At 56.2% G+C, this 226563-nt stretch carries 229 protein-coding genes, 4 tRNA genes, 1 pseudogene and 1 riboswitch (2 of these 235 cut by a window edge); of the genes and pseudogenes, 110 read left to right on the top strand and 124 right to left on the bottom strand.

What is annotated here, in order from left to right:
* On the top strand, positions 1-384 hold the end of the coding sequence (locus LJA86_RS04415; protein ID WP_229225694.1) for a CynX/NimT family MFS transporter. It extends 804 nt beyond the left edge of the window; the window shows 384 of its 1188 coding nt (coding positions 805-1188); its start codon lies off the left edge, out of view; it ends in the stop codon at positions 382-384.
* Between the two features lie 31 nt (positions 385-415).
* Here LJA86_RS04415 and LJA86_RS04410 read toward each other — a convergent pair whose 3' ends face one another.
* On the bottom strand, positions 416-1123 hold the full coding sequence (locus LJA86_RS04410; protein ID WP_229225693.1) for a CTP synthase: 708 nt from the start codon (positions 1121-1123) through the stop codon (positions 416-418).
* A gap of 101 nt (positions 1124-1224) precedes the next feature.
* On the opposite strand from LJA86_RS04410, the gene LJA86_RS04405 reads away from it, so the two are divergent.
* The gene (locus LJA86_RS04405) at positions 1225-1569 is read left to right on the top strand and encodes a DUF488 domain-containing protein (protein ID WP_048027500.1); all 345 of its coding nucleotides are present in this window, start codon (positions 1225-1227) and stop codon (positions 1567-1569) included.
* On the opposite strand, the gene LJA86_RS04400 is transcribed toward LJA86_RS04405, so the two are convergent.
* Both LJA86_RS04400 and LJA86_RS04395 read right to left on the bottom strand, forming a co-directional pair.
* Entirely contained in the window at positions 1570-1875 is a 306-nt protein-coding gene (locus LJA86_RS04400) for a periplasmic protein (protein WP_048027499.1), read from the bottom strand.
* Between the two features lie 80 nt (positions 1876-1955).
* A complete protein-coding gene (locus LJA86_RS04395; RefSeq protein ID WP_045910230.1) occupies positions 1956-2210 on the bottom strand; it encodes a DUF333 domain-containing protein in 255 nt (84 codons plus the stop codon).
* A 309-nt stretch (positions 2211-2519) separates the two neighbouring features.
* On the opposite strand from LJA86_RS04395, the gene LJA86_RS04390 reads away from it, so the two are divergent.
* Both LJA86_RS04390 and LJA86_RS04385 read left to right on the top strand, forming a co-directional pair.
* Positions 2520-3548 (top strand): sensor domain-containing diguanylate cyclase, encoded by a 1029-nt coding sequence (locus LJA86_RS04390; RefSeq protein WP_032664129.1) that lies wholly within the window; start codon positions 2520-2522, stop codon positions 3546-3548.
* Between the two features lie 45 nt (positions 3549-3593).
* Positions 3594-3692: a YoaK family small membrane protein gene (locus LJA86_RS04385; protein WP_014883431.1), complete on the top strand. Its 99-nt coding sequence runs from the start codon at positions 3594-3596 to the stop codon at positions 3690-3692.
* Positions 3693-3821: 129 nt separating this feature from the next.
* Here LJA86_RS04385 and LJA86_RS04380 read toward each other — a convergent pair whose 3' ends face one another.
* The 3 genes from LJA86_RS04380 to LJA86_RS04370 all read right to left on the bottom strand — a co-directional run bounded on the left by LJA86_RS04380 (position 3822) and on the right by LJA86_RS04370 (position 7556).
* On the bottom strand, positions 3822-4070 hold the full coding sequence (locus LJA86_RS04380) for a GlsB/YeaQ/YmgE family stress response membrane protein (protein WP_008500746.1): 249 nt from the start codon (positions 4068-4070) through the stop codon (positions 3822-3824).
* A 285-nt stretch (positions 4071-4355) separates the two neighbouring features.
* Positions 4356-5840 (bottom strand): sensor domain-containing diguanylate cyclase, encoded by a 1485-nt coding sequence (locus LJA86_RS04375; protein WP_374758943.1) that lies wholly within the window; start codon positions 5838-5840, stop codon positions 4356-4358.
* A gap of 165 nt (positions 5841-6005) precedes the next feature.
* Positions 6006-7556, bottom strand: coding sequence for a cyclic diguanylate phosphodiesterase (locus LJA86_RS04370; RefSeq protein ID WP_229225692.1), 1551 nt, complete (start codon positions 7554-7556; stop codon positions 6006-6008).
* Positions 7557-7762: 206 nt separating this feature from the next.
* On the opposite strand from LJA86_RS04370, the gene LJA86_RS04365 reads away from it, so the two are divergent.
* The gene (locus LJA86_RS04365) at positions 7763-9262 is read left to right on the top strand and encodes a cyclic diguanylate phosphodiesterase (protein WP_229225691.1); all 1500 of its coding nucleotides are present in this window, start codon (positions 7763-7765) and stop codon (positions 9260-9262) included.
* Positions 9263-9551: 289 nt separating this feature from the next.
* Here the strand turns inward: LJA86_RS04365 and LJA86_RS04360 are convergent, their stop codons facing one another.
* From LJA86_RS04360 to icd, 3 genes are all read right to left on the bottom strand, one after another.
* On the bottom strand, positions 9552-9797 hold the full coding sequence (locus LJA86_RS04360; protein ID WP_025911748.1) for a DUF2543 family protein: 246 nt from the start codon (positions 9795-9797) through the stop codon (positions 9552-9554).
* Between the two features lie 74 nt (positions 9798-9871).
* Positions 9872-10219 (bottom strand): DUF1304 domain-containing protein, encoded by a 348-nt coding sequence (locus LJA86_RS04355; RefSeq protein ID WP_111966896.1) that lies wholly within the window; start codon positions 10217-10219, stop codon positions 9872-9874.
* 77 nt (positions 10220-10296) lie between these two features.
* The gene (icd, locus tag LJA86_RS04350; protein WP_008500752.1) at positions 10297-11547 is read right to left on the bottom strand and encodes an NADP-dependent isocitrate dehydrogenase; all 1251 of its coding nucleotides are present in this window, start codon (positions 11545-11547) and stop codon (positions 10297-10299) included.
* A 117-nt stretch (positions 11548-11664) separates the two neighbouring features.
* Between icd and rluE the strand changes: the two genes are divergently transcribed.
* From rluE to LJA86_RS04310, 8 genes are all read left to right on the top strand, one after another.
* Positions 11665-12318, top strand: coding sequence for a 23S rRNA pseudouridine(2457) synthase RluE (rluE, locus tag LJA86_RS04345; RefSeq protein WP_229225690.1), 654 nt, complete (start codon positions 11665-11667; stop codon positions 12316-12318).
* 9 nt (positions 12319-12327) lie between these two features.
* On the top strand, positions 12328-12801 hold the full coding sequence (locus LJA86_RS04340; RefSeq protein ID WP_229225689.1) for an NUDIX hydrolase: 474 nt from the start codon (positions 12328-12330) through the stop codon (positions 12799-12801).
* Positions 12802-12841: 40 nt separating this feature from the next.
* Positions 12842-13954 (top strand): tRNA 2-thiouridine(34) synthase MnmA, encoded by a 1113-nt coding sequence (gene mnmA / locus LJA86_RS04335; protein ID WP_021241033.1) that lies wholly within the window; start codon positions 12842-12844, stop codon positions 13952-13954.
* Between the two features lie 28 nt (positions 13955-13982).
* Positions 13983-14612: a high frequency lysogenization protein HflD gene (hflD, locus tag LJA86_RS04330; RefSeq protein WP_008500756.1), complete on the top strand. Its 630-nt coding sequence runs from the start codon at positions 13983-13985 to the stop codon at positions 14610-14612.
* Between the two features lie 19 nt (positions 14613-14631).
* Positions 14632-16002, top strand: coding sequence for an adenylosuccinate lyase (purB, locus tag LJA86_RS04325; protein ID WP_045910223.1), 1371 nt, complete (start codon positions 14632-14634; stop codon positions 16000-16002).
* Between the two features lie 123 nt (positions 16003-16125).
* On the top strand, positions 16126-16797 hold the full coding sequence (gene phoP / locus LJA86_RS04320) for a two-component system response regulator PhoP (protein WP_024908594.1): 672 nt from the start codon (positions 16126-16128) through the stop codon (positions 16795-16797).
* Positions 16798-18261 (top strand): two-component system sensor histidine kinase PhoQ, encoded by a 1464-nt coding sequence (gene phoQ / locus LJA86_RS04315; RefSeq protein ID WP_229225688.1) that lies wholly within the window; start codon positions 16798-16800, stop codon positions 18259-18261.
* A gap of 91 nt (positions 18262-18352) precedes the next feature.
* Positions 18353-19474, top strand: a complete 1122-nt coding sequence (locus tag LJA86_RS04310; RefSeq protein ID WP_229225687.1) for a cupin domain-containing protein — start codon at positions 18353-18355, stop codon at positions 19472-19474.
* An 87-nt stretch (positions 19475-19561) separates the two neighbouring features.
* On the opposite strand, the gene LJA86_RS04305 is transcribed toward LJA86_RS04310, so the two are convergent.
* Together LJA86_RS04305 and pepT are read right to left on the bottom strand one after the other, a co-directional pair.
* Entirely contained in the window at positions 19562-20053 is a 492-nt protein-coding gene (locus LJA86_RS04305) for an REP-associated tyrosine transposase (RefSeq protein WP_229225686.1), read from the bottom strand.
* A gap of 99 nt (positions 20054-20152) precedes the next feature.
* Positions 20153-21376, bottom strand: coding sequence for a peptidase T (gene pepT, locus LJA86_RS04300; RefSeq protein ID WP_229225685.1), 1224 nt, complete (start codon positions 21374-21376; stop codon positions 20153-20155).
* Between the two features lie 237 nt (positions 21377-21613).
* Between pepT and potA the strand changes: the two genes are divergently transcribed.
* The 4 genes from potA to potD are packed head-to-tail and all read left to right on the top strand — an operon-like array spanning position 21614 to position 25416.
* Positions 21614-22756: a spermidine/putrescine ABC transporter ATP-binding protein PotA gene (gene potA / locus LJA86_RS04295; RefSeq protein WP_167213168.1), complete on the top strand. Its 1143-nt coding sequence runs from the start codon at positions 21614-21616 to the stop codon at positions 22754-22756.
* A complete protein-coding gene (gene potB, locus LJA86_RS04290) occupies positions 22740-23597 on the top strand; it encodes a spermidine/putrescine ABC transporter permease PotB (RefSeq protein WP_196346143.1) in 858 nt (285 codons plus the stop codon). The genes potA and potB overlap by 17 nt, the downstream gene beginning before the upstream one ends.
* Entirely contained in the window at positions 23594-24385 is a 792-nt protein-coding gene (potC, locus tag LJA86_RS04285; RefSeq protein WP_008500765.1) for a spermidine/putrescine ABC transporter permease PotC, read from the top strand. Before potB ends, potC begins: the two co-directional genes overlap by 4 nt.
* Entirely contained in the window at positions 24382-25416 is a 1035-nt protein-coding gene (gene potD, locus LJA86_RS04280) for a spermidine/putrescine ABC transporter substrate-binding protein PotD (RefSeq protein WP_229225684.1), read from the top strand. The genes potC and potD overlap by 4 nt, the downstream gene beginning before the upstream one ends.
* Before the next feature lie 47 nt (positions 25417-25463).
* Here potD and LJA86_RS04275 read toward each other — a convergent pair whose 3' ends face one another.
* Entirely contained in the window at positions 25464-26693 is a 1230-nt protein-coding gene (locus LJA86_RS04275; RefSeq protein ID WP_045910215.1) for an EAL and HDOD domain-containing protein, read from the bottom strand.
* A gap of 237 nt (positions 26694-26930) precedes the next feature.
* Here LJA86_RS04275 and LJA86_RS04270 point away from each other — a divergent pair, with 237 nt between their 5' ends.
* Positions 26931-28862, top strand: a complete 1932-nt coding sequence (locus LJA86_RS04270; RefSeq protein ID WP_229225683.1) for a methyl-accepting chemotaxis protein — start codon at positions 26931-26933, stop codon at positions 28860-28862.
* Positions 28863-28907: 45 nt separating this feature from the next.
* Here the strand turns inward: LJA86_RS04270 and cobB are convergent, their stop codons facing one another.
* The 5 genes from cobB to lolC are packed head-to-tail and all read right to left on the bottom strand — an operon-like array spanning position 28908 to position 33846.
* A complete protein-coding gene (cobB, locus tag LJA86_RS04265; protein WP_021240739.1) occupies positions 28908-29729 on the bottom strand; it encodes a Sir2 family NAD+-dependent deacetylase in 822 nt (273 codons plus the stop codon).
* Positions 29730-29743: 14 nt separating this feature from the next.
* Positions 29744-30655: an N-acetylglucosamine kinase gene (gene nagK / locus LJA86_RS04260; RefSeq protein WP_229225682.1), complete on the bottom strand. Its 912-nt coding sequence runs from the start codon at positions 30653-30655 to the stop codon at positions 29744-29746.
* Between the two features lie 53 nt (positions 30656-30708).
* Complete coding sequence (gene lolE, locus LJA86_RS04255) at positions 30709-31953, bottom strand: lipoprotein-releasing ABC transporter permease subunit LolE (RefSeq protein ID WP_045352893.1); 1245 nt, start codon at positions 31951-31953, stop codon at positions 30709-30711.
* Positions 31953-32654, bottom strand: coding sequence for a lipoprotein-releasing ABC transporter ATP-binding protein LolD (lolD, locus tag LJA86_RS04250; RefSeq protein WP_008500772.1), 702 nt, complete (start codon positions 32652-32654; stop codon positions 31953-31955). Before lolD ends, lolE begins: the two co-directional genes overlap by 1 nt.
* Positions 32647-33846, bottom strand: a complete 1200-nt coding sequence (lolC, locus tag LJA86_RS04245) for a lipoprotein-releasing ABC transporter permease subunit LolC (RefSeq protein WP_045372942.1) — start codon at positions 33844-33846, stop codon at positions 32647-32649. The genes lolD and lolC overlap by 8 nt, the downstream gene beginning before the upstream one ends.
* Before the next feature lie 256 nt (positions 33847-34102).
* Here lolC and LJA86_RS04240 point away from each other — a divergent pair, with 256 nt between their 5' ends.
* From LJA86_RS04240 to ldtC, 3 genes are all read left to right on the top strand, one after another.
* A complete protein-coding gene (locus tag LJA86_RS04240) occupies positions 34103-35176 on the top strand; it encodes an acyltransferase family protein (RefSeq protein WP_048222560.1) in 1074 nt (357 codons plus the stop codon).
* Between the two features lie 148 nt (positions 35177-35324).
* Positions 35325-38771, top strand: a complete 3447-nt coding sequence (gene mfd / locus LJA86_RS04235) for a transcription-repair coupling factor (protein WP_048027458.1) — start codon at positions 35325-35327, stop codon at positions 38769-38771.
* A gap of 149 nt (positions 38772-38920) precedes the next feature.
* Positions 38921-39886 (top strand): L,D-transpeptidase LdtC, encoded by a 966-nt coding sequence (gene ldtC, locus LJA86_RS04230; RefSeq protein ID WP_063621382.1) that lies wholly within the window; start codon positions 38921-38923, stop codon positions 39884-39886.
* 75 nt (positions 39887-39961) lie between these two features.
* Here the strand turns inward: ldtC and bhsA are convergent, their stop codons facing one another.
* On the bottom strand, positions 39962-40219 hold the full coding sequence (gene bhsA, locus LJA86_RS04225; RefSeq protein ID WP_045910210.1) for a multiple stress resistance protein BhsA: 258 nt from the start codon (positions 40217-40219) through the stop codon (positions 39962-39964).
* Between the two features lie 244 nt (positions 40220-40463).
* Here bhsA and comR point away from each other — a divergent pair, with 244 nt between their 5' ends.
* Complete coding sequence (gene comR / locus LJA86_RS04220; protein ID WP_028015740.1) at positions 40464-41099, top strand: TetR family copper-responsive transcriptional repressor ComR; 636 nt, start codon at positions 40464-40466, stop codon at positions 41097-41099.
* 59 nt (positions 41100-41158) lie between these two features.
* On the opposite strand, the gene LJA86_RS04215 is transcribed toward comR, so the two are convergent.
* The 8 genes from LJA86_RS04215 to hinT all read right to left on the bottom strand — a co-directional run bounded on the left by LJA86_RS04215 (position 41159) and on the right by hinT (position 47247).
* Positions 41159-41698 (bottom strand): glycine zipper 2TM domain-containing protein, encoded by a 540-nt coding sequence (locus LJA86_RS04215; RefSeq protein WP_008500779.1) that lies wholly within the window; start codon positions 41696-41698, stop codon positions 41159-41161.
* Positions 41699-41891: 193 nt separating this feature from the next.
* Positions 41892-43196: an NAD(P)/FAD-dependent oxidoreductase gene (locus tag LJA86_RS04210; protein ID WP_008500780.1), complete on the bottom strand. Its 1305-nt coding sequence runs from the start codon at positions 43194-43196 to the stop codon at positions 41892-41894.
* Between the two features lie 238 nt (positions 43197-43434).
* Positions 43435-43977 (bottom strand): alpha/beta hydrolase YcfP, encoded by a 543-nt coding sequence (gene ycfP / locus LJA86_RS04205; RefSeq protein WP_008500781.1) that lies wholly within the window; start codon positions 43975-43977, stop codon positions 43435-43437.
* 34 nt (positions 43978-44011) lie between these two features.
* Positions 44012-45037, bottom strand: coding sequence for a beta-N-acetylhexosaminidase (gene nagZ, locus LJA86_RS04200; protein WP_032655375.1), 1026 nt, complete (start codon positions 45035-45037; stop codon positions 44012-44014).
* Positions 45038-45048: 11 nt separating this feature from the next.
* A complete protein-coding gene (gene thiK, locus LJA86_RS04195) occupies positions 45049-45873 on the bottom strand; it encodes a thiamine kinase (protein WP_045910209.1) in 825 nt (274 codons plus the stop codon).
* On the bottom strand, positions 45854-46501 hold the full coding sequence (gene lpoB / locus LJA86_RS04190; protein ID WP_045326975.1) for a penicillin-binding protein activator LpoB: 648 nt from the start codon (positions 46499-46501) through the stop codon (positions 45854-45856). The genes thiK and lpoB overlap by 20 nt, the downstream gene beginning before the upstream one ends.
* 10 nt (positions 46502-46511) lie before the next feature.
* A complete protein-coding gene (locus tag LJA86_RS04185; protein WP_126534326.1) occupies positions 46512-46886 on the bottom strand; it encodes a YcfL family protein in 375 nt (124 codons plus the stop codon).
* A gap of 1 nt (position 46887) precedes the next feature.
* Positions 46888-47247, bottom strand: a complete 360-nt coding sequence (hinT, locus tag LJA86_RS04180; protein ID WP_008500786.1) for a purine nucleoside phosphoramidase — start codon at positions 47245-47247, stop codon at positions 46888-46890.
* 350 nt (positions 47248-47597) lie between these two features.
* Between hinT and fhuE the strand changes: the two genes are divergently transcribed.
* Complete coding sequence (gene fhuE / locus LJA86_RS04175) at positions 47598-49787, top strand: ferric-rhodotorulic acid/ferric-coprogen receptor FhuE (protein ID WP_229225681.1); 2190 nt, start codon at positions 47598-47600, stop codon at positions 49785-49787.
* Positions 49788-49931: 144 nt separating this feature from the next.
* Here the strand turns inward: fhuE and ptsG are convergent, their stop codons facing one another.
* From ptsG to yceD, 14 genes are all read right to left on the bottom strand, one after another.
* The gene (gene ptsG / locus LJA86_RS04170; RefSeq protein ID WP_008500788.1) at positions 49932-51365 is read right to left on the bottom strand and encodes a PTS glucose transporter subunit IIBC; all 1434 of its coding nucleotides are present in this window, start codon (positions 51363-51365) and stop codon (positions 49932-49934) included.
* A gap of 297 nt (positions 51366-51662) precedes the next feature.
* Positions 51663-52457 carry a metal-dependent hydrolase gene (locus LJA86_RS04165; protein ID WP_229225680.1) on the bottom strand — a complete coding sequence of 265 codons (795 nt, stop codon included), beginning with the start codon at positions 52455-52457 and terminating at the stop codon, positions 51663-51665.
* Between the two features lie 10 nt (positions 52458-52467).
* Positions 52468-53472 carry a DNA polymerase III subunit delta' gene (gene holB / locus LJA86_RS04160; protein WP_229225679.1) on the bottom strand — a complete coding sequence of 335 codons (1005 nt, stop codon included), beginning with the start codon at positions 53470-53472 and terminating at the stop codon, positions 52468-52470.
* Complete coding sequence (gene tmk, locus LJA86_RS04155) at positions 53469-54113, bottom strand: dTMP kinase (protein ID WP_229225678.1); 645 nt, start codon at positions 54111-54113, stop codon at positions 53469-53471. The genes holB and tmk overlap by 4 nt, the downstream gene beginning before the upstream one ends.
* Complete coding sequence (gene yceG, locus LJA86_RS04150) at positions 54103-55125, bottom strand: cell division protein YceG (protein WP_104948866.1); 1023 nt, start codon at positions 55123-55125, stop codon at positions 54103-54105. The genes tmk and yceG overlap by 11 nt, the downstream gene beginning before the upstream one ends.
* A gap of 2 nt (positions 55126-55127) precedes the next feature.
* Positions 55128-55937 (bottom strand): aminodeoxychorismate lyase, encoded by an 810-nt coding sequence (gene pabC, locus LJA86_RS04145; RefSeq protein ID WP_229225677.1) that lies wholly within the window; start codon positions 55935-55937, stop codon positions 55128-55130.
* 120 nt (positions 55938-56057) lie between these two features.
* On the bottom strand, positions 56058-57299 hold the full coding sequence (gene fabF / locus LJA86_RS04140) for a beta-ketoacyl-ACP synthase II (protein WP_045910201.1): 1242 nt from the start codon (positions 57297-57299) through the stop codon (positions 56058-56060).
* Positions 57300-57389: 90 nt separating this feature from the next.
* The gene (acpP, locus tag LJA86_RS04135) at positions 57390-57626 is read right to left on the bottom strand and encodes an acyl carrier protein (protein ID WP_003857954.1); all 237 of its coding nucleotides are present in this window, start codon (positions 57624-57626) and stop codon (positions 57390-57392) included.
* 154 nt (positions 57627-57780) lie between these two features.
* The gene (gene fabG / locus LJA86_RS04130) at positions 57781-58515 is read right to left on the bottom strand and encodes a 3-oxoacyl-ACP reductase FabG (RefSeq protein WP_008500795.1); all 735 of its coding nucleotides are present in this window, start codon (positions 58513-58515) and stop codon (positions 57781-57783) included.
* Positions 58516-58527: 12 nt separating this feature from the next.
* A complete protein-coding gene (fabD, locus tag LJA86_RS04125) occupies positions 58528-59457 on the bottom strand; it encodes an ACP S-malonyltransferase (RefSeq protein WP_045910200.1) in 930 nt (309 codons plus the stop codon).
* 15 nt (positions 59458-59472) lie between these two features.
* Positions 59473-60426: a beta-ketoacyl-ACP synthase III gene (locus tag LJA86_RS04120; RefSeq protein ID WP_008500797.1), complete on the bottom strand. Its 954-nt coding sequence runs from the start codon at positions 60424-60426 to the stop codon at positions 59473-59475.
* A gap of 6 nt (positions 60427-60432) precedes the next feature.
* Entirely contained in the window at positions 60433-61467 is a 1035-nt protein-coding gene (plsX, locus tag LJA86_RS04115; protein WP_063621375.1) for a phosphate acyltransferase PlsX, read from the bottom strand.
* 80 nt (positions 61468-61547) lie between these two features.
* Complete coding sequence (gene rpmF, locus LJA86_RS04110; RefSeq protein ID WP_003857964.1) at positions 61548-61721, bottom strand: 50S ribosomal protein L32; 174 nt, start codon at positions 61719-61721, stop codon at positions 61548-61550.
* Positions 61722-61737: 16 nt separating this feature from the next.
* Complete coding sequence (yceD, locus tag LJA86_RS04105; protein ID WP_014883375.1) at positions 61738-62259, bottom strand: 23S rRNA accumulation protein YceD; 522 nt, start codon at positions 62257-62259, stop codon at positions 61738-61740.
* 140 nt (positions 62260-62399) lie between these two features.
* On the opposite strand from yceD, the gene LJA86_RS04100 reads away from it, so the two are divergent.
* On the top strand, positions 62400-62984 hold the full coding sequence (locus LJA86_RS04100) for a Maf family protein (protein ID WP_229225676.1): 585 nt from the start codon (positions 62400-62402) through the stop codon (positions 62982-62984).
* Between the two features lie 77 nt (positions 62985-63061).
* Here the strand turns inward: LJA86_RS04100 and rluC are convergent, their stop codons facing one another.
* Positions 63062-64009 carry a 23S rRNA pseudouridine(955/2504/2580) synthase RluC gene (gene rluC, locus LJA86_RS04095; protein WP_048027428.1) on the bottom strand — a complete coding sequence of 316 codons (948 nt, stop codon included), beginning with the start codon at positions 64007-64009 and terminating at the stop codon, positions 63062-63064.
* A gap of 572 nt (positions 64010-64581) precedes the next feature.
* On the opposite strand from rluC, the gene rne reads away from it, so the two are divergent.
* Positions 64582-67701 (top strand): ribonuclease E, encoded by a 3120-nt coding sequence (rne, locus tag LJA86_RS04090; protein WP_229225675.1) that lies wholly within the window; start codon positions 64582-64584, stop codon positions 67699-67701.
* Between the two features lie 48 nt (positions 67702-67749).
* Here the strand turns inward: rne and LJA86_RS04085 are convergent, their stop codons facing one another.
* Complete coding sequence (locus LJA86_RS04085; protein WP_395299968.1) at positions 67750-68652, bottom strand: LysR family transcriptional regulator; 903 nt, start codon at positions 68650-68652, stop codon at positions 67750-67752.
* Between the two features lie 145 nt (positions 68653-68797).
* On the opposite strand from LJA86_RS04085, the gene LJA86_RS04080 reads away from it, so the two are divergent.
* Positions 68798-70012, top strand: coding sequence for an MFS transporter (locus tag LJA86_RS04080; protein WP_229225674.1), 1215 nt, complete (start codon positions 68798-68800; stop codon positions 70010-70012).
* 75 nt (positions 70013-70087) lie between these two features.
* Here the strand turns inward: LJA86_RS04080 and flgL are convergent, their stop codons facing one another.
* From flgL to flgB, 11 genes are all read right to left on the bottom strand, one after another.
* Positions 70088-71041, bottom strand: a complete 954-nt coding sequence (gene flgL, locus LJA86_RS04075; RefSeq protein WP_045910193.1) for a flagellar hook-associated protein FlgL — start codon at positions 71039-71041, stop codon at positions 70088-70090.
* A 14-nt stretch (positions 71042-71055) separates the two neighbouring features.
* Positions 71056-72696 (bottom strand): flagellar hook-associated protein FlgK, encoded by a 1641-nt coding sequence (flgK, locus tag LJA86_RS04070; RefSeq protein ID WP_045910192.1) that lies wholly within the window; start codon positions 72694-72696, stop codon positions 71056-71058.
* 75 nt (positions 72697-72771) lie between these two features.
* On the bottom strand, positions 72772-73725 hold the full coding sequence (flgJ, locus tag LJA86_RS04065; protein ID WP_021240767.1) for a flagellar assembly peptidoglycan hydrolase FlgJ: 954 nt from the start codon (positions 73723-73725) through the stop codon (positions 72772-72774).
* Complete coding sequence (locus tag LJA86_RS04060; RefSeq protein WP_029740346.1) at positions 73725-74822, bottom strand: flagellar basal body P-ring protein FlgI; 1098 nt, start codon at positions 74820-74822, stop codon at positions 73725-73727. The genes flgJ and LJA86_RS04060 overlap by 1 nt, the downstream gene beginning before the upstream one ends.
* 12 nt (positions 74823-74834) lie before the next feature.
* Entirely contained in the window at positions 74835-75533 is a 699-nt protein-coding gene (flgH, locus tag LJA86_RS04055; protein WP_032666985.1) for a flagellar basal body L-ring protein FlgH, read from the bottom strand.
* A 57-nt stretch (positions 75534-75590) separates the two neighbouring features.
* Complete coding sequence (gene flgG / locus LJA86_RS04050; protein ID WP_008500810.1) at positions 75591-76373, bottom strand: flagellar basal-body rod protein FlgG; 783 nt, start codon at positions 76371-76373, stop codon at positions 75591-75593.
* 11 nt (positions 76374-76384) lie between these two features.
* The gene (locus LJA86_RS04045) at positions 76385-77140 is read right to left on the bottom strand and encodes a flagellar basal body rod protein FlgF (protein ID WP_008500811.1); all 756 of its coding nucleotides are present in this window, start codon (positions 77138-77140) and stop codon (positions 76385-76387) included.
* 20 nt (positions 77141-77160) lie between these two features.
* The gene (gene flgE, locus LJA86_RS04040) at positions 77161-78369 is read right to left on the bottom strand and encodes a flagellar hook protein FlgE (RefSeq protein ID WP_008500812.1); all 1209 of its coding nucleotides are present in this window, start codon (positions 78367-78369) and stop codon (positions 77161-77163) included.
* Positions 78370-78395: 26 nt separating this feature from the next.
* On the bottom strand, positions 78396-79106 hold the full coding sequence (gene flgD, locus LJA86_RS04035) for a flagellar hook assembly protein FlgD (RefSeq protein ID WP_032650840.1): 711 nt from the start codon (positions 79104-79106) through the stop codon (positions 78396-78398).
* 11 nt (positions 79107-79117) lie between these two features.
* On the bottom strand, positions 79118-79522 hold the full coding sequence (gene flgC / locus LJA86_RS04030) for a flagellar basal body rod protein FlgC (protein WP_008500814.1): 405 nt from the start codon (positions 79520-79522) through the stop codon (positions 79118-79120).
* 3 nt (positions 79523-79525) lie between these two features.
* Positions 79526-79942: a flagellar basal body rod protein FlgB gene (gene flgB / locus LJA86_RS04025; RefSeq protein ID WP_008500815.1), complete on the bottom strand. Its 417-nt coding sequence runs from the start codon at positions 79940-79942 to the stop codon at positions 79526-79528.
* 157 nt (positions 79943-80099) lie between these two features.
* Between flgB and flgA the strand changes: the two genes are divergently transcribed.
* The 3 genes from flgA (at position 80100) to flgN (ending at position 81576) form a co-directional block, all read left to right on the top strand.
* Positions 80100-80759, top strand: coding sequence for a flagellar basal body P-ring formation chaperone FlgA (gene flgA, locus LJA86_RS04020; protein ID WP_023327100.1), 660 nt, complete (start codon positions 80100-80102; stop codon positions 80757-80759).
* A gap of 93 nt (positions 80760-80852) precedes the next feature.
* Positions 80853-81146 (top strand): flagellar biosynthesis anti-sigma factor FlgM, encoded by a 294-nt coding sequence (gene flgM / locus LJA86_RS04015; protein ID WP_008500817.1) that lies wholly within the window; start codon positions 80853-80855, stop codon positions 81144-81146.
* Between the two features lie 4 nt (positions 81147-81150).
* Positions 81151-81576, top strand: coding sequence for a flagella biosynthesis chaperone FlgN (flgN, locus tag LJA86_RS04010; RefSeq protein WP_008500818.1), 426 nt, complete (start codon positions 81151-81153; stop codon positions 81574-81576).
* Positions 81577-81635: 59 nt separating this feature from the next.
* Here the strand turns inward: flgN and murJ are convergent, their stop codons facing one another.
* The 4 genes from murJ to rimJ form a co-directional block, all read right to left on the bottom strand.
* Positions 81636-83171: a murein biosynthesis integral membrane protein MurJ gene (gene murJ / locus LJA86_RS04005; RefSeq protein ID WP_048975864.1), complete on the bottom strand. Its 1536-nt coding sequence runs from the start codon at positions 83169-83171 to the stop codon at positions 81636-81638.
* A 129-nt stretch (positions 83172-83300) separates the two neighbouring features.
* Positions 83301-84224 (bottom strand): Gfo/Idh/MocA family protein, encoded by a 924-nt coding sequence (locus tag LJA86_RS04000; protein ID WP_063621368.1) that lies wholly within the window; start codon positions 84222-84224, stop codon positions 83301-83303.
* A gap of 2 nt (positions 84225-84226) precedes the next feature.
* Complete coding sequence (locus tag LJA86_RS03995) at positions 84227-84877, bottom strand: YceH family protein (RefSeq protein WP_048222512.1); 651 nt, start codon at positions 84875-84877, stop codon at positions 84227-84229.
* A gap of 9 nt (positions 84878-84886) precedes the next feature.
* A complete protein-coding gene (gene rimJ, locus LJA86_RS03990; RefSeq protein WP_008500822.1) occupies positions 84887-85471 on the bottom strand; it encodes a ribosomal protein S5-alanine N-acetyltransferase in 585 nt (194 codons plus the stop codon).
* Positions 85472-85707: 236 nt separating this feature from the next.
* Between rimJ and mdtH the strand changes: the two genes are divergently transcribed.
* The 9 genes from mdtH (at position 85708) to LJA86_RS03945 (ending at position 92383) form a co-directional block, all read left to right on the top strand.
* Positions 85708-86916 carry a multidrug efflux MFS transporter MdtH gene (gene mdtH / locus LJA86_RS03985; RefSeq protein WP_045910187.1) on the top strand — a complete coding sequence of 403 codons (1209 nt, stop codon included), beginning with the start codon at positions 85708-85710 and terminating at the stop codon, positions 86914-86916.
* 123 nt (positions 86917-87039) lie between these two features.
* Entirely contained in the window at positions 87040-87600 is a 561-nt protein-coding gene (locus LJA86_RS03980) for a lipoprotein (protein ID WP_045910186.1), read from the top strand.
* 126 nt (positions 87601-87726) lie between these two features.
* Complete coding sequence (pyrC, locus tag LJA86_RS03975; protein ID WP_045334677.1) at positions 87727-88773, top strand: dihydroorotase; 1047 nt, start codon at positions 87727-87729, stop codon at positions 88771-88773.
* A 74-nt stretch (positions 88774-88847) separates the two neighbouring features.
* Positions 88848-89093, top strand: a complete 246-nt coding sequence (gene dinI / locus LJA86_RS03970; RefSeq protein WP_008500826.1) for a DNA damage-inducible protein I — start codon at positions 88848-88850, stop codon at positions 89091-89093.
* Between the two features lie 272 nt (positions 89094-89365).
* Positions 89366-89620, top strand: coding sequence for a biofilm formation regulator BssS (bssS, locus tag LJA86_RS03965; RefSeq protein ID WP_008500827.1), 255 nt, complete (start codon positions 89366-89368; stop codon positions 89618-89620).
* 116 nt (positions 89621-89736) lie between these two features.
* Positions 89737-90855 (top strand): N-methyl-L-tryptophan oxidase, encoded by a 1119-nt coding sequence (gene solA / locus LJA86_RS03960; RefSeq protein WP_229225673.1) that lies wholly within the window; start codon positions 89737-89739, stop codon positions 90853-90855.
* A 60-nt stretch (positions 90856-90915) separates the two neighbouring features.
* Positions 90916-91029, top strand: coding sequence for a DUF2770 family protein (locus LJA86_RS03955; protein WP_032645429.1), 114 nt, complete (start codon positions 90916-90918; stop codon positions 91027-91029).
* Positions 91030-91236: 207 nt separating this feature from the next.
* On the top strand, positions 91237-91803 hold the full coding sequence (locus LJA86_RS03950) for a cytochrome b (protein ID WP_104950887.1): 567 nt from the start codon (positions 91237-91239) through the stop codon (positions 91801-91803).
* 1 nt (position 91804) lies between these two features.
* A complete protein-coding gene (locus LJA86_RS03945; RefSeq protein ID WP_045401851.1) occupies positions 91805-92383 on the top strand; it encodes a YceI family protein in 579 nt (192 codons plus the stop codon).
* Between the two features lie 41 nt (positions 92384-92424).
* Here the strand turns inward: LJA86_RS03945 and LJA86_RS03940 are convergent, their stop codons facing one another.
* On the bottom strand, positions 92425-93474 hold the full coding sequence (locus LJA86_RS03940; protein WP_008500831.1) for a rhodanese-related sulfurtransferase: 1050 nt from the start codon (positions 93472-93474) through the stop codon (positions 92425-92427).
* A 221-nt stretch (positions 93475-93695) separates the two neighbouring features.
* Here LJA86_RS03940 and LJA86_RS03935 point away from each other — a divergent pair, with 221 nt between their 5' ends.
* The 3 genes from LJA86_RS03935 to LJA86_RS03925 all read left to right on the top strand — a co-directional run bounded on the left by LJA86_RS03935 (position 93696) and on the right by LJA86_RS03925 (position 96454).
* On the top strand, positions 93696-94622 hold the full coding sequence (locus LJA86_RS03935; protein WP_045910183.1) for a Kdo(2)-lipid IV(A) acyltransferase: 927 nt from the start codon (positions 93696-93698) through the stop codon (positions 94620-94622).
* 143 nt (positions 94623-94765) lie between these two features.
* Positions 94766-95983 carry a multidrug efflux MFS transporter MdtG gene (mdtG, locus tag LJA86_RS03930; protein ID WP_229225672.1) on the top strand — a complete coding sequence of 406 codons (1218 nt, stop codon included), beginning with the start codon at positions 94766-94768 and terminating at the stop codon, positions 95981-95983.
* Positions 95984-96079: 96 nt separating this feature from the next.
* The gene (locus LJA86_RS03925; protein ID WP_008500834.1) at positions 96080-96454 is read left to right on the top strand and encodes a MysB family protein; all 375 of its coding nucleotides are present in this window, start codon (positions 96080-96082) and stop codon (positions 96452-96454) included.
* Positions 96455-96460: 6 nt separating this feature from the next.
* Here LJA86_RS03925 and LJA86_RS03920 read toward each other — a convergent pair whose 3' ends face one another.
* The 3 genes from LJA86_RS03920 to mdoG form a co-directional block, all read right to left on the bottom strand.
* A complete protein-coding gene (locus tag LJA86_RS03920; RefSeq protein WP_008500835.1) occupies positions 96461-96688 on the bottom strand; it encodes a YceK/YidQ family lipoprotein in 228 nt (75 codons plus the stop codon).
* Positions 96689-96772: 84 nt separating this feature from the next.
* A complete protein-coding gene (gene mdoH, locus LJA86_RS03915; RefSeq protein ID WP_126534314.1) occupies positions 96773-99301 on the bottom strand; it encodes a glucans biosynthesis glucosyltransferase MdoH in 2529 nt (842 codons plus the stop codon).
* Positions 99294-100847: a glucans biosynthesis protein MdoG gene (gene mdoG / locus LJA86_RS03910; protein ID WP_021240787.1), complete on the bottom strand. Its 1554-nt coding sequence runs from the start codon at positions 100845-100847 to the stop codon at positions 99294-99296. Before mdoG ends, mdoH begins: the two co-directional genes overlap by 8 nt.
* A gap of 254 nt (positions 100848-101101) precedes the next feature.
* Here mdoG and mdoC point away from each other — a divergent pair, with 254 nt between their 5' ends.
* Positions 101102-102241, top strand: a complete 1140-nt coding sequence (gene mdoC, locus LJA86_RS03905) for a glucans biosynthesis protein MdoC (RefSeq protein WP_048027372.1) — start codon at positions 101102-101104, stop codon at positions 102239-102241.
* 34 nt (positions 102242-102275) lie between these two features.
* On the opposite strand, the gene ymdB is transcribed toward mdoC, so the two are convergent.
* From ymdB to csgB, 5 genes are all read right to left on the bottom strand, one after another.
* On the bottom strand, positions 102276-102818 hold the full coding sequence (gene ymdB, locus LJA86_RS03900) for an O-acetyl-ADP-ribose deacetylase (protein WP_045908290.1): 543 nt from the start codon (positions 102816-102818) through the stop codon (positions 102276-102278).
* 105 nt (positions 102819-102923) lie between these two features.
* A complete protein-coding gene (locus LJA86_RS03895; protein ID WP_045908291.1) occupies positions 102924-103244 on the bottom strand; it encodes a type 1 fimbrial protein in 321 nt (106 codons plus the stop codon).
* Between the two features lie 160 nt (positions 103245-103404).
* Positions 103405-103737 (bottom strand): curli assembly chaperone CsgC, encoded by a 333-nt coding sequence (gene csgC / locus LJA86_RS03890; protein WP_048222497.1) that lies wholly within the window; start codon positions 103735-103737, stop codon positions 103405-103407.
* A gap of 61 nt (positions 103738-103798) precedes the next feature.
* On the bottom strand, positions 103799-104251 hold the full coding sequence (gene csgA, locus LJA86_RS03885; protein ID WP_063621360.1) for a curli major subunit CsgA: 453 nt from the start codon (positions 104249-104251) through the stop codon (positions 103799-103801).
* A 41-nt stretch (positions 104252-104292) separates the two neighbouring features.
* Positions 104293-104748, bottom strand: a complete 456-nt coding sequence (gene csgB / locus LJA86_RS03880) for a curli minor subunit CsgB (protein ID WP_048027369.1) — start codon at positions 104746-104748, stop codon at positions 104293-104295.
* A gap of 764 nt (positions 104749-105512) precedes the next feature.
* On the opposite strand from csgB, the gene csgD reads away from it, so the two are divergent.
* The 4 genes from csgD to csgG are packed head-to-tail and all read left to right on the top strand — an operon-like array spanning position 105513 to position 107854.
* Positions 105513-106163 carry a biofilm master transcriptional regulator CsgD gene (gene csgD / locus LJA86_RS03875; RefSeq protein WP_021240790.1) on the top strand — a complete coding sequence of 217 codons (651 nt, stop codon included), beginning with the start codon at positions 105513-105515 and terminating at the stop codon, positions 106161-106163.
* Positions 106164-106167: 4 nt separating this feature from the next.
* Positions 106168-106557 (top strand): curli production assembly/transport protein CsgE, encoded by a 390-nt coding sequence (gene csgE, locus LJA86_RS03870; protein ID WP_008500845.1) that lies wholly within the window; start codon positions 106168-106170, stop codon positions 106555-106557.
* 23 nt (positions 106558-106580) lie between these two features.
* Positions 106581-106994 carry a curli production assembly/transport protein CsgF gene (gene csgF, locus LJA86_RS03865; RefSeq protein WP_023311106.1) on the top strand — a complete coding sequence of 138 codons (414 nt, stop codon included), beginning with the start codon at positions 106581-106583 and terminating at the stop codon, positions 106992-106994.
* A 26-nt stretch (positions 106995-107020) separates the two neighbouring features.
* Positions 107021-107854 carry a curli production assembly/transport protein CsgG gene (gene csgG, locus LJA86_RS03860; RefSeq protein WP_045357119.1) on the top strand — a complete coding sequence of 278 codons (834 nt, stop codon included), beginning with the start codon at positions 107021-107023 and terminating at the stop codon, positions 107852-107854.
* 43 nt (positions 107855-107897) lie between these two features.
* Here csgG and LJA86_RS03855 read toward each other — a convergent pair whose 3' ends face one another.
* From LJA86_RS03855 to ghrA, 4 genes are all read right to left on the bottom strand, one after another.
* Entirely contained in the window at positions 107898-108380 is a 483-nt protein-coding gene (locus tag LJA86_RS03855; RefSeq protein WP_139125294.1) for a DUF1097 domain-containing protein, read from the bottom strand.
* A gap of 96 nt (positions 108381-108476) precedes the next feature.
* Complete coding sequence (locus LJA86_RS03850; protein WP_048027365.1) at positions 108477-109031, bottom strand: TorD/DmsD family molecular chaperone; 555 nt, start codon at positions 109029-109031, stop codon at positions 108477-108479.
* A 21-nt stretch (positions 109032-109052) separates the two neighbouring features.
* Positions 109053-109790 carry a phosphatase gene (locus LJA86_RS03845; protein WP_008500850.1) on the bottom strand — a complete coding sequence of 246 codons (738 nt, stop codon included), beginning with the start codon at positions 109788-109790 and terminating at the stop codon, positions 109053-109055.
* 84 nt (positions 109791-109874) lie between these two features.
* Complete coding sequence (gene ghrA / locus LJA86_RS03840; protein ID WP_229225671.1) at positions 109875-110813, bottom strand: glyoxylate/hydroxypyruvate reductase GhrA; 939 nt, start codon at positions 110811-110813, stop codon at positions 109875-109877.
* A gap of 232 nt (positions 110814-111045) precedes the next feature.
* On the opposite strand from ghrA, the gene LJA86_RS03835 reads away from it, so the two are divergent.
* Positions 111046-111133, top strand: a tRNA-Ser gene (locus tag LJA86_RS03835).
* A gap of 135 nt (positions 111134-111268) precedes the next feature.
* Here LJA86_RS03835 and LJA86_RS03830 read toward each other — a convergent pair.
* Positions 111269-112174 (bottom strand): LysR family transcriptional regulator, encoded by a 906-nt coding sequence (locus LJA86_RS03830; protein ID WP_025912992.1) that lies wholly within the window; start codon positions 112172-112174, stop codon positions 111269-111271.
* 109 nt (positions 112175-112283) lie between these two features.
* Between LJA86_RS03830 and LJA86_RS03825 the strand changes: the two genes are divergently transcribed.
* The 3 genes from LJA86_RS03825 to LJA86_RS03815 all read left to right on the top strand — a co-directional run bounded on the left by LJA86_RS03825 (position 112284) and on the right by LJA86_RS03815 (position 114077).
* Positions 112284-113144 (top strand): pirin family protein, encoded by an 861-nt coding sequence (locus LJA86_RS03825; protein WP_069719459.1) that lies wholly within the window; start codon positions 112284-112286, stop codon positions 113142-113144.
* Between the two features lie 20 nt (positions 113145-113164).
* Positions 113165-113842: an isochorismatase family protein gene (locus LJA86_RS03820; RefSeq protein WP_045908298.1), complete on the top strand. Its 678-nt coding sequence runs from the start codon at positions 113165-113167 to the stop codon at positions 113840-113842.
* Positions 113843-113989: 147 nt separating this feature from the next.
* Positions 113990-114077 (top strand) — tRNA-Ser (locus tag LJA86_RS03815).
* Positions 114078-114231: 154 nt separating this feature from the next.
* On the opposite strand, the gene phoH is transcribed toward LJA86_RS03815, so the two are convergent.
* From phoH to efeU, 4 genes are all read right to left on the bottom strand, one after another.
* Positions 114232-115020, bottom strand: coding sequence for a phosphate starvation-inducible protein PhoH (phoH, locus tag LJA86_RS03810; RefSeq protein ID WP_008503509.1), 789 nt, complete (start codon positions 115018-115020; stop codon positions 114232-114234).
* A 500-nt stretch (positions 115021-115520) separates the two neighbouring features.
* The gene (gene efeB, locus LJA86_RS03805) at positions 115521-116804 is read right to left on the bottom strand and encodes an iron uptake transporter deferrochelatase/peroxidase subunit (RefSeq protein WP_229225670.1); all 1284 of its coding nucleotides are present in this window, start codon (positions 116802-116804) and stop codon (positions 115521-115523) included.
* Between the two features lie 5 nt (positions 116805-116809).
* Entirely contained in the window at positions 116810-117937 is a 1128-nt protein-coding gene (efeO, locus tag LJA86_RS03800; protein WP_045908300.1) for an iron uptake system protein EfeO, read from the bottom strand.
* Positions 117938-117977: 40 nt separating this feature from the next.
* The gene (gene efeU / locus LJA86_RS03795; protein ID WP_032648962.1) at positions 117978-118811 is read right to left on the bottom strand and encodes an iron uptake transporter permease EfeU; all 834 of its coding nucleotides are present in this window, start codon (positions 118809-118811) and stop codon (positions 117978-117980) included.
* A gap of 251 nt (positions 118812-119062) precedes the next feature.
* Here efeU and LJA86_RS03790 point away from each other — a divergent pair, with 251 nt between their 5' ends.
* Positions 119063-120247: a NupC/NupG family nucleoside CNT transporter gene (locus LJA86_RS03790; protein ID WP_048222484.1), complete on the top strand. Its 1185-nt coding sequence runs from the start codon at positions 119063-119065 to the stop codon at positions 120245-120247.
* 70 nt (positions 120248-120317) lie between these two features.
* Here LJA86_RS03790 and LJA86_RS03785 read toward each other — a convergent pair whose 3' ends face one another.
* Positions 120318-120737, bottom strand: a complete 420-nt coding sequence (locus tag LJA86_RS03785) for a DUF3574 domain-containing protein (protein ID WP_045908303.1) — start codon at positions 120735-120737, stop codon at positions 120318-120320.
* Positions 120738-120852: 115 nt separating this feature from the next.
* A complete protein-coding gene (gene putP / locus LJA86_RS03780; protein ID WP_045908304.1) occupies positions 120853-122361 on the bottom strand; it encodes a sodium/proline symporter PutP in 1509 nt (502 codons plus the stop codon).
* 423 nt (positions 122362-122784) lie between these two features.
* Between putP and putA the strand changes: the two genes are divergently transcribed.
* Positions 122785-126747 carry a trifunctional transcriptional regulator/proline dehydrogenase/L-glutamate gamma-semialdehyde dehydrogenase gene (gene putA, locus LJA86_RS03775; RefSeq protein WP_048027352.1) on the top strand — a complete coding sequence of 1321 codons (3963 nt, stop codon included), beginning with the start codon at positions 122785-122787 and terminating at the stop codon, positions 126745-126747.
* Positions 126748-126846: 99 nt separating this feature from the next.
* Complete coding sequence (locus tag LJA86_RS03770) at positions 126847-127242, top strand: lysozyme inhibitor LprI family protein (protein WP_063621350.1); 396 nt, start codon at positions 126847-126849, stop codon at positions 127240-127242.
* On the opposite strand, the gene rutR is transcribed toward LJA86_RS03770, so the two are convergent.
* A complete protein-coding gene (gene rutR / locus LJA86_RS03765) occupies positions 127239-127877 on the bottom strand; it encodes an HTH-type transcriptional regulator RutR (RefSeq protein WP_008499819.1) in 639 nt (212 codons plus the stop codon). The genes LJA86_RS03770 and rutR overlap by 4 nt on opposite strands.
* Before the next feature lie 245 nt (positions 127878-128122).
* On the opposite strand from rutR, the gene rutA reads away from it, so the two are divergent.
* Genes rutA through rutG form a run of 7 tightly spaced genes read left to right on the top strand, consistent with a single transcriptional unit; the run spans position 128123 to position 133557 of the window.
* Positions 128123-129214 carry a pyrimidine utilization protein A gene (rutA, locus tag LJA86_RS03760; protein ID WP_023617762.1) on the top strand — a complete coding sequence of 364 codons (1092 nt, stop codon included), beginning with the start codon at positions 128123-128125 and terminating at the stop codon, positions 129212-129214.
* A complete protein-coding gene (gene rutB, locus LJA86_RS03755; RefSeq protein ID WP_045908308.1) occupies positions 129214-129903 on the top strand; it encodes a pyrimidine utilization protein B in 690 nt (229 codons plus the stop codon). Before rutA ends, rutB begins: the two co-directional genes overlap by 1 nt.
* 11 nt (positions 129904-129914) lie before the next feature.
* A complete protein-coding gene (rutC, locus tag LJA86_RS03750; protein WP_008499822.1) occupies positions 129915-130301 on the top strand; it encodes a pyrimidine utilization protein C in 387 nt (128 codons plus the stop codon).
* Positions 130302-130308: 7 nt separating this feature from the next.
* Entirely contained in the window at positions 130309-131109 is an 801-nt protein-coding gene (rutD, locus tag LJA86_RS03745) for a pyrimidine utilization protein D (protein ID WP_229225669.1), read from the top strand.
* A 9-nt stretch (positions 131110-131118) separates the two neighbouring features.
* Positions 131119-131709: a malonic semialdehyde reductase gene (locus tag LJA86_RS03740; protein WP_023327079.1), complete on the top strand. Its 591-nt coding sequence runs from the start codon at positions 131119-131121 to the stop codon at positions 131707-131709.
* A gap of 9 nt (positions 131710-131718) precedes the next feature.
* Positions 131719-132213: an NADH-dependent FMN reductase RutF gene (rutF, locus tag LJA86_RS03735; RefSeq protein WP_023327078.1), complete on the top strand. Its 495-nt coding sequence runs from the start codon at positions 131719-131721 to the stop codon at positions 132211-132213.
* Positions 132214-132234: 21 nt separating this feature from the next.
* The gene (rutG, locus tag LJA86_RS03730) at positions 132235-133557 is read left to right on the top strand and encodes a pyrimidine utilization transport protein G (RefSeq protein WP_229225668.1); all 1323 of its coding nucleotides are present in this window, start codon (positions 132235-132237) and stop codon (positions 133555-133557) included.
* A gap of 73 nt (positions 133558-133630) precedes the next feature.
* Here the strand turns inward: rutG and LJA86_RS03725 are convergent, their stop codons facing one another.
* The 4 genes from LJA86_RS03725 to LJA86_RS03710 form a co-directional block, all read right to left on the bottom strand.
* Complete coding sequence (locus LJA86_RS03725) at positions 133631-134152, bottom strand: GNAT family N-acetyltransferase (RefSeq protein ID WP_229225667.1); 522 nt, start codon at positions 134150-134152, stop codon at positions 133631-133633.
* A gap of 6 nt (positions 134153-134158) precedes the next feature.
* Positions 134159-134428, bottom strand: coding sequence for a DUF1778 domain-containing protein (locus LJA86_RS03720; protein ID WP_008499829.1), 270 nt, complete (start codon positions 134426-134428; stop codon positions 134159-134161).
* Between the two features lie 61 nt (positions 134429-134489).
* On the bottom strand, positions 134490-135407 hold the full coding sequence (locus LJA86_RS03715; protein ID WP_229225666.1) for a DMT family transporter: 918 nt from the start codon (positions 135405-135407) through the stop codon (positions 134490-134492).
* Positions 135408-135524: 117 nt separating this feature from the next.
* A complete protein-coding gene (locus tag LJA86_RS03710; RefSeq protein WP_229225665.1) occupies positions 135525-135695 on the bottom strand; it encodes a general stress protein in 171 nt (56 codons plus the stop codon).
* A 391-nt stretch (positions 135696-136086) separates the two neighbouring features.
* Between LJA86_RS03710 and wrbA the strand changes: the two genes are divergently transcribed.
* Both wrbA and LJA86_RS03700 read left to right on the top strand, forming a co-directional pair.
* Positions 136087-136683 carry an NAD(P)H:quinone oxidoreductase gene (gene wrbA, locus LJA86_RS03705; RefSeq protein ID WP_229225664.1) on the top strand — a complete coding sequence of 199 codons (597 nt, stop codon included), beginning with the start codon at positions 136087-136089 and terminating at the stop codon, positions 136681-136683.
* Between the two features lie 20 nt (positions 136684-136703).
* Positions 136704-136931 carry a YccJ family protein gene (locus tag LJA86_RS03700; RefSeq protein WP_008499832.1) on the top strand — a complete coding sequence of 76 codons (228 nt, stop codon included), beginning with the start codon at positions 136704-136706 and terminating at the stop codon, positions 136929-136931.
* Between the two features lie 33 nt (positions 136932-136964).
* On the opposite strand, the gene agp is transcribed toward LJA86_RS03700, so the two are convergent.
* Complete coding sequence (agp, locus tag LJA86_RS03695) at positions 136965-138206, bottom strand: bifunctional glucose-1-phosphatase/inositol phosphatase (protein ID WP_229225663.1); 1242 nt, start codon at positions 138204-138206, stop codon at positions 136965-136967.
* 152 nt (positions 138207-138358) lie between these two features.
* Here agp and LJA86_RS03690 point away from each other — a divergent pair, with 152 nt between their 5' ends.
* Both LJA86_RS03690 and LJA86_RS03685 read left to right on the top strand, forming a co-directional pair.
* Positions 138359-138802: a winged helix-turn-helix transcriptional regulator gene (locus LJA86_RS03690; protein WP_045908316.1), complete on the top strand. Its 444-nt coding sequence runs from the start codon at positions 138359-138361 to the stop codon at positions 138800-138802.
* 124 nt (positions 138803-138926) lie between these two features.
* Positions 138927-139721: an SDR family NAD(P)-dependent oxidoreductase gene (locus LJA86_RS03685; RefSeq protein WP_045908317.1), complete on the top strand. Its 795-nt coding sequence runs from the start codon at positions 138927-138929 to the stop codon at positions 139719-139721.
* A gap of 1 nt (position 139722) precedes the next feature.
* Here the strand turns inward: LJA86_RS03685 and LJA86_RS03680 are convergent, their stop codons facing one another.
* Positions 139723-140082, bottom strand: a complete 360-nt coding sequence (locus LJA86_RS03680) for a winged helix-turn-helix transcriptional regulator (RefSeq protein WP_045908318.1) — start codon at positions 140080-140082, stop codon at positions 139723-139725.
* A gap of 100 nt (positions 140083-140182) precedes the next feature.
* Between LJA86_RS03680 and LJA86_RS03675 the strand changes: the two genes are divergently transcribed.
* Positions 140183-140932, top strand: a complete 750-nt coding sequence (locus LJA86_RS03675; RefSeq protein ID WP_229225662.1) for an SDR family oxidoreductase — start codon at positions 140183-140185, stop codon at positions 140930-140932.
* Between the two features lies 1 nt (position 140933).
* On the opposite strand, the gene LJA86_RS03670 is transcribed toward LJA86_RS03675, so the two are convergent.
* Positions 140934-141437, bottom strand: a complete 504-nt coding sequence (locus LJA86_RS03670) for a DedA family protein (protein ID WP_048222448.1) — start codon at positions 141435-141437, stop codon at positions 140934-140936.
* Between the two features lie 159 nt (positions 141438-141596).
* Positions 141597-141766, top strand: a riboswitch (M-box (ykoK) riboswitch).
* 60 nt (positions 141767-141826) lie between these two features.
* Here LJA86_RS03670 and LJA86_RS03665 point away from each other — a divergent pair.
* From LJA86_RS03665 to LJA86_RS03645, 5 genes are all read left to right on the top strand, one after another.
* Positions 141827-142828 (top strand): magnesium transporter, encoded by a 1002-nt coding sequence (locus LJA86_RS03665; RefSeq protein WP_048027328.1) that lies wholly within the window; start codon positions 141827-141829, stop codon positions 142826-142828.
* Between the two features lie 163 nt (positions 142829-142991).
* Positions 142992-144671 carry a hypothetical protein gene (locus LJA86_RS03660; RefSeq protein ID WP_229225661.1) on the top strand — a complete coding sequence of 560 codons (1680 nt, stop codon included), beginning with the start codon at positions 142992-142994 and terminating at the stop codon, positions 144669-144671.
* Positions 144672-144890: 219 nt separating this feature from the next.
* Positions 144891-146255, top strand: a complete 1365-nt coding sequence (locus LJA86_RS03655; RefSeq protein ID WP_229225660.1) for a glycoside hydrolase family 28 protein — start codon at positions 144891-144893, stop codon at positions 146253-146255.
* A 39-nt stretch (positions 146256-146294) separates the two neighbouring features.
* Positions 146295-147851 (top strand): MFS transporter, encoded by a 1557-nt coding sequence (locus tag LJA86_RS03650; RefSeq protein WP_229225659.1) that lies wholly within the window; start codon positions 146295-146297, stop codon positions 147849-147851.
* A gap of 48 nt (positions 147852-147899) precedes the next feature.
* Positions 147900-149150, top strand: coding sequence for an MFS transporter (locus LJA86_RS03645; RefSeq protein ID WP_229225658.1), 1251 nt, complete (start codon positions 147900-147902; stop codon positions 149148-149150).
* Here the strand turns inward: LJA86_RS03645 and hpxK are convergent.
* From hpxK to hpxU, 7 genes are all read right to left on the bottom strand, one after another.
* Positions 149147-150385, bottom strand: coding sequence for an allantoate amidohydrolase (hpxK, locus tag LJA86_RS03640; RefSeq protein WP_196346108.1), 1239 nt, complete (start codon positions 150383-150385; stop codon positions 149147-149149). The genes LJA86_RS03645 and hpxK overlap by 4 nt on opposite strands.
* The gene (locus tag LJA86_RS03635; RefSeq protein WP_048027317.1) at positions 150382-151623 is read right to left on the bottom strand and encodes a pyridoxal-phosphate-dependent aminotransferase family protein; all 1242 of its coding nucleotides are present in this window, start codon (positions 151621-151623) and stop codon (positions 150382-150384) included. The genes hpxK and LJA86_RS03635 overlap by 4 nt, the downstream gene beginning before the upstream one ends.
* A 13-nt stretch (positions 151624-151636) precedes the next feature.
* A complete protein-coding gene (locus LJA86_RS03630; protein ID WP_023327069.1) occupies positions 151637-152374 on the bottom strand; it encodes an amino acid ABC transporter ATP-binding protein in 738 nt (245 codons plus the stop codon).
* Positions 152355-153011 carry an amino acid ABC transporter permease gene (locus tag LJA86_RS03625; RefSeq protein ID WP_229226248.1) on the bottom strand — a complete coding sequence of 219 codons (657 nt, stop codon included), beginning with the start codon at positions 153009-153011 and terminating at the stop codon, positions 152355-152357. Before LJA86_RS03625 ends, LJA86_RS03630 begins: the two co-directional genes overlap by 20 nt.
* The gene (locus tag LJA86_RS03620) at positions 153011-153676 is read right to left on the bottom strand and encodes an amino acid ABC transporter permease (protein ID WP_229225657.1); all 666 of its coding nucleotides are present in this window, start codon (positions 153674-153676) and stop codon (positions 153011-153013) included. The genes LJA86_RS03625 and LJA86_RS03620 overlap by 1 nt, the downstream gene beginning before the upstream one ends.
* 4 nt (positions 153677-153680) lie before the next feature.
* A complete protein-coding gene (locus tag LJA86_RS03615; RefSeq protein ID WP_008499846.1) occupies positions 153681-154463 on the bottom strand; it encodes a transporter substrate-binding domain-containing protein in 783 nt (260 codons plus the stop codon).
* Between the two features lie 192 nt (positions 154464-154655).
* Positions 154656-155495 (bottom strand): MurR/RpiR family transcriptional regulator HpxU, encoded by an 840-nt coding sequence (hpxU, locus tag LJA86_RS03610; RefSeq protein ID WP_048027314.1) that lies wholly within the window; start codon positions 155493-155495, stop codon positions 154656-154658.
* Positions 155496-155639: 144 nt separating this feature from the next.
* On the opposite strand from hpxU, the gene hpxW reads away from it, so the two are divergent.
* Genes hpxW through hpxZ form a run of 4 tightly spaced genes read left to right on the top strand, consistent with a single transcriptional unit; the run spans position 155640 to position 159199 of the window.
* Positions 155640-157223 (top strand): oxamate amidohydrolase, encoded by a 1584-nt coding sequence (hpxW, locus tag LJA86_RS03605; protein WP_229225656.1) that lies wholly within the window; start codon positions 155640-155642, stop codon positions 157221-157223.
* Between the two features lie 10 nt (positions 157224-157233).
* A complete protein-coding gene (hpxX, locus tag LJA86_RS03600) occupies positions 157234-157422 on the top strand; it encodes an oxalurate catabolism protein HpxX (protein ID WP_229225655.1) in 189 nt (62 codons plus the stop codon).
* Positions 157419-158816 (top strand): AtzE family amidohydrolase, encoded by a 1398-nt coding sequence (locus LJA86_RS03595; RefSeq protein WP_229225654.1) that lies wholly within the window; start codon positions 157419-157421, stop codon positions 158814-158816. Before hpxX ends, LJA86_RS03595 begins: the two co-directional genes overlap by 4 nt.
* Positions 158813-159199 carry an oxalurate catabolism protein HpxZ gene (gene hpxZ / locus LJA86_RS03590; protein WP_008499851.1) on the top strand — a complete coding sequence of 129 codons (387 nt, stop codon included), beginning with the start codon at positions 158813-158815 and terminating at the stop codon, positions 159197-159199. Before LJA86_RS03595 ends, hpxZ begins: the two co-directional genes overlap by 4 nt.
* 115 nt (positions 159200-159314) lie before the next feature.
* Here the strand turns inward: hpxZ and puuE are convergent, their stop codons facing one another.
* The 3 genes and pseudogenes from puuE to LJA86_RS03575 form a co-directional block, all read right to left on the bottom strand.
* Complete coding sequence (puuE, locus tag LJA86_RS03585; RefSeq protein WP_223540544.1) at positions 159315-160214, bottom strand: allantoinase PuuE; 900 nt, start codon at positions 160212-160214, stop codon at positions 159315-159317.
* A pseudogene (locus LJA86_RS03580) lies at positions 160135-161004 on the bottom strand (aspartate/glutamate racemase family protein); the annotation flags it as partial. The gene puuE and the pseudogene LJA86_RS03580, both read right to left, overlap by 80 nt.
* Positions 161004-161720, bottom strand: coding sequence for a GntR family transcriptional regulator (locus tag LJA86_RS03575; protein WP_048222414.1), 717 nt, complete (start codon positions 161718-161720; stop codon positions 161004-161006). The pseudogene LJA86_RS03580 and the gene LJA86_RS03575, both read right to left, overlap by 1 nt.
* Before the next feature lie 144 nt (positions 161721-161864).
* Between LJA86_RS03575 and LJA86_RS03570 the strand changes: the two genes are divergently transcribed.
* Entirely contained in the window at positions 161865-163361 is a 1497-nt protein-coding gene (locus LJA86_RS03570) for an NCS1 family nucleobase:cation symporter-1 (RefSeq protein ID WP_229225653.1), read from the top strand.
* Positions 163362-163461: 100 nt separating this feature from the next.
* Positions 163462-164781, top strand: a complete 1320-nt coding sequence (gene guaD / locus LJA86_RS03565) for a guanine deaminase (RefSeq protein WP_229225652.1) — start codon at positions 163462-163464, stop codon at positions 164779-164781.
* Here guaD and uraH read toward each other — a convergent pair.
* Complete coding sequence (gene uraH / locus LJA86_RS03560; RefSeq protein ID WP_063621334.1) at positions 164761-165084, bottom strand: hydroxyisourate hydrolase; 324 nt, start codon at positions 165082-165084, stop codon at positions 164761-164763. The genes guaD and uraH overlap by 21 nt on opposite strands.
* Positions 165081-165581 (bottom strand): 2-oxo-4-hydroxy-4-carboxy-5-ureidoimidazoline decarboxylase, encoded by a 501-nt coding sequence (gene uraD / locus LJA86_RS03555; RefSeq protein WP_229225651.1) that lies wholly within the window; start codon positions 165579-165581, stop codon positions 165081-165083. Before uraD ends, uraH begins: the two co-directional genes overlap by 4 nt.
* Before the next feature lie 239 nt (positions 165582-165820).
* Between uraD and hpxO the strand changes: the two genes are divergently transcribed.
* From hpxO to LJA86_RS03540, 3 genes are read left to right on the top strand one after another with little or no spacing between them, the layout of a single operon-like run.
* Positions 165821-166975 carry an FAD-dependent urate hydroxylase HpxO gene (hpxO, locus tag LJA86_RS03550; protein ID WP_048222407.1) on the top strand — a complete coding sequence of 385 codons (1155 nt, stop codon included), beginning with the start codon at positions 165821-165823 and terminating at the stop codon, positions 166973-166975.
* A gap of 14 nt (positions 166976-166989) precedes the next feature.
* The gene (gene hpxD / locus LJA86_RS03545; RefSeq protein ID WP_229225650.1) at positions 166990-168027 is read left to right on the top strand and encodes a molybdenum cofactor-independent xanthine hydroxylase subunit HpxD; all 1038 of its coding nucleotides are present in this window, start codon (positions 166990-166992) and stop codon (positions 168025-168027) included.
* A gap of 11 nt (positions 168028-168038) precedes the next feature.
* Positions 168039-168974, top strand: a complete 936-nt coding sequence (locus tag LJA86_RS03540; protein WP_229225649.1) for a PDR/VanB family oxidoreductase — start codon at positions 168039-168041, stop codon at positions 168972-168974.
* Positions 168975-169097: 123 nt separating this feature from the next.
* On the opposite strand, the gene LJA86_RS03535 is transcribed toward LJA86_RS03540, so the two are convergent.
* The 4 genes from LJA86_RS03535 to LJA86_RS03520 are packed head-to-tail and all read right to left on the bottom strand — an operon-like array spanning position 169098 to position 174039.
* A complete protein-coding gene (locus LJA86_RS03535) occupies positions 169098-169697 on the bottom strand; it encodes a DJ-1/PfpI family protein (RefSeq protein WP_229225648.1) in 600 nt (199 codons plus the stop codon).
* A gap of 22 nt (positions 169698-169719) precedes the next feature.
* A complete protein-coding gene (locus LJA86_RS03530; protein WP_045908342.1) occupies positions 169720-170910 on the bottom strand; it encodes a glycoside hydrolase family 88 protein in 1191 nt (396 codons plus the stop codon).
* A 13-nt stretch (positions 170911-170923) separates the two neighbouring features.
* The gene (locus LJA86_RS03525) at positions 170924-172204 is read right to left on the bottom strand and encodes an oligosaccharide MFS transporter (protein ID WP_229225647.1); all 1281 of its coding nucleotides are present in this window, start codon (positions 172202-172204) and stop codon (positions 170924-170926) included.
* A complete protein-coding gene (locus LJA86_RS03520; RefSeq protein ID WP_229225646.1) occupies positions 172201-174039 on the bottom strand; it encodes a DUF2264 domain-containing protein in 1839 nt (612 codons plus the stop codon). Before LJA86_RS03520 ends, LJA86_RS03525 begins: the two co-directional genes overlap by 4 nt.
* 229 nt (positions 174040-174268) lie before the next feature.
* Between LJA86_RS03520 and LJA86_RS03515 the strand changes: the two genes are divergently transcribed.
* Positions 174269-175150: an AraC family transcriptional regulator gene (locus LJA86_RS03515; RefSeq protein WP_048222395.1), complete on the top strand. Its 882-nt coding sequence runs from the start codon at positions 174269-174271 to the stop codon at positions 175148-175150.
* Between the two features lie 69 nt (positions 175151-175219).
* Here LJA86_RS03515 and LJA86_RS03510 read toward each other — a convergent pair.
* A tRNA-Ser gene (locus LJA86_RS03510) sits at positions 175220-175307 on the bottom strand.
* A gap of 278 nt (positions 175308-175585) precedes the next feature.
* Here LJA86_RS03510 and LJA86_RS03505 point away from each other — a divergent pair.
* From LJA86_RS03505 to LJA86_RS03485, 5 genes are all read left to right on the top strand, one after another.
* Complete coding sequence (locus LJA86_RS03505; protein WP_229226247.1) at positions 175586-176722, top strand: D-alanyl-lipoteichoic acid biosynthesis protein DltD; 1137 nt, start codon at positions 175586-175588, stop codon at positions 176720-176722.
* A 128-nt stretch (positions 176723-176850) separates the two neighbouring features.
* Positions 176851-177969: an MBOAT family O-acyltransferase gene (locus tag LJA86_RS03500; protein WP_229226246.1), complete on the top strand. Its 1119-nt coding sequence runs from the start codon at positions 176851-176853 to the stop codon at positions 177967-177969.
* Complete coding sequence (locus LJA86_RS03495; RefSeq protein ID WP_229225645.1) at positions 177966-179399, top strand: AMP-binding protein; 1434 nt, start codon at positions 177966-177968, stop codon at positions 179397-179399. Before LJA86_RS03500 ends, LJA86_RS03495 begins: the two co-directional genes overlap by 4 nt.
* 17 nt (positions 179400-179416) lie before the next feature.
* Positions 179417-179635, top strand: a complete 219-nt coding sequence (locus tag LJA86_RS03490; protein WP_008499867.1) for an acyl carrier protein — start codon at positions 179417-179419, stop codon at positions 179633-179635.
* 155 nt (positions 179636-179790) lie between these two features.
* The gene (locus tag LJA86_RS03485) at positions 179791-180627 is read left to right on the top strand and encodes an alpha/beta fold hydrolase (RefSeq protein WP_045908349.1); all 837 of its coding nucleotides are present in this window, start codon (positions 179791-179793) and stop codon (positions 180625-180627) included.
* 106 nt (positions 180628-180733) lie between these two features.
* On the opposite strand, the gene LJA86_RS03480 is transcribed toward LJA86_RS03485, so the two are convergent.
* The gene (locus LJA86_RS03480) at positions 180734-180991 is read right to left on the bottom strand and encodes a YjhX family toxin (RefSeq protein ID WP_021240841.1); all 258 of its coding nucleotides are present in this window, start codon (positions 180989-180991) and stop codon (positions 180734-180736) included.
* Positions 180992-181305: 314 nt separating this feature from the next.
* Here LJA86_RS03480 and LJA86_RS03475 point away from each other — a divergent pair, with 314 nt between their 5' ends.
* The gene (locus tag LJA86_RS03475) at positions 181306-181710 is read left to right on the top strand and encodes a GNAT family N-acetyltransferase (RefSeq protein ID WP_048027271.1); all 405 of its coding nucleotides are present in this window, start codon (positions 181306-181308) and stop codon (positions 181708-181710) included.
* A gap of 64 nt (positions 181711-181774) precedes the next feature.
* On the opposite strand, the gene LJA86_RS03470 is transcribed toward LJA86_RS03475, so the two are convergent.
* Both LJA86_RS03470 and LJA86_RS03465 read right to left on the bottom strand, forming a co-directional pair.
* Positions 181775-181862: transfer RNA gene (locus LJA86_RS03470), tRNA-Ser, on the bottom strand.
* A gap of 130 nt (positions 181863-181992) precedes the next feature.
* Complete coding sequence (locus LJA86_RS03465; RefSeq protein ID WP_069719487.1) at positions 181993-183621, bottom strand: ABC transporter substrate-binding protein; 1629 nt, start codon at positions 183619-183621, stop codon at positions 181993-181995.
* A gap of 270 nt (positions 183622-183891) precedes the next feature.
* Between LJA86_RS03465 and yccA the strand changes: the two genes are divergently transcribed.
* Positions 183892-184551: an FtsH protease modulator YccA gene (gene yccA / locus LJA86_RS03460; RefSeq protein WP_023335168.1), complete on the top strand. Its 660-nt coding sequence runs from the start codon at positions 183892-183894 to the stop codon at positions 184549-184551.
* A gap of 54 nt (positions 184552-184605) precedes the next feature.
* Here yccA and LJA86_RS03455 read toward each other — a convergent pair whose 3' ends face one another.
* Entirely contained in the window at positions 184606-185082 is a 477-nt protein-coding gene (locus tag LJA86_RS03455; protein WP_229225644.1) for a hypothetical protein, read from the bottom strand.
* Positions 185079-185834 (bottom strand): winged helix-turn-helix domain-containing protein, encoded by a 756-nt coding sequence (locus tag LJA86_RS03450; protein WP_045908355.1) that lies wholly within the window; start codon positions 185832-185834, stop codon positions 185079-185081. The genes LJA86_RS03455 and LJA86_RS03450 overlap by 4 nt, the downstream gene beginning before the upstream one ends.
* 309 nt (positions 185835-186143) lie before the next feature.
* Here LJA86_RS03450 and LJA86_RS03445 point away from each other — a divergent pair, with 309 nt between their 5' ends.
* The 6 genes from LJA86_RS03445 (at position 186144) to tusE (ending at position 192378) form a co-directional block, all read left to right on the top strand.
* Positions 186144-186887 carry a fimbrial protein gene (locus tag LJA86_RS03445; protein ID WP_048027623.1) on the top strand — a complete coding sequence of 248 codons (744 nt, stop codon included), beginning with the start codon at positions 186144-186146 and terminating at the stop codon, positions 186885-186887.
* 75 nt (positions 186888-186962) lie between these two features.
* Complete coding sequence (locus LJA86_RS03440) at positions 186963-187469, top strand: CS1 type fimbrial major subunit (RefSeq protein ID WP_045908356.1); 507 nt, start codon at positions 186963-186965, stop codon at positions 187467-187469.
* Positions 187470-187541: 72 nt separating this feature from the next.
* Positions 187542-190259 carry a TcfC E-set like domain-containing protein gene (locus LJA86_RS03435; protein ID WP_229225643.1) on the top strand — a complete coding sequence of 906 codons (2718 nt, stop codon included), beginning with the start codon at positions 187542-187544 and terminating at the stop codon, positions 190257-190259.
* 1 nt (position 190260) lies between these two features.
* Positions 190261-191418, top strand: a complete 1158-nt coding sequence (locus LJA86_RS03430) for a CfaE/CblD family pilus tip adhesin (RefSeq protein WP_229225642.1) — start codon at positions 190261-190263, stop codon at positions 191416-191418.
* Positions 191419-191428: 10 nt separating this feature from the next.
* Positions 191429-191980 carry a LuxR C-terminal-related transcriptional regulator gene (locus LJA86_RS03425; RefSeq protein ID WP_047071952.1) on the top strand — a complete coding sequence of 184 codons (552 nt, stop codon included), beginning with the start codon at positions 191429-191431 and terminating at the stop codon, positions 191978-191980.
* A 68-nt stretch (positions 191981-192048) separates the two neighbouring features.
* Positions 192049-192378 carry a sulfurtransferase TusE gene (tusE, locus tag LJA86_RS03420; RefSeq protein WP_008499913.1) on the top strand — a complete coding sequence of 110 codons (330 nt, stop codon included), beginning with the start codon at positions 192049-192051 and terminating at the stop codon, positions 192376-192378.
* Here the strand turns inward: tusE and yccX are convergent.
* Genes yccX through LJA86_RS03405 form a run of 3 tightly spaced genes read right to left on the bottom strand, consistent with a single transcriptional unit; the run spans position 192375 to position 194024 of the window.
* Positions 192375-192656 carry an acylphosphatase gene (yccX, locus tag LJA86_RS03415; protein ID WP_023617863.1) on the bottom strand — a complete coding sequence of 94 codons (282 nt, stop codon included), beginning with the start codon at positions 192654-192656 and terminating at the stop codon, positions 192375-192377. The genes tusE and yccX overlap by 4 nt on opposite strands.
* An 11-nt stretch (positions 192657-192667) precedes the next feature.
* Positions 192668-193456: an AraC family transcriptional regulator gene (locus tag LJA86_RS03410; protein ID WP_229225641.1), complete on the bottom strand. Its 789-nt coding sequence runs from the start codon at positions 193454-193456 to the stop codon at positions 192668-192670.
* Between the two features lie 10 nt (positions 193457-193466).
* Complete coding sequence (locus tag LJA86_RS03405; protein WP_104948955.1) at positions 193467-194024, bottom strand: kinase inhibitor; 558 nt, start codon at positions 194022-194024, stop codon at positions 193467-193469.
* Between the two features lie 201 nt (positions 194025-194225).
* Between LJA86_RS03405 and LJA86_RS03400 the strand changes: the two genes are divergently transcribed.
* Positions 194226-194540 carry a hypothetical protein gene (locus tag LJA86_RS03400; protein WP_047071946.1) on the top strand — a complete coding sequence of 105 codons (315 nt, stop codon included), beginning with the start codon at positions 194226-194228 and terminating at the stop codon, positions 194538-194540.
* On the opposite strand, the gene LJA86_RS03395 is transcribed toward LJA86_RS03400, so the two are convergent.
* Entirely contained in the window at positions 194537-195346 is an 810-nt protein-coding gene (locus LJA86_RS03395; RefSeq protein ID WP_048222367.1) for a DUF4225 domain-containing protein, read from the bottom strand. The two genes, LJA86_RS03400 and LJA86_RS03395, sit on opposite strands and share 4 nt — an antisense overlap.
* Positions 195347-195515: 169 nt before the next feature.
* On the opposite strand from LJA86_RS03395, the gene rlmI reads away from it, so the two are divergent.
* Together rlmI and hspQ are read left to right on the top strand one after the other, a co-directional pair.
* Positions 195516-196706, top strand: a complete 1191-nt coding sequence (rlmI, locus tag LJA86_RS03390; protein ID WP_045908360.1) for a 23S rRNA (cytosine(1962)-C(5))-methyltransferase RlmI — start codon at positions 195516-195518, stop codon at positions 196704-196706.
* A 60-nt stretch (positions 196707-196766) separates the two neighbouring features.
* A complete protein-coding gene (hspQ, locus tag LJA86_RS03385) occupies positions 196767-197084 on the top strand; it encodes a heat shock protein HspQ (protein WP_008499919.1) in 318 nt (105 codons plus the stop codon).
* A 37-nt stretch (positions 197085-197121) separates the two neighbouring features.
* On the opposite strand, the gene LJA86_RS03380 is transcribed toward hspQ, so the two are convergent.
* A complete protein-coding gene (locus tag LJA86_RS03380) occupies positions 197122-197535 on the bottom strand; it encodes a CoA-binding protein (RefSeq protein ID WP_008499920.1) in 414 nt (137 codons plus the stop codon).
* Between the two features lie 173 nt (positions 197536-197708).
* On the opposite strand from LJA86_RS03380, the gene csgI reads away from it, so the two are divergent.
* Together csgI and mgsA are read left to right on the top strand one after the other, a co-directional pair.
* Positions 197709-198371, top strand: coding sequence for a curli synthesis inhibitor (gene csgI / locus LJA86_RS03375; protein ID WP_045908361.1), 663 nt, complete (start codon positions 197709-197711; stop codon positions 198369-198371).
* A gap of 80 nt (positions 198372-198451) precedes the next feature.
* Positions 198452-198910 carry a methylglyoxal synthase gene (gene mgsA, locus LJA86_RS03370; protein ID WP_008499922.1) on the top strand — a complete coding sequence of 153 codons (459 nt, stop codon included), beginning with the start codon at positions 198452-198454 and terminating at the stop codon, positions 198908-198910.
* Between the two features lie 59 nt (positions 198911-198969).
* Here the strand turns inward: mgsA and helD are convergent, their stop codons facing one another.
* Positions 198970-201024 carry a DNA helicase IV gene (gene helD, locus LJA86_RS03365; RefSeq protein ID WP_126534792.1) on the bottom strand — a complete coding sequence of 685 codons (2055 nt, stop codon included), beginning with the start codon at positions 201022-201024 and terminating at the stop codon, positions 198970-198972.
* Positions 201025-201147: 123 nt separating this feature from the next.
* Between helD and LJA86_RS03360 the strand changes: the two genes are divergently transcribed.
* Both LJA86_RS03360 and yccS read left to right on the top strand, forming a co-directional pair.
* Positions 201148-201594, top strand: a complete 447-nt coding sequence (locus LJA86_RS03360; protein ID WP_023343701.1) for a YccF domain-containing protein — start codon at positions 201148-201150, stop codon at positions 201592-201594.
* A gap of 19 nt (positions 201595-201613) precedes the next feature.
* Positions 201614-203776, top strand: coding sequence for a YccS family putative transporter (gene yccS, locus LJA86_RS03355; RefSeq protein WP_048027248.1), 2163 nt, complete (start codon positions 201614-201616; stop codon positions 203774-203776).
* On the opposite strand, the gene LJA86_RS03350 is transcribed toward yccS, so the two are convergent.
* The gene (locus LJA86_RS03350) at positions 203733-204359 is read right to left on the bottom strand and encodes a TfoX/Sxy family DNA transformation protein (RefSeq protein ID WP_023618860.1); all 627 of its coding nucleotides are present in this window, start codon (positions 204357-204359) and stop codon (positions 203733-203735) included. The genes yccS and LJA86_RS03350 overlap by 44 nt on opposite strands.
* A 217-nt stretch (positions 204360-204576) precedes the next feature.
* On the opposite strand from LJA86_RS03350, the gene sulA reads away from it, so the two are divergent.
* On the top strand, positions 204577-205086 hold the full coding sequence (gene sulA, locus LJA86_RS03345) for an SOS-induced cell division inhibitor SulA (protein WP_032637628.1): 510 nt from the start codon (positions 204577-204579) through the stop codon (positions 205084-205086).
* 354 nt (positions 205087-205440) lie between these two features.
* Complete coding sequence (gene ompA, locus LJA86_RS03340; protein ID WP_008499928.1) at positions 205441-206496, top strand: porin OmpA; 1056 nt, start codon at positions 205441-205443, stop codon at positions 206494-206496.
* Positions 206497-206562: 66 nt separating this feature from the next.
* Here the strand turns inward: ompA and matP are convergent, their stop codons facing one another.
* Positions 206563-207015 carry a macrodomain Ter protein MatP gene (gene matP, locus LJA86_RS03335; protein WP_008499929.1) on the bottom strand — a complete coding sequence of 151 codons (453 nt, stop codon included), beginning with the start codon at positions 207013-207015 and terminating at the stop codon, positions 206563-206565.
* Between the two features lie 186 nt (positions 207016-207201).
* Here matP and LJA86_RS03330 point away from each other — a divergent pair, with 186 nt between their 5' ends.
* Together LJA86_RS03330 and fabA are read left to right on the top strand one after the other, a co-directional pair.
* Positions 207202-208962 carry an AAA family ATPase gene (locus LJA86_RS03330; RefSeq protein ID WP_229225640.1) on the top strand — a complete coding sequence of 587 codons (1761 nt, stop codon included), beginning with the start codon at positions 207202-207204 and terminating at the stop codon, positions 208960-208962.
* Between the two features lie 68 nt (positions 208963-209030).
* Positions 209031-209549, top strand: a complete 519-nt coding sequence (gene fabA / locus LJA86_RS03325; RefSeq protein WP_008499931.1) for a 3-hydroxyacyl-[acyl-carrier-protein] dehydratase FabA — start codon at positions 209031-209033, stop codon at positions 209547-209549.
* Positions 209550-209620: 71 nt separating this feature from the next.
* Here fabA and rmf read toward each other — a convergent pair whose 3' ends face one another.
* The 6 genes from rmf to rlmKL form a co-directional block, all read right to left on the bottom strand.
* Complete coding sequence (rmf, locus tag LJA86_RS03320) at positions 209621-209788, bottom strand: ribosome modulation factor (protein ID WP_013097261.1); 168 nt, start codon at positions 209786-209788, stop codon at positions 209621-209623.
* Positions 209789-210043: 255 nt separating this feature from the next.
* A complete protein-coding gene (gene pqiC / locus LJA86_RS03315; protein ID WP_045908366.1) occupies positions 210044-210610 on the bottom strand; it encodes a membrane integrity-associated transporter subunit PqiC in 567 nt (188 codons plus the stop codon).
* Complete coding sequence (gene pqiB, locus LJA86_RS03310; RefSeq protein WP_024907768.1) at positions 210607-212247, bottom strand: intermembrane transport protein PqiB; 1641 nt, start codon at positions 212245-212247, stop codon at positions 210607-210609. Before pqiB ends, pqiC begins: the two co-directional genes overlap by 4 nt.
* A 4-nt stretch (positions 212248-212251) precedes the next feature.
* The gene (pqiA, locus tag LJA86_RS03305) at positions 212252-213505 is read right to left on the bottom strand and encodes a membrane integrity-associated transporter subunit PqiA (protein WP_008499934.1); all 1254 of its coding nucleotides are present in this window, start codon (positions 213503-213505) and stop codon (positions 212252-212254) included.
* Positions 213506-213518: 13 nt separating this feature from the next.
* Positions 213519-215426 carry an ABC transporter ATP-binding protein gene (locus tag LJA86_RS03300; protein ID WP_229225639.1) on the bottom strand — a complete coding sequence of 636 codons (1908 nt, stop codon included), beginning with the start codon at positions 215424-215426 and terminating at the stop codon, positions 213519-213521.
* Positions 215427-215438: 12 nt separating this feature from the next.
* A complete protein-coding gene (gene rlmKL / locus LJA86_RS03295; RefSeq protein ID WP_229225638.1) occupies positions 215439-217547 on the bottom strand; it encodes a bifunctional 23S rRNA (guanine(2069)-N(7))-methyltransferase RlmK/23S rRNA (guanine(2445)-N(2))-methyltransferase RlmL in 2109 nt (702 codons plus the stop codon).
* A gap of 98 nt (positions 217548-217645) precedes the next feature.
* Here rlmKL and LJA86_RS03290 point away from each other — a divergent pair, with 98 nt between their 5' ends.
* A complete protein-coding gene (locus LJA86_RS03290) occupies positions 217646-218755 on the top strand; it encodes a YcbX family protein (protein ID WP_045908369.1) in 1110 nt (369 codons plus the stop codon).
* On the opposite strand, the gene zapC is transcribed toward LJA86_RS03290, so the two are convergent.
* Complete coding sequence (gene zapC, locus LJA86_RS03285; protein ID WP_032651189.1) at positions 218752-219294, bottom strand: cell division protein ZapC; 543 nt, start codon at positions 219292-219294, stop codon at positions 218752-218754. The two genes, LJA86_RS03290 and zapC, sit on opposite strands and share 4 nt — an antisense overlap.
* Before the next feature lie 166 nt (positions 219295-219460).
* The gene (gene pyrD / locus LJA86_RS03280; RefSeq protein ID WP_023618346.1) at positions 219461-220471 is read right to left on the bottom strand and encodes a quinone-dependent dihydroorotate dehydrogenase; all 1011 of its coding nucleotides are present in this window, start codon (positions 220469-220471) and stop codon (positions 219461-219463) included.
* 248 nt (positions 220472-220719) lie between these two features.
* On the opposite strand from pyrD, the gene ssuE reads away from it, so the two are divergent.
* Genes ssuE through ssuB form a run of 5 tightly spaced genes read left to right on the top strand, consistent with a single transcriptional unit; the run spans position 220720 to position 224960 of the window.
* The gene (ssuE, locus tag LJA86_RS03275; RefSeq protein WP_008499940.1) at positions 220720-221295 is read left to right on the top strand and encodes an NADPH-dependent FMN reductase; all 576 of its coding nucleotides are present in this window, start codon (positions 220720-220722) and stop codon (positions 221293-221295) included.
* The gene (locus LJA86_RS03270) at positions 221288-222250 is read left to right on the top strand and encodes a sulfonate ABC transporter substrate-binding protein (protein ID WP_126534797.1); all 963 of its coding nucleotides are present in this window, start codon (positions 221288-221290) and stop codon (positions 222248-222250) included. Before ssuE ends, LJA86_RS03270 begins: the two co-directional genes overlap by 8 nt.
* Positions 222247-223392: an FMNH2-dependent alkanesulfonate monooxygenase gene (gene ssuD, locus LJA86_RS03265; protein ID WP_045908372.1), complete on the top strand. Its 1146-nt coding sequence runs from the start codon at positions 222247-222249 to the stop codon at positions 223390-223392. The genes LJA86_RS03270 and ssuD overlap by 4 nt, the downstream gene beginning before the upstream one ends.
* A gap of 9 nt (positions 223393-223401) precedes the next feature.
* Positions 223402-224193, top strand: coding sequence for an aliphatic sulfonate ABC transporter permease SsuC (ssuC, locus tag LJA86_RS03260; RefSeq protein WP_229225637.1), 792 nt, complete (start codon positions 223402-223404; stop codon positions 224191-224193).
* Positions 224190-224960, top strand: a complete 771-nt coding sequence (gene ssuB / locus LJA86_RS03255; protein WP_048027219.1) for an aliphatic sulfonates ABC transporter ATP-binding protein — start codon at positions 224190-224192, stop codon at positions 224958-224960. The genes ssuC and ssuB overlap by 4 nt, the downstream gene beginning before the upstream one ends.
* A gap of 105 nt (positions 224961-225065) precedes the next feature.
* On the opposite strand, the gene pepN is transcribed toward ssuB, so the two are convergent.
* On the bottom strand, positions 225066-226563 hold the 3' portion of the coding sequence (pepN, locus tag LJA86_RS03250) for an aminopeptidase N (protein ID WP_047651293.1). Its footprint extends 1115 nt past the window's final position; 1498 of the gene's 2613 nt are visible here — the last part of the coding sequence; its start codon lies off the right edge, out of view; it ends in the stop codon at positions 225066-225068.

Here is a 226563-nt window from a genome sequence, read left to right as displayed (position 1 = left end):
ATCCTCCACCGTCTGAAAGACCAGCGGGCGATCGCGGGCGCGGTGGCGCTGATGTGCGCGATAAGCGCGGCGGGATTATGGTTTATGCCAGGCATGGCGGTGATGTGGACGCTGGTGTTTGGCTTTGGCACAGGGGCAACGATGATCCTCGGCCTGACGTTTATCGGTCTGCGCGCCAGCACTGCACACCAGGCGGCGGCGTTGTCCGGCATGGCGCAGTCGATTGGCTATCTGCTCGCCGCCTGCGGCCCTCCGCTAATGGGGAAAATACACGATAGCGCGGGAGACTGGCGGATCCCGCTTCTGGGCTGCGCGCTGGCCGCCGTGATAATGGCCCTCTGCGGCATCTTAGCCGGGCGAGACCGGGAGATCGCGCCCCGTTAAACAGTGTGGCAGACCCTCGGGTCTGCCTTTTTTATCCGCGCGCCGCGCGCAGCATCGCCTGTACCAGCACGACCGGACGTCCTTCCAGCGCAGCACGCTCGTGCTGGAATAAGGTGATCACGAAGAACGGGTGCGTGACCAGTTCCGCGGCACGGATTTCACCCTGATCGTCCCAGCCCGTCACATACATATCTCCGTTTTCCAGCGCCTGTGCAAACGCTGGAGACACGCCATAGTTACAGTGATATCCCTCTTCAATTTCCGGCTTGCCGTACGCTTTGGCAATCAATGTATTCCTGCGCAGTTCAATCGCATCGGTTTTTTCCACCAGCGAGCAGGTCAGCGGCGCAATCACCATGGTGCCTTCGGTATCCGTCTCAGCGTGTGCCGCATCAGCCCAGCCAAGCACGTTTCGGGCATACTCAATCAGCGCATGCTGGAACCCGCCGCAGGTGCCCAGGAACGGGATGCTGTTTTCACGGGCGTAGCGCGCGGCAATAAAAGCGGCCTCGGTGTTTTTGTAGGGGCTGGCAGGAACCAGCCAGATGGCATCGTAGCCCACCAGATCTTCAGAGCTTGTCAGCTCCGTCGTGGCCAGCCAGTCGTAATCGGCAGTGAGGTCAAGCACTGCGGCGGCGTCGTCAATGGCCAGCGGGATCGCCTGATGCGCAATAACATTGGGATTGTAATCGCCAACCAGCGCAATGCGCAGCGTCGTTTTAACCGGGAGGTGTTCCATGAAAGGTTCCTTATGCCAGAGTATTATCAGATAACATAAGGAACCTCAGACTACCGATCTTTTGCAATTATCACAATACCTTAAATTGGGAGGGTGAAATCATGATTCAGTGCAAACGGGTCTACGAACAGGCAGGCTCTGACGACGGCTATCGGGTACTGGTGGACAGGCTGTGGCCGCGCGGCGTTAAGAAAACGGACCTTGTGTATGACGAATGGTGTAAAGCGCTCGCGCCCTCAACGGAACTACGCAAGGCCTTTCATAGCGAAACGATTGATTTCACCGCCTTCAGTCAGGCCTATCGGGAAGAGTTGGCGCAGCAGGCTGACGAGGGCGCGCGTCTGGCGACGCTGGCGCGCAGGCAGACCGTCACCCTGCTCTTTGCTGCCAAAAACACGGAGCAAAATCACGCCCTGGTCTTAGCCGACTGGCTGCGCCATCTGTGATCAGCCGATCGTCAGTTCATCCAGAATTTGCGGTGCGTCATCCGGGGTGAGCGGCATCAGATGTTCGGCGCGGACAAACGCAAAGCCGTGCTGGTTATCGAAGGCGTAGACATCACCCGTCACCAGCCAAAGCGCGCGATCTGCGGTGGCCGGTAATTGCGTCATCACGCCGTTGACCGGGTTAACGAAACGTAGGCCAGGCTGGCAAAGGCCAAACAGCTCAACAGATTTACCAATATTGCGACGGCCTGACGCCGTGCGGGCACCCACGATCATCGCCATGCTGCCCGGTTTTAGCTGAAACATACTTCTCTCGCGGAAACAAACGCCAGAAACTGGCTAAGATTAATCCTAAAGAGAAGTGTATCGCAGGCGGTATCCGTCTGTCACCTGGTGGGCTGCGGATGATCGCGACGATAGAGCGTCCATTCATCGATCACTTCCCCGCCCGGTAATTTGCACTCGGTGCGAACGCCCTGCGGGCTTTGAACCGGGATCTGTTCCCCGCCTTTCTCCAGGCAGTAGACGGAGGCCGGGTTCGCCATACCGATAACGTGCGGCGGTTTCGGCGCATCGGGTGGCGTGGTTTTTGCGGTGCAGGCGGCCAGGGGAAGCGCCAGCGTCAGAAGCAGAAATCTCATCTCATTGATCCTTTTGACATCATTACACCCTAAGGGTAACGGGTCATCGCCGCGTTCTCCATGATTTCTCCATTTTAACTGCACTTTTCAGCATTATAGTGTGGCATGTTCTCGATATGACCAGAGAACATCATTCCGTAATCAAGATGTCTTTGCCCCGGTCTCAACAACGGGGCTTTTTTTCGCGCCTGCTCCCCGCTTCCTGCATATATTAAATTTTCTGTATTCATGTTTTACTATGCCTGAAGCCTAAAAACTCAGCATAACATGCAGATGCAGACGTCTTCTGCCTGGGAGTCATTCTACGTCATGTCGGACCTTATCCTCGCTCGCGTTTCAGAAACCCTTGCCACCGAGCAATCCCTTGAAAGCCTCGTTCGCCAGCTGCTGGAGATGCTGGAAATTGTCACCGACATGGAGTCGACCTACCTGACGAAGGTGGATATCGAGGCGCGGCTGCAGCACATCCTCTACGCCCGCAACAGCAAACAGATGACGATCCCGGAGGGGCTGAGCGTCCCATGGGATGAGACGCTGTGCAAACGTGCGCTGGATAGTGACACGATGTTCAGCAATGACGTGCCCGAACGTTGGCCCGAGTGTGAAGCCGCAAAAGCACTTGGCATTACCACTTACATGAGTATTCCTGTCCATCTTGCGGATGGTTCACTTTACGGAACGCTCTGCGCCACCAGCACGGCCAGAAAGCCGCTGAGCGAGCGCGCTGAACAGGTTCTGAAGCTCTTCGCCGGGCTGATTGCCCAGTCCATTCAGAAAGAGTCGCTGGTGACCCAGCTTCGCGAAGCCAATGCGGCCCTCATCGCGCACTCCTATACAGATGCCCTTACCGGTTTACCTAACCGTCGCGCCATTTTTGAAGATCTGACCACCCTCTTTTCTCTGGCCCGGCACCTGAAGCGTAACGCCATCATCGCGTTTATCGATCTGGATGATTTCAAGCTGATCAACGACCGTTACGGCCACGAGGCTGGCGATCAGTTCCTGATAGAAGTGGGCAAGCGTTTGACCGAAGAGAAACAGCAGGACGATATTATCGGTCGTCTGGGCGGGGATGAATTTCTGGTCGCGTCGCTGAGCCAGCCCCACCAGGACGGGGATAACGCGCAGCTTACGCTGCTCAAAACGCGCCTCAGCGCCTGCATCGCCGGCGAATACTGGCTCGGCAGCGTTCATATTATTTATCCGGGCGCCAGCTTCGGCGTGATCGAAGTGGACCCTGCCGCAACCGATCCTGACAGCGCGTTACGCGCTGCGGATGTGGCGATGTATCAGGATAAAAAAGGAAAAAGCAAAACACGCTTTCTCACTATGGATTAACCCCGTACACTCTACGGCGTTACAGAAACCGAAACAGGTGATGGTATGAGAATAGGGATCCTCTTCCCGGTCGTTATTTTTATAACGGCAGTGGTTTTTTTAGCGTGGTTTTTTGTTGGCGGCTACGCGGCGCCGGGGGCATAAATGCGGAAGACAACCGTCATTATGCTGATCGTTGCCATTGCAGCGTTTGCCGGCACGCAGCTTGGCTGGTGGTAAACCCAATACGTAAAAAGGCCGCCATCTGGCAGCCTTTTTCAACGCTTTCAGAACTTAGCTTTTGATCTTTCTGTAGATAAACAGCACAACCAGCGCACCGATCACCGCGACGGCGAAACTGCCGAAGTTAAAGCCATCGACCTTGCCAAAACCGAACAGCGTACTGATCCAGCCGCCGACTACCGCGCCGACAATACCCAGTATTACGGTGACGATAAACCCACCGCCATCTTTGCCCGGCATGATCCACTTCGCCAGAATACCCGCAATAAGCCCAAAGATAATCCAGGATAAAATTCCCATAACTTTCCTCTCTGTATGGTTTTTGTCATTAAATCAACGACACAAAAAAGAATAGCACAGGATTCCAGAAAGGAAATTTGTGATAAACATCACAGTGAGAGAGTGCGTCATTTTTCATCAACAAAAAGAACGGGCCACATAAACTGTGGGGTTGCAACTTTTATTGAGAAAGATTATCTTTCTCAACACTGAATAGTTGAGAGAAACACTCAGGTATTCAGTACGACATTGCTCACATTGCTTCCAGTATTTCTTGCCCACTCCTGAGTGGGCTTTTTTTTTAGCTCATACCCCAACAAACGCGTACCGGTTACGTCCCGCACGTTTCGCCTGATAGAGGGCCTGGTCTGCGGCAATAATGATATTTTGCTGGCTGCCCGCGATGTCGACGGCACGGGCGGTAGAAATTCCGACGCTTACCGTCACCCGGCCGAAGGGGCTAAAGGCATGAGCGATTTGCAGCGAGAACACATTGCGAATAATCGTCTGGGCCAGACGAAGCGCCTCCTGAATATCCGTATCCGGCAATATCAGCGCAAACTCCTCTCCGCCGTATCGCGCCACAAGCTGATTATCACGGGTAAGACTCTCCCTGAGGCTGTTTCCAAGCATAGCCAGACACCGATCCCCTTCCGGATGGCCGTAGTTATCGTTGTATTTTTTGAAGTAGTCCACGTCCACGATCAGTATCGAAATCGGGGCGTCATGCGCGGCACACAGAGCGATGTCCGAGAGGATTTTTTCATCAAAGACGCGGCGATTGTACAGCCCGGTCAACGCATCTTCTGAGGCAATAATCTTCAGCGCTTTGTTATCCCGTGTTTTACGGGACAGGTCGGAATAGAGGAAGTAAGACGCGACGATGAGTATCGCCGTGAACACAAAAATGAGTACCGCCAGCTGAATCGCCTGCTTGCGCCAGGGGGCAAGAGCTTCATCAATGCTAACCGCCACGGTGGTGACCAGTCCGTAGCGTCTGTTTTTCTCATAGGCATAAATGCGTTCGATTTTATCAAACCGCGAGATAGAGCTGGCTATCCCCGTATTTTGTACCTTGAGATATTTCCTGAAGAGCGGTGAATCAGAAACAATCGTGCCGATATAGGTATTTTTAAAGGGATACCGGACCAGCAGCACGCCTGATTGCGTCGTTAAGCCGATGACGCCCGAGTGACCGATATTAATCTGCCCATAGAGCGCCAGAAAATTTTCGATACCCAGCGTCACCACCACCACACCGTTAAATGCCCCGGTCTGGGTTTCAAGGCGCCGGCTGATGGTGATAACCCATTTGCCATTGGTTCTGCTTACCACCGGCTCCCCAATAAAAATCGCCTGATTTTTATTTTCTTTGTGATAGATAAAAAACTCTCTGTCCGAGCCTTTGCGTGGCCCCGTAAAACTTTCATGCAGCGCGGTAAAGATATCGCCCTGAGCATTGTAAACAACCACATTATTAATCTGGGTAAGAAGGTTATCCTGATTATTGATCATGTGCTGAATATTGGTCGCCTGCTGCGGGGTCATGCCATAAATTTCGATTATGTCGGAAACGGTAGTAATTAACATTTCACTCTGGCGCATGATCCCTTCAGTATAGACATCAAGGGTATGGCTCAGGTTAGCGACGCTGGTATTAATTTGCTGGATTGACTGCTGTCTGGACGTGGCAATTTGGACAGCAAGCGCCAGCGAGATGATCAATGAGACAATGATGACGGTAATGGTTGTTGTGTAAAAAGTATTTTTCACATGCACGAGCTTTTCCACCTTATCACGCCTGATATCCCTGGCTGACAACTCTTGTCACTGTAACAAAGCTCAGGATAAGAGGAAAATGAATTGCACTTAAGCATACAACAGAAGCTCGTCTTTATTTTGTTTTTCACCGCCTGGTAACCAGCGCTATTCCTGACGTTCAGCAACGCCCGCGTTTTACACCATCACGGTCTCCCTGGGCTTAGATAAAATGACTTTAATAAAATCGATATAGGAGACGGGTTTACCAAAATAATAACCCTGCAGCAGGGTAATCTCATTACGGTTGAGATACTCCAGCTGCTCTTTCGTTTCTACGCCTTCGGCCACGATCCGCAACGAAAGTTTTTTCGCCAGGTCAATAACGCAGTCCAGCAGGATCGTTGAGTCCTTCTCCTCTGATACCCGGTTAACAAAGCTTTTATCAATTTTAATATAATCTATGGCAAGCGCATTGAGACATGACAGCCCGGAATAGCCTGTACCAAAATCATCCAGTGCTATGACAAAACCGGCGTTATGCAGCGCGTTGAGGTTTTCCACCAGATGAGGATTATCGATCAACGGTTCACGTTCGGTCACCTCAAGAACCAGCTTCACGGCTTTACCCTGAAACCCCTTGCCGAAGATTCGGCAGTCACCGATGAAAGAAGGGGCATTGATGTGTCTGGCGCTGATGTTCACCCCGATATGGAACCCGTCCGGCAGCTTAGGCAGGAGCGGCTTAAGCTGTGTGACCACTTTCGCCATCAAGCCTTTGGTCAGCGGAATAATCAACCCGCTACGTTCAGCTATCGGGATAAAAACGTCCGGCGGGATAAAGCCTGACTTAGGATGCTTCCATCTTGCCAGGACTTCAACACCGTATAACCCGCCGGTATCGCCGTTCACGATCGGCTGGTAATAAGGCACGATCTCTCCCTGCAAAATGGCCTTACGCAAATCGTCTTCAAAGGTGGTACTTTTCCCCTTGTAGCGGCGGATCAAAATGCCCACCGCCACGGATAGCGCGAGAATCAGCAGAATCAGGCTCCATCCCTGTTGCAGTAGCCGCGTCAGGCTAAAAAAGGCGGGCGGTTGCCAGGCCAGACTGAAGGGGAAGTGCGAAGAGGTCGTCAGTGACCCCGCCCACGAGGCCGCTTTCCAGCCGGTCACCTCACCGTTGCGCGTAAACATCCTGTCGCCGACAACCAACCCCAGGTCAACGCTGTTTGATGCGTTCGCGATGACGTCCTGCAAATGTGCATCACTGACGCTGACGATGACGCGCCCTCCCGCGATGGGCATCTGGAAGACAAGCACCGGGATACCGTTCACCAGTCGGTTACCGGGTAGCAGCATTAATTTTTGTTCAGGTAACGTCTCCGGATGCACAATCAAAACGCCATTCCCGGGAAGGGATGTACAGATGATTTGCCCCTGCTGCTGGATCATGATGGCGCGCAGATGCGGTTTTAACGCAGCTTCTGTCCCCAGCGCCAGCTGCCCGCTGCTGGTACACCCCTGCTCCGCAACGCGCTTCGCCGTGCTGGCCGCACTGACGGCTTCCGACAGAATGTTTTCTATTTTCTGGGTGCTTACCGTGGCGGTATGAACGTTATTCATTTTCGCCATCTGCCATAACTGCCAGTTAATAATCAGTATGCCGATCAGAAAAAGAAACAAGGCACTGAGAACAGGGATCATCACGTTACGCACGATGTTTTCCTTAATAGAATAAACAAGCATGGAGGATCGGAAAGAAGAACCCGTGGTTTAACCGGCGTTACTTATCACAATGAAAATAGCTTAGCTGAGAATTATCTTAAAAAACTGATGCTTTCGTATGAGTTCACCCGCTCAAATTTGCTCACCCGACGAGACTATCAGGCTTGTGCCTTGCCCTGGCTGTGTTAAGCTTTGTGAAATCAGGGAGCGGACAGGATAACTGGAAAATGAAAAAGCGCATTGCCGTTGCGATCGTTTCAACGCTTCTGGTCATCCTGTCTCTTTATGCGGTCAACGTGGTTATCATCGGCCAGCAAAAAACCAAACAGCTTGAAATATCCCAAACCCTTTTACATTATTCAGAAGATCTGTCCCAAAGCGTGGTGCTGGGCCTCAAAAGCATAACGACGCAGGGATGTGATAAAGCCAGCCTTGATAGCTACAGGCAAATAAAGCTTAATAACCTCTATTTCAGCGATATCGGTTTTATCGAAAAGGGAAAAATTGTCTGTACCGCTTTTTGGGGTAAACTCGCGACGCCCGTTCCACTTCCTGCGGAACTGCATAAAACGCCGAGAGGTTTTCTCCTGGCGCAGTTTTCCAGAAAAGACTTTTTCACGGGCAATGCGGCTATTTATAATAATATAATTATCTTCACCTCCCGCTATGCTTACGATAAATTTACCCCGGTAACCGCAAGCTATTCTCTGAGCGCCACCACGAAGGACTTTGGCCGGATCTTTTTTTCAGCCGCCCCTGAGCTGAAGCCGCGGAGCTGGCTGCATTCGGTGTTGTTCACCCTGACCATTACACAGTGCAGCGCCTCGTGGGATTTATGCGTGATTGTAAAACACCACGATGCGGGACTGGCCTCGCTCTCCCCGTTTATCTTTACGTTTCTCGCGGTCATACTCTTTTTTATCTGGGTCGCGATAACGTTATTTATCTTCCGTCTCTATGAAGACCGTTTTTCGCTGGAACGCACGCTGATCAAAGCCGTGATAACGAATACCTTCAGCGTTAATTATCAGCCCATTATTCGTATTCGCGATCAAAAAATCGTGGGTGTCGAAGTTCTGTCGCGATGGCGCGATCAAAAGCACGGAGACGTCTCGCCGGAGCTGTTCATCCCATTAATTAAGAAAATCGGTCTGTATAAAAAATATTACAGCAATATTATCGGGAAGTCCCTTTCAGAAATTGCCCCGCTGGCGATTAAGCATCAGCTGATCGTTTCAATCAACGTTGGGCGAAAAGAAATTGAAGACGGACAGTTTATTAACATTTTGCGTCGCGAGTGCTTAGCCAATCGCCTCCCCCTTTCCCTGATGAAGGTCGAGCTTTCTGAGAAAGCCGTTTCCGCAGCGGGTATCCTCGAGGAGTTCTGTCAGGAACTGAAGTCGCTTGGCGTTAAAATTTCAATCGATGATTTTGGCGTGCAAAATTCAAATCTGGCCCGGCTGTCGCAGCTTGAATATGATGAAATTAAAATTGATAAATCGCTGGTGGATGGCGTCAGCGAGCATTATAAGCAAAACATCTTTGTTATCTTCAGCGATGCCCTTGCGAAGTTGAATAAAACCCTTGTTTTCGAGGGCGTGGAAAATGAAATTCAATATCGCTTCATTGCGGACAGATATCCCGATGCCCTGATCCAGGGATGGTATTTTTCAAAAGCACTCACCCGGAGCGAACTGGCGAAGCGACTCACCGGCGTCGCCCCGTAATCGAAGCCTGCCATGCACGTTTTTTTACGCTCAGGCGTTTCCATTTTTTCCGCCAAAACATATAGTCGTCATATTCAGACGGTAGATTACCCTGAAGCACACTCTTATTTTGGTTAAAAACGTGAAATTATCCTTACTTTTTCCAGTGGTACTGTTCTTTCTGATCGTTATTTTCGCGCTGTTTATTGATAAACCCGCTTCGCCTATTCTGCGGAAAAAATGCATGTGGTCCGATAGCGTGATGCTGAGCTGTATCGCAAAGCATCAGCATAACGGTTTCTAAGGCAGGCTATTCATTTCCCCACTGATTGAGGAAGTTCGCAACATCATCAATGCGACCCGCACGGATCCCGGCTTCAGTGGCCATCTCCTGCTGGGCTTCCTCGCTGATCTCCTCATTATTCGCTAAGCGGGTGAGCAGCAGCTGGAAATAGTGTGCCAGCGCGTCGCGCTCTGACTCCGCGACTTGCTCTGCGGCTTCCGTCGCGTACTCGTCGGCAATGTCATAATATTTCAGTGGGATGTCGTTGTGCATAACAGTCTCGTCTCAGGTCAATAAAGGTAACGTCACGAGTATATCGGAGGCGTTATCTCAACCAAAGCATTGCTTCAGAGGAGTAACGCAAGCAGCGCTGCAAGCGCGGGCATGGCCTGCACATACAAAATTTTACGGCTGGCGGTGGCTGCGCCAAAAAGTCCGGCGATCAGTACACAGGTCAGGAAGAAGATGGCTACCTGAATCCCCTTTTCGCCGAGCCAGAGGCTCCAGAGCAGACCGGCAGCCAGAAAACCGTTGTAGATCCCCTGATTCGCGGCCAGCACGCGGGTGTCGCGCGCAAAATCAGGACGCAGATTAAAAGCCTTGTGCCCTGTTTTGGTATTCCACAGGAACATTTCAAGCACAAGAATGTAGAGATGGATGAGTGCAACGACAGCGATAAGGACAGTGGCTAACATCGTGTTGTCTCCTGCAGGCAGAGGCAAAAAAAACGGGAACCCTCAGGCCCCCGCTCTTGTTTAACCCAGAATCTGGATTACATGTTCGCGATAATCGCGTCGCCAAACTCTGAACATTTCAGCAGCTTAGCGCCTTCCATCAGACGTTCGAAATCGTAAGTTACGGTTTTCGCGTTGATCGCGCCTTCCATACCTTTAACGATCAGGTCTGCGGCTTCGAACCATTCCATATGGCGCAGCATCATCTCTGCGGACAGGATGATAGAGCCTGGGTTCACTTTGTCCTGGCCTGCGTATTTTGGTGCCGTACCGTGGGTCGCTTCGAACAGGGCGCACTCGTCACCGATGTTCGCGCCAGGGGCGATACCGATACCGCCAACCTGTGCAGCCAGGGCGTCAGAGATGTAGTCACCGTTCAGGTTCATACAGGCAATCACGTCGTATTCTGCAGGACGCAGCAGGATCTGCTGCAGGAACGCATCGGCGATCACATCTTTAATGATGATCTCTTTGCCGGTGTTCGGGTTTTTGATCTTCTGCCATGGGCCGCCGTCGATCAGCTCACCGCCGAACTCTTCTTTCGCCAACTGGTAGCCCCAGTCTTTGAACGCGCCTTCGGTGAACTTCATGATGTTGCCTTTGTGAACCAGGGTCACAGAGTCGCGGTCGTTGGTGATCGCATATTCTATGGCCGCGCGCACCAGACGCTTGGTCCCTTCTTCGGAGCACGGCTTAATGCCGATACCGCAATGCTCAGGGAAGCGAATTTTCTTCACGCCCATCTCTTCGCGCAGGAATTTAATCACTTTTTCTGCGTCAGCAGAGTCCGCTTTCCATTCGATACCCGCGTAGATGTCTTCTGAGTTTTCGCGGAAGATAACCATGTCGGTCAGTTCCGGGTGCTTCACCGGGCTTGGGGTGCCCTGATAGTAACGAACCGGACGCAGACACACGTACAGGTCCAGCTCCTGACGCAGAGCTACGTTCAGAGAACGGATACCGCCGCCGACTGGCGTCGTCAGTGGGCCTTTAATAGCAACACGGTAGTCGCGGATCAGGTCCAGCGTTTCTGCTGGCAGCCAGACGTCCTGGCCATAAACTTGCGTCGATTTCTCACCGGTGTAAATTTCCATCCAGGAAATTTTACGCTCGCCTTTGTAGGCTTTCTCAACAGCGGCATCAACCACTTTCAGCATTGCCGGGGTAACGTCTACACCGATACCGTCGCCTTCGATGAACGGAATAATCGGATTGTGAGGAACGTTAATCTTGCCGTTTTGCAGGGTGATCTTTTTACCTTCCGCCGGAACAACTACTTTGCTTTCCATTAACCTCTCCTTCGAGCGCTTCTGGTTGTTACTGATCTTATGTTAATAAATTGTAATGAGCCCTTCGATAGTACCTGATTGTCCGACGCCATGAAAGGTCTTCGTTATTAGGCTATAATGCGGCAATTGATAACGCCTGAAAATACCATGAAGAAAACTTCTTTTACAAAACACCGGGTTGAGCGATTCAGCTCCCGACAAGCCGCCAGACGACCGCAAGAAACCCAGCCAAAGCGGGTGATTCTGTTCAATAAACCCTACGATGTTTTGCCGCAGTTCACCGACGAAGCCGGACGCAGCACGCTAAAGGACTACATCCCTGTTCAGGGGGTCTACGCTGCCGGGCGTCTGGACCGGGACAGCGAAGGCCTGCTGGTCTTGACCAACGACGGCGCGCTGCAGGCGAAGCTCACGCAGCCGGGAAAACGCACCGGCAAAATTTACTTCGTCCAGGTCGAAGGCGAGCCGGACGAAGAAACGCTGGAGAAATTGCGCAAAGGCGTCACGCTGAACGACGGTCCCACCCTGCCGGCAGGTATTGAACGCGTGAATGAACCGGAGTGGCTGTGGCCGCGCAATCCGCCGATCCGCGAACGCAAATCCATTCCGACCAGCTGGCTCAAAATCACCCTTTATGAAGGCCGCAACCGTCAGGTTCGACGGATGACCGCGCACGTCGGCTTCCCTACCCTGCGTCTGATTCGCTACGCTATGGGTAACTACACCCTGGAAACGCTGGCAAACGGTGAATGGCGAGACGTTACCTTTTAAGGAGTCACTATGTTTAAACCTCATGTCACGGTTGCCTGCGTGGTCCACGCCCGGGGTAAATTCCTGGTTGTCGAAGAGAGCATTAACGGCAAAGCGCTGTGGAACCAGCCAGCCGGGCACCTTGAAGCCAATGAGACCCTTCTTCAGGCCGCAAAACGCGAGCTGTGGGAAGAGACCGGCATTCACGCTGAACCCCAGCACTTCATCCGTATGCACCAGTGGATTGCACCCGACAGCACCCCTTTCCTGCGTTTTTTATTTGCCGTTGAGCTTAGCGAAATGTGCGCCACTGAGCCGCAGGATGACGATATCGACCGCTGTCTGTGGGTCACCGCCGACGAGATCCTGAACGCGCGAAACCTGCGCTCGCCGCTGGTTGCGGAAAGCATTCGCTGCTGGCAGTCAGGCGCACGCCTGCCGCTGGATGTCATCGGCGCTTTTAACTGGCCGTTTACAGAGGGTGCCAATGGTGGGGGGGCGTGATAGAATACGCCGCCTTGAAGTTCAATGTCGTGAGTATTCCATGTCAGATAATAGCCAGAAAAAAGTGATCGTCGGCATGTCCGGCGGTGTCGATTCCTCCGTTTCCGCCTACCTGTTACAGCAACAGGGCTATAAGGTGGAGGGCCTGTTCATGAAGAACTGGGAGGAAGATGATGGCGAGGAATACTGCACTGCCGCTGCGGATCTCGCCGATGCGCAGGCCGTATGCGATAAGCTCGGCATTGAACTGCACACCGTTAACTTTGCCGCAGAATACTGGGACAACGTGTTTGAACTGTTCCTCGAAGAGTACAAAGCGGGCCGCACGCCGAACCCGGATATTCTGTGCAATAAAGAGATCAAATTTAAAGCCTTCCTGGAATTCGCCGCGGAAGATCTGGGCGCAGACTACATTGCGACCGGTCACTACGTGCGTCGCGCAGACGTGAATGGCAAAAGCCAGCTGCTGCGCGGTCTGGACGGCAACAAAGATCAAAGCTACTTCCTCTATACGCTGAGCCACGAGCAAATCGCCCAGAGCCTGTTCCCTGTCGGCGAGCTGGAAAAGCCGCAGGTGCGTAAAATCGCCGAAGAGCTGGACCTGATCACCGCGAAGAAAAAAGACTCTACCGGCATCTGTTTCATCGGCGAGCGCAAATTCCGCGATTTCCTCGGACGTTACCTGCCCGCACAGCCGGGTAAAATTGTCACCGTCGACGGGGAAGAGATTGGCCAGCATCAGGGGCTGATGTACCACACCCTAGGCCAGCGTAAAGGCCTGGGTATCGGCGGGACGAAAGAAGGTAGCGAAGATCCGTGGTACGTGGTCGACAAAGATGTCGAAAACAATATTCTGGTTGTTGCTCAGGGTCACGACCATCCGCGTCTGATGTCCGTTGGCCTGATCGCGCAGCAGCTGCACTGGGTCGATCGTGAGCCGCTGAAAGGCACGCTGCGCTGCACGGTGAAAACACGCTACCGTCAGACCGATATTCCTTGCACCGTTACCGCGCTCGATGACGATCGCATTGACGTGCGCTTCGACGAGCCGGTCGCCGCCGTCACCCCGGGCCAGTCTGCTGTCTTCTACAGCGGAGAAATCTGCCTGGGCGGCGGGATCATTGAACAGCGCCTGCCGCTGCCCGCTGTTTAACAGCGATTGCACACATAAAGGAGACCGTGTGGCGAAGAACTACTATGACATCACCCTGGCGCTGGCGGGAATTTGCCAGTCAGCCCGTCTGGTGCAACAGCTGGCACATCAGGGTCATTGCGACGCTGACGCCCTGCACGTTTCACTCAACAGCGTTATCGACCTCAACCCCGGTTCAACCCTGGGCGTGTTCGGCGGCAGTGAAACCAATCTTCGTCTCGGTCTTGAAACCCTGCTTGGCGTGCTTAACGCCAGCAGCCGTCAGGGGTTAAACGCAGAGCTGACCCGCTACACGTTGAGCCTGATGGTGCTGGAGCGTAAGCTGAGCGCAGCAAAAGGCGCGCTTAATACCCTGGGCGATCGCATTGCCGGGCTACAGCGCCAGCTCGATCATTTTGACCTGCAGTCCGACACGCTGCTGAGTGCCATGGCCGGCATTTATGTTGACGTGATCAGCCCGCTGGGACCGCGTATACAGGTCACCGGCTCCCCTGCCGTGCTGCAAAGTCCACAGGTACAGGCAAAAGTGCGCGCGTCCCTGCTGGCTGGGATCCGCGCTGCCGTGCTGTGGCACCAGGTTGGCGGTGGCCGCCTGCAGCTAATGTTTTCTCGTAATCGCCTGACCACTCAGGCAAAACAAATTCTTGCTCACTGTTAACCTCCCGGAGTTGCGAATTATGGAATTATCCTCACTGACCGCCGTATCCCCTGTCGATGGACGCTACGGCGATAAAGTCAGCGCGCTGCGCGGGATCTTCAGCGAATATGGTTTGCTGAAGTTCCGTGTTCAGGTTGAAGTACGCTGGCTGCAAAAGCTGGCCGCCCAGGCAGCAATCAAGGAAGTTCCTGCTTTTGATGAAAAGGCAAACGATTACCTTGATAAAATCGTTGCCGACTTCAATGAAGAAGATGCCGCGCGCATTAAAACCATTGAGCGCACCACCAACCACGACGTGAAGGCGGTCGAGTACTTCCTGAAGGAGAAAGTGGAAAGCGTTCCTGCGCTGCACGCCGTGTCTGAGTTCATCCACTTCGCCTGTACGTCTGAAGACATCAACAACCTGTCGCACGCCCTGATGCTTTCTACCGCGCGCAAAGAGGTGGTGCTGCCTTACTGGCGTAAAATCATCGACGCGGTGAAAGCGCTGTCCGTGGAATACCGCGACATTCCGCTGCTCTCTCGTACCCACGGCCAGCCAGCCACCCCATCCACGATGGGTAAAGAGATGGCGAACGTCGCGTACCGTATGGAGCGCCAGTATCGTCAGCTGGAACAGGTTGAAATTCTGGGCAAAATCAACGGCGCGGTCGGTAACTATAACGCCCACATCGCCGCGTATCCGGAAGTGGACTGGCACCAGTTCAGCGAAGAGTTCGTGACCTCTCTGGGCATTCAGTGGAACCCGTACACTACCCAGATTGAGCCGCACGACTATATCGCCGAACTGTTTGACTGCATCGCGCGCTTCAACACCATCCTGATCGACTTCGATCGTGACGTGTGGGGCTACATCGCCCTGAACCACTTCAAACAGAAAACCATCGCGGGTGAAATCGGCTCTTCCACCATGCCGCACAAAGTGAACCCTATCGACTTCGAAAACTCCGAAGGCAACCTGGGTCTGGCGAATGCCGTACTGCAGCATATGGCAAGCAAACTGCCGGTATCCCGCTGGCAGCGCGACCTGACCGACTCCACCGTGCTGCGTAACCTGGGCGTGGGCATCGGCTACGCGCTGATTGCGTACCAGTCCACCCTGAAAGGCGTGAGCAAGCTGGAAGTGAACCGCGATCGTCTGCTGGACGAACTGGATCACAACTGGGAAGTGCTGGCGGAGCCGATTCAGACCGTGATGCGTCGTTATGGCATCGAAAAACCGTACGAAAAACTGAAAGAGCTGACCCGCGGCAAACGCGTTGACGCCGAAGGTATGAAGCAGTTTATCGACGGCCTGGCGCTGCCGGAAGAAGAGAAAACCCGCCTGAAGGCGATGACTCCAGCGAACTACATTGGCCGCGCCATCACCATGGTTGACGAGCTGAAGTAATCTCCTCTCCCCCCTTTCCGCCCGGAAAGGGGGTTGCTTTTCCCCGGTTTACTCAATGTTTATCCCCACAGCAACATAATCAGCGTTAAACTATTCATACTATTTATTCTGGGAGAAAAGATGATGCGCGTACTGGTTGTTGAGGATAACGCATTGCTACGTCATCACCTGAAGGTTCAGCTTCAGGAGATGGGACATCAGGTGGACGATGCTGAAGATGCAAAAGAAGCCGATTATTATCTCAATGAACACCTGCCGGATATCGCCATTGTCGATTTAGGGTTGCCTGATGAAGACGGTCTGTCGTTGATTCGTCGCTGGCGCAGCCACGATGTTTCTCTGCCGGTTCTGGTGCTGACCGCTCGTGAAGGCTGGCAGGATAAGGTCGAAGTGCTGAGCGCGGGTGCAGATGATTACGTCACCAAGCCATTCCATATTGAAGAGGTGGCGGCCCGCATGCAGGCGCTGCTTCGTCGCAACAGCGGGCTGGCGTCTCAGGTTATCTCCATCCCGCCTTTCCAGGTCGATCTCTCCCGCCGGGAATTATCCATCAATGATGAAGTGATCAAGCTCACCGCCTTCGAATACACCATCATGGAGACGCTGATCCGTAACAACGGCAAGGTCGTAAGCAAAGACTCCTTGATGCTCCAGCTCTATCCTGATGCTGAACTGCGTGAGAGCCATACCATTGACGTGCTGATGGGACGTTTACGTAAGAAAATTCAGGCGCAATATCCACAGGATGTGATTACCACCGTCCGTGGTCAGGGCTACCTGTTCGAATTACGCTAAATGAGACGGATCTTGCGCCATATTTTGCCCCTCTCGCTGCGGGTGCGCTTTTTACTGGCAACGGCAGCCGTCGTGCTGGTACTGTCGCTCTCCTACGGCATGGTCGCCCTGGTGGGCTACAGCGTCAGCTTTGATAAAACCACCTTTCGCCTGCTGCGTGGCGAAAGCAATCTGTTTTATACCCTGGCGAAGTGGGAAGACAATAAAATCACCGTCGAAATGCCGGAAAACCTCAATCAGCAGAGCCCCACGCTGGCCCTGATTTATGACGAAAAGGGGAAGCTACTGTGGGCACAGCGGGAGATCCCGTGGCTGGTCAAAAGCATTCGTCCGGACTGGCTCAAAACCAACGGGTTTCATGAAATTGAAGCCGATCTCAACACCACCAGCTCGCTGATCCGTGAAGATCGCTCCCTGCAGCAAAAGCTGAACGAGATCCGCGCCGACGATGCCGAAACGGAGATGACCCACTCCGTCGCAATTAACCTCTATCCGGCGACGCTAAACATGCCGCAGATGACCATCGTGGTGATCGACACCATTCCGGTCGAGCTAAAGCGTTCTTATATGGTCTGGAGCTGGTTCATCTACGTTCTGGCGGCAAATCTGCTGCTGGTGATCCCGCTGCTGTGGGTAGCGGCGTGGTGGAGCTTGCGCCCCATAGAATCACTGGCGAAAGAGGTTCGCGAGCTGGAAGAGCATCATCGCGAAAAGCTTAATCCGGAAACCACCCGCGAGCTCACCAGCCTGGTGCGAAACCTCAACCGCCTGCTGAAAAGTGAACGCGAACGCTATGATAAATACCGTACGACGCTTACCGACCTGACCCACAGCCTGAAAACCCCGCTCGCGGTCATGCAAAGCACCCTGCGTTCCATGCGCAGTTCGAAGCTGAGCGTTGACGATGCCGAGCCGGTGATGCTGGAGCAGATCAGCCGTATTTCCCAGCAAATTGGCTATTACCTCCACCGCGCCAGCATGCGTTCCGGCAGCGCCCTGCTGAGCCGCGAGCTGCATCCGGTCGCCCCGCTTCTGGATAACCTCACGTCTGCCCTCAACAAGGTGTATCAGCGTAAAGGGGTGAACATTAGCCTTGATATCTCGCCAGAGATAAGCTTTGTGGGTGAAAAAAATGACTTCATGGAAGTGATGGGTAACCTGCTGGATAACGCCTGCAAATACTGTCTGGAGTTCGTGGAAGTGTCGGCGCGGCAGACGGATAACGAACTGCATATCATCGTTGAGGATGATGGTCCGGGGATCCCGCGCAATAAACGTGATGTGGTGTTCGATCGCGGTCAACGCGCCGATACGCTACGTCCTGGCCAGGGCGTTGGATTAGCCGTCGCGCGTGAGATTGTCGATCAGTACGACGGGAAAATCGAAACCAGTGAAAGTTTGCTGGGCGGCGCGCGAATGGAGGTCATTTTTGGTCGCCAGCAGCCCACATCGAACGATAGTTAACCCGTTATGTGAAAAATGCGAGGATCTCGCAGCCGGGGGGCTGAGCTTCCGTTATAATCCGAGTCAGTAAGAGCCTGCGGAATAAAAAAATATGGATTATCACTTAACGCTTAACTGGCCCGAGTTTATTGAACGTTACTGGCAAAAACGCCCGGTCGTTCTGAAACGTGGGTTCAGCAATTTTGTCGACCCCATCTCGCCTGACGAGCTGGCCGGTCTGGCCATGGAAAACGAAGTCGACAGTCGTCTGGTCAGCCACCAGGACGGGAAATGGCAGGTTAGCCACGGTCCTTTCGAAAGCTACGATCACCTCGGTGAAAACAACTGGTCGCTGCTGGTGCAGGCGGTCAACCACTGGCACGAGCCAACGGCCGCCTTAATGCGTCCGTTCCGCGCCCTGCCCGACTGGCGCATGGACGATCTGATGATCTCCTTCTCCGTTCCTGGCGGTGGCGTCGGTCCGCATCTGGACCAGTACGACGTGTTTATTATTCAGGGTACGGGCCGCCGCCGCTGGCGCGTGGGCGAAAAAGTCCCCATGAAGCAGCACTGCCCGCATCCGGACCTGCTTCAGGTTGAACCGTTTGACGGGATTATCGACGAAGAGCTGGAGCCGGGTGACATTCTCTACATTCCACCGGGATTCCCTCACGAAGGTTACTCCCTGGAGAATTCCCTCAACTACTCCGTCGGGTTCCGCGCGCCAAGCGGCCGCGAGATGATCAGCGGATTTGCCGACTATGTTCTGCAGCGCGAGCTGGGCAGCTATCGTTACAGCGACCCTGATGTGCCTGCACGCGAGCATCCGGCCGATATCCTGCCCGCAGAGCTGGATAAGCTGCGCGGCATGATGCTGGATCTGATTAACGAGCCGGAGCACTTCAAACAGTGGTTTGGCGAGTTTATCAGCCAGTCGCGCCACGAGCTGGACGTTGCACCACCGGAGCCGCCTTATCAGGCTGACGAGATTTATGATGCGCTTCAGCAGGGCGACAAGCTGACGCGTCTGGGCGGGCTACGCGTGCTGCGTATTGGTGAGGAGGTGTTCGTCAACGGCGAGAAGCTGGACTCTCCACACCGTCCGGCACTGGAAGCGATTGCCAGCCATCTGGTGCTGACTGCCGATACCTTTGGCGATGCGCTGGAAGACCCGTCTTTCCTCGCGATGCTGGCCGCACTGGTCAACAGCGGGTACTGGTTCTTTGAGGACTGAGTCGTGATATTTGCCGGGTGGCGGCTACGCCTTACCCGGCCTACATTCGGATCGTAGGCCCGGTAAGCGTAGCGCCACCGGGCGTTTTTATCGACGCTCACCCGCCGCAAAATCCTCGATCTCGCCGGCCCAATCCACCGGATACAATCCCTCCTGCACGTCCCGATGAAACGTTGAAAACGGCCAGTCGCTGACTTTACCCACAAAGCCGTGCTTCAGCGGATTGATGTAAATGTAATCCACATGCCGCCGGTAGTCCTCTTCGTTACGGATAGTGTGTTCCCAGAATCGTGGCTGCCAGATATGGCGCATGTCGATGTTGCGGCTGAACGTCTTTTTGATATCCCGCCAGCGAGCAGAAAAATCACTGTCTCCTTCCGGTAGGGTCCAGATACAGTGCATGTGTTCAGGCAGAATAACCCACGCGTTGATGGTGAAGGGCTTCGCACGCTTAACCGTTGAGAAGGCGGAACGCAGGCTATCGATATGACGGGTAAGCAAATCGCTCTGACGGTTTTGCAGGTTGACGGTGAAGAACCAGGTTCCACCGGGGACGTAATGGCGACGGTAGTTTGACATGGGCACTCCTTGCCTTTCTGCCCGGTGGCGCTTCGCTTACCGGGCCTACAATTTGAACGTAGGCCGGGTAAGGCGTAGCCGCCACCCGGCTTAAAGCGGCTACCGCTTCGCGGTCAACTCCGCAATCCGCACAATCACCTTCACCGCCTTTTCCATCCCTTCCAGCGTCACAAACTCATGTTTGCCATGGTAGTTATAGCCACCGGTAAACAGGTTCGGGCACGGTAGCCCCATGAATGACAGCTGAGAACCGTCGGTGCCGCCGCGAATCGGCTTCAGCTGCGGTTCAATATCGCAGTCGCGCATCGCCTGCTGGGCGATATCGAGAATATGCGGATGCGCCATCACCTTCTCGCGCATATTGTAATAGCTGTCTTCGATGATGAGCTCAATATAGCAGTCAGGATGCAGGCCCTTGCCCACCTTCTTGGCGATCTCCATCATCTTACGCTTGCGCGCCTCAAAGGCTTTACGGTCGAAATCGCGGATGATGTAGTGCATCTGCGCGCTGTCCACGGTGCCTTTGATGCTGGTCAGGTGATAGAACCCTTCATCCCCCTCGGTCTGTTCGGGGCTCTCTTCCGCCGGGACTTCCGCATGAATTCGCGATGCCAGCGACAGCGCGTTCACCATGACGCCTTTCGCCGAACCGGGGTGAACATTGTTGCCGACAATTTTGATCGTCACTGAGGCAGCATTGAAGTTTTCATACTCCAGCTCACCGACGCCGCCACCGTCAACGGTATAGGCCCACTGCGCGTTAAAGGCGTCCACGTCGAAGTGCTTCGCCCCCTTGCCGACCTCTTCATCCGGCGTAAAGGCCACGCGGATATCGCCGTGCGGGATATCTTTGCCCTTCAGCACCGCCAGCGCCGTCATGATTTCCGCGATCCCCGCTTTATCATCCGCCCCCAGCAGCGTTTTTCCGTCGGTGGTGATCAGCGTCTGGCCCAGCAGCTGGTGCAGCACCGGGAACATGACGGGCGAGAGCACTTCGTCGCCTATGCCCAGCGCAATGTCGCCGCCGCGGTAGTTTTCAACGATCTGCGGGTTTACATGTTTACCGCTAAAATCCGGAGAGGTGTCGACATGGGAGATAAAGCCAATCGCCGGAATGTCACCCGGGACATTCGCCGGCAGCGTTCCCATCACAGTGCCTTTCTCGCTTAACGTGACGTTGACCAGCCCCATGGCGTCAAGCTGCTCTTTAAGCAGGTTTAATAACTTCCACTGGCCTTCGGTGCTCGGCACCTGGCGAACACCCGGTTTAGATTGGGTATCCAGCGAAACGTACTGTAAAAAACGCTCAAGTAATTTATCCATGCAGTCACCCTCACTTTTTGTGACAACATTATCAATAAGCATCAAAACGCAAATATTGCGTCAGGTCACTTTTATCCCGCAAACGAGAATATTTTCCGTTTATATCGTTATGCGTTAGTAAATGTAGCTTATGAATCAGTGACAAGGATTGGCGATTGCAGGGGATTGCCGTAGAATGTCCGCCCTCATTACGAGTCACCAAGGTGGTTACACACAAACCCCGCTTCAGTCTGCTGCCTGAGGCGTCTATATGGGACAGCGCAAAAATTGAATACACAAACCCGTTCACCGCTGGTGAAACTGGAACGAATTCGTAAAAGTTTTGATGGCAAGGACGTCATTTCCGACCTCACTCTCACCATCAATGACGGTGAGTTTCTGACGCTGCTTGGCCCCTCCGGCTGCGGCAAAACAACCGTACTGCGCCTTATCGCCGGGCTGGAAAGCGTCGATAACGGCCATATCCATCTTGAAAACCAGGACATCACCCAGGTTCCCGCCGAAGACCGCCACGTCAATACTGTCTTTCAGAGCTATGCCCTCTTCCCGCACATGACCGTGTTTGAAAACGTGGCGTTTGGCCTGCGGATGCAAAAAACCCCGGCGAATGAAATCGAACCGCGCGTCACCGAAGCCCTGCGCATGGTGCAGCTCGAGACGTTCGCCCAGCGAAAACCGCATCAGCTTTCCGGCGGCCAGCAGCAGCGCGTGGCCATCGCCCGCGCCGTGGTCAACAAGCCGCGTCTGCTCCTGCTGGATGAATCCCTCTCCGCGCTGGACTACAAGCTGCGCAAGCAGATGCAGAACGAACTCAAGGCTCTGCAGCGCAAGCTCGGCATTACCTTTGTCTTCGTCACCCACGACCAGGAAGAGGCCCTGACCATGTCCGACCGCATCGTGGTGATGCGTGACGGTAAAATCGAGCAGGACGGCACGCCGCGTGAAATCTACGAAGAGCCGAAGAACCTGTTTGTCGCCAGCTTCATTGGTGAAATCAATATCTTCGACGCCACGGTGATCGAACGTCTGGACGACCAGCGCGTCCGGGCCCGCGTCGAAGGACGGGAGTGCGCCATCACGGTGAATTTCCCCGTCGAAAAGGGACAAAAGCTCAACGTTCTGCTGCGCCCGGAAGATCTGCGCGTCGATGAAATCCACGGCAATGCCGAGGCCGAAGGGTTAATCGGCTATATCCGCGAGCGCAACTACAAAGGGATGACGCTGGAGTCTGTCGTCGAGCTGGAGAACGGCAAAATGGTGATGGTCAGCGAGTTCTTTAACGAGGACGACCCTGACTTCGACCACTCTCTCGACCAGAAAATGGTTATCAACTGGGTAGAAAGCTGGGAGGTTGTACTGGCTGATGAAGAACACAAGTAAGTTCCAGAATGTGGTGATTGCCACGATCGTCGGTTGGCTTGTGTTGTTTGTCTTTCTCCCCAACCTGATGATTATCGCCACCAGCTTCCTGACCCGCGACGATACCCATTTCGTTTCGCTGGTCTTTACGCTGGACAACTACGCGCGCCTGCTCGATCCGCTCTATTTTGACGTGCTGCTTCACTCGCTGAATATGGCGCTGATTGCCACGATTGCCTGTCTGGTGCTGGGATATCCCTTCGCGTGGTTCCTCGCGGGCCTGCCGCAAAAGGTGCGGCCCCTGCTGCTGTTTTTACTGATTGTGCCGTTCTGGACCAACTCGCTGATTCGCATCTACGGGCTGAAAATCTTCCTCAGCACCAAAGGCTACCTCAATGAATTTCTGCTGTGGCTGGGAGTGATCGATACGCCGATCCGCATCATGTTCACCCCGAGCGCGGTGATTGTTGGTCTGGTCTATATCCTGCTGCCGTTTATGGTGATGCCGCTCTACTCCAGCATTGAGAAGCTGGATAAACCGCTGCTGGAAGCGGCAAAAGATCTGGGTGCCAACAGGTTCCAGACCTTTATCCGCATTATCATCCCGCTGACCATGCCCGGCATTATCGCGGGCTGTCTGCTGGTGATGCTCCCGGCGATGGGCTTGTTCTACGTTTCTGACCTGATGGGCGGGGCGAAAAACCTGCTGATTGGGAATGTGATCAAGAGCCAGTTCCTCAACATCCGCGACTGGCCGTTCGGGTCCGCCACCAGCATCACGCTGACGGTGGTGATGGGTCTGATGCTGCTGGTCTACTGGCGCGCCTCACGGTTGCTGAACAAGAAGGTGGAACTCGAATGATCGGTCGACTGCTTCGCGGCGGTTTTATGACCGCCATTTACGCTTACCTGTATATCCCGATCATTATTTTGATCGTGAACTCGTTTAACAGCTCGCGCTTTGGGATTAACTGGCAGGGCTTTACCACCGACTGGTACAGCCTGCTGATGAACAATGACAGCCTGCTGCAGGCCGCTCAGCACTCGCTGACGATGGCGATCTTCTCCGCCACCTTCGCCACGCTGATTGGCTCCCTGACCGCCGTGGCGCTCTACCGTTATCGCTTTCGCGGTAAACCGTTCGTCAGCGGCATGCTGTTTGTGGTGATGATGTCGCCGGACATCGTGATGGCGATTTCGCTGCTGGTGCTGTTTATGCTGCTGGGCGTTCAGCTTGGCTTCTGGTCGCTGCTGTTTTCCCATATCACCTTCTGCCTGCCGTTTGTGGTGGTGACCGTCTTTGCGCGCCTGAAAGGGTTCGACGTGCGCATGCTGGAGGCGGCGAAAGATCTGGGCGCCAGCGAGATGACCATCCTGCGCAAAATCATCCTGCCGCTGGCGATGCCCGCCGTGGCGGCCGGATGGCTGCTGAGCTTTACCCTGTCGATGGATGACGTGGTGGTCTCCTCCTTCGTGACCGGGCCGAGCTATGAAATTCTGCCGTTGAAAATCTATTCGATGGTGAAAGTCGGCGTTTCACCTGAGGTGAACGCGCTGGCGACCATTCTGCTGGTGTTTTCGCTGGTTCTGGTGATCGCCAGCCAGGTTATTGCTCGTGATAAAACAAAATCTCAGGGGACAATGAAATGAAAAAAATGCTCGCCGCTGCGGCGCTGGTGCTTGGCATGGGTGCCGCGCACGCTGATGACAGCAAAACGCTCTACTTCTACAACTGGACCGAGTATGTGCCGCCGGGACTGCTGGAACAGTTCACCAAAGAGACGGGCATCAAGGTGATCTACTCGACCTACGAGTCGAATGAAACCATGTATGCCAAGCTCAAAACCTACAAAGACGGCGCATACGATCTGGTGGTTCCTTCCACCTACTTTGTCGACAAAATGCGCAAAGAGGGCATGATCCAGAAGATCGATAAAACGAAGCTAACCCATTTTGCAAACCTCGATCCGGAGATGCTCAACAAGCCGTTTGACCCGAATAACGACTACTCCATTCCGTATATCTGGGGGGCAACCGCGATTGGCGTTAACAGCGAGGCCGTCGACCCGAAATCGGTGACAAGCTGGGCCGACCTGTGGAAACCGGAGTACAAAGGCAGCCTGTTGTTGACCGACGACGCGCGAGAAGTGTTCCAGGTCGCGCTGCGCAAGCTGGGCTACTCGGGCAATACGACGGATCCAAAAGAGATTGAAGCGGCGTATACCGAGCTGAAAAAGCTGATGCCTAACGTGGCGGCATTCAACTCCGATAACCCGGCAAACCCGTATATGGAAGGCGAAGTGAACCTGGGGATGGTGTGGAACGGTTCCGCGTATGTCGCCCGCCAGGCCGGTACGCCGCTTGAGGTTGTCTGGCCAAAAGAGGGCGGGATTTTCTGGATGGACAGTCTTTCAATCCCGGCCAACGCGAAAAACGTGGACGGGGCGCATAAGCTGATTGACTTCCTGCTGCGCCCTGACGTGGCGAAACAGGTTGCCGAGACGATTGGCTACCCGACGCCCAACCTGGCCGCACGCAAACTGCTGAAGCCTGACGTCGCTAACGATAAGTCGCTCTACCCGGACGCCGAAACCATCAGCAAAGGTGAATGGCAGAACGATGTCGGCGACGCCAGCCGCCTCTACGAAGAGTATTACCAGAAGTTAAAAGCGGGCCGCTAACCGGTATCGCGTTCTTCCTCACGCCGCCTGCGCGGCGTGAGGGGGAATTAACTGACCGCATTCTCTCCTGCCCAGATCGTCGCCTTTCGCATCGCCTCCACCACCTCCTCATCAGACAGACCCAGCGCCTGACGAACCCGGGTTGCCTCGTCCCAGCGCTGCTGTTCATAATAACGACAGAGGTTGATCATGTCGGCTAACTGCCCCTCCTGATGGCATAGCGCGTTGCTCACGCTCTGCGGTACCGCAATTTGCTTCATCAACTCGGCCATCGGCAGCTCAAGAAGGGTATCGAGCAAAGAAAACAGGCCGCACATGAACGCATTTTCAGCCAGAATCGGGTCTTTCATCGTCTCTGCAATCAGTTCGCAGAACTTGCCGCGCATCATGCTTAGCGGGTAAAGCTCGCTGACGGTGTCATTACCCGCACTGGCGAGGACCACGACGGCAACAAACCGTCGGAGCTGATTTTCGCCAAGATACCTGAGCACCTCGCTCAGGGTTAACTTGCTGAAATTACAGGCGCCGACATGTTTAAACGCCGTATGCTTCATATAGCGCATGATTTTATAAGAGAGCGTCAGATCCGTTTTTATCAACGACTCGATGATTCGAAAATCAGGTTTATTGCGTCCGACCTCCATTTGCAACCGGAAAATCGCCAGCTGATTTTGCGACAGCCGTTTATATTTAATGACCTCCGGACGGCAGAAAAAATAGCCCTGAAACAGCGAGAACCCCTCGTCCCTGTATTGGTTGAATTCCTCTTTAGTCTCAACTTTTTCAGCGAGATATTTAATATGACCGGTCAGATGTTTACGTGCTTTCAGATACGCTTTAATTTGCGCTAAAGTATAATTTCTGACGTCGAATTTCAGGATCGAAATATAGGGTAAAAAAGCATCCCATTCTGGCGCAAGGGTGAAATCATCAAGCGCAAACTGGTAGCCATGCGCATTCATCTCCCTGACGGCCTGCAGCAGTTCGGCCCCCGGCACAGCATCTTCAAGGATCTCAATCACCACGCTCTCTTTATCAAGCGCTTCGCCACTGCGGTCAATGACCATCCTTGAAGGGAAATTAATAAACGACGTATGTGCCCCGGCGATGCGCTGGGACGGCACACATAAAAACTGATCGGATATCATTCTGGACGTAGCATATTCCGCCGACACATCCGGAAAACGATTTGTCATCCCGTCTCTGAAAAGCAGCTCATAGGCCACGGTATTCATCTCTGGGTTAAAAATGGGTTGTCGCGCGATAAATCCGTACATATCCCATCCTCCTCTACCACTTAATATTTATTAGCATCCTCTTTCTACACGATGATAACGAGCATTATCGAGCGCTATTTTGATTGAATGCACAAAATAAAAGCATCCACACTAATTAACGGGATTTAATATTCTGGAATTTAAATTAAATATATCCGGCGCTCTACAGAAAGAGAACGAAATATCCGATAAGTACTGTGTGCCTGCCCGACATGCACGACATTACGGGAGATGAGAATGAAAGACGCCATGGTCCGAAAACAAAAAATAAGAGTCAAGACGTTGATGCTATTGTCCATTTTCCTCACCGTGACGGTGGGCTTTACGGCAACGATCGGGTTTATGATGTGGCAGTGGATGGCGCAGCAAGAGGTGCTGGCCAAAAAACATATCCGCCAGATAGCCGAGGTACAGGCTTTACAGGTCAGCAAACAGCTGGATTCCGCCCTGACTGCCGCCCGGGATATGGGCAACAGCGCCCTGGCGCTGCGCGAGGCGGGCGTATCCGATCGCCAGAGCCTGAACCAACTGCTCATCCACTACCTCTCGGCTCACCCGTCGTTTCTCTCCATGTCGATGGCCTTTGAGCCCAACGCGTTTGACGATAAAGATGCCGCCTTTGCCGGTCAGAGCGGTGAAGATCCTGCCGGCCGCTACGCCCGCTACGTCGATCGCGATGCCACCGGCAAACCGGCGTTGCACCTGCTGACGGACATCGAAACACCCGGCAGCGGTGATTATTATCTGCTGCCGAAACAGCGGCATAAAGATGTGATCATCGAACCCTATATTTACCCCTACAACGGCGTGGACGTGATGCTCACCTCGATTGCCGCCCCCATCATGCGTGACGGTCAGTTTCTGGGCTCGGTTACCTCTGACTTCTCGCTCGCCACGCTGCAGTCCACGATCGGCGCAATTAAACCGTGGAACGGCACAGGCTACGCCCTCCTCCTGTCTGCGGGCAATAACGTGGTGTCCAGCCCGGACAAACGGGCTGCAGGCAAGCCTTACGCGGGTCAGATTGCCGGTCATGATGTCACCCGGGTAAACGATCCGCTGCTGAAGGAAGAGGTGTTTATCACCTGGCAGGACATCGCCGTCGGCAACAGCCAGACGCCGTGGAAACTGGCTATTATCACCCCGGTCAGCGAAGTGATGGCCGAAGCGCGCACATTTTTACTGAAAGCCATCGTCCTGATGGTGTTAAGCATCGTTGCGGTCAGCCTGGTGATGGCCCAGATCTTTACCCGCAAGGTTGACCGTCCGGTGGGGGGAGAACCTTCCGAGGCCGCCGGTATTGCCCTTGCCGTCGCCCGGGGAGATCTGAACAACACTATCCCGGTGCGTTCCGGGGATACCCACAGCATTTTTTATGCCCTGCACACCATGCAGACGCAGCTCAAGCGCATCGTCGGCAACATCAGCGAAGCCAGCCATTCGGTGCACGGCGGGACCAGCGAAATTTCGGCGGGCAACCTTGACCTCGCCTCGCGTACCGAAGAACAGGCGGCGGCGATTGTTGAAACGGCTGCCAGCATGGAAGAGATTTCGGTCACGGTGAAGAATAACGCCGACAACGCCCACAAGGCCACCACGCTGACCGATCGCGCCGCGAGTCTCGCCGGGCATGGCGAAACGCTGGTAAACGACGTGGTAATGGTGATCGGGGAGATTGACGAGAGCGCACGTAAGATCGGTGAGATTAACAGCATCGTCGACGGCATCGCCTTCCAGACCAATATTCTGGCGCTGAATGCGGCCGTTGAAGCGGCGCGCGCAGGCGAACAGGGACGCGGTTTCGCAGTTGTCGCAGGTGAAGTGCGCAATCTTGCCCAGAGAAGCGCTAACGCGGCTAAAGAAATTTCCCAGCTGATTGCCGAGTCCTCAGGCCGCGTCAGCAAAGGCGTTGAGCTGGTCAATGAGACCGGCGTAATGATGAAACAGGTGATTGAGGCGGTGTCGCACGTGCATCTGGTCATCAACGACATTGTTCAGGCGCTGGACGAACAGAATCGGGGGATTAGCCAGGTCAGTACCGCCGTTAACCAGATGGACAGCACCACCCAGCAGAACGCTTCACTGGTTCAGCAGATCTCAGCGGCGGCGCTCTCGCTGGACGAGCAGGCTAAATCGCTGGAGAAGACGCTGGCGTTCTTTCATTCTTAAATAAAAAGGCACCCGTCCAGCGGGTGCCTTTTCACGCGATTCGCGTTACAGCCCTTTCAGCAGCTTGTCGACAAACTCCGGAACAACCGTGCTTGCCAGGCCGTAGTGTTTCTCTTCAAACTCGCTGCCCACCTGGCTTGGCTCAAGATTGAGTTCTACCGTATGCGCGCCGTGCAGTCGCGCTTCGTGGACAAACCCCGCCGCCGGATAAACATGGCCGGATGTGCCGATGGCGATAAACACGTCGGCCATCGCCAGCGCGCTGTAGATCTCATCCATTCCCAGCGGCATTTCGCCGAACCAGACCACGTGCGGACGCAGGCGCGACGGGAACTGGCAGCAGTGGCACTTATCCTCCGGCAGCACGTCCTCTTTCCAGTCCAGCACCTGACCGCTCCAGGCGCAGCGAACCTTGAGCAGCTCGCCGTGCATATGGATGATGTTCTTGTTACCGGCCCGCTCGTGCAGGTTGTCGATATTCTGCGTTACCAGCAGAAAACGATCGCCCAGCGCCTCTTCCAGCTTCGCCAGCGCCAGATGCGCGGCATTCGGCGCGACGTCAGGCTGCTGAAGCTGACGACGGCGGGCGTTGTAAAACGCCTGCACGAGATCCGGGTCGCGGGCAAAGCCTTCCGGCGTGGCGACATCCTCCACGCGGTGCTCTTCCCACAACCCGTCCGCCGCGCGGAAGGTTCGAATTCCTGACTCGGCGGAGATCCCCGCCCCGGTCAGCACCACCACTCTGGGTTTATCCATCGCTTCTGGCATCATTCTGTCTCTGAAAAAGATCCGCTGGCGCAGACGCTCACGCAAGCGGCGTTTGTTTTTGCGAAAACGGCTGAGTCGACCCTGGCGACGCGACAGCATAGTAACCTCGTAAACTAATCGGTGAGATGAAGGAATGCGGCTCCGCGCATGCCTCCTGCGTCCCCGTGTCGCGCGCGTTCAATACGCGGCACGCGGGCAACCGGCAATAAGTGTCGGGGCAAACGCCCGGACAACCGTTCCGTAATCGCGGTAAAGTTTGAGAGCCCTCCCCCGATCACCAGCAGATCCGGGTCGACGATAGTGAGAATATTGCCCAGACATACCGCCAGCAGATCCAGATAGCGCTCGACGTGCTCACGCGCCTGCGCATCCCCTTGCTCCCACAGGGTAATGATTTGAGGGGCCTCAAGTTTCTGATGATAGAAGTGTTCGTAAAGCCATGCAAACCCGCGGCCGGAAAGGTAGTTCTCAATACAGCCGTGCTGGCCACAGCCGCAGCGGGTTAGCGGAAAATCACTTCCCACCACCTCGAGGGCATCCACCGGCAGGCGAATATGACCAAACTCGCCGGTGATGTAGCTGCGGCCGGTGATGGGCTTACCGTTGATGACGATTCCGCCCCCGACGCCGGTACCGAGGATCAGCCCCATCACCAGCGGGTAGCGACGGAATTCATCATCCCAGGCTTCAGAGAGCGCGAAGCAGTTGGCATCGTTATCTAAACGCACGTCGCGTTCAAGGAGAGCAGAGAGATCGGCGCGCAGCGGTTTACCGCTGGCGGCAGGCACGTTGGCCGCGTAAAGCGTACCGTCGTCGGTTTCCGGCATGCCCGGAATACCAATGCCGACGCTGCCTTTCACGCCAAAGCGTTCATCGGCCTGCGCCACCAGCGCGGCAATGGCGGTTAAAAATTCGTCGTAGCTGTCGCGCGGCGTGGGAACGCGGGTTTCCCACTGCAGTTTGAGGTCTTTATCAAACACGCCGAGCGCAATCTTGGTGCCGCCAATATCAAATCCATAATACATAACGCATTCCTCTTTCGATCTGGCGACCCGAAAGCCGCTAGATCATGACGTAATTACTGGCCACTTAATACCCTCGCCGGATCAATTCGGCTTGCGCGACGCGCCGGATACCAGCTTGCCAGCAGACTCAGTAAAAGTGCTGTAAGCAGCACATAAAAAACATCCAGCCAGTGCAGTTCAGACGGCAGGAAGTCAATAAAATAGATATCACCCGACAGGAACTGGTGACCAATAAGCTTTTCAATCCCGTTGATAATCGGCGTCAGCTGCAGGGAAACCACCACGCCAATCACCACGCCGCACAGGCTGCCGAACAGACCCGCCAGCAAACCGTACCAGACGAAGATGGCGCGAATAAGACCGTCTTTTGCGCCGAGGGTACGCAGCACGGCGATGTCGCCGCTCTTGTCCTTGACCGCCATGACCAGCGTCGAGACGATATTAAAGCACGCGACGCCAATCACCAGCACCATCGCCAGATACATAATGGCGCGGATCATCTGGATATCACGGTACATATACCCGTAAGTGCCGATCCAGCTTTTGATGTAGACATAGTTATTGGTCACGCTGCCCGCGTCGCGCACCAGTTTGTTGGCGTTAAAGACGTCGTTCACCTTAATCGCAATGCCCGTCACGCTGTCGCCCATGTCGAGATACTGGCGCGCATCCTCCATCGGCACCATCGCAAAGCTGTGGTCAAGCTGGCCGCTCAGCTGAAGAATACCGGTAACGTGCAGGCGCACGCGTTTTGGCTGCTGCAGTTTGTGATCGGCGCTGGCGTTGGGGATCATGATTGACACCCAGTCGCCCTGCTTCACCTTCAGGGCATCAGCAACGCCTTTACCCATGATGATCTGCTGCTCGCCCGCCCTGAAGTTGGCCCACGCGCCGTTTTGCACATAGTTCGGCAGCGCGCTGAGACGCGCTTCCTGCGCCGGATTCACCCCTTTCACCTGAATGGCGCGCAGGTTTACCCCGCTCTCCACCAGCCCGGTAAAGTTAATGTAGGGCGCGGCCGCGGCGATGCCCGGCACTTTTTCAACTTTGGTGAGCGCATCGCTCCAGTTCGTCCACGGCTGGTTAACCGGTTCGATCTCCCCGTGCGGCACCACCGCCAGAATGCGGTTATTCAGCTCGCGCTCGAAACCGTTCATGGCGCTCAGGCCGACAATCAGCACCGCCACACCCAGCGCAATACCGATGGTCGAGATGACGGAGATCAGCGACACCATGCCGCCGCGGCGGCGGCCGCGGCTAAAACGTAAACCGATGAGTAACGATAACGGTGACGCCATTACTCTGCTCCCATCAGGGTCAGTTCCGCGTTCAGATGACCGTCGCGCATCTCAAGCTGGCGCCCCATGCGTTTTGCCAGCTGCAGATCGTGGGTCACCACCAGAAACGCGGTACCCTGTGAGGCGTTCAGCTCGCCCAGAAGCTGGAAAATACTGTCCGCATTGCGGGCGTCCAGGTTACCGGTGGGCTCATCCGCCAGCACCAGACGCGGGTTGTTGACCAGCGCACGGGCAATCGCCACGCGCTGGCGTTCGCCGCCGGACAGCTCCGACGGACGGTGGTTACCGCGATGGCCCAGCCCTACCGCTTTCAGCATGTCGCTGGCGCGGGCGTTAATTTCTGCGGGTTTCTTTTTGCCAATCAGCAGCGGCATCGCCACGTTTTCCAGCGCCGTGAAATCCGGCAGCAGGTGGTGGAACTGGTAGATAAAGCCCAGCTCGCGGTTGCGCAGCTCGGCCTTCGCCGCCGAGGACATTTTGCTCATCGGCTGGCCGGAGAAAATCACGTCGCCGTTGGTTGGCGTATCCAGCCCGCCCAGCAGATGTAATAAGGTACTTTTACCGGAGCCGGAGCTGCCGACAATCGCCATCATCTCGCCTTCGCCCACGCTAAAGCTCACATTGTGCAGCACGTCGGTTTGCACAGTGCCTTCCTGATAGCGTTTGGACAGGTTGTCGCATTGCAACAGGATCTTATTCATAACGTAAAGCCTCAGCGGGTTGAGTGGCGGCGGCGCGCCAGGAAGGATAAAGCGTTGAAAGCAGCGCAATGGCCATCGCGGCCAGCGCAATACCGACCACCTGCAGCGGCTCGATAGCCACCGGCAGCGCCGCGCCGTCGAGCAGCGCGCCGATAATCGGCATTAAGTTGTTGAGCTGGCTGGCAAGCAGTGCCCCCAGCACGGCACCGAGCAGCGCACCGATGATACCGGCGCTGGCGCCCTGCACCATAAACACGGCCATGATCTGGCGCGGCGTCAGCCCCTGGGTTTGCAGGATAGCGACCTCGCCCTGCTTCTCCATCACCATCAGCCCCAGCGAGGTGATGATGTTAAATGCCGCCACGGCGACGATCAGGCTCAGCAGCAGCCCCATCATGTTTTTCTCCATCCGCACGGCCTGGAACAGCTCGCCTTTGCGCTCGCGCCAGTCCTGCCATTTGGTGCCGTCCGGCAGTTTTTGCTGGCTGAGGGTATCCACCTTCAGCGGCGCGTCAAGCCACAGGCGCCAGCCGGTGATATTTCCGGCCGGGTAGCGCATCAGGCGTGACGCGTCCTGGATGTTAACCAGCATCTGGTAGCCATCGACTTCACTGTTGGCGGCAAAGGTACCAATTACGTTGAACAGGCGCTGGCTTGGCAGGCGCCCCATCGGCGTAAACTGGCTGGCTGAAGGCACCATCACGCGCAGCTGGTCGCCACGGTTGACGCCAAGCTGGCCGGCAAGCTGCTCACCCAGAATCACGTTGTATTTCCCGGCTTCCAGGTCGGTCTGCTTCACGTTAACGAGATACGGCGTCAGCGGATCTTTTTGCGCCGGGTCGATACCCAGCATCACGCCGACCGCCACGCTGCGGGCGCTTTGCAGCACCACGTCACCTGTGGTCAACGGCGCAACGCGCGTGACGCCCTGTAACTTCGCCGCGCTTTCCGGCAGCTGCTGTGGGTTAACCGAACCGTTAGTCGATGAGAGAACGGCCTGCGGCATCAGCCCCAGGATATTGTTTTGCAGCTCGCGCTCAAAGCCATTCATGACGGAAAGCACCGTCACCAGAGCCATCACGCCAAGCGTAATGCCAATAGTCGAAAGCCAGGAGACAAAGCGACCGAAGCGGTCCGCGGCGCGCCCACGCATGTAGCGTAAGCCTATGAAGAGTGCGACAGGTTGATACATGAAGTCCGTCTGTTTGCTGATAGCAGACCCACGAGTATATAAGCGAATCCGTTAAGCGTAAATGACTGAAACCGTAAGCTTTGGTAATCATTTTTCCGAAAAATTCAGATAAATCAGGGTACTAATGTCTGAAACCGCCCCTCGCAACCTCCACCTTTTCCGAAAAACCTCCTGATACAGACTGTTACCCATTACAGCCCGGTTTCGTTTAACAACAATTGTCCGTTCGTCTATGGCAATAAGGTAGTTGCGAACAATGAAGCAAAAAGCATTATGGATTAACCAGATAAAAGGGCTGTGTATCTGCCTGGTGGTTATCTATCATTCGGTTATCACGTTTTATCCGCACCTGATCGGGCTGCAACACCCGCTCTCCGGCCTTCTCGCCAAATGCTGGGTCTATTTTAATCTCTACCTCGCCCCCTTCCGTATGCCGGTCTTTTTCTTTATCTCCGGCTATCTGATCCGTCGTTATATTGACGAGGTGGACTGGCGAACCAGTCTCGACAAGCGAATCTGGAGCATTGTCTGGGTCCTGGCGCTGTGGGGGATTCTGCAATGGCAAGCGCTGACCCACCTGAATGCCTGGCTGGCCCCCGATCGTGAGCTTGCCACCTCGTCGAACGCGGCCTATGCCGATTCCCTCCCGGGATTTGTGCGAGGCATGCTCACCGCCAGCACCAGCCTGTGGTATCTGTATGCCCTGGTTGTGTACTTCACGCTGTGTAAACTGCTGAGCCGCTGGAAGCTGCCGATGCTGGGGCTGCTGGCGCTGGCAAGCATCGCGATCAACTTCCTGCCGCTGCCGTGGTGGGGAATGAACAGCGTGGTACGCAACATGATCTACTACAGCCTCGGGGCGTGGTATGGCGCAGCGCTGATGACGTGGATGAAAAACCTCAGCCTGCGCCGCAGCTGGCTGACAACCGGCGCTTTCGCCGCCGTCTCCGTGGTGCTGTGGTTTGCTAACGTTCCGCTGCTGCTCTCATTGCTGTCGATTGTGCTGATCATGAAGCTGTTCTACAGCTTTGAGCAGCGCTATGCCGTTCACCCTGACAACCTGCTGAACGTGATTGGCTCCAATACCATTGCGATTTATACCACTCACCGCATCCTCATTGAGGCCTTCAGCCTGTTCCTGATCGGCGAGATGAATGCCGCTTACTGGCCGGTCTGGGCCGAGCTATCCCTAATTCTTGTCTATCCGTTTGCCAGCCTGCTGATTTGTACCCTTGCCGGACTCGGGGTGCGTAAGATTTCCACCGCGCTGTTTGGGGACATTTTCTTCTCTCCGCCTTCACCGCTCACGCTGTCACCCACCACCCGTTAATGCCCTCACCGCCCCCTTCCGGGGGCGTATAATCCCGCCGTGCGGTTACGATTTGCTTATGTAAAACGATCGAGGATAATAAAGACATTGCGTATCAGTGATATGCCCCAATACTGTTGGTATATCCATAAGAGACTCTGACATAGCCATGCCTGAACACTATCGTTATTCCTTGCCTGTCAAAGCGGGCGACCAGCGCCAGCTGGGTGAACTCACGGGCGCAGCGTGCGCCACGCTGGTAGCGGAAATCGCCGAGCGTCATCCTGGCCCGGTGATCCTGGTTGCCCCGGATATGCAAAACGCCCTGCGCCTGCACGATGAAATTCGCCAGTTCACCGATAATCTGGTGTTCAGCCTGGCCGACTGGGAAACGCTGCCCTATGACAGCTTCTCTCCGCACCAGGAGATCATCTCCTCGCGCCTGTCGACGCTGTATCAACTCCCGACCATGCAGCGCGGCGTGCTGATTGTGCCGGTGAATACCCTGATGCAGCGCGTCTGTCCGCACAGCTACCTGCACGGCCACGCGCTGGTGATGAAAAAAGGCCAGCGTCTGTCCCGTGATGCCCTGCGCGCGCAGCTTGACGGTGCCGGCTATCGCCACGTCGACCAGGTGATGGAGCACGGGGAATACGCGACCCGCGGCGCGCTGCTCGACCTTTACCCGATGGGCAGCGACCAGCCGTATCGTCTGGACTTTTTCGATGATGAAATCGACAGCCTGCGCGTCTTCGACGCCGACACGCAGCGCACGCTGGAGGAAGTGGAGTCCATCAATTTACTGCCCGCACATGAGTTCCCGACGGACAAAACCGCTATCGAACTGTTCCGCAGCCAGTGGCGCGATAGGTTCGAGGTGAAGCGCGACGCGGAACATATTTATCAGCAGGTCAGCAAAGGCACGCTGCCTGCCGGGATCGAATACTGGCAGCCGCTGTTCTTCAGCGAGCCGCTCCCTGCCCTGTTCAGCTACTTCCCGGCGAATACCCTGATTGTTAACACCGGGGATATCGACGCCAGCGCCAGCCGCTTTGAAAGCGAAACCCGCGCTCGCTTCGAAAACCGGGGCGTTGACCCGATGCGTCCGCTGCTGCCGCCGGAAGCGCTGTGGCTGCGTACCGACGAGCTCAACGCCGAGCTGAAGCGCTGGCCGCGCATGCAGCTGAAAACCGATTCGCTTGCCGATAAGGCCGCCAACACCAACCTCGCCTTCCGGACGCTGCCGGACCTGGCCGTCCAGGCGCAGCAGAAATCCCCGCTGGATAATCTGCGCAAGTTCCTGGAGTCGTTTACCGGCCCGGTGGTGTTCTCCGTTGAGAGTGAAGGCCGCCGTGAAGCGTTAGGTGAGCTGCTGGGACGCATTAAGGTGGCGCCGAAGCGCATCCTGCGCCTGAGCGAAGCGACCGGAAACGGTCGTTACCTGATGATTGGCGCCGCCGAGCATGGGTTCATCGACACGCTCAACAACCTGGCGCTGATTTGCGAAAGCGACCTGCTGGGTGAGCGCGTCGCGCGCCGTCGGCAGGACAGCCGTCGAACCATCAACCCGGACACGCTGATCCGTAACCTGGCCGAGCTGCATCCGGGCCAGCCGATTGTTCACCTGGAGCATGGCGTTGGACGCTATCAGGGGATGACCACGCTGGAGGCGGGCGGCATTAAAGGTGAATACCTGATGCTGACCTACGCTAACGACGCCAAACTGTATGTTCCGGTGTCGTCCCTGCATCTGATCAGCCGCTACGCGGGCGGGGCCGAAGAGAACGCGCCGCTGCACAAGCTGGGCGGCGATGCCTGGGCGCGCGCGCGCCAGAAGGCCGCGGAAAAAGTGCGCGACGTGGCCGCCGAGCTGCTGGATATCTACGCCCAGCGCGCGGCCAAAGAGGGCTTCGCCTTTAAGCATGATAAGGAACAGTATCAGCTGTTCTGCGACAGCTTCCCGTTTGAAACCACGCCGGATCAGGCTCAGGCCATCAACGCCGTGCTGAGCGACATGTGCCAGCCGCTGGCAATGGACCGTTTAGTGTGCGGCGACGTCGGCTTCGGTAAAACCGAAGTGGCGATGCGCGCCGCTTTCCTTGCGGTGGAAAACAACAAGCAGGTGGCGGTGCTGGTGCCGACCACCCTGCTCGCTCAGCAGCACTTCGACAACTTCCGCGACCGCTTCGCCAACTGGCCGGTACGCATCGAGATGCTGTCGCGTTTTCGCAGCACCAAAGAGCAGACGCAGATCCTGGAGCAGGCCAGCGAAGGCAAGATCGATATTCTGATCGGCACCCATAAGCTGCTGCAAAGCGACGTGAAGTGGAAAGATTTGGGGCTGCTGATTGTCGACGAAGAGCACCGCTTCGGGGTGCGCCATAAAGAGCGCATCAAAGCGATGCGTGCCGACGTCGACATCCTGACCCTGACCGCAACGCCGATCCCGAGAACCCTGAACATGGCGATGAGCGGCATGCGCGATCTGTCGATTATTGCCACGCCGCCGGCGCGCCGTCTGGCGGTGAAAACCTTCGTCCGCGAGTACGATAATCTGGTGGTGCGTGAGGCCATTCTGCGTGAAGTGCTGCGCGGGGGTCAGGTCTATTACCTGTACAACGACGTGGAAAACATCCAGAAAGCGGCCGACAGGCTGGCGGAGCTGGTGCCGGAGGCGCGCATTGCTATCGGTCACGGGCAGATGCGCGAGCGCGAGCTGGAACGGGTGATGAACGACTTCCACCACCAGCGCTTTAACGTGCTGGTGTGCACCACCATCATCGAAACCGGGATCGACATTCCGACCGCGAACACCATCATCATTGAACGTGCGGATCACTTTGGCCTGGCGCAGCTTCACCAGCTGCGCGGCCGCGTCGGGCGTTCGCACCATCAGGCCTACGCCTGGCTGCTGACGCCGCATCCAAAAGCGATGACCACCGACGCGCAAAAGCGTCTGGAAGCCATCGCCTCTCTGGAAGACCTCGGTGCAGGCTTCGCACTGGCCACGCACGATCTCGAGATCCGCGGTGCCGGTGAACTGCTGGGTGAGGACCAGAGCGGCTCGATGGAGACCATCGGCTTCTCGCTCTATATGGAACTGCTGGAAAACGCGGTTGATGCCCTGAAGGCCGGGCGCGAGCCGTCGCTGGAAGATCTCACCAGCCAGCAGACCGAGGTCGAGTTGCGCATGCCTTCCCTGCTGCCGGACGATTTCATTCCGGACGTGAATACCCGACTGTCGTTCTACAAGCGCATCGCCAGTGCGAAGACGGAAAACGAGCTGGAAGAGATTAAGGTTGAGCTGATCGACCGCTTTGGTCTGCTGCCCGATGCGGCGCGAAATCTGCTGGATATCGCTCGCCTGCGCCAGCAGGCGCAGAAACTGGGCATTCGCAAGCTTGAAGGCAACGAAAAAGGCGGCGTGATTGAGTTCGCGGAGAAGAACCACGTCAACCCGATGTGGCTCATCGGTCTGCTGCAAAAACAGCCGCAGCATTTCCGTCTGGATGGCCCAACGCGTCTGAAATTCACCCAGGAACTGACGGAGCGCAAAACCCGCATGGACTGGGTGCGTAACTTTATGCGCCAGCTGGAAGAGAACGCGATCGCCTGACCTCCCTTTCCCCCCGTTAGCCCAGCGCTAACGGGGGACAATTTACAAACTCTTTGCACTTCACCCGATCTTCCCGACACACCCATTCGCCATAATTATCATTAACGCCTTATAAAACAATAACCTTATCATTTGCATGGATTATGGTGATGATGACCTTTTCGCGTTTTACTCGCTGGTTAACCCTGTTTGCGCTGGCAGCCACCGTCGCGGTGGCGCTTCCTGCTCGCGCAAATACCTGGCCCCTTCCTCCGCCCGGCAGCAAGGTGGTGGGTGAAAACCGCTTTCATGTGGTTGAAAATAATGGCGGTTCGCTGGAAGCCATTGCCAAAAAATATAACGTCGGTTTTCTGGCTCTGCTGCAGGCGAACCCTGGCGTCGATCCCTACGTCCCGCGTGCAGGCAGCGTGTTGACTATCCCGTTACAGACGATCCTGCCGGACGCCCCGCGCGAGGGGATTGTGATAAACCTGGCGGAGCTACGTCTGTACTATTACCCGCCGGGTAAGAATGAGGTGACCGTCTACCCGATTGGTATTGGTCAGCTGGGCGGCGACACCCTGACGCCGACGATGGTCACCACCGTCTCGGATAAACGCGCGAATCCAACCTGGACCCCGACGGCCAATATTCGTGCCCGTTATAAAGCTCAGGGCATCGATCTTCCGGCCGTGGTGCCGGCAGGCCCGGATAACCCGATGGGTCACCACGCGATCCGCCTGGCGGCCTACGGTGGCGTTTACCTGCTGCACGGAACGAACGCGGACTTTGGCATCGGCATGCGCGTCAGCTCCGGCTGTATTCGTCTGCGCGATGACGATATCAAAACGCTGTTTAACGTTGTTACGCCGGGTACCAAAGTGAATATCATCAATACGCCGATTAAGGTTTCTGAGGAGCCGGGCGGCGTGCGCCTGGTCGAAATTCACCAGCCGCTATCGAAAAACATTGACGATGACCCGCAGACGCTGCCCATTAACCTGAATGCCGCAATGGTGAGCTTCAAAACGAATGCGAATACCAACAGCGTGGTGATGGAGCGTGCAATGGAGGCCCGTTCAGGCATGCCGACCGATGTCACCCGGCATCACGATGTAATCCAGCAATCGATGTAAATCATAAATAAAAAAACGCCCTGCTCAGCAGGGCGTTTTTTATTGCAGTGGCATAAATGAGGGTTTATGCCCGGCTTATTTGTAGATGACGGCGGTGCCGTGCAGGGTGTTAGGACCGGTCACAGAGGTGATGCGGTAAGATTTAGCACCCATCTCTTCCGCTTTTTGTGCCAGCTGATCTTCCAGTGAACCCAGGTTAGTACCGGCAGACGCAGAGATCGTCCCGACTTTATGCTGATCGACCGGGGTGGACTGTACTTGTACAGCCGCAAAGCTTGCGAAAGAAAGTGAACTCAGAACAGCAGCAGCGATGAGGGTTTTTACGTTTTTCATGATGTTTACCTTTAGCAGATGAATTTGGAGGTCGTTATCTATTTAGTTAACGATCGATAGGTAAATCATAAATGTGATCCAGGTCACGCGTCAACATAATTTTATAACGACCATTAACTTAATTTTAAAGTCGTTATTTTTCATATAGATATGATTAATATATTTTTAAGCATTCAGCACTGGTGGTGGGTTGCGTTTATTTTTATAATGGTTATTCACCAAACCAACAGAGGACCAACGGCACATGACAACCGACGTCACGAGTTGTGCGAAGAAAAGCCGTGGCCGACCAAAAGTGTTTGACAGGGATGCAGCGCTTGATAAGGCCATGACTCTCTTCTGGCAACATGGGTATGAAGCAACCTCGCTTTCCGATCTGGTAGAAGCTACCGGAGCCAAAGCGCCGACGCTGTATGCCGAATTTACCAATAAAGAGGGGCTGTTCAGGGCGGTGCTGGACAGATACATTTCGCGTTTTGCAGCGAAACATGAAGCCCAGCTATTTTGTGAAGAGAAAAGCGTCGAACAGGCGCTTCGGGATTACTTCACCGCCGTCGCGACCTGCTTCACCAGTAAAGATACGCCTGCGGGCTGCTTTATGATTAACACTTCTGCCACCCTGGCGGCGTCCTCGAAAGAGATTGCCAATACGGTGAAATCGCGTCATGCGATGCAGGAGGAGACGCTGAGCGCCTTTCTGGCACAGCGCCAGCAGCGCGGTGAAATCCCTGCGCAGTGCAACCCCCAACTGCTGGCACAATACCTAAGCTGTATTTTGCAGGGGATGTCGATCAGCGCCCGTGAAGGGGCAACGCTGGAAAAACTGCAGAATATTAGCGAAACCACGCTGCGACTGTGGCCTGAGCTCCTCAAAATCTAAAGCAAAAAAAAGCTCCTCAGCCTGAGCGCATGAGGAGCTAAATTCAGAGAACATCTTTTTTACACTTTGTTATTCAGAACCAGCTGACCATTTCCATCCAGTGGAATTTGCGTGCCAGGGTCTTTGTCCATGCGGATTTTTCCCTGCTGATCGCCAATTTTGTACGTCACGTCATAGCCCAGCATTTTTTCCGACTTGTCATAGACGGTTTTGCAGCGTTGCTGAGTCGTGGTGTAGGTATCGTTATCCTGCATCGCGCCCTGCACCTGGTTACCGGCATAGCCGCCACCCAGCGCGCCGACCACAGTCGCCACATCTTTACCCCGGCCGCCGCCGAACTGGTGACCAATCACGCCACCCGCTACCGCGCCAAGAACAGAACCGGCGATACGGTTTTCATCCTGCACCGGACGACGATGCGTCACGGAGACGTTACGGCACTCCTGACGAGGCGTTTTTACCGTTTCTTTAATCGGTGTAGCAGAAACCACCTGCGCATACTGCGGGCCGCGATCTAATACGTTGAGACTGGCAACGGCAGCCACACCTAACGCAGCCGCGACGCCAATCCCTATACCCGCCAACATTGATTTATTCACGGGACTTCCTCCTTTGTTGCTATTGGTAACAATTTTGCAATGGAGGCACGGCTTCGCCAATCAGATAAAGGATCAAAAAAGGGACGTTCAGAGGAGATATATTGTATTTAGGAGAACTCTTAAGCACTCAATCTGTGATCTACAGCATGAAATGCTAAAAACTCCCTCCGGAGAGCCCGGAGGGAGTGAAAGATTAGTGCAGCTTCAGACGCGGACGGATCACGCGGTTGATTCTGCCCACCAGCATCATCAGCCCGGTTTTGAAGTAGCCGTGCAGCGCAATCTGGTGCATACGGTAGAGGGAGATATACACGAAGCGGGCAATGCGCCCTTCTACCATCATCGAGCCGCGCATCAGGTTACCCATCAGGCTGCCGACAGTAGAGAAGTTTGACAGAGACACCAGAGAACCATGGTCTTTGTAGACATAGGCCTTCATTGGCTTGCCTTTGTACTGCGCCAGAATGTTGTGCAGGACCAGGCTTGCCATCTGGTGTGCGGCTTGTGCGCGCGGCGGCACGAATCCACCCTCAGGACGGGCGCAGGAGGCGCAGTCACCGATAGCAAAGATTTCAGGGTCACGCGTGGTTTGCAGCGTTGGCTCCGTGACCAGCTGGTTAATGCGGTTGGTTTCCAGGCCGCCGATATCTTTCATAAAGTCAGGCGCTTTGATACCGGCCGCCCAGACCATCAGATCCGCTTTGATATACTCGCCGTCTTTGGTGTGCAGGCCGCCTTCGTCGGCGCTGGTCACCATGGTCTGCGTCAGCACCCGGACGCCCAGCTTGGTGAGTTCATTGTGCGCCGCACCGGAAATACGCGGAGGCAGCGCAGGCAGAATGCGTTCACCGGCTTCGACCAGCGTGACGTTCAGCGCTTCATTCGTTAACCCTTTGTAACCGTAGCTGTGCAGCTGTTTCACCGCATTGTGCAGCTCCGCAGACAGCTCAACGCCCGTCGCACCGCCGCCGACAATGGCGATATTTACCTTACCGTTCGCACCCATATTGCTGGTGTACTTCAGGAACAGGTTCAGCATTTCCTGATGGAAACGACGCGCCTGGTGCGGGTTATCGAGGAAGATACAGTGCTCTTTCACGCCCGGCGTGTTGAAGTCGTTGGAGGTACTGCCGAGCGCCATGACCAGCGTGTCATACGGCAGCTTGCGCTCAGGAACCAACAGCTCCCCTTTTTCATCACGCAGTTCTGCCAGAGTGATGGTTTTGCTTTCACGGTTGATGTCCACCACCGAGCCCAGCTGGAACTGGAAATGGTGGTTGCGCGCGTGCGCCAGATAGCTGAGCGCGTCCACGCCCTCGTCCAGAGAGCCGGTCGCCACTTCATGCAGCAGCGGTTTCCACAGGTGGCTGTGGTTACGATCCACCAGCGTGATTTTGGCTTTTTTACCGCGACCCAGCTTCTTACCCAACTGTGTCGCCAGCTCCAGCCCGCCAGCACCACCGCCTACAATCACTATCTTTTTCAATGGCGTAGTCAACGTGACCCCCTCAAATTATTAACCAATTGTTAATTAAAAGTTATAAAAATAACCCTTAATTAACAACAGGTTACAGCACTGAAACCATTCAGGTGCATTGAGAATACCACGTCAGGCGCATTGGTCATACCAAAATTGATATGCATCAAGTTTTGATGGCTTAAAAGTAGACAATTCTGGTCAAAAAGAAAGCCCGGCACGCTTTCGCGGCCGGGCTTCGACGCCTGCAGGCAAGGAATTAACCCAGCGTTTTAAACGCTTTGATACGCTGCAGGTGTGGGGAGATGTTTTTGAACTTGTGGGTCTGTTCTTCGTCCCAGACGATCTCATAGTAATGATGCAGAAGTTCTGCAGCCCGGTGGCTGTTGAGCGCCTCATCGTTACGCGACAGGATCACCAGACAGCGGTCACGGTTTTTCTCACGAAAATTGCTGACGCACTTGGTCGCAATATCGACATACTCTTCCGGGCGGTCGATTTTGCCTTCCATGTTTTCGTTCGGGAAAAGGTTGGGATTGAATACCACCTGACGGATGTCACACAGGAAGCCAATCCGCTCTGCCCAGTAGCCGCCCAGCCCCACGCCGCAAATCAACGGCCGATCGTCGACGTTGAGCTGCAACATCTTGTCCACCTCTTTGAGCAGATGCTGCATATCATGCTTCGGATGGCGCGTGCTGTAGCTGATCAACCGTACATCCGGATCGATAAACTGCAGCTGCAGCACCTTCTCATGATTACCAGGACTGTTTGAGTCAAAACCGTGTAAATAGATGATCATCGTCTTCTCACCACGCTACGCCTTCCGGGAGGGTTTACAGGCTGGCTTTATGTGCCTGCCAGCGCTCATTCAGGTCTTCAAGCCGGGCGTTGACCGTCTTCCAGCGCGCCGAATCCATCAGCTCCTGACGGCTAAATGAACCTTTATGATACAATTGTGTAACACGCTCTGCATTGATCGGCGACAGGTTATCCAGCACGCTCACGGCACCTTTACGATTATTGCAGACCAGGATCATATCGCAACCTGCATCCAGCGACGCCTGACCGCGTTCAGCGTAGCTGCCCATAATCGCCGCCCCTTCCATCGACAGATCGTCAGAGAAGATCACGCCATTGAAGCCCAGTTCCTGACGCAGAACGGTTTTCAGCCAGTGCGGAGAGCCGCTGGCAGGGCGCGGGTCAACGTCGCTATAAATCACGTGCGCAGGCATGATGGCATCCAGCTTGTTGTCAGTGATAAGCGATCTGAACACCGACATATCTTTGGCGCGAATTTCCGCTTCCGGGCGCGGATCGCGCGGGGTCTCTTTGTGTGAGTCCGCCGTTACCGCCCCGTGACCCGGGAAGTGTTTGCCGGTGGTTTTCATCCCGGCATCGTGCATGCCGTCAATGAACCGGGTCGCCATGGCCAGCGCAATGCGCGGATCGTCATGGTACGAGCGCTCGCCAATGGCGGCGCTGATATGCCCCACGTCCAGAACCGGGGCAAAACTGATGTCGATATCCATGGCAATCATTTCGCTGGCCATCAGCCAGCCGGCCTCCTGCGCCAGTTTCCCGCCCTCTTCCGTGCCGAGCAGCGCGGCAAAAGACTGGGCCGCCGGCAGGCGGGTAAACCCTTCGCGAAAACGCTGCACGCGGCCGCCTTCCTGATCGACGGCGACCACCAGATGATTGCGCGACGCGGCGCGGATCTGACGCACCAGCTCACGCAGCTGCGCCGGATCGTGATAGTTGCGGGTAAACAGGATCAGACCACCCACCAGCGGATGCGCCAGAATTTCACGCTCCTCCGCATCCAGCTCAAACCCTTCTACATCCAACATGACTGGACCCACATCCACCTCTCTTATCCTTTCGTTTGTAACTGACGCCAGGCATCGTCTGCCAGCGCAATAAAGTGTTTGTCTCTGGACTGCTGATAGCGCATTTCAAACCAGCCAGCCATTAACATGACGACCCAGGGCCGCCAGCGTTTAACCTGACGCCTCAGCGCGTCGGCGTTGATATGTGCCGCCTCGGCGTAGTCCCTGATCAGCGTCTGCCGCGCAGCGTCACTCTCCGTCCAGACTGCAGCCAGCTCCAGCGCCACATCGCCATCTCCGGCATATTCCCAGTCGATGAGCCTGATGCCCGCTGACGTATGCACAATATTTCCGGCATGAACATCCATGTGCAGCGGCGAGAGCCGAATCGGCTGCGGCTCGCCCGTTTTACGCAACCGCTTGAGATGCGCCAGCCACACTGGGGTGCGTCTGTCAGGCGCGGCCTGCTGCCAGTAGCGTTCCAGCAGCGGGTATAACGTGATTCGCCATCCCAGACGTGGCTGCCGGTGCAGATGATACAGCATCGCAGCGAGCGCCGGCGTGTCCGGCAGCGCGCTTTTCACGTCACCGTCCAGATAGTCGACGGCCATCCAGCTCTCTCTGAAAAAACGGGGGGCAGGCACGAGATCTGACGGAAGACGCCTCAGGGCGCGAAACTGACGACGGAAATGGGAGGCAGGCGCATAGGGGTCGTGATGTTGCCGCAAGACCAGACGTCGTTCGCCCTGCGCTATAATGCAACTCGCGCCGCCAAGCCCGGAGTGGGCCTGCGGCGCGATAAGGCGGTACTGAGGAAAATAGCGCGTCAGAATCTCTTCACGCGTGCTGTCATTGTTGCGTAACCGCACCTTTACCTGACCAGATAATTTCGCCTGTCTGAACCAGCATCAGCTGCATCTGCAGGGCCGGTGTATTCACGTTACCGGTGGCGTTAGAGTACAGCACATACTGTGCGCCAACGTTACGGGCAATGCCGATCGCCTTGCTGCGTGTGCCGAGGCTATCCTGCGGCGACAGGCCCAGCTGCTGTTTGGCTACCGCGAGCTGCTGAGCCGAGACCAGCGTAAACTTACCGTTGTTTGCCAGGGCATTGCGCAGCGTTTCTGTCGCTTCGCCCGCGTTCAGCGAACCGTTGGTACGGTTGTTCACGCTATCAACCAGCAACACGCTACCTGCCGTCACGCCCTGTGCCTGCAGCATTTTGCCGACCATGGGCTGCATTGCGCCGTTCCAGTCGTAATGGCGCACGCGCGGCGTGGGCTGCGACGTCTGGTCCGGATGCTCAATCGGGCCTGGCTGTGCCGGTATAGACGGTACGGACGGCACGGTTGGCTGCGGCTGCGTTGGCTGCGTCGGCTGTTCAGTGCCCGGTTTCGCCTCTTCCACAGGCGCTGGCTGTTCAGTTCGGGTCACACACCCCGCCAGGAACAGCGCGAAAGCTGTCACGAGCGCATAGCGGCTCAAGTTTTTAATCAAGGTTCACCCCTTAGAGATAAAGATAAAGTCTCACCTTATGCGCACCCAGATAGTTGGCGCTGCCATAGAGCGTTACCGACGATCTGGCCGGAATGGTGACGCTGCGCGGCGCCTCCAGCGGATGCATTTCGAGACCTCTTACGTCATACCAGAAAAAACGGTAGTGGACCGTCACGGGTTCGTGTCTTTCATTAAAGAGCGTAGAGGAGGCAGATGAATTGATTTCACTGATGGTCAGCGCGGGTTGTTGCGCCGTGATGCCCGCGGCAAGCACGGAGGATTCCATCACCAGCGTCTGTTCATCGTTCACGGGGATCGCCGGGCGCGAACTGCACCCCACAATCATCATCGTCATTACCAGCGCTGTAATACGCCCTTTACGCATGTCAAAGACCTTTATGTGCCAGCATCGGCCCCAGAGGACGTCCACCCAGCAGATGCATGTGAATATGATAGACTTCCTGGCCGCCATGACGGTTGCAGTTCATGATCAGACGGTAACCGTCTTCTGCAATCCCTTCCTGTTCGGCGATTTTCGCGGCCACCGTCAGCATACGACCTAATGCCACTTCATGCTCGGTTTTTACGTCGTTTACGGTCGGAATCAGAATATTGGGAATGATAAGGACGTGCGTCGGAGCCTGAGGTGAAATGTCCCGAAAAGCCGTTACCAGTTCATCCTGATAGACGATATCCGACGGAATTTCGCGACGGATAATTTTACTGAAAATCGTTTCTTCAGCCATGACCTATTCCTTTTTTGATTAATCAGGCGCGATGCGTCCGCTGTTAACACACGCTCTGGATGAGGGTGTGACACAATTCAAGAGTATGAGCGAGTTTCTCCTGTCCTTTCAACCTCCTCCCTCGATTTCTTTCCCGAATGTTCATCAGCTGAGTGAAGAGTGACCGCTCGCGGGCCTTAATGGGCTGAAACATTATTTCAGTTCCGGTCGACACATCTGTTTACAGCATTAATAGCAATGCGTATATTTCGCATTTGCATTTTCATGCGCATTTTTAACATAGAAAACGACGCCAGCCCGCGTCCGCGGGACTGACGCATACCCTCTTCATCGTTCATAAGGGTTTAATCATGTCTTTCATTCATCACACCAGGGATGGGCAACGTCAGCCTGTCGCAACGCCTTCGTTGCTGGCAGTCTGCATTGCTGTGGTACTGACGCCAGCCGCCGCTTTCGCTGCATCAACAGCCGAAGATACCGTTATTGTTGATGCCGGTTTTGACCAAACGCAGGATCCTTCTGCAAGTCAGGAGCGGGATTACAGCGTCAAAACCACCACCACCGGCACGAAGCTGTTGCTGGTTCCCCGCGATATCCCGCAGTCCGTCAGCGTGATTAGCCAGCAGCGCATGGCCGATCAGAACCTGCAGTCCATCGGCCAGGTGTTAACCAACACCACGGGCGTAACGGCGCAGGTGCAGGACAGCGACCGTACCGTGTTTTACTCGCGCGGATTTTTCGTCAGTAATTACGCCTATGACGACCTGCCAACCTCCATCAGCGAAGTGTGGAACTTTGGCGATACTGCCGCCGATACGGCGATTTATGACCGCATCGAAGTGGTACGCGGCGCCACCGGCCTGATGTCCGGTACGGGCAACCCGGCAGCGTACGTCAACATGGTGCGTAAGCATGCGGACAGCAATGAATTCAAAGGCAATGTTTCGGCCAGCTACGGCAGCTGGGATAAACAGCGCTACGTGCTGGATCTCCAGGCGCCGCTGGTGGAGTCAGGTAAGCTACGGGGCCGGATGATCGCAGGTTATCAGGACAACGACAGCTTCGTGGATAACTATCACTACCGAAAGAAATTCCTCTATGGCGTGATGGATGCGGACGTCACCGACAGCACCACCCTCTCGGTGGGATACGAATATCAGGAAAGCCATACCGCCGACCCAACCTGGGGCGGACTCCCGACCTGGTACAGTGACGGAAGTAAAACCCATTACAGTCGCAGCCAGACCGTCGCGCCTGACTGGGCCTGGTCTGATAAAGACAGCACCCGCATCTTCGCTAACCTGACGCAGCGTTTCGATAATGGCTGGGAAGCACACATTAACGGCATGCATGCTGAAACCAACTTCGACTCTAAACTGATGTATATGTCCGGCTATCCGGATAAAGAGACGGGTGCAGGCATGGTTGGCTACGGCGGCTGGAACCGTGGCGAACGGAAACAGGATGCCGTGGACGCTTTCCTGCGCGGCGATTTCGATCTCTTCGGCCGTCAGCACGAAATGATGTTCGGCGGCAGCTTCAGTCGTCAGCGTAACCATTACGACAACTCAATGCCTGACGCGGTTTACGGCATGGTTGATGTGGGTAACTTTAAGAACTGGAACGGTAACATTGCCGACCCGCAGTGGACGCCGTGGAAACTCTACAGCCAGGACGACATTCGCCAGTCCTCAGGGTATACCTCCGCCCGCTTCTCGCTGGCCGATCCGCTGCATCTGATCCTCGGCGCGCGTTATACCCACTATAACATTCGCTATAACCCTGCGGGCTCCCCGGACACCCGTCTGGAAAGTACCAAAGATGACGTAACGCCCTACGCGGGCCTGGTCTACGACATCAATGAAGACTGGTCGACCTACGTCAGCTATACCTCTATTTTCCAGCCCCAGGACAAGCGGGACGCCAGCGGACGCTATCTCGACCCCACTACGGGCAAAAGCTACGAAGCCGGTGTGAAAGCAGACTGGTTCAATACCCGTCTTACCACCTCGCTGGCAATATTCCGCATTGAGCAGGACAACGTAGCAAGCAATACGTATACCTATATGCCGAGCGGTGAGTCGATTTACCAATCGCTGGACGGCGTCGTGAGCAAAGGGATTGAGTTCGAGCTCAACGGTGCCCTGACCGATAACTGGCAGCTGACCTTCGGCGCGACCCGCTACATTGCGGAAGATAAGAATGGCAACGCCGTCAGCTCCGATCAGCCGCGTACAACCATGAAGCTGTTCACCCGTTATCAACTGCCAACGCTGCCGGAACTGACCGTGGGCGGTGGCGTGAACTGGCAAAACAAAGTGTGGACGGATGTGGATGGCGCGCCGGCTGGCCGTACCCGCGCGGAGCAAGGCAGCTACGGGCTGGTTAACCTGTTCAGCCGTTATCAGGTCACCAGAGATTTTGCTGTTCAGGCGAACGTCAACAACCTGTTCGACAAAGAGTATTACGATTACGTCGGCTCTTATGTGGTTTATGGCGCGCCGCTGAACGTCTCGGTGAGCGCGAGCTACGACTTCTGAGTGTTAAGCCGGGTGGCGGCTACGCCTTACCCGGCCTACATTTGCATTTCGTAGGTCCGGTAAGCGCAGCGCCGCCGGGCATGACAAACAGCACAAATAAAAAAGGCAGCCATTCGGCTGCCTTAGTCTCCCCAGGGTCACAACTTAGTTGTTGCGGATGTACTCATCCATTTCGGTTTTCAGGTTATCGGATTTAGTACCGAAGATCGCCTGTACACCCGAACCTGCAACAACTACGCCAGCTGCACCCAGTTTTTTCAGACCCGGCTGGTCTACTTTCGCGACGTCAGCAACGCTCACACGCAGACGAGTGATACACGCGTCCAGGTTAGTGATGTTCTCTTTACCACCGAACGCGGCAACCAGTGCAGGAGCCATTTCGCTGGTCGCGCCCGCTTTGCTGTCTTCTGTCGCATCTTCACGGCCTGGGGTTTTCAGGTCCAGTGCTTTAATCAGCACGCGGAAGATGGTGTAGTAAACAACGGCATAGCACGCACCGACGATTGGGAACAGCCACAGTTTGCTGCTGTTACCGGACAGAACGATGAAGTCGATCAGGCCGTGAGAGAAGGACGTACCGTCACGCATACCCAGCAGAATACAGATTGGGAACGCCAGGCCCGCCAGAATCGCGTGGATAACGTACAGGATCGGCGCAACGAACATGAAGGAGAACTCGATCGGCTCGGTGATACCGGTCAGGAACGAGGTCAGCGCTGCGGAGATCATGATACCGCCCACTTTTGCACGGTTCTCTGGCTTCGCAGAGTGCCAGATAGCAATCGCCGCTGCTGGCAGACCGTACATTTTGAACAGGAAGCCACCAGACAGTTTACCTGCAGTTGGGTCGCCCGCCATGTAACGTGGGATATCGCCGTGGAATACCTGACCTGCTGCGTTGGTGAATTCACCAATCTGCATCTGGAATGGAACGTTCCAGATGTGGTGCAGACCAAATGGCACCAGGCAACGCTCGATGAAGCCGTAGATACCAAACGCCACAACCGGGTTCTGGTAAGCAGCCCACTGAGAGAAGGTCTGGATAGCGGAGCCGATTGGTGGCCAGATGAAGGACAGGATCACGCCAGTGAAAATCGCTGCCAGACCAGAGATGATCGGAACGAAACGCTTGCCCGCGAAGAAGCCCAGGTACTCAGGCAGCTTGATGCGATAGAAGCGGTTGAACATATACGCTGCAATCGCACCGGAGATGATACCGCCGAGAACACCGGTGTCTGCCAGGTGTTTCGCAGCGATCTCTTCTGCCGGTAAATGCAGAACCAGCGGCGCAACCACAGCCATGGTTTTCACCATGATGCCGTAAGCAACCACTGCAGCCAGCGCAGATACGCCGTCGTTATTGGTGAAGCCCAGAGCCACACCGATCGCGAAGATCAGTGGCATGTTAGCAAAGACAGAACCGCCTGCTTCGGCCATCACATGGGACACTACGGCTGGCAGCCAGCTGAAGTTAGCAGAACCGACACCCAGCAGGATACCTGCGATAGGCAGTACGGATACTGGCAGCATCAGCGATTTACCGACCTTTTGCAGGTTAGCAAATGCATTCTTAAACATAATTGAGAGTGCTCCTGAGTATTTGTGCTTTTTTTACGCTTTCACGCATTGGCCCGGGGGGAGTACCGTGCCGTGGACAGGACATCTAAGCGCCCTTTATTTATTACACAGAGTAAAATAATTCCCTCTGAGTTTGTTTGACGGCTATCACGTTTCAGCTTAAGACGGTCGAAAAACTTTCAGTTATTTACAAAAAGCATGTCCGGATGTGTCTAAAAACAGCATCACCGCCCCAAATGAGGCGGTGAACTTTACTCGGTTTATTTATTAATTACGAGCCTAAAAAAAACAGGTGTATCAGACAGATTGCAGGCGGGCAGGGTCAATATGGAACAGCGTGGAGAAGTTTTCTGTCGTCACGCGGGCCAGCTCTTCGATGCTGACGCCCTTCAGGACGGCCATGTACTCAGCCACATCTCGCGTCATCGCGGGCTGATTCTCTTTACCGCGATGCGGAACCGGTGCCAGATAGGGAGAATCTGTCTCTACCAGAATGCGATCGAGCGGAACATAACGTGCAGCATCACGCAGCTGCTCAGCGTTACGGAACGTCACAATCCCGGAAAACGAGATATAAAACCCCAAATCAAGCAGTTTACCCGCCGTTTCTCTGTCTTCTGTGAAACAGTGTAGTACGCCACCGCAATCCGTCACGTTTTCTTCCCGGAGGATCGCCAGGGTATCCGCACGCGCATCGCGGGTGTGGACGATAACCGGCTTGTTCAGTTCGCGGCCAATGCGAATATGGTTGCGGAAGGACGCCTGCTGCTGCGGTTTGGTTTCCGGCGTGTAGAAATAGTCCAGCCCGGTCTCGCCCATTGCCACCACGCCCTCTTCCGCCGCCAGACGACGCAAATCGTCAACGTCATATTCTTCATCCTGGTTCAGGGGGTGTACGCCGCAGGAAAACACCACGTTATCGCGAACGCCCACCAGCTCGCGCATCGTACGATAGCCCGGCAGCGTCGTCGCTACCGCAAGGCAGAATTTCACATCGCGGGCGGCAGCTTTTTCCAGCACGTCATCCACGTTTTTATGCAGGGATTGATAATCCAGGCCATCAAGATGGCAGTGTGAGTCGACTAAAAACATAATGTCTCTCTCAGAGATGGGAAACCGGCGGTGTGGTGCCGGGTTGCAGGTAGTGTTCAATACGCAGTAACTGGTCGGTCAGTAAAAGCTCGCGATTAAGACCCGTCACGGTTAAAAGCTGTTCTCGGCTCTGGCAAATTTCATGAAGCATCGCATGAAGAATCGTCCCTGAGAGGCGGTTCGCCAGCGTATTCACCAGTGTCCACGCGTCCGGGTTGGTCAGCAGCGTTGCCCCTTGCTGAAGTTTGAGGGCATCCAGCAGTAACGAGGCCAGCCAGTGCAGGCGCTCAACGGCCTGATCGCTGTTAAGCGCAGGCAATACGCTTAGCCAGTCGTGGTTATTGAGTGCCATTTCGACGGCCCGGCAAAGCGTTTCTCGCTGCGACCAGACGTCAGGTTGCAGCAATGCCAGCGCCGCTGCGGGCGCGCCGCTGCTCAGGCGCAAGGCGGACAGCGCACTCTCAGGTGACGTTGTCACCTCTCGTTCCAGCCAGCCCAGCGCCCACGATTCCTGAGGCACAGCAAGGTGATGAAGACGACAGCGGCTGCGCAGCGTCGCCAGCAAGCGTCCCGGGTCACGGCACGAAAGGAAAAACCACGTTTTTACCGGCGGCTCTTCCAGGGTCTTCAGCAGGGCATTAGCTGCCGCCTCGGTCAGCTGCGTGGCGTCTTTAAGCCAGACTACTTTAGCGCCGCCCAGCCGCGCGTGTTCGTACAATTTTTCACTGACTTCCCGCACGGCATCGATACCGAGCGCGCTTTTCCCCTTCTCAGGCTCAAGCGTGTAGTAGTCAGGATGCGTGCCCGCCTGCATCAGCTGACAGCCGCGGCATTTGCCGCAGCTTTTATGCCCTTCCGGCTGCTGGCACATCAGAAAACGGGTGATGGCATAAATCAATGCATCATCGCCCATTCCCGGCAATGCCTGAATCAGTAACGCATGATGCCCCCGCCCCGCCTGATAGCTGCCGATCAGCTGTTCAAAGTGCGGACGCAACCATGGATACCATTTCATGCCTGCTGCTCCTGCACCCACTGCGTCACAGTTTGCTGAATGTCACGCGTCACCTCATCCAGGGATTGCGTTGCATCGATGGTACGAATGGAGCTGTCCTGTGCGGCCAGTTCAAGATAGCGCGCACGGGTGCGGTTAAAGAAATCAAACGACTCTTGTTCAATGCGGTCGAGCTCGCCGCGCGCGCGGGCGCGTTTAAGACCCACTTCCGGGGTCACATCCAGATAGAGCGTCAGGTCGGGACGAAAATCCCCCAGTACGGCATTGCGCAGCGTTGCCAGCATGGTCTGGTCAATACCGCGTCCACCGCCCTGATACGCCTGAGTCGACAGATCGTGACGATCGCCGATTACCCACTTGCCATCGGCCAGGGCGGGTTTGATCACCGTCTCAACCAGCTGTACGCGCGCCGCGTAGAACATTAATACTTCGGCTTTGTCAGTGATAACTTCGTCGCCAACGGATTTAATATCCAGCACCAGGCTGCGCAGTTTCTCCGCAAGTTGCGTACCGCCCGGCTCGCGGGTGAAGAAGACCATGTCGGCGACGCCAAGCGATTTCAGCGTATCCACCACCACGTTGCGGGCGGTGGTTTTACCCGCCCCTTCGAGTCCCTCAATGACAATGTATTTACTGCGCATTTTTTTCCTTAAGTGCCTTCAGATAGTCCTGAACAGAGCGATTGTGGCTGGCAAGGTTGGTGTTAAAGGTGTGTCCCCCTTTTCCATCAGCCACAAAATAGAGATACGGTGTTTTCGCCGGATGCGCGGCGGCTTTCAGCGACGCTTCGCTCGGCGTGGCAATCGGGCCAGGCGGTAAACCGCTAATCACGTAGGTATTATACGCCGTTGGCGTCTCCAGATCTTTTCTGGAAATCTTGCCCGTGTAGCTCTCGCCCATGCCGTAGATGACGGTAGGGTCGGTTTGCAGGCGCATACCAATGCGCAGACGGTTGATAAATACTGATGCCACCCGATCGCGCTCGGCGGCAACGGCGGTCTCTTTCTCGATGATCGAGGCCATGGTGACAAACTGGTTTTGATCTTTATAGGGTAAACCCTCCATTCGCCCTTCCCAGGCCGCATCCACGGCGGCGACCATTTTTTTGTGCGCCCGCTTCAGGATCGCCACATCGGTCGTACCGGCGGTGTACATCCAGGTATCTGGCCAGAACCAGCCTTCCACCCATTCGGGATGCTCAAACTTGAGCACGTCGGCCACCGTCTGGTAGCTGTCATCCTTCAGGGTATGTTTGATATACGGCGCATCGCGCAACTGTTTGAGGTAATCACTCAGGCGCATCCCTTCCACAAATCGCAGCGGAAACTGGGCTTCTTTGCCGCTTTCCAGCAGCTGCAGCATCTCTCTGACGGTCATTCCCGGCGTAAAGCGATAGGTACCGGCTTTGAAATGTGACAGTTCAGGCTCCACACGCAATAACCACTGGAATACCCGTGGACGATTGATAATTTTATCACCGTAGAGCTGTTCCCCAAGCGCCTGGCGGCCGGTTCCCGCTTTCAGGGTAAAGATCGTTTCGTCTTTAACCAGGATCTTGCTGTCCGCCAGCTGGCGAACTTTCCATACGCCTGCTCCGCCAGCAACGCCCAGCGCAACAATGAGGAGAAGGACAAAGCGCAACATTTTTTTCATGACTATCTGGTTTGCTCACATATCGGGGCTAAAAACTGAAACAGCTCGCGCGACGACCAGCGTAGCTGGCCACAGGCGCGAACGGGCACAACAGGCATCAGCGCGTTGCAAATGATGACTTCATCAGCAGTCTGTAGCACCTCTTCCTTTGCGTTAACTTCGACAACGTGAAAGTCAGAGTGTGCCAGCTGCTGCAAACAAAATTGGCGCATTATGCCGTTCACGCCAGCCTGATCCAGCGCGGGGGTGAACACGTTCCTGCCCTGTCGCCAGAACAAATTAGCCGCACAGCATTCCGTAATGACCCCTTCGCTGTCAAGGACAAGGGCCTCATCGGCGTCCGTCTGTTCAAGATGAGTACGAATGAGCACCTGTTCCAGGCGATTGAGATGCTTAATCCCGGCCAGCATCGGGTTTCGTCCCAGCCGTACCGGGCTTAGCGTCAGCGTGACGCCGTCTTCTCGCCAGCGAGAGTAATGCGCGGGATAAGCAGACACGGAAAGAATACGCGTTGGGGCGAGACAAGATGCAGCGCTGTAACCCCGGCCACCACTGCCGCGGCTGATGATAACCTTGAGTACGCCGCTGTGCTTCCCCGATGCGAGCTGGCACATTTCCTGACGTAAGGTGTCCCAGTGCGTAAAGGGGATCATGAGCTTTTCACAGCCATGCTGCAGGCGTCGTATGTGCGCTTCCAGAAGGCAAACATGGCCATCCAGAATGCGCGCCGTCGTAAAGCAACCATCCCCGAACTGTACCGCCCTGTCGCTGGCAGGCAGCGTGTCCTGCTCAAGGCCATTGATTAAAAACATGGTGGCTCCTTATGCGTGGACGTTTAGTCTGGCAGGATGTCATGCAGTCGACAAGAAGATTAGCCTTAATAAAAAAGGTCCGGCAAGCGGACCTTTTTTAGTGCGATCGGAACGTCAGGATCAGATCTTTTTGAAGATCAGAGAACCGTTGGTACCGCCAAAGCCGAAGGAGTTACACAGGGTATACTCCATTCCGCTAACCTGGCGCGCTTCGTGAGGAACGAAGTCCAGATCGCAACCTTCATCCGGGTTATCCAGGTTGATGGTTGGTGGAACAGCCTGATCGCGCAGCGCAAGGATGGAGTAGATTGACTCTACTGCACCCGCCGCACCCAGCAGGTGACCGGTCATGGATTTCGTGGAGCTCACCAGTACGCGGCTGGCAGACTCGCCGAAGATAGACTTAACCGCCTGAGCTTCCGCTTTATCGCCTGCAGGTGTAGATGTGCCGTGCGCGTTGACGTAACCAATCTGAGCCGGGGTAATACCCGCATCACGGATCGCGTTTTCCATCGCCAGCGCAGCACCTGCACCGTTCTCCGGAGGAGACGTCATGTGATACGCATCGCTGCTCATACCAAAGCCAACGACTTCAGCATAAATTTTCGCACCGCGTTTTTTCGCGTGTTCGTACTCTTCCAGTACGATCATGCCCGCACCGTCGCCCAGCACGAAGCCATCACGGTCTTTATCCCACGGACGGCTTGCCGCCTGTGGATTATCGTTGCGGGTAGAGAGCGCACGGGCCGCGCCGAAACCGCCGACACCCAGTGGGGTACTGGCTTTTTCAGCACCGCCGGCAACCATAGCATCTGCATCGCCGTACGCAATAATGCGCGCGGCCTGGCCGATGTTATGTACGCCAGACGTACAGGCGGTGGCGATAGAAATGCTTGGCCCACGCAGGCCGAACATGATGGTCAGGTGACCTGCCACCATATTAACAATCGTGGACGGAACGAAGAACGGACTGATCTTACGCGGGCCGCCATTCATCAGGGATGTATGGTTTTCCTCGATCAGGCCAAGACCGCCAATCCCGGAGCCGATAGCGGCGCCGATACGGGTTGCGTTCTCTTCCGTAATCACAAGGCCAGAATCCTGCATGGCCTGAACGCCAGCGACAATTCCATATTGAATGAAGGCATCCATCTTGCGCTGCTCTTTGCGCGAGATGATCTCTTCACAGTTAAAATCCTTTACTAAGCCAGCAAATTTCGTTGCATAGGCGCTAGTATCGAAATGGTCGATTAGGCTGATGCCGCTCTGACCGGCAAGGAGAGCTTTCCAGGTGGACTCTACGGTATTGCCGACAGGAGACAACATGCCAAGTCCGGTCACAACTACACGACGCTTAGACACGTTTGTCCTCCAGGGAGGGATAAAAAAAGAGATTCGTGGGACTAAAAAGATAAAACTCAGGCGGTCGAATGACCGCCTGGAGATGTTCACTTACGCCTGGTGACCGTTGATGTAATCAATGGCAGCCTGAACGGTGGTGATCTTCTCAGCTTCTTCGTCCGGAATCTCAGTATCAAACTCTTCTTCCAGAGCCATTACCAGCTCAACGGTGTCAAGAGAATCTGCGCCCAGGTCTTCAACGAAGGAAGCGGAGTTCACAACTTCTTCCTGCTTAACGCCCAGCTGTTCGCCGATAATTTTCTTAACGCGTTCTTCGATAGTGCTCATACTCTTAAATTTCCTATCAAAACTCGCTTTCGCGATGGTTTTCGTAGTGTATAAAATGTTGAAAAATTTGCAACTAAATCCCGGCAGTTCTTACCACGATTTTACGTTATTTTGAGGCCATTCGCCCTAATAACGCAAATATTTTTCATCGTGGTTAAACCATATACATCCCGCCGTTGACGTGGAGGGTCTCACCAGTGATGTAACCCGCTTCGTCAGAGGCTAAAAATGCAACCGCACTGGCGATTTCTTTAGGGTCGCCAAGACGACCCGCCGGAACTGCCGCCAGCGTACCCGCACGCTGCTCATCAGTCAGCGCACGCGTCATGTCCGTTTCAATAAAGCCCGGAGCAACAACGTTTACCGTAATACCGCGGGACGCGACTTCACGCGCCAGCGACTTACTGAAACCAATCAGACCGGCTTTCGCCGCAGCGTAGTTAGCCTGACCAGCATTTCCCATGGTACCAACCACAGAACCGACAGTGATAATACGACCATGACGCTTTTTCATCATAGCGCGCATTACCGCTTTTGACAGACGGAATACAGATGACAGGTTGGTTTCGATAATATCGTTCCACTCGTCGTCTTTCATTCGCATTAACAGGTTATCGCGAGTGATCCCGGCGTTGTTTACCAGAATATCCACTTCGCCAAACTCTGCGCGAATATTTTCCAGAACAGATTCGATAGATGCAGGTTCGGTCACATTCAGTACCAGACCTTTACCGTTTGCACCCAGATATTCACTGATAGCCTGAGCGCCATTCTCGCTGGTTGCTGTCCCAATCACCTTCGCGCCGCGCGCAACCAGTGTTTCAGCAATTGCACGCCCGATACCGCGGCTTGCGCCAGTGACCAGGGCAATTTTTCCTTCAAAACTCATGGTATTCCTCTTTTATTGCGAGAGTGCCGCTGACATCGCTTCCGGCTCGTTAATCGCCGAGGCTGTCAGGGTGTCAACAATACGTTTTGTCAGACCGGTGAGGACTTTTCCTGGGCCGACTTCATACAGATGCTCAACGCCCTGAGAGGCCATAAACTCAACGGTTTTGGTCCACTGTACCGGGCTGTAGAGCTGGCGAACCAGCGCGTCGCGGATAGCTTCCGGCGCGGTTTCGCATTTCACATCGACGTTGTTCACAACGGAAATCGTCGGTGCGTTAAACGTAATTTTTTCCAGCTCAACCGCCAGTTTCTCGGCAGCGGGCTTCATCAGCGCACAGTGAGACGGCACGCTGACCGGCAGCGGCAGCGCACGTTTGGCACCCGCCGCTTTACAGGCTGCACCGGCACGCTCAACCGCTTCTTTATGACCGGCGATAACCACCTGGCCCGGCGAGTTGAAGTTAACCGGAGAGACAACCTGACCTTCAGCAGACTCTTCACACGCTTTTGCAATCGCGGCATCATCCAGACCGATGATAGCTGACATGCCGCCCGTGCCTTCTGGCACTGCTTCCTGCATGAATTTACCGCGCAGTTCCACCAGACGTACCGCGTCAGCAAACGCGATCACACCGGCACAGACCAGGGCTGAGTATTCACCCAGGCTATGTCCTGCGAGCAGCGCGGGCGCTTTACCGCCCTGCTGCTGCCAGACACGCCACAGCGCAACGGACGCGGTCAGCAGCGCGGGCTGGGTCTGCCAGGTTTTGTTCAGCTCTTCGGCAGGACCCTGCTGGGTCAGCGCCCATAAATCATAACCCAGTGCATCAGAAGCTTCACGGAAAGTCTCTTCAATGACCGGATAGGTTGCTGCCATTTCAGACAACATCCCAACGGTTTGAGAGCCCTGCCCCGGGAACACAAAAGCAAATTGCGTCATTTTTTATTCCTTATCCTAGAAACGAACCAGCGCGGAACCCCAGGTGAACCCGCCACCGAAGGCTTCAAGCAAGACCAGTTGGCCCCGTTTGATTCGCCCGTCGCGTACCGCTTCATCAAATGCGCACGGTACTGACGCCGCAGAGGTGTTGCCGTGACGATCCAGCGTCACCACAACGTTATCCATCGACATGCCCAGCTTTTTCGCGGTTGCGCTGATGATACGCAGGTTCGCCTGATGCGGCACCAGCCAGTCGAGCGCGGAGCGTTCAAGGTTATTCGCTTCCAGCGTTTCATCAACGATGTGCGCAAGCTCAGTCACCGCCACCTTGAAGACCTCGTTCCCTGCCATCGTCAGGTAAATCGAGTTGTCCGGATTTACGCGATCGGCGTTAGGCAGGGTCAACAGTTCGCCATAGCTGCCGTCAGCATGCAGATGCGTAGAGATGATACCCGGCTCTTCGGACTGCCCCAGCAGCACCGCACCCGCACCATCACCAAAAATAATGATCGTTCCGCGATCGGTCGGATCGCAGGTACGCGCCAGCACGTCAGCACCGATTACCAGCGCATATTTAACGGCACCGGACTTCACATACTGATCGGCTACGCTCAGCGCATAGGTAAAACCTGCGCATGCGGCAGCGACGTCAAACGCCGGGCAGCCCTTAATGCCGAGCATGTTTTGCACCTGGCACGCCGCGCTTGGGAAAGCATGCGTGGCAGACGTCGTGGCCACCACGATCAAACCGATCTGTTCTTTATCAATGCCCGCCATTTCGATAGCACGCTGTGCGGCTTCGTAACCCATGGTCGACACGGTTTCGTCTGGCGCGGCAATACGACGTTCACGGATACCTGTGCGCGTGACAATCCACTCGTCAGACGTATCTACCATTTTTTCCAGATCGGCGTTGGTACGCACCTGTTTTGGCAGGTAGCTGCCGGTACCTAAAATCTTCGTATACATGTACGCTCAGTCACTTTTAGCTAATACAGATCCCAGGCGAGCGGCAATCCGCTGAGGGACTTGTCGCTGCACCGCCTGCACTGCCTGTTCAATCGCGACAGCAAATGCTCGCTGATTGGCGGCACCATGACTCTTAATCACGATGCCGCGCAATCCTAACAGACAGGCGCCATTATACTGGTCGGGGTTGAGGTGACTGAATCGCCGCGTCAGGCTCTTTTGTAACCAACGCTTCAATAAAATCAGCCACCAGGCGCTTTTTTTGCCCTCTCCCTGTGATTTCAGCAGAGAAAGAAACATCCGCACGACCCCTTCCATGGTTTTCAACGTCACGTTCCCGGTGAAGCCATCGCACACCAGAACATCCGTTTTACCCGTCAACAACTCATTGGCTTCGAGATAACCAATATAGTTGATGGAGGGAACCTGTTTGAGCAATTCAGCTGCTTCGCGAATGCTGTCCAGGCCTTTGGTCTCTTCTTCACCAATGTTCAGTAACGCAACACGGGGAGTGTTGATCCCGACCACTTCTTCTGCCAGCACCGATCCCATGACGGCAAACTGAGCCAGCATTGTACTATCACAATCGACGTTCGCGCCCAAATCGAGCACTACCGTCTTGCCCTTCTGCTGATGCGGCAAAACCGTCACCAGCGCCGGACGCTCAATACCGTCAATCGGTTTGAGCAATAATTTCGACAGCCCCATCAGCGCGCCGGTATTTCCCGCGCTAACGCAAGCCTGGGCTCGACCTTCTTTCACCAGCTCCAGCGCTATCCGCATCGAGCTGCCGCGGCTATTACGAATCGCCTGCGAGGGTCGGGCATCACTGGCAATAACTGACTGCGCAGGAATAATCTGCAGACGTGAACGTTGTTCAAAGTCAGCTTTTGCAAGTAATGGCGTGATTGTGTCGGGATTGCCGACTAAAAGAAGAGTGAGTTGCGAATTAGAATTCAGTGCCTGCAATGCTGCAGGCACTGTCACGGAAGGGCCAAAATCTCCCCCCATGACATCTAACGCCAGGGTTAGACGTGTCAAGGTATCGTCGCAGCCTGGTTCGGTAAGTTCCCCGTTTGCACGGGGAGCTCCTCACTAAGCCTAATCACGCTGACGCGTGATTACTTAGTGATAACCTTGCGGCCGCGGTAGAAACCGTCAGCGGTGATGTGGTGACGCAGGTGTTTCTCACCAGAAGTCTTGTCTACAGACAGGCTGGTAACTGCAGTCAGCGCGTCATGGGAACGACGCATGCCACGTTTGGAACGGGTTGGTTTATTCTGTTGTACGGCCATGGACCTTACTCCTCAATTACTTACGCTTTAAGCTGGCTAATACGGCAAATGGGTTTGGTTTTTGCGCTTCATCAGGCAGTTCCCCAAAGACCATGTCCGCCTCGGACACTTCACAGTGTTCAGAATCATGCACCGGAACCACTGGCAAGGTGAGGATGATTTCATCTTCAACCAGAGCCAGAAGATCGATTTCACCGAATTCGTTAACCTCAATCGGCTCATACGCTTCCGGGAGTGCTTCAGCCTGTTCGTCAGAACGAACCGGACTGAAACAATACGTTGTGTGAACATGCTGTACAAACGGTTTCCCGCAACGCTGACACTCGAGCGTTACCGTCACCTTTGCATCACCGGTTAAAACGGCGAGACGCTGGTTGTCGATAGCGAACGACATGGAGCATTCTACATCACTGTCCACACTGACTACGGATTCGGCAATACGCTCAGCCTGATCGGAAGTATAGATACCTTCGTAATCGAGGCGTTTTTGAGCCGTACGAACCGGATCAAGAGTCAGGGGTAATTTTACCTTTTGCATAGGGCGCGCATATTAACTTTGTAACGTCATAGAGTCAAAGAAAAAGGCAACCAGAGCTGCCTTTTGCCAATTATTCGCACACATTGCGGCCTGTAGTTTAAAATGGCTGGCATCGATACGCTATATCTGGTGATAAAAATATGCCAAATCTCGTCCTTGCTTCCACGTCTCCCTACCGCCGAATGCTACTGGAAAAGCTCGGGATCCCGTTTGAATGCGCCGCGCCAGAGGTGGATGAGACGCCACAGCCGGGCGAGTCACCGCGCCATCTGGTGACGCGTCTTGCTAAGGAGAAGGCGCAATCGCTGGCCACACGCTATCCTTCGCATTTGATTATAGGCTCCGATCAGGTTTGCGTGCTGGACGGCGAAGTCACCGGCAAGCCCCATACTGAGGAAAATGCCTGCCAGCAGCTTCTGCGTGCCCGCGGTACTATCGTGACCTTCTATACGGGCCTGGCGCTCTATAACTCCGCGTCAGGCCATCTGCAAACCGAGTGTGAGCCGTTCGACGTACACTTCCGTCATCTCAGCGAACAAGAGATTATGGATTATGTGCGCCGTGAGCGACCGCTGAACTGCGCGGGGAGCTTTAAAAGTGAAGGATTGGGGATTGCGCTGTTCGACAAGCTGGACGGTCGCGATCCCAACACCCTGGTGGGGTTACCGCTGATTGCATTGTGTCAGATGTTACGGCGAGAAGAGTGTAATCCGCTGATCATGTGACTTTTGCCCAGCGGCGCTTCGCTTGCATGGGCCTACGGGTTTTGTAGGCCGGGTAAGCGCAGCGCCGCCGGGCAAAATCAGCCGCGCAGAACCTTAAGACAGCGTTTCAGCTGCTCATCCAGCGGCGCTTCAATACGGATCACTTCACCGGTATTCGGATGGGTAAACTTCAGCGCTGCCGCATGCAGGAACAGACGCGACAGCCCGGTCCCCGCCAGCTGCTTATCAAACTCGCGGTCGCCATAGCGGTCATCAAAGGCGATGGGGTGCCCTGCAAACTGCGTATGCACGCGGATCTGGTGGGTACGACCGGTCACCGGACTGCAGCGCACCAGCGTGGCAAACTCATAGCGCTCTTCAACCTTAAAGCGCGTCTCAGACGGTTTCCCTTCCTGGCTCACGCGGACAATACGCTCACCGCTTTGCAGAATGTTCTTCAGCAGCGGCGCCTGCACCACTTTTACATGGGACTGCCACTGGCCGCGCACCAGCGCCAGATAGTCTTTCTGCATCCCTTTTTCACGCAGCTGTTCATGCAGCGAACGCAGCGCGGAACGCTTTTTCGCCACCAGCAGTACGCCTGAAGTGTCGCGGTCAAGACGGTGCACCAGCTCAAGGAAGCGCGCTTCCGGACGCAGGGCACGCAGCCCTTCAATCACGCCGAAGCTCAGACCGCTACCGCCATGGACTGCCGTTCCTGACGGTTTATTCAACACCAGAATATGGTCGTCTTCGTAAAGGATGACATCGCTCAGGGCCGCCACTTTCTGCAGCTTCGGTGAAACGGTCTCTTCTTCACGCTCTGCCACGCGCACCGGCGGAATACGGACTTCGTCACCGGCTTCGAGTTTATACTCAGGCTTCACGCGTTTTTTGTTAACCCGCACCTCGCCCTTACGCAGGATGCGATAAATCATGCTCTTTGGCACCCCTTTCAGCTGGGTACGCAAAAAGTTATCGATACGTTGCCCCGCTTCATCGTCGGCGATGGCAACCATTTTTACGGCTGGAGTCTCTGTTTTCATGGTTGGCGATTCTAAATATCGACAGCCATTAGCGCCACTCATTTTTCTATGCTTATATTTACTTTTATCCGGCCTGTCCCCCGTTTCGCGCAACCGATTTGGTGGTTATTAAACCAATCGCCATTCTGAAGTGAAGAAACTGTGAGTAACCGGGTGATAATTGGTAAAAGTCATCTTGCTATAACCCGGCGAGCAGTGGAATAATGAGGCTGTTTTCCGTGTTAAATCCTGGTTAAGTAAGGATGTTGACGGAATGACCAATTTTGTCTGACCGATCATCCACGCAGCAATGGCGTAAGACGTATTGATCTTTCAGGCAGTTAGCGGGCTGCGGGTTGCAGTACTTCCCGGTATAAGGATTGTTCTCTGGAGAGTTCTACCCAGGCAATTCCCCTGATAATTGCGCTGTGTTTCCGTATGAAATACAGGCAACCGACACTCTGCGCCTCTTAAGCGAGCGACAACCGTGAGGTTGGCGACGTGAACAGACACGAGGCCATCGGTTCATACCCCGGAAAGCGTCACCTTGCCCGCAGCTTTGTCGTCAATGTAAGAATAACGAGTAAGTTACGATGAAAAGAATGTTAATCAACGCAACTCAGCAAGAAGAGTTGCGTGTCGCCCTTGTGGATGGGCAGCGCCTGTACGATCTGGATATCGAAAGTCCTGGACACGAACAGAAAAAAGCGAACATTTACAAAGGTAAAATCACCCGCATTGAACCAAGCCTTGAAGCTGCATTTGTCGATTACGGTGCTGAGCGTCATGGTTTCCTCCCTCTGAAAGAAATCGCCCGCGAATATTTCCCTGCAAACTACAACGCCCATGGCCGACCAAACATCAAAGATGTTCTGCGTGAAGGTCAGGAAGTTATCGTTCAGATTGATAAAGAAGAGCGTGGCAACAAAGGCGCCGCACTGACTACCTTTATCAGCCTGGCAGGGAGCTATCTGGTGCTGATGCCTAACAACCCGCGTGCGGGTGGCATCTCTCGCCGTATCGAAGGTGATGACCGTACCGAACTGAAAGAAGCGCTGGCAAGCCTTGAACTGCCTGATGGCATGGGGCTTATCGTGCGTACCGCGGGCGTCGGCAAATCCGCCGAAGCGCTGCAGTGGGACCTGAGCTTCCGTCTGAAGCACTGGGAAGCCATCCAGAAAGCAGCGGAAAGCCGCCCTGCTCCGTTCCTGATCCACCAGGAAAGCAACGTGATCGTGCGTGCCTTCCGTGACTACCTGCGTCAGGACATCGGTGAGATTCTGATCGATAACCCGAAAGTGCTTGAGCTGGCGCGCCAGCACATCGCCGCGCTGGGTCGTCCGGATTTCACCAGCAAAATTAAACTGTACACCGGTGAAATCCCGCTGTTCAGCCACTATCAGATCGAATCCCAGATTGAATCCGCCTTCCAGCGTGAAGTGCGCCTGCCGTCCGGCGGTTCTATCGTTATCGATACCACTGAAGCGCTGACCGCTATCGACATCAACTCCGCTCGCGCAACGCGCGGTGGCGATATCGAAGAGACCGCCTTCAACACCAATCTTGAAGCCGCTGATGAAATCGCCCGCCAGCTCCGCCTGCGCGACCTGGGCGGTCTGATTGTTATCGACTTCATCGACATGACCCCTGTTCGCCACCAGCGTGCGGTAGAAAACCGTCTGCGCGAAGCGGTACGTCAGGATCGTGCGCGAATCCAGATTAGCCATATCTCACGCTTCGGCCTGCTGGAGATGTCCCGTCAGCGTCTGAGCCCGTCGCTGGGTGAGTCCAGCCATCACGTCTGCCCACGCTGCTCCGGCACCGGTACCGTGCGTGATAACGAATCGCTGTCCCTCTCGATTCTGCGTCTAATTGAAGAAGAAGCGCTGAAAGAGAATACCAAAGAGGTTCACGCGATTGTTCCTGTGCCAATTGCCTCTTACCTGCTGAACGAAAAACGTGCAGCGGTCAGTGCGATTGAAGCGCGTCAGGGTGGCGTTCGCTGCATCATCGTGCCAAACGATCAGATGGAAACCCCGCACTATCACGTGCTGCGTGTCCGTAAAGGCGAAGAGACGTCAACGCTCAGCTACCTGCTGCCGAAGCTGCACGAAGAAGAGATGGCCCTGCCTTCAGATGAAGAGCCAGCAGAGCGTAAACTGCCAGAGCAGCCTGCGTTAGCCACCTTCATCATGCCAGAAGCCCCACCGGAAGCAGCCCTGGAAAAACCAGCGGCCAAACCTGCGGCGCAGAAACCAGAAGCAACGGCAGCGAAAGCCCAGCCGGCACAGCCGGGTCTGCTGAGCCGCTTCTTCGGCGCGCTGAAGAAGATGTTTGCCGGTGAGGAAGTTCAGCCAGAGCAGCCGAAAGAAGAGCCAAAAGCGGCCAAGCCTGAACGTCAGCAGGACCGCCGTAAGCGTCAGAACAACCGCCGCGACCGTAATGACCGTAGCGATCGTAATGACCGCAGCGAGCGTCGTGACAACCGTGACAACCGCTCTGAGAACAACGAAGGCCGTGAGCAACGCGAAGACAATCGTCGCAACCGTCGCGAGAAACAGCAGCAGAATGTTGAAGATCGTGAAATTCGCCAGCAGGCGGGCGATGAGTCTGAGAAGAGCAAACAGCGTGACGACCAGCAGCCGCGCCGTGAACGCAACCGTCGCCGTAACGACGAGAAGCGTCAGGCACAGCAGGAAGTCAAAAACCTGAACCGCGAAGAGCCTGTTGAACAGCAGGACGGCGAGCAGGAAGAACGTACTCAGGTCATGCCGCGTCGTAAGCAGCGCCAGCTTGCTCAGAAAGTCCGCTTCGCCTCCGAAGCAACCGAAGAGTCAGCAATCGTCGCGGTTGAAAGCCGCGAGAGCGCAACCGGCACGCAGCTGGCAAAAGTTGACCTGCCAGCGGTCGTTGATAACAACGTTGAGCAGGATGAAAACGGTGAAAACCGTGATAACGCCGGCATGCCGCGCCGTTCACGTCGTTCCCCACGTCATCTGCGCGTCAGCGGTCAGCGCCGTCGCCGCTATCGTGACGAGCGTTACCCGACTCAGTCGCCAATGCCGCTGACCATTGCCTGTGCTTCGCCAGAAATGGCTTCCGGCAAAGTCTGGATCCGCTACCCGGTAGCGCGTCCGGAGCAGGTTGTTGAAGAACAGCCAGTTGCTGAAGAGGTCATTGCACCTGCGGTAGCGGTAGAAGACGTTGTGACTGAAGCGGCAACCGTGGTTGAACCTGAGGTTGTTGAAGCGGAAGCACCTCAGGCAGCTGATGTCGAAACCACGCATCCGGAAGTGATTGCCGCGCCGGTTGATGCCGCACCGCAGCTTATTGCTGAAGAAGATGTGGTGGTGGCTGAGGAAATCGCTGAAGAAGCTGCACCTGTAGCCGCCGTGGAAGACACCGCTGAAGCCATCGTCGAAACGACCACTGAAGAAATCGTTCAGGACGTTGAGATTGAGGTTGAACCGGTTGTTGAAGAACCGAAAGCGCCTGAAGTGAAACCTGAGCCGATTGTCTCTGCACCAGCCGCTGCCCACGTGGCGACAGCACCGATGACCCGCGCTCCGGCGCCGGATTACGTGCCAGAAGCACCGCGTCACAGCGACTGGGTTCGTCCGGCTTTCAGCTTCGACGGTAAAGGCGCAGCCGGTGGTCACAGTGCAACGCATCAGGCGACTGCACCCGCGACGCGTCCACAGTCTGTCGAATAACGACAAACAACGCTGAAAGTAAAAAGCCGACCTTAGGGTCGGCTTTTTTTATGGCTGCTGAACGGGCTTCCTCATTCCGGTCACCTCCGGCATGACCTGCCGCATCAGCTCAAGAAAACGCCGCAAGCGTGCCGGATAATAACGGGACCAGGGATAGACCAGATGCACCGGTAGCGCCGCTGGCTGCCACTCCGGCAGCAAATGCACCAGCCGTCCTTCCCGAATATCATCCTGTACCGTCCAGCTTGATACGACCGCGACACCGAGCCCGGTCAGTGCCGTATTGCGTGCAACATACAGGCTGTCGGTGCTGAGGCGTGGCGTAATAGCAATCCGCGCGGTGGCGGGCGAGTCATCGTGAAATAGCTCCACGTGGCGCTGGTAGAAAGAGCTGATGGCTATCCAGGGAAACTGCTGCAAATCCTCCGGCGTATTCACCGCCGGGAAGCGGGCCAGCAGCGCTGGCGCGGCCACCACCGAGCGAGGCACTTCCGCCAGCAGCACGGATACGGTCGCCGGATCAACCTCCACACCCACCCGAATAGCGCAGTCAAGATTGTCACCGAGAAAATCTGCCGACCGATCGTTGAGCATCCACTCAATCGAAAGCTGGGGATAGCGTTGCAAAAATTCGGTTACAGGTTTCAGAAGCTGGTCCTGACCAAACGCGTGGGGAGCGCGCACCCGCAGCACGCCTACCGGCTCATCTTCCGTCTGCCCCACCTCATCTTCCAGCGCCAGCCAGCTGTCGATCACCCGACGGGCGTGCTGATAGCAGCGCTCGCCGTCATCCGTTAGCCGCGTCGTGTGGGTGGTGCGCAACATCAGGCGCACGCCCAGCATGGTTTCAAGCGACTGCAACCGTCGGCTTACCGTGGCCTGGGTTGTCGCCAGCTGCCGTGCCGCCGCAGAGAGCGACCCCGCCTCGACAATGCGCACAAACGTCCGCATTAGCTCTACCCTGTCTATACGCTCAGCTCTTTTCATCGCATTTTCAGTTATACGTTTAACGTATAAGCGTTTTACCACCGGGCCCGCTACCGTCGCAAGGCGTACTGATAAAAAATAGCCGCACACGACGAATGAGGAACAACTTATGAACACAACAACAACTCCCCATGCTGTAAGCCGCTGGGTGATTTTTATGCTGGCTCTGGGGGCTGGCTTCAGCGTGGCATCAATCTATTACGCGCAGCCCCTGCTGCCGCTGATGGGTGCTGACCTGCATCTGAGCATTGAAGGTATGGGCCTGGTGCCAACATTAACGCAGGCAGGCTACGCGCTCGGCATCCTGTTCCTGCTTCCTCTGGGCGATCGCCACGACCGCAGGACGTTAATTCTGCTCAAAAGCGCGGCGCTGGCGCTGTTTCTTCTCGGCTGTAGCCTGACCGGGCAGATCCATTCTCTTCTGCTGGCAAGCCTGCTCATCGGCATGGCCGCCACCATGGCGCAGGATATCGTCCCCGCCGCGGCCATTCTCGCACCGGAAGGTAAACAGGGGAAAACCGTGGGCACGGTAATGACCGGCCTGCTGATGGGTATCTTATTATCCAGAACCGTAAGCGGCGTGGTGGGCGAAGCGTTCGGCTGGCGCGTCATGTACCAGTTGGCGGCGGCGAGCATCGCGTTCATCGGGGTGATGATGTGGTTTGTGCTTCCCCGTTTTGCCATTCACTCCACGCTGAGCTACCCCGCGCTGATGCGTTCGATGGAGCACCTGTGGCGTCGTTATCCGGCACTGCGCCGCGCGGCGCTGGCTCAGGGTTTCCTGTCGATTGCCTTTAGCGCCTTCTGGTCAACGCTTGCGGTCATGCTGCTGGAACGCTATCACCTGGGTAGTGCCGTCGCAGGTGGTTTCGGTATTGCCGGTGCCGCGGGTGCGTTAGCTGCCCCACTGGCGGGGGGGCTGGCGGACAAACTGGGGGCAGGAAAAGTCACGCAGCTTGGTGCCGTCCTTGTGACCGTCTCTTTCGCCCTGATGTTCCTGATGCCCGCATTGGGCGTTCATGGACAGCTGATGCTGATCGCCATCTCTGCCGTCGGGTTCGACCTGGGCCTGCAATCCAGCCTGGTCGCCCACCAGAACCTGGTGTACAGCCTAGAACCGCAGGCGCGTGGTCGTCTCAATGCCCTACTCTTTACGGTGGTCTTTATCGGGATGGCGCTGGGTTCCGCGTTAGGCAGCAATATCTACTCGCTGGCTGGCTGGACGGGCGTGGTCGCGCTGGCGACAGTCTGTGGGGTCATTGCGCTGGCAATCCGTCTGATAGAAAGCGCACGAGTCGCCTCCGCACCGGCGGAAGTTGCATAAAAAAAATGCCCAATCCAGACGGATTGGGCAGTAAAACATGCCCAGTTTCAAGACATGCTCTAAGAGGTCAAGATGTTATTTGTTCAGCTGGAACAGAGACATGCCCTGCATATCGCTAAACGCTTTATAAGACGCCTGCAAGGCCGCCTGCTGCATGGTGTAAGAGGAAATCGCTTCGTTCCAGTCGACATCAACCAGGTCGCTCATCTGCTTGGTCTGACCCAGCGCGCGGTCATCGCCAAGCGTATCGAGTTTTTCCAGCTCGTTCATCTTGGTGCCCACATCCGCAACGACCGTCAGAATATTGTTCTGGGAGTTTTTGATGCCGATTTGCGCATTGGCAATCACCTGGCTTTGCGCCGTTGCGGCAGCCGGATCGTTCTCAATCGGCGTCTTCAGCGACGCAATCGCAGAATCCAGGATTTTGAACATGTTCGTCTCGCCATATCCACCGCCCGGCAGCTGTTCCGCATTACTGGTAATGCTTTCGAAAATTTGCTGCCCGGTATGGCTAATGGCCATATTACGCGCCGTATCAACCTGCTGCGTGATGGCCTCAGCGCCGCCGTTATAATCCCCGGTCGCGGCATCAAACGGTGCGCTCTCGGTTTTGTATCCCGCAAAGATAAAGCGACCATTACCATCCGTCGTGTTGGCCAGGTTCATAAGCTGATCGCGGATCCCCTGAATATCGGTCGCCAGAGAAAGACGGTCGTCATCGCTTAATGTGCCGTTGGATGCGTAAACGAGCTTCTCGCGCACGCTTGAGATCGCGGTGTTCACCTGAGTTAACACGTTATCTTCCAGCGAGACTTTTTGCGTGGCGAAGGTACGCGCAAGCGCGAACTGGCTGTTTTGCGACTGCGATTGTGACAGAACGATGGCCTGCGACGCGGCGATAGGATCGTCCGACGGACGGTTGACGCGCTTGCCAGTGGACATCTGTTCACCGTAGCTCAGCCATCTGCTCTGGGAATCGGTGATCCCACGCATGTTCTGCTCATACATCATCTGGGTGCTAATACGCATTGTTCACCTCAACCTTAACGAATGTTGATAATTGCATCGAAGAGCGTACTGGCAGTCTGGAGAACCTGGGCGTTCGCCAGGTAATACTGCTGATAACGCTGCAAATTGCCATACTCTTCGTCGAGGTTTACCCCAGAGATGGTCTGCTGCTGCTTGATTAACTGCGTCTCCACGTTGGCTTTCGTCTGGCTGCTCACCTTCAGTGACGCCGTTGAGCTACCCACGGTACTGACGAGAGAGGCATACGCATCGTTGAAGGTTTTGTTGCCCCCCACGACTTTCGCGTTTTGCAGATCGAGCAGTTTCTGGCCGTTACGGTTATCACTTTCGCCGCCGTTCTGCACTGACGCCATCGCCAGTTTGGACTCGTCGCTGATCGCCAGATCCATGTTCATGATGACGTCGGAAACCGGCTTCACGGTAAAGCTGTCTTTGGTATTTGCCGTGCCGCTCACGTTGACGTTAAGACCATCAAACGACAGATTGCCGCTGGCATCCGGGCTCATCGTAAAGCTGGTTTTGTCTGATGTACGGGTGATCGTCCAGTCAGTACCGTTGAACTGCAGCTTATAGTCTGTCGCCTGGACCTGTTTGCTGTCCGTCACAGAGGCCGTAACAACCGCCGATCCGCCGTTCTTGCTGTTGGACAGCACCGCCGGAGAACCAAAGTTGAACAGCTTACCGCCCGCATCACCGTTAGCGTCAAAACCGGCTTCATGCTGCGTGTTCATCGAATCGGCAAAGGCCAGCGCCATCTGGTTCAGGGTATTACGGGCTTTATCCAGATCTTCCGTACGGAAAGTCAGTAAACCGCCTAATGAACCGGTGGTGATCATTTTTTCCGGGATCTCGACGTTCCCGGCCACGTCATCGACATAGGCCACGGTAGTACGGGCCGGATCGGCACTCGACTTCACGGCAGCCAGCTGGTTGGCTTTGCTGCCCTGTACCAGGCTGTAACCGTTGCCGAAAGAGATGTTAAACGTGCCGCTATCCTGGACAGAGACTTCCACGCCGACGATTTTGTTCAGCTCATTGACGAGCTGATCGCGCTGATCAAGCAGATCGTTAGGCGATGCGCCCGCGCCGACGCCGGTCAGACGGGAAATCTGATCGTTCAGATTGGCAATCTGTTTGGCATAGTTGTTGATCTGAGAAACGCTGGTGCTAATCGCGGTATTCACCTGCGTATCCTGGTCGCGAAGATACTGATCGTTGGTTTTAAACTGATTGACCAGACCGCCCGCTTTACCCAGCACCGTCTGACGTGCCGCCGGGTCTTCCGCGTTGCTCACCAGCGTTTGCAGACTCTTGAAGAAGTCCTGCAGCGTGGTGGAGAGCGAGTTGGTGGTATCGGAGAGCACGTCGTCGATTTTTGACATCTGCTGGTAGCGCGTCGTCAGGCCGCTGCTCTGCGTCTGCGCGGCGCGCAGCTGGTTGGTGATGAAGGCGTCATACTCACGCTGGACACCGGAGACATACACCCCGTTACCCACCCAGCCACCGCCGGTCAGCGTGCTGTTAGATGCGCCCAGCACCGTGGTCTGGCGGGTATAGCCTGCCACGTTATAGCTTGAAATATTATTACTGACGGTATTGAGTGCCGACTGCGCAGCACTGAGGCCACTCATGGCGCTGTTAATCAAACTGGACATGGGGGTTCCTTTTATACGTTCAGACACGAGTCCTGATGAAGGTTATCGGCAACCTCCACCGGGACTTGAGAACTTTCAGAACAGATTTTCAATATCTGTGCTATAGGCTTTGCTGACCTTCTCGCCCATTGATTTCAGCTGCTGGATCATGCTGGTGAGCTTACGCGCATAGTTCGGGTCGGTCGCGTAGCCCGCGTTTTGCAGCGCCTGAGCGCCCTGCTCCGCCGTCGCCGCCTGCGTCACGGCGGTATAGCGCGGATTTCGGCTCAGCAGGCCAACATAATCGGACAAGGCTTCCAGATACGAGCTGTAGACGCGGAATTTGGCTTTCACCTTCACCGCCGCACCGTTCTCGTATTCGGTGGTCGTGATCTCCGTGGTTGGCCCCTTCCAGCTGGAGGTAGCCTTCACGCCGAAGATGTTGAAGCTCGGCTCGCCGTTTTCCTTGCGGATCTGGCGCTGACCCCAGCCCGACTCCAGCGCGGCCTGCGCCAGAATCAGGTGATGCGGCACGCCGCTCTGTTCGCTGGCAAGGCGCGCAGGCAGAGAAAGCTGCGCCAGGAAGTCTTTGCTGTCACCGGAGAGCGGCTCATCGCCGCTGCCCGTGGCTTTCGGCATGGCTTTACGCACCATTTGCGTCAGAGCCTGGTTCTGATAGCTGGTCACCGTTTCCAGGTCGAACTTCATCGGTACCTGCTGCGGCTGATCCTGAGGCTGAATGCCCTGCGCGGCTTCGGTCTGCTTGACAATCATGTCAGCCAGACCGAGGCCTTTCCCGGCGGTCATCTGCTGCGCAATCTGCTGGTCATACATGCTGGTGTAGAGACGCGTTGAATCACTGCTGAACATCCCGTCTTTCGGCAGGGTTTCGCGCATGCTTTTCAGCATCATCTGTACAAACATCCCTTCCACCTGGCGGGCGACCGGGCGGATATTCGCCGCCGGGTCTTTTCCTGCTTTGGTTTTCAGTTCGTTGAGCGACTGGGCATCCCAGGCTGCACTGGTCAACAGTTTGCTATCGGTCAGCATTAGATGATTTCCAGTTTGGCGCGCAGGCAGCCCGCGCTTTGCATCGATTGCAGGATGGACATCAGATCCATCGGCGTTGCCCCCAGGGCATTCAGGGCACGCACCACGCTGTTCAGGTTGGCGCTGGAGCGCACGCTTTGCAGTGACCCGCCGCTCTGGCGCATATCAATCTGCGTTTGCGGCGTCACCACCGTCTGACCGCCACCAAATGGCGTATTCGGCTGGCTCACGTTCGCGGAGCGGTTGACCGTCACGGAGAGGTTCCCCTGCGCCACGGCGCAGCTGTCGAGCGACACTTCCCGGTTCATGACCACCGAGCCGGTACGGGAGTTGATGATCACCTTCGCATCCTGGACCGGAACGTTCACTTCCATATTCTGGATATCGGCCAGCATGCGCACCTGGTTGCTGCTACCGGTGGAGGTGCGGATCTGCACGGTGCGCGCATCGAGTGCCGTTGCATTACCGTAGCCGCGGCTGCGGTTGATGGTATCGGCAATCTGCTGCGCCATCGTGAAGTCTTCATTATTGAGCTGCAGGTTGATGGTGTTGCCCGCGCCAAACTGGGTCGGCAGTTCACGCTCAATGATCGCCCCGTTGGTAATCCGTCCGCCATTGAGCTGGTTCACCTGCACGCTGCTTCCGCCTGCGGATGCTCCCGCACCGCCGACCAGAATGTTCCCCTGCGCCAGCGCATAAACCTGGCTGTCGACGCCTTTCAGCGGGGTCATCAGCAGCGTACCGCCGCGCAGGCTTTTGGCGTTACCCATTGAGGAGACCACCACGTCAATGGTTTGTCCCTGGCGCGCAAACGCCGGGTAGGACGCGGTGACCATTACTGCCGCCACGTTTTTCAGCTGCATATTAGTTCCCGCTGGCACGGTAATGCCGAGCTGGGAAAGCATGTTGTTCAGGCTTTGGGTGGTAAAGGGGGTCTGGGTCGTCTGGTCACCGGTACCGTCCAGCCCCACCACCAGGCCGTAGCCAATCAGCGAGTTTTCACGCACGCCCTGGACGCTGGTGAGATCGCGAATACGGTCAGCCTGGGCAAAGGTAGCCACCAGCGCGAGCGCCACGGCGAAGATCGATTTAAACATGGGTCACCTCGCTTACATCGGCGATAAATTAAGGAAGAAGCGCTGCAGCCAACCCATATTTTGCGCTTCATTGATATAGCCGTTCCCGACGTACTCAATGCGCGCATCCGCCACCTGAGTGGACGGAACGGTGTTGGTGCCGCTGATGGTGCGAGGGTTAACCACGCCCGAGAAGCGAATGAATTCAGTGCCCTGGTTGATGGCGATCTGTTTTTCACCCACAACGTGTAGGTTGCCGTTAACCAGTACCTGGTCAACCGTCACCGTCAGCGTACCGCTGAAGGTGTTGCTGGCATTCGCGCCGCCTTTACCGTTAAAGGTATTGCCGCCGGACGCGTTCACATCAGCACGCGCGTTGCCGAACAGCCCTTCGAGATAGCGTGGCACAGTGTCGAAGCCAAAATTCGTTTTGCCATCGCGGCTGGCGTTCGCCGACGAGCTCTTGCTCGCGCTGACGTTTTCCTGCAACACAATGGTCAATGTATCGCCGACGTTACGTGGGCGGCGATCTTCAAACAGCGGCTGATAGCCGTAATTAATCGGCTGCGCGGTCTGGAAAATGGAGCCGTTTACCACTGGCGCAGGGCCAGGAACGGGTTGGGCAGTCGTCGCACCCTGGACCAAAGGTTTAGACGGGATCCAGGCACACCCGCTGAGGGTGACGGCCAGAACAGTCAGTATCGGATAACGAAACGCCGCGTTTTTTTGCATTGCCTTCATCTTCGAAAACAGGGAGCCGGCGCGGCGTTTACCGCACCGGGCTACACCTTAGAGTTGCGTCAGTTTCTGCAGCATCTGGTCGGTCGTCGACACTGCTTTACTGTTAATTTCATACGCGCGCTGGACCTGGATCATATTCACCAGTTCTTCCGCCACGTTCACGTTGGAGGTTTCAACATAGCCCTGATACAGCAGGCCCGCACCGTTCAGGCCTGGCGTACTTTCATTTGGCGTACCGGAGGATTGCGTCTCGGTGTAGAGGTTCTCACCAATGCTTTCCAGACCGGTATCGTTCATGAAGGTGGTCAGGTTGAGCTGCCCAACCTGAACCGGCGCGGCCTGCCCCTGCTGGGTTACGCTGACCACACCGTCACGTCCGATGGTGATGCTCAGGGCGTTCGCCGGGATGGTAATCGCAGGCTGGACCTGGAAACCGCCCGCCGTCACCAGCTGGCCGTTCTGATCGACCTGGAACGAGCCGTCGCGGGTGTAGGCAGAAGTCCCGTCAGGCAGCTGCACCTGGAAGAAGCCCTGGCCTTTGATCGCCACGTCTTTGCTGTTGTTGGTCTGAGACAGGTTGCCCTGACTGTGCAGACGCTCGGTGGCCACCGGACGAACACCGGTACCGATCTGCAGACCCGATGGCAGCGTCGTCTGTTCAGAAGACTGCGCCCCCGGCTGGCGGATGGTTTGATAAAGCAAATCTTCGAAAACGGCGCGCTGACGCTTGAAACCATTGGTGCTTACGTTTGCCAGGTTGTTGGCAATCACGTCCATATTGGTTTGCTGGGCGTCCAGGCCAGTTTTCGCGATCCATAAAGAACTGATCATAAGGAATCCTGTTAGCTCATCGCCAGAAGTTGGTTAGCCTTGCCCGCGTTTTCATCCACGCTGCTGATGATCTTCATCTGCATTTCAAAGCGGCGGGCGCTGGCGATCATGTCGGTCATGGCTTCGACCGGCTTGACGTTACTGCCTTCCAGAACGCCGGACATCACGCGGATGCTCGGATCGGCCTGTAAGGTGGCACCCCGCGTCGCCTGCGCCGCCTGGGTCAGACGGAACATGCCGTCGTCGCCACGCTGCACCTCTTTGCCTTCCGCCTTAACCAGCTTCAGACGACCGACGGGCGCAACGGTATTGGCCGGGTCGCCCGGGTTGAGCGCCGAAATGGTGCCGTCCGCAGCGATAGTCAGCTCAGAGCCTTCCGGTACGGTCAGCGGACCCGCTTCCCCCATCACCGGATGCCCCTGAATCGTCAGTTGGCCCGTCGCGCTCACCTGAATGTTCCCGTTACGGGTATAGCCTTCACTGCCGTCCGCCGTTTGCACCGCCAGCCAGCCGTCCTGCTGCAGAGCCACGTCCAGCGGGCGTGAGGTGTAGTCCATCTGCCCTGGCGTCATATCGGCGCCAGGGGTCGATGCGGTCACCAGTGTACGGGTCGGCAGGGAAAGCCCTTCTACCGGCACCGCGCGCAGCGCATTAAGCTGCGCACGAAAGCCCGGCGTTGAGGCGTTTGCCAGGTTGCTGGCGGTAACGGCCTGCTGATTGAGCGTCTGACTTGCCGCGCCCATCGCGGTATATATTGCGTGATCCATTGCGCTTTCCTGTTAGCCGCTTAACGCAGGTTAACCAGCGTGTTGAGGATCTGGTCCTGGGTTTTGATGGTCTGCGCGTTCGACTGATAGTTACGCTGCGCGACGATCATGTTCACCAGCTCTTTACTCAGATCGACGTTCGAGGCTTCCAGCGCACCGTTGGTCAGCGTGCCGAAGTTACCGCTTCCGGCAGTACCCAGCAGCGCCACACCGGAGGACTGGGTGGCAGACCAGACGTTGTCGCCTTCCGATTTCAGGCCTTCGTTGTTGGCGAAGTTTGCCAGCACGATCTGGCCCAGAACCTGGGTCTGTTCGTTGGAGTAGTTACCGACCACAGTGCCGTCGTCATTGATTTGGTAGCTCACCAGGTCGCCTGGTTTAAAACCATTCTGGCTGGTCGCGACGATATTGTTCGCACCGGTGTTCTGCTGCATGGAGTTAGCAAAACTCATGGCGAAGGTCGCTGGCGTCGCACCTGGGATGGTCGCGGTAGTGATGTTGATATTTCCACCACCGGTCAGCGTACCGTTATTATCGAAGGTCAGCGTGGTGGCCAGTGCCGCCGTGCTGCCTGCGACGCTACCGTCCTGGGCATACACTTTCCAGGAGTTAGCTGGGGTCGCATCTTTGACATAAAACAGGTTCATGTTGTGCGCATTACCCTGGCTATCAAAGACGGTCACCGTACCTTTTTTGTTGTACGTGTCCGGGTTAGCCGGATCAAAAGCGGTGGTCGGCGCGGTATCGGTAGAATTCAGGTTAATCTGCTGGGAAGCCGTGGTGGTGGACTTCGCGGCCATCAACGTGGTTGGGATATTAATGACCTGCGGGTTCGCCCCGGTCTGAACCGTTGATGGCGTCCCGGCAACCGGATAACCGGTTAACTGCATCCCCTGCATGTTCACCAGGTTACGGTTTTCATCCAGCTTGAACTGGCCGTTACGGCTATAGAACACAGAGCCGTTGGAATCGACCATACGGAAGAAACCGTTCTGGCTGATGGCAACGTCCAGACCACGACCGGTGTTGGTGGTGGTGCCGTCGCTAAAGTCCTGAGTGATGCCCGCAACTTTCACGCCCAGGCCGACTTTGGAACCGGCAAACATGTCTGCAAAGGAAGCAGAACCGGATTTAAAACCATAGGTCGCGGAGTTGGCGATGTTGTTGCCAATGACGTCCAGGTTGGTGGCCGCAGCATTCAGGCCGCTGACCGCTTGAGAAAAGGCCATGACTTACTCCTGATAAGTGTTAAGGCTTAGATAATCTGCCGAACTTCGTCGAGTGTGGTGGAACCAGAGGTTCCCAAATCCAGTTTGTTGCCGTCGCTTCCTTTAATCACGCCCTGGACCAGCGCGAACTGCAGCGGCTGCGCTACCAGCTGGGTCGTCCCGTTGCTGGCGCTGATTGCCACTTTGTAGGATCCGTTTGGTGCTTTGGTGCCGTCGGTCAGGCTGCCATCCCAGGTAAAGGTGTGAACGCCCGCCTTCAGCTCGCCGATATCAATGGTGCGAACCACCACGTTATTGGCATCCGTGATCGTTGCCGTCACCTTCTCAGCTGGCTGCTGGAGCTCAACGCCAAACGGCGTGGTCGTCGTGGTGGTATTGCCGTCGGTGGTGCTGGTGCCTGCCAGAATCGTGGTTCCCGGGATCATCACCCCGTGGCCAATCAGGCTTGCCGCCTGCAGAGACTGGGCGCTGTTAATCTGCCCAGAGACGGAACCGAGGGTGGTGTTCAGTTTCTCAATGCCGCTCACGGTACTGATCTGCGCAAGCTGCGTGGTCAGTTCGTTGTTCTGCATTGGGTTGGTGGGATCCTGGTTCTTAAGCTGCGCCACCAGCAGCGTCAGAAAGCTGCCCTGAAGGTCGGCGGCGTTACTCCCCGTCAGGGAGTTAGAACCTGTCGTACTCTTTGTGTTGTTAACACCCGAGTTCGTAGGATCATTCACATTTACGGCGATGGACATGCATGTCTCCTTTACTGGCCGAGAGTGAGTGTTTTGAGCATCATGCTCTTCACGGTATTAAGCACTTCGACGTTGGCCTGGTAGCTACGGGAAGCCGACATGGAGTTCACCATCTCACCCACCACATCCACGTTTGGCATCTTCACGTATCCGCTGGCATCCGCAAGCGGGTTACCCGGCTCATACACCAGCCTGTCCGGCGCCTGGCTCTCTACCACATCAGAGACCTTCACGCCGCCCGTCGCCGCGCCTGGCGCAGCATCGACCTGAAAGACAACCTGTTTGGCACGATAGGGCTGGCCGTCGGGTCCGGTAACACTGTCGGCGTTCGCCAGGTTACTGGCGGCCACGTTCAGGCGTTTGGACTGTGCGGTTAACGCCGAACCGGCGATATCAAAAATATTCAGCAAGGCCATCTATCAGTTCCCCCCCTGCAGGACGTTCATCATGCCTTTGATTTGTCCGCCGAGTACGGTCAGGCCCGTCTGGTATTTCAGGCTGTTGTCGGCAAACTGGGTACGCTCCCGGTCCATATCCACGGTGTTACCGTCGAGTGAGGGCTGATCGGGAATGCGATAAAGTAAATCGGTCGCTGGCGCGGTCATCGCCTGAGCAGGAATATGGCGAGAGGATGTCATGGCAAGTGCAACACCCGTTCCTTCGGCACGTCCACGCTCCATCACCTTTTTGAGTTCACTGGAAAAATCAATATCGCGCGCCTGATACCCCGGGGTATCGGCGTTAGCGATATTGGCGGCTAAAATCTCCTGCCGCTGGGCGCGTAAGTTGAGCGCTTCCTGCTGAAAACGTAACGCGGCGTCGAGTTTATCGAGCATGTCTCCTCCGCTGATGGCAAAATTTCAGTTCACAGCTTAAATCTCACCCGGTCTCCCCTATCGACGGAATAAGCGCAAAATGCGTCGCTATTTATTCCGTTGATGCAAAACCACTGCAGGTAGAATTCGTTCAACTCTGGAAACGGTGGAACTTGCGATGCAAACGTTAAAACGTGGTCTGGTGGCGGCTCTCTTACTGTTAAGCCCTCTGGCGCAGGCTGAAGGGTTACAGGATCGGCTAACGGCTTTTTTTGCTGAAAAACTGGCAGGCTTTAGCGATGACGTGACCGTTACCGTGCGCACGCCACCGAATCTGTACCCGACGTGTGATCAGCCGTCCTTCAGCGTGGTGGGGTTCACAAAGCTTTGGGGGAATGTGAACGTGCTGGCACGCTGCGCCAACGAAAAACGCTATTTACAGGTTGCCGTTCAGGCGACGGGCAATTATGTTGTCGCTGCCGTGCCCATTGCGCGCGGCAGCGTGCTGCAGACAAACAGCGTGACGCTGAAGCGCGGCCGTCTGGATCAACTGCCGCCACGCACCATGCTGGATATTAACCAGGCACAGGACGCCGTCAGCTTGCGCGACGTCGCGCCAGGCCAGCCGATACAGATCTCCATGCTGCGTCAGGCATGGCGGGTAAAAGCAGGCCAGCAGGTGATGGTGGTCGCCAACGGAGATGGCTTTAGCATCAACAGTGAAGGGAAAGCGTTGAACAATGCCGCGGTGGCGCAAAACGCCCGCGTCAGAATGTCCTCAGGCCAGGTGGTAAGCGGAACCGTCGATGCTGATGGGAATATTCTGATTAACCTATAATCTTTTTAAAGATTTCGCGGCGCGTGCCGATAAATATTCCACTAATGATGATGTCAGGCGCAAACGCCGCGAACCCTCGATGAGGACAACACTATGAGCATTGATCGTACATCAGCCCTGAAGCCGGTAAGCGCTGTACAACCTCGCGAAACGAATGACGCTACGGCGCAGAAAACGCGTCTGGAAAAACCGTCAACGTCCAACAGCACCAGCGTGACCCTGAGCGACGCGCAGGCAAAACTGATGCAACCGGGCAGCAACGATATCAATATGGAACGTGTTGAAGCGCTGAAAACAGCTATTCGTAACGGTGAGCTGAAAATGGACACCAGCAAAATCGCTGACGCCCTGATTCAGGAAGCACAGAGTTTCTTACAGAGTAACTAACCGTATGAGTCGACTGTCAGAAATACTGGATCAAATGACGGTTGTCCTGAACGACCTGAAAACGGTAATGGACGCTGAACAGCAGCATCTCTCTTCCGGTCACATCAACGGCAGCGCGCTGCAGCGTATTACTGAAGACAAAAGTTCGCTTCTGGCAACGCTGGATTATCTGGAGCAGCAGCGACGCGCTGAGCAGGATCCTAAGCGCAGCGCCAATGACGATATTATTGAGCGCTGGCAGACCATTACCGAAAAAACCCAGCACCTGCGCGATCTTAACCAGCATAACGGCTGGCTACTGGAAGGTCAGATTGAGCGTAATCAGCAGGCGCTTGAGGTGTTGAAACCGCATAAAGAAACCGGACTGTACGGTGCGGATGGTCAGACAGCGACTGCACGTATTGCGGGTGTGAAAAAGATTTCGATTTGACGCTAAAGCGACAAATTATGCAGTGGGGAGCACCCTAAGGTGAACTCCCCTTTTGGCGTTTATGCCGTCCGGCGGGCAAACTCTTTGACTTTGAAACCCAGCACCGCGAGCGTGGCAAAGTACGCCACCACCCCGACGCCTACTACGGCCATCAGCCGCATCAGTCGATAAGGCATGGTACCCAGGGACCATTCCGGCATCACGTACATCATGCCAAGCAGCGCGGCAGACATCACCAGTACCGCAACGATCAGGCGCGCCAGGAAACTCCCCCAGCCCGGCTGCGGCGTGAAAATATCCTGCTTGCGCAGCTGCCAGTACAGCAGCCCGGCATTCAGACAGGCCGCCAGACCAATCGATAATGACAGGCCTGCGTGCTTCAGCGGACCAATAAACGCCAGGTTCATCAGCTGCGTCATAATCAGCGTCACGATGGCAATTTTTACCGGCGTTTTGATGTCCTGACGCGAATAAAAGCCCGGCGCCAGCACTTTCACCACGATCAGCCCCATCAGTCCCACCGAGTAGGCAATCAGCGCGCGCTGGGTCATGGCGGCATCGAAGGCGGTGAATTTCCCATACTGGAAGAGCGACACCGTTAGCGGTTTGGCCAGAATACCCAGCGCCACCGCGCTTGGCAGGGCCAGCAGGAAGCAGAGACGCAGGCCCCAGTCCATCAGGCGGCAATACTCATCATGGTTGCCGCTGGCAAAACTTTTCGACAGCGACGGCAGCAGGATGGTCCCCAGCGCCACGCCCAGCACCCCGGACGGGAACTCCATCAAGCGGTCGGCATAGTACATCCAGGAAACCGAGCCGGACACCAGGAACGAGGCAAAGATGGTGTTGATAATCAGCGAGATCTGGCTGACGGAGACGCCGAGAATGGCGGGCCCCATCTGCTTGATGACGCGCATCGCCCCGGCATCTTTGAGGTTGATGCGCGGCAGCACCAGCATGCCGATTTTTTTCAGATGCGGCAGCTGATACGCCAGCTGTAGCACGCCGCCCACGGTGACCGCCCAAGCCAGCGCCAGTACCGGCGGGTTGAAGTGCGGCGCAGCGAACAGGGCAAAGCCGATCATGCTGACGTTAAGGAACGTCGGCGCAAACGCGGGAACAGAGAAGCGGTTCCAGGTGTTGAGGATCGCCCCCACCAGCGAGGCCAGCGAGATCAGCAGAATATAAGGGAAGGTGATGCGCAAAAGCTGCGAGGTCAGGGCAAACTTGTCGGCCGTATCGGCAAAGCCGGGCGCGGTCACCATAATCACCCAGGGCGCAGCCAGCATCCCGAGGACGGTCACCACCGCCAGCGCCAGCGTCAGCAGGCCGGAGACATAAGACACAAAGACGCGCGTTGCGTCCTCGCCCTGCTTGCTTTTATATTCCGCCAGGATCGGGACGAATGCCTGAGAAAACGCCCCCTCCGCAAATATACGACGCAGCAGGTTCGGTAATTTGAACGCGACGAAAAAGGCGTCCGTGGCCATCCCTGCACCAAATACCCTTGCCACAATGGCGTCGCGCGCAAAACCCAGCACGCGGGAAAACATGGTCATCGAGCTGACGGCCGCCAGCGATTTTAATAAGTTCATTAACGTGAATTTCCAGAACCATACGGATTTCCAGGACGGGCAAGCGTAAGCGCCACCCGGCAAAGCCTACAAGCGGCGCTTAGTCTACCCGGATTTCAACGAATTACTATCCGCAGATGTTACAGCGAGTTATTCACTCATGGCCTCGCGCCAGAGCCTTTCCACAACGCGCTGCGCCATGATGGCCTGCTCGCCGGACGTTTCAGGAACCGTCTGATTTTGCACGCAGGAGATGAAGTGACGGGCGCAACCGACAAAACCGCGCTGTTCAAGCGTGCTCTGCCAGCCAGGGGCAGGTAGCGTCACCACGCCGCTGCCCTTCTCCTCCCGCCATTCACGCATGTCGGTAATGTCGTACAACGCGCCGTCGGTGACGGCCTGGACGCATTCTCGCTGGCTGCCCGCACGACGATGCATGCTGGTGGTTACCTGCAGATGGTCAATCGAGAAATGATGTTCGGCGTAGACCATTTCACCCTGCTCGTTCGTCAGTAGCGTGCCACTTTGCAACTGCGCATTGCCGCTGGCGAGCCACAGCGCCGTATCCACAACGTGCAGATAGTCATCCAGCAGCGTGAAGCGCAAATCGTTCGGCCCGATGCTGTCTGTGCGGTGTTTATCCATCCGCAGCGAGGAAAGCGTGTCCGACTGTGCCTTCAACTGCTGATAAAGCGGTGCGAAGCGGCGGTTGAAACCGACCATCAGCGTCAGTTTTTTGCGCGCGGCCAGTTCAATCAGCCGCTCGGCATCCTGAACATTTTCCGCCAGCGGTTTGTCCACGCAGACGTGAACCCCCAAATTGAGCAGCTCGCTCACCACCTGATAATGGGTTGCCGTTGAGGTATGGACAAATACCACATCACACTCGCGGGCCAGATCCTGCAATGAGGCAGCATACGGCATGCGCCAGGTTTCGCAGATACGTTCTGCCTTTTCTCGGGTGGGTGACCATGCCCCTTGCAGGGTCCAGTCCGTCGCCGCACCTAAAACAGGCAGCCAGGCTTTTTGCGCGATACCGCCCAGCCCCACCACGCCTACGCGTAATTTTTTCACCGTCAGTCTCCCAAATGTGCCAGCAAGGCATCCAGACGCTGTTTCAGCCCTGCGACCTCGTCTTCCAGCGCCTCTACGCGGGCAACCAAATCGTCATCTCCAGCATTCAGATCGGTTGCGCTGGATTTAACTGAAATATCAACGTCACCGCTGAACAGATGCATATAGCGGCTTTCACGTTTGCCCGGCTCGCGCGCCAGACGCACCACGTATGGGCCGTCTTCGCGAGAAGCCAGCCCTTCCAGAGTTTGCTCGACCTCCTGCATATCGCTGAACTCATGCATACGGGAAGCGCGCGAGCGCAGTTCTCCCGGCGTTTGCGCCCCGCGCAGCAACAGCGTGGTGATGACCGCCACTTCCGCGCTGCTCAGCTTCAGGTCGCCAAATTCGGAGTTACAAAAGCGCTGTTCGTATTTGGTCACGCGGTTGCCGAATCCGCTGACGGTGCGCAGATAGTGGCGTTTTACCAGGGCGTCCAGCACCTCCTGAACGTCATGTTCGCTGAGGTTCATCACCGGCTCGCGGTTGGTTTTCTGGTTGCAGGCCATGGTCACGGCGTTGACGGAGAGCGGATACTGCTCCGGCGTGGTGACCTGTTTTTCGAGTAAGCACCCAATCACGCGCGCTTCTGTACCGTTTAGCTGATACTTCATCTTTTCTCCTTAACGACCTGCAGTCCAGTCCCGGGTGGTTAATGCCGTCAGAACGTGGTCGCGCCACTCTCCGTCTATCAGCAGATAGTCTTTGGCGTAACCCTCTTTCTCGAACCCTAAACGCGCCAGCAGATTTCCGCTGCGCTGGTTATGCGGCATATAGTTCGCCATAATGCGATGGATGTGCTGCGTGCGTTGCATATAGCGGATCGCTACCGTCAGCGCCTCGTACATCAGCCCCTGTCCCTGCCACTTCTGGCCGATAGAGTAGCCAAGGTAGCAGGCGTGAAACGATCCCCGCACCACGTTTGAAAAATTGGCGATCCCGATAATCTCTTTCTCTTCAGGATCCAGCAGCGCGAAATAAAACGCGCTGCCCTGCTTGTGAAATTCCGTAATCATGCTGAGGCGCGCCTGCCAGCCGGAAGGGTAACAATGACTCTCATCCCGAACGGGTTCCCAGGGTTTTAAAAACTGGCGATTCTCGGCGTAATAATCCGCCAGACGCCAGGCATCACGCTCATGCACCAGACGAACGACCAGCCTGTCCGTTGTCAGACGCACTTTTGGCACATTACTGCGATAGCCAAACATCGATACCACTCCTTCCCGTCACTTCCGCTTACCCATTAGCTTTACTATACCTGCGCCTGCGCCGTCTGTGAAAACAGTGACATACCATTTTCACCTCTTTTCACACTTTTCGATGAGAACTCTCTATCAAAGCACCCTTTTGATAAAAAAATATTGTCGCGTTCAGGGGTGGGAAAAAACGCGGCGACACCGCAGAATGTTAGCGTGCTCACCATCTTATTTTCCCTGGAGGGAAAATGTCCCGCGTATCACAGGCCAGGAGCCTGGGTAAATATTTCCTGCTCGTCGATAACATGCTGGTCGTGCTCGGCTTTTTTGTCGTTTTTCCGCTTATTTCGATCCGCTTTGTCGATCAGATGGGCTGGGCGGCACTCATGGTCGGCATTGCCCTTGGGCTACGCCAGTTTGTCCAGCAGGGCCTGGGCGTCTTTGGCGGGGCCATCGCCGACCGCTTTGGTGCTAAACCGATGATCGTAACCGGTATGCTGCTGCGCGCGGCAGGCTTTGCCACGATGGCGGTCGCTCAGGAGCCGTGGCTGCTCTGGTTCTCCTGTTTCCTCTCCGGTATCGGGGGCACGCTGTTCGATCCGCCCCGCACCGCGCTGGTGGTAAAGCTGATTCGCCCGCAGCACCGCGGCCGCTTCTTCTCGATTCTCATGATGCAGGACAGTGCCGGGGCGGTTGTCGGCGCCCTGCTGGGAAGCTGGCTGCTGCAGTATGACTTCCGTCTGGTCTGTGCGGCTGGCGCGGTGCTCTTTATTCTGTGCGCGCTGTTTAATGGCCTGTTCCTGCCGGCGTGGAAACTGTCGACGGTGAAAGCGCCGGTCCGGGAAGGGCTTGGTCGCGTCCTGCATGACAAGCGCTTTGTCACCTATGTGTTGACCCTGACGGGATATTACATGCTGGCCGTGCAGGTCATGCTGATGCTGCCGATCATGGTTAACGACATTGCAGGTACCCCTGCGGCGGTGAAATGGATGTACGCCATCGAAGCCTGCCTGTCGTTAACGCTGCTCTATCCGATTGCCCGCTGGAGCGAGCGACGTTTTCGTCTGGAACATCGTCTGATGGCCGGACTGTTCCTGATGACGCTGAGCATGATGCCGATCGGCCTGGTGAACACGCTCCAGCAGCTGTTTACGCTGATTTGCACATTCTATATTGGCTCGATCATCGCCGAGCCTGCCCGCGAAACGCTGAGCGCCTCGCTTGCGGATGCGCGTGCGCGCGGCAGCTATATGGGGTTCAGCCGTCTGGGGCTGGCACTCGGCGGGGCATTTGGTTACGCCGGGGGCGGCTGGTTGTTTGATGCCGGCAAAGCGTTAAATCAACCTGAACTCCCGTGGATGATGCTTGGCGCGGTGGGCTTTATGACGCTACTCGCCCTGTGGTGGCAGTTCAGCCAGAAACGCAGCGCGAGCGGCATGCTCGAGCCAGGCGCATAACTTTTCCCTCGGGCGGGCGCCGCTCCCGCCCCACTTCTCAGTTTTTTCTGCTGGTTTCTACCCATTCACGCTGACATACTGGCGTAACAGGACAGAAGCGCCGATTTTTCGTTGAGGAACACTATGAAGAAAATTGTCTTAGCCGCGGCATTGGTTGTCAGCGGTCTGCTGGTTGGCTGTAACCAGCTCACGCAATATACCGTCAGTGAACAGGAAATTAATCAGGCGCTGGAAAAACATAACAATTTCTCGAAAGACATTGGCGTACCGGGTCTTGCCGATGCGCATATCGTGCTCACAAATCTCACCAGCCAGATCGGACGCGAAGAGCCAAACAAAGTCACCCTGGCCGGTGATGCGGACCTCGATATGTCCTCCCTCTTTGGTAACCAGAAAGCCAACATCAAGCTCAAGCTGAAAGCACTCCCTGTTTTCAATAAAGAGAAAGGGGCAATTTTCCTCCAGGAGATGGAAGTCGTCGATGCGCAGGTGTCTCCGGACAAAATGGCGCCGGTACTGCAAACCCTGATGCCCTATCTGAATCAGTCGCTGCGGAATTACTTTAACCAGCAGCCCGCGTACGTCTTAAGTGAAGACAAAAGCAAGGGTGAAGCCCTGGCGAAAAAATACGCAAAAGGGATAGAGGTTAAGCCGGGTGAAATTATCATTCCTTTCACCGATTAACCTGAAGGGCGCTGCGGCGCCCTTTTTTTTACGGAAAAGTGTGCAAACGAAAACGTTTCCGCTTATGATTTGTGTCCGGCAAAAACAGCCATCCTAATGACTGATTCCTGACAAGCCGGAGCTTCCATGACTGCACAACCCCAGGTTCTTAAAATCCGCCGCCCTGACGACTGGCATATTCATCTGCGTGATGGTGATATGCTGAAAACCGTCGTGCCTTATACCAGCGAAATTTATGGCCGCGCGATTGTCATGCCTAACCTGGTGCCACCAGTCACCACCGTCGATGCCGCGATAGCCTATCGCCAGCGCATCCTCGACGCCGTCCCTGCGGGACACGATTTTACCCCGTTGATGACCTGCTACCTGACCGATTCACTGGATCCGAACGAAGTGGAGCGCGGCTTTAACGAAGGCGTGTTTACGGCAGCGAAACTCTACCCGGCGAATGCCACCACCAACTCCAGCCACGGCGTCACCAGCATTGATGCCATTATGCCGGTTCTGGAACGCATGCAGAAACTGGGTATGCCGCTGCTGGTTCACGGTGAAGTGACGCATGCTGACATTGACATCTTCGACCGTGAAGCCCGTTTTATCGAGACCGTGATGGAGCCTCTGCGCCAGCGCCTGCCCGCGCTGAAGGTAGTCTTTGAGCATATCACCACCAAAGACGCGGCAGAGTACGTGCGTGACGGCAACGATCTCATCGCCGCCACCATTACGCCACAACACCTGATGTTTAACCGTAACCACATGCTGGTGGGCGGGGTGCGCCCTCACCTCTACTGTCTGCCTATCCTCAAGCGCAACATCCACCAGCAGGCGCTGCGTGAGCTGGTCGCCAGCGGGTTCTCCCGCGCGTTCCTCGGTACCGATTCCGCGCCTCACGCCCGCCATCGTAAAGAGGCAAGCTGCGGCTGTGCAGGCTGCTTCAACGCCCCAACGGCGCTTGCCAGTTACGCAACTGTATTTGAAGAGATGAACGCGCTGGAACATTTCGAAGCATTCTGCTCTCTTAACGGCCCACGCTTCTACGGCCTGCCAGTCAATGACACCTTCATCGAACTGGAGCGTAAAGCGAGCCACGTTGAGGAGTCCATTGCCCTGACGGATGACACGCTGATCCCATTCCTGGCGGGTGAAACCGTAAGCTGGACGGTAAAACGTTAAAAAATCAATGCCCCTTGTTGTCAAACTGATAATATACCTGTATAAATAAACAGTATATTACACAGGGGGCATTTATGCGTATTGAAGTCACCATAGCCAAAACTACCGTTCTGCCTGCCGGCGCGCTTGATGCACTGGCAGGCGAATTATCCCGTCGTATTAACAATACCTTTCCTGACAACGCCGGTGCCGTCACGGTGCGTTACGCCGCGGCAAACAACCTTTCCGTTATTGGTGCCGCAAAAGAAGATAAAGATCGCATCAGCGAAATCCTGCAGGAAACGTGGGAAAGCGCTGACGACTGGTTCATCACGGATTAACACTGCTCCCTCATTGTGTTTTTTGCCGGGTCGCCCCGGCTTTTTTTTGCCTAAAATCCCGTAAGTTCAAATTAATTCGGCATCTTCTTTAAAAATCGTGAACGAGATGGTGTTTTATTGTTCGAACAATCCTAAAAAGCAGAAAAATGTGTTGCCACCTGTTTATTTTTCCCTTCGGAACCCTTATTACTTGGTATACTGAAGTTGCTTTCAGAAAAACATGCATTGAACCTCAAAGCCGTTGTCTTCTAACACGCATTAAGGGGGTTATAATGGAAAAGAATAGTGAAGTCATCCAGACCCATCCACTCGTTGGCTGGGATATCAGTACCGTAGATAGCTACGATGCGCTGATGCTGCGTTTGCACTACCAGACCCCAAATCAACTCAACCGTGAAGAAGCGGAAGTTGGACAGACGCTGTGGCTAACAACAGACGTCGCCCGTCAGTTTATTTCTATTTTAGAGGCAGGTATTGCAAAAATAGAATCTGGCGACTATCAGGAAAATGAGTATAAACGGCACTAAGCTTATGCCCACTTTTCACTCAACAGGCACCCTCGCGGTGCCTTATTTATTTCTCCCTTGTCTAACCCCGCGTTGTTAATTACTCTGCTAACAAAACATCAGTTTACGAGATGCATATGAGATACGACTTAATCATTATTGGCAGCGGATCTGTGGGTTCTGCCGCCGGTTATTACGCGACGCAGGCGGGCCTGAAGGTCCTGATGATCGATAGCCATCTTCCGCCTCATGCGGAGGGCAGCCATCATGGCGATACCCGCCTCATCCGCCATGCGTATGGCGAAGGCGAGCGCTATGTTCCGCTGGTGCTTCGCGCCCAGACGCTGTGGGACGAACTGGCGAAACAGACTGAAGACCGCATTTTCGAACGTACCGGCGTTATCAACCTGGGCCCGGCCCATTCTGAATTTCTCGCCGGCGTCGAACGCAGCGCGAAAGCGTTTAATCTGGACGTTGAGAAACTGGACGCGACGGGCATTAGCACGCGCTGGCCCGAAATTAGCGTCCCGGACGATTATATTGGCCTCTTTGAAGCCCACTCTGGTGTGCTGCATTGTGAAACGGCGATCAAGACCTGGATCGAGCTTGCCGAGAAGGCAGGCTGCGCGCAGCTGTTCAACTGTCCGGTGGACGCCATCACCCATGACGATAATGGCGTCACGGTAACGACCCTTGACGGTGAATATTCCGCGGATCGCCTGCTGGTCAGCGCGGGAACCTGGGTTACCCGCCTGCTGCCCGATCTGCCGATCCAGCCGGTGCGCAAGGTCTTCTCCTGGTTCCAGTCGGATGGTCGTTACAGCGTCCAGAATAAATTCCCGGCCTTCACCGGCGAATTACCCAACGGCGACCAGTTCTACGGCTTCCCGTCAGAAAAAGACGCGCTGAAAATCGGTAAACACAACGGGGGCCAGGCTATCACCTCCCCTGAAGAGCGTAAGCCTTTCGGCGCCTTTCCTCAGGATGGTTCGGAAGCCTTCTCGTTCCTGCGCACTATTCTTCCGGGCGTCGGCGGCTTGCTGTATGGCGCGGCCTGTACCTACGACAACACGCCGGATGAAGACTTTATCATTGATACGCTGCCGGGGCATGACAACACGCTGCTCATCACCGGCCTGAGCGGCCACGGCTTTAAGTTTGCTTCCGTGCTGGGTGAAATCGCCGCGCAGTTTGCCCAGGGTATTGCACCGCAGTTTGATCTGACGCCCTTCTCCCTCTCGCGTTTTAACGGATAATTCGCCACGGGCACCGGACGTCCCGGGGCCCGTTTCATTCACACTGCATTACGGGGCGTTATGCGCAGGATCGTTAGCTTTCTGATGAATAATATTCGCGAGCATTTTATGCTCTATCTCTTATTGTGGGCGCTGTTGGCCATTATTGATTTTGTTTACATTGTATTTTACTGAAAAGCCTTACTGACAATAATTGACGTTAATTTATCTTTATTGAAACTCACCATTTCGCTTGCACGAAGAGATTGAATTAGCGCCAGCGATCCTTTTCAAAATTGCTGAAATAAATAAAATAAAAATCAATAGACAATTATTTCAGTTGCAATATCCCGCCTTCCCGTTCATTTTTACTTTCCGGTTAATTTGAAAATGGACATTCTGATGCAATTGCGTAACTCCTCCCGGCGCTACGGAATAATATCCATAGGTTTGCACTGGATATTTGCTCTTGCCGTCTACGGTATGTTTGGACTTGGGCTCTGGATGGTCACACTCAGCTATTACGATGGCTGGTATCACCAGGCGCCGGAGTTGCATAAAAGCATTGGTGTCCTGCTGATGCTGGGGCTGGTTTTCCGCGTGATCTGGCGACATATTTCTCCGCCGCCCGCTGCGCCAAAGACCCACAGTAAATTTACCCGCCTCAGTGCCGTCGCCGCGCATATTGCCCTCTATGCACTGCTGTTTGGCATCCTGATTAGCGGCTATCTCATTTCGACGGCTGACGGTAAGCCGATTAACGTCTTCGGCCTGTTCGACGTTCCGGCAACACTGAGCGATGCCGGGGCGCAGGCCGACACGGCGGGGGTCATTCACCTCTGGCTTGCCTGGAGCGTGGTGATCCTGTCCGTACTTCACGGGCTTGCCGCCCTCAAACACCATTTTATTGATAAAGACGATACGCTAAAGCGCATGCTTGGCCGCTCGTCAGTTGACTCTGGAGCATAAAATGAAAAAACACCTGCTGGGTATCGCCCTGGGCTCTCTGTTATTCACCGCCGGTTCCGCCGTGGCGGCGGATTATAAAATTGATAAAGAGGGCCAGCACGCTTTCGTCAATTTCCGTATTCAGCACCTGGGATATAGCTGGCTGTACGGCACCTTTAAGGATTTTGACGGCACGTTCACCTTTGACGAAAAAAATCCCGCGGCCGATAAAGTCAATGTGACGATTAATACGAACAGCGTCGACACAAACCACGCAGAGCGCGATAAACACCTGCGCAGTGGGGAGTTCCTCAACGTCGCGAAATTCCCGCAGGCGACCTTCACTTCAACTGAGGTGAAGAAAGACGGCGATAAGCTGAATATTACCGGCAACCTGACGCTTAACGGCGTAACCAAACCGGTCACGCTTGATGCGAAATTACTGGGTCAGGGTGATGACCCGTGGGGAGGTAAACGCGCAGGTTTTGAAGCGGCAGGGAAAATTCACCTGAAAGATTTTAATATCACAACGGATTTAGGCCCGGCGTCTCAGGACGTGGAGCTGATTATTTCCGTTGAAGGTGTACAGCAGAAATCGTAATAACGTCGCCCGGCAGGCTTTCACCGTGCCGGGCGTTATTATCATTCCGGGTCAGGGATACCCAGTTTGGTATTCAGACGACCGCGTGATTTATTGAAAATCTTGTTGCCGTTTTCACGTCCTGCGCGACGGCGACGCTGCTCTTCTTCCGGCAGGATGCTCTCTTCGCTGCACAGCTCGCTACAACAGCCGTTAAACTTCTCGGCACAGGCCGGGCACTGAATGAACAGCAGATGGCAACCGTCATTTTTGCAGTTGGTGTGGGTATCGCACGGCGCGCCGCACTGGTGGCACTGGGCAATGACGTCGTCCGAAATACGTTCACCCATACGCTCGTCAAAGACAAAGTTTTTCCCGATAAAGCGTACCGGCAGCCCCTGCTCACGGGCGCGACGAGCGTACTCGATAATGCCGCCTTCAATGTGCCAGACCTTATTAAAGCCGTTGTGCTTCATCCACGCGCTGGCTTTCTCACAGCGGATACCGCCGGTGCAGTACATAACGATCTTTTTATCTTTATGCTCCTGCATCATCTCAACCGCTTTCGGCAGCTGCTCGCGGAAGGTATCGGCCGGGATTTCCATCGCGTTCTCGAAATGCCCCACCTCATACTCATAGTGGTTACGCATATCAATAAACACGGCATCCGGATCGTCCAGCATCGCATTCACTTCCGCCGCCTTCAGGTATTCACCGACGTCCGCCGGGTTAAACTCAGGATCGTCGATACCGTCCGCCACGATGCGTTCACGCACCTTCATGCGCAGCACCCAGAAGGATTTCCCGTCATCATCCAGGGCAATGTTCAGGCGTAAGCCGTTAAGGGCCGGGTCAAACTGATAAAGTACGTCACGGAAGGCGCTGACTTTGCTTTCCGGTACGCTAATCTGCGCGTTAATACCTTCACGGGCAAGGTAGACGCGGCCGAAAACGTTCAGCGCTGTGAACGCCTGATAAAGCGCATCGCGGGTCGCCTGCGGATCGTCGATCGTGAAGTATTTATAGAATGAGATGGTGGTGCGCGGTTCGGTTTCAGCCAACATACGCGCTTTTAACATCTCATTCGACACGCGGTTGTGTAACACTGGCATGGTGTACAGTCCTGGAATCGTTAGAGAGAATGAAAATTCGGTCGGCATCATATAGCAAACAAAACCAATTTACATCCACACAATTTACGCTACATTTCACACACCCTGATTAATCAGGCTTAACAATTGCTGTATTCGTGCACGCTTCGAAAGCAGATATTTTGGCTACGCCTCAAAAAATGAGACACTAGCAAAACAGGACGTTTGAACACAGGAAAGACATGACCCAGTTACCAACATTTACTGCCGCCCTTTTGCATCCCCGCTATTGGTTGACCTGGCTTGGCATCGGCTTTTTATGGCTTCTGGTACAGCTTCCCTACCCTGTTATTTTTCGGTTGGGTAAATTTCTGGGCCGTTTCGCACAGCTGTTTATGAAGCGTCGCGCCAGAATCGCGTACCGCAACCTTGAGCTGTGTTTTCCGCAGATGAGCGAATCAGAGCGTCACGACATGGTCGCGAAGAATTTCGAATCCGTCGGGATGGGGCTTATGGAAACCGGCATGGCGTGGTTCTGGCCGGACAAACGCATGGCTCGCTGGAGTGAGGTGACGGGAACCGGCATGGATCCGGTGCATACGCTTCAGGCCAACCAGACGGGCGTTCTGCTGATCGGCGTCCATTTTCTGACGCTGGAAATCGGGGCGCGTATGTTCGGCATGCAGGCGCCCGGCATTGGCGTTTATCGCCCTAACGATAACCCGGTCATCGATTTAATCCAGACCAACGGCCGCATGCGCTCTAACAAAAGCATGATCGACCGTAAAGATCTGAAGGGAATGATCCGCGCGCTGAAGTCCGGTGAAGTGGTCTGGTATGCCCCCGACCACGACTATGGCCCACAGGCCAGCGTTTTTGTCCCCTTCTTCGCCGTTGAAGAGGCCGCGACAACCACCGGCACCTGGATGCTGGCGCGGATGTCCAAAGCCGCCATCGTGCCTTTTGTTCCCCGCCGTAAGCCGGACGGTTCAGGCTACGAGCTGATGATGCTGGAGCCGGAACTCGCACCGCCGCTTGACGATGCAGAAACCACCGCACGCTGGATGAACAGCGTTGTGGAGAAGTGCATCATGCTCGCCCCGGAGCAGTATATGTGGCTGCACCGTCGCTTTAAAACCCGGCCAAAAGGCACGCCGTCCCGCTATTGATTTTCAACGTGCGGCCCTCAGGGCCGCATGCTGTTTTAGCTTTAAAAGCTCCCCCTCATTGCGGCAATCATAACCCAGGCGCATAATTAGCAGGCTTATTACTTCATGCTTCAGGTGCTCAGCACCTCATTATGCGGATTGTTATGTCACCCTCAGATGCCCCCATAAACTGGAAGCGTAACCTCACGGTTGCGTGGCTTGGCTGTTTTCTCACCGGTGCAGCGTTTAGCCTGGTCATGCCTTTCCTGCCGCTTTACGTCGAACAGCTGGGCGTGACGGGCCACAGCGCGCTCAATATGTGGTCCGGCCTGGTATTCAGCATCACGTTCCTGTTTTCCGCGATGGCCTCGCCCTTCTGGGGTGGCCTTGCCGACCGCAAGGGGCGAAAAATCATGCTGCTCCGCTCGGCGCTGGGGATGGCCATCATCATGGCGCTGATGGGCGTGGCGCAAAACGTCTGGCAGTTCCTGATTTTGCGCGCGCTGCTGGGCTTGCTGGGAGGCTTTATTCCCAATGCCAACGCCCTGATTGCCACACAAATTCCTCGCCATAAGAGCGGCTGGGCGCTGGGCACGCTCTCAACCGGCGGCGTGAGCGGTGCCCTGCTGGGGCCACTGGCCGGCGGACTCCTGGCCGACAGCTATGGCCTGCGCCCGGTGTTCTTCATCACCTCCAGCGTGCTGTTCCTGTGCTTTATCGTCACCCTGCTCTGTATTCGGGAAAACTTCACGCCCGTTGCGAAGAAAGAGATGCTCCACGCCAGGGAGGTGCTGACCTCGCTCAAAAATCCCAGACTGGTGCTGAGTCTGTTCGTGACGACAATGATTATCCAGGTGGCTACCGGGTCGATAGCCCCTATTCTGACGCTGTACGTTCGCGACCTGGCGGGTAACGTCAGCAATATTGCATTTATTAGCGGGCTGATCGCATCCGTGCCCGGCGTGGCGGCATTGCTCAGCGCCCCGAGGCTGGGGAAACTGGGAGACCGCGTCGGCCCGGAAAAAATTCTGATCTGTGCGCTGGTGATCTCTGTCCTGCTGCTGATCCCCATGTCGATGGTGCACTCGCCCTGGCAGCTTGGTGTTCTGCGCTTTTTACTGGGCGCTGCCGACGGCGCGTTACTGCCCGCCGTTCAGACCCTGCTGGTCTACAACTCCACAAACCAGATTGCCGGGCGTATTTTCAGCTATAACCAGTCATTTCGCGACATCGGTAACGTCACCGGGCCGCTCCTCGGGGCTGGCATTTCCGCCAGCTTTGGTTTTCGCGCCGTCTTTATCGTGACGGCAGGCGTAGTGCTGTTTAATGCGATCTATTCGTGGTTCAGTTTATCCCGCGCGTTACGGCCGGTGGCGGAATAAGACGAACGCCTGAAGCTTATTTTCGTATTCATACTTGCAGAATCAGATATTCAGCTATTCTTTCCCTGAAACCTTCTGGAAAACAGGGAGACACCAATGACCATGTACGCCACGCTGGAAGAAGCTATTGATGCCGCTCGTGAAGAGTTCCTCGCCGATAACCCCGGCGTTGAAGAAGAAGATGCTGACGTGCAACAACTTAATATCCAAAAATACGTTCTGCAGGATGGGGATATTATGTGGCAGGCCGAATTCTTTGCCGATGAGGGTGAAGAAGGGGAATGCCTGCCGGTCCTGAGCGGTGAAGGTGCGCAGGCCGTCTTTGACGGTGACTATGATGAAATCGAACTGCGGCAGGAATGGCTGGAAGAGAACACCCTGCACGAGTGGGATGAGGGCGAATTTCAGCTCGAGCCACCACTCGATACGGAAGAAGGTCAAACCGCAGCCGATGAGTGGGACGAGCGTTAATTTACGCTACTCGTAAGGGCCGTGGCTGGCATCGATCGGCAGCAGCAGCGTGTCGAAAATTAGCGAGAATGGCAGATCCAGCACGGTGAGGTAGCGCCATGCGGAGTCACGGAGGTCCCATTTCACGCCCGGGTAATACTGATTCCCGTGGCCTTGCCCTGGAATGGTGCGGCTGATGATGCTGCCGCAGCCGCTGAGCAGGCATGCCATCAGAACGACGATGATTATTCTCATGAGTAACCTCTAAAAAAATACCGGCGATTAAGCCGGTATTTTATCTGGCGGGTGGCGCTTCGCTTACCCGCTCTACTTAACCACTTACTTCGCCTTCAACGCCAGCGGGTTCAGCTTCAGTTCTTTATAGTAGTTTACCCACGAAGAGTATCTCTCCGGAGCGGACCACACACGGTAGTGAAGACGCGCCATCGTGACCGGGTCGCTCAACAGGACCAGACGACGGTCACGGTTGAGTTTTTCCGGGGTCTCGTTCAGCGCCTGCTCAACGTGACGATCGCGGGCAATCTCCAGCACCTGGCTGGCACGGTGGCGCGCGGTGGCCATCGCCGTTGCCAGGGCGTTGAATGACGGGTTAAACACGGCGTGCATAAAGCCGTCATCCAGCGTGCGATTGCGGTTCTGCTCGAGATAACGATCGGTGTCCACCAGCACCTGCGGCGGGGAATACTCTTCCGGGATCAGGAACAGCTTCCAGCGTTTGGTCCGCAGCCCCACCGTCGAACGGCTGGAGATCACGGAGACAAACGGCGACAGGATCAGCGAGAAGACAATCGGCGCCAGCCAGAACAGGAAACGCAGATCCAGCCACGCCATCCCGGCCGCCCACACCAGACCCAGCAGCAGCTGAGAACCGTGGCGCATAAAGGCTTCGCTCCACGGCGTGGAGTCGTCATCACGCTGCGGTGAGTTCCAGACCACTTCCCAGCCCAGGAACGCACTGACCACGAACACGGTGTGGAACAGCATACGCACCGGTGCCAGCAGCACGGAGAACAGCACTTCCAGCAGCAGTGAAAGGGTCACGCGGAAGAAACCGCCGTACTCTTTCGAGCCTTTGCACCAGATCAGGATGATGCTGAGCAGCTTAGGCAGGAACAGCAGCACCATGGTAGAGGCAAACAGCGCAATCGCCAGTTCCGGGCGCCACTGCGGCCACACCGGGAACAGCTGCCGCGGTTGCAGGAAGTATTGCGGCTCCGTCAGGGCATGCACGACCTGCAGCGCAGTAGAGAGCGCAAGGAACATAAACCACAGCGGTGCGGAGAGATAAGACATCACGCCCGTCAGGAACACTGCACGGTGAACCGGGTGCATCCCTTTCACCAGGAACAGGCGGAAGTTCATCAGGTTACCGTGACACCAGCGGCGGTCACGCTTGAGTTCGTCCAGCAGGTTCGGCGGCAGCTCCTCGTACGATCCCGGCAGGTCGTAGGCAATCCAGACGCCCCAGCCAGCACGACGCATCAGCGCCGCTTCCACGAAGTCATGCGACAGAATAGAACCGGCAAACGAACCCTCGCCCGGCAGCGGCGCCAGCGCACAGTGTTCAATGAACGGCTTCACGCGGATAATCGCGTTGTGACCCCAATAGTGCGATTCACCCAGTTGCCAGAAGTGCAGACCCGCCGTAAACAGCGGCCCGTAAACACGGGTGGCGAACTGCTGGCAGCGCGCATAGAGCGTGTCCATACCGGAGGCTTTTGGCGAAGACTGAATGATACCCGCGTTCGGGTTGGCTTCCATCAGACGCACCAGACCGCTCAGGCAGTCACCGCTCATGACGGAGTCCGCATCCAGCACGACCATATAGCTGTACTGATTACCCCAGCGACGGCAGAAGTCATCGATGTTACCGCTTTTACGCTTCACACGACGGCGGCGGCGACGGTAGAAGATCTGCCCTTCGCCCTGCACTTCTGCAATCAGCTCCATCCACGCTTTTTGTTCCGCCACGCAGATATCCGGGTTGTAACTGTCGCTCAGGATGTAGACGTCGAAATGCTCCGCGTTGCCGGTCGCCTTTACGGACTCCCAGGTGGCACGCAGGCCCGCAAACACGCGGTCAACGTCTTCGTTGCAGATAGGCATAATCAGCGCAGTACGGTGCTCAGGATTGAGGGGTTCATCCCCGACCGTTGACGCCGAAATGCTGTATTTGTCACGCCCCATCAGCAGCTGCAGAAAGCCCATCAGCGCTGTCCAGAAACCAGCCGAGACCCAGCAGAAGAGAACCGCAAACAGCAGAAGGATGCCGCTCTGCAGGATGTACGGCAGCAGCTGCATGAAGGAGACCCAGAGATCCTGGCCCATCATGTCCGTCGGGTTGATAAACGCCCAGCCCTGATAAGGCAGGATGGTTTTCATATACCAGGTCGCGACGACCGTCTGCGCCAGCGTCAGCAGCAGCAGGATATAGCGACGGATGGTCCCCACGGTACGCCATTTCTGTTCGGAAGCCTGCTCTTCTTTCGTCAGGCGTGACAGGTAGCGGGGCGTCACATCACGCCCGCGCAGGCGATCCCAGAAGCGGCCCACCGGGTTGGTGCGCCATGGGTCGGGGAACATAGAGGAACGCGTGGCCTTCGGCATCGCCTGAAGCTGATCGCGTCCTTCGTCGTCTTTAATCAACTGCCCTTCTGCCAGCGAGTCCGGCCAGGCCTGCTCCAGACGTGCCTTTACTGACCCCAGCGGCGTATCATCATCACGGGAATACTGACGATGTTCACCATCCAGCGCGGTGTGAACCGCGCAGATGTCGCTCTTAGGCAGTGCCGCTTTTTCGATATCCGTCAGCGGCATGGCATCAATATATTCAGATGTATTATTCATTGGCAGGTAGCTGATAGCTCCAGGTTTCACTCAGCGGCTGATCGTTACTGACCAGCGCAGCACGCATTTCAGTGGTCTGTTTCGGATCTTTCACTTTCACGCGCAGGGTCAGACGCCAGCCTTTGGTTACCGGGTTGTAACGCACGGTATTCTCAACGATTTCACCGTTATCACCGATGCTGGCCTGAGCGGCAACGGCAGTGTCCGGTGACAGTTTCTTCATATCCTGGCCTGTGAAGTCCACGACAAAGGCCACGGTACCGTCAGGCTGACGGATAAGATTAGACTGCTTCACATCACCCGTTGAGCGGCGAGTCTGCATCACATACGCGTTATCCGGCGCATGCAGCTTATCTTCGTCGCGGCTGAAGGTGATGGTGTACTTGAAGTTCATCTCTTTACCGGCTTCCGGCAACTGATCCGGCGTCCAGTAAGCGACGATGTTATCGTTGGTTTCGTCGTTGGTTGGAATTTCTACCAGCTCGACCTTACCTTTACCCCAGTCACCGTTTGGCGTGACCCAGGCGCTTGGGCGCTGGTCATAGCGGTCGTCCAGATCTTCAAAGCGGGAGAACTGACGACCACGCTGCAGCAGGCCAAAACCTTGTGGGTTTTCCATTGCGAAGCTGCTCACCGCCAGATGTTTCGGGTTGTTCAGCGGACGCCAGATCCACTCTCCGTTACCGGCATGAATAGACAGACCGTTGGAGTCATGCAGTTCCGGGCGGAAGTTGGTTGCTGGTGACGGCTGGTTCGGCCCAAACAGGAACATACTGGTCAGCGGCGCAACGCCCAGTTTGCCCACTTTATCACGCAGGTAAACCTTAGACTGCACGTCAACCACCGTGTCACGACCCGGCATGATCACAAAGCGATAGGCGCCGGTCGCACGCGGAGAATCCAGCAGCGCATAGATAGTCAGACGTTTGTCCGTTGGTTTTGGACGTTCAATCCAGAACTCACGGAAACGTGGGAATTCTTCACCTGATGGCAGCGCGGTATCAATAGCCAGTCCGCGCGCAGAAAGCCCGTAAACCTGCCCCGCGCCAATCACGCGGAAATAGCTGGCACCAAGCATGCTGACGATTTCGTCGTTTTTATCTTTGCTGTTGATCGGGTAAAGCACCTTAAAGCCAGCGAAGCCCAGGTCTTTCACCGTATCTTTGTCGTGTTGCACATTGCCAAAATTGAAGTAATCCGGGCTGTATTTAATCTTACGTACCGCTGTGGCCGTCACTTCATTGATGGCAACAGGCGTGTCGAAATACATACCCTGATGATAAAACTCAAGCTTGAACGGGGTCTTGATGTTGCTCCAGTAGGCTTTGTCGTGATTGAACTGGATCTGCTGATAGTCCGCATATTTCATATCGCGGAAAACGGAGGGCAAGTTACTTTTCGGCGCTTCGTAGCTCTTGCCCGCCATCGATTTTGCCTGTTTTGCGACATCGTCGATGTTAAAGGCCAGTGCCGATGAGGTATACAGTGATAACACCACTGCAGCACCTAACCAACGCATTTTCATCATCTGTGGTTTATGTTTCATAATAAGTAAGCACTTCCCCCTTTGTGTGCTTATATCGATCCGATCCATTTTAATGGAAACTCAGGCAATCCGACAACATTATCACTGCTTTGTTCAGCTGCTGGCTCATGGATTAAGCAAATGAAAGAACCCATTATTCACTTTGCGTGCTTATCCTGGAGACAGGGTGTCGGTCTTGGTGTAGGGTTGCTTTCGAATGTAACCATTATGAGTCTTAGGGATAAGACGAAAAGTCTGAGAATGCACAACGTTATATGAGCACAACACCAACAGAACGTGAATATTTCCTCGACTCGATCCGGGCATGGCTGATGCTATTGGGGATCCCTTTTCACATATCACTGATTTACTCCAGCCACACCTGGCATGTGAATAGCCAGATGCCGTCCTGGTGGCTGACGCTGTTTAATGACTTTATTCACGCCTTCCGTATGCAGGTGTTTTTTGTCATCTCCGGCTATTTCTCTTACATGCTGTTTCTGCGATACCCGCTTAAACGCTGGTGGAAGGTGCGCGTCGAGCGCGTGGGGATCCCCATGCTGACCGCGATTCCGCTGCTGACGCTGCCTCAGTTCATCATGCTGCAGTACGTCAAAGGCAAAGCGGAGAACTGGCCGAATCTGTCGCTGTATGAAAAGTACAATACGCTGGTCTGGGAGCTGGTGTCTCACCTGTGGTTCCTGCTGGTCCTGGTGGTGCTCACCACGGTGAGTCTGTTCATTTTTAGCCGCCTGCGCCACCACCTGAGTTCGACAGCCGACGCCTTTTTCGCCAACGTTACGATGGGCAAACTGTCAGTGCTCTTCTTGCTGTTGGGGATCGCTTATGCTGCCGTGCGACGGACCCTGCTTATCGTCTATTCGCCGATTTTAAGCGACGGGCTCTTTAATTTCGTGGTGATGCAGTCGCTGTTCTACATCCCGTTCTTTTTAATCGGCGCGCTGGCGTTTATTTATCCGAAGCTGAAAGCACTGTTTACCACTCCGTCACCGTGGTGCGCGATAGGTGCGGCCTTCGCGTTCGCAGCCTATCTGCTGAATCAGCGCTACGGCAGCGGCGACGCCTGGATGTACGAAACGGAAAGCGTGATCACCATGCTGCTGGGTTTGTGGATGGTGAACGTGGTATTCGCGCTCGGCCACCGCCTGCTGAACTTTAAGTCCAGCCGTGTGACCTACTTCGTCAATGCTTCGCTGTTTATTTATCTGGTGCATCATCCGTTAACGCTTTTCTTCGGGGCTTATATCACCCCGCATATCGCCTCCAACACGCTGGGGTTCTTTACCGGTCTGGTGTTTGTCGTGGGGATTGCGATCGTGCTCTATGAAATCCATCTGCGGATCCCGCTCCTGCGTTTCCTCTTTTCAGGAAAACCACAGGTAAAAGCCTCATAAACAACCGCGGCGCACTGAGTGCGCCGCGCTTTCTTCAGGTGTCCAGTTCCTGCCCGCGCTGGGTCAGCAACCGTTGATAAAGGTGGGTAGTTTCTTCGTCGAAACAGACAAAGATAACCTTCTCAGGCATCGGTTTTAGCGACAGGTAGCGGTAAACGGTTTCGACGGCGATCGTCGCGGCAGCCGCCTTAGGATAGCCATACACACCGGTACTGATGGCCGGAAACGCCATTGTTTTATAGCCGTTGTCGGCAGCCAGCCGCAGACAGTTCCGGTACGCCTCTTCCAGAATACTCGCCTCATGCCGATCGCCACCGTGCCAGACAGGCCCTACGGCGTGAATGACCGCTCTGGCAGGCAGATCCCCCGCAAGCGTAATGACCGCATGACCGGGAGGACACTCACCCTGCTGTTGCCGCACGGTTTTGCAGGCTTCCAGCAGCTGCGGTCCGGCAGCACGGTGGATAGCCCCGTCCACACCGCCTCCCCCCATCAGGGAGGGATTGGCGGCATTGACGATGACGTCGACATGCATGGTCGTAATATCGCCATGAATCACTTCAATTTGCGGTTTCATAAAGCCCCTCTGCAACCCGCCTTTTTCTTAAGTGTATCGCAGGGCTGCCCGGGAGAAAAAACTATCAGAAAAAATCCTCTTCCGCACAAAGCGGAAGAGAGAGCGTTATCGATACTGTATTTCGACAACCGCGAGCGTTTTTTCAGGGTTGAGGTATTTCATGCGCAGCGATGCCAGGTTCGAATCGGACACGTGGCCATTAAGCGCCTCTTCATAGCTGACCATGCGCGTTTGCATACGATTATTATCCGGGCAGGACAAGGCAAACTGTCTCTGATGCGGCGAAACTTCACAGGGGTCGGCAACAATGGCACCGCGAAAATGAATGACGCCACCGTTCACAATGGTAGCGGAATAAACCGGGAGGCTAAAAACAGAAACGATCAGGCCCAGACCCGTCACGAGTCGAGCGAAAGAGTGGTTCATTATAGGTACTCCTCAATGAAAATCGTCCTTGAGGGGTAAACGCACTTCATTATGACAAACGAAGTCTCACGTTAAGGAACATAATGACCTGGTCCCTGATATCAGCATAGCTCAACGGTACAGACCCGCCACATTCACAAGCCATTGATTCCATGAATGTTTAGATCGCACTTCCCGCTGGCGACCACTGTTGTGATAAATGAAGCGATTTTCCATCTGAGACGGTGACAACGATTTTTACCGTGTCTCCTGCGTTAATATTTAAACTCAGGCGCATTAAATCAATCGTCTGATTAGCGGGTATAAAAAGGGTATTTTGCTGTCGGGACGAACTTTGTCCCCCCTGCCCTTCCCGAACGGAAACAATCTGAACCTGACAATCACACGGCTGCGCCAGAGTGACCTGCGGAATAATGGTGGTCATATTTTCCTGCTGCGACGTTTTGAAGGTTATCTGGCTGGAAAGCGCGGCAAGGAGAATTAAGGTATTCATGATGAACTCCCGAAAAAAAACAGGGCATCAGCCCTGTTTTTTTGTAGCACAGATTTCAGTATCAGTACTGATGAGCTGTCGCGTGGTTACCGAAGCCGATCTGGGTAACGTTGACAGTAGAGTTAGAAGCAGTCTGGTCTACGAGGGCACCGTTAAAGCCTCCGGACTGGCTAACGTTCATAACAGATTTTTTACTGTTCCACTGATCAAGTGTTGCACTGTTGCCAAATCCTTTCTGGCTCAGGTTGATTTTACTGTCATCAGAACCCTGACCAACGTCAGCGCCGTTACCGCCACCTTTCTGGGTAATATTCAGCACAGAATTTCTGGCGTCTGTCTGCAGAGCAACCGCGGAGTTACCGCCACCGTCCTGATAAATATTCAGGGTTGAATTTGGGCCACTGTATCCGCCATGACCATGTCCATGACCCCAGCCGCCCTGATTAATAGAACCCGCCATAGCACTACCAGAAACTACGATTGCTGCAAGCGCTGCCACTTTGAGAAATTTCATGGTAAACCCCCATCGGATTGATTAAAGTCGTCGCGAAGGCGCTAATGTTGAATAACGTTAATCGCCATTTGCGACTGTTTCTGCACTACAACTGCGGTTTTCTGCGTACCGTACTGCGTAATATTTGCTCTATTACCCGACCCTTTCTGGATAATTTTCGCGCTATTACCGTATCCATCTTGCGTAATACCTGCATCATTCGCGTTACCGCTCTGATCGATCCAGGCAATATTGTAACCCCCTGATTGATCAACTCTCGCTCTGTTACCTGCCCCATCCTGGGAAACAATGGACAAGAGTTTTGAACCCTCCTGGCGAACCTGAGCGTCATTGAAAACACCCTGTTGACCAATAATGGCTGCCTGATTGAGTGATGAAAGACTTAATTCGTTAACCGCAAAGTTATATTCAGGATTGGCTAAATCTGAATTCGCTGCGGTTACAAATCCAGGCGCACCCAGTAATGTAAACACCATAAATAACGATGTGTATTTCATGTTGTCACCCTGGACCTGGTTATTGAATCACGCCATAACCGTATAACCGAGTTAATTGTAAAAACGATTCGTATTGTGTTAACGCGTCGTTACGGTGAAGAGTATGTCAGCTGAAACATTTTAAATATCTCACCCGCGCGGCTTATTTTTATTTTTCAGATCACCACAAAGTCGTAATTTACATCAAAAAACACTTTATTCAGGCCAGCTTATATTTTTTATTACAGGTGTTTTGCGAAAGGGTTGTACAGCGAGGCGAAGGCTGTCCACGGGTCTTCCCGGGGTGTTTAAACGTAACGACTGAAGAACATTTTTTCTCAGTGCGTGACACGACACCTGTTTTCTTAAGCCAGACCACTGCTCATTCCTGGACTTAGAACCAACCTGTAACTCATACTTAATTATCGTTTCATCAAAATAACAAATAACTCTATAAATCAAATAATTATAAATATTTGTATGATTTTTAAAATCTGTGCACCTCTATTAATATGTACAACTTTCTCATCATTTCTCGCCATTCATTACAAGCTAATTTCACAAATTAATATTGATTTTTACATTCAGTTACATGTTTAACACTTGCTTTAAACTTCGTAAAAGCTAGATTGAAATTAGATGTACGAAATTGGTTTTATATTTACCTCCCTGTGGAGGTTATGGTCTGATTCTACACACAGCAGTGCAACATCTGTCAGTACTTCTGGTGTCCTCTAATAAACAGGAGGGCAGCTGCCAGGTGCCAAAAAAAGTGGGGTTTCATCATGTATAATGAAGTCCATAGTTTACATGGTCATACATTACTGTTGATCACAAAACCTTCTTTACAAGCGACAGCGTTATTACAACATTTAAAGCAATCTTTATCACTGAACGGGAAATTGCATAATATTCAACGTTCTTTTGATGATATTGCCCCTGGCAGCATCATTCTGTTCGATATGATGGAAGCTGATAAAAAGCTTATCCATTACTGGCAGGATATTTTAAGCAGGAAAAACAATAATATCCGCGTGCTATTGTTGAATACACCTGACGAATATCCCTTCAGAGATATTGAAAGCTGGCCGCATATCAATGGCGTGTTCTACGTCACGGAAGAAGAAGACCGGGTGGTTGAGGGCCTGCAAGGTATATTGCGCGGTGAGTGTTATTTTTCGCAAAAGCTTGCAAGCTATCTCATTACGCACTCCGGAAATTATCGCTATAACAGCTCAGAGTCAGCACTGCTCACGCACCGTGAGAAAGAGATCCTGAATAAGTTACGCATTGGTGCTTCAAATATTGAAATCGCCCGTTCGTTATTTATCAGCGAAAATACGGTAAAGACGCACCTTTATAATCTTTTCAAGAAGATAGCTGTGAAAAACCGAACTCAGGCGGTTTCGTGGGCTAACGATAACCTCAGGCGTTAATCACATGAAACGCACGTTGAGTTGGATCGCCGCAGCGAGTTTCCTGCTCGCTGCAGGGAATCTGAAGGCCGTCGAGGTCGAAGTTCCCGGATTGTTAACAGACCACACTGTCTCATCGGTCGGGCACAGTTTTTACCGGGCCTTCAGTGACAAATGGGACAGTACTTATACCGGAAATATAACAATCAACGAGCGGCCCAGTGCACGATGGGGAAGTTGGATAACAATAACGGCCAATCAGTACGTTATTTATCAAACGTTTTTATTCCCCACAAAAATGGACTTCGATAAAAACGTAGCCTTAGCACTGGCACAATCAGAAGACGCTATTAATCGCCTGCAAATAGATAAAGCCCTATTAAGCACCAGCGATTTAGCAAAAGACGAGTTCTAGCGAACCGATATGCGGAGGCTGTCATGCGTATTGCATATGCAGTTGTTTCGATAATGCTGATCACCCCCATAAGCTGGGCCGGAAACATGACGTTTCAGTTCCGTAACCCTAACTTTGGCGGTAACCCTAACAACGGTGCGTTTCTGCTGAATGAGGCTCAGGCGCAAAACTCCTATAAGGATCCAAGCTTAAAGGATTTTAGCATTGATACCCCATCCGCCCTGGACAACTTCACTCAGGCTATCCAGTCGCAGATTTTAGGCGGGTTATTGACCAACATTAATACCGGTAAACCCGGCCGGATGGTGACCAACGACTTTATCGTTGATATCGCCAACACTGATGGACAGCTTCAGCTGAACGTGACCGATCGTAAAACCGGAAGAATATCCACCATTCAGGTTTCCGGTCTTCAAAGTAATTCAACTGACTTTTAAACAATAGCTAAATAAGGACAACGATCATGCAGCGCTTCCTGATATTTGTTGCAGTGTGCTTATTGAGCGGTTGTTTAACTGCTCCACCTAAAGAAGCTGCAAAACCAACATTAATGCCTCGGGCCCAGAGTTATCGTGATTTAACACATTTACCTGCTCCAACGGGGAAAATATTTGTCTCCGTATACAACATTCAGGATGAAACCGGGCAATTCAAACCTTACCCGGCAAGTAACTTCTCCACGGCCGTGCCGCAAAGCGCCACCGCGATGCTGGTTACCGCACTCAAGGATTCGCACTGGTTTATTCCGCTGGAACGTCAGGGTCTTCAGAACCTGTTGAATGAACGGAAAATCATTCGTGCCGCACAGGAGAATGGTACCGTCGCGGCCAATAACCGCACGCCTCTGGAATCTCTGGCGGCAGCAAACGTGATGATTGAAGGATCGATTATTGGTTACGAAAGTAACGTTAAATCGGGTGGTGCGGGCGCGCGGTACTTCGGTATCGGTGCGGATACCCAATATCAGCTCGACCAAATCGCCGTTAACCTGCGTGTGGTTAACGTCAGTACAGGCGAAGTGCTCTCTTCGGTGACCACCAGCAAAACCATACTGTCCTATGAAGTTCAGGCAGGGGTATTCCGCTTCATCGATTACCAGCGTTTGCTTGAGGGTGAAATTGGTTACACCTCTAACGAGCCGGTCATGATGTGTCTGATGTCAGCCATTGAAACCGGCGTGATCTTCTTAATCAACGACGGTATTGACCGCGGGCTGTGGGATCTGCAAAACAAAGCAGACGTGCAGAACCCGATACTGGTGAAATACCGCGATATGTCAGTCCCTCCGGAATCCTGACAGGAAGCGCATAAAAAAGGCGAGATGATTATCTCGCCTTTTTTTATTCGCTCACCGCCGTGATGTTTTGCGCTTTTTCCCGCCGCGACGCCAGCCAAAGACCGCTGTTTTTCATGGCATAGCCAAACAGCAACCCCAGCGCCAGGGAAGGCACCACCAGCTTCCAGTCACCCTGCCCTGCAAAGGTCGCGCACGCTCCCATGAAGGTTCCCGGCACAAACGAAAGCAGTAGATGCTTAGCCTGAACGCACATCAGGAAGGCAACCACGCCCGTCATGACGTACCCCAGTATCTCCAGATGCGGCGCCAGCGCGCTGCCTTTCATGATCACCAGCGCCCAGATAACCCCGCTCATCAGCGTGCAGCCTGAGATGAAGAGCCCTTTGACGCCCCCCTGCGGACAGGCGAAATAGGCCGTACAGCCAAGGAATCCGGCCCAGCTGAGCAATCCGAGAGACACGGCCACCCATCCCCAAAGTCCGGAGAGAATGCCCGTCGTTATTGCGATACAAAGTAATATGTTCATGGCGCGCATCTTAGCAGAAGCGCACCATAGAAATGCGATCAGAAGCACATTATGTGCAAATTGAAATGCGGAGTTGCAGAATTTATGTGATCTAAATCACTCTTCATTCTCTTCTTCCAGCTCATCCCACATCGCCGCGATCGCGTCGCGGGTCAGCGGTGCCAGCGTTCTCCAGAATGGCGAGGTGGCATGGGCTTCGACTTTACCCAGGAATGTGCCGACCCACGGCAGCAGGTACGTTTCGAACAAGGTTTCGATGGCTTCGTTCTCATCATCCCCGGCGTTGTCTTCGATCCAGGAGGCAGCAAGCAGCAGCGTACCGATATGATCGGCTGGCGTATCGCTTAGCGGCATACCGCGGGTGGAGAGGAAAGCACGGACTTCCGCTTCCGTCGCCCCTTCCTGCCAGGCAGAACGGTATGGCGAAACGCGGCACTCTTCACCGACGAACAGCGCATTGTAATCGGTCGCAATCTGCTGCACGTCGCAGCTTTTTTGCAGACGGGCCAGTAAATCATCCTGTTCCAGCGGCCAGTTCTCCGCCAGTTTACCTTCACGAATTAACGTAAAAAGGGGAACCAACAGCGGGTCTTGCGGCTGGCGATAATAGAGCGTACCCAGCACGCGGCAAAGGATGGAAAACTCGTTCATTTTTATTATTCCATTACACAATTAAAGATCGGCAAATTCGGCAATCGGCTCCATGCCGCGCGATTCGAGGAAATCGAGCATGCGGCGCGGGGTGACGTTCAGGATTTGCGCTTCCGGGAAGTTAACGTCATTCAGCACCTTCAGGCACTCGCTGAAATCGCCCAGCGTGAAGGCGGTATGGGAATCCGAACCCAGCGCCACCATGCCGCCCGCATCGCGGACGGCGGCCGCCACTTCGCGGCAGTTGGCTTCACTGCCCTTACGCGAGTGAACAAAGGAGGAGTTGTTAATCTCCAGCGCCACGCGGTGCTTCGCTGCCGCCTGCGCGACAGCCTGAATATCAATCGGGTACTTCGGGTTGCCGGGGTGGCTGATAATGTGCACATTGCCGCTGGCAATGGTGGCAATCATCGCCGCGGTGTTGGTCTCTTTATCCTGAGGTGCAAAAACCGGCTCGTGGAAACCGGCGAGGATAAGGTCCAGCGACGTCAGCATCGGGCCGGTACAGTCGATCTCACCGTCGGTATTTTTGATGTTCGCCTCGATGCCGCGCAGTATCCCAATGCCGTCCACCAGACGTGGCCAGATCCGCATATTCACAAAATGCCAGTAGTGCGGCGCATCCGCCATGTCCGGGCCATGATCGGTGATCGCGAACAGCTTAATCCCCTTAAGCTTCGCCTGGGCGATATAATCATGGAGGTTGCTATACGCGTGGGTACTGGCGACGGTGTGCATATGCAGGTCAACGGGATACATCTCTCTCTCCTCTGCGGTTTTTCCAAAGGATAGCAGTTATCAGCGGCGAATATTAGCAAAAACCCGGCGAACGCCGGGTTTCTCTCAGTAGCCGCGCTGTCTGTCGACCTGGCCGGTGACCGCGTTACCCTTCTCCATTTCGCTGATGGTATGGGATATGTACGCCACCGCTTCTGCCGGACGCGTCACGGCGGCCACGTGCGGGGTCATCGCCACGCGCGGATGTGCCCACAGCGGGCTTTCCACCGGCAGCGGCTCACGGCTATAGACATCCAGCATGGCGCCTTTTAGCTTTCCGCTGTCCAGCGCCTTCAGCAGATCGGTCTCGACCAGATGCACCCCGCGCGCCAGGTTCATCAGGTAGCTCTGATCGGCTAACTGGTTGAGCAAGTCTTCATTGATGATACCGACCGTTTCCGCCGTATTGGGCAGCAGGTTGATCAGCACGCGCGTGCCGTTCAGAAAGGCCGGGAGTTCATCCGTGCCGGCAAAGCTCTCGACGCCCGGATAATCTTTGCGGCTGCGGCTCCAGCAGCGCAGCGGAAAGCCCCACGGTGCGAGGGCTTCAGCCACCTTTGAGCCCAGCACGCCCGCACCGAGGATGCCGATGGTAAAGTCTTCACGACGGTAATCCGGCAGCGGCTCCCAGTGGGCCTGCTGTTTAAATGCCTGATAGTCATCGAAGCGGCGGAACCAGTGCAGTACCTGGCTGACCGCATATTCCTGCATCTGCTGCCCCATTCCGGTATCTTCCAGGCGGAACAGGGGAATCGATTCCGGCAGCATGTCAGGGTGCGCCTTCAGCTTGCTCAGAATGGAATCCACACCGGCTCCCAAGGCAAAAACGGCCTTTAGCTTGCGACCCTGGAGCATTTCTACCGGCGGATGCCAGACCAGCGCATAGTCAGCATGTTCGTTATCTCCACGCTTCCACTCGCGAACGCGTGCGCCGGGCAATGCCGCCGTGAGCGCCTCGATCCAGTAGGCCGTATCAAACGTGGGGTGATAGAAAAGTATATCCATAGTCATTCCTGCCTTTTATTGCGCTGATTTATTTTGTTTTTTAACGAGGTTGTCAGCATAACAAATTTATTGCACGGCTGCGTTGTTGATAAAAAAGACGCTTTCAGCACATTTAAGAATCATGTTGTCTGAAGTTTGTCTAAACGCGCTAAATTACTGAAAAAGTGAGTTGACGGCAGTTCGGCTTTTCCTTACATTAGCGCCCGTCCCGTCAACAACGGGATGACAATATGGTGAGGTGTCCGAGTGGCTGAAGGAGCACGCCTGGAAAGTGTGTATACGGCAACGTATCGGGGGTTCGAATCCCCCCCTCACCGCCATATTTTAAAGAAGAGCTCGCATGAAAATGCGGGCTTTTTTTTCGCATATTGCACGCATGCAGGGGGGATTCGAACCTTGAAACTCCCTGCGCTCTTTATGTCGGGTGGCGCTGCGCTTACCCGACCTACAAAAAGCTACTCCTCCACCATCTTCGCATACTCTTCAGTCAGAAAATCCACCAGCGTCCTGACCGACGGCAGCATGCCGCGCCGCGAAGGATAAACCGCGTGAATCACTTCCCGTCGGGGTTCCCACGCGTCCAGCACCCGTACCAGTTCCCCTGACGCAAGCTGATCCTTCACCATCAATATCGGCAACTGTACAACGCCCACGCCCGCCATCGCTGCTTCCCGCAATGCCAGCATGTCGGTGGTAATAAAGCGCGGTGCGTAGTGGATCTCCGCTTTCGCCCCTTCTGGACCACTGAGCTCCCATTTATGCACCTGTTTACCGGCCCCCATACTTAATCCAGGCCATTCACTGAGCTCGGAAGGCATTCGCGGTTTACCCATACGTTCAATCAACTGCGGACTTGCCACCAGGCAATGCCCCCTGTCAGCCAGCACCCTTAACACCAGGTCGCTGTCATCAAACGGACGCGGACGCACGCGGATAGCCACATCAATACCTTCGCCAACAAGATCGACCCGACGATTGGTGGCCTCAAGCTGGAGATTAATCCCGGGGTAGCGCGCCATAAACCGCGCCAGCATCGGTCCCACGTGGACGTGCAGTAACGTGACGGGACAGGTGATCCTGACGACGCCGCGCGGCTCAGCCTGCAGCGCAGCAACGGCCTCCTCTGCCGCTTCTGCTTCTATCAGCATTGCCTTACAGTGCTGATAGAAAGTGTGCCCCACTTCCGTCACCGTAAACTGCCGCGTCGTGCGCTGTATCAACCGTACGCCAAGCCGCTCCTCCAGCTGCGCAATCCTGCGGCTCAGTTTGGACTTGGGTTGGTCAAGCGCCCTTCCCGCCGCCGCAAACCCCCCGTACTCCACCACCTTCACAAACCAGACGAAGTCATTGAGATCCTGCATACATCCTCATCGTTCTATTTTCAGAACAGTGAATGCCATTTTCACTATCTACCGGGATATTAACCCTGAATATAAGCTAATTACATCAACAGAACATCAGGAGTTAATCATGAAAAACATCACTGGCGTTTATACCGCGCCACGTCAGCACTGGGTGGGCGACGGTTTCCCGGTCCGTTCAATGTTCTCTTATCAGACGCACGGCGAGCCGCTCAGCCCGTTCCTGCTGCTGGACTACGCGGGTCCCTACACCTTTCCGGCAGATGGTGCGAAACGCGGCGTCGGCCAACACCCTCACCGGGGTTTTGAGACGGTCACTATCGTCTATGCCGGTGAAGTGGAGCATCGCGACTCCACGGGGAAAGGCGGTGTGATTGGGCCCGGCGACGTGCAGTGGATGACCGCAGGCGCAGGCATTTTGCACGAGGAGTTCCACTCCAGCGCGTTCTCGCAGAAAGGCGGGGAACTCAAAATGATGCAGCTTTGGGTCAACCTGCCGGCGAAAGACAAGATGGCCGCACCGGGCTACCAGAGCATCACGAAAGCCGACATCCCGGTGGTGACGCTGCCTGACAATGGTGGAACGCTGCGGGTTATTGCCGGTCGCTACGACACGGTGACCGGCCCGGCGCACACCTTCTCGCCGCTCAACGTCTGGGACATCGCGCTGAACCAGGGAAGCCATCTGACGCTCGCTCAGCCGGAAGGCTGGAGCACCGCGCTGGTCGTGCTTGAAGGCAGCATCACGGTAAACGGTACCGCTCAGGCGGGTGAAGCCCAGCTGGTCGTGTTAAGTCAGGAAGGCGACAAACTGCACCTGGAAGCGAACAGCGACGCAAAAGTGCTGCTGATGGCCGGTGAGCCGCTGAATGAACCGATCGTGGGCTATGGCCCGTTTGTGATGAACAGTAAAACCGAAATCAACGAAGCCATTCGTGATTTCAATTCCGGCCGCTTCGGCCAGATCTGAACGTAATAAAGGAGAAGAAGATGTCTGCACCTGCGAATTTTAACGGAACCCGTCCGGCCATCGATGTAAACGATGCGGTGATGTTGCTTATCGATCACCAGAGCGGTCTGTTCCAGACCGTTGGGGATATGCCAATGCCGGAACTGCGTGCCCGTGCGGCAGCGCTGGCAAAAATCGCAACCCTGGCGAAGATCCCGGTGATCACCACCGCGTCCGTCCCACAAGGACCAAACGGACCGCTTATCCCGGAGATCCACGCCAACGCGCCGCATGCGCAATATGTTGCCCGTAAAGGCGAAATCAACGCCTGGGATAACCCGGAGTTCGTGGCGGCGGTAAAAGCCACCGGGCGTAAGACGTTGATCATTGCGGGCACCATCACCAGCGTCTGCATGGCCTTCCCGTCGATCAGCGCGGTGGCGGATGGGTATAAAGTGTTTGCGGTGATTGATGCTTCCGGCACCTACAGCAAAATGGCGCAGGAGATCACGCTGGCGCGCGTGGTGCAGGCCGGTGTGGTCCCGATGGATACGGCGGCGGTGGCCTCTGAGATCCAGCGTACATGGAACCGTGAAGATGCCGCGGAGTGGGCGGAAGTGTACACCCACATCTTCCCGGCTTATCAGCTGCTGATCGAAAGCTACAGCAAAGCACAGGAAGTGGTTAAAAACAGCGAAGTGCTCGATTCACAGCGTTAATCCCCTGCTCCACGGCGTAAAAACCGTGGAGCTGATTATTGCTTAACCGAACAGGCACTAAAGCTGAAAATCTGCTTGACCGTGTCAGCGCAACTCCCTATAGTAGCGCCCCGTTGCCCCCCACGCGGTCAGGCAGCAAAACAATATGGTGAGGTGTCCGAGTGGCTGAAGGAGCACGCCTGGAAAGTGTGTATACGGCAACGTATCGGGGGTTCGAATCCCCCCCTCACCGCCATATTCGAGATGAGAGCTCGTACGAAAGTACGGGCTTTTTTATCGCATATTGCACGCATGCAGTATTGTAGGTCGGGTAAGCGCAGCGCCACCCGACGACATGCCCGCACAAAAAACAAAGCCCGGTTTCCCGGGCCTTGAACGCAACAGCAAACTCAGTAATAGGCTTGCAGCGTGCGCTGGCAGAGCGCCGAGCGCACGCAGTCATCTTTGGTGAAGCGTACCACCCCAATCATCTCATCTTCCTCAAAACGTGACATGGCGTCGCTCAGTCCAGATTTCACGCCGGACGGCAGGTCACACTGGGTAATATCGCCGTTAACGATAACCGTCACGTTCTCCCCGAGGCGCGTTAAAAACATCTTCATTTGCGCAGCGGTCACGTTCTGAGCCTCGTCAAGAATGACGACCGCATTTTCAAATGTACGTCCGCGCATATAGGCGAACGGCGCGATTTCCACCTTGCCAATCTCTGGCCGCAGGCAGTACTGCATAAAGGATGCACCCAGCCGCTTCACCAGCACGTCATAGACGGGCCTGAAGTACGGGGCAAACTTCTCCGAAATATCACCGGGCAAGAAGCCGAGATCTTCATCAGCCTGCAGTACCGGACGGGTAACAATGATTCTCTCCACGTCCTTATGGATCAGCGCTTCCGCCGCTTTGGCTGCACTGATCCATGTTTTCCCGCATCCGGCTTCACCGGTTGCAAAGATGAGCTGTTTACTCTCGATAGCATTCAGGTAGTGCGCCTGAGCCTCATTGCGCGCCACAATTGGAGAATTATCACGGCTGTCACGGGCCATGCCAATTGCTTCTACGCCACTCATCTGCACAAGCGAGGTGACCGATTCTTCTTCACGCTGTTTATGGCTACGTGAATCCCGTCTCAGCACACGTTTTGCTTCGCGACGAGCTTTGATCACTGCTTTTTGTCTTCCCATGGATAGCACCTTGAGTTGTTGGTATTCATCACACGCGCCAGCGTCGGCACGATTATGCGCACGAACATCAGAGGGTTGGCTTCCTTGTAAGCCATTGCTTGCACTATCGGATGACGATACGGAACAGCTACGCGCACCGTTCTGCACGTCGGTCGAATCAAATTCTTGAGGGAGGGGGGAAAATTTAGTGGTGAGGAAATCGCTGCCGGAGTCTGAGCCTCCGCGCCGGGTGCTGCGGTTGTTATGTTTACCTTGTCCAGTACAGGACGCAACCATTCGCGATCTCCATAGTGATTCAGCATCACTGCCGGGAACTACCGCTGTCTTATCTTAAGTACATCAGGAGTTATCATAAATGCAACATTTATTTTACCTGAATGCAACTTTTAAGACTGTCCCTACAGTTGAAATCAGTCTCATATAGAAATATTACAGAAATATAACAGCAGGATAGTCATATGAAAAAATAATGTCCCTGCGAATCGTCGCAGGGACAATTATCAGGCTTCAATAAGACCTTGAGCGAGATACGCGTTGCTGTCGCGCACGCCTGGCAGGGCAAAGAAATAGCCGCCGCCGATGGGTTTAATGTACTCTTCCAGCGCTTCGCCGTTGAGCCGCTTCTGCACGGTCAGGAAGCCCTTTTCCAGATCGTGCTGATAGCAGACGAACAGCAGCCCCATATCGAGCTGACCGGAATTGGTGACGCCGAGCGAATAGCTGTATCCCCGACGCATCATCAGGCTTGACTGCGTCTCTTTGGTGCGCGGATTGGCCAGACGAATATGGCTGTCCAGCGCAATCACATCGCCATTTGGATCGCTGGCGTAGTCGGGCACATCATGCTCGTTCTTCATGCCGAGCGGAGCCCCGCTTTGCTTATCGCGACCGAAGATCGTCTGCTGCTCTTTCAGCGGCGTGCGGTCCCAGAACTCCACGTGGAACTGAATAATCCGCACCGCCTGATAGCTGCCGCCCACCGCCCATGCCGGTTCATTCTGGTCGGCAGTGACCCACACCACCTCCTTCATGAGCGCGCTATCGTGGCTGTCCGGGTTGGCCGTGCCGTCCTTGAAGCCCAGCAGGTTCACCGGGGTCTCTTTACCCTTGCTGCGGGCGGCGTGGTCAGAGATAAACCCTTCCCGCTTCCAGCGCACGCTCAGCAGATCCGGCGTATGCTTGATGATGTCGCGCAGGGCGTGGATCACCGTGTCCTGGGTGTTGGCGCAGATCTGCAGGAGCAGGTCGCCGTGACAAAGGGCGGCATCCAGGGAATCATTCGGGAAGCGCGTCATTTTTTGCAGCGCTTTCGGCTTCTGTTTTGCCAGCCCGTAGCGCGCGTCAAACAGCGATTCTCCCAGCGAAACGGTTATGGTCAGGTTATCCGGGGCAATGAATGGCCCCAGAATGCCGGAGTCCATAGGCGGCAGACGCGGGTTCGGCGTATCGGGCGCCGGTCCACCGGCGGTAAGAAACGCGATGCGCGTCGTCACCAGGCGGAACAAACGTTCCAGATCGGCTTTATCACTGGCCAGCGAATCAAAGGCCACCAGCATCATCGACGCCTGCTGCGGCGTCAGGATACCGGCCTGATGCTCGCCATAAAACGGCTGCGTCTCCATGCGGGCATTAGGTGACAGCGTGCCGGGCGCGCTTTGCGGTTTCGCCGCGTGCGCCACCGGACACCCGCCAGCCAGAGCAAGCGCGCCCCCCAGCGCCCCTACCCCTTTTAACAACCGGCGACGGGAAGGCTCAGCCACGTCGCTCTCGTTATGCTTATTCATCGTGCTTAGTCCAGACCCAGTACGCCACGCAGCAGGGAGAGATCTTCCGCCAGGGCGGTAATCGGGCCTTTCAGCGCATTACGGTCGGCATCGGTCAGCTTGTCGTAGGTCTCAAACCCGTCTTTGGTGCGGTACTTCGCCAGGATGGTGTCGACTTTTTTGAAGTTGGCATCCACTTTGGCCAGCAGCTCGCCGTTCTCTTTCTGCAGCTGAGGACGCAGCAGGTTAACAATTTTCTGCGCGCCGTCGACGTTAGCCTGGAAGTCCCACAGGTCGGTATGGCTGTAGCGATCTTCTTCGCCGCTGATTTTGCTCGCGGCCACTTCTTCAATCAGCCCGGCCGCACCGCCCACCACTTTTGATGGCGGGAAGGCCAGCTCGCTGATGCGCTTTTGCAGCTCCAGCACGTCGCTGTTCAGCTGGTCGGCATACTTCTCCATCCCTTTGGCAGAATTATCGCCAAACAGGGCTTTCTCCAGACGGTGGAAACCGGTGAATTTCGGATCGGCCGCTTTCTGCTCGAAATCATCTTCACGGGCGTCAATGCTGCCATCAAGGTCAGAGAACAGCTCGGCGATCGGCTCAATACGCTCGTAATGCTGACGGGTTGGCGCGTAGAGGGATTTCGCTTTTTCGATATCACCGGCCTTCACCGCATCGGTAAAGGCTTTGGTTGCCGCTGCCAGATCCGCCGTCTCTTTCGTGACGTACGCTTTATACGCGGTAATCGCATCGCCCAGGCTCAGTACCGCAGCGCCTTTCGCCGCATCGGCCGTCGCTTCACCTTTGACGATAAGCTTCCCTTTCGGGTTGGTCAGCAGACCGCAGGTCATCTCATACTCGCCCGGCTGCAGGTTGGCGGTCATCTTCTGGCTGAAACCAGGAGCGATATTTTCGCGCTCCTCCACCACCAGAACGCCTTTCAGGATCTCCCACTCCAGCGCCTTCTGGCTGTGGTTCTGAATAATAAACTGGGTTTTACCGCTGTTCACCGTGAGGGTCATCGGCTCACACTGCTTGTCGTTGACGGTGACCTTAACCTGTGGAACATCCGCGCCCCAGGCGGAGAATGCAGAAGCGAACAGCGCGGCAATGCCTGCGCATAACGCACTACGACGGAACTGAATTGCCATGACTCTTCCCTTTAAAAGTATGTTGTTACTCAATCAAAGATTACGGCGCAACGCGCGACGCCTGCGTGCCGGTACGCGGCGGCATTGCGAACAGCACCAGCGCCGGAACCAGATAAATAAAGTACATCGCCACTTCGCTGACGCTCGGCGTTTCCTGATAGCCGAAGATACCTTCGAGCAGGGTGCCGGTCAGAGAGTGCGTGGAGAGAACGTTGCTGAGGTCGAACGCCACGTCCTGGAAATGGTTCCACAGGCCTGCTTCATGGAAGGCGCGAATCGCCCCTGCCGCCAGACCCGCGGCTACCAGCAGAATAAACAGGCTGGTCCACTTGAAGAAGGCGCCCAGGTTCAGGCGGATACCGCCCCAGTAGAGCAGGAAACCGAGCACCACGGCCGTGGCAAGGCCCAGCATGGCCCCCAGCGGCGGCCAGATCCCCACATCCTGCTGAAACGCCGCCAGCAGGAAGAAAACAGACTCCAGCCCTTCGCGCGCCACGGCGAAAAAGACCATCATAATGAGCGCCCAGCCGTGGTTGTTCCCCTTCTGTAGGGCGTTATCCACCGCCTGCTCCAGCTGCACCTTCACGTTACGGGAGACTTTACGCATCCAGAACACCATCCAGGTGAGGATCACCACCGCAATCACGGCGACGATACCTTCAAACAGCTCCTGCTCTTTCTGCGGAAACTCGCCGGTGGTTTCGTTGATGAGGATCCCCAGACCCAGGCAGAGCGCCGCGGCAAGGAAGACCCCGATCCACATGACGCCAATCCAGCGCCCGCGCTGGGTTCGCTTCAGATAACTGGCGATGAGGCTCACGATAAGGGCGGCTTCGAGCCCTTCACGTAACATAATGAGAAATGGAACAAACATGCCGACACCTTAAATGTTTATCGCGGTCAACTGATGCAAAGAAAGGTAAATTCTTGTGATAGTGATTATCATTACGGCAGAAAGAAACACAAGCGAAATGTGAGGTGTTTTGATGACGAGTTGTAAACGCAGAGCCTGATAATAGTTACATACGTAACGGTCAAGTTTATAAGTTATAACGAAAATGCCCATTTACGCTGATTCAGGGCTGTGGCTAAATATCCGCCTCACAACCTAACTGAAAATAAACCATGTTTAAAATTGTCCATTTCCTGCTGGCGCTGGTGATTATTCTTGCGCTGGCCTGGCTTACGAGTTTTGACCGCCGGAAAATTCGGGTTCGTTTTGTTTTACAGCTGATTGTTATTGAAATTGCGCTGGCGTTCTTTTTCCTGCACGCCGAAAGCGGGTTATTCCTGATTAAATACGTCTCAGGATTTTTTGAGTCACTGCTCAAATTTGCTGGCGAAGGGACTAATTTCGTCTTTGGCGGTATGGGAGAAAAAGGGCTGGCGTTCATTTTCCTCGGCGTACTTTGCCCGATTATTTTTATTTCCGCGCTGATTGGTATTCTTCAGCACTGGCGGATCCTGCCGATTTTTATTCGGGTGATCGGTACGCTGCTGTCCAAACTGAACGGCATGGGCAAGCTGGAATCCTTTAATGCGGTAAGCTCGCTGATCCTCGGCCAGTCGGAAAACTTCATTGCCTACAAAGGCGTGCTGGGCGATCTCTCCTCGCGTCGTCTGTTCACCATGGCGGCCACGGCCATGTCGACGGTCTCCCTGTCGATTGTCGGGGCGTATATGACCATGCTCGATGCTAAATTTGTCGTCGCGGCGCTGATTCTGAACATGTTCAGCACCTTTATTATTCTCTCCGTCATCAACCCGGCGCGCCCGGAAGCGGAGCCGGATATCAAGCTTGAAAAACTGCATGAATCGCAGAGCTTCTTCGAGATGCTCGGCGAGTATATTCTGGCCGGTTTTAAGGTGGCGATGATTATTCTGGCGATGCTGATTGGCTTTATCGCCCTTATTAGTGCCATTAACGCCCTCTTCTCCAGCGTATTTGGCATGAGCTTCCAGCAGATCCTTGGCTATGTATTTTATCCCCTGGCATGGCTGGTGGGTATACCACTGAGCGATGCCTTAAACGCGGGCAGCATTATGGCGACCAAGCTGGTGGCGAATGAATTTGTGGCGATGATTGAGCTGCAGAAAATAGCGCACCAGATGTCCCCGCGCGGGCTGGGGATTTTATCCGTCTTCCTCGTCTCGTTCGCGAACTTCGCTTCCATCGGCATCGTGGCCGGGGCGATTAAGGGCCTGAACGAACAACAGGGTAACGTGGTATCGCGTTTCGGGCTGCGTCTGGTCTACGGCGCGACGCTGGTGAGTTTGCTGTCAGCGAGCTTTGCGGGGTTGGTGCTCTGATGCAATGCCGGGTGGCGCGCAGCGATCCCGGCCTGCAAAACAACAACGGCGGGAATTCCCGCCGTTTTCATTAAAACTGCACGCACACCGGCTGATCGACACGCATCACCGACTCCTGCGCGAAGCGTGACTTATAAATCCCGCGTAACGCTTCGATGTTCTTCTCACTCTGCGCATCTTTACCGTGGATCAGCATCAGCGCCTTGCTCGGTTCACGCGCCACTTTTCCGTCGTTCCCCAGCCACTGCCCGCGGGCATCAAATACCGTTAAGCCATCGCGAAAGCGCGGCGTCACGTCCTGGTCAACAAACTGCTGCCACTCGTTGGGGGTAATCTGCGCCCCGGCAGGACGGTTTAAGCCGAAATAGAGCGTGGTTTGCTGCATCTGGTTATCCGCTTTGCAGGTTTCCACCGCCGCGTGTTGCGATGGCGCGTTGCAGCCCGCCAGCATCAATAATGCCGCCGCCATTAACCCTGTTTTGATTGTCATGCTTCGCTATCCTCATTGTTATAAGCACAGGGATATCACAGGAAAAGACGGATTTTGGCAAGAAAAAAGCCGGGTGCGCTTGCGCTTACCCGGCTTACGGTACTACGTGAGAAAATTATTCTGGCTGCAGCTTAGACGGCGGTGCGGAGTGGTAATGCGCGTCGGCTTCCGCAAAGCGTTTCTGCATGGAAGCAGACGGTGCTTTACCCAACAGGCTGAAGACCACGATACCGATGCTGCCGAAGATGAAGCCCGGAATGATTTCGTACAGGCCCAGCCAGGCGAACTGTTTCCAGACGATAACGGTCACCGCACCGATAATCATCCCCGCCAGCGCGCCGTTACGGGTCATACGGGACCACATGACGGAGAACAGGACGACCGGACCAAACGCCGCACCGAAGCCCGCCCACGCGTAGCTCACGAGACCCAGAACGCGGTTTTCCGGGTTGGCCGCCAGCGCAATCGCAATCAGCGCCACCAGCAGCACCATAAAGCGCCCTACCCATACCAGCTCTTTCTGGCTCGCGCCCTTGCGCAGGAAGGCCTTATAGAGGTCTTCGGTGATGGCACTGGAGCAGACCAGCAGCTGACAGCTCAGGGTGGACATCACCGCGGCCAGGATCGCGGAGAGCAGAATACCGGCAATCCACGGGTTAAACAGAATCTGCGCCAGCTCGATAAACACGCGTTCGGCGTTCTGGTTCACCGCGCCCGCCTGCGCCGGGTTATTGCTGAAGTAGGCGATCCCGAAGAAGCCGACCGCACACGCGCCCGCCAGACACAGAATCATCCACGTCATACTGATGCGACGCGCATGGACGATGGTGTGGTGAGAATCCGCCGCCATAAAGCGCGCCAGAATGTGCGGCTGACCGAAGTAGCCCAGACCCCAGCCCATCAGGGAGACGATGGCGACAAAGTTGAGCCCTTTCAGCATGTCGACGTTTTCGATGCTCTTCTGCTTGATCACTTCCAGCGAATCGCCAAAGCCGCCAACGGTGAAAATCACAATCACCGGGGTCAGGATCAGCGCGAAGATCATCAGACTCGCCTGCACGGTGTCGGTCCAGCTGACGGCCAGGAAGCCGCCCACGAAGGTATAGAGGATGGTTGCCGCCGCACCGGCCCACAGGGCGGTTTCGTAGCTCATGCCGAAGGTGCTTTCGAACAGACGCGCACCGGCCACGATGCCGGAGGCACAGTAGATGGTGAAGAACACCAGGATCACCACCGCCGAGATAATACGCAGCACGCGGCTGTTATCCTCAAAGCGTCCGGTGAAGTAGTCCGGCAGCGTCAGGGCGTTATTGTTGGCCTCGGTGTGCACGCGCAGACGGCCTGCCACCAGCTTCCAGTTGATCCATGCGCCCACGGTCAGACCGATGGCAATCCAGCTTTCCGAGATACCAGAGATAAAAATCGCACCGGGCAGCCCCATCAGCAGCCAGCCGCTCATGTCCGATGCGCCCGCAGAGAGTGCAGTCACCATCGGGCCTAAACTGCGTCCGCCCAGGATGTAGTCGTCAAAGTTTTTCGTTGATCGCCACGCCAAAAACCCTATCAGGATCATGCCAAAAATATAAACGAGAAATGTCACCAGCATCGGTGTGCTAATTGCCATTCAAATTCTCCAAAAGTGTCGAGCGACAACCGTCCGGGTTGCCTTGTTATATGATCACCGGAACGAGGTGACGGTATCTTGTGTTTCGGTGAGGCGCGCTATCCTGCCGTATGCGCCCTCCGCTGACAAACGATTTAACACTGCATTTACATCAATTTCATCCTCGGTTTGATACGAGTTTCCTATAGGTTGCACTCGCTCACGCTTTTACGGGTTGCACCTTTTAAAAGTGTTAACTCCCGCATAAAAACAGGCTTCCCGGGACAAAGGCAGCACGTTTTTCCAGCTAACCATCCGTTAACAATTCATTCATTTCCCGGGTTGCAAACCAGGTCACATTTAACACGGTTGCACAAAGTTGCAACATGGTGGATATTTCACGCTAACGACCAAACACGATGAAAGCACAACAGGAGCTTTGGCATGGGTATGACCACCATGGGGGTTAAGCTGGATGACGCAACCCGCGAACGGATTAAGACCGCAGCAACCCGCATTGACCGCACGCCGCACTGGTTAATTAAGCAGGCGATTTTTAACTATCTCGAAAGACTCGAGAGCGACGAGGGCCTGCCGGAGCTGCCTGCCCTGCTCGCCGGCGCCGCCAATGAAAGCGAGGAAGCGCCGGCCGCTGGCGACGAGAGCCATCAGCCGTTCCTGGAATTCGCCGAGCAGATCCTGCCGCAGTCCGTCAGCCGCGCCGCCATTACCGGCGCGTACCGTCGCGCCGAAACCGACGCCGTACCGATGCTGCTGGAGCAGGCTCGTCTGCCGGAAGCCGTTGCCGCGCAGGCGCACAGCCTGGCGTACCAGCTGGCTGACAAACTGCGTAACCAGAAGACCGCCACCGGCCGCGCCGGGATGGTTCAGGGTCTGCTTCAGGAGTTCTCCCTCTCCTCTCAGGAGGGCGTGGCGCTGATGTGCCTGGCGGAAGCGCTGCTGCGTATTCCGGATAAAGCCACCCGCGACGCGCTGATCCGCGACAAGATCAGCAACGGTAACTGGCATTCGCACATTGGCCGCAGCCCGTCGCTGTTTGTTAACGCCGCCACCTGGGGTCTGCTGTTTACCGGCAAACTGGTCTCCACCCATAACGAAGCCAACCTGTCACGCTCCCTGAACCGCATCATCGGCAAGAGCGGCGAGCCGCTGATCCGCAAAGGTGTGGACATGGCGATGCGCCTGATGGGCGAACAGTTTGTGACCGGAGAAACCATTGCCGAAGCGCTGGCGAACGCCCGCAAGCTGGAAGATAAAGGTTTCCGCTATTCGTACGACATGCTCGGCGAAGCGGCGCTGACCGCCGCCGACGCGCAGGCCTACATGGTTTCTTACCAGCAGGCGATCCACGCCATCGGTAAAGCGTCCAACGGTCGCGGTATTTATGAAGGCCCGGGCATCTCGATTAAGCTCTCCGCCCTGCACCCGCGTTACAGCCGCGCGCAGTACGACCGGGTGATGGAAGAGCTCTACCCGCGCCTGAAGTCCCTGACCCTGCTGGCGCGCCAGTATGACATCGGCATCAACATCGACGCCGAAGAGGCCGACCGTCTGGAGATCTCCCTCGATCTGCTGGAAAAACTGTGCTTCGAGCCGGAGCTGGCGGGCTGGAACGGCATCGGTTTCGTTATCCAGGCCTACCAGAAACGCTGCCCGTTCGTCATTGATTACCTGATTGACCTGGCCAGCCGTAGCCGCCGTCGCCTGATGATCCGCCTGGTGAAAGGGGCCTACTGGGACAGCGAAATCAAACGCGCCCAGATGGAAGGGCTGGAAGGCTATCCGGTTTATACCCGCAAGGTCTACACCGACGTCTCTTACCTCGCCTGCGCGAAAAAGCTGCTTGGCGTGCCGAACCTGATTTATCCACAGTTCGCCACCCACAACGCCCATACCCTGGCGGCAATCTACAGCCTGGCCGGGCAGAACTACTACCCGGGCCAGTACGAATTCCAGTGCCTGCACGGCATGGGTGAACCGCTGTACGAGCAGGTGACCGGTAAAGTGGCGGACGGCAAGCTGAACCGCCCGTGCCGAATTTATGCCCCAGTAGGTACCCACGAAACCCTGCTGGCCTACCTGGTGCGTCGCCTGCTGGAAAACGGCGCGAACACCTCCTTCGTTAACCGCATCGCCGATACCACGCTGCCGCTCGACGAGCTGGTCGCCGATCCGGTGCAGGCCGTCGAGAAGATGGCGGCCCAGGAAGGCCAGATTGGCCTGCCGCATCCGAAGATTGCCCTGCCGCGCGAGCTGTACGGCAAAGGCCGCGTCAACTCGGCGGGGCTGGATCTCGCCAACGAACACCGTCTGGCATCCCTCTCTTCTGCCCTGCTCAACAGCGCGCTGCAGAAGTGGCAAGCCAAACCGATGCTGGAGCAGCCCGTTGCTGACGGCGACATGCAGCCAGTCATCAACCCGGCTGAGCCAAAAGATATCGTCGGCTACGTGCGTGAAGCCACCGATGCGGAAGTGGATCAGGCGCTGGACAGCGCGGTGAATAACGCCCCTATCTGGTTCGCCACCCCGCCGCAGGAACGTGCCGCCATTCTGGAGCGCGCGGCGGTGCTGATGGAAGACCAGATGCAGTCGCTCATCGGCATTCTGGTGCGCGAAGCGGGTAAAACCTTCAGCAACGCCATCGCCGAAGTGCGCGAGGCGGTCGACTTCCTGCACTACTACGCCGGTCAGGTGCGCGATGATTTCGACAACGAAACCCACCGTCCGCTCGGCCCGGTCGTCTGTATCAGCCCGTGGAACTTCCCGCTGGCGATCTTCACCGGCCAGATTGCCGCCGCCCTGGCCGCTGGCAACAGCGTGCTGGCAAAACCGGCAGAGCAGACCCCGCTGATTGCCGCGCAGGGCATCAACATTCTTCTGGAAGCAGGCGTACCGGCGGGCGTGGTCCAGCTGCTGCCGGGCCGCGGTGAAACCGTGGGCGCCAAACTGACCTCCGATAACCGCGTGCGCGGCGTGATGTTTACTGGTTCGACCGAAGTGGCCTCGCTGCTGCAGCGCAATATTGCCACCCGTCTGGATGCGCAGGGTCGTCCTACTCCGCTTATCGCGGAAACCGGCGGCATGAACGCCATGATCGTTGACTCCTCCGCCCTCACCGAGCAGGTGGTGGTTGACGTACTGGCCTCCGCCTTCGACAGCGCCGGTCAGCGCTGCTCCGCCCTGCGCGTGCTGTGCCTGCAGGATGACGTGGCGGACCACACGCTGAAGATGCTGCGCGGCGCGATGGCCGAATGTCGCATGGGCAACCCGGGCCGTCTCACCACCGACATCGGGCCGGTGATCGACGCGGAAGCCAAAGCCAATATTGAAAACCACATTCAGGCCATGCGCGCGAAAGGCCGTCCGGTGTTCCAGGCGGTGCGAGACAACAGCGAAGACGCCCGCGAGTGGCGTTCCGGCACCTTTGTGCCGCCTACGCTTATCGAGCTGGCAAGCTTCGACGAGCTGAAAAAAGAGGTCTTCGGTCCGGTGCTGCACGTGGTGCGCTACAACCGTAACAACCTCAACGAGCTGGTTGAGCAGATCAACGCCTCCGGCTATGGCCTGACGCTCGGCGTACATACCCGTATCGACGAGACCATCGCGCAGGTAACCGGCAGCGCCAAAGTGGGCAACCTGTACGTTAACCGCAACATGGTTGGCGCGGTCGTGGGCGTGCAGCCGTTCGGCGGTGAAGGTCTCTCCGGTACCGGCCCGAAAGCGGGCGGTCCGCTCTATCTGTACCGTCTGCTGGCGAACCGTCCTGAGAACGCGCTGGGCGTCACCCTGGCGCGTCAGGATGCGGAGTATCCGGTGGATGCGCAGCTGAAAACCGTGCTGACCCAGCCGCTGGAAGCGCTGATCGCCTGGGCGGAAAAACGTCCTGAACTGCGTGCCGTGGCGCAGCAGTATGGCGAGCTGGCACAGGCCGGTACGCAGCGTCTGCTGCCGGGGCCGACCGGCGAGCGCAATACCTGGACGCTGATGCCGCGCGAGCGCGTTCTGTGCGTGGCGGATAACGAGCAGGACGCGCTGGTACAGCTGGCCGCCGCGATGGCCACCGGGTGTGAAGTGCTGTGGCCGGACGATGCGCTGCATCGCGATCTCGCCAAACAGCTGCCGAAGGCGGTCTCGGCCCGTATCCACTTCGCGAAAGCCGATGCGCTGCTGACGCAGCCGTTTGATGCCGTCATATATCACGGTGATTCCGATCAGCTGCGCGAGCTGTGCGAGCAGGTTGCGGCCCGCAGCGGGGCAATTGTTTCGGTGCAGGGCTTCGCGCGCGGGGAAACCAACCTGCTGCTGGAGCGTCTGTACGTGGAGCGCTCGCTCAGCGTCAATACCGCGGCGGCAGGCGGTAACGCCAGCCTGATGACCATCGGTTAATCGTGTAAACTCTTCCCGGTGGCGCTATGCTTACCGGGGCGACAAAACAACCGTAGGCCGGATAAGCGCAGCGCATCCGGCTTTTTTACTGAGGGAAAGATGAAAAGAGTATTTCTCGCAGGCGCAGCACTGCTGCTGAGCGCCAGCGCGCTGGCCGACGAGTGCGACAAAGCGACCACTCAGCTTGAACTGAATACCTGTAGCGCGCAGCAATACCAGGCTGCCGATAAAAAACTCAACCAGACCTATCAGGCCGCCGTCAAGCGCGCGGAAACTCCCCAGCGCGAGCTGCTGAAAAAGGCGCAGCAGGCCTGGATTGCCCTGCGCGACGCGGACTGTGCGTTTATCGGTTCGGGGACGGAAGGCGGCAGCGTTCAGCCGATGATCGTGAATCAGTGCCTGGCGGAGAAAACCGTGGAGCGCGAAGCGTTTCTGGCCTCGCTGATGCAGTGTGAAGAGGGCGACTTAAGTTGCCCTCTCCCACCGGGGAACTAGCGCAAGCGGATCCCTTCGATAATCATCCGTTGCACGTTTTCCAGGGTGCTGTGGAAAAAAGCTTCGTCCTGGAGCGTTTTTCCGGTCACCGCCTCGACCTGGGCCGCAAAGTCAGCGTAATGCTGCGTGGAGGCCCAAATCATAAAGATCAGATGATGCGGATCGACCGGGGCCAGTTTTCCGCTGGCCACCCATCCGGCGATAATGGCCGACTTATCGTCCACCAGCTGTTTCAAATCTCCGGTCAGCTCCGCCTGCAACAGCGGCGCCCCCTGCAGCATCTCAAGACAAAACAGCCGTGATGCCTGCGGGTAATCGCGCGACACCTCCAGCTTCAGGCGAATGTACTCTTTGATCGCCACCAGCGGGGCCAGCTCTTCGCGGAACGCTTTCAGCGGGGCCAGCCAGATATCGAGGATCTGCTGCATCACCGCAACATACAGCGCCTCTTTCGACGGGTAATAGTAGAGCAGATTGGTTTTGGATACCCCGGACTGCTCCGCCACCTGCTCCAGGCGCGTGCCGTGAATGCCAAACTGCGAAAAGGTCTCCAGCGCCGCGCTGAGGATCGCCTGCTTCTTGGCGCTCACCGCCTGCGAACGTTTACCTGGTGTTTTCACTGCGCCTTGTGTCATTCCCGCTCTCCTTATTCTGCGTTGCCCTCAGCATAGCAAAACCCCCGTCTCGCCACGACATCCTGCACTCCGATCGCGCATGAATGCCTGTTTTCTGTGCAATGTTTTTGACCAGTTAGTCCACATTTAATCGCATCAAACCTCCGACCTCTGATTAACACATTAATAACACTGCCATTTTCAAAACTGGCACTGCCTTTGCAAAAACACCGTTATACCTGCGACGTAATGAAGAGAGGTTCGTGATGAAAATTGGCGTATTTGTACCCATCGGCAACAACGGCTGGCTTATCTCGACCACTGCACCGCAATACATGCCGACCTTTGAGCTGAATAAAGCCATCGTGCAGAAAGCGGAGCACTACCATTTCGACTTTGCGCTTTCGATGATCAAGCTGCGCGGCTTCGGCGGCAAAACCGAATTCTGGGATCACAACCTGGAGTCCTTCACCCTGATGGCCGGGCTGGCCGCGGTCACCTCGCGGATCCAGATCTACGCCACCGCAGCCACCCTCACCCTGCCCCCGGCGATCGTGGCGCGCATGGCCTCCACCATCGACTCCATCTCCGGCGGACGCTTTGGCGTCAACCTGGTGACCGGCTGGCAAAAACCCGAGTACGAGCAGATGGGGCTCTGGCCGGGTGACGATTACTTCTCGCGTCGCTACGACTACCTGACCGAGTACGTGCAGGTCCTGCGCGATCTGTGGGGTACCGGCAAAAGCGATTTCAAGGGTGACTTCTTCACCATGAACGACTGCCGCGTCAGCCCGCAGCCGTCGGTGCCGATGAAGGTGATTTGCGCCGGGCAGAGCGACGCGGGAATGGAGTTCTCGGCGAAATACGCCGACTTTAACTTCTGCTTCGGTAAAGGCGTTAACACGCCTGCCGCCTTCGCCCCGACCGCCGCGCGCATGAAAGAAGCCGCCGACAAAACCGGGCGCGACGTGGGCTCCTACGTGCTGTTTATGGTGATTGCCGACGAAACCGACGACGCCGCGCGCGCAAAATGGGAGCGCTATAAGGACGGCGCCGACGAGGAAGCCCTGAGCTGGCTCACCGAGCAGAGCCAGAAGGACACCCGCTCCGGGGCGGATACCAACGTTCGTCAGATGGCCGACCCGACCTCCGCCGTCAATATCAACATGGGCACGCTGGTCGGCTCGTACGCCAGCGTTGCCAGAATGCTCGATGAAGTGGCGGCCGTTCCCGGTGCGGAAGGCGTCTTGCTGACCTTCGATGACTTCCTCACCGGCGTGGAGACCTTCGGCGAGCGCATCCAGCCGCTGATGCAGTGCCGCGCCCACATCCCTGCCGTCACGAAGGAGGTGGCGTAATGACAACCCTTAATGCACGCCCGGAAGCCATTACCTTCACGCCACAGCAGAGCGCGCTGATCGTGGTGGACATGCAAAACGCCTACGCCAGCCCCGGTGGTTATCTTGATCTGGCGGGCTTCGACGTCTCCGCTACGCAGCCTGTGATAGCGAACATCAAAACCGCCGTCGCCGCCGCGCGCGCTGCGGGCATGCTTATCATATGGTTCCAGAACGGCTGGGATGACCAGTACGTTGAGGCCGGTGGCCCCGGTTCACCGAACTTCCACAAGTCGAACGCCCTGAAAACCATGCGCAAGCGGCCCGAACTGCAGGGCAAGCTGCTGGCGAAGGGCGGCTGGGATTATCAGCTGGTGGATGAGCTGGTCCCGCAGGCGGGTGATATTGTCCTGCCGAAACCGCGCTACAGCGGCTTTTTCAACACGCCTCTCGACAGCCTGCTGCGCAGCCGGGGCATTCGCCACCTGGTCTTCACCGGCATTGCCACCAACGTCTGCGTGGAGTCGACCCTGCGCGACGGCTTTTTCCTCGAGTATTTCGGCGTGGTGCTGGAAGACGCGACCCATCAGGCCGGGCCGGATTTCGCTCAGAAGGCGGCCCTGTTCAATATCGAAACCTTTTTTGGCTGGGTCAGTAACGTTGCGGATTTCTGCGACGCCCTGAATCCCCCGCTCGCCCGTATCGCCTGAGGAGTCACACGATGCCGAAATCCGTAATCATCCCACCGGGCACCAGCACGCCAATCGCCCCGTTTGTCCCCGGCACCCTCGCCGACGGCGTGGTGTATGTCTCCGGCACGCTGCCGTTTGATAAAGACAACAATGTGGTGTTTATCAACGACCCAAAGGCGCAAACCCGCCACGTGCTGGAGACGATCAAAACCGTGATCGAAACGGCGGGTGGCACGATGGAGGATGTGACCTTCAACAGCATCTTTATCACCGACTGGAAAAACTACGCCGCGATTAATGAAATCTACGCGGAGTTCTTTCCCGGCGATAAACCGGCCCGGTTCTGCATTCAGTGCGGGCTGGTGAAGCCAGACGCGCTGGTTGAGATCGCCACCGTTGCGCACATCGCGAAGTGAGGCGGCCATGAAACTCTCCGTCTCACCGCCCCCGTATGAGGGTGCGCCCGTGGTGGTCCTTATTGCCGGTCTCGGCGGCAGCGGCAGCTACTGGTTGCCCCAGCTGGCCGCGCTGGAACCGGAGTATCAGGTGGTGTGCTATGACCAGCGTGGAACGGGCACTAACCCCGACGCCCTGCCGGAAGGCTACAGCCTGGCACAGATGGCGGATGAACTGGCCCAGGCGCTGGCTGAGGCCGGGATCGCGCGCTACAGCATTGTCGGCCATGCGCTGGGGGCACTGGTCGGTCTGCAGCTGGCCCTCGACCGCCCCGACGCCCTCACCTCGCTGGTGTGCGTCAACGGCTGGTTGACCCTCAACGCGCATACCCGCCGCTGCTTTCAGATCCGCGAGCGCCTGCTGCATTACGGTGGCCCGCAGGCGTGGGTTGAGGCGCAGCCGCTGTTTCTCTACCCGGCAGACTGGATGGCCGCTCGCGCTCCCCGCCTGGAGGCCGAAGAAGCGCTGGCGCTGGCCCATTTCCAGGGCAAAGCCAACCTGCTACACCGGCTCAGCGCCCTGAAAAAGGCAGACTTCAGCCGCCATGCGGCGCGCATTCGCTGCCCGGTCCAGATCATCTGTTCCGCCGACGACATGCTGGTGCCCTCTGTCTGCTCGTCTGAGCTGCAGGCAGCGATCCCGCACAGCCACAGCGCGGTGATGCGCCAGGGTGGGCACGCCTGCAACGTCACCGAGCCGGACACCTTTAACACCCTGCTGCTGAACGGGCTGGCCAGCCTGCTGCACAGTCATGAACCCGCTTTATAAGGAGCTGTAATGAGCGAAGCCATTAATCCCACCGCGCTGGAAACGCTGTTCACCGGCGCCCGCACCCATAACGGCTGGCAGGATATTGCCGTCAGCGACGAGACGCTGCGCGAAATCTACGACCTGATGAAATGGGGGCCAACCTCGGCCAACTGCTCCCCGGCACGGATTGTGTTTGTGCGAAGCGCGGAGGGAAAAGAGAAGCTGCGCCCGGCGCTCTCCAGCGGCAACCTGGAGAAAACGCTCACCGCCCCGGTCACGGCGATTGTCGCCTGGGACAGTGAGTTCTACGAGCGCCTGCCTGAACTGTTCCCGCACGGCGATGCCAGAAGCTGGTTTACCGCAAGCCCCGCGCTGGCGGAAGAGACCGCCTTTCGCAACAGCTCGCTGCAGGCCGCCTACATGATTTTCGCCTGTCGCGCGCTGGGGCTGGACACCGGCCCGATGTCGGGCTTTGACCGCCAAAAGGTCGACGAGGCCTTTTTCACCGGCACGACGCTTAAAAGCAATCTGCTGATCAACATCGGCTACGGCGACCCGGGCAAACTTTACGGCCGCCTGCCGCGCCTGACCTTCGACGATGCCTGCGGGCTGGCGTAAGGAGCGATGATGACTACACCGGATAAACAAACCTTTCGCGATGCCATGGCCTGCGTCGGCGCGGCGGTGAACATCATCACCACCGACGGTCCGGCGGGGATGGCAGGCTTCACCGCCAGCGCGGTGTGCAGCGTCACGGATTCACCGCCCACCCTGCTGGTGTGCCTGAACCGCGGCGCGTCCGTCTGGCCGACGTTCAGCGAGAACCGCACGCTGTGCGTCAATACCCTCAGCGCCGGACAGGAGCCGCTCTCAAACCTGTTTGGCGGCAAAACGCCGATGGAAGAACGCTTTGCCGCCGCCCGCTGGCAGACGGGCGACACCGGCTGCCCGCGTCTGGAGGATGCGCTGGCCTCGTTTGACTGCCGCATCAGCCAGGTGGTGAGCGTCGGTACCCATGACATTCTGTTTTGCGACATCGTTTCGATTATTCGCCACCCCGCGCCGCAGGGCCTGGTGTGGTTTGACCGCGGCTACCACGCGCTGATGCGACCCGCCTGTTAAGGCGCTCTAAGGAGACAGACCATGTTCGGATTTCCCCACTGGCAGTTGAAATCGACCTCCACAGACGCTGGCGTGGTCGCGCCGGATGAACGCCTCCCGCTCGGGCAGACGATGGTGATGGGCGTCCAGCACGCGGTCGCCATGTTTGGCGCCACGGTGCTGATGCCGATGCTGATGGGACTCGATCCCAACCTCTCGATTCTGATGTCCGGTATCGGCACCCTGCTGTTCTTTTTTGTCACCGGCGGGCGCGTGCCCAGCTATCTGGGATCCAGCGCAGCCTTTGTCGGCGTGGTGATCGCCACCACCGGATTTAACGGCCAGGGAATCAACCCCAACCTGAGCGTGGCCCTCGGCGGCATCATCGCCTGTGGTCTGGTGTATACCCTGATTGGTCTGGTGGTGATGAAAATCGGTACGCGCTGGATCGAACGCCTGATGCCTCCCGTGGTTACCGGCGCGGTGGTGATGGCGATAGGCCTTAACCTTGCGCCGATCGCGGTGAAAAGCGTCTCCGGCTCGCCGTTTGAAAGCTGGATGGCCGTCGTGACCGTGCTGTGCATCGGCCTGGTAGCGGTATTTACGCGAGGCATGATCCAGCGGCTGCTGATCCTGGTCGGGCTGATTGTTGCCTGTCTGGTGTACGCCCTGCTGGCGAACGTTTTTGGTCTCGGCAAGCCGGTTGATTTTACCCTGCTGCATCAGGCCGCCTGGTTCGGCCTGCCGCAGATCACCTCCCCCACCTTTAACACCCAGGCGATGATGCTCATCGCCCCGGTGGCGGTGATCCTGGTGGCGGAAAACCTGGGTCACCTGAAGGCGGTCGCGGGGATGACCGGACGCAGTATGGACCCGTACATGGGCCGCGCGTTCGTCGGCGACGGGCTGGCGACCATGCTTTCGGGCTCAGTCGGCGGCAGCGGCGTCACCACCTATGCCGAGAATATCGGCGTGATGGCGGTGACCAAAGTCTATTCGACGCTGGTCTTTGTCGCGGCGGCGGTGATGGCGATGCTGCTCGGCTTCTCGCCGAAATTCGGCGCGCTGATCCACACCATTCCGTCACCGGTGATCGGCGGAGCCTCAATCGTGGTGTTTGGGCTGATCGCCGTGGCCGGCGCGCGGATCTGGGTGCAGCATCGGGTCGATCTCAGCCAGAACGGCAACCTGATTATGGTGGCCGTTACGCTGGTGCTGGGCGCGGGCGATTTTGCCCTGACGCTGGGCGGGTTTACGATCGGCGGGATTGGCACGGCGACCTTTGGCGCGATCCTGCTTAACGCCCTGCTGAGCCGCCGGATGGCCGCTGCGCCGCAGGGCGAGGTGGTGCGTCAGGAGTCGTGAAATCTCAATGTCGGGTGACGGCGACGCCTTACCCGACCTTTATGTTCGCTAAGAACACCTTTATGTCAGGCAATCACACCTGCTCAAACAGTCGTTCGATAGATTTTGTAGGAAAGAAAAGAGAATGGCTGTTTTCATCCGTCAGCGGAATAAAGCCCTGCTTCAGATAAAATTGTTTTGCCTGGTCGTTGAGTGCATCAACAAATATTCCGTGTACGCCCACCGCCTGCGATGCCAGATAGACAACCCGCATGGCATGCGTGACGAGCGTCGTTCCCCACTCCTGTCCCTGCAGCTCTTTATGTATCGCCAGACGTCCCAGCGTTACGCTCGGTACGTTGCTATAAGGGATCCGACGCTGCTGAGTCCTGGAAGGCAGCATCGCTTTTTCAAAGCAACTTCCCGATAACGTGTAATAGCCCAGGACTCGCGGACAATCGCGATCTTTAAGCAGATAGCCTCGTAAAATACGCCCATTGTGCTGACGCACCAGATGTTCTGTGAGGAAGACATTTAGCGAGGGTTCACCACAATCGAAGTCCCTGAAATCATAATCTTTTCCCTCTGAAAACATTTCGATCGTGAGATTTTCCACGACGCTTCACTCCATGTTTCGAAGACGTTTTGCCGCTCGCTTCAGGCGTTCATTTGGCTCTGGCGGATTGTCGATGGCATCCATCACGGCATTCCATGATGCTTCGTTTAATACGAGACGGCGGTGCTGCTCGATAACTTCCGCTGCACGCTCTGACGCACTGTTCACCATAAACTGGGTGATCGTTTGATTCGTCATCGCTGCCGCTTCTTCAATCATTGTTTTGTCTTCGTCCGTTAAGCGAAGATCGATACGCTGTTTTTTCAGTGCTGGCATGGTTTACTTCACCGTGTACGGTATTTATCCGTACATATCGTAGATAAACCCGTCTGTTTTTTCAATCTAAACCTTCTTCAGCAGTCATGTCGCTCACCGGGTTCCGACGCTTTCTGAGCTTCAACTCGCTCACCAGCACCCCGGCGACAATAAACGCCGCGCCCACCAGGGCCAGCAGCGGCAGACGTTCCCCGGCCAGTCGCCCGAAAATGCCCGCCCAGACCGGTTCACCGGTGTAAATGACCGTTGCCCGGGTCGGCGATACGCTACGCTGCGCCCAGTTCATGGTGACCTGGATAATGGCGCTGAAGATCCCCAGCCCCAGCGCCACCACGACCAGGCCGGTGGACATCGGCGGTACGGACTCCCCTGCCGGAATCATCGTCGCAAAGGCCACCAGCGAGGCCGTGGCGAGCTGCACCACCGTCACCCGCTTAACGTCCACCTTGCCCGCCCAGGCGCTGATCAGGATAATTTCCGCCGCAATCGCAACCGCCCCAATCAGGGTGATGATCTCGCCCGGCCCCAGCGCCAGAAGATTGTTTTCCGGCCCGGCCAGCAAAATCAGACCGATAAACGCCAGCACGATGCCAATACAGGACATCAGACCCGGCAGCCTCCCCAGGCACAGCCACTGCAGCAGCGGCACCAGCGGCACATACATGGCGGTGATAAACGCGGATTTGCTGCTGGAGATGGTCTGCAATCCCCATGTCTGCAGGCTGTAGCCCATCGCGATCGCCACCCCAATCGCCACGCCCGCCTTAAGCTCTTTGAGCGTCAGACCCCGCAGCGTGTTAAGGGACATCAGCCCCACGGCTATCGCCGCCGTTGCAAAGCGCAGACCAACAAAAAAGAACGGATCGCTAAGGGTCACCGCGTACTGAACGGCCAGAAACGTCCCGCCCCAGAACATGGTGATGAGAATGAGGATGGCTTCCTGCGGTTTTACGGAGAATTTAAAGCGTGAGACAGACATGCGGCACCAGCAAATGAGAACAATTCTGTAGTGTGCGTTGCCTTTGGTTACAGTTCAATGTTGCAGAAATAAAAAAACCGCCGGGATATCCCGGCGGCAGGGGTTCAACCCGGCGTGTTACTTACTGCTGCCGCGGCTGTTTTTCCCCCCTTTCTTGCCAGCTTCAGATGCGCGTTGCGGGTCATTCTTGAAGTTCCCCCCGCTATGCTGGCCACCTTTACGGCCTGCTTCTGATGCTCTTTCACGGTCTTCTGCGAAATTACCTGAACCACCACGATGGTTTGCCATCTCTAACCTCCAGAATGTGAAACATTAGACATCATATTGCATTCAGTAAAAGAGGATTCTTTCACCTCGCGGCTCAAGGACAACGCCTTTATCTGTGCCGCGTGAAACTAAGCTTAGTGGAATGAGGTTATCCGGCAAGCCGAAGGTAATATCCTGCAACATGATCTCAGTCTTTCGGGTGAGATGACGCGACGGCTATTCATAAGCCTTTCTTATCATTTTAAAAATCCGCACCGGGAAAGTTGTATCATTTTGCTACAAAGTCATTTTTCTCCTCATGTTGTTATAAATCAAATAAATGGCGTTCATTTTTGCAGTCTGGCTGTGATGACATATCTTTAAAAGAGCGCAGCGATCCGCTGTCAGAGAAACCAACGAGGAGTGAAGCAAAATGGCAAAAGTTCTGGTGCTCTATTATTCCATGTATGGACACATTGAAACCATGGCTCACGCGGTAGCAGAAGGTGCAAACAGGGTTGATGGCGTAGAGGTTGTGGTGAAACGCGTACCGGAAACCATGCAGGCGGAAGCCTTCGCGAAAGCCGGGGGAAAAACGCAAAACGCCCCGGTCGCCACCCCGCAGGAGCTGGCGGATTATGATGCCATTATCTTCGGCACCCCGACCCGCTTCGGCAACATGTCAGGCCAGATGCGCACCTTCCTCGATCAAACCGGCGGACTTTGGGCATCCGGGGCGCTCTACGGCAAACTCGCCAGCGTATTCAGCTCTACCGGGACCGGCGGCGGTCAGGAGCAGACGATTACCTCAACCTGGACTACCCTTGCTCATCACGGGATGGTGATTGTGCCGATTGGCTACGGCGCGCAGGAGCTGTTTGACGTTTCCCAGATGCGCGGCGGTACGCCGTACGGCGCAACCACCATTGCCGGTGGGGATGGCTCACGTCAGCCAAGCAATGAAGAACTGTCTATCGCCCGCTATCAGGGTGAATACGTCGCGGGTCTGGCCAAAAAACTGAACGGCTAACACCCAACAGGAGGACAAGCATGCCAACTCAAGAATCCAAAGCTCACCACGTGGGCGAATGGGCAAGTTTACGCAACACCTCTCCGGAGATTGCCGAAGCTATCTTTGAAGTCGCGAAATACGATGAAAAGCTGGCCGAGCAGATTTGGGAGGAAGGTAACGATGAGGTGCTGGTGCGCGCCTTCGAAAAAACGGACAAAGACTCGCTCTTCTGGGGTGAGCAAACCATCGAACGTAAAAACGTCTAAGCGTTTCCCCCCGCCGCAGCGGGGGGTTCTCTCTTACTTCGCCGCGTTATTCATCACCGCATTGAATTTATCGACAGGACAGAAGCCGTTCGCATCCACCGGGCAGCCCTTCAGCTCCAGCGTCACGCGCTGTGCCGGAGACTGCAGCGACAGCACGCTGGCGTTGCGCAACTGCTCTGAGCTCTGGTAGACATACTCAATTTTCATCAGCTCCTGGTTGGCATTTTTGTCATGCCAGCGCTGGAAGACAATCTTGCCGCCGATCGGGGTACGTTCCTGCTGATCGTGCAGCTGATACTGTTTGAAATCGAGGGCGGTGAGCAGGGAAGCAATGTTCGAATCATGCCCCACCAGCAGGGTGATTTTCGGCGCTTTCGCCTGGTCGGTAACCAGCGTTTTATCGATATATTTCACCAGCGGTTTCGCCACGTTTTGCGCCACCTCGGTGGAGGTAAACAGCGAGTCCTGATAGCCGTTCTTCAGCTTCGACAGCACGCGCCACTGCTGGTCGGTTTTGATTTCTCCCCAGGCGACCTGGTCGGCCGGGAAGCCTTCGTAATACTGCAGCGTGAACGCATCCACCAGCGAGTTGCCCACCTTCAGCGGCCCGGATACGCCAGGCTCTTTTTCATAGTCGGCGCTGAAGGTATCTTTCGCATCCGCCAGCGAGCAGACCTTTTTCTCTTTGCAGGACGGCGAGTCGGCGTAGTTCGTCATCTGCTCCAGCAGCTTATAGCTTTCGCCAAGCTGCATTTTCTGCCGTTCCGCCTCCATCGCCTTGAGCGCTTTTTCGCGGAATTCCGGCGAATTATCGGTGATCACCGGATTAAATGTCGGATCCATGGTGCCCATTTTTTCCTGATGGTGCACGGGCACATCGCAGCCCGGGAACGCGCCGGTAATGAAGAACTGCGCGGTGGCGACGGTGCGCTGCAGGCTGTTAGCATAGGCGTAAACGCTATCCGCCGCTGGACATTCACCCGTCTTCACCATCCCCTGCTGCGCCAGCCACTCGCGCATGTAATGGCCCATATAGACCTCCAGCACGCCCCCTTTGGTTGTGAGCTGACCGCCCGGCACCTCCCACTCCGGCCACTGCTTCGGCGTGGACTGCTCCAGCACGCTGCCGTTGTTAGCCAGCGGCGCGCGCAGGTTATGGCGACTCATGATTAAAACTTGCTCCAGCTGATACCCTTCCGGCGTCTCTTGCGCCTGCACGCCAAACGTTGCTGAAATGGAACCGGCGACTGCCAGCGCGAGTAGTGCTTTTCTCATCCCTAATTCCTCACTCGTTTTAAAATGTCGCGCTCAGTGTGACAGATTCGTCACAATTTTCCGGGAAGCATTTCTCAAACTGATGATTAACGTGCTTACGGTGTGTACGGATTAGTTTTATAATAAAACCATACCCCACCGGAGAATTCGCTGTGAAACGTACCCGCCTTGAAGAGAGCACCTGCCCCGTCGCCCGTTCGCTGGATATCATCGGCGACTGGTGGTCGCTGCTGATCGTCCGCGACGCGCTCCGCGGGATTAAACGCTTCGGCGAGTTTCAGAAAAGCCTCGGTATCGCGAAAAACATGCTGACCACGCGGCTCAAGCTGCTGGTGGACGAAGGCATTCTCCGGCTTCAGCCCGCCTCCGACGGCAGCGCCTGGCAGGAATACGTCCTGACCGACAAGGGACGCGCCCTGCAGACCGTGCTGGTTGCCCTGTCCCAGTGGGGCAATGAATTTTTGTTCGCGGAAAACGAATGCGGCACCGTGCTGGTCGATAGCGAACAGCGCAAACCCCTGCGTAAACTGGCGCTTATCGCCGACGATGGCCGCGAACTGACGCCTGAAGAGATCGTGGCTAAACTCCCCTCCTGACCGTTCCCGACGGCAAAAGCACAAAATGATCGCCAATATGGTTGCATTATAAAACCAAATAGCCGAGAGTTAATTCAGTTTCATATTGAAACCAAATAACCCACTTTGCCTGAGGTAATGCACGATGACTACGCAAATCACCACCGCCCTGATTACGGGTGCCTCTTCCGGGATCGGTGCCGTCTATGCCGATCGCCTTGCCGCGCGCGGTGCTAACCTGGTCCTGGTCGCCCGCCGCGAGGATCGCCTGAAAGCCCTCGCCGCCGACCTGCGCGCACGCTATGGCGTGGCCGTCGATATTCTGGTGGCCGATCTCACCGATGAAGCCGGGATCCGGGCGGTGGAAGACGAACTGCGCAGCAATACCGCCATTGATACGCTGATTAACAACGCGGGCACCGCGCAGATGGCACCGTTCCTCGCGGGCGAGGTGGCGCAGCATCAGGCCATTAACACCCTGAACACCACGGCGCTGATGCGTCTGACCTACGCCATCCTGCCGCGCCTGGCACAGAACAATCGCGGCACGCTGATCAATATCGCGTCCGTGCTGGCGCTGCACGTCCGGGCGGGCAGCGCGCTCTACAGCGCCACGAAGGCGTGGGTATTGAGCTTTACCCGTGGGCTACAGGAAGAATTTGCCGACAGCAGCGTGCGCATTCAGGCCGTGCTGCCCGCCGCCACCGCAACGGAGATCTGGAGCCATTCAGGCGTCACGGTGGACGATCTGCCGGAAGGATCGGTAATGACCACCGACGATATGGTGGATGCGTCGCTGGCGGGTCTGGATCAGGGCGAACCGATCACCATCCCGCCGATGCATGATGCAGGCCTGTGGGACCGCTACGAAGCGGCGCGCCTTGAGCTGTTTAGCAGCGCGCGCACCGGCATCCCGGCACCGCGCTACGTAAAACAGTAGCCTAACGCTGAAGCTGGTCGCCGTACTCGCTCATCCAGGCGGCCAGCGGCGCGAGCGCATCCTGCAGGGTTAACCCCAGCCCGGTAATCTGATACTCCACGCGCGGCGGGATCTCCGGGTAGACCGTCCGCGTCACCAGCCCGCGCTGTTCAAACAGACGCAGCTGCTTCGTCAGCTCTTTCTGGGTGATGGGGGCAGCCGCCCGCAGCAGGTCGCCAAAGCGGACAGGCGTGTTAATCACAATAAGACGATAGAGGATCGGGATTGCCCATTTGCCGGAAATCAGGTTTACAAACTGCGTCATCGGGCAGGTATAGGCCTCAGATTTTTTTTCACAGCACTCCTCCAGCATTTCTGCCATAGCACACCTCTTGCCTCTTTAGTATCCATTTGGTACCTGGTTTCCTTTCGATACTAACGTTTCTATAGTGCTTTCTCCAGTGACATTTCAGGAGAAGAACATGGGTCGTTTAACCGATAAGTATACGTTGATTACCGGCGGCACCAGCGGTATCGGTCTCGCCACCGCGCAGGAATTTATCGCCGAAGGGGCGCACGTCGCCGTGACCGGACGCAACCCGGACACCCTCGCCGAAGCAGAGCGCATTCTGGGCGATAAGGCCTGGGTGATCCCAACCGATGCGGGCGATATCGCGTCGCAAAAAGCGCTGGCGACAACCATCGCCGCCCGCTGGCCACGCCTGGACGCGGTCTTTCTCAACGCCGGCGACGTGACGCACTCGCCGCTGGAAGCCTGGCAGGAAGAGACCTGGGACCGTCTGATGAACATCAACCTGAAGGGACCGTTCTTTTTAATCCAGGCGCTGCTGCCGCTGCTGAATAACCCGTCGTCGGTGATCCTCTGCGGCTCCGTGAGCGCGCGCATCGGCCTGCCCACCAGCAGCGTGTATGCCGCGAGCAAGGCCGCCCTGCTGTCGCTGGCGCGAACGCTGTCGGCGGAGCTGCTGCCGCGCGGGATCCGCGTCAACGGCCTGAGCCCCGGTCCGGTGGAAACCCCGGCCTTTACGAAAACGGGCTTAAGCGAAGAGGCGCTTAACGCAATGATGGCGGAGATCATCACGCTGGTGCCGCTGGGCAGAATGGGCTCGACGACGGAGCTGGCAAAAGCCGCGCTCTATCTCGCCTCCGACGAATCGAGCTACACGGTAGGAACAGAACTGCTGGTGGACGGCGGAATGGGGAGCCTGTAACTCAAAAGGCGCTGATGCCGGTGACGATGCCGACATACAGCGCCGCCCATACGGCGGCAGAGGCCAGGCTCACGCCGTAAACTTTCACCACGTTCAGCCTGAGCATGCCTGCCGCCAGCGGCACGATGTAGCGCAGTACCGCCAGGAAGCGCGCGGTGAACAGCACCAGCACCCCGTTTTTTTGTAGCTGATGCTGCACCCGCAGAAATTTACCGGCGTGTTTTGCCGTGAAGCGGGTCATCCAGCGCGTGTGCCCCATCCGCTGTCCTAAGTGGTAGTTCAGCGCCGAGCCCGCCGTTGCCCCCATCACCACGGCCAGCCACGCCAGGGCAGGATGCATGCTTGCCTGGCTGACGGTAATGCCCGCCAGCAGCATGACCGAGGCAGGCGGCAGCACGGAGGAGATCAGCACCGTCGACTTGCTCAGCGCCATCATAAATAACAGCGCGAACAGATGTGCCGGATACAGAGCAAAATGATTCAGCAGATTATCAAGCCACGCCATTTTCCCCTCCCCCGTTAATTATTTAATTCTCCATTTAAAATGAATAACCTTAAATAAACCCTCAACATTCTATTAATAATATTCTCCTAAACCGTTCTTAAACATTTTTTAAATTCCTGAGCGGTAACATTAAATAAGCGTATTATTCCTCTCGTTTTACAACGATCTCGTTATGGCGAGGCTCCTGTACAAATACACGTTATCGCTCTGGTAGGTTCGAGAGAATCGACACAGGGTAAAACAGGCACTGTCGAATCAAGGCTTTGTCAGTATAACTTCCCTCGCGGGATACGGTGTACAGTGCTGAACCCAGGACGTGGGGATCTCCTCTTCGACATGCCCTGTCTTGCTCGCCCCTGAGAGATTTTATTATTCAAAGGGAATTCACTATGTCTTACGCTATTCACAACCAAAACCTGGCATTCAATGACAGCGCGATCGCGCAATATATGAATACCGATTTTATCGTCCTCGATATGGCATTATGCGTGGCGCTGGCGCGCGAGCAATTCTTCGAAAAATTAAAAGACGATGATATTCCGTCGCATATTTTTATCGAAGACCATGGCCGCCTGGCGGGGATGGTTGCCGTGCGCAAATTGCTGCAGACCACCGATACGGTGCAGCCGGTGAAATCGCTGATGATTTCGCAGTTTTTGCAGGTCAAACCGGAAGATGAACGTGCCGATGTTGCCGGACTGCTGGCGCACGGCGGCGCGGATGTCGTACCCGTGGTCACCCACGGCAAGCTCGTCGGCTGCCTGACCGAGCGCGAAATCGCCCATCTGCTGGAAGATGACGTCACCGAAGATGCCCAGCTACAGGGGGCGACGCTACCCCTGGAGAAGCCTTATCTGGAGACCAGCCCGTATAGCCTGTGGAAAAAACGCTCCGTCTGGCTGCTGCTGCTGTTTGTCGCCGAAGCCTACACCAGTTCGGTTATTCAGCATTTTGAAGAGGCGCTGGAGTCCGCCATCGCGCTGGCGTTCTTCATTCCGCTGCTGATCGGAACGGGCGGCAACAGCGGGACGCAGATCACCTCCACGCTGGTGCGCGCCATGGCGCTGGGGGAAGTGCGTCTGCGCGACGTGGGCCGCGTGCTGCGTAAAGAGATGACCACCTCGCTGATGATTGCCGCCACGCTGGGTCTTGCCGGGTGCATCCGCGCCTGGATGATGGGTATAGGGCTGGAAATTACGCTCATCGTCAGCCTGACGCTGGTCTGCATTACGCTGTGGAGCGCCATTGTCTCGTCCGTCATTCCAATGGTGCTCAAGCGCTGCGGCATTGACCCGGCGGTCGTCTCCGCACCGTTTATCGCGACGCTTATCGACGGTACCGGGCTGATTATCTACTTTAAGATCGCGCAATATACGCTGGGGCTGGAGTGAACGATCGCGCGCCTCAACCTCCCACTGGAGGTTGAACACACCTTACTGACGAACTGAGCAGTCAGTTCGTCTTTATAAATTCCGGAACGTATTGCTCTGCTTGCGAAAAGCATAACTAAAGCGAGATAGTAACCCTGTTTTCGTCGGACGAATGGACAGGGATATGTGGCAGACGCGAGCGGTAGAACTGAATACCCAGGCTTACTGGGACTGGAATAAAACCGGTGAACTGGTGGAGTGGGCTGTAGCCCATGGCTTCAATACCCTCATTGTCGGGCAGGCTGACCTCTTTAATCTGCTTGCCACACCGAAAGGGTATACGCCACATCACTATAATGACCGCTTATCCAGCCAGCAGCGGGCGCGCTGCGTTTATCTCAACCGCCTGGGCCAGCTGTGCCGACGTGAGGGGCTGCGATTTTACCTCCAGGCCAAAGAGCTCAACTTTCCAACCGATCTCTTGCTTTCCCATCCGCACCTGTTTGATCCCAACCAGGGCGTACGCTTCGACGTGGACTTCTGGTGCAGCTACCTTGCGGATAAGATTTCACAGATCTGCCAGCGCATTCCGTCTCTCAGCGGCCTGATGATTGCGATTTCTAATACCGACGGATTGCTGCCTGTCTCACGCCCCAGTTGGGAGCAGCCATCAACGGAAAAATCCGTCCCGTTACAACGCGACGATCGCAGCTTCATGATTTATAGCTGCTGCTTCACTGCCCTCTCCCGCGTGATGCAGCAGGAAAATAAACATCTGGTGCTGCGTGTATTTCCGGCGGATAACCACGATCTTGGCAACGTGCTGGAGGCCATCCGTCCCTTACCGGCGAACGTCAGCGTCTCGATCAAGCTCACCCCCGAACGTTTCTGGCCATCCTTTCCTAATAACCCCGCACTGCTGGAGGTTCGGGAGCGCGAGGTCTGGACAGAGATCGACCTGGTCGGGGAAGAAGTTGGCTGGGGCATCTTTCCATTCCCACGTATTGATGAACTCCAGGGGCGGTTGCTCTGGTGTCGCAGTAACCCGGCCATCACTGGCGCAGTATGCAAAGTGAGCTGGGAAAGTCTGGATAACCACTGGATCATGGGGACGCTCAGCGAATGTAATCTGGTGGCCTGCAGCAGAATGCTGAGCAACGAGGGGACAACGCTGACGAAAGCGCAGCTGATGACCGACTGGCTACACGAAAGCTATGGCTGGCAACCCGACGAGCAGACCTTAGAGACATTTTGTTCCCTGCTTGAGCAAGCGGGACAGGTGTTATACAGCGCTATTTATGTCCGCAAGCACGTTTTCCATCGTCACAGCCAGGTACCCGAAAGCTATGGCCAGGCGGTGTGGAGCCTTTACGGCCAGCTAAACCGCAATTACTGGCTGCCTGGCTCAGAACGGACAATCACCTTCGATCGCAACGATCCAGAAACGTCCGCCGCTTGCCTGTCACGTATCGCAAGGGAGAAAGACGAGGCGGGCAACGCTGCCGCCGCGCTTCAGGAAGCGGCACTGCATTTCGTAAAACGCGCCGCGTTTCCCCGCTCGCTTGAACGTCGCTGGTATGAAGAGTGGCAGGGCTTTACCCTCTATTGTCGTCTCTTTTTACATGCGCAAAAGGCGTTCTTTACGCTGCGCTATGCCCGTGAGGTCGAGAACAGCTGGAGCATGCAGGAGATTAGCCATATCAATATTCAGGAGCTTTATCGATGCGCCTGTGAAATGGAGGATTACTGCCAGAAACACGCTGACGCCTCACCCGGTCTGCATGTGTTATTTGATGCCTCGCGGGTACGTGCGCTGGCTGACAGTCTGAGCCATGAATTAACGTCGCTGAGAGGGCGTTCATAATCCCTTACCTGCGTCTCTGACAACCACGATTTCTCTTTTTTGCAACACCCTTTCGGTCTGAAAAAACGCGAAATGTGACAATTTTCAATAATTAATTGTCCTTCAGAAATCAAACGTGAAGTGCTTCACCGTTACGTCAAGAAGCACCGTTTCTGCGCACTCCGGCGACGGTAAAAACGCGTTAAATCCTGGTCATCATGTTGATGAACAGGAATGACGATGAAAATTTCTTTAGACAATGCGCCACTCGATCGCAGTGGCAATACGGTACTGACGGCGCAACTGCAACAGCTTATCGATGAGATAGCCTCCGCCGGGGGCGGAACGCTGGTCGTGACGCCCGGCATCTGGCTCACCGGTACGCTGGTTTTACCCTCTCATTTTACCCTGCATCTGGAAGCCGGTGCCTGCCTGCGCGCCAGCGCAAACCCTGCCGATTACCAGCATACGGAGACGGTGACGCTCGCAGAAATGTCAAACATGGCGCTCCTTTACGCCCGTGGCGAGCAGCACATCACGCTGAGTGGAGAAGGAAAAATTGATGGAGACGCCGCAAGCTGGTTTTCATCAGATGCGGATGACCAGGGCTATCGCCAGCCTAAATCACAGCGCCCGCGACTGGTGGTGTTTGAAGGCTGCGAACAGGTACGCCTGCAGGATATTACCCTGCATAACTCGCCGATGTGGACCGCTCACCTGGTGAGCTGCAACCACGTTTTTGTCCGGAACATCACCATTGATAATGACCTGGCGCTCGCCAACACCGATGCGCTCGATATCGACAGTTGCCAGCACGTCCATATCAGCGACAGCTACTTCAGCGCCGCCGACGACGGGATTTGCCTGAAAACCACCCGGAAACCCGCGCCGCTACAGCAGCCCATTCGTAACGTAACGGTGAACAACTGTATTGTGCGTTCCAAAAGCTGCGCCATCAAAATCGGTACGGAAACCTTTGCCGATATTCAGAACATCACTGTCAGCAACTGCACGATTTTTGAGTCCAACCGGGGTATTGGGCTGGTCTCACGCGATGGGGGGCGTTTTCAACGGCTGGTGTTCAGCAATATTCTGTTTGACTGCCGTCACGGCCATCCCTGTCACTGGGGAAAAGCCGACCCGATCTATATTTCGGTACGCCACCGTGCGCCAGAGGTTCAGCCTGGCGCCATCGAAAACGTCATTTTCAGTAACCTTGCAGGCCACGCTGAAGGTGCGATTAACCTGCACAGCGACACGCCGGGCAACATTCGCGACGTCATGTTTAATGGTCTCTGCGTTGAACAATGCCTCAGCGACTCGCAGGAACAAGGCTTCTACGATATTCGTCCGCCGTGCAACCCCGCGCGTCCCACCGGAATGGGGCTGGACAACGCCTACAACATCAATCCGTCTACCGGCCGTGCGCATGGGGTAGAGCCCTACCCTGGCGGTATGCCCATTTTTTACGCCAACGGCGTAAGCGGGCTGCGGCTCTGCGCCACGCACCTCTGCCGACCGGTGCCCTTGCCTGCAGGCTGGAACGCGGAAAAAACCGTCCTGCTTAACGTTCAGAACCTCATCACCGACTCCGCCTGTGCATAAAGGTGGAACCTTTGGACGACTTCGTCACTGGGGATAAAAATGATAAAAAAAGTACGTGAAATAAAGCTGCATAACTACGTTTGTTATGGTCTTGCTGATGTAATAGGCTCTGGCGCGTTCACGCTGGTGAGCGCATGGTTACTCTTCTTCCTGACCACCTTCTGCGGCTTAACGCCGATTGAAGCAGGCTCGCTGTTTGCCGTGGCGCGCATTGTCGACGTCATCATGTGTCCGCTGATGGGCTATGTCTCCGATAACTTCCATAAAACCCGGCTGGGCCGTCGTTTTGGTCGTCGCCGCTTCTTCTTGTTGGTCAGTATTCCACTGGTGTCGGTCTACAGCCTGCTGTGGGTAGAGGGGTTTAACTACTGGATCTATCTGCTGGTCTATATTCTGTTCGAAATCGTCTATTCGATGATTATTATCCCTTACGATACGCTCTCCGCAGAAATGACCTCCGATTTTAGCAAGCGTTCGAAGCTGACCAGCGCCCGTATGTATATCGCCCAACTGGCGGGATTTGCCGCCGCCTTTCTGCCGGGACGGCTGGTGGCTTATTTTGGTTCAGACTCCGCAGATTCGTTCTTTTATGCCGGCGCGATCTTCACGCTCTCATTTATGGTCGTCCTGTTCTTTGTCTACTTCGGTACCTGGGAACGCTCGCTTGATGAGATAGAGCAATGCGAGCGTCACGTTGACGAGGGGGAAAAGCAGCCGCTCCTCGCCCGCGTTCACGCCATCTGCTACGACTTCCTGTCCACGCTGAAAATAAAAACCTTCCGCTCGCACCTGGGGATGTATCTGGGCGGCTCAGTTGCCCAGGATATCTTCAATTCGGTATTCACCTACTTTGTCGTCTTCGCCCTGATGACCTCCCCGATCGTGGCCTCCAACCTCCTGGCGACCATCAACGGCATGCAGTTCTTTGGCGTCGGTGTAGCAACCTGGCTCACGCTGCGTTTCTCACCCTCACGCGCGTTCGCCACCCAGGCAACACTCGCCCTTCTGGCTTTTCTCCTTTTCGGCGCGGCATGGGTAAACGGCTCTACCAGTATGGCCCTGCTCTATCTGACGGCAGGGATTGCGGGTCTGGCGCGCGGGGGGATCTACGCGATCCCGTGGAACAACTACACCTTTGTGGCGGACGTGGATGAAATCCTTACCTGCAGCCGCCGCGAAGGGATCTTTGCTGGCTTTATGAGCCTGTTGCGTAAAGCCTCCCAGGCGCTGTCAATCTTCCTGGTCGGCGTTGCGTTGCAACTCTCCGGCTTCGTTTCAGGGCAGAGCCACCAGCCGGGATCGGCCATCACAATGATCGTGATTATCATGATTGCGCTCCCCGTTGTGCTCACGCTCTGGGGGATATGGTCGGCCTTCCAGTTCAAGGTGAACAGCCGTACTCATGCCATCCTTAACGAGGAGGTTGCACGCCTCAAACGTGGCGAAAAGAAAGACGCTGTCAGCGCTGAAAACAGAGCCGTGATTGAAAGTCTTACCGGCTTACCTTACGAGCAGTGCTGGGGGCAGAACACGGTGGGCCACGTCAATCGTAGCCAGATGAAATCCCCTTCGACCGTACAACTGAAAAATGCCTGATGTTCCGGGCGGGCAACCGTGCCCGCCCGGCAGGAAGAAGAGAACAACATGACTGAACATAACCTGGTGATGCAACAAGGGATATGGGCGCGGATAGGATTACCCCGGGAGCTTAGCTGGGGATTCATCGGTGTTTTTTTATTTATAACCGGAGCGACCATCGAACAAAGCTGGCTGGCTTCACTTTTGCAGCAGCGGGGCTTTGATCCTGTTGAAATTAGCCTGCTTTCATCCATCTTCGGCCTGTGCGTTGCCGTTGTCTCCTGGTTTTCCGGTATCGGAGCAGGCGTGCTGGGGGTGCGCCGGCTGATGTGGATCGCGACGGTGGTCTATTTTATCGGCTCGGTGCCCTTTATTTTTGTTGCCCTCCCCCAGAATAACTATCCGCTTATGGTGGCAACCTACGCGCTACGCGGGGTGGCTTACCCGCTGTTTGCCTACTCGTTTCTGGTATGGATAAACCAGCGCTGCGAAAGCCGTATTTTAGGCCGTGCGGTCTCCTGGTTCTGGATAGCCTTCGGTGTCGGAATGACAATTGTTGGCCCGTGGTACTCCAGCATGATGCTGGCCCGCATGGGCGAAACGGGCACGCTGTTGAGCGGCTTCGCGTTTGTTCTTTGCGGCGGGTTTTGTGCACTGGTCCTCAACCGCGACCGGCCTATTTTCAGGGACGGTTATCCGCTGAGAACAGCGCTTCTGGAGGGGATTATCGTCCTGGTGCGAGAGCCGAAAATGCGTCTGGCGGTCGTGGTGAAAACCATCAATGACATCGGTAAATTTTCGCTGGTGATCCTGATGCCGGTCTATTTACCGCAATTTGGCTTTAGCATTGCCGAGTGGCTAACAGTCTGGGGCCTGGTCAATATTGTGAATATTTTCGCCAGCTATCTGTTTGGCTGGCTGGGCGATTGCCTGGGCTGGCGAAAAACGGTGATGTGGTTTTCCGGTACGCTATGCGGCGTAGCCTCCATCGCGGTGTGTTATGCCCCCGTGCTGTTTGGCCACAGCACCCTCGCCCTGTTTCTGGCGCTCGCCCTTTACGCTATCGGCCTGGGGGCGTTTGGCCCGCTGAGCGCCCTGATCCCCTCGCTGCTGCCGGAAAACAAAGGGGCGGCGATCTCCTGTCTCAACCTTGGTTCGGGGCTAAGCAATTTCGCCGGCCCCTTCATCGTCACCGTGTGCGTCGCGCCATTGGGTGTGGAAGGGACATTGTGGGTTATAGCCGTACTCTATTTCGCCGCCAGCCTGATGACGGTACCGCTGCGCCTACCGGAAACGGCGGCACGGCCGAACGCTTAAGCCGTTTCATCGCCTGCCAGTTTTTTTACCGCTCGCCCAAACGCCTCAATTGCCAGAGCGACATCCTCAGCCATCACCGATTCCGCCGGATGGTGGCTGACCCCGCCCCTGCAGCGCACAAACAGCATCCCCACCGGCCAGCGTTCCGCCAGGGCGATGGTGTCATGCCCGGCGCCGCTGGGCAGGGATAACGAGCGCCCCTGCACCGATTCCACGGCGTCACCCAACAGGTGCTGCAAACGCGCATCGCACGGCGTGGCGGCGATCCGGTAAAACTCCTCGGCGCTGAAACTCAGCCCGCGACGAGCGGCAATCGCCTGCGCCTGCGCCAGCAGCTCAGCGAGCAGCGCGTCAAGCGGGGCATCCTGCGGGCCGCGAATATCCAGCGAGAGCGCAACCTCGCCGGGGATGACGTTGACCGCACCGGGCAGGCAGCGCAGTTCACCGACCGTCGCCACCCGGTTGCCGCCCTGCTGTCGGGTGGTGTTTTCAATCAGCACCATCCATTCGGCGGCGGCGGCCAGGGCATCCTTACGGTGATGCATCGGCACGGTACCCGCATGCCCGGCCTCGCCGGTGAAGCGGCAGTTGAGGCGGCGCGCGCCGTTAATGGCTTCCACCACGCCCAGCGCCAGCCCTTCCTGCTCCAGACACGGTCCCTGTTCGATATGCAGTTCCAGGCAGGCGCTAAAATCGTCCTGATGACGTGCCGCGAGCGCCACGCGGGCAGGATCGAGACCCGCCTGCACCATCGCCTGCGCCACGCTGATGCCCTGAGCATCACACGTCTCCAGCCAGCCCTGCGGCCAGGTGCCCGTCAGCCCCCGGCTGCCTAGCAGGGTGATCCCAAACCGGGTTCCCTCTTCGTCACCAAAGCCGACAATCTCTATGGCCTGCGCCAGATGCACACCCTGCTGGTGCAGGCTATCCACCACTTCGATGGCGGTAAGCACCCCGAGCATGCCGTCGTAGCGCCCGGCGTTGCGTACGGTGTCCAGATGCGAGCCAAGCAGCACCGCCTGGGCCCCCTCCTGCGCGCCTTCGTAGCGTCCACAGATATTGCCCACGCTGTCCTGCCAGACGGTCATGCCCGCCTGGCGCATCCACTCCCCGACCAGCTGGTTGGCCTGCAGATGCTGCGTGGAGAGATACACCCTTGTCAGCGCATCCGGAGTTTCGCTGATGGTGGCCAGCGCGTCGGCGCGCGCCATCACCCGTTCTGCCGCCGGGCTCATTGCGGCGTCTCGCGGCGATAATGGTCCCACGCGGCCTGCATGGCGGCCCCCTGCGTGGTGGTAAATTTGAGGTAGTTGAGCACCGACTCCAGCGCGCTCAGGGTGGTCATCACACAGTCCTTGCGCGCGTTATAGCCCATGGTGCCAATACGCCACACTTTGCCGTGCAGCGGGCCAAACGAGGTGCCGATTTCAATCCCGAAATCTTCCAGCATCAGCTTACGCACCTGGTCGCCGTTGACGCCCTGCGGAATGACCACGCCCAGCACGTTGTTCATCTTGTGCTTCAGGTCGCCGAAGGTCTCCAGCCCCATCGCCTGAATCCCCTTCAGCAGCGCATCGCCGTGCAGCTTATGACGCGCGATGCCGTTATCCAGCCCTTCCTGCAGGATCAGCCGCGCGCATTCGCGGGCGCCAAACAGCGCGGTGGTGGCTTCGGTGTGGTGGTTCAGCCGCTCCGGCCCCCAGTAGTCCATCACCATGCCGAGATCGAAGTAGTTGGAGTAGATCATCTCCTCGTCGCCGTCGCGGTGGGCGTCGGTGCGAATGCCCTCCTCCACGCACTTACGGCGGCGGATAGCCTCTTCCATCCGCGCGCTCAGGGTGATCGGCGACGTGCCCGACGGGCCGCCGAGGCATTTCTGCATCCCGGCCGAGACGGCATCCAGCCCCCAGGCGTCGGTCTCCAGCGCGTTACCGCCGAGCGACGCGGTGGCGTCGGTGTAAAACAGCACGTCGTAGCGGCGGCAGATCGCGCCCAGCTCTGCGAGCGGCTGCAGCATGGTGGTGGAGGTGTCGCCCTGCACGGTCAGCAGCAGGCGCGGACGAATACGTTTTATCGCATCCTCGACCTGGTCCGGGGTAAACACCTCGCCCCACGGCACCTCGATGGTATGCACCTCTGCACGGCAGCGGCGGGCAATTTCGCACAGCAGGTGGCCAAAGCGGCCAAAGACCGGCACCAGCACCTTATCTCCCGGTCGAATGGCGGAAACCAGAATGGCTTCAATTCCCGCGCGGGAGGTGCCGTCCACCAGCATCGTCCAGCGGTTTTCGGTGCGGAATACGCCGCGATAGAGCGCCATCACCTCGTTCATGTAGTGGGTCATGGCCGGATCGTACTGGCCGATCAGCTGGCTCGACATGGCGCGCAGCACGCGCGGGTCGGCGTTGATCGGGCCCGGGCCCATCAGCAGGCGCTGCGGCGGGTTGATTTGCGGAAAGTGTGCGATATCCATTGTTCAGTCCTTATCAGTTGAGGCCGCGCACGGAGGAGATGAACTGCTTCAGTTCCGTGGTCTGCGGGTTGGCGAACAGCGTTTTGCTGTCGCCCTGCTCCCAGACTTTCCCCTGGTGCATAAACACCACGCGGTCGCCCACTTCGCGGGCAAAATTCATTTCATGGGTAACCAGTATGAGCGTCATCCCCTCGGCCGCCAGTTGCTCCAGCACTTTGAGCACTTCGCCCACCAGCTCCGGATCCAGCGCGGAGGTGATCTCGTCGCAGAGTAATACTTTCGGCGACATCGCCAGCGCGCGGGCTATCGCCACGCGCTGCTGCTGGCCGCCGGAGAGGCTCGACGGGTAGTAATCCAGACGATCGCCAAGGCCAACCTTCTCCAGCATCTGCTGCGCCAGCGCCCGGCATTCGGCGGCGCTTTTTTTCAGCACCCGACGCGGGGCGAGCATCACGTTCTCCAGCGCCGTCATGTGCGGGAACAGGTTGAAGCTCTGGAACACCATCCCGACCGAGCGGCTGATTTCACGCGCCTGAGAATCCCGGTCGGTAATGGTCATGCCGCCCAGCTTGATGCTGCCGTCCTGATAGCCTTCCAGGCCGTTAATGCAGCGCAGCAGCGTGCTTTTGCCCGATCCGCTGCGCCCGATGATGGAGATTACCTGGCCCATGTCGATATCCAGATCGACGCCCTTGAGCACGTGGTTATCGCCGTAGTACTTCTGCACCTGATTAATGGTGATGAGAGGCATTGAATTTCGTCTCCAGATAGCGGCTGTAGCGCGACAGCGGATAACACAGAATAAAGTAGCCCAGCGCCACCAGCGCAAAGACCTTAAACGGCTGATAGGTCACGTTGGTCAGCATGGTCCCGGCCTTGGTCAGCTCGACAAAACCGATAATCGACGCCAGCGCGGTACCTTTGATCACCTGCACGGCAAAGCCGACCGTCGGCGCAATGCCGATGCGCAGCGCCTGCGGGGCGACCACGCGAAACAGGGTCTGGCCGAAGGTCAGCCCCAGACAGCGCGACGCTTCCCACTGCCCTTTCGGCAGGGCGCGAATGCTGCCGTTCCAGATATCGAGCAGAAACGCGCTGGTGTAGAACGTCAGCGCCAGCGAGGCGGCGGTCCACGGCGAAACGTCGATGCCGAACAGCGCCACGCCGAAGAAGGCCAGGAACAACTGCATCAGCAGCGGCGTGCCCTGAAACAGCTCAATATAGCCGCGGATAATGCGCTTCACCGTGCGCCCGCCCGTCAGGCGCAGCAGCAGGAGCGGCAGGGTCACCACCGCGCCGCCGACGAACGCCACCAGCGACAGCAGCACCGTCCAGCGTCCGGCCAGCAGCAGATTGCGAATAATGTCCCAGTCGGTAAAGGTGGTCATCATGCCTGCACCCCCAGCCATTTCCATCCTGCCGCCATCATCAGCTGGCGCAGAGTAATCGACAGCGCTAAATAAATCCCGGTGGTCACCAGATAGACCTCAAAGCTTAAAAACGTTCTGGACTGGATCAGGTTGGCGGCGAAGGTCAGCTCTTCATAGGAGACCTGCGACACCACCGACGAGCCGAGCATCACGATGATGCACTGGCTCACCAGCGCCGGGTAAATGCGCTGCAGCGCAGGCGGCAGCACCACGCGGATAAAGGTCTGCAGGCGGGTCAGCCCCAGCACGCGACCGGCCTCCCACTGCCCTTTCGGCGTGACCTGAATGCCCGCGCGAATAATCTCGGTGCTGTAGGCGCCCAGGTTGACCACCATGGCCAGCAGCGCCGCTTCCCCCGCCGTCATCTTCAGCCCCAGGTTCGGCAGGCCGAAGACGATGAAAAACAGCTGCACCACAAACGGCGTGTTGCGGATGATCTCCACATACCCGCCCCAGATCCGGCTGTACCAGGTGGTGCGTCCGCTGCGGATCGCCGCCCCGACAATCCCTGTTGCCAGCCCGCCGACGGTGGCCATCACCGTCAGCTGAATAGTGACCCACAGCCCGGCCAGCAGCTCCGGCCAGTGCGGCCAGAGGGCGGAAAAATCAAGTTGCTCAGTCATCGGCTCAGGCGCCAAGGTTTGCCGGCAGCGGGGCCTTGAGCCATTGCTCAGACAGACCGTTCAGCGTGCCGTCCTTAATGCCCTGCTCGATCAGCGCGTCCACTTTTGCCTTCAGGGCCGGTTCGTTTTTCTTCAGGCCAATGAAGCACGGCGAGTCTTTCAGCATAAAGCTCGGCACCGGGGCTTTCGCCGCGTTCTGGCGCGAAATGGCCGCCACCACGAGATTGCCGGTCGCCACGTACTGCACCTGGCCGGACAGATATGCCGACAGCGTGGTGTTGTTGTCTTCGTAGCGCTTCACGTCCGCGTCTTTCGGCGCCAGGCCGGTCAGCACCATGTCCTCCACCGCCCCGCGCGTCACGCCGATGGTTTTTCCGCTGAGCGCGGCGGCATCCTTCAGTTCAGCCCCTTTCGGACCAAACACGCCGAGGAAGAACGGCGCGTAGGCGCGGCTGAAGTCGATTACCTTCTCGCGCTCCGGGTTTTTACCGAGGCTGGAAATGACCAGATCCACCTTGTCGGTTTGCAGGTACGGCACGCGGTTGGCGCTGGTCACCGGCACCAGCTGCAGCTTGAGCTTCATCTGTTTAGCGAGATAGCGCGCCATGTCGATGTCATAGCCCTGCGGCTGCAGATCGGTTCCCACCGAGCCAAACGGCGGGAAATCCTGCGGAACGGCGATGCGGATGGTGCCGCGTTTCTCAATATCCTGAAGCTGGTCAGCCTTTGCCGGCAGCTGTGTGAAGAGGCATGCTGCCCCGGCCAGTGCAATCAACAATTTTTTCATGGTGCTTCCCCGTAACGTTAACATGAAACAAAAGATTCTTTGAATGTGATTTTGCAACTAATGTGCCAGGTCAGGCGAAACGGGGGATATTGTCATAAAGCCTGATAAAGCGGGGAATGGCGAAAAGGGGGCGCTCTTTTACGCCCCGTCTGATTGCACTGTTTTAATGCAAAGCACCAGCCTGATGCCCCATTATCGCTGTTCCAGCTCGTCCAGCTGCTGGTAGAGGGAGGCAATCTCGTGAATGCGCGGGCGGCCTTTATCGAGAATGTCATGCAGGAAGGCGTTCGCCAGCAGGTTGATCAGACTGTTGACCGACGAATAGCTGTCATAGGCGGAGACGCTGTCCAGCGGGGTGCAGAGCTGCCAGCTCGCCAGCGGGAACAGGCTGTGGGCTTGCGGCTCGCACATCAGCAGCACCGGAATACCGCTACTCTGAAGCTGCTGCATCAGCGGGCGAATGATGCGCGGGCGACGGCGAAAGGCCATCATCACCACCAGATCGTCCGGCGTTAAGTCCACCAGCTCCTCGCTCAGGCTCTGCCCCGGCTGCGGCAGCACCAGCACCTGACCGCGCGCCTGCAGCAGCTGCTGGCGCAGGTGCAGCGCCGCCGGATAGGCGTTACGCATGCCGATAATAACGATCCGGCGCGCCCTGACCATGCAGGCCATGGCGTCGGCAAACTGCTGCGCGTCGAGGGCATTGACCCACTGGGTCAGGTTTGCCATCTCTTGCTTATAGTGGCGCGCCAGCAGCGTATTACCCTGCACCGCGTCGCGATTGTCGGTGAGCGGCATCCCGCTCTGGCGCAGGGTGCGCAGCTCTTCGCGCATGTCCTTATATTTCTCATAGCCCAGACGCTTAAACAGACGGCTCACCGTGGCTTTTGATACCCCGCTCAGCTGCGCCAGCTCGGCGCTGTTGTAGCTAATGAGGTCGTCAAAATGATCGAAAATAAAATCCGCCACCCGCTGCTCCTGCGGCGACAATGACGCGTATTGTGCTTTCAGTCGTTCATCAAGCTGTTCCATAACGCCTCTGTAACGTTTGTTTCATCTCATGCTCATTATTCATTAAGCATGCCAGCTTCTGCGGCAACTGGCATGAAACTTTTTATTCAGAACTGGAACAGCTTTTGCAGCACCTTGTGACTTTCAGGGTTACGAGGACTTTTCATGCAAAGTAATGTCTCCACACACGGTATGGCGGTTGCGCCCCACCACCTCGCCAGCCAGAGCGCGCTGGCGGTGCTGCGCGAAGGCGGCAGCGCCATCGAAGCGATGGTTGCGGCGGCGGCCACCATCGCCGTGGTCTATCCGCATATGAACGGGCTGGGCGGCGATGGCTTCTGGCTTATCGTGCCCCCGGAAGGCGATCCCATCGCCATCGATGCCAGCGGCGCGGCGGGATCGCGCGCGACGCTGGCCGCCTACGACGGGCTCACGCAGATCCCCCATCGCGGCCCCCGTGCGGCGCTGACCGTCGCCGGAACCGTCAGCGGCTGGGACGAGGCGCTGAAAGTTTCGCGCGAGATGACCGGCAAGGCGCTGCCGCTGGCCCGCCTGCTGGCCGACGCTATTGACTATGCGCAAAACGGCACGCCGGTCACGGCCTCTCAGGCCCACGCCACGGCCAGCAAGTTCGACGAGCTGAAGGACGTTCCCGGCTTCGCGGAAACCTGGCTGGTGGACGGCAAGCCGCCGCAGGTCGGGAGCCGCTTTTACCAGCCCGCCATGGCCACGACCCTGATGCGCCTGGTGGAGGACGGTCTGGACAGCTTTTATCGCGGCCCGCTGGCGGAAGTCCTGGCGCGCGGCATGGAGACGCTGGATCTCCCCGTGACGCTGGCCGATCTCAACGCGCACGCCGCCCGACGCACCGTGCCGCTGAAGCTGCAGCATCAGCAGGGAGAGATCTTTAACCACGCCCCGCCGACGCAGGGGCTGGTCTCGCTGGCGATACTCGGCATTACCGACCGCCTGAACATGGCGGAGGCCGACGACGCCGACACCCTGCACCGCATCGTGGAAGCCACCAAGCTGGCCTTTGGCCTGCGGGATGCCCACATCACCGATCCGCGCGCGCTGAACACCGATGTTCAGCAACTGCTGGATCCCGCCGCCCTGCAGGCGCTTGCCGACAGGGTTGACGACAGTCGCGCGGCGCCGTGGGGAACCGGAAAAGGTCCCGGCGATACGGTGTGGATGGGGGTGATGGACAGCAGCGGGCTTGCCGTGTCGTTTATCCAGAGCCTTTATCACGAGTTCGGCAGCGGCGTGGTGCTGCCCGATACTGGCATCGTCTGGCAGAACCGCGGCGCATCCTTCAGCCTCGATCCCGCCCATCTTCTGGCCCTCGCGCCGGGCAAACAGCCGTTTCACACCCTGAACCCGGCGGCGGCGCGTCTGAAGGACGGTCGCGTGATGGTGTACGGATCGATGGGCGGTGACGGACAGCCGCAAACCCAGGCTGCGCTCTTTACCCGCTACGTTATCCAGGGCGTCCCCCTGCAGGAGAGCATCACCCGCCCGCGCTGGCTGCTGGGACGTACCTGGGGACAAACCTCGGACACCTTAAAGCTTGAAGGACGTTTTTCACCCGAGACGGTCGCGCGCCTGCAGGCACTCGGCCACGAGGTGGAGCTTTTCCCTGACTTTAGTGAAGCCATGGGTCACGCGGGCGCCATTGTCCGCCACCCCAACGGGCTGTTCGAAGGGGCATTTGACCCGCGCAGCAACGGCACAGCCGCCGGATTCTGAGGAGAAAACAATGACGACACGCCAACCCGACTGGCAGGCGTACCTGACGCAGATGGAAACCGTACTCGGCGTTGAGCTGGATGACGCCCGCCGCGCCGAGCTGCAGCTGCAGTTCAGCCGCATTGCCAGCATGGCCGCCCCGCTGATGGCGCTGCCGCTCGACGACCGTCTGGAGATTGCAGGAGTGTATAAAGCATGACGCTACACGAGATGAGTATCAGCGCGATCCAGCAGGCGCTAAGTGCGGGAGAGCTGAGCGCCCACGAGATCGCCCGACAGACGCTGGAGGCGATTGCGCGCGTTAACCCGCGGATCAACGCCTGGACCACCGTGACGGAAGCACGCACGCTCGCCGAAGCCGATAATATTGATACCCTGCGACGGGAAAAGCGTCCCCTGCCGCCGCTGGCGGGCGTGCCTTATGCGGTGAAAAACCTGTTCGACGTTGCCGGTCACACCACCCTCGCCGGGGCCGAGCTGTTCAGCCAGCGCCCTGCCGCCGCGGCTGACGGCTTTGCGGTACGCCAGCTGCGCAGCGCGGGGGGGCTGCTGACCGGGATGGTCAATATGGACGCCTACGCCTACGGCTTTACCACCGAGAACAGCCACTACGGCACGACGCGTAACCCGCACGACCTGGCGCGCATTGCGGGCGGGTCGTCCGGCGGGTCAGCGGCCGCGGTGGCTGCCGGGCTGGTGCACTTTTCACTCGGCACCGACACCAACGGGTCGATTCGCGTTCCGGCCTCCCTGTGCGGCATCTACGGCCTGAAGCCCACCTTTGGCCGCCTGTCGCGCGCAGGAAGCCATCCGTTTGTCCCGAGTCTGGATCATATCGGCCCCTTCGCCCGCCGCGTGTGTGACCTGGCGTCCGTGTATGACGCCCTGCAGGGACGGGACACCAGCGACGGTTTTCAGGCCGAAAGCTCCCGGGAACAGACGCGTCCCCTGCTCGATCGCGGGCTTGACGGCCTGCGCTGCGCGGTGCTCGGCGGCTACTTCACCACCTGGTGCGACGCGGACGCCAGAGACGCCGTGGCGCGGGTGGCGAAGGCGCTCGACGTGCAGGATAAACTACAGTTCACGGACGCCGAGCTGGCGCGTTCGGCGGCGTTTATCATCAGCGCCGCCGAAGGGGGAAATCAGTACCTGCCCGCGCTTCGCCAGGAGCCAGCGCGTTTTGAGCCTCACTCCCGCGAACGCCTGCTGGCCGGGGCGATGATCCCCTCCGCCTGGTACATTCAGGCCCAGCGGTTTCGCGCTCACGCCCGGCAGGCATTCAAAACCTTATTCGCGCAGGCCGACGTGCTGATCGCCCCGGCCACCCCGCGCAGCGCGACGCTGGCGGGCGAGCAAACCATGGAAATTAACGGTCAGCCGCTGCCCATTCGCGCCAGCATGGGGATGCTGACCCAGCCAATTTCGTTTTTGGGCCTGCCCGTGACCACCGTTCCGCTACGCACCGCGCAGGGCGCGCCCATCGGCCTGCAGCTGATTGCCGCGCCGTTTAACGAGCAGGCCTGCCTGCGCGTCGCGCGGGTTCTGGAGGAGAGCGGCATCACCGATGCCCGTCCGGCGGAGATAGCAGCATGATGAATCACGATGACATTAACCTCCCGTGGGTGGTTGCCGAGGTGACGGCCGCGTTTTACCGCTATGAGGACGCGCTGGTGAGCAACAACGTTGCGGTGCTGGACGAGCTGTTCTGGCACGACAAAAACACGGTGCGGCTGGGGGCGGGGGAAAACCTGTACGGAATTGATGAAATCCGCGCCTTTCGCGCGGCGCGCCCCGCTGCCGGGCTGCAGCGGACGCTGCGCCACACCGTCATCACCACCTTCGGGGAGGATTATGCCGTGTGCAGCACCGAGTTTACCCGGGAGAGCACAGAACGCATTGGCCGCCAGCAGCAGACGTGGGTGCGGTTTGCCTACGGGTGGCGCATCGTGGCGGCGCAGGTGAGTTTGATGGTGTAACGCTGAAAAACCTGCCCGGTGGCGCTGCGCTTACCGGGCCTACGATGTCCCGTATGCCCTGTGGGCCCTGTAGGCCGGGTAAGGCGCAGCCGCCACCCGGCAAAACATCGCACACTTACTTCTGAAACGGATGTACCTCCCGCCAGTGGTCGGCAATCTGCTGGCGGGTACAGACCCACACCCGCTCGTGCTGCTGCACATAATCCAGGAACCGCTGCAGCGCGCGAAAACGCCCCGGTCGCCCCAGCAGGCGGCAGTGCATGCCGATGGACATCATCTTCGGCGCGCTTTCCCCCTCTTCGTACAACACGTCAAAACTGTCCTTCAGATACGTATAAAACTGCTCGGCGGTGTTAAACCCCTGCGCGGTCGCAAAGCGCATGTCGTTCGCATCCAGCGTATACGGCACAATCAGGTGCGGTTTACGGGAGCCGTCGCTGCAGGCCACTTCCGTCCAGAAAGGCAAATCGTCGCCGTAGTAGTCGCTGTCGTAGTCAAAACCGCCGTGCTCTACCACCAGCTGGCGCGTATTGGGGCTGTCGCGCCCGGTGTACCAGCCCGTTGGCGGCTTGCCAAACAGGTCGGTCAGAACATGCACCGCCTTGTGCAGGTGTTCGCGCTCCTGGCTGATGTCCATATTCTGGTAGTGGATCCAGCGCCAGCCGTGGCTGACCACGTCGTAATCCGCGGCTTTGATTGCCTCGACTATCTCCGGGTGACGCGCCAGCGCCATCGCCACGCCGAAGACCGTCAACGGCAGGCCGCGTTTCTGAAATTCATTGTGGATCCGCCAGAACCCGGCGCGACTGCCGTATTCGTAGAGAGAGTCCATCGACATGTGTTTGTCCGGGTAGCTGGCCGCGCCAATGATGTCCGACAGGAACTGTTCGGATCCGGCATCGCCGTGCAGAACGTGGTTTTCTGCCCCTTCTTCGTAATTGAGCACAAACTGCACGGCAATGCGCGCCTGATTCGGCCACCGCGCGTGCGGCGGGTTGCCCGCGTAGCCGCGCAGATCCCGCGGATAATCCTGTTCAAAAAGCCCCATTGCCACCCCCAAAAAATTAAAATGGATTCAATGCCTGAAAATGCCCGCTTAACGGTTTGTTCTCCGGGAACGCCAGATCCCCGTGCTTGCTGGTCGACAGCCCCAGCGCCACCAGCGATTCCACCATCTTCACCGCCGCGCTGACGCCGTCGATCACCGGCACGCGCAGCTCGCGGGTCAGCTCCTGCGCCAGCGTCGCCATGCCGCCGCAGCCCAGCACGATGGCGCCACAGCCATCCTCTTTCAACGCCTGTATACAGCGCGCGCGCACTTTCTCCTGCGCCAGACCGCTGCCGTCTTCCAGCGCCAGCACCGGAAGGTCGATGGCGTGCAGCGCCGCACAATGGTCCTGAAAGCCATACTGGTGCAGCAGATGTCGGGCAATGATCAGCGTGCGCGGCAGCGTGGTGACCACCGAAAAGCGCGTCGCGACCAGCGTCGCCATATGCATGGCGGCTTCGGCGATGCCGATTACCGGCCCCTGCGCCAGCTCGCGCGCCGCCAGCAGGCCCGGATCGCCAAAGCAGGCGATCACGTGACCGTCCACGCCCTGCTCCCTGCCTTTTTTGATCTGCTCCAGGACACCGACGGCGGCGATGGCCTCATCAAAGTGGCCTTCTATAGACGGCACACCCGCGCTCGGGCAGACCGCGAGGATCTCCGTTCCCGGTGCCGCCACCGCGCGGGCTGCCGCGCCGATGGTTTCCGTCATGGCGAGGCTGGTGTTGGGGTTGATCACTTGTATACAGACAGACATTACGACTCCTTGTGGCCGGCAAACAGCCGGGCAAAATCAGGCAGGCACTCGCCCGCCCGCTCGAAGCAGAGGCTGGCGACGATATGTTCAAAATGGTGCATTAATGCATCGCTTAGCGGCTGGAGCGCCTTCTGGCGCAGCAGATCCACCAACTGCTCGTGATCGTTGCAGCGGCAGCCCTGACGCCACGGCGCGCCCCAGGTGGCAATCACCAGCGAAGAACGCTGGCTCAGGCTGGTCACCATCTCAGTGAGCACCTGGTTGCCGGAGATGGCCTGCAGCTGAATGTGGAAATTGGCGGAGTGGCGGATCGCCGCCGGGCCGTCATAGGCCTCGTGCGCCTGCTGCTCCTGACGAATAATGGCCTCCAGCGCGGCAAGATGCGGCGGCTGGCAGTGCGCCAGCACGTCCGGCAGGTTAGCGACCTCCAGCAGGGCGCGGGTGCGGAAGATGTGCCGCGCCTCTTCCACCGTCGGGCTGGCGACGTGTGCACCACGCTTGGGCGTCAGGGTGACCATTTGCACAGCGGCGAGTCGTTGAAGCACCTTGCGGATGCCCGTGCGGCTCACGCCAAAGACCTCGGCCAGCGCCTCTTCCGGCAATTTGCTCCCCGGCAGCAGCTGGTGTTCGACAATCGCGGTCATCAGCGCCTGGAAGATGGATTCGTCTTTGTCATGCAGGTCTGGCGCGGTCTGCAGGGCGTTTAGGTTGTTCATTCACCACTCCGAATTTTACTTTCCGTTATCGAATCGTATACATAAAAATAAAATATTGCATACAAGATTTATTATTTTGGCCTGGATCCTGCAACACCGTTTGCACTCCCACTCAACGGGTTTTCATTCACAGGAGCAGGTTTCATGCCAAACAGTCAAAACGCACAGCAAGGTACGGCCGCTGATTCCGGTGCGGTTTACAGCCCACGTCTTTGCAATGAGGATCTGGCACCGACGCGTGACCAGAACTGGAGCTGGTACAACATCTTTTCGTTCTGGATGTCGGACGTTCACAGCATGGGGGGTTATGTTGTCGCCGCGAGCTTCTTTACGCTCGGGCTGGCAAGCTGGCAGGTGCTGCTCTGCCTGCTGGTGGGGATTTGCATCGTGCAGCTGTGCGCCAACCTGGTGGCCAAACCGAGCCAGATGGCGGGCGTGCCCTACGCGGTGATCAGCCGTCAGGCGTTTGGCGTGTTCGGGGCCAATATTCCGGCGGTGATCCGCGGGCTGATTGCCTTTGCGTGGTACGGTATTCAGACCTATCTCGCCGCCAACGCCCTGATGCTGGTGGCGCTGAAGTTCTGGCCGTCGCTCTCTTCACTTACTACCGGCGCATTCCTGGGCCTGTCGCATCTGGGCTGGATCTGCTTTGCCATTATGTGGGTCCTGCAGGCGATGGTCTTCTGGCACGGCATGAGCGCCATCAAGCGCTTTATTGATATCGCCGGTCCGGCGGTTTACGTAGTGATGCTGGCCCTCGCTGGCTGGATTGTATACAAGACCGGTTTTGACGGCATCTCCTTTACCCTCGCCAGCAAATCCCTGAGCGCGGGCGAGCAGACCTGGCAGATGATCACCGCCACCGCGCTGGTGGTCTCCTACTTCTCCGGCCCGCTGCTCAACTTTGGCGATTTCTCACGCTACGGCAAAAGCATGGGTGAGATCCGCCGCGGCAACCGCTGGGGGCTGCCGTTTAACTTCCTGCTCTTCTCCATCGTCACCGTAGTGATTGTCTCTGGCACCCAGTCTCTGTTTGGCCGCATGATCACCGACCCGATTGAGACCGTCAGCCGCGTGGGCAACGATCTGGCCGTGGCGATTGGCCTGCTGACGATGATCACCGCCACCATCGGGATCAACATCGTGGCGAACTTCGTCTCACCGGCGTTTGATTTCTCTAACTGCTCGCCGCAGAAAATCAGCTTCCGCACCGGAGGCATGATTGCTGCCGTCGGCTCGATCCTGCTCACCCCGTGGAACCTGTTCAACTCGCCGGAGCTTATCCACTACACCCTGGACGTGCTCGGGGCGTTTATCGGCCCGCTGTTCGGCATCCTGATCGCCGATTTCTACCTGATTAAACGCGGCAAGGTGTCGGTTGACGATCTGTTCGACGACACGCCAAAGGGCAAATACTGGTACCGCAACGGCTTTAACCCGAAAGCCATTGGGGCGCTGATCCCGTCCGTTGCCGTGGGCCTGGTCATTAGCTTTATCCCGGCCCTGCATGAGGTGGCAAACTTCAGCTGGTTTATTGGCGTCTTCCTCGGCAGCGTCACCTACCGCTGGCTGGCGCGGGAAGAGCGCGAGACGGCAGGTGCGACGTCGTTTGGCTCCCGCGTGGCGACGCAAAAAGAGTAATTCCCTCCCTCCGGCCGCAGCATCTCTGCGGCCCGTTCATTCTGGCACCGTTCTTGCTGAGCCTTCTCACCCCCGCTACGCACACACGAAGGCAGGAACCATGATGGAATACCAGACTGCGATACGCGGTGCTTTTTTTGATATTGCCCGGGTCTGCGACAGCGCAGACGCCATTGCCCGGCACGCGCGCTACCTTGAGGACGGCCTGCTGTTTATCCAGCACGGAAAAATTCTGGCACAGATGCCGTGGCAGGAGGGCGAGCAGTATCTTGACCCGCACAAAGGCTATACCGACCTGCGCGGCAAGCTGCTGCTACCCGGTTTTGTGGACACCCACGTCCATTACCCGCAAACGGAGATGGTTGGCGCCTTTGGCGAACAGCTGCTGGAGTGGCTGACCACCTACACCTTCCCGGTGGAGAGCCAGTTTGCCGATGAGGCCTACGCAAAAGAGATCGCCGAATTTTTCATACAGCAGCTGGTGAGCAACGGCACCACCACCGCGCTGGTGTTTTGCACGCTGCATCCGGAATCGGTCGAGGCACTGTTTACCGAGGCCCTGCGCCTGAACATGCGCCTTATCGCTGGTAAGGTGATGATGGACAGGCACGCGCCGGACTACCTGAGCGAAGACGCGAAGCAGAGCTACCGGCAGACCCGGACGCTGATCCAGCGCTGGCATCACCGTGGACGGCTGGGCTATGCGATTACGCCGCGCTTTGCGCCGACGTCATCACCCGAGCTGCTTGCGGCGGTCAGCCTGCTCAGAGAGGAGTTCCCGGACACCTGGTTGCAGACCCACCTGAGCGAGAACCCCAACGAAGTGGCCTGGGTGAGCGATCTCTGGCCGGAGCATGAGCGCTATCTGGACGTGTACCACCACTACGGCCTGACCGGCGAGCGCAGCGTGTTTGCCCACGCGATCCATCTGCACCACAGCGAGTGGCAGTGCCTGCATGACACCGGCTCGGCGGTGGCGTTTTGCCCCACCTCGAACCTGTTTCTCGGCAGCGGGCTGTTTCGCCTGCCCGCCTGCTGGCAGCACAGGGTGCGGATGGGCATCGGCACCGACGTCGGGGCGGGCACCACCTTCAGCATGCTGCGCACGCTGGGGGAGGCCTACAAGGTTGGCCAGCTTCAGAGCTACCGCCTGCGTGCCAGCGAGGCATTTTATCACGCCACGCTGGGCGGTGCGCACGCCCTCCGGCTGGACGATAAGATTGGCAACTTCGCGGCAGGCAAAGAGGCGGATTTCGTGGTTATCGACCCCGACGTGACGCCGCTGCAGCGCCTGCGCAATCGTCGCTGCCAGGATATCTACGAGCAGCTCTTTGTGCTGATGACCCTCGGCGACGAGCGCAACATCAGCGAGACCTGGGTCAACGGCGAGCGGGTGTGGTCAACTTCCCCGGTAGGTTGACCACCCGCCGGGAGCAATCACAAACGGCAGATGAAAATGCTCGTCTGCCGTTTCTCCCGTGACAAACTCAATGTGCGCGCAGGGATAGATCGTCTCCCGGCCAGTATCACTAAACCACGCCCCAATCTCCGCCACCAGCCGATAGCGGCCCGCGGGCAGAGAGGGAACGAACGCGGCGATGCGCCCCTGGACGTTGGTCACGCCCGTGGCCAGCGTCTTCCCGTCCTGTTGCAGATGAACCGTCACGCCCTCTGCGGGTTTGCCCGTCGAAATATCGAGGATATGGGTGCTGAGTGTGCTCATTCGTGAATGACTCCTTCCAGTCGCAGCAGCGTAATTTCCCGCAGCTGTTCCAGCGCGGCACGGATTTCCTGCGCGTCGCTGTTCTCCAGCCGCGCGTGCAGGGCCTGTAATATCTCCTCGCCGCTGCGTCCCTTCGCGCGGATCAGAAAGACGCGCCCAAAGCGGGCTTCATAGCGGGCATTACCTTCACGCAGCGCCTGGGCAAGGGCGGTATCGCGATCGTTCACCGCGCCCTGCTCCTGGCGCGACAGTGCCGCCTCCGTCGCTGAACCTGCGGGCTTTTCCCCGATGCGCGGATGGGCGCTCAGGGCTTGCGTTAAGGCCGCTTCATCCCAGCGTTGCGTCAGAGCCTGCGCCGCAATGAACAACGCGTCCCGGCTCGAATAAGGCCGCCCACTCACCAACGCGTCGGCCCAGCCGGGTATCGTCACGCAGGGCTGAAGCAGCGTAAAAGCGTCTTTCTCAGGCAACTGATTGAAGTCGTGCAGTGCGATCATAGGTTCTCCTTGATTATCCTCCTTCAGGTTAGTGCACAAACCACGCCACTCTTGAGACAAACGTGAAACAGTCGATTCCGGATGGCTGACCAGGAAATTTTTGATTCATAAAAAGGCACGCTCACCGCGTTTGCGCACCTTAGCAGTGCAAACATCTCTCTCACAACGCCGTTTTCACCACTCTGCAGCCTGGTACGCAAATTGCTGAATGTCGTTACACCCTGCAAAAGGAGAGAAGCATGAGAGCAATCGTTATTGGTGCGGGTATTGGCGGCCTGAGCGCCGCCGTCGCGCTCAAGAAAGCGGGCATCGACTGTACCGTGTTTGAAGCCGTAAAGGAGATCAGGCCCGTCGGGGCGGCCATCTCCATCTGGCCGAACGGCGTGAAATGCATGCAGCACCTCGGCATGGGCGACATCATCGAGACCTACGGCGGACCGATGCGTTTTATGGCCTATAAGGATTACCGGCGCGGCGATACCCTGACCCGCTTTAGCCTTGCCCCGCTGGTTGAGCGTACCGGCGGGCGCCCCTGCCCCGTCTCGCGCGCTGAGCTTCAGCGCGAAATGCTGGACTTCTGGGGTCGCGACAAGGTGCAGTTCGGCAAGCGCGTCGAACGCGTCCATGAAGACGAGGCTGGCGTGAGCGTCACCTTCACCGATGGCAGCACAGCTGCCGGGGATTTCCTGATTGCCGCCGACGGCAGCCACTCGGCGGTTCGCCCGTACGTGCTGGGATATACCCCCGAGCGCCGCTACGCCGGCTACGTGAACTGGAACGGGCTGGTGAAGATTGACGAGGAGATCGCCCCGGCGCACCAGTGGACCACCTTCGTTGGCGAAGGCAAACGCGTGTCGCTGATGCCCGTCTCCGGTGGACGCTTCTACTTCTTCTTTGACGTGCCGCTCCCTGCGGGTCTGGCGGAGGATCGCACTACCCTGCGCGCCGATCTCACGGGCTACTTCCGCGGCTGGGCGCCGCCGGTGCAGAAGCTTATCGCGGCGCTGGATCCTGAAACCACCAACCGCATTGAAATCCACGACATTGAGCCGTTCGACAGCCTGGTACGCGGCAACGTCGCGCTGCTGGGCGATGCCGGGCACAGCACCACGCCGGATATCGGCCAGGGCGGCTGCGCAGCGATGGAAGACGCCGTGGTGCTGGGGGAATGCCTGCGTGAAAACCACAACATCACGCTGGCGCTTCGGCAGTACGAGGCGCTGCGCTGCGACCGGGTGCGCGACCTGGTGCTGAAGGCACGTAAGCGCTGCGACGTCACCCACGGCAAAGACATGGCGTTGACGCAGGCGTGGTATCAGGAGCTTCGCGAGGAGACCGGAGAGCGCATCATCAACGGTCTGTGCGAGACCATTCAGGGCGGCCCGTTAGGCTGAACGTAAGAGGGATAATGATGAAAAGAGAACCGACTCCACCCGCCCACTGTACGTTTGAGCCAGAGGACTGGCTGCGTCTGGCGAAATGCTGGCATCCGGTCGCGCGTGCCTGCGACGTCGGTCCGGCGCCGGTCAAAGCGACGCTACTGGATGAACAGCTGGTGATTTACCGCATTAACGACCAGGTCGTGGTCGCCCGTGACGTTTGCCCGCACCGCGGCGTGCCGCTGACGCTCGGCTTTCACGACGAGCACGGGATTATCTGCCCCTATCATGGCTTACGCTTTGGGGAGGACGGGCGCTGCAACCGTATTCCCTCCAGCCCCGACCAGCCTGTTCCGGCGAAGCTGAACCTGATTAACTACGCCGTGGAGGAGCGGTTCGGACTCATCTGGACCTGCCTGGCGTTTGATCCGGAGAACCCCGCGCCGCTGCCCACCATGCCGCACTGGGATGACGACGGATTTCAGCAGATTAACTGCCCGGCATTTGAGGTCAACGGCTTTGCCGGACGTCAGGTAGAGGGTTTTCTGGACGTGGCGCACTTTGCCTGGATCCACACCGATACCTTTGCGGACCCCAATAACCCGCTGGTGCCCTACTATCAGCCGCAGGAGACGCCGTTTGGCTTCGTGGCGGATTACTGGAGCTCCGTGAGCAACTATCCCGCCAGTTCCCCCGTGCAGGCCCCGGAAGGCTTCCAGTGGTTGCGCCATTTTGAGATGCACCTGCCGTTCACCGCCACCCTGACGATTCATTTTCCGGGTGAATCGAGACTGGTCATTATGAACGCCGCATCGCCGGTGTCATCGCGCGTGACCCGCATGTTCGCCCCTATCGCCCGCAATTTTGACCTGCATATTCCGGTGGAGGATGTGCATGCCTTCAATCTGCGGATTTTTGAAGAGGACCGTCTGATGGTGGAAACCCAGCGTCCGGAAAGCCTGCCGCTGGACCTGACCCTGGAAGCGCATATCCCCGCAGATAAAAGCTCGATTGCCTACCGTCGGGGACTGAAGAAGATGGGCTTTGGCGAGTTTTTCCTGGTATGACGGAGGCCGATATGCTGAGCGTAATTGTTGACGGGTTGTGGCGCGAGGGCGACAAAAGCCTCGCTGTCAGGCTGGTGGCGGAAGACGGCGAAGCGCTGCCACCGTGGCAGCCCGGCGCACACATTGATGTTCACCTGCCCTGCGGCGTGGTTCGCCAGTATTCCCTGACCGGAGCGTGTGGCGGCGAGAGCTACCTGATCTGCGTGGGGCGGGAAACCGCCTCGCGTGGCGGGTCGCGCTACGTTCACGAGACGCTGCGTCCCGGGCAGAAGCTGATGATATCGGCCCCGCGCAACCTGTTTCCGCTTCAGCAGGCAGAGCGGGTTTTGCTCCTGGCGGCGGGAATTGGCATTACGCCGCTGTATGCGATGGCCCTGCAGCTGAAGGCGACCGGAACGCCGTTCACGCTGCACTACTACGTGAGGAACCGGGAAAGCGCGGCGTTTACGCGCGAACTCTCGCTGTGCGATGAGTGCATCATTCATACCGCCAGCCCGCGCACCGCGCTGGCGGAACATCTCCCGGCGGCCGAATCGGGTCTTCACGCCTGGATCTGCGGACCTGCGGGGTTTATGGAAAAAGTGCGTGAGATCGCCACGGCAAAGGGATGGGATGACGCCCATCTTCACAGCGAGGCGTTTCAGCCCGTTGCGCCCGCCGCAGGCGGTGAAACCGGGGAGATCTTCACGGTCAAGCTGGCCTCCACCGGGGAGCGCTGGCCGGTGCCTGCGGATAAAACCATCGCCCAGGTGCTGCAGGAAAATGGCGTGGCGGTCCCGCTTTCCTGTGAGATGGGGATCTGCGGCGCCTGCCTGACGCCGGTGATTGACGGCGTGGTGGAACACCGGGATAGCGTGCAGTCGGAGGCAGAAAAAAGCGCAACGGACCAGCAGGTGGCGCTGTGCTGCTCGCGGAGCCATTCCGGGGAGCTGGTGATAGGGCTGTAAACCGTCTGCACACGCCTTCTTGCCGGGTGGCGCTGCGCTTACCCGGCCTACAATCCGTAACAATATCAATATATTGCACTATTCACTGTAGGCCCGTGCAAGCGTAGCGCCGCCGGGCGAAACTTACAAATCGCACTTTGCCAGCCCGTAAACGGGCTCGCTATCCTGCCACGCATAATCAATATGGCTGGCCTGCTCGCGCGCCAACGCGTCATCGCCCTGCAATCGCGCCGCCAGGGTAAAGGCGAAATCAAACACTTTACCCAGCCCACGGCCGCTCAGCAGATTGCCGTCTTCCACCACGTCGGCATCGACGTAGATGCCATCGCTGACTGTTTTCCACAGATCGCCGGAACAGACATAGCGCCGTCCCTTCAGCAGTCCATTGCCGCCCAGCACGCGGGCGGCGGCGGAACAAATCGGGCAGATATATTTGCCCGCTTCATCGTGGCGGCGGACGAAGGCAATGACCTCCGCGCTTTTCGCCAGGTTAACGCTGCCTTGCGGGCCGCCCGGTAACACCACGGCGTCAAAGGTCCGGTCGAGGCTGGCCTGCAGAGTACTGTCCGCCACCATAGGGATGGCGTGATAGCTCACCACTTCGCGACTCTCGCCGCAGGCAATCGTCTGCACCGAAATATTCAGGCGGCGCAGGATATCGATAGTGACAATCGCTTCCCCCTCTTCAAAACCAGGGGCTAATAGCACGGCTACGCTTTTCATTTTGCTCTCCATTGCTTAAGGGTTACCAGTACGGGTGCCAAATCTGTCGCAGCCGCGCCAGCAGTTCAAGATAGAAATAGTCTCCCCAGCTACAGCACTGATCGACACCCTTACCGCTGCCCATATGATAAACCGAGTGCTGCAGCAGCCCTTCGGTCGGATCGTCATCGTGAGCAAGGTAGTTATCGGTCAGCGACAGCGCAATACGCAGCGCCATCTCTTCATAATACGCACGGTTTGCGTCGAGCGTCGGCAGCGCCTTGACCAGCTCCAGCAGGCCACAGGCGGCAATCGCCGCCGCTGAACTGTCGCGCACGGCGTCGGTACCGAGCAGCGCCAAATCCCAGTGGCAAACATCATCTTCCGGCAGACGGTTGAGGAAGTAATGCGCCAGGCTGCGGGACAGCTCAACCATCTGCTTATCGCCGGTGTGCTGATAGCTGAGCAGGAAGCCGTAAATGCCCCATGCCTGGCCGCGCGACCAGCACGAGGTATCGCTGTAACCCTGATGGGTGTTGCCAAAGCGCGGCTCACCCGTCTGCACATCCATATAGTAAGTGTGATAAGTCGAGGCATCTTCACGCACGATATAGTTCGCGGCCTGTCCGGCATGAGCCGTCGCCGCCTGCGCATAGCGCGGATCCCCGGTCTGTTCGCTGGCCCAGTACAGCAGCGGCAGGTTCATGTTGCAGTCGATGATCATTCTCCCCTGCTGCTCCGGGTCGTTTAAATCACCCCACGCCTGAATAATGTTGGCCGTCGGGTTAAAACGTTCCATCAGGCGCTCGGCTGCCAGCAGCGCCGACTGGCGAGCGGCTTCGTTGCCGGTGAGGCGCCAGGCGCTGATGCAGGAGAGCGAATAGAGGAACCCGAGATCGTGCGTTGCGGTGTCGATGCGCTGCTCAATACGCCGGGCGAACGACGGTAAATAGCGTTCGGCGGCTTCGCGATAATGCGCTTTGCCAGTCATCTCCCACGCCAGCCACAGCTGGCCAGGCCAAAAGCTGGTGGTCCATTCCACGTTATCGGTGCGCGGCCAGACCCCCTTCTCACAGGCCTCACCGGGGAACTTATCGCCGAAGGCGACAATATTGTTGTCGAGCTTGCGCGTGACGCGGGCTAACGCCGCTTCCAGCTTCTGGCTCAGTGCCAGGCGATCGACCTGATGCAGTTCGATCGGCCGCAACGCTTCGGTGATAACAGATTTGGTCATAACAACTCCTGAATTAATGTTTGGCCGGTTCAACCGGGGCGGTATCTAAAGCCGGAGCAAAGGATCGTGAGTCATCGCGCTTCGACTGGCAGCGCGACAGCGTAAAGGCGGAAATCAGCGTAAATACCAGAGCGCAGCTGCCCATCAGCAGATAGGTATGCTCAAAGCCAATCTTGTCGTACAGATAGCCGGCAGGTGGGGCGACCACAATCGAACCCACGTAAATCATCGCCTGGTAGCCCAGCAGGTACATCGTGGCGTTAACCCGACGATGGAAATGTTCGGCAATGTATTTGAAGACGGAGATGAGCAGTAGCGCGATCTCGACGCCATAAAACGGTTTGATGATGGAGATAACAATCGGGTCACTGGTCAGCCCGGAGGCGATCAGCCGTGCCCCGACCACGCAGCCGCAGAACAGCAGGCCGCGCTTAGCGCCGTAGTGGTTCACCAGCCACGGGATAAACATCATCATCACGAACTCCATCCCCGACTGGACGGTACTCAGGTAGCCGTACCAGGCATTCCCCTGCTCTTTGGTGGCGAAGAACGAGACGAAGTAGCGCGGGAACTGCTGTTCGGCGATAAACATCATCCACGCTACTCCGGCGACATAGAGGCTGAACATCCAGAATTTGCGGTTTTTCAGGAGCATCAGCACATCGGCGAAGACAATCTTATTAGCGGAAATGACGCTGTTATTGCGCAGCTGCTCATCGCCGATTTTGAGGCTAATCAGCACCAGCAGCATCAGTACCGAGGTACCGCTGCTGAGGAGAAAGTTGGCCAGCGGGGTGACGTTAAACAACAGCCCGGAGACCGACGCCGCCATCGCCCAGCCCAGTGAGCCCCACATTCTGATGCGGCCAAACTCCAGCCCGTACAGGCGGCTAAAGCGGTCGGCGTAAGATTCAGACGCCGCCACGCCGGCGTACCAGCCCAGGCTCAGATACAGCGCGCCGATGATAATCCCCGCCATCGCATGGCTTTGCAGCAGCGGCTGGTAAACCAGCGCAAAAAACGGCGCCATCAGCGCAGAAATGACGCAGACAAAATAGAGCAGCCACTTGCTCATGCCGATTTTGTCCATGATGTAGCCGTACACCGGCTTCAGGACCACCGCGAAGACGCCATTTATAGCGAACACGCTGCCGATGGTGACGCTATCAAGGCCCACTTTCTGGCTCAGCCACAGGGCGTACAGGCCAAAGCTGGATGACCACGTGAAGAAGTAAAGGAAAATAAAGGTACTCATTTTGTACTGAGCGGCGCGTACGGACGATGATGTGCTCATAGCGATGCCTCCGGAGCCAGAAGGAGCGTCGTTTCTTGTCGTGCCGTCACGAAGCGTACCGCGTCATCGCTAATGAAGGCCTGCGGGCAGCGTTGCGCATCGAAGTCGGCGGCATTTCCCGCCCACACCGCGCTGATTAACACATGCGTACCGGGGTCGAGCTCGCCACGCAGCACCGGCACCGCCGCGCGCTCGGCGAACAGCAGATTACTGTTTGGCGGCGTCAACACCGTCTCGCCGCGGCGAGCGTGCGGATGTAAACAGAACATGGCTGAGACATCCCGGGCATTGCGTAACCAGCAGGCGCTGTCGCTCTCGAGGACCTGCGGCTGCGGGCGGTTTGCCAGGCTAAAGCCACCTTCCGCGCAGTCCAGCGCGCGCCGGGTATTGATACGATGAACGCGCAGTTGCCAGTCGCCCAGCGCCAGCAGCCAGCTTTCAATCACCACGTCGTGCCACGGCAGCCAGCGGCTATAAATAGTGCCGTCAGCGGTGACCACGTGCTGACATTCGCGACGGCCACGCCAGTAGTTGTCCTTTTCGGCCAGCAGCAGCATCGAATCGGGCGCGGCATGGTTCAGGCCGTAGCGGCCGCGTTCGATGGTGAAGCCAAAGCGGGTGGAATAGGCAAATTTGCAGTATTTCGCTTCGGTGTTCACGAAGTTGTTCAGCTCCAGCTGGCCGGACGTCAGCATCCACAGGTGGTCGGCCTGATGTACCACCACCTGATCCGCGTGGGCTATCGTGTGCTGCGCGGGCAACGGCGGCAGCGGCAGCTCAGCCGCCTGCCAGAAGGCATCGCCCTCATCTAATGCCAGCACCAGCAGGGTCTTCAGGCCCCAGTACGGCGACCCCGGCGCGTTGTAGTCTTCCGCCATCGCCAGGTTCGGATAGCTGTAACCGACGCTCAGTACGCCGTCGCGGTCGAATATCGGCTGCTTCAGCCACCAGCGCAGATGACGCAGGACGATGCCCTTCATCACGCCCGGCGAAAAGACTTCCAGCCCGGCGAAGGCCGCCGCACTCCAGAACGCCGCCTCGGCAAAGCGGTAGGTCAGGCTACGGCCAAACGGGATCGCCGCGCCGTCTTCAGCAAAGAAATGGATGAAGTCAGAGGAGAAACGCGCGGCCCGATCGCGCAGCGTTGCGCAGCGCTTCGGATCGACCCCGGCCATGAGCTTCGCGTAAATCAGGCCATAGAAATGGAAGCCCATCGAGATGTAATAGTCGCGCGGCCGTCCCGGACCATCGGAATACCAGCCATCGCCGAGGTAGTAGTGCTCCATGGCAGCAAAATGATCTTCCAGCGCCTGCGGGTTGGTCGGCATGCCGCAATAATGGAAGCCGACCTGCACCAGAATCGGGAAGAAGTGCCAGTTGTTATCGGGGATTTCCTGGATCTCGCACTGCTTTAGCCAGCGCCATAAATGCTCTTTCTCCGTCTCAGTGAAGTGTGCCAGTACGGTTTCACCCGCCAGCGCCAGCAGCAGCCCGTAGGCCGCCATCTCGACGATTCGCTGATCGTAAGGCCCGACATCGCCCCAGTAATCGGCATGCTGCGGATCGGTGCCGTTTTTTATCGCCTGTAAATAGAATGAGAAGTGCTGCGGCTCGCTGCCGCCAGCCAACAGCGGCGTCACGCCCCACAGCAGGCGGGAAAACGTTTCCATGCTCGCCACCTGCTGACCGTAGTGAGCGGTAAAGTTCGCTAAATCAATGCGGCTGGCGTCTTTTTTAAACCAGGGCGCCACCGCGTTCAGCATGTCGTTGACCAGCCGTAGCACCTCTTCCCGGCTTGTCAGTGGATTATCCAGATGAATATTTTCAGGTTGCACAGGGTCCTCCCGCATTACACGAGGGTAGAGATAAGTTATTGTTATTAGGCTTTTTTAAAGCCACGAGTGCGACGTCTGAATGAAGAGTAACTGCTTTTATTCCTGGCGCTGAGTGAGCAGACTCACAAAATTAAACCGCCATTTCATTTTTTCTGGATTTTGTCGAACGCGAGGGGGATAAATTACAAATGATGGCCTAAAAATTTAAATCTGTTGTTCTGGAGGTAATATGGGTGAAACGCAACTACTGGAACGCATTACGCTCGATCGGCAGGCCATTTCTTTTAACCGCATGTACACCACCAGCGCGATTTACTACCACTGGCATCAATGCGTTGAATTGCTCTATATCTCCAGCGGCTACGGCATCGTGGTGGTGGATAACCAGCACTACACCGCCCGTCCGGGGCGACTCTTTATCTTCCCGCCCTTCCGTTTGCACAAAGTGCAGGTCGATCATAGCGATAAGAACCCCTATCACCGCACGACGATGCACATTGAGCAATCGGTCGTCGAAAGTGCGCTCGGCGCCTTCCCGCGCCATCAGGCCCGGTTCGCCGCGCTGGCCGCCAGCAATCTGCCAGCACAGATTTACGATCTCAGCAATCACGCGGCGTTTATCGAGAGGATCCTTGAACAATTTCAGCGCCTGGAGGGCAACGAGCAGACAGAGGCCTGCGAGGTGGCCTTTCTGATGATGCAGCTCATGACGTTTCTGCCCGAGCAGCCGCAGCCCTACCCGCCGCGCCAGCAGACCGTCGCCTCGCGGATTATGAGCTGGGTCGAAGCCCACTATGCCAGCAAGTTTTCGCTCGACCAGTTAGCCCACGACCTGGGGCTTTCACGCAGCTATACCTCACGCATTTTCCGCCAGCAGACCGGCGGTACCATCCACGAATATTTGCTGACCCGGCGAATAAAAAGCAGCTGCGAGCTGTTACGGTACAGCGATGAGCCTGTTGACGCTATTGCCCTGGCAGTCGGGTTTAGCGAGGTGACCTATTTCATTACCTGCTTTAAAAAGATGATGCGTCAGACGCCACTGCAGTATCGGCGCAGTATCCGCTGCACCAGGATTCTCTCTCAGGGCGATTTTGGACAGGTTTGCTGAACCTCCAGCCTGGCCGGGGATTTTATGCACAAAAAAACCCAGGTCGCATAACGACCTGGGTTTCGAATTTGGCGGAAGCGTAGAGATTCGAACTCTAGAACCCTTTCGGGTCGCCGGTTTTCAAGACCGGTGCCTTCAACCGCTCGGCCACGCTTCCAAAGTGAGGCGCACTATAAACATCTATTAGCGCCTTGTAAAGCAGGAATTTTTCTATTTTTCCCCACACGCGTTTGACTGCGCAAAAAGTCACCCGCACGCTGACCTCACGTCACTCTCCACGACCTTGTACATACCGTAACATAGCAACGCTCATCCTTTTAAATCGCTCTGGTATAGAATGCCACAAAAATAGACGGTCATTTGTAGTGTAATTGTTATAAATCTGAATTCCCGCAGATTTTAGACATTACTGCCATGCAGTGTTACGGGTTGATGATGAAAATCAAGAATACGCTTTGCTTACATATCCTGATGGCAACCCTGGCCATTTTGTTCCTTTGTATTCACCCGCTGGTGACGAGCTTCGATCCACCGCTCGCCTTCCAGCCGCTGATTAAATCAATGGCGGGCACGCCTAAAGAACAAGCGGAAAAAATTGCCACTATTTCTCATGCCTTAGAAGGGAATGCGATATTCTTCATTGGTGCGTCTGAGGTAGCGACCTCAGAAGATGAACATTACGCTGTCTATAATTATTTTAATAAGCAATTACACAAACCCGTCGTGGCGTATGGCGATGCGTTTGTCGATGACGAAACGCAGTTTTTACTATTCTCACGTTTTAAAAATAGCCTTAACGCCAACAGTAAAGTTGTTTTGCTTCTGGCACCCGACAGCTTTTACTCAAAAGGTCTGCCACCCGCTATCTATGCCGATAATTTCCCGGGCTCTGTTTTTAATCCTTTGATGAAGGATCCGCAGGCGCGCCCAATATTAGTCAATTATTTAAAACATATTGATAGTAAAGAAATAAGCCATTTAACCTTTGGTCAAATGCGTGTCTTTGGCTGGCACCCCGATCTGATATGGGACGAGGTGAGTTTCCAGTTTGCCAACGTCTGCACCCTGATAAAAAACGACTGGCTGGCGCTGCTCAACATTATGCCCCGGACGGTACAGCCGTGGCCGCCGCAGCCCACCACCCATATAGCCCCAGACTGGGATAAAGAGCTGGCGAATGCCCGCGAGTTAAATAAAAAACGCCAGCAGAGCGCGGCCACCCTGTGGATGGACAAAACGATTTACGAGGAGGACGGTACGCGGCAGCAGTGGGATGACACGCCGGTCGTACCTGCGCAAATCGCCGCGTTCAGAAAAACCGTCCAGCTGCTGAAAGACCGGCACGTGCAGGTGATTGCTATCGTCGATCCGGTTAACCCCTGGGCGCTTTACAATACCGATACCTTCCGCCCGGTTGATAAGCAAATTCAAACCATTCTGGAAGCGAACCAGATCCCCTATTTAGATATGTACGCCATGCCTTATCAGAATGGCTGGAACTGGGATCGTTTGCACCCTTCCGAGCTGGCCTGGGTTCCTATGATTCGCTTTATTGCACAGAGCTTTAAATAATGAAAATCGCGATCCGTCTTTTTTTCCTTTATCTCCTGCTGGCGATCACCATCGTCGCGTGGACCTCTGTCGATGACAGCATGAGTATGCAGCTGCATTTTGAATATCAAAAGTTCTGAGGCCGAATGATGTATAGCTCAGGCATGTTTTTTGTCTATTTATTTTCATCCGCCCTGGCGTTTGCGCTGGTCAATCGCGTATTACGTCATCGCCTGACGTATTTATCGGCGTTATCCGTCCTCGCCGCATTAGGCTGGGGCTATATTTTTCAGGGTGATTACCGTGTTCCCGCGGTCGTTTTTTTCAGTTTTTACCTTGTCGCCACGTTAAAAGAAAAAGGATGGTTAAAAACCTGGCAGGCGATTGTGTTAACGCTGCTGCCTTTATTTTTGGTGAAATTGCACCTTAATCATCATCTCGGCATGATCGGCCTCTCTTTTATGACGTTCCGCGCGGTGGACGTGTTGCTCTATCGCAGTAAAAAAGAAGGGCAGAATTTCCTGCATTATTTCTGCTATCTGTTTATGCCCTTTATTATTCTGGCGGGCCCAATGTATCGCTGGCGGACATGGATGAGCGACGTCAGTAAGCCCGTCTTTGCCCTTAACCGCGAACAGTTTTTAGTGGCGCTGGAGCAAATCATTACCGGCATTGTCCAGAAGTTCCTGTTTGCCATGCTGGTTGATTCACTTGTCGTGCAGCCCTGGAGCCATAAGCCGTTTACGCTGACCGTTGGCGTGGTGATGTCGATTGCCTATAGCGCCTACCTCTACTTTGATTTTGCGGGCTACAGCAATATGGCCATCGGTGCGGGCCGCCTGTTTGGGTTGAATATTCCGGCAAACTTCAATATGCCGCTTCTGGCAAAGAATCCGCAGGACTTCTGGCGCCGCTTCCACATTAGCCTGTCTGAATGGCTGCGCGATGTGGTCTTTATGCCCGTTTATATGAACCTGATGAAGTTCAACTTTTTCCGTCAGAACAAAACGCTGGCGCAAAATATCGGTATTTTTTGCACCCTGTTTTGCATGGGGGCATGGAATGGCCTGGAACGCCATTACGTCATCAGCGGCGCGCTGTTTGGCGCCATTTCTGTCGTTCACAACATGCTGCTGTGGTCAGCCAAACGCAGCCCGGCGTTACACCGCGGGTTGCAGTATCCGGCTGTTGCGTTTTTGGGACGCATTCTGACGCTGGGAAGCGCCGCGGGCTCCCTTTACATCTTTAGTGGAATGTCACCTCTATGAAAAATCACTCCGATCTTCAGGAACTGCAGGATTTCTTGCGTGCGGCATTATGCGATCCCGCCTCCCCGCAGCAGCTGGCCATCAGCGGCAGCGACGAAGCCTTAAGCTGGCTGCAGCTTTCCGCTGCCGTGACGGACTGGGCACAGCGCTATCAGGGTTGTCAGCCTGTAGCCGGTACGCCGGTCGTCTTGTACGGACACCAGCAGGCCGAGTTCGCCGTGGCGATTTATAGCTGCCTGCTGCACAACATTCCGTACATTCCGGTGGACTGCATTTACCCGCAGGAGCGCCTGCGGGAGATCTGCCATCTGGCCAGCGCCCCTTACTATTATGACGTCGCGACCCGGCAGTTCATCGCCACGGGTGAACCGGGCAAAGTGCTGGAGGAGCAGGATCTGGCCTATATCATGTTTACCTCAGGCAGCACCGGCAAGCCTAAAGGGGTGCAGATTGGGCGTGAAAGCGTGTGGCACTTCATGAAATGGGTCAGCCAGGACTTTTCGCTGCCGGAAAAACCGGTCCTGATGAACCACGCGGTGTTCAGTTTTGACCTCTCCCTGATCCCTTTGCTGGCGAATCTGGCGATGGGTGGACACATCGTGCTGAACGCCAAAGACGATATTCAGAAAGAGAACTGGCTGGAGCGACTCAAAAGCAACGCCGTCTCCGCCTGGGTTTCCACCCCCTCTTTTGCGTATCAGCAGCTACTTTCCCCGCAGTTCAACAGCGAGTATTTGCCTGCGCTGAGCGTCTTTATCTTCATTGGTGAAGTGTTGAATAAAGCGCTGGTCAAACAGCTGCGCCGCCGTTTCCCGCAGGCCAAAATTATTAACTCCTATGGCCCAACAGAAGCGACCATCGCAACAACCGTCGTCGAGATCACGGATGCAATCCTGAACAGCGACAGCGCCGTGCTGCCGGTGGGGGTCATGATGCCTGAGAGCAGAATGGAAATTTCCGCTGAAGGCGAGCTGATCATCTGGGGGAAAAACGTCATGCGCGGCTACCTCGGCCTGCCGCAGGAGAACGCGGCGAAATTACTTCATCGGGAAAACGAGGCGTTTCGCGGCTACCGGACCGGCGATCTGGGTTATGAAGCGGGGCTCATCTACTGTCAGGGCCGCAACGACAGCCAGGTCAAACTGAATGGCTACCGTATTGAAATTAACGAGATCGAAAACCGCCTGCTGGCGATGTCCGGCATCAACGAAGCGGTGGTTCTGCCGCTGATGAAATCCTGCGGCAGCGTGCTGCGCATTGCCGCGTTCTGCGTGACGGAGCTGGCGCCGGATACCATTAAAACCTCGCTGTCGAAGGTGGTTCCCCACTATATGGTGCCTTCACAAATTATCGTAAAAGACGCTTTGCCGCTGAATCCTAACGGCAAAATTGACCGCAAGTTGCTGGACGCTTACGCCCGCACAAATTAATGACCCCAGGAAAAATTATGGAACAAGAAATTCTCGCCCTGTTCGAAAAAGTGTTATCCCGTAAGGTGGGCTTTCACGATGAACTGATTGAATCCGACATTCTCGACTCCATCCTGGCGGTCGATATGGTCCTGGAAGTACAGGACGTTTACGGCTGCATGATCCCGCCGACAGACGTGGCGACGGTGCTGAAAACCCCGGCGGACCTGGCCCGCTATATTGAAGAAAACCGCTAAACGCCTCTGCTGTTAATCCTGTCCTGAAGGCTCTGGCGCATCGCGCCAGAGCCCAGACGCAAAATGAATATCCTTCACCGGAATTAAACCAACCGCTTTTGTGATTTCTCCTACACTTTAGGGGTCGTGTTGTTCTTAACAGAGGAGTCTGCGGTATGGCATTCGTAACCACGAAAGACGGCGTCAATATTTACTACAAAGACTGGGGCCCAAAAGAGGCCCAGCCCATTGTCTTCCACCACGGCTGGCCGTTGAGTGCCGATGACTGGGATAACCAGATGCTCTTCTTCCTTGCAGAAGGCTATCGCGTTATCGCTATCGATCGCCGCGGACATGGACGATCGGACCAGGTGAGTGAAGGCCACGATATGGATCATTATGCGGCCGATGCGTCAGCCGTGGTTGAAAGCCTGGATCTGCACAATGCCGTGCACGTCGGTCACTCCACCGGCGGCGGCCAGGTCGCCCGCTATGTTGCGCGGTATGGACAACCGCAGGGGCGCGTCGCCAAAGCGGTGCTCGTGAGCGCCGTCCCGCCTCTGATGGTCAAAACGGAGACGAATCCCGGCGGAACGCCCATCGAGGTCTTCGACGGCTTCCGCAAAGCGCTGGCGGCTAACCGCGCCCAGTTTTATCTCGACGTTGCCAGCGGTCCTTTCTACGGTTTTAATCGCGATGGCGCCGAGGTTTCGCAGGGTACGATCCAGAACTGGTGGCGACAGGGTATGATCGGAAGCGCCAAAGCCCACTATGAGGGGATTAAGGCGTTTTCAGAGACCGACCAGACGGAAGATTTGAAAACCATCACGGTTCCCGTTCTGGTGTTGCAGGGCGATGACGATCAGGTTGTACCGTATAAAAATGCCGCCCTTCTCCAGGACAAGCTGCTGGCGAACAGCGTGCTGAAAATTTATCCGGGCTTCCCGCACGGGATGCATACCACCCATGCGGATACTATCAACGCGGACATTCTGGCTTTTATTCGCTCATAACGCCGCGTTTCTTGCCGGGTGGCGCTGCGCTTACCCGGCCTACATTCCGCTACGATATTCCATTAAATGCATGAACGCCACCCGAGGGTGGCGTTGTTTATTCTGCTTAGCGATTATCCAGCTGGGCGCGAACGTTGTTCAGCCCGGTGGTGTTAATCCGATAAGGTTGCCCGTTCACGGATCGGATCAGCTTTTTGGTGCGGAGTTTTTTGAAGACGCTGAGCGTGCAGTCGCTCAGCACCAGCCCTTCACGGGTATAGCACTCAACGGACGTGACGCGGCCAGAACTGTCGCGGACGTGCACAATACGTCCACCTTTGGCGAGAACGTGTAAGGTACGTTGTTCCTGACGGGATAAATTCATACTGGAAAACCTGTGTAATCATCATGCGTAAAAACGAGCCCACACCCGCAGGTGCGTGCGTAAGGTTTAAGCGCAGCGATAACCAGTCCGTCCTGAGATGGGCGGGAAGCTGATTATCTGATGAAAACATTCTCCAGCATCAAAGCCTCGGTAAGCGGTAAAAAGGTATTTACGGGGTGAATGATAACGCCTGTTTTTTACAGGGGAATAGCGGGAGGTTAAAAGTGTGAACGGGATCGGTCCGTAAAATCGTCTTTCGTCAATTTTACTGCCAGACTGAAGCCCTTTACTGAACACCGACTGGAGCTCTTCTTATGCCTGATAACTATACCGTGGTTGAAACCGTCCCCACTGCAGAAGCGTTTTGCCGGCTGCGCGAAATCTCGGGTCTTAGCCCTCGCCCGCTGGAGGCCGCCCGAAAAGCGCTGCCCGGCAGCTGCTATGGCATGCATATAGTGTTTCAGGGAAAACCGGTCGGTATGGGGCGCATCGTAGGGGATGGTGCGTTGAATTTTGATATCGTCGACGTCGCGGTTGATCCGCTTCATCAGGGGAAAGGACTGGGCAGAGTCATTATGGAAACGCTTGTTGCCTGGCTGGATAACCACGCCTGTAAAGGAGCGTACGTTTGCTTAATGGCCGATGTGCCTGAGCTTTATACTAAATTTGGTTTTACGCTCGTTCGCCCGGCAAGCGAAGGAATGGCCAGAATCTGGTGAAGAACAAACCTGCGTTAAGGCAAAAGAAAAACCCCAGGTTAACAAGTAACCTGGGGTTTATATCTGGCGGAAGCGCAGAGATTCGAACTCTGGAACCCTTTCGGGTCGCCGGTTTTCAAGACCGGTGCCTTCAACCGCTCGGCCACACTTCCTGAGTGAGGCGAACTATAAACACCTCACCGCGTGCTGTAAAGAGTGCCAGCAATCGTTCGCTGTAAAAATAGTCAAAACGTGTTTAATCGGTTGAACTGACAACACATCGACGATTTTATCAGCACAGGCCTAGTGTTTTTTGATGTACATGTCTTTCGTGTAATAGTACCCCAGCTTATCCGGCGTAAATCCGCCCACCCACGGTTTAACCAGGTGCGTACGGACGTAGTGATAAACCGGAATGGCGGGCACATCGCGTCCCAGCAGATCTTCCGCCTGCTGGTAGAACTTACCCCGCTCTTCCGTTGTTTTGGCTTTTGCGGCATTCACCAGCGCCTGGTCATATTCCGGATTGCTGTACTGGCTGGTGTTTTCGCTGTCGCCGGTGCGGAAGGTGTTCAGGAAGGTCGCCGCATCGTCGTAGTCGGCAATCCAGGCGTAACGCACCGCGTCAAAGTTGTGGGTGTGCATGGTATCCAGCATGGTTTTCCACTCCTGATTTTGCAGCTTCGCCTCCACGCCGAGGTTCTTTTTCCACATGGAACTGGCCGCAATCGCGATACGCTGGTGCGATTCAGAAGTGTTATAGAGCAGGTTAAAGCTCAGAGGGTGGCTTTCGTTGTACCCAGCCTCGTTGAGCAGTTTTTTCGCCTCAGCGATGCGCTTGTCCTGCGGCCAACTGGCGTAGTCGGGATTCTGAAGCTTAACGCCGCCGATATCCGGCTGGCTGATGAGCCACGCCGGGCGCTGCCCCTGCCCTAAGACTTTCCCGGCAATGATGTCTTTATCGAGCGCCATGTTCAGCGCCTTACGCACGCGGGCGTCGTTGAACGGCGGCCGGGTGGTATTGAATTCGTAGTAATAGGTCGCCAGTTGCGGAGAGACATCCAGCTGGCTGCCCAGGGTTTTCTTGAGCTGCGCGAACTGGTTGATCGGCACCGTGTAGACAATATCAATTTCACCCGCTTTATAGCGGTTCACATCCGCGGCCTCGGAGGTGATAGGCAGATAGGTCACCTTGTTAATCACGGTATGGTCATTATCCCAGTAGCGCGGGTTGCGCTCCGCCACGATGCGTTCGTTGACCACCCACTGGGATAGCTTATAGGCCCCACTGGTGACGATATGTTCAGGCTTGGTCCACTTGTCGCCAAAGCGGCCAATCAGCACTTTATCCACCGGCACCAGCGACGGGTGCGCCAGCATCGCGAGGAACGCCGCGTTAGGCTGCGTCAATGTCACTTCCAGCGTGGTGTCGTTAATGGCTTTCACGCCCAGCGTATCGGGCGCTTTTTTCCCCTGGGCGATATCCGCACCATTTACGATGTGCATGTTGCCTGGATAGCTGGCATACGGTGAAGCGGTTTTAGGATCAACCAGACGCTGCCAGCTCCAGACCACATCTTCCGCGGTAATCGCAGTGCCGTCGCTCCAGGTGATGCCTGGACGCAAATGGAACGTCCAGACGGTGTTGTCCTTGTTCTCCCATTTTTCCGCCAGCCGTGGCTGAACTTCACCCGACGGGGAAACGCTGACCAGCCCGTCGAATAAATCACTGATAATATTGAATTCGACGTCGCTTTCGACTTTATGCGGGTCGAGCGAAGCGGGCTCATTACCGTTGTTCCTGACCAGTTCCTGCTTATCGGCCAGCTGCGTTCCTGCCGGCACGTTAGCCGCCCAGGCTGCCGTGCTGGCGCACAGGATCCCGGCGGTTAACAAAGAGAGCGTAAAGCGCGTGCGTGTTTGTGGTTTCATTTCCTTCGCCTTATTGTCTGTTTTTGTGACGATCCGGAAATAACTCTTAGCGGCCTTATGGTAATAACGCAATAATTTTCAGTAACCTATAAGAGGTTGATCTGATTAATCGCGTCAAACCGCTGTTCATACTGGTGAAACGTATTTATGCAGAAGAAACAACCAGCTCCCGCGCTAACCTGCTGAGTAAAGATGGGTAAAACCACTTTGAGAGTGACGCGCCGTTTCCTATTCTTTCCGTTAATTACATCTGTCATAAGAGAGTGACTCATGGATCGTATAATTACTTCCTCACGCGACCGCACATCGCTACTCAGCACCCACAAGGTGCTGCGCAATACCTATTTCATGCTCAGCCTGACGCTGGCGTTTTCCGCGATCACCGCCACCGCCAGCACCGTGCTGATGCTGCCGTCTCCGGGGCTGATCCTGACCCTGGTGGGCATGTATGGCCTGATGTTCCTGACCTACAAAACCGCTGACAAACCGGTCGGTATTCTGTCCGCGTTTGCCTTCACCGGCTTCCTGGGCTACATCCTGGGACCGATGCTGAACGCGTATCTGTCTGCCGGTATGGGTGACCTTATCGGCATGGCGCTGGGCGGTACCGCACTGGTGTTCTTCTGCTGCTCGGCCTACGTGCTGACCACCCGTAAGGACATGTCCTTCCTCGGCGGCATGCTGATGGCGGGTGTTGTGGTGGTGCTGGTGGGTATGGTGGCCAACATCTTCCTGCAGCTGCCTGCCCTGCATCTGGCGATCAGCGCCGTGTTTATTCTGATTTCTTCCGGCGCGATCCTGTTTGAAACCAGCAACATCATTCGCGGCGGTGAGACGAACTATATTCGCGCCACCGTCAGCCTGTACGTGTCGCTGTACAACATCTTCGTCAGCCTGCTGAGCATCCTGGGCTTCGCCAGCCGCGATTAAGCACAACGGTTATGAAAAAGGAGAATGCCGGGGCATTCTCCTTTTTTTTATGCCCTACTCACCCCGGCAAATGTAGGTGGGATAGCGCCGGTCCTGAATCAGCCACACGAAAGGCGAGAGTTCAGAGATGGTGAGGTAGTAGCGTGCGGTCGGACTGGCAAAGCTCCCCCACTGGGCGTCGGGTGTATTGTCGTTGTGTCGACGCCAGGTTTCGGTGTAGCTCAACACAATGACGTTATCATCGTCCCGCTGCTGCCAGGTAAAGTCCACGTCCCTGTCAACGATCAGATTTTGCCCGTCAGCCCTTGCCGCGCCTTTATAGGTGGTCACTCCGGTACCGTCCCGATGAAAATAGAACTGGGCAACGGTATTGACCTTCACTTCGCTGGCTTTTCCCTCATTGCGCGTAAAGTTAAATTCGGTGCTGCAGGCCAGCACATCCTTTTTAAACACACAGCCGGAATAGTAAAACAGCGCCAGGGCACTGCCCACCAATGCACCACCCAGCCCAAAAAGAAGTTTTATTTTCATTTTTGTGCCCCGCTTTTATAACGGATGGTTTTGCACAGGCTGGATTGACTGACCGGGCAGGCGCCAATGAACACCTCATCTGCGGCGGCAATAGAAAAACGGGCGCTGAAATAATAAATGTCGTACTCCTCACGTTCGCACGCCACGTTATTGGCCGCCAGCTGCGCCGCTAATTTCGATAACACCAGCGGTCTTCCGTGATCGTTGATAATCCAGAGACGACAATGCGCGATTTTCTCCTTAACCGGCATGAGTTTCGCCGGAACGAATATCCCCTGCTGCCGGCTAAAGTAGAAGCTCGCCCCCAATGCAGCAATAATCAATACGGCCGTCATCCCCCACCTTTTCAGGGAAGCGCGTTGTGGCTTTTCCACTTTCGCTGCAGACGGAGGCTGCGGTTCGGCGGGTTGAATACGCTCTCCGGGCTGAAAAATCACATCGGCCTCAAAACGAAACCCATAACGGGGTACGGTTACGATAAATTCGTACCCCTCTCCCAGTGCCTGGAAGCTTTTACGTAATTCGCTCACCGCTTTATTGAGATTATTTCCCGATGGCGTAAAGCCAAACTCCTCCCACACGCGGGTAATCAATTCCTCCCGACTCAGGTCGTGCCCTTTGTGCTTAATAAATTCCTGTAAAAGACGAACGGCGGGGGCCGAAAGCGTTAATACAGATTCCGGTTGCCCAACAAGACTTATTGCATGTGCTTCAGGATCAAATAACAACGAATTATTGCATATAAAAAACATCTTTTATTCTCGGCTGTTACCGCATGCTTTTTAATCCCTGGTACATCGACATGAAAACCCCCTCCTGACTTGCTTATTTTTTCATCAGAAGGAATTTTCTCTCCATCCCTGGTCGCGGTATTTTCGCTTAACTATACAACCTTAAAGCCAGAAAATCAGGATAAAAAACTGTATATAACGAGTTAATTAATACAAATTTTCACAAACCGCTGTTCTGGTTAAAGTTTCCCTGCCCTGAAGCGATACGAAAGCAGACGGTGTCCTGGTGTTAACGCGCCGCCTTTAAACTCAGAGCAGGCAGACTTGATCGTGAAACAGAAAAAAAGAGTGAGCGTCACAACCGCCTTTTATGTCGCCGCGCTGTCATTGCCATTTTTCCCGGAAATGGCACTGGCCAATATGAGCGTGTATCCCATGGAACTTAACGTGGATAAGTCCGGTGCGGCGCAAATTAAGGTGGCGTCAAAAACGGATGATATTCAGTTCATTCGGGTGAGGCAAAAGAAAATTCTTAATCCCGGCACGGCCCTGGAAAAAGAGATTGATGTGGCGTCGTGGAAAGAGGGTGGCGTTGTTGTCACGCCGGAAAAATTCGCCCTTGCGGCAGGCGCAATGCGCGTGGTTCGCCTGGTATCGCTTACGCCCCCGGAAAAAGAGACGACCTGGCGCGTCTATTTTGAAGGGGTCAAGCAGCCTGACAGCATTATTCCGGGCAAGGCAGAAAGCCCTGCTGCGACGGCAAGACTGGGCGTCAATGTAATCTGGGGCGCCCTGATCCATCTCGCACCGGAAAAAAGCGTGGTTTCGCTGTCGATTGACCCTCAGAGGGGAACGTTAAAAAACAACGGCACGTTGCGCGTGCCGCTCAGAGAGATCGGTATTTGTGATGCGGATTCGTCGTGCAGATGGATTAAAGAAGACGCGACGATTTATCCGGATACCGAACGGAAATTAAAAACGCTCGCGAAGGCACAAGGCCAGAAATATAAATTCCGCTACTTCAACTGGCTGAATAAAACCGCTGAAGAAGCTGATTTACCCGTCGTGCAATAACACGACGTTACCGTAAAGACCCCAAAGGGTTTGTTTAAAGAGCCAGGGTGCTCATTTGTAAATATGGAGATATCAATGCGTAAGTATTTTAAACCTCTGATGATTGTTGCCGCGATGACCACGTCCGTTAACGCGCTGGCGATTCAAAAAGATATTACCGTCAACGCCAGCGTTGATTCACAGCTGGATATGACCCAGGCCGATAACACGCCGCTGCCGGCAAGCATCGATATGCAGTACCTGCCTGGCCGTGGCCTGGAAAGCTACCGCCTGAATACCAAGGTGTGGTCTAACTCCGCGACCAGCAACGTAAAAGTCCGTCTGGTAAGCGCCGCGAAGCTGGCGAATGCCGACGGTGCGGAGACCATCCCAATGACGGTGATTCTGGGTGATAAAACCCTCTCTACCGCAGATGTGGAATATACCGGCGCCGAACTGTTCCCGGGCAGCATTGAAAACGGTTCAGCGGTACTGCCGCTGACCATTTCCCAGACCACCAAAGGCATTCTGAAAACCGGTCAGTACAGCGGCGTTGTCAGCCTGATGCTGACGCAGGCGACGACCACGGAAGGCGGTGCGTAACACCACAGCACCTAAGGAATAACGTCAGAGGGTGCTCACCCTCTGACGTCAGGATGATGTCGAGGCTCGTTCATGGCGTTTCACAGAAATACCCTCCTCTTTGTTGCTTTGTTACCCGCTTCCATCCAACTCGCCTGCGCAGGGATGGCCGTCCCGCCAGGTTTTGAAGACCTGGCGAAGACGCAGCGCCTGTGGACAGAGGTGAACCTCTACGGCGAGGCGCTTGGCCTTTTTGAAACGGATATCACGCTTGAAACGGTCAGCTTTGTCGCACCTGAAACCGTGGTAGCGGCCATCAAACGCCGGTTTAATGACGACCCATCCCTCGTTGCCACCGTGTCTGCCGCGCTGGCCGTTCCGCTTGCCCGTAACGGCAACCTGGCCTGCAGCAGCAACGGCTCCGCAACGGGCTGTGATTACATCAATACCGACCGCGCGGCCATTATTTATGACGAGAATAACGCCCGCATTAACCTGTTCCTGGACAAGAAATTTCTGCCTAAGCAGACGGCAGAGAATCAATGGTATCAGCCCACTCAGGGCACCGAAAATGCGCTGATCCATCAGCAGAACATTAACTTCGTGGCCGACAGGGATTATCAGTCGGCAACCGTGCAGGGCAACGGCGCGCTGGCGCTCACCCAGGACGGCTACGTAAATCTCGACTGGACCTGGCTGGGGCAGCGTTCACGGCACCAGCAGCAGCAGGAGGTCACCGTCAACAACGCCTGGTTCCGCCAGGATATCCTGCGTCAGTACTATGTCCAGTTAGGTGAGATGGATACCCGCGATCTGTTCAGTAACGCGGGCGGAAATATCAACCTCAGCCAGCTGCCGCTGGGCAAAATTCGCGGCCTGCGCACGGGTTCAACACGAGCATGGATGAACCCGGTTCAGCAGTCGAAGGGAACCCCTGTTACCGTGCTGCTTTCCCATGACGCGCGTATCGATGCCCGCCGGGGAAATCAGCTGCTGGCGAGCTTTTATCTGAATGCCGGGGCGCAAACCCTGGACACGCGTTCGTTCCCGGACGGGAGCTACACCGTGACGCTCTCCATCTATGAAAATAACCGGCTGACGCGCACCGAGCAGGTGCCGTTTACCCGAACCGGCATTACGCCATTTGACCGCGTCGAGTGGTTCCTGCAGGCGGGCGAAACCGATAACAGCGATCAAAACGAAGAACGCCGCGCGGTTGCGCAGGCGGGCGTTCGTCTGCCCGTCACCCCGACGCTGGCGCTGACCAGCGGGGCAACGTTCAAGAAAAACCAGCGTTTCCTGGAGAACGCGCTCGACTGGAGCCGGGGCTTCAACGCGGGCCCGATCGATGGCGTGCTGAGTACCCGGTTTAGCTACCTTTACGGCAGCGAAGGCCAGCGCGGCAATATCCAGCAAATCAGCTACAACGACGGTTTTTCTTTGAGCGTCTATCGCAACGCGTTATCCGCTGAAAACTGCAACACCCAAAGCGCGGGATTTGACGCCGTGAACGGCTGTTATCGCACCCTCTCGGTGATGTTCTCCGTCCCGGTCGGCGCCTGGTATGCGAGCCTGGGGTATTCAGATAACCGCAACGAAGGCCGGTACGTTTCACGCCGGGAGCTGCCGGACAGTGACGATCGCCACGATGCGGGTCTGCCCTGGGAATCAGTCTATATGACCCGCTCGCGCACGCGGGCCTGGCAGGCTGGCCTGAGCAATGCCTTCAGCACCCATGGCCTGAACATTAACAGCAGCATTAACCTCTTCATGCGTAACGATGACGCCCGCGACGGCAGGGATAAAGGCGGCTACCTGAGCGTGAGCCTGTCCATGGCGCATAACCGTCAGGGTGATGCGTCAAGCTACACCTCTCTGGGCGCGACATGGCAGCACCAGCAGCGTGAAAAAAACCAGCTGAGCTACAGCGTGGCGCATAACTGGTATGCCGATGCCCGCGGTGAAAATGAGTATGGCCTCAGCGCGTCGGGCATTAACAGCGACTCGCTGAATACCTCAGCCTATACGCGCCAGGGCGGACGATATGGCAACGGAAGCCTGACGGTCAGCGACGCCTGGGATCGTCAGGATCGTCGCCATACGCTGAGCAGCAGCGGCAACTACAGCTCAACGCTCGCGCTTTCCCGCTCTGGCCTGTGGCTGGGCCGCTGGAGCGACGGTCGCCCTGCTTCCGCCGTCGCGGTGAACGTGGCGACGCCGGAAGATGCTCAGGATCCGCGCGTCGCCGTGTCGCTGGATAACAGCGGGAGCGCAGACATTCCGGGCAATAGCCGCGCCCTCTTCGCGGTACCGGGCTATCAGCAGACGACGTTGACGATTAACGAATCGCTGGACGTCTCCCGGGGAGCCAGCAGTGAAATCACGCAAGGGTCAGGCAGCAGAACGCTGTTTATGGTGCCAGGCAAACTGCTGCGCCGGGACGTGCAAACGACCGCAAGCTACACCTGGCTTGGCCAGTTAACCGACGAGCACCATTCGCCGTTTATCGGCGGCGTGCCGCTGAACGTGAACGGCTGGAGTGACCTTGGCAACGGCGGGTTTAGCGCCCAAAGCGACGCCCTGCTGCATAACCTCTACCTGGTGCGTCAGCAGCAATTTTATCAGTGCGCGCTGAACGTGAAGAGTATGCGCGACGTCGTGCGTTACGTCGGTTCGATTCCCTGTAAGGAATTAACCTTCTCCGCCCTGCCGGATGCCGTCCAGCAGCAGGCGCAGCTGATGCTGGCCGGACGGTCGGTCCCTGCTGGCCCGACAGCCATGAATACCGATAGCCTCACTAAAGGGAAATGATGTGATTAAGTGCCTCTTTATTTTACTGTTATTAAGCCTGTGGGCCGGCCAGACGCTGGCTGGCGCTCCCGCGGGACGAAACTCCAGCGTTGGGATCAGTTTCGATCGTATGGCACCGCCTGCGCGTTTTGACATCTGGTTTCATGAATCGGGTGGTTATGACCCCGCCGATCCGCAAAAGTGGGGGCGTAACACCCTGACCTGTGAGTCCCGGACTGACACCACGAACGGCGCCTGCATGAACGCCCCGGTCTGGTTCTCGGCGAACCCAGCTGCGCCTTATGCCATCAACTTGCGTTTTACGCATGCCCTCACCAGCAAGACGGTGGATATCAAGGTGTATGGCGATCACTACATGTTTATCAACAATAAAGTGTTTACTTTCGCCAGCTTCGTGACAGGAGGAACGGTCGACGTCTCAGCCTGGAACAGAGAGCCCTACTTCGATTTCTATATCGTGAAAAGCGAACTGGATAAGCTCGCCCTGCCGGGGATCTGGACCGCCACGCTGAAGCAGAACCTGCGCCAGTGGGGAAGCGCCGACTGCGGCGGGAACTTCAATGACGTGAATGTCGGCTGTCCTGGCTATCTCACCATCGCCAAATGGCAGGCCAATATTCGCATTGAGGTGGTCGACCCAGGAAACCAGCAGATCTATCTGCCGGCCTTTCCGCACTCCACGCCCATCGTTAACCTCAACCTGACCAACTTCCCGGGGCGACCCGGGGGGAGCGAGATCCAGGGGGAAAACACGCTGGATATGTGCCTGTACGACGGCAAAAACAGCACCAGCACCCGCGCCTATCTGCGCTTTGAGGATGACGGGCTTCCCTCAGAGGGACGTGCCGAAGGGGCGTTTTCTATCCGGCGGCGCGGTGGAAGCCAGACCGACGCGCGGGATCGACTCGATTATCGGGTCTCCGTCACTAATCCCATCACAGGCGCAACCGAAACCGTCACGAACGGTAAAACCATAGTCTGGCAAGGCACTAACGATCCGCAGTATCTGCGGCAGGTCGTGCTGCCGGGCGGACGCGAAAGCGTACTGTGCATTCCTGCGCCGATTATCCTGAAAACGCCTGCGTTTGCCGCCAGCAGCAAAAACGCAGGCGACTATACCGGCACGCTGCGCGTTATCTATACGCCCAGCACGTTATAACGAGGTCACCGTGAGTTACGCCATTCTCGACAATAATCGATTTTACGCCGAAGGGTTGCGCTATGCGCTGCTGCGTCGGGGCGTCCAGCCAGAGGTCATAAGCGATACCGTACAATGGCAGCCAACGCTGCTTACCCGCCGCGTGGTCGTTGTCCGCTGCCGTTTTTCCGTGGCGGCGACGCATCAGGCGCTGATCAACATTTTGCTCAGGCTGGAAGCCGCCCGCTGGAAAGGTAGCCTTTATCTGGTCTGCAACGAAAAGGGGTGGGCGCTGGCGACGCATTTACGCAAGCGTTTCAGTACGCTAACGCTTTATATCATCGACGACAGGATCGCCGTTGCCGATGCGGCGTATTTGCTGGCAAAAGAGCCACGTCGCGTTCGAAGCCTGGACTGCTGCCTGACCGTTCCTGAATTCAACGTGCTCGATCTGATGCTGACCGGGTTGCCGGTCCGCCACATTGCCATCGTGACGCACATGTCGGAGAAACAGGTTTCAACCCATAAATGCAACGCACTAAAGAAGCTCAATGCCAACAATCTGCTTCAGCTGCTCCTGTAGGTCACGGTTTATCCTGGGCCCGCTTTTTTGCTACACTGTCGCCGATTTTTCACCTACGACAGAAGATTATGTTCATTTTTGCAGGCCAGGAAATTGAGACCGATAGCGAAGGCTATCTGAAAGATACGACGCTCTGGAGCGAACCGCTGGCGGAGAAAATTGCGGAAAACGAAGGGATTACCCTCTCCCCCGAACACTGGGAAGTGGTGCGTTTTGTCCGCGAGTTCTACCTTGAATTCAACACCTCTCCGGCCATCCGCATGCTGGTCAAGGCGATGGCCAATAAGTTCGGTGAAGAGAAAGGCAACAGCCGCTATCTGTATCGTCTGTTCCCGAAAGGCCCGGCAAAACAGGCCACCAAAATTGCCGGCCTGCCTAAACCGGTGAAGTGCATTTAGTAGCGAATACCGAAGTTAACGTACTCCCGGCCGGGTTGATGCGGTTCCGTTAGCACCTTATCAACCCGCGCGCTGCGCGGCCCGCCCGCTTTCAGCCACGCCACCAGCTTGTCGACCTGCTCCGCTTCGCCGCAGGCGACCACCTCAACGCTGCCGTCATCCATGTTGCGCGCGTATCCCGTTAGCCCAAGCTGAACGGCCTCGCGCTGAGTGCTGTAGCGGAACCCGACGCCCTGAACGACGCCGTGAACCCAGGCAATAGTGCAGACTTTTGACATTCTTCTTCTCCTTAACGTAGCGTTTTCGGCAAACAGCCGTAGTGTTGCCGAAAACGGGCGGTGAAACGAGAGCTGGACAGATACCCACATTGTAATGCGATTTCGCCGATCGGTAATCGGGTTGACTGTAACTGTGACAGCGCAACGCCCATCCTCACCTCCTCCACAATCTGGCGAAAACTCTGTGACTCCTCGCGTAACCGCCTGCGCAGCGTCGGCACGCTTAATGCGAGACGGCTGGCGACATCCTGCGCGGTCCAGGCTCTGGCGGGCGACAGCATGATGAACTGTCGCACCTGCTCGGTCAGGTTATTGTTTCGCTCAATAAGCAGCGGACCTGCCACGCCGTCATGCAGCAATGCCAGCAACAGACCGAAGGCCTGATGTTTTTGCAGCGCCTCCGGTAACTCCTGACGCACGGCGTGCAGCAGGTTATCCCACATAAACGCCAGCCCCTCGCTCAGCGGAGCGCAGAGCGAATGCAGCGTCGTGCGCGGCCAGGATTTCAGGTAATGCGCTTTAAACTCGGCAACAATTTCCGGCGATAACATCAGCAAGTCCGAGTGAAACAGACCGTTTGCAGGCTGATTAATGATCTCCATCGCCGTATTGGCAGGAATAATGATGAGCTCATCCCGGGTGGCCACCAGGCGGTTATCATCCTGCACAATCACCTTACTGCCGTGAGTGATATGGCAAATCGCCGGGAAAAAGAGCTTAACCTGGTGCAGGCGATGCATTTTGCTGGCACTCACTTCACCCGCCGTGAGATGTTTATGTCGAAAATGGAACTCCTGCACCCCGCCATCCTTATCTGCTGTAGGTTGCTGTTAACTGAGCCTTTGCCAGAACGTGACTATTGAGCATAAAACCGACCAGCGCGCCGCTGGCATTTTTGTCGACGGGCAGTTTATCCACGTCCAGCGCCCAGACGGTAATCTGATAGCGGTGAGGCTTGTCCCCGGCAGGGGGACATGCGCCGCCGAATCCAGAATAACCGAAATCATTACGCCCCTGCACAGCGCCAGCAGGTAATTTTTCGCCATTTGGGTTACCGGCACCAGCGGGCAGCGTCATTGTCTTCGCGGGAATGTTGGCTACAGTCCAGTGCCACCAGCCGCTGCCGGTAGGCGCATCCGGGTCATAGACCGTAATGGCAAAACTTTTCGTACCCGCGGGCGGATTTTCCCACACCAGCTGCGGTGAGGTATTCCCTCCATGGCAGCCAAATCCCTCAAACACCTGCGGTGACGCTAACCGCCGGTCGCCGGAAATATCCCGGCTGGTCACGCTGAAAGACGTTGCTGCGAAAACCTGAAAACTCATTGCCGTCAGAGCGGCTATTGTGATGACACTGCGCTTTTTCATGGGTATTTCCTTTGCTGAACCGGAAGCCCTAAGATAAAGCACGCAACAATGCCCCAATGTGCCTAAGCGATTTGATTTTGTGCCGAAACGCTCAACGGCATCCGCAGATGATTGCGCCTTGCTGAATGTGCTACTCTACGCACCGTGAGTATGTACGTGTACAAACAGTAAATGGGATTTTTTGCGTGAAAGGAAAACGATATGAATGTCACTGATGAAGCTCTGTTGCGTTCTGGTTTCACACTGTCTGACTTGCAGAAGATAAAAAATAACGTTGAGAGATACGGTGGAACGCTTGAAGAGGCGATTTACGATCTCGCCCGTCGATTTAATACCTTACTTTGGGTAGCCAGTGTATGCTTCACGATCCTGATTATACTTGTCGTTTTCAGTTCACCTCTCAAAGCATTGGCGTGGGGGCTGGCGATTATCATAGGGGTAAGCATTATGACTCTCGCACAGCCTCCTGTACTGTCGTATAAATCCTGGCGTTACCGAAAAAGCACCAGAGATTAACGGATTCCGTTATCTGTTGTTATCAGATCAAAAATGACCTTGGCTTTAACGCCATATCCGACAATCTTCATCGTGAGTTTAGGCGCGCCCATCGTACTGACTTTGCGATAGTAATCGTGTGGAAGCCATCGAAACAATCTCCACGCTCCCGTTTTTCGGGCTAGTCCAGCGATACTATAGACACTGGCACCAAGAGTAACACCGTTATAAAAAGCCAATCCTGAGTTGGGACTGAACCCCATAAACTGAGCTGTTTCCATAACGGTATCAGCAATCATTCCCTGTGAAGGTTTTTGTCCTGCTGGTAGATCAAAGTTGAGTACTTCCCGGGTCAACCCGTTAATTCCATCAGCAATAAGGACAGCTCCTGCAAACATGCCTATCGGCCCCATAGTGGATAACATCACAAATCCACCAAACAAAACGACGCCTGATAGCACAACATTCACTGCCGAAATGACATATCCGACAATTTTATTATTTTCCCTGACAAACTCGACTTTTGCATAAAGCTGCGCGGCGCGGGTTCTTAGCAGATGCTCTTGCTCACGAAGATTTTCCGTTTCAGCTCGAAGATTCTTGATGCAAACCATACATTCTTCATCTGTTCTGGCACGACGCGCTGTTGCAAACTCCTTTTCAACGACCTGTTTTATTTCTTCTACAAACTTGATACGACAAAGCCCGTCCTGAAGGTAGAAGGCTGATAACTGGTTGGCTGTATCAACGAGCTTACGCGCCTCCAGATTAACCATGGTCTCAGACCATGCCCTGTTTCTTCCCTTATTTAGTAACGCAATATCCATTTTGATTCCCTCCGGCTTTTTAACGGTAACGAGCTTAATTACTCCATCGCTTTGATTATTTTACGTGCGACGCGATCAGGAACAACAGAAAATGATTTCAACAAGCTCTGATCCGTTTTGATGTGCTACTCTACGCGCCATTTCCCTGAAATCGACAGAACAGCAAATTATGAGTGTACGTTTAGTGTTAGCCAAAGGGCGCGAGAAATCATTACTGCGCCGTCATCCCTGGGTCTTTTCCGGCGCGGTTGCCCGTATGGAAGGCAAAGCCAGCCTCGGTGAAACCATTGATATCGTGGACCACCAGGGGAAATGGTTAGCGCGAGGCGCCTACTCGCCAGCGTCCCAGATCCGTGCCCGCGTCTGGACCTTCGATAAAGACGAAACCATCGACATCGACTTCTTCGTGCGTCGTCTGCAGCAGGCGCAGCAGTGGCGTGAGTGGCTGGCAAAACGCGACGGGCTGGACAGCTACCGCCTGATTGCCGGTGAATCTGACGGTCTGCCGGGCGTGACCATCGATCGCTTCGGTAACTTCCTGGTGCTACAGCTTCTGAGCGCCGGGGCGGAATACCAGCGCGCTGCGCTGATTAGCGCCCTGCAAACGCTGTTCCCGCAGTGCGCCATTTACGACCGCAGCGATGTGGCGGTGCGCAAAAAAGAGGGTATGGAACTGACACAAGGTCCTGTGACCGGCGAACTGCCGCCTGCCCTGCTGCCGATTGAAGAGCACGGCATGAAGCTGCTGGTAGATATTCAGGGCGGGCATAAAACGGGTTACTACCTTGACCAGCGCGACAGCCGTCTGGCTACGCGTCAGTACGTTGCCGACAAGCGCGTGCTCAACTGCTTCTCCTACACTGGTGGTTTCGCCGTTTCGGCGCTGATGGGCGGCTGTGCCCAGGTGGTCAGCGTGGATACCTCGCAGGAAGCGCTGGACGTGGCAAAACAGAACGTCGAGCTGAACAAACTGGACTTGAGCAAAGCCGAATTTATACGCGACGACGTCTTCAAGCTGCTGCGTAAATACCGCGACCAGGGCGAGAAGTTCGACGTCATCGTGATGGATCCGCCAAAGTTTGTGGAAAACAAAAGCCAGCTGATGGGCGCCTGCCGTGGGTATAAAGATATCAACATGCTGGCCATCCAGCTGCTGAACCCGGGCGGAGTTCTGCTCACGTTCTCCTGCTCCGGCCTGATGACCACAGATTTATTTCAGAAAATCATCGCCGATGCCGCAATAGATGCTGGCCGTGATGTACAATTTATAGAGCAGTTCCGTCAGGCAGCCGATCACCCCGTGATTGCTACCTACCCGGAAGGACTGTATCTGAAAGGGTTTGCCTGTCGCGTCATGTAACTTGAAAAGAGAAATATTGCCCGCACATAACGTGTAAGTCGTATTTCCCGGGAGGTGACTATGATTGCCAGCAAATTCGGTATCGGCCAGCAGGTCCGCCACACTTTGCTCGGGTATTTGGGTGTGGTCGTGGATATCGACCCGGAGTATTCCCTTGATGAACCGTCAGCAGACGAACTGGCGGTGAACGCAGAGCTTCGCGCCGCGCCCTGGTACCATGTGGTGATGGAGGGGGATGATGGACAACCCGTTCACACCTATCTTGCTGAAGCGCAGCTAAGCAGCGAGCTGCAGGAAGAGCATCCGGAGCAACCCACTATGGATGAACTTGCTCAGACTATCCGCAAACAGTTACAGGCTCCGCGCCTGCGGAACTAAGCGTGTAAAAAAAGCCCGATGAACGGGCTTTTTTTTATTATTTCGCCAGCCCCAGACGGGGGATGTCGATCGCCGGACAGCGATCCATGACGACGTTTAACCCCGCATCCCGCGCCAGCACCGCAGCCTGCTCATTAATCACGCCCAGCTGCATCCACAGCGTTTTCGCCCCGACGGCAATAGCGTCCTGCGCCACTTCCCACGCCGCCTCGGAGTTTCGGAAGACATCAACCATATCAATTTTTTCCGGCACGTCAGCGAGCGTGGCATAACCCTGCTGGCCCAGTAAGGTTTTCCCCGCCACTTTTGGCGAGACCGGGATGACGTGGTAGCCCTGATCGAGAAGGTATTTCATCACCCGATAGCTTGGACGATCGGGTTTATCGCTCGCGCCCACCAGCGCAATGGTACGCGTGGATGTCAGAATCTCGGCAATATCGTTCTCTTTCATGGTTTTTCTCCTGGCTTTTTTAAAAGTGTACGCCAAACCGCACATCTCAACCATCCATCCCATACCGACGCATGAGGGCAAAACGGCGAAATATGTCTATATGTTAGTAAACATGATTCTCGAAAAATTTAGATACATTAATGCGGCGACAGGATTTCTGACGGGAGCCTTCTATGAAAACCGGTATTGCCACTGCTCTGATTGCGTTAGTGATGCCGGTCTGCGTTTTTGCTACCACGCTCCGGCTCTCTACCGATATTGATCTCCTGGTACTGGACGGAAAAAAGGTCTCCAGTTCCTTATTGCGCGGTGCGGACAGCATCGAATTGGATAACGGGCCGCATCAGCTGGTATTCCGGGTGGAAAAATCGATCGGTCTGGCGAATCACGAGCAAAGGATGTATATCTCCCCGCCGCTGATTGTCAGCTTTAATACCCGGCAAATCAGTCAGGTTAACATTACCCTGCCTCGTCTTGAAACCGAGAAGGAATCGGCGGCCTTCGACGCGTCTCCCCGCATTGAACTGTTGGACGGGGATGCGATGCCGATTCCGGTGAAGCTGGATATTCTGGCGCTGACGACCTCACCGAAAGGTCCGGACTACGAGGCCGCGACGCAGACCTATAACAAAGCGGGTAAACGCGCGTCGCTTCCCCAGTTTGCCACCATGATGGCTGACGACAGTACGCTGCTTTCCGGCGTCTCAGAACTGGACGTCATTCCTCCCCAGTCCCAGACCCTGACGGAACAACGCCTTAAATTCTGGTTCCAGCAGGCCGATGCCGACACGCGGGCCCGGTTTTTACAGTGGGCAAAACAACAACCTTCATCATAAGCCACATTTTTTACGCCTTTCTCTTGCAGCGTCAAACGGTTCCCGTCATCGTGTAGGCAGTTAACCTGATGGATATGATTATGGAACTGACAACACGCACGCTCCCGGAACGCAAACACATTGCTCTGGTGGCGCACGATCACTGTAAACAAATGCTGCTTAACTGGGTTCGCCGCCATCAGTCTTTGCTGGAAAAGCACGCCCTGTCGGCAACCGGCACCACCGGTAACCTGATCCAGCGCGAAACAGGTCTGGAGGTGAACGCCATGCTGAGCGGCCCGATGGGTGGCGATCAGCAGGTCGGCGCGCAGATCTCCGAAGGGAAGATTGATGTGCTGATCTTCTTCTGGGATCCGCTGAACGCGGTTCCGCACGACCCGGATGTCAAAGCCCTGCTGCGTCTGGCGACGGTGTGGAATATTCCGGTGGCGACAAACCTCTCGACGGCGGATTTCATCATCGAATCGCCGCAGTTTAACTCACCGGTAGATATCCTTATTCCGGACTATCAGCGTTATCTTTCAGAGAGATTGAAGTAGCTTTTTTTGCCGGGTGGCGGCTACGCCTTACCCGGCCTACCCATCCTTGCCCGTCTTCGTTAAGGCTTTCGCGCCACCGGCACATCAATACTCTTCAAAATATCGACAAACACGGATGGCTCCTCTTTATTGAACAGCAGCCACACGCGATGGCGCGCGCGGGTCATGGCCACATACAGCAAACGCCGCTCTTCGGCATCCGGGAAGTCTTCCGGCACTGGCAGCAAGGCCTGCTCCATGACCGACTCGCGGGCCGGAGCCGGGAAACCGTCGCTGCCCTCTTTCAGCCCCATGACAATCACATAGTCGGCCTGCTGCCCTTTGCTGGCGTGAATCGTCATAAATTCAAGCTGCAGTTTCGGCCAGCGGGTGGCCGCTTTTTCCAGCGCCTCGGGTTTGAGGTGATGGTAACGCGCCAGCACCAGGATACGCTCATCGGGCTTGGCGTAACCGCTGAGCTTGTCCAGCAGCGGTTCCAGCTGATCGTCCGCCAGCAGGGTCACGGCTTTTTTATCCCCTTGCCGCAGGCTATTGAGCGGTTTTGCCAGCTGATGCGGGTTCTGCTGGATAAAGCGGTTGGCGATTTCACCAATCCGTGAATTGAAGCGGTAGGTCGTGTCCAGATCGCTGCGATCGCCTTCGCCAAAATAGTGGTGGAATGCGGTCGTCAGCGAAAGCTGTGCCCCGCTGAAGCGATAGATGGCCTGCCAGTCATCCCCCACCGCAAACAGAGAGGTATGCTTATTTTGCGCCCGCAGCGCTGAGAGCAACGCTGCGCGCTGCGGAGAGATGTCCTGGAACTCATCCACCAGAATATGCTTCCACGGGCTGACAAAACGCCCCTTCTCAAGAATGATGATGGCCTGATGGATCAGGCCGGAAAAATCGACGGCATTTTCCGCTTTCAGCGCGGTTTTCCAGGCCTTCAGCAGCGGCGCCATCAGCTTGACCCGCTTCGAAAACAGATCGCGGATCGCCTCCGGCGCGCTTTCAATCATCTCTGCCTGCGTTCCACCGTGCATTCGCATCAGGCTAACCCAGCGGTCAAGCCGTGAACCCAGCCGACGCGCCAGTTTGTCATCCTGCCAGAAGCTGCCTTCCGGCACATCCCAGTTGAGCTCCTCCTCAAGCCACTGACGCCATCCTTTCGCCTGCGCCTTTTTCTCACTGCACTGCTGGCGCCACGTTTTGATAAACAACGCCTGACGCGCCTGCGCGTCGTTTTCCAGCTTACTGATAGCAGGCACTTTTTTACTGCCCTGCTGAATAATATGCAGGGCAAGGGCATGGAAGGTTCTGGCCGTGATATCCCGGGTATGCAGACGTTCCTGGATCCGTTCGTCCATCTCCTGGGCCGCCTTGCGACCAAAGGCCAGAAGCAGAATTTGATCGGCGACCGCTTCCCCGGTGGTCAGCAGCCAGCCGGCACGGGCCACCAGCACCGATGTTTTACCACTACCGGCGCCCGCCAGCACCAGCAGCGACTGCTCGCCGTTAACCACCGCGCGCGCCTGGGCCGGGTTGAGCGGAGAAGACTCCACCGTACTGAAAAAGTCGGCGTATTGGGTGAGCATGGCGTCCGTCCAGGCCTGATTATGGGCGAGCCGACTTTTATCCTTATCATTCAACCAGGCCTGGCACTGGCGCCAGGCGTCGCGACAGTTGTCAAACTCCTCGAGACGCGTCACGGAGATCGGCAGCGCCGAGAGTGCCTGCCGGATTTTTTGCTGTAGCCCGGCGGTCTGCTGACGGGTGAGCCACGAATGCTGCGCGTTGCTTTGCGCGATATCGTCCAGCACCTTCTGAAGCACCCCGGCGGCAATCACGCTCATATCCTGACTCCACCGCTGCCAGAGCGCGTTCAGGTGATGATGAAAACGCTGGGTTTCTGCCCACTCGGTGCCGTGAAGACGCACGACTTTATCGTCAGGCAGTACGAACTCCAGTTCGCCCCACACCAGCCCGCGTTTGCAGTGGATAGCCAGAAGCTGATTAAACGGAATAAGGTATTCGTGGCGTTCTCCGGAGACTTTCACCCCGGCATTAAGGAGAACCACCCGGTCGTATGGGTGTTGCGCCAGACGTTTGCCTAACGACGTTGCTTTCAGTTCCATGTTCCGCCAAATCCACGAAGAGATAATTTACCTGACAGTGTAACTGCCAGTTTTAAGGTGCTCCAGCCTAAAAAAACGTTACAATCATTGGGCGTTAATTTTATCGAAAGGAAGTGAGGGTTTATGCGTACCGTTCTGAATGTGTTGAATTTTGTGCTGGGCGGTTTTGCCACCACCCTTTCCTGGCTTTTTGCCACGCTGGTGAGTATCGTCCTGATTTTTACGCTCCCCCTGACCCGCTCCTGCTGGGAAATCACAAAACTCTCCTTCGTTCCCTACGGGAATGAAGCCATCCACGTTGACGAGCTGAATCCGGAGAACAAAAACGCCCTGATGAATACGGGCGGAACCCTGCTGAACATTCTGTGGCTGATTTTCTTCGGCTGGTGGCTCTGCATCATGCATATTTTTGCGGGGATTGCGCAGTGCATCACGATTATTGGTATTCCGGTGGGGATCGCGAACTTTAAGATCGCCGCTATCGCTCTTTGGCCCGTCGGGCGCAGGGTTGTTCCGGTCGAAGTGGCCCAGGCGGCGCGTGAAGCCAATGCGCGTCGTCGTTTTCAGTAACTAAGGACTGGCCGCGTTTATGCTAAGCCCACTGCTTCGCCGTTATACCTGGAACAGCACCTGGCTTTATAACGTCAGGATATTTATCGCGCTTTGCGGCACGGTTGCCCTGCCCTGGTGGCTGAATGATGTCAAGCTCACCATCCCACTCACGCTGGGCGTCGTGGCCGGGGCGCTGGCGGACCTGGACGATCGTCTGGCCGGGCGTTTACGTAACCTGGTCATCACGCTCGTCTGCTTTTTTATTGCATCAGCGTCCGTTGAGTTACTTTTCCCCTGGCCCTGGCTGTTTGCCCTGGGTCTGACGCTCTCAACCAGCGGGTTTATTTTGCTGGGCGGCCTTGGGCAGCGCTATGCCACTATCGCGTTTGGCGCCCTGCTGATCGCCATCTACACCATGCTGGGCGCATCCCTCTACGACCAGTGGTACCAGCAGCCGGTTCTGCTGTTGCTCGGTGCCATCTGGTATAACCTGCTGACCTTAACCGGTCATCTTCTCTTCCCGGTTCGCCCTCTGCAGGACAACCTTGCCCGCAGCTTTGAGCAGCTAGCCCACTATCTGGAACTGAAATCCCGGCTGTTCGACCCGGATATCGAGGAAGAAAGCCAGGCGCCGCTCTACGATCTGGCGCTGGCTAATGGCCAGCTGGTTGCCACCCTCAACCAGACAAAAGCCTCTCTGCTGACCCGTCTGCGTGGCGATCGCGGTCAGCGCGGAACGCGAAGAACCTTACACTACTATTTTGCCGCTCAGGACATTCATGAGCGTGCCAGCTCCTCGCACGTTCAATATGCCGCCCTGCGCGAGAAGTTCCGCTATAGCGACGTGATGTTCCGCTTCCAGCGCCTGCTGTCCATGCAGTCCCAGGCGTGCCAGCAGCTCTCGCGCTCCATTCTGCTGCGCACGCCCTATCAGCATGACCCACGTTTTGAACGCGTCTTCAGCCATCTTGACGCGGCGCTCGACCGCGTTCAGGCCAGCGGAACGTCACCGGAACACATTAAAGCGCTGGGCTTTCTGCTGAACAACCTGCGGGCGATTGACGCGCAGCTGGCGACCATTGAGTCCGAGCAGGCGATGGCGCTTCCGGGCAGTGAAGTGGACAATCAGCTTGCTGATGACAGCGTGCACAGTTTTAGCGATATGTGGCTTCGCCTGAGCCGCAACTTTACCCCGGAGTCGGCTCTCTTCCGCCACGCGGTGAGAATGTCGCTGGTGCTGTGCGTGGGGTATGCCTTTATCCAGATAACCGGGCTGCATCATGGCTACTGGATCCTGCTGACCAGCCTGTTCGTCTGTCAGCCGAACTATAACGCCACCCGACACCGTCTTGCGCTGCGCATTATCGGCACGCTGGTCGGCGTCGCAATCGGCCTGCCGGTGCTCTATTTCGTGCCTTCCGTCGAAGGGCAGCTGATTCTGATCGTGATCACCGGCGTGCTGTTTTTCGCGTTTCGCAACGTGCAGTACGCCCATGCCACCATGTTCATCACGCTGCTGGTGCTGCTCTGCTTTAATCTGTTGGGTGAAGGGTTTGAAGTCGCCCTGCCCCGCGTGATTGATACGCTGATTGGCTGCGCGATCGCCTGGGCCGCGGTCAGCTTTATCTGGCCGGACTGGCGTTTTCGCAATTTGCCGCGCGTGGTAGACAGGGCGATGAATGCCAACTGTCGTTACCTTGACGCTATTCTGGAGCAGTATCACCAGGGCCGCGATAACCGTCTGGCTTACCGGATAGCACGTCGCGACGCGCATAACAGTGATGCTGAACTGGCCTCCGTTGTCTCTAACATGTCAACGGAGCCACGCGCCACGGCAGAGATTCGTGAAACCGCGTTTCGCCTGCTTTGCCTTAACCATACGTTCACCAGCTATATTTCGACGCTGGGGGCCCACCGTGAGAAGCTCACCAACCCGGGAATTCTCAACCTCCTTGATGACGCCGTCTGCTATGTCGATGATGCACTGCATCACCGCCCAGCCGATGAACCGCGTGTGCAACAGGCTCTGGATGAACTGGCTCAACGCATTGCGCATCTTGATCCGGGAAACGACAGCAAAGCGCCGCTGGTTCTTCAGCAGATAGGCCTGCTTATCGCTCTGCTGCCTGAAATTTGCCGGCTGCAACAGCACATCGCTACCTGGAGGAACGACTCTCCTGTGGCTCAGGCAGCGCATTAAACCACTCCGTCAGCTCCCGGCGGATGCCTGCCGGGAGTGCCGCCTCATGCAGCCCTTCGATAGCCCCTTCCAGCGCAAAGAGAACTTTAATACTGAGTGCTTTATTCTTAGCCCGCATCTTCAGCCAGCTCGCTCTGGCGCCCAGCGCCCGCAGCGTTTCTTCATTGGTGATACCGGCTTCAAAGAGCAAGACTTCAAGCTGAAAGGTCAGGTTCGGCAGATCCTTAAGACGGTTTCGTTGATGACGCTGGTAGCGCTCTTTCCTTGCCGCACTGAGCGCAAACGAGGAGAGCTGAAGCAACCGCTCCCTGTCCTGCCATAACCCGTCATCCACACGATAATAGTTGAGCAGCACCGGTCTGCCTCGCTTCATCAACGTCAAAAAGGAGGAGGCGTTTTTTACACAGTATTTTGCACTCTCCTCACACGCACGAAGATAAAGTTCGCCATCGGACACCATGGCAAAGACCGCATCATCCACCGCCAGGGTGTAGCCGCCAAACAGCGCGCGATGATGAATCTCGCCCAACGGGGACAGGTATTCCTGGGATTTATAAATCCGTTCATAAGATATCTTTTTCATGATATTTCCCTTCAGAATCATAGACTAACAACAAAATTTCTTACTAGCGGATCCGTTAGCAGGAAAATAGGCAACTTATCGTCGTTGAGCAAGATGATTTTTCGAGGGGCATCAAGATTGAATGAATTTTGCGAGTCGCTTTCCGAAAATGAGGTTGATCTTTGGGCATACAGGGGTTACTGTATATCCATACAGTAACTACAGGGCTGGAATGAATATGCACACTTCAGGCTATGCAAATCGCGCAATCTCTCTCTCTTCTGCCGCAGGCAATGTCGCGCAGAATTCCGTCGAGCGTGTTTCCACAGGGCTTATCAGTGAAGTGGTTTATCGTGAAGACCAGCCCTTGTTAACGCAACTTCTGTTACTACCGTTATTACAACAGCTCGGTCAGCAATCGCGCTGGCAGCTTTGGCTCACGCCACAGCAAAAGCTTAGCCGTGAGTGGGTTCAGTCCGCTGGCCTACCGCTGACCAAGGTCATGCAGATTAATCAGCTCTCGCCTTGCGATACCGTTGAGTCGATGATCCGCGCGTTACGCACAGGGAATTACAGCGTGGTGATTGGCTGGTTACCGGAAGAGTTAACGGAAGAGGAACATTTCCGCCTGACTGAAGCTGCTGAAGAAGGGAATGCGATCGGGTTCATTATGCGTCCGGTTCGATCGGATTCTTACCGCAGAGGACAACTTTCAGGGCTAAAAATTCACTCAAATTTGTATCATTGAGTGAAATTAAGATTTTTCCTGGAATTTTTTTTGACCGCAAGATGAGGTTTTAGTTCCCGACCTCAAAATTGCGGCAAGGCTTGTCTGGTGCGGTTCTCCTTCATTTTATTGCACAAAATTCGTTCGAAAAATGTTAAATAATCGGTATACGGAACTTTTTTTTTCATATGCCTGACGGACTTCACACTTGTAAGTTTTCAGCTACGTTGTAGACTTTACATCGCCAGGGGTGCTCGGCCTAAGCCGAAGATATCGGTAGATTTATATTTGACCACGCCCCCCGGTGAAGGATTTAACCGTGATTCTCTCTTGAGACTTTCATGGCGAATTTTGGATGATAACGAGGCGCAAAAAATGAAAAAGACAGCTATCGCGATTGCAGTGGCACTGGCTGGCTTCGCTACCGTAGCGCAGGCCGCTCCGAAAGATAATACCTGGTATGCAGGTGGTAAACTGGGCTGGTCTCAGTTCCACGACACTGGCTGGTACAACAGCAGCCTGAACAATGATGGCCCAACTCACGAGAGCCAGCTTGGTGCAGGTGCGTTCGGTGGCTATCAGGTTAACCCGTATGTTGGTTTTGAAATGGGTTACGACTGGTTAGGTCGTATGCCATACAAAGGCGACACCGTAAACGGCGCTTTCAAAGCACAGGGCGTTCAGCTGACCGCTAAACTGGGTTACCCAGTAACTGACGATCTGGACGTGTACACCCGTCTGGGCGGCATGGTATGGCGCGCTGACTCCAGCAACAGCATCGCTGGCGACGACCATGACACCGGTGTTTCCCCAGTATTCGCTGGTGGCGTTGAGTGGGCTATGACCCGTGACATCGCTACCCGTCTGGAATACCAGTGGGTTAACAACATCGGCGACGGCAACACCGTTGGTGTTCGTCCAGACAACGGCATGCTGAGCGTAGGTGTTTCCTACCGTTTCGGCCAGCAGGAAGAAGCAGCACCAGTTGTTGCTCCAGCGCCGGCTCCAGCTCCAGAAGTACAGACCAAGCACTTCACTCTGAAGTCTGACGTTCTGTTCAACTTCAACAAAGCGACTCTGAAACCAGAAGGCCAGCAGGCACTGGATCAGCTGTACACCCAGCTGAGCAACCTGGATCCTAAAGACGGTTCTGTAGTGGTTCTGGGCTTCACCGACCGTATCGGTTCTGACGCTTACAACCAGAAACTGTCTGAGAAACGTGCTCAGTCTGTTGTTGATTACCTGATCTCTAAAGGTATCCCAGCTAACAAGATCTCCCCACGTGGTATGGGCGAATCTAACCCAGTTACTGGCAACACCTGTGACAACGTGAAAGCTCGCGCTGCACTGATCGACTGCCTGGCTCCAGATCGTCGCGTAGAGATCGAAGTTAAAGGCATCAAAGACGTTGTAACTCAGCCAGCGGCATAAGTTATCGTCTTATAAAAAAACCCCGCAATGCGGGGTTTTTTATTGTCTGAAGAAAAGTAAAAAAATCTACTTTTTACCCAACAGCGCCTGAAGGTCGTTCTTCAGTGTCGACATCTGGTTGGCGTATTTCTCTTTATGTTCTGCATCCTCAATCAGCTGCACGATGGTTTCCGACAGCGTTTTGCCCCGTCGTTGCGCCAGCCCGGCCAGCCGCTGCCAGACAACAAATTCCAGGTCGATTGATTTTTTTCGAGTGTGCTGATGCTCAGCATTAAAATGCCGTTTGCGTCGCGCACGGATAGTTTGCTTCATCCGGTTTAACAAGGCAGGATTGATGTGTTTCTCAATCCAGCCGTTAACCTGTACCGGTTCATTTTCGAGGGTCAGCAAAATATCCACGGCTTCTTGTGCAGCGCTGGCTTCGATGTAGCAGGTGATCAGCTCCCCTTCACGGTGCTTTTTGACCAGGTACTTCCATTTCCAGCCGCTTTCGAGATTTTCCAGTTGTTGATATTTCATTGCGATCTCAGTGTTACCACGTAACTCTGTTCAGAATATCAGTTTTTTAGCAATCTGCTGAAAAGAAATCATATCCTGTGAGTGAATGCAGCCAATCACCCTGTCGAAATCCCCAATCCTGCTTGGGTACAGCCCCCCGCTTACGGTATACTCCACGCTTTTACATCTGACTAAAAAACATCAACTTTGACCATTACGAAACTTGCATGGCGTGACCTTGTTCCGGATACCGAAAGTTATCAGGAACTGTTTGCACAGCCAGATCTCGCAAAAGAACACGAATTCATCCTTAGCGATACGCAGCCCCGTTTGCATTACGCGCTGGAGCAGGCATTAAGCCCATGGGCAACTGCGCCTTTCATGCTGCTCAAAGCCCCGGAAGAAGCGGAATACCTGACGTTGTTCGGGGATGCCGTGCGTCAGTTAAAGCCGGAAGCGAATGCCGTTTTTGGCGGCCAGTATCGTATTACGGGACATGATGTCACTTTCGAACCGGCGGCACAGGCCGACGGTCGTTTTGCCGCCAAGGGCGAGGTGATTACCGCGAACTGGGTCGAGGCAGAACAACTCTTTGGTTGTCTGCGCCAGTTTAACGGCGAGCTTTCGCTGCAGCCGGGACTGGTACATCGCGCAAATGGCGGTGTCCTGATCATCTCGCTGCGTACCCTGCTCTCGCAGCCGCTGCTGTGGATGCGTCTGAAAACCATCGTGCACCAGCAACGTTTCGACTGGGTAGGCTACGATGAGTCCCGTCCTCTGCCCGTCTCTGTTCCGTCTATGCCGCTGTCGTTAACCGTCGTGCTGACGGGCGATCGTGAATCGCTGGCGGACTTCCAGGAAATGGAGCCGGAACTGGCTGAGCAGGCGGTATATAGCGAATACGAAGACAATATCCAGATTGCCGATGCCGACGATATGGCGCAGTGGTGTCAGTGGGTGATGGCCGTTGCCGAACGTTTTGCGCTGCCAACGCCTGCGGCTGACGCGTGGCCAGGCCTGATCCGCGAAGCGGTGCGCTATACCGGTGACCAGGAAACGCTGCCACTCTGCCCGCTCTGGATCGGCAAGCAGCTGCGTGAAGTAGGTGTGATTAGCGGTAACGGTGCGTTCACCGGAGAACAACTCACCCAGATGCTGGCTCAGCGAGAGTGGCGAGAAGGCTATCTTGCTGACCGTATGCAGGATGAAATTCTGCTGGAACAAATTCTGGTGGAAACCGAAGGCGAACGCGTCGGGCAGATTAACGCCCTGTCGGTGATTGAATTTCCTGGCCATCCGCGCGCGTTTGGGGAGCCGTCTCGTATCAGCTGCGTTGTGCATATTGGCGATGGCGAGTTTACCGATATCGAACGCAAAGCCGAGCTGGGCGGAAACATTCACGCCAAAGGCATGATGATCATGCAGGCGTTTTTGATGTCTGAACTGCAGCTTGAGCAACAGATCCCCTTCTCCGCCTCGCTGACCTTTGAGCAGTCCTACAGCGAAGTGGATGGCGATAGCGCCTCTATGGCTGAACTGTGCGCCTTAATTAGCGCCCTGGCGGAAGTGCCCATCAATCAGAACATTGCGATCACCGGTTCGGTGGATCAATTTGGTCGTGCGCAGCCTGTGGGTGGTCTCAACGAGAAAATTGAAGGCTTCTTCTCAATCTGTCAGCAGCGCGGTTTAAACGGCAAGCAGGGTGTGATTATTCCGGCTCCCAACGCACGCCATTTAAGCCTCAGTCAGGAGATCCTGGATGCGGTTGAACAAGAGCAGTTCGCTATCTGGGCCATCGAAGGGATTGAGGATGCACTACCCTTACTGACAAACCTGGTATGGGATAGCGAAGGGCAAACCACCCTGATGCAGACTATCCAGGAGCGTATTGCTCAGGCGACACAGCAGGATGCTCGTCATCGTTATCCATGGCCGTTACGCTGGCTGGGCTGGTTTAGTTCGAACTGATCGGACTTGTTCAGCGTACACGTGTTAGCTATCCTGCGTCCTTCACTAAAATAAGGCTTACTGAGAACATGGTAGATAAACGCGAATCCTATACAAAAGAAGATCTTCTTGCCTCTGGTCGCGGTGAACTGTTTGGCGCGAAAGGCCCACAGTTACCGGCCCCGAACATGCTGATGATGGACCGTGTCGTGAAAATGACCGAAACCGGCGGCAACTTCGATAAGGGTTACGTAGAAGCAGAACTCGATATCAACCCGGACCTGTGGTTCTTCGGTTGCCACTTTATCGGCGATCCGGTAATGCCTGGCTGTCTGGGTCTGGATGCGATGTGGCAGCTGGTTGGCTTCTATCTGGGCTGGCTGGGTGGTGAAGGTAAAGGCCGCGCGCTGGGCGTAGGCGAAGTAAAATTCACCGGCCAGGTTCTGCCTACAGCGAAGAAAGTGACCTATCGTATTCACTTCAAGCGCATCGTTAACCGCCGCCTGATTATGGGCCTGGCTGATGGCGAAGTGCTGGTCGACGGTCGTCTGATCTATAGCGCAAGCGACCTGAAGGTTGGCCTGTTCCAGGACACGTCCGCGTTCTGATCGTGCTTTTTGCACCCCCGGAAAGGCGAAACCTCCGCATTGCGGAGGTTTCTTTTTTAAAAGAGACGTTATCAGGCTATGAGTGCCCTGTCGCCGATGGCTTCTCGCCAGCCTCCAAGCCATTGTGACCTTTGATTTATCGTCTGATAAGGACACATTTCTTTAGAACGTCCAGCGATGCCGGCCTGATAACCACGTTGATGAGCCCGTTCCAGGCGATCTCGTTTCTGTCTCTTCATGCCTCGTTTCCCTCATTCTTTTGTCTGGTGGAAAGAAAACAGTGTCTGCACTATCTGCACAGGCACAGATAACGAATACCCCGAATTAGTCGCATCGTCAATGTTCAAAATTCATACGGGTGTCATATTTGTGAGCTACCTGGAAGATCATTTGTACAAAAATTGTGACGTGGCACAAGTAACGGCCTGAAGTGAAAACGAAAAAAAACCGCAATCAGCGACAGACCGATTGCGGTTTTTGATGATGAATTTTACTTATGGCAGCCGGGAAATCTCTCTCGCGATACTGGCCGACTCCTGCGCCCAACCCTGAGCCAGGACTTTCACCATTTCGTCATAGCCATCCTTCTGCTGCTTCAGCTCCAGATGGAAAGGACGCTTAATCAGCTGCCCCTGATGATTCAGCAACCACTCCCCGCTGATCACCACTGCACCATCATAGCGGCCGTGGAAGCCCGTTACGGTGACGTTCAGCGTATCCTGATCGTTACCCAGCGGCTGCGACGCGACAACCCAGCCCGGAAGCTGGCTACCCAGATTGGCCACCAGCGTGTTGCGCAGCTGCTGATCCAGCGGGCTGGCCCACAGGTTGTTGGTCGCAATCACATATTTAACGTCGCTGGTCTGATAGACCACGCCGTTTCCTGCCAGATAATCCGGCACGGCAACCTGCTCAACCCACAGCTGGCGGTTTCCCTGACTCGCCGTGCTTTGCCCGCCGCTGTGGGTCGCCACAGGCAGCTGATAGTAGCTTTTATTCTCTACCCCTGAACTGCACGCCGTTAACAGCAGAGCGCCAACCATCAATAGCCACTTTTTCATTCTTTTGCCCTCTTCGGCTCAGGATCCTTTTTATCTTTCGCTTCGAACACCAGCGCGTTGCTCTTCTCGTTGAGCGTTTTCAGAACAGGCTGCAGTTCACGCAGGACCTGATCAAGACGCTGCATATCTGCCACCATCTTGTTATAGGCTGCTGAGCCCGGCTGGAAGCCCTGCATACTGCGGTTCAGCTCACGCAGCGTTTTCTGCATGTCCTGCGGCAGCTGTTGCATGCTCTGGCTCGCCGTGATCTTGTTGATGTTATCCAGCGTGGTTTGCAGGCGCTGCATTGTCTCCTGACTCTGATGTAACGACCCGGTCGCCGCTTCAATCATCGGATTCAGTGGCAGATTGTTGATCTTATCCAGCGTCTCCATCAGACGCTGCTGGATCTGCGCCAGGCCGCTGCTCACCGTTGGGATGATCTTATAGCCACCGAATTCACGGATACCGGTAATCGGCGGTGCTTTCGGGTAGAAGTCCATATCCACATACAGCGCACCGGTGACCAGGTTGCCGGTTTTCAGCGACCCGCGCAAACCGCGTTCCATCAGTTGAGAGATATGGGCTGCAATATCCTGATTTTCGCCAATCTGGTTTAGCAGACGCTCCGGCTCAATGCGGATCAGCACCGGAATGCGATAGTCATCATCCAGCATCTGGCTCAGGCCCGGGACGAAGAATGGCACTTGCCCAACCGTACCGAGGCGAATACCGCGGAACTCAACAGGCGCCCCCGGCTGCAGGCCGCGAACGGAGTCTTTAAAGAACATCAGGAAGTCAACGTGATCGGTATAGAGCGCATCCTGAATGCTTTTTTGATCGTCAAAGAGACGGAAAGCGGTGTTCTCTGCAACCGGCTGGCCCAAATCCAGGCCCTCCGGCACATCAAAACTCACGCCGCCGCCAAACAGCGTGGTCAGCGAACCCATTTCAACGCGCATACCTGCCGAAGTCAGATCCACCGCGATCCCGCTGTCTTTCCAGAAACGGACATTGCTGGTGACCAGGCGATCGTTTGGCGCATTGATGAAGAGCTGATAGCTGATCGCGCGTTTCTGCGGATCAAATGTGCTTTTCTCAACCGACCCGACGCGGTAGCCGCGGAACAGAACCGGGTCGCCCGCCGTGAGCTGACCTGCTTTTTTACTGTCGAGGATCACGCGGATACCCTTGGCATCAGGCGGCGCAAGCGGCGGTGAGTCCAGGAGCTGGTATTTGGCTGGCTGGTTACCCTTAGCACCGGGCTGCAGCTCAATGTAGGCGCCCGAAAGCAGCGTCCCTAAGCCGCTGATCCCTTCTCGCCCCACCTGCGGCTTAACGACCCAGAAAACGGAATCGCCGTGCAGCAGTTTTTCCATGCCGGCATTAAGGCGCGCCTTAATCTCCACATGGGTTAAATCGTCCGTCAGGGTTGCGCTTTCGACCACGCCCACATCCACGCTACGGCTTTTGATGGTCGTTTTACCGCCCTCAATCCCCTCGGCATTGGTGGTTATCAGCGTCACTTCCGGTCCCTGATGACTGTAATGATAAAACAGGATCCAGGCACCGATCAGCGCAGTCACGATGGGAAAAATCCACACCGGAGACCAGTTTTTGACCTTCTGCACTTTCGCCTCTCCACTCTTATTTTCCATGCTCTTACTCTTCCTCATGGCTTGATTCAGGCTCACGATCCCACGATAAACGAGGGTCGAAGGTCATGGCCGCAAACATGGTCATGATCACGACCAGTGCAAACATTAAAGCCCCCATCGCAGGATAAATACTCATCAAACCGCCCATCCGCACCAGCGCAGAGAGAACGGCGATGACAAACACGTCAATCATTGACCAGCGTCCGACAAACTCGACCACTTCATAAATCAGGTGCATGCGTTCGCTATCGCGTTTCCCATGACCTTTCGCATCCCAACAGAGCCAGGCGATGGCGATCATTTTTAAGGTGGGCACCATAATACTGGCGATAAAGATGACGCCAGCGACCGGATAGGAACCTTCGCCCCAGAGCAGTATCACCCCGGCGAGGATCGTCGAGGGCATTTTGTCACCGAGCAAATCGGTGATCATGATTGGCAGAATATTGGCTGGCAGATACAGCATGACGGACGTGACCAGCAGCGCCATCGTCCACTGCAGGCTATTTTTACGGCGTACGTGCCCCTTTGTTTCGCAGCGCGGACAGACGTCGAGATCGGCGGGCAGCACGGCGGTACAGCACGGGCACGAGCGAAGCCCCTGGCGAATGCCGGGCACCCCGACCTTCACCGTCTGAGCAAGCGTCGGCGCTGGCGCGATATCGTCCCACGCCCAGCGCCTGTCCACACACTGGAAGGCGCGCAGCTGCAGAACGCAGTACAGACACCAGGGAATAAAGCTGCTGCCAATCCCCACGTCGCCGTACGCCATCAGCTTCACGAAGCTGACCAGAATCCCCGCCAGAAAAATCTCGGCCATCCCCCAGCTTTTGAGCTGAAAAAGAATACGCGCCAGTCGGATTTTCAGCGGTGCCGGCATCCTGACGCGGTTCACCAGCAAAAGGATGACGACCAGGCAAAAAGCCGGGACTATCTGGACAAACAGGAGAAAAAAGGTCCCCAGGCTGGCGTAATCTTCCGAGAACATCACACCCGGGATTTCAAGCAAATCCACCTGGCTGGTGATCCCCCCGACCTTCATATAGATGAAGGGGAAGAGATTGGAGAGCAGCAGCATAAACAAGGCTGCCAGAGCGTAAGCAGTGGGACGCTGTCGCGGCGCGTCCCACTCGGTTGTCAACGTCGCACCGCAACGTGGACACAGGGCTTTATGTCCGTGACCAAGCTCTGGCAACGCCACGAGCATATCGCATTGCGAGCATAAAATATGCCTGTCGGCATGGTGCTGGTCACACATATGTTATCCCTGTTTATGCGCCGTTTTTCAGAGACTCAAGGTACTCCCAGCGCTCAAATGCTTCTTCCAGGGCTTTTTCAGCCGCGGACAGTTCTGACAGTACTTTCTGAGTATAGTCATGCGATTGAGTAAAGAATGACGCATCAGCAACCTGTGTTTGCAGATCCTCAAGCGCGGCCTCCAGCTCTTCAAGACGCTGCGGTAGCCCCTCCAGTTCGCGCTGCAGGTTATAGCTTAGTTTAGCCGAGGTTTTCTTGACAGTTTCTGCTTTTGTTACAGCAGGTTCAGAACTTATTTTGGACTTTGACTGCTTCGTCGCCAGCGACTGTGCCTGTTGCCCTTTTGCATCGTGATAACCGCCGACATATTGACCAATTCGCCCTTCACCTTCGAAGATCCAGCACTCGGTCACGGTGTTATCAACGAACTGACGATCGTGGCTGACCAGCATCACGGTGCCCTGATAGCCGTCAATCAGCTCTTCGAGTAATTCCAGCGTTTCGACATCCAGGTCGTTCGTCGGTTCATCGAGGATCAGCAGATTGCTTGGCTTCAGGAACAGGCGCGCCAGCAGAAGGCGGTTTCGCTCACCGCCGGACAGCGCGCGCACCGGCGTCATGGCGCGTTTCGGATGGAACAGGAAGTCCTGCAGGTAGCCCAGCACGTGGCGAGGCTTGCCGTTCACCATCACTTCCTGCTTACCTTCGGCGAGGTTGTCCATCACCGTACGGTCCGGATCCAGCTCCGCGCGGTGCTGGTCGAAGTAGGCGACCTCGAGCTTGGTCCCGCAGTGAATACGTCCGCTGTCGGCCTGCAGCTGGCCCAGCATCAGCTTCAGCAGCGTGGTTTTACCGCAGCCGTTCGGGCCAATCAGGGCGATTTTGTCGCCGCGCTGAACCTGCGCGGAGAAATCGTTGACCAGCACTTTACCGTCAACCTGATAGTTGACGTTTTCCATTTCGAAGACAATCTTGCCGGAGCGGGACGCCTCTTCCACCTGCATTTTGGCGCTGCCCATCACATCACGGCGTTCGCTGCGCTCGCGACGCATCGCCTTCAGGGCACGCACGCGGCCTTCGTTACGGGTACGGCGGGCTTTGATGCCCTGGCGGATCCAGACCTCTTCCTGCGCCAGCTTGCGGTCGAACTCGGCATTCTGCAGCTCTTCCACGCGCAGGTTTTCTTCTTTCTCCAGCAGATACGTATCGTAATCGCCGGGATAGGTCACCAGCTTGCCGCGGTCGAGGTCGACAATGCGCGTCGCCATATTGCGAATAAACGAACGGTCATGCGAGATAAAGATGATGGTGCCGCTGAAGGTTTTCAGGAAACCTTCCAGCCAGTCGATCGCTTCGATATCCAGGTGGTTGGTCGGTTCGTCCAGCAGCAGCACCTTCGGCCCGCTGACCAGCGCGCGGCCCAGGGCCGCTTTACGCAGCCAGCCGCCGGAGAGCGCCGACAGCTCCATATCGGGTTCCAGGCCGAGCTGTGCCAGCACTTCATTAATGCGGTTTTCAAGCTGCCACAGACCGTGGTGATCGAGCATCTCCTGCACTTTCGCCAGTTCGTTGAGGTTTTTGTCGCTCGGATCGGTCATCACCAGATGCGAAATCTCGTGATAGCGCTTCAGGTATTCAGCCTGCTCGGAGATCCCTTCCGCCACGAAATCGTAAACGCTGCCGGTCACGTGACGCGGTGGATCCTGCTGCAGGCGGGAGACAATCAGATCCTGCTCGTAAACAATACGCCCGTCATCCAGCCCCTGTTCACGGTTAAGGATTTTCATCAGCGTGGATTTACCCGCGCCGTTACGGCCCACCAGACAGACGCGCTCGTTATCTTCGATGTGCAATTCTGCATTGTCGAGAAGCGGTGAGTCGCTGAAGGAGAGCCACGCGCCGTGCATACTAATTAAAGACATTTATTTTTCCTTTCAGACCGCGGTAATCAACCAGCAGTTATGAATTTGACGGTTACGGGCAAAGTCCTGAGACAGCGTTTTTTGGCTGATTTCTTGTGCTTTCAGTCCCAGGGCTGCTAAGCCGTCATGATCCATACGGAAGCCGCGTTTGTTGTTCGAGAACATAATGGTGCCGCCTTTGCGCAGCAGACGCTTCAGGTCGGTCATCAGGCGCAAGTGATCGCGTTGTACATCAAAGCTATCTTCCATACGCTTGGAGTTGGAGAAGGTCGGCGGATCGATAAAGATCAGATCAAACTGCTCGTCGGTATCGCGCAGCCAGCCCAGCACGTCAGCCTGCATCAGGCGATGCTGACGTCCGGTTAAGCCGTTAAGACGCAGGTTGCGCTCCGCCCATTCCAGATAGGTACGGGACATATCCACCGTGGTGGTGCTGCGCGCGCCGCCCAGACCGGCATGCACGCTGGCGCTGCCGGTATAGGAGAAGAGATTCAGGAAGTCCTTGCCTTTACTCATCTGGCCCAGCATGCGTCGAGCGATACGGTGGTCGAGGAACAGACCGGTATCCAGATAGTCGGTCAGGTTGACCCACAGGCGCGCGTTGTATTCGCCCACTTCGATAAAGTCGCCCTTCTCGCCCATCTTCTGGTACTGATTTTTGCCTTTCTGACGTTCACGCGTTTTCAGCACCAGCTTGTTTGGCGCAATACCCAGCACGGCGATGGTGGCGGCAATGACGTCCAGCATGCGCTGACGCGCTTTTTGTGCATCAATGGTTTTCGGCGGCGCATATTCCTGAATCACCACCCAGTCCGCGTAGCGGTCAACCGCCACGTTGTACTCCGGCAGGTCGGCATCGTACAGTCGATAGCATTCAATGCCCTCCTGCTTCGCCCACTTCTCAAATTTCTTCAGGTTCTTGCGCAGGCGGTTGGCGTAATCTTCCGCCACACCGGACGGCTTGCTGTCGGCCGCCTTCTCCGCCAGATGGTAGTTTTTCTGCACGCAGTCCAGCGGGCCGTTTTTCGCTTTAAACTGGCGATCGGCGCGCAGCTGCAGGCAGCTCAGCAGTTCCGGCGAGGCGCTGAACAGAGACAGGTTCCAGCCGCCGAAGTGGTCCTTCATATTGCGGCCCAGCAGGCTGTGCAGGGCAATCAGCGCCGGTTCGCTATCGAGACGTTCGCCGTATGGCGGGTTGCTGATGACGGTACCGTACGGGCCTTTTGGCAGCGGGTTGGTCAGGTTCGCCACGTCTTTCACTTCAAAGGTGACCAGCTCGCCGATACCGGCACGGCGGGCGTTGCTGCGCGCACGCTCAATGACGCGAGGGTCGCTATCGGAGCCGTAGAAATGAGAGGTATATTCCGCCAGCCCCTTCCGCGCGCGGGTCTGCGCGTCGTCTTTGACCTCTTTCCAGAGCGCTTCATCGTGCTGCGCCCAGCCCTTGAAGCCCCACTGGGCGCGGTGCAGTCCCGGCGCGCGGTCGGTGGCCAGCATGGCCGCTTCAATCAACAGGGTACCGGAACCGCACATCGGGTCGAGCAGCGGCGTGCCCGGCTGCCAGCCGGAGCGCATCACAATCGCGGCCGCCAGGGTCTCTTTGATGGGTGCCATGCCGGTACGATCGCGGTAGCCGCGCAGGTGCAGGCCCGCGCCGCTCAGATCGAGGGAGATGCTTGCCGTGTCGCCGTTCAGCCAGACGTTAATACGCAGATCGGGGTTTTCACGATCGACGTTGGGACGTTCCTTATTTTTACGCGTGAAGCAGTCCACAATGGCGTCTTTTACGCGCAGGGCACCGTACTGGCTGTTGCGGATCTCGTCGTTCACGCCGTTGAAATGCACCGCAAAGGTGGCATTCGGGGTGAAGATCTCTGTCCAGTCGATCATCTGTACGCCGGTATAGAGATCAAGGTCGCTATAGACCTTGCACTCCTTCATCGGCAGCATGATGCGCGACGCCAAGCGGCTCCACATCAGGCTCTGGTAAATAAGCCGCGTGTCGCCCTCAAAATGGACACCACCCTGAACCACCTGGCACTCTTGCGCGCCCAGGCTTTCCAGTTCAGTTTTTAACAGCTCTTCCAGCCCACGGGCCGTACTGGCAAACAGAGAATTCATATCGTCACTTTTACTCTTAGAAAATTGTCGCGCATTATAGCTAATATGGCGTGTATGTCATAAAGTTGAAGGCTTATTTTCATTCGAGGGAGTGTGCAGTGGCGACGTTATCCAGGCTTTTTATTCATCCGGTGAAATCCATGCGCGGCATCGGCGTCTCTCACGCGCTGGCCGACATGAGCGGATTTGCCTTCGATCGTATTTTTATGGTCACCGAGCCTGACGGTACGTTCATTACCGCACGCCAGTTCCCTCAGATGGTTCGCTTTACCCCTTCCCCGCTTCACGACGGTTTGCACCTTACCGCGCCGGACGGTTCCAGCGCGGTGATTCGCTTTGCTGATTTTGCGCCCGTCGATGCGCCAACGGAAGTGTGGGGTAACCATTTTACCGCGCGCATCGCCCCGGATGAGATTAACCGCTGGCTGAGCGGCTTCTTTTCCCGTGACGTGCAGCTGCGCTGGGTTGGGCCTGAACTGACGCGTCGCGTGAAGCGCCACGACGCCGTTCCCCTCTCCTTCGCCGATGGCTTCCCGTTCCTGCTGACCAACGAAGCCTCGCTGCGTGATCTACAAGGCCGCTGCAAAGCCAGCGTTCAGATGGAACAGTTCCGTCCGAACCTGGTGGTGACGGGTGCAGAGGCCTGGGACGAAGATACCTGGAAAGTGATCCGCATTGGCAGCGTCATTTTTGACGTGGTGAAGCCGTGCAGCCGCTGCATTTTCACGACGGTCAGCCCGGAGAAAGGCCAGAAGCACCCTTCCGGCGAACCGTTGAAGACGCTGCAGTCATTCCGCACCGCGCAGGATAACGGTGATGTCGATTTCGGCCAGAACCTGATCCCGCGCTCCAGCGGCGCGATCCGCGTTGGTGATGAGGTAGAAGTGCTCGCCCGTGGGCCAGCAAGGGTGTACGGCTCGGGTCAGGAAGAGGAGTTTGTCGACGTTGAGACAAACGTCGCCGCTGCGGTAGAGATTCACTGGCAGGGCAACGTGATCCGGGGTAATAACCAGCAGGTATTGCTTGAGCAGCTGGAACAAGCAGGGATCCGCATCCCCTATTCCTGTCGCGCGGGAATTTGCGGATGCTGCCGCATCAGGCTGGTGGATGGCGAAGTGAGTGCGTTGAAAAAATCGGCAATTGGAAATGACGGCACAATTCTGTGCTGTAGCTGCGTCCCGAAAACGTCCGTACAGCTGGAAGCTTAAACCGCCTGCTCGAGGCTGAAGGCATCCACGCGAAGCTGGGGCTTCAGCCTGTCGTTCATAACCTTAATGGCATCCCCAAGCTGCATTGTCCGCCCGGCAATCGTCACGCCGGGCTGGGCCAGCAAACAGAGCGCGGCATTTTCGCCGGGCTCCACCACCAGCAGGCTCACCTCTTCTGCGGTATCGCTCAGATTGACGCTGGCCGCATCACCCGTTGCCGGGGTCCAGTTCATGCCGTGCGGCAGGAAATGCCAGCTCTTTGGCATTTGCGGTTTCAGGAAACGGATAGCCACCAGCGCATTTAATACCAGCTCGGCACGCTGCTCTTTCGAGAGCACCAGATCGCGACATTTTTCCTCAAAGGAGAAATACAGCGCAGCGTCATCAACGCAAAAGCCTGACGGGGAAAAGGCGTCCGGGGTTAACATTCGGCGGGCAAAACGAGAGCGAAACAACATGCCATTGGCTAAGTCGAGCATCATTCGGTCATGCTCGTCGCAAAAATACCAGCGCCAGTTATCGTCAGGTTTAATTCGCATGTTTCTCTCCCGTCCCCGAAACGTCCTGTACTAAAAATGTCCTGATCGCCGCTTCGTTTATAACACCATTAATAAAAGACTATAATGTCTAAATAAGCAACAGTGACGGAATATAAAACAACCAGGGCTGGAAATAAAGCCCTGGTTGTCTGATTAGGAGAAAAGATTAGATATGCGTAACGATTTCTTTAATCAGCGGCGGCCCTTTAAAAATAAAGCCGGAATAGATTTGCACCAGTGACGCACCCGCTGCCATCTTCTCGCGCGCAGCAATCACCGAGTCAATGCCACCGACGCCAATAATCGGCAGACGGCCATTTAATTCCGCAGACAGAGCACGAATAATTTCGGTGCTTTTTAATTGCACAGGACGGCCGCTTAATCCACCCGCTTCGTCACAGTTTTTCATTCCCTGCACGAGGGAGCGATCGAGAGTGGTATTGGTCGCAATTACACCATCAATATTATGACGAACTAAACTGTCGGCAACCTGGATCAATTCTTCGGCAGAAAGATCCGGCGCGATCTTAACCGCGACCGGAACATATTTATGGTGGATCGACTGGAGTTCATTTTGTTTATTTTTAATGGCACTCAGAAGATCGTCCAGCGCCTCACCATATTGTAAGGATCGCAGCCCCGGGGTATTGGGGGAAGAAATATTCACCGCAATATAACCGGCATAGGCGTAGACTTTTTCCATACAAATCAGATAGTCATCTTTACCCTGCTCGACCGGCGTGTCTTTATTTTTGCCGATATTGATGCCCAGAATTCCGTCAAAGTGGGCTTTTTTAACGTTCTCAACGAGATGATCAACACCGTGGTTATTGAAGCCCATGCGGTTGATCAGCCCTTCGGCTTCCACCAGTCGGAACAGGCGCGGCTTGTCATTTCCCGGCTGCGGACGCGGGGTAACGGTGCCGATTTCAATGGAGCCAAAGCCCATCGCGCCCAGGGCATCAATGCACTCGCCGTTTTTGTCCAGACCGGCCGCCAGACCCAGCGGATTTTTAAAGGTCAGCCCCATGCACTGCACAGGTTTTACCGGCACATGCTGGCGCACCAGCGCGGCCAGAGGCGTTCCGGTAATACGACGTAATTGCTGGAATGTCAATTCATGAGCGCGCTCAGGGTCGAGCTGGAAAAGGGCTTTACGAACGAAGGGGTAGTACATGAACTCTCCTGGATTCCCGGTGTGCAAACCGGGAGGGGATTATGGGCGATCCCGGCGCGAAAGGGAATTGACCTGCGGCAAAAAATCAGCGTAAAACGCAATCGTTTACCTCCCCGTCTATTTCTTATGCACTTTTTCGCATTTTAATTGCAGATAAATCATTTAGTGGAATAAACGCGCGGTGTCACACTCCTAAAAATTGTTATGAATGTTAGATAAAAGCAAACAATTAGTTATAAGGAGGAAGTATGCGCGTCATTACCCTGGCCGGAAGTCCACGATTCCCGTCGCGCTCCAGCGCCCTGCTGGAATATGCCCGTGAAAAACTGAATGCTCTGGATGTGGAAGTGTGCCACTGGAACCTGCATAACTTCGAACCTGAAGATTTGCTCTACGCCCGTTTCGACAGCCCCGCGCTGAAAACCCTTATTGAGCAACTTAACGGCGCGGACGGCCTGATCGTGGCAACGCCGATTTATAAAGCCTCTTTTTCCGGGGCGCTCAAAACCCTGCTCGATCTGCTTCCGGAACGCGCGCTGGACGGGAAGGTGGTGCTGCCGCTGGCAACGGGCGGTACGGTTGCCCATTTACTGGCCGTGGATTATGCCCTGAAGCCGGTGCTGAACGCGCTGAAAGCGCAGGAGATCCTCCACGGCGTTTTCGCCGATGACTCACAGGTTATCGACTATCAGCACAAACCCCACTTTACGCCCAACCTGCAAACCCGCCTCGATAACGCTCTGGAAACCTTCTGGCATGCCCTGCATCGCCGGGATATCCAGGCCCCGGCGTTTGGTCAGCCTCAAGGAGTCGCCCATGTTTAAAACCTTAACCCGCATCGGACTGGCCGGTTTGATGGCGTTTACCTCGCTGGCCCATGCCGCAGAAACGGCTCCGGAAAGCTTACGTATCGGCTATCAGAAAGGCAGCGTCAGCATGGTGCTGGCAAAAAGCCACCAGCTTCTGGAAAAACGCTTCCCGGACACCAAATTCTCCTGGGTGGAGTTCCCTGCCGGCCCGCAGATGCTGGAGGCCCTTAACGTGGGCAGTATCGATCTCGGCAGCACGGGCGATATTCCGCCGATATTTGCCCAGGCGGCGGGAGCGGACCTCGTCTATGTAGGCGTTGAGCCGCCCAAGCCGAAGGCCGAGGTGATCCTGGTGCCTGAAAACAGCGATATTAAAACCGTCGCCGATCTCAAAGGCCATAAGGTCGCATTCCAGAAAGGTTCCAGCTCACACAACCTGTTGCTGCGTGCCCTGCAAGAGGCCGGGCTCAAATTCACTGACATTCAGCCTGTTTACCTGACGCCTGCCGACGCGCGCGCCGCGTTCCAGCAGAAGAACGTTGATGCCTGGGCCATCTGGGATCCGTACTACTCCGCCGCATTGCTGCAGGGCGGCGTTCGCGTGCTGAAAGACGGTACCACGCTGAAGCAAACCGGCTCGTTCTATCTGGCCGCGCGCCCTTATGCGGAAAAGAACGGCGCATTTATTCAGGGCGTGCTGGATACCTTTACCCAGGCCGATGCCCTGACTCAGAGCCAACGTCAGGAGAGCATTGCCCTGCTGGCGAAAACCATGGGCTTACCTGAGCCGGTGATCGCGAGCTATCTCAACCACCGTCCGCCGACCACCATTACGCCCGTTGACGCGCACGTCGCCGCGCTTCAGCAGCAAACGGCCGACCTCTTCTATCAAAACCACCTGGTTCCAAAACAGGTCACTATTCGCGAACGCATCTGGCAACCCGCAGGCAAAGAAGGAGCTAAATCATGAGTCTGAATCTTTTCTGGTTTTTACCCACCCACGGTGATGGACACTATCTTGGCACAGAAGAGGGTTCACGCCCGGTTGACCATGGCTACCTGCAGCAGATTGCACAGGCAGCAGACCGAATCGGCTTTACCGGGGTGCTGATCCCGACCGGACGGTCATGTGAAGATGCGTGGCTGGTCGCCGCGTCGATGATCCCGGTCACTCAGCGTCTGAAATTCCTGGTGGCGTTACGCCCGAGCGTCGTCTCCCCTACCGTGGCGGCACGTCAGGCGGCAACGCTGGACCGACTGTCCAACGGCCGCGCCCTGTTTAACCTGGTGACGGGCAGCGATCCGCAGGAGCTGGCGGGCGACGGCGTGTTCCTCGACCATACCGAACGCTACGAGGCCTCCGCCGAGTTCACCCGCGTCTGGCGACGCCTGCTGGAAGGGGAAACCGTTACCTTTGAAGGCAAGCATATTCACGTTCGCGACGCGAAGCTCTACTTCCCACCGGTTCAGCAGCCGCGCCCGCCGCTCTATTTTGGTGGGTCGTCGGATGTGGCGCAGGATCTGGCCGCAGAGCAGGTCGATCTCTATCTGACCTGGGGCGAACCGCCTGAGCTGGTGAAAGAAAAAATTGCCCAGGTTCGCGCGAAAGCGGCCGCCCATGGCCGCAAGGTGCGCTTCGGTATCCGTCTGCATGTGATTGTGCGCGAGACCAATGAAGAAGCCTGGCAGGCGGCGGACCGCCTGATCTCCCATCTGGATGATGAAACGATCGCCAGAGCCCAGGCCGCATTTGCCAAAACCGACTCCGTCGGGCAACACCGGATGGCGTCCCTGCACAATGGCAAGCGCGAGAACCTGGAGATCAGCCCGAACCTGTGGGCGGGCGTCGGTCTGGTGCGCGGCGGTGCGGGCACAGCGCTGGTCGGCGATGGCCCGACCGTGGCCGCGCGTATCAATGAATACGCCGAACTGGGCATCGACAGCTTTATTCTCTCCGGTTATCCGCATCTGGAAGAGGCGTACAAGGTGGGCGAACTGCTGTTCCCGCACCTGGATGTCGCCATTCCGGAGGTGCCACAGCCGCAGCGGCTTCAGCTTCAGGGCGAAGCCGTGGCGAACGAATTCATTCCACGCAAAGCCGCACAGAGCTAAGGAGTGACCATGTCTGCCACCTCACAAAAATGGCTGCTGCGCACCGCACCGTGGTTTTTACCCGTCGGCATTGTGGCGCTCTGGCAGCTCGCATCGTCTACCGGCTGGCTGTCGAGCCGCATTCTGCCCTCTCCGGAGGGCGTTGTAGAAGCGTTCTGGTCGCTGAGCGTTAGCGGAGAACTGTGGCAGCACCTGGCGATCAGCTCCTGGCGCGCCGTGATCGGGTTTTCCATCGGCGGCAGTATCGGGCTGGTCCTGGGCCTGATCAGCGGCCTTTCACGCTGGGGTGAACGGCTGCTGGATACCTCCATCCAGATGCTGCGTAATGTGCCGCATCTGGCGCTGATCCCGCTGGTCATTTTGTGGTTTGGAATTGATGAGAGTGCCAAGATCTTCCTTGTGGCGCTGGGCACGCTGTTCCCGATTTACATCAATACCTGGCACGGCATCCGCAATATCGATCGCGGTCTGGTGGAGATGGCGCGCAGCTATGGCTTATCGGGTTTTTCCCTCTTTATTCATGTGATTCTGCCGGGTGCCCTGCCCTCCATTATGGTCGGCGTGCGTTTTGCGCTCGGCCTGATGTGGCTGACGCTGATTGTGGCGGAAACCATCTCAGCTAACTCCGGGATTGGCTACCTGGCGATGAACGCCCGTGAATTCCTGCAAACGGACGTGGTGGTGGTTGCCATTATCCTTTATGCCCTGCTCGGCAAACTCGCTGACGTCAGCGCCCAGTGGCTGGAGCGCAGCTGGCTGCGCTGGAACCCGGCCTATACCCTTCAGGAGGCGAAAGCATGAATACGGCACGACTGAATCAGGGGACCCCGTTACTGCTGAACGGCGTCACCAAACGCTACGGCGAAAACACCATTCTTAACGGGCTGGATCTGCATATTCCCGCCGGACAGTTTGTGGCCGTTGTCGGGCGCAGCGGCGGCGGCAAGAGTACGCTGCTACGGCTGCTGGCCGGACTGGAAGCCCCCAACGGCGGCGACATTCTGGCAGGGACAACGCCGCTTGCGAATATCCAGGACGATACCCGCATGATGTTCCAGGACGCGCGGCTGCTGCCGTGGAAAACGGTTATCGACAATGTCGGGCTCGGCCTTAAGGGGAGCTGGCGGGATGAAGCCCGCCAGGCGCTGGCCGCCGTTGGGCTGGAAAATCGCGCCGATGAATGGCCTGCAGCCCTTTCGGGTGGACAGAAGCAGCGCGTGGCGCTGGCGCGGGCGTTAATTCACCGTCCGGGCCTGCTGTTGCTCGATGAACCGCTGGGCGCGCTCGACGCCCTGACGCGAATCGAAATGCAGGATTTGATTGGATCCCTCTGGCAGGCGCACGGCTTTACGGTACTGCTGGTGACGCATGACGTGAGTGAAGCCGTCGCAATGGCCGACCGGGTGCTGTTAATAGAGGAAGGGAAAATCGGTCTGGATCTGACGGTGGATCTTCCGCGGCCTCGTCGCGTGGGTTCGGCAAGACTGGCGGAGCTGGAGGCTGAGGTATTGGATCGGGTGATGAAGCGAGGGGAAACGGAGTTGCGGCGAGTTAAGGCTAATGTCTGATACCCTCACTCCGGCCCTCTCCATGTGGGAGAGGGAGAAAACACTAAAAACGGCAACCTCGGTTGCCGTTTTGCTTTTACCTGCCCACCGGGCTTTTTTTCTACATCACGCTAAGGCTTTAGCAATCTTCTCGTACAGATCGCCAGACAGGTTTTCCAGCCCTTTCAGCTGCTCAAGCGCGGCACGCATCTTCGCCTGACGCTTCGCATCGTAGCGTTTCAGACGGATCAGCGGCTCAATCAGACGCGACGCCACCTGCGGGTTACGGCTGTTCAGCTCGGTCAGCATTTCCACCATGAACTGATAACCGCTGCCGTCTTCGGCGTGGAACGCGGCCGGGTTGCTGCTGGCAAACGCGCCAATCAGCGAACGCACGCGGTTTGGGTTGCTCAGGGTAAAGGAGCGATGCTTCAGCAGGCTGCGCACGTTGCTGAGGGCATCGGCCGCCGGGCTGGTCGCCTGCAGGATGAACCACTTGTCCATCACCAGGCCATCCTGATGCCACTTGTCGTCGTACTCCTGCATCAGCGCATCGCGGCACGGCAGTTCGGCGGCAACGCTTGCGCCCAGCGCGGCCAGCGCGTCGGTCATGTTATCCGCTTCGTGATACTGCTTGCTCACCAGGGTGTTCGCCAGCTCGGTTTCACCAAACGCCAGATAGCGCAGGCAGGTGTTGCGCAGAGAACGTTTACCGATGTCCGCGTGCTCAACGCGATAAGCGTCGAGCTTGTTGGCGTTATAAATGGCGAGGAACTCGTCCGCCAGCTCAGCAGCCAGCGTACGGGTCAGCGCTTCACGCACCGCCACGATCGCGATCGGATCGATAATCTCGAACAACTCCGCGATTTCCGTTGCTGACGGCAGGGTCAGAATTTCAGCCGCGAGCGCCGGGTCAATCTTCTCATCCAGCAGGATCGCGCGGAACGCGTCAGCTACGTGAACAGGCAGCGACAGCGGCTGGCCCTGCTGATGACGGTTGACGTTGAGTTTGATGTAGGTCGCCAGCAGGCTTTGTGCGGCATCCCAGCGGGAGAAGTCGTTACGCGCGTGACGCATCAGGAACGTCAGTTGCTGATCGCTCCACTTGTACTCCAGCTTCACCGGCGCGGAAAATTCACACAGCAGCGCAGGCACCGGCTGGAAATAGACGTTATCGAAGATAAAGGTCTGCTCGGCCTGGGTCACGTTCAGCACGTGGTGTACCGGGTGGCCACCCTTCTGCAGTGGAATGACTTTGCCTTCGTTATCGTACAGCTCAATGCTGAACGGAATATGCAGCGGGTATTTCTCTTCCTGCTCTGCCGTCGGCGGCGTGCGCTGGCTGATGGTCAGGGTGTACTGCTCGGTTTCTGGATTGTAATCGTCTTTGACGGTAACAATCGGCGTACCGGCCTGGCTGTACCAGCGGCGGAAGTGGGAAAGATCGACATTAGAGGCATCTTCCATTGCCTGCACAAAATCGTCGCAGGTGGCCGCGCTGCCGTCATGACGCTCGAAGTAGAGCTGCATCCCTTTCTGGAAGTTCTCTTCACCCAGCAGAGTGTGGATCATGCGGATAATTTCAGCGCCTTTCTCATACACCGTCAGGGTGTAGAAGTTATTC

It is taken from the genome of Enterobacter sp. TCD1-1 (assembly GCF_020567405.1).
Classification (GTDB): domain Bacteria; phylum Pseudomonadota; class Gammaproteobacteria; order Enterobacterales; family Enterobacteriaceae; genus Enterobacter; species Enterobacter quasiroggenkampii.
This window is presented reverse-complemented; position numbering and strand designations above follow the sequence as displayed.

Bases quoted from the DNA above. Each gene is read 5' to 3' on its own strand.
- LJA86_RS04410 (WP_229225693.1), bottom strand. From the start codon at position 1,123: ATGGAACACCTCCCGGTTAAAACGACGCTGCGCATTGCGCTGGTTGGC.
- LJA86_RS04405 (WP_048027500.1), top strand. From the start codon at position 1,225: ATGATTCAGTGCAAACGGGTCTACGAACAGGCAGGCTCTGACGACGGC.
- LJA86_RS04400 (WP_048027499.1), bottom strand. From the start codon at position 1,875: ATGTTTCAGCTAAAACCGGGCAGCATGGCGATGATCGTGGGTGCCCGC.
- LJA86_RS04395 (WP_045910230.1), bottom strand. From the start codon at position 2,210: ATGAGATTTCTGCTTCTGACGCTGGCGCTTCCCCTGGCCGCCTGCACC.
- LJA86_RS04390 (WP_032664129.1), top strand. From the start codon at position 2,520: ATGTCGGACCTTATCCTCGCTCGCGTTTCAGAAACCCTTGCCACCGAG.
- LJA86_RS04385 (WP_014883431.1), top strand. From the start codon at position 3,594: ATGAGAATAGGGATCCTCTTCCCGGTCGTTATTTTTATAACGGCAGTG.
- LJA86_RS04380 (WP_008500746.1), bottom strand. From the start codon at position 4,070: ATGGGAATTTTATCCTGGATTATCTTTGGGCTTATTGCGGGTATTCTG.
- LJA86_RS04370 (WP_229225692.1), bottom strand. From the start codon at position 7,556: ATGCTTGTTTATTCTATTAAGGAAAACATCGTGCGTAACGTGATGATC.
- LJA86_RS04365 (WP_229225691.1), top strand. From the start codon at position 7,763: ATGAAAAAGCGCATTGCCGTTGCGATCGTTTCAACGCTTCTGGTCATC.
- LJA86_RS04360 (WP_025911748.1), bottom strand. From the start codon at position 9,797: ATGCACAACGACATCCCACTGAAATATTATGACATTGCCGACGAGTAC.
- LJA86_RS04355 (WP_111966896.1), bottom strand. From the start codon at position 10,219: ATGTTAGCCACTGTCCTTATCGCTGTCGTTGCACTCATCCATCTCTAC.
- icd (WP_008500752.1), bottom strand. From the start codon at position 11,547: ATGGAAAGCAAAGTAGTTGTTCCGGCGGAAGGTAAAAAGATCACCCTG.
- rluE (WP_229225690.1), top strand. From the start codon at position 11,665: ATGCGGCAATTGATAACGCCTGAAAATACCATGAAGAAAACTTCTTTT.
- LJA86_RS04340 (WP_229225689.1), top strand. From the start codon at position 12,328: ATGTTTAAACCTCATGTCACGGTTGCCTGCGTGGTCCACGCCCGGGGT.
- mnmA (WP_021241033.1), top strand. From the start codon at position 12,842: ATGTCAGATAATAGCCAGAAAAAAGTGATCGTCGGCATGTCCGGCGGT.
- purB (WP_045910223.1), top strand. From the start codon at position 14,632: ATGGAATTATCCTCACTGACCGCCGTATCCCCTGTCGATGGACGCTAC.
- phoP (WP_024908594.1), top strand. From the start codon at position 16,126: ATGCGCGTACTGGTTGTTGAGGATAACGCATTGCTACGTCATCACCTG.
- phoQ (WP_229225688.1), top strand. From the start codon at position 16,798: ATGAGACGGATCTTGCGCCATATTTTGCCCCTCTCGCTGCGGGTGCGC.
- LJA86_RS04310 (WP_229225687.1), top strand. From the start codon at position 18,353: ATGGATTATCACTTAACGCTTAACTGGCCCGAGTTTATTGAACGTTAC.
- LJA86_RS04305 (WP_229225686.1), bottom strand. From the start codon at position 20,053: ATGTCAAACTACCGTCGCCATTACGTCCCCGGTGGAACCTGGTTCTTC.
- pepT (WP_229225685.1), bottom strand. From the start codon at position 21,376: ATGGATAAATTACTTGAGCGTTTTTTACAGTACGTTTCGCTGGATACC.
- potB (WP_196346143.1), top strand. From the start codon at position 22,740: ATGAAGAACACAAGTAAGTTCCAGAATGTGGTGATTGCCACGATCGTC.
- potC (WP_008500765.1), top strand. From the start codon at position 23,594: ATGATCGGTCGACTGCTTCGCGGCGGTTTTATGACCGCCATTTACGCT.
- potD (WP_229225684.1), top strand. From the start codon at position 24,382: ATGAAAAAAATGCTCGCCGCTGCGGCGCTGGTGCTTGGCATGGGTGCC.
- LJA86_RS04275 (WP_045910215.1), bottom strand. From the start codon at position 26,693: ATGTACGGATTTATCGCGCGACAACCCATTTTTAACCCAGAGATGAAT.
- LJA86_RS04270 (WP_229225683.1), top strand. From the start codon at position 26,931: ATGAAAGACGCCATGGTCCGAAAACAAAAAATAAGAGTCAAGACGTTG.
- cobB (WP_021240739.1), bottom strand. From the start codon at position 29,729: ATGCTGTCGCGTCGCCAGGGTCGACTCAGCCGTTTTCGCAAAAACAAA.
- nagK (WP_229225682.1), bottom strand. From the start codon at position 30,655: ATGTATTATGGATTTGATATTGGCGGCACCAAGATTGCGCTCGGCGTG.
- lolE (WP_045352893.1), bottom strand. From the start codon at position 31,953: ATGGCGTCACCGTTATCGTTACTCATCGGTTTACGTTTTAGCCGCGGC.
- lolD (WP_008500772.1), bottom strand. From the start codon at position 32,654: ATGAATAAGATCCTGTTGCAATGCGACAACCTGTCCAAACGCTATCAG.
- lolC (WP_045372942.1), bottom strand. From the start codon at position 33,846: ATGTATCAACCTGTCGCACTCTTCATAGGCTTACGCTACATGCGTGGG.
- LJA86_RS04240 (WP_048222560.1), top strand. From the start codon at position 34,103: ATGAAGCAAAAAGCATTATGGATTAACCAGATAAAAGGGCTGTGTATC.
- mfd (WP_048027458.1), top strand. From the start codon at position 35,325: ATGCCTGAACACTATCGTTATTCCTTGCCTGTCAAAGCGGGCGACCAG.
- ldtC (WP_063621382.1), top strand. From the start codon at position 38,921: ATGATGACCTTTTCGCGTTTTACTCGCTGGTTAACCCTGTTTGCGCTG.
- bhsA (WP_045910210.1), bottom strand. From the start codon at position 40,219: ATGAAAAACGTAAAAACCCTCATCGCTGCTGCTGTTCTGAGTTCACTT.
- comR (WP_028015740.1), top strand. From the start codon at position 40,464: ATGACAACCGACGTCACGAGTTGTGCGAAGAAAAGCCGTGGCCGACCA.
- ycfP (WP_008500781.1), bottom strand. From the start codon at position 43,977: ATGATCATCTATTTACACGGTTTTGACTCAAACAGTCCTGGTAATCAT.
- LJA86_RS04185 (WP_126534326.1), bottom strand. From the start codon at position 46,886: ATGCGTAAAGGGCGTATTACAGCGCTGGTAATGACGATGATGATTGTG.
- hinT (WP_008500786.1), bottom strand. From the start codon at position 47,247: ATGGCTGAAGAAACGATTTTCAGTAAAATTATCCGTCGCGAAATTCCG.
- fhuE (WP_229225681.1), top strand. From the start codon at position 47,598: ATGTCTTTCATTCATCACACCAGGGATGGGCAACGTCAGCCTGTCGCA.
- ptsG (WP_008500788.1), bottom strand. From the start codon at position 51,365: ATGTTTAAGAATGCATTTGCTAACCTGCAAAAGGTCGGTAAATCGCTG.
- LJA86_RS04165 (WP_229225680.1), bottom strand. From the start codon at position 52,457: ATGTTTTTAGTCGACTCACACTGCCATCTTGATGGCCTGGATTATCAA.
- holB (WP_229225679.1), bottom strand. From the start codon at position 53,472: ATGAAATGGTATCCATGGTTGCGTCCGCACTTTGAACAGCTGATCGGC.
- tmk (WP_229225678.1), bottom strand. From the start codon at position 54,113: ATGCGCAGTAAATACATTGTCATTGAGGGACTCGAAGGGGCGGGTAAA.
- yceG (WP_104948866.1), bottom strand. From the start codon at position 55,125: ATGAAAAAAATGTTGCGCTTTGTCCTTCTCCTCATTGTTGCGCTGGGC.
- pabC (WP_229225677.1), bottom strand. From the start codon at position 55,937: ATGTTTTTAATCAATGGCCTTGAGCAGGACACGCTGCCTGCCAGCGAC.
- acpP (WP_003857954.1), bottom strand. From the start codon at position 57,626: ATGAGCACTATCGAAGAACGCGTTAAGAAAATTATCGGCGAACAGCTG.
- fabG (WP_008500795.1), bottom strand. From the start codon at position 58,515: ATGAGTTTTGAAGGAAAAATTGCCCTGGTCACTGGCGCAAGCCGCGGT.
- fabD (WP_045910200.1), bottom strand. From the start codon at position 59,457: ATGACGCAATTTGCTTTTGTGTTCCCGGGGCAGGGCTCTCAAACCGTT.
- LJA86_RS04120 (WP_008500797.1), bottom strand. From the start codon at position 60,426: ATGTATACGAAGATTTTAGGTACCGGCAGCTACCTGCCAAAACAGGTG.
- rpmF (WP_003857964.1), bottom strand. From the start codon at position 61,721: ATGGCCGTACAACAGAATAAACCAACCCGTTCCAAACGTGGCATGCGT.
- yceD (WP_014883375.1), bottom strand. From the start codon at position 62,259: ATGCAAAAGGTAAAATTACCCCTGACTCTTGATCCGGTTCGTACGGCT.
- LJA86_RS04100 (WP_229225676.1), top strand. From the start codon at position 62,400: ATGCCAAATCTCGTCCTTGCTTCCACGTCTCCCTACCGCCGAATGCTA.
- rluC (WP_048027428.1), bottom strand. From the start codon at position 64,009: ATGAAAACAGAGACTCCAGCCGTAAAAATGGTTGCCATCGCCGACGAT.
- rne (WP_229225675.1), top strand. From the start codon at position 64,582: ATGAAAAGAATGTTAATCAACGCAACTCAGCAAGAAGAGTTGCGTGTC.
- LJA86_RS04085 (WP_395299968.1), bottom strand. From the start codon at position 68,652: ATGCGGACGTTTGTGCGCATTGTCGAGGCGGGGTCGCTCTCTGCGGCG.
- LJA86_RS04080 (WP_229225674.1), top strand. From the start codon at position 68,798: ATGAACACAACAACAACTCCCCATGCTGTAAGCCGCTGGGTGATTTTT.
- flgL (WP_045910193.1), bottom strand. From the start codon at position 71,041: ATGCGTATTAGCACCCAGATGATGTATGAGCAGAACATGCGTGGGATC.
- flgK (WP_045910192.1), bottom strand. From the start codon at position 72,696: ATGTCCAGTTTGATTAACAGCGCCATGAGTGGCCTCAGTGCTGCGCAG.
- flgJ (WP_021240767.1), bottom strand. From the start codon at position 73,725: ATGCTGACCGATAGCAAACTGTTGACCAGTGCAGCCTGGGATGCCCAG.
- LJA86_RS04060 (WP_029740346.1), bottom strand. From the start codon at position 74,822: ATGTTTAAATCGATCTTCGCCGTGGCGCTCGCGCTGGTGGCTACCTTT.
- flgH (WP_032666985.1), bottom strand. From the start codon at position 75,533: ATGCAAAAAAACGCGGCGTTTCGTTATCCGATACTGACTGTTCTGGCC.
- flgG (WP_008500810.1), bottom strand. From the start codon at position 76,373: ATGATCAGTTCTTTATGGATCGCGAAAACTGGCCTGGACGCCCAGCAA.
- LJA86_RS04045 (WP_008500811.1), bottom strand. From the start codon at position 77,140: ATGGATCACGCAATATATACCGCGATGGGCGCGGCAAGTCAGACGCTC.
- flgE (WP_008500812.1), bottom strand. From the start codon at position 78,369: ATGGCCTTTTCTCAAGCGGTCAGCGGCCTGAATGCTGCGGCCACCAAC.
- flgD (WP_032650840.1), bottom strand. From the start codon at position 79,106: ATGTCCATCGCCGTAAATGTGAATGATCCTACGAACTCGGGTGTTAAC.
- flgC (WP_008500814.1), bottom strand. From the start codon at position 79,522: ATGGCCTTGCTGAATATTTTTGATATCGCCGGTTCGGCGTTAACCGCA.
- flgB (WP_008500815.1), bottom strand. From the start codon at position 79,942: ATGCTCGATAAACTCGACGCCGCGTTACGTTTTCAGCAGGAAGCGCTC.
- flgA (WP_023327100.1), top strand. From the start codon at position 80,100: ATGCAAACGTTAAAACGTGGTCTGGTGGCGGCTCTCTTACTGTTAAGC.
- flgM (WP_008500817.1), top strand. From the start codon at position 80,853: ATGAGCATTGATCGTACATCAGCCCTGAAGCCGGTAAGCGCTGTACAA.
- flgN (WP_008500818.1), top strand. From the start codon at position 81,151: ATGAGTCGACTGTCAGAAATACTGGATCAAATGACGGTTGTCCTGAAC.
- murJ (WP_048975864.1), bottom strand. From the start codon at position 83,171: ATGAACTTATTAAAATCGCTGGCGGCCGTCAGCTCGATGACCATGTTT.
- LJA86_RS03995 (WP_048222512.1), bottom strand. From the start codon at position 84,877: ATGAAGTATCAGCTAAACGGTACAGAAGCGCGCGTGATTGGGTGCTTA.
- rimJ (WP_008500822.1), bottom strand. From the start codon at position 85,471: ATGTTTGGCTATCGCAGTAATGTGCCAAAAGTGCGTCTGACAACGGAC.
- mdtH (WP_045910187.1), top strand. From the start codon at position 85,708: ATGTCCCGCGTATCACAGGCCAGGAGCCTGGGTAAATATTTCCTGCTC.
- LJA86_RS03980 (WP_045910186.1), top strand. From the start codon at position 87,040: ATGAAGAAAATTGTCTTAGCCGCGGCATTGGTTGTCAGCGGTCTGCTG.
- pyrC (WP_045334677.1), top strand. From the start codon at position 87,727: ATGACTGCACAACCCCAGGTTCTTAAAATCCGCCGCCCTGACGACTGG.
- dinI (WP_008500826.1), top strand. From the start codon at position 88,848: ATGCGTATTGAAGTCACCATAGCCAAAACTACCGTTCTGCCTGCCGGC.
- bssS (WP_008500827.1), top strand. From the start codon at position 89,366: ATGGAAAAGAATAGTGAAGTCATCCAGACCCATCCACTCGTTGGCTGG.
- solA (WP_229225673.1), top strand. From the start codon at position 89,737: ATGAGATACGACTTAATCATTATTGGCAGCGGATCTGTGGGTTCTGCC.
- LJA86_RS03955 (WP_032645429.1), top strand. From the start codon at position 90,916: ATGCGCAGGATCGTTAGCTTTCTGATGAATAATATTCGCGAGCATTTT.
- LJA86_RS03950 (WP_104950887.1), top strand. From the start codon at position 91,237: ATGCAATTGCGTAACTCCTCCCGGCGCTACGGAATAATATCCATAGGT.
- LJA86_RS03945 (WP_045401851.1), top strand. From the start codon at position 91,805: ATGAAAAAACACCTGCTGGGTATCGCCCTGGGCTCTCTGTTATTCACC.
- LJA86_RS03940 (WP_008500831.1), bottom strand. From the start codon at position 93,474: ATGCCAGTGTTACACAACCGCGTGTCGAATGAGATGTTAAAAGCGCGT.
- LJA86_RS03935 (WP_045910183.1), top strand. From the start codon at position 93,696: ATGACCCAGTTACCAACATTTACTGCCGCCCTTTTGCATCCCCGCTAT.
- mdtG (WP_229225672.1), top strand. From the start codon at position 94,766: ATGTCACCCTCAGATGCCCCCATAAACTGGAAGCGTAACCTCACGGTT.
- LJA86_RS03925 (WP_008500834.1), top strand. From the start codon at position 96,080: ATGACCATGTACGCCACGCTGGAAGAAGCTATTGATGCCGCTCGTGAA.
- LJA86_RS03920 (WP_008500835.1), bottom strand. From the start codon at position 96,688: ATGAGAATAATCATCGTCGTTCTGATGGCATGCCTGCTCAGCGGCTGC.
- mdoH (WP_126534314.1), bottom strand. From the start codon at position 99,301: ATGAATAATACATCTGAATATATTGATGCCATGCCGCTGACGGATATC.
- mdoG (WP_021240787.1), bottom strand. From the start codon at position 100,847: ATGAAACATAAACCACAGATGATGAAAATGCGTTGGTTAGGTGCTGCA.
- mdoC (WP_048027372.1), top strand. From the start codon at position 101,102: ATGAGCACAACACCAACAGAACGTGAATATTTCCTCGACTCGATCCGG.
- ymdB (WP_045908290.1), bottom strand. From the start codon at position 102,818: ATGAAACCGCAAATTGAAGTGATTCATGGCGATATTACGACCATGCAT.
- LJA86_RS03895 (WP_045908291.1), bottom strand. From the start codon at position 103,244: ATGAACCACTCTTTCGCTCGACTCGTGACGGGTCTGGGCCTGATCGTT.
- csgC (WP_048222497.1), bottom strand. From the start codon at position 103,737: ATGAATACCTTAATTCTCCTTGCCGCGCTTTCCAGCCAGATAACCTTC.
- csgA (WP_063621360.1), bottom strand. From the start codon at position 104,251: ATGAAATTTCTCAAAGTGGCAGCGCTTGCAGCAATCGTAGTTTCTGGT.
- csgB (WP_048027369.1), bottom strand. From the start codon at position 104,748: ATGAAATACACATCGTTATTTATGGTGTTTACATTACTGGGTGCGCCT.
- csgD (WP_021240790.1), top strand. From the start codon at position 105,513: ATGTATAATGAAGTCCATAGTTTACATGGTCATACATTACTGTTGATC.
- csgE (WP_008500845.1), top strand. From the start codon at position 106,168: ATGAAACGCACGTTGAGTTGGATCGCCGCAGCGAGTTTCCTGCTCGCT.
- csgF (WP_023311106.1), top strand. From the start codon at position 106,581: ATGCGTATTGCATATGCAGTTGTTTCGATAATGCTGATCACCCCCATA.
- csgG (WP_045357119.1), top strand. From the start codon at position 107,021: ATGCAGCGCTTCCTGATATTTGTTGCAGTGTGCTTATTGAGCGGTTGT.
- LJA86_RS03855 (WP_139125294.1), bottom strand. From the start codon at position 108,380: ATGAACATATTACTTTGTATCGCAATAACGACGGGCATTCTCTCCGGA.
- LJA86_RS03850 (WP_048027365.1), bottom strand. From the start codon at position 109,031: ATGAACGAGTTTTCCATCCTTTGCCGCGTGCTGGGTACGCTCTATTAT.
- LJA86_RS03845 (WP_008500850.1), bottom strand. From the start codon at position 109,790: ATGTATCCCGTTGACCTGCATATGCACACCGTCGCCAGTACCCACGCG.
- ghrA (WP_229225671.1), bottom strand. From the start codon at position 110,813: ATGGATATACTTTTCTATCACCCCACGTTTGATACGGCCTACTGGATC.
- LJA86_RS03830 (WP_025912992.1), bottom strand. From the start codon at position 112,174: ATGCAGGATCTCAATGACTTCGTCTGGTTTGTGAAGGTGGTGGAGTAC.
- LJA86_RS03825 (WP_069719459.1), top strand. From the start codon at position 112,284: ATGAAAAACATCACTGGCGTTTATACCGCGCCACGTCAGCACTGGGTG.
- LJA86_RS03820 (WP_045908298.1), top strand. From the start codon at position 113,165: ATGTCTGCACCTGCGAATTTTAACGGAACCCGTCCGGCCATCGATGTA.
- phoH (WP_008503509.1), bottom strand. From the start codon at position 115,020: ATGGGAAGACAAAAAGCAGTGATCAAAGCTCGTCGCGAAGCAAAACGT.
- efeB (WP_229225670.1), bottom strand. From the start codon at position 116,804: ATGAATAAGCATAACGAGAGCGACGTGGCTGAGCCTTCCCGTCGCCGG.
- efeO (WP_045908300.1), bottom strand. From the start codon at position 117,937: ATGGCAATTCAGTTCCGTCGTAGTGCGTTATGCGCAGGCATTGCCGCG.
- efeU (WP_032648962.1), bottom strand. From the start codon at position 118,811: ATGTTTGTTCCATTTCTCATTATGTTACGTGAAGGGCTCGAAGCCGCC.
- LJA86_RS03790 (WP_048222484.1), top strand. From the start codon at position 119,063: ATGTTTAAAATTGTCCATTTCCTGCTGGCGCTGGTGATTATTCTTGCG.
- LJA86_RS03785 (WP_045908303.1), bottom strand. From the start codon at position 120,737: ATGACAATCAAAACAGGGTTAATGGCGGCGGCATTATTGATGCTGGCG.
- putP (WP_045908304.1), bottom strand. From the start codon at position 122,361: ATGGCAATTAGCACACCGATGCTGGTGACATTTCTCGTTTATATTTTT.
- putA (WP_048027352.1), top strand. From the start codon at position 122,785: ATGGGTATGACCACCATGGGGGTTAAGCTGGATGACGCAACCCGCGAA.
- LJA86_RS03770 (WP_063621350.1), top strand. From the start codon at position 126,847: ATGAAAAGAGTATTTCTCGCAGGCGCAGCACTGCTGCTGAGCGCCAGC.
- rutR (WP_008499819.1), bottom strand. From the start codon at position 127,877: ATGACACAAGGCGCAGTGAAAACACCAGGTAAACGTTCGCAGGCGGTG.
- rutA (WP_023617762.1), top strand. From the start codon at position 128,123: ATGAAAATTGGCGTATTTGTACCCATCGGCAACAACGGCTGGCTTATC.
- rutB (WP_045908308.1), top strand. From the start codon at position 129,214: ATGACAACCCTTAATGCACGCCCGGAAGCCATTACCTTCACGCCACAG.
- rutC (WP_008499822.1), top strand. From the start codon at position 129,915: ATGCCGAAATCCGTAATCATCCCACCGGGCACCAGCACGCCAATCGCC.
- rutD (WP_229225669.1), top strand. From the start codon at position 130,309: ATGAAACTCTCCGTCTCACCGCCCCCGTATGAGGGTGCGCCCGTGGTG.
- LJA86_RS03740 (WP_023327079.1), top strand. From the start codon at position 131,119: ATGAGCGAAGCCATTAATCCCACCGCGCTGGAAACGCTGTTCACCGGC.
- rutF (WP_023327078.1), top strand. From the start codon at position 131,719: ATGACTACACCGGATAAACAAACCTTTCGCGATGCCATGGCCTGCGTC.
- rutG (WP_229225668.1), top strand. From the start codon at position 132,235: ATGTTCGGATTTCCCCACTGGCAGTTGAAATCGACCTCCACAGACGCT.
- LJA86_RS03720 (WP_008499829.1), bottom strand. From the start codon at position 134,428: ATGCCAGCACTGAAAAAACAGCGTATCGATCTTCGCTTAACGGACGAA.
- LJA86_RS03715 (WP_229225666.1), bottom strand. From the start codon at position 135,407: ATGTCTGTCTCACGCTTTAAATTCTCCGTAAAACCGCAGGAAGCCATC.
- LJA86_RS03710 (WP_229225665.1), bottom strand. From the start codon at position 135,695: ATGGCAAACCATCGTGGTGGTTCAGGTAATTTCGCAGAAGACCGTGAA.
- wrbA (WP_229225664.1), top strand. From the start codon at position 136,087: ATGGCAAAAGTTCTGGTGCTCTATTATTCCATGTATGGACACATTGAA.
- LJA86_RS03700 (WP_008499832.1), top strand. From the start codon at position 136,704: ATGCCAACTCAAGAATCCAAAGCTCACCACGTGGGCGAATGGGCAAGT.
- agp (WP_229225663.1), bottom strand. From the start codon at position 138,206: ATGAGAAAAGCACTACTCGCGCTGGCAGTCGCCGGTTCCATTTCAGCA.
- LJA86_RS03685 (WP_045908317.1), top strand. From the start codon at position 138,927: ATGACTACGCAAATCACCACCGCCCTGATTACGGGTGCCTCTTCCGGG.
- LJA86_RS03680 (WP_045908318.1), bottom strand. From the start codon at position 140,082: ATGGCAGAAATGCTGGAGGAGTGCTGTGAAAAAAAATCTGAGGCCTAT.
- LJA86_RS03675 (WP_229225662.1), top strand. From the start codon at position 140,183: ATGGGTCGTTTAACCGATAAGTATACGTTGATTACCGGCGGCACCAGC.
- LJA86_RS03670 (WP_048222448.1), bottom strand. From the start codon at position 141,437: ATGGCGTGGCTTGATAATCTGCTGAATCATTTTGCTCTGTATCCGGCA.
- LJA86_RS03665 (WP_048027328.1), top strand. From the start codon at position 141,827: ATGTCTTACGCTATTCACAACCAAAACCTGGCATTCAATGACAGCGCG.
- LJA86_RS03660 (WP_229225661.1), top strand. From the start codon at position 142,992: ATGTGGCAGACGCGAGCGGTAGAACTGAATACCCAGGCTTACTGGGAC.
- LJA86_RS03655 (WP_229225660.1), top strand. From the start codon at position 144,891: ATGAAAATTTCTTTAGACAATGCGCCACTCGATCGCAGTGGCAATACG.
- LJA86_RS03650 (WP_229225659.1), top strand. From the start codon at position 146,295: ATGATAAAAAAAGTACGTGAAATAAAGCTGCATAACTACGTTTGTTAT.
- LJA86_RS03645 (WP_229225658.1), top strand. From the start codon at position 147,900: ATGACTGAACATAACCTGGTGATGCAACAAGGGATATGGGCGCGGATA.
- hpxK (WP_196346108.1), bottom strand. From the start codon at position 150,385: ATGAGCCCGGCGGCAGAACGGGTGATGGCGCGCGCCGACGCGCTGGCC.
- LJA86_RS03635 (WP_048027317.1), bottom strand. From the start codon at position 151,623: ATGGATATCGCACACTTTCCGCAAATCAACCCGCCGCAGCGCCTGCTG.
- LJA86_RS03630 (WP_023327069.1), bottom strand. From the start codon at position 152,374: ATGCCTCTCATCACCATTAATCAGGTGCAGAAGTACTACGGCGATAAC.
- LJA86_RS03625 (WP_229226248.1), bottom strand. From the start codon at position 153,011: ATGACCACCTTTACCGACTGGGACATTATTCGCAATCTGCTGCTGGCC.
- LJA86_RS03620 (WP_229225657.1), bottom strand. From the start codon at position 153,676: ATGACTGAGCAACTTGATTTTTCCGCCCTCTGGCCGCACTGGCCGGAG.
- LJA86_RS03615 (WP_008499846.1), bottom strand. From the start codon at position 154,463: ATGAAAAAATTGTTGATTGCACTGGCCGGGGCAGCATGCCTCTTCACA.
- hpxU (WP_048027314.1), bottom strand. From the start codon at position 155,495: ATGGAACAGCTTGATGAACGACTGAAAGCACAATACGCGTCATTGTCG.
- hpxW (WP_229225656.1), top strand. From the start codon at position 155,640: ATGCAAAGTAATGTCTCCACACACGGTATGGCGGTTGCGCCCCACCAC.
- hpxX (WP_229225655.1), top strand. From the start codon at position 157,234: ATGACGACACGCCAACCCGACTGGCAGGCGTACCTGACGCAGATGGAA.
- LJA86_RS03595 (WP_229225654.1), top strand. From the start codon at position 157,419: ATGACGCTACACGAGATGAGTATCAGCGCGATCCAGCAGGCGCTAAGT.
- hpxZ (WP_008499851.1), top strand. From the start codon at position 158,813: ATGATGAATCACGATGACATTAACCTCCCGTGGGTGGTTGCCGAGGTG.
- LJA86_RS03575 (WP_048222414.1), bottom strand. From the start codon at position 161,720: ATGAACAACCTAAACGCCCTGCAGACCGCGCCAGACCTGCATGACAAA.
- LJA86_RS03570 (WP_229225653.1), top strand. From the start codon at position 161,865: ATGCCAAACAGTCAAAACGCACAGCAAGGTACGGCCGCTGATTCCGGT.
- guaD (WP_229225652.1), top strand. From the start codon at position 163,462: ATGATGGAATACCAGACTGCGATACGCGGTGCTTTTTTTGATATTGCC.
- uraH (WP_063621334.1), bottom strand. From the start codon at position 165,084: ATGAGCACACTCAGCACCCATATCCTCGATATTTCGACGGGCAAACCC.
- uraD (WP_229225651.1), bottom strand. From the start codon at position 165,581: ATGATCGCACTGCACGACTTCAATCAGTTGCCTGAGAAAGACGCTTTT.
- hpxO (WP_048222407.1), top strand. From the start codon at position 165,821: ATGAGAGCAATCGTTATTGGTGCGGGTATTGGCGGCCTGAGCGCCGCC.
- hpxD (WP_229225650.1), top strand. From the start codon at position 166,990: ATGATGAAAAGAGAACCGACTCCACCCGCCCACTGTACGTTTGAGCCA.
- LJA86_RS03540 (WP_229225649.1), top strand. From the start codon at position 168,039: ATGCTGAGCGTAATTGTTGACGGGTTGTGGCGCGAGGGCGACAAAAGC.
- LJA86_RS03535 (WP_229225648.1), bottom strand. From the start codon at position 169,697: ATGAAAAGCGTAGCCGTGCTATTAGCCCCTGGTTTTGAAGAGGGGGAA.
- LJA86_RS03530 (WP_045908342.1), bottom strand. From the start codon at position 170,910: ATGACCAAATCTGTTATCACCGAAGCGTTGCGGCCGATCGAACTGCAT.
- LJA86_RS03525 (WP_229225647.1), bottom strand. From the start codon at position 172,204: ATGAGCACATCATCGTCCGTACGCGCCGCTCAGTACAAAATGAGTACC.
- LJA86_RS03515 (WP_048222395.1), top strand. From the start codon at position 174,269: ATGGGTGAAACGCAACTACTGGAACGCATTACGCTCGATCGGCAGGCC.
- LJA86_RS03505 (WP_229226247.1), top strand. From the start codon at position 175,586: ATGAAAATCAAGAATACGCTTTGCTTACATATCCTGATGGCAACCCTG.
- LJA86_RS03500 (WP_229226246.1), top strand. From the start codon at position 176,851: ATGTATAGCTCAGGCATGTTTTTTGTCTATTTATTTTCATCCGCCCTG.
- LJA86_RS03495 (WP_229225645.1), top strand. From the start codon at position 177,966: ATGAAAAATCACTCCGATCTTCAGGAACTGCAGGATTTCTTGCGTGCG.
- LJA86_RS03490 (WP_008499867.1), top strand. From the start codon at position 179,417: ATGGAACAAGAAATTCTCGCCCTGTTCGAAAAAGTGTTATCCCGTAAG.
- LJA86_RS03485 (WP_045908349.1), top strand. From the start codon at position 179,791: ATGGCATTCGTAACCACGAAAGACGGCGTCAATATTTACTACAAAGAC.
- LJA86_RS03480 (WP_021240841.1), bottom strand. From the start codon at position 180,991: ATGAATTTATCCCGTCAGGAACAACGTACCTTACACGTTCTCGCCAAA.
- LJA86_RS03475 (WP_048027271.1), top strand. From the start codon at position 181,306: ATGCCTGATAACTATACCGTGGTTGAAACCGTCCCCACTGCAGAAGCG.
- LJA86_RS03465 (WP_069719487.1), bottom strand. From the start codon at position 183,621: ATGAAACCACAAACACGCACGCGCTTTACGCTCTCTTTGTTAACCGCC.
- yccA (WP_023335168.1), top strand. From the start codon at position 183,892: ATGGATCGTATAATTACTTCCTCACGCGACCGCACATCGCTACTCAGC.
- LJA86_RS03455 (WP_229225644.1), bottom strand. From the start codon at position 185,082: ATGAAAATAAAACTTCTTTTTGGGCTGGGTGGTGCATTGGTGGGCAGT.
- LJA86_RS03450 (WP_045908355.1), bottom strand. From the start codon at position 185,834: ATGTTTTTTATATGCAATAATTCGTTGTTATTTGATCCTGAAGCACAT.
- LJA86_RS03440 (WP_045908356.1), top strand. From the start codon at position 186,963: ATGCGTAAGTATTTTAAACCTCTGATGATTGTTGCCGCGATGACCACG.
- LJA86_RS03435 (WP_229225643.1), top strand. From the start codon at position 187,542: ATGGCGTTTCACAGAAATACCCTCCTCTTTGTTGCTTTGTTACCCGCT.
- tusE (WP_008499913.1), top strand. From the start codon at position 192,049: ATGTTCATTTTTGCAGGCCAGGAAATTGAGACCGATAGCGAAGGCTAT.
- yccX (WP_023617863.1), bottom strand. From the start codon at position 192,656: ATGTCAAAAGTCTGCACTATTGCCTGGGTTCACGGCGTCGTTCAGGGC.
- LJA86_RS03405 (WP_104948955.1), bottom strand. From the start codon at position 194,024: ATGAAAAAGCGCAGTGTCATCACAATAGCCGCTCTGACGGCAATGAGT.
- LJA86_RS03400 (WP_047071946.1), top strand. From the start codon at position 194,226: ATGAATGTCACTGATGAAGCTCTGTTGCGTTCTGGTTTCACACTGTCT.
- LJA86_RS03395 (WP_048222367.1), bottom strand. From the start codon at position 195,346: ATGGATATTGCGTTACTAAATAAGGGAAGAAACAGGGCATGGTCTGAG.
- rlmI (WP_045908360.1), top strand. From the start codon at position 195,516: ATGAGTGTACGTTTAGTGTTAGCCAAAGGGCGCGAGAAATCATTACTG.
- hspQ (WP_008499919.1), top strand. From the start codon at position 196,767: ATGATTGCCAGCAAATTCGGTATCGGCCAGCAGGTCCGCCACACTTTG.
- LJA86_RS03380 (WP_008499920.1), bottom strand. From the start codon at position 197,535: ATGAAAGAGAACGATATTGCCGAGATTCTGACATCCACGCGTACCATT.
- csgI (WP_045908361.1), top strand. From the start codon at position 197,709: ATGAAAACCGGTATTGCCACTGCTCTGATTGCGTTAGTGATGCCGGTC.
- mgsA (WP_008499922.1), top strand. From the start codon at position 198,452: ATGGAACTGACAACACGCACGCTCCCGGAACGCAAACACATTGCTCTG.
- helD (WP_126534792.1), bottom strand. From the start codon at position 201,024: ATGGAACTGAAAGCAACGTCGTTAGGCAAACGTCTGGCGCAACACCCA.
- LJA86_RS03360 (WP_023343701.1), top strand. From the start codon at position 201,148: ATGCGTACCGTTCTGAATGTGTTGAATTTTGTGCTGGGCGGTTTTGCC.
- yccS (WP_048027248.1), top strand. From the start codon at position 201,614: ATGCTAAGCCCACTGCTTCGCCGTTATACCTGGAACAGCACCTGGCTT.
- LJA86_RS03350 (WP_023618860.1), bottom strand. From the start codon at position 204,359: ATGAAAAAGATATCTTATGAACGGATTTATAAATCCCAGGAATACCTG.
- sulA (WP_032637628.1), top strand. From the start codon at position 204,577: ATGCACACTTCAGGCTATGCAAATCGCGCAATCTCTCTCTCTTCTGCC.
- ompA (WP_008499928.1), top strand. From the start codon at position 205,441: ATGAAAAAGACAGCTATCGCGATTGCAGTGGCACTGGCTGGCTTCGCT.
- matP (WP_008499929.1), bottom strand. From the start codon at position 207,015: ATGAAATATCAACAACTGGAAAATCTCGAAAGCGGCTGGAAATGGAAG.
- fabA (WP_008499931.1), top strand. From the start codon at position 209,031: ATGGTAGATAAACGCGAATCCTATACAAAAGAAGATCTTCTTGCCTCT.
- rmf (WP_013097261.1), bottom strand. From the start codon at position 209,788: ATGAAGAGACAGAAACGAGATCGCCTGGAACGGGCTCATCAACGTGGT.
- pqiC (WP_045908366.1), bottom strand. From the start codon at position 210,610: ATGAAAAAGTGGCTATTGATGGTTGGCGCTCTGCTGTTAACGGCGTGC.
- pqiB (WP_024907768.1), bottom strand. From the start codon at position 212,247: ATGGAAAATAAGAGTGGAGAGGCGAAAGTGCAGAAGGTCAAAAACTGG.
- pqiA (WP_008499934.1), bottom strand. From the start codon at position 213,505: ATGTGTGACCAGCACCATGCCGACAGGCATATTTTATGCTCGCAATGC.
- LJA86_RS03300 (WP_229225639.1), bottom strand. From the start codon at position 215,426: ATGTCTTTAATTAGTATGCACGGCGCGTGGCTCTCCTTCAGCGACTCA.
- rlmKL (WP_229225638.1), bottom strand. From the start codon at position 217,547: ATGAATTCTCTGTTTGCCAGTACGGCCCGTGGGCTGGAAGAGCTGTTA.
- zapC (WP_032651189.1), bottom strand. From the start codon at position 219,294: ATGCGAATTAAACCTGACGATAACTGGCGCTGGTATTTTTGCGACGAG.
- pyrD (WP_023618346.1), bottom strand. From the start codon at position 220,471: ATGTACTACCCCTTCGTTCGTAAAGCCCTTTTCCAGCTCGACCCTGAG.
- ssuE (WP_008499940.1), top strand. From the start codon at position 220,720: ATGCGCGTCATTACCCTGGCCGGAAGTCCACGATTCCCGTCGCGCTCC.
- LJA86_RS03270 (WP_126534797.1), top strand. From the start codon at position 221,288: ATGTTTAAAACCTTAACCCGCATCGGACTGGCCGGTTTGATGGCGTTT.
- ssuD (WP_045908372.1), top strand. From the start codon at position 222,247: ATGAGTCTGAATCTTTTCTGGTTTTTACCCACCCACGGTGATGGACAC.
- ssuC (WP_229225637.1), top strand. From the start codon at position 223,402: ATGTCTGCCACCTCACAAAAATGGCTGCTGCGCACCGCACCGTGGTTT.
- ssuB (WP_048027219.1), top strand. From the start codon at position 224,190: ATGAATACGGCACGACTGAATCAGGGGACCCCGTTACTGCTGAACGGC.